The 228,018-nt window shown below is 60.4% G+C and carries 224 protein-coding genes and 1 tRNA gene (1 of these 225 only partly in view); 101 read left to right on the forward strand and 124 right to left on the reverse strand.

The features are described 5' to 3' along the window. Nucleotides 1-234 precede the first annotated feature (234 nt). The 3 genes from pyrC to ruvX form a co-directional block, all read right to left on the reverse strand. Complete coding sequence (gene pyrC / locus WH87_RS03010) at nt 235-1,527, reverse strand: dihydroorotase (protein ID WP_046138554.1); 1,293 nt, start codon at nt 1,525-1,527, stop codon at nt 235-237. Further along, on the reverse strand, nt 1,524-2,501 hold the full coding sequence (locus WH87_RS03015; protein WP_046138553.1) for an aspartate carbamoyltransferase catalytic subunit: 978 nt from the start codon (nt 2,499-2,501) through the stop codon (nt 1,524-1,526). Before WH87_RS03015 ends, pyrC begins: the two co-directional genes overlap by 4 nt. A gap of 131 nt (nt 2,502-2,632) precedes the next feature. Further along, nucleotides 2,633-3,091 carry a Holliday junction resolvase RuvX gene (gene ruvX, locus WH87_RS03020; RefSeq protein WP_046138552.1) on the reverse strand — a complete coding sequence of 153 codons (459 nt, stop codon included), beginning with the start codon at nt 3,089-3,091 and terminating at the stop codon, nt 2,633-2,635. A 72-nt stretch (nt 3,092-3,163) separates the two neighbouring features. Here ruvX and WH87_RS03025 point away from each other — a divergent pair, with 72 nt between their 5' ends. From WH87_RS03025 to WH87_RS03055, 7 genes are all read left to right on the forward strand, one after another. Continuing rightward, nucleotides 3,164-3,694, forward strand: a complete 531-nt coding sequence (locus WH87_RS03025; RefSeq protein ID WP_046138551.1) for a hypothetical protein — start codon at nt 3,164-3,166, stop codon at nt 3,692-3,694. Nucleotides 3,695-3,780: 86 nt separating this feature from the next. Continuing rightward, nucleotides 3,781-4,068 carry an Asp-tRNA(Asn)/Glu-tRNA(Gln) amidotransferase subunit GatC gene (gatC, locus tag WH87_RS03030; RefSeq protein ID WP_046138550.1) on the forward strand — a complete coding sequence of 96 codons (288 nt, stop codon included), beginning with the start codon at nt 3,781-3,783 and terminating at the stop codon, nt 4,066-4,068. Next, nucleotides 4,069-4,551 (forward strand): GNAT family N-acetyltransferase, encoded by a 483-nt coding sequence (locus WH87_RS03035; RefSeq protein ID WP_046138549.1) that lies wholly within the window; start codon nt 4,069-4,071, stop codon nt 4,549-4,551. It begins immediately after the preceding gene. Continuing rightward, nucleotides 4,548-5,009 carry a hypothetical protein gene (locus WH87_RS03040; RefSeq protein WP_046173219.1) on the forward strand — a complete coding sequence of 154 codons (462 nt, stop codon included), beginning with the start codon at nt 4,548-4,550 and terminating at the stop codon, nt 5,007-5,009. The genes WH87_RS03035 and WH87_RS03040 overlap by 4 nt, the downstream gene beginning before the upstream one ends. After that, nucleotides 5,002-6,486 carry an Asp-tRNA(Asn)/Glu-tRNA(Gln) amidotransferase subunit GatA gene (gene gatA, locus WH87_RS03045; protein ID WP_046138547.1) on the forward strand — a complete coding sequence of 495 codons (1,485 nt, stop codon included), beginning with the start codon at nt 5,002-5,004 and terminating at the stop codon, nt 6,484-6,486. The genes WH87_RS03040 and gatA overlap by 8 nt, the downstream gene beginning before the upstream one ends. Before the next feature lie 3 nt (nt 6,487-6,489). Continuing rightward, nucleotides 6,490-6,861, forward strand: coding sequence for a hypothetical protein (locus WH87_RS03050; protein ID WP_046138546.1), 372 nt, complete (start codon nt 6,490-6,492; stop codon nt 6,859-6,861). A 110-nt stretch (nt 6,862-6,971) separates the two neighbouring features. Then, nucleotides 6,972-7,289 (forward strand): hypothetical protein, encoded by a 318-nt coding sequence (locus tag WH87_RS03055; protein ID WP_046138545.1) that lies wholly within the window; start codon nt 6,972-6,974, stop codon nt 7,287-7,289. A gap of 38 nt (nt 7,290-7,327) precedes the next feature. Here WH87_RS03055 and WH87_RS03060 read toward each other — a convergent pair whose 3' ends face one another. From WH87_RS03060 to WH87_RS03070, 3 genes are all read right to left on the reverse strand, one after another. After that, on the reverse strand, nt 7,328-8,242 hold the full coding sequence (locus WH87_RS03060) for an ABC transporter substrate-binding protein (protein WP_046138544.1): 915 nt from the start codon (nt 8,240-8,242) through the stop codon (nt 7,328-7,330). Between the two features lie 93 nt (nt 8,243-8,335). Continuing rightward, a complete protein-coding gene (locus WH87_RS03065) occupies nt 8,336-8,974 on the reverse strand; it encodes a DUF998 domain-containing protein (protein WP_046138543.1) in 639 nt (212 codons plus the stop codon). A gap of 241 nt (nt 8,975-9,215) precedes the next feature. After that, nucleotides 9,216-9,473: a YjhX family toxin gene (locus WH87_RS03070; protein ID WP_046138542.1), complete on the reverse strand. Its 258-nt coding sequence runs from the start codon at nt 9,471-9,473 to the stop codon at nt 9,216-9,218. A 315-nt stretch (nt 9,474-9,788) separates the two neighbouring features. On the opposite strand from WH87_RS03070, the gene WH87_RS03075 reads away from it, so the two are divergent. The 3 genes from WH87_RS03075 to gatB all read left to right on the forward strand — a co-directional run bounded on the left by WH87_RS03075 (nt 9,789) and on the right by gatB (nt 12,339). After that, complete coding sequence (locus tag WH87_RS03075) at nt 9,789-10,103, forward strand: chorismate mutase (RefSeq protein ID WP_046138541.1); 315 nt, start codon at nt 9,789-9,791, stop codon at nt 10,101-10,103. A gap of 11 nt (nt 10,104-10,114) precedes the next feature. Next, nucleotides 10,115-10,624, forward strand: coding sequence for a GNAT family N-acetyltransferase (locus tag WH87_RS03080; RefSeq protein WP_046138540.1), 510 nt, complete (start codon nt 10,115-10,117; stop codon nt 10,622-10,624). 215 nt (nt 10,625-10,839) lie between these two features. After that, a complete protein-coding gene (gene gatB / locus WH87_RS03085) occupies nt 10,840-12,339 on the forward strand; it encodes an Asp-tRNA(Asn)/Glu-tRNA(Gln) amidotransferase subunit GatB (protein ID WP_046138539.1) in 1,500 nt (499 codons plus the stop codon). Between the two features lie 81 nt (nt 12,340-12,420). Here gatB and WH87_RS03090 read toward each other — a convergent pair whose 3' ends face one another. Continuing rightward, nucleotides 12,421-13,314 (reverse strand): DMT family transporter, encoded by an 894-nt coding sequence (locus WH87_RS03090; protein WP_046138538.1) that lies wholly within the window; start codon nt 13,312-13,314, stop codon nt 12,421-12,423. A gap of 185 nt (nt 13,315-13,499) precedes the next feature. Between WH87_RS03090 and WH87_RS03095 the strand changes: the two genes are divergently transcribed. Further along, a complete protein-coding gene (locus WH87_RS03095) occupies nt 13,500-14,105 on the forward strand; it encodes a PilZ domain-containing protein (protein WP_046138537.1) in 606 nt (201 codons plus the stop codon). A gap of 8 nt (nt 14,106-14,113) precedes the next feature. Here WH87_RS03095 and purN read toward each other — a convergent pair whose 3' ends face one another. Together purN and purM are read right to left on the reverse strand one after the other, a co-directional pair. Continuing rightward, a complete protein-coding gene (purN, locus tag WH87_RS03100) occupies nt 14,114-14,641 on the reverse strand; it encodes a phosphoribosylglycinamide formyltransferase (protein WP_046138688.1) in 528 nt (175 codons plus the stop codon). Nucleotides 14,642-14,685: 44 nt separating this feature from the next. Then, on the reverse strand, nt 14,686-15,762 hold the full coding sequence (purM, locus tag WH87_RS03105) for a phosphoribosylformylglycinamidine cyclo-ligase (RefSeq protein WP_046138536.1): 1,077 nt from the start codon (nt 15,760-15,762) through the stop codon (nt 14,686-14,688). Nucleotides 15,763-15,896: 134 nt separating this feature from the next. On the opposite strand from purM, the gene WH87_RS03110 reads away from it, so the two are divergent. From WH87_RS03110 to WH87_RS03125, 4 genes are read left to right on the forward strand one after another with little or no spacing between them, the layout of a single operon-like run. Further along, nucleotides 15,897-16,988, forward strand: a complete 1,092-nt coding sequence (locus WH87_RS03110; protein WP_046138535.1) for an AI-2E family transporter — start codon at nt 15,897-15,899, stop codon at nt 16,986-16,988. Then, a complete protein-coding gene (locus WH87_RS03115; RefSeq protein WP_052726343.1) occupies nt 16,966-17,709 on the forward strand; it encodes a P-loop NTPase family protein in 744 nt (247 codons plus the stop codon). Before WH87_RS03110 ends, WH87_RS03115 begins: the two co-directional genes overlap by 23 nt. Further along, nucleotides 17,702-19,867, forward strand: a complete 2,166-nt coding sequence (locus tag WH87_RS03120) for an RNA degradosome polyphosphate kinase (protein WP_046138534.1) — start codon at nt 17,702-17,704, stop codon at nt 19,865-19,867. The genes WH87_RS03115 and WH87_RS03120 overlap by 8 nt, the downstream gene beginning before the upstream one ends. Before the next feature lie 2 nt (nt 19,868-19,869). Continuing rightward, nucleotides 19,870-21,405, forward strand: coding sequence for a Ppx/GppA phosphatase family protein (locus WH87_RS03125; protein ID WP_082092469.1), 1,536 nt, complete (start codon nt 19,870-19,872; stop codon nt 21,403-21,405). Between the two features lie 62 nt (nt 21,406-21,467). Here the strand turns inward: WH87_RS03125 and rnd are convergent, their stop codons facing one another. Then, nucleotides 21,468-22,637 (reverse strand): ribonuclease D, encoded by a 1,170-nt coding sequence (gene rnd / locus WH87_RS03130; protein WP_046138533.1) that lies wholly within the window; start codon nt 22,635-22,637, stop codon nt 21,468-21,470. A gap of 189 nt (nt 22,638-22,826) precedes the next feature. On the opposite strand from rnd, the gene aspS reads away from it, so the two are divergent. The 4 genes from aspS to WH87_RS03150 all read left to right on the forward strand — a co-directional run bounded on the left by aspS (nt 22,827) and on the right by WH87_RS03150 (nt 29,094). Continuing rightward, nucleotides 22,827-24,620, forward strand: coding sequence for an aspartate--tRNA ligase (gene aspS / locus WH87_RS03135; RefSeq protein ID WP_046138532.1), 1,794 nt, complete (start codon nt 22,827-22,829; stop codon nt 24,618-24,620). A gap of 157 nt (nt 24,621-24,777) precedes the next feature. Next, nucleotides 24,778-26,379 (forward strand): EAL domain-containing protein, encoded by a 1,602-nt coding sequence (locus tag WH87_RS18760; RefSeq protein ID WP_052726342.1) that lies wholly within the window; start codon nt 24,778-24,780, stop codon nt 26,377-26,379. 142 nt (nt 26,380-26,521) lie between these two features. After that, nucleotides 26,522-28,807, forward strand: coding sequence for an NADP-dependent malic enzyme (locus WH87_RS03145; protein WP_046138684.1), 2,286 nt, complete (start codon nt 26,522-26,524; stop codon nt 28,805-28,807). After that, entirely contained in the window at nt 28,804-29,094 is a 291-nt protein-coding gene (locus tag WH87_RS03150; protein ID WP_046138531.1) for a Dabb family protein, read from the forward strand. The genes WH87_RS03145 and WH87_RS03150 overlap by 4 nt, the downstream gene beginning before the upstream one ends. Nucleotides 29,095-29,160: 66 nt before the next feature. On the opposite strand, the gene WH87_RS03155 is transcribed toward WH87_RS03150, so the two are convergent. From WH87_RS03155 to WH87_RS03185, 7 genes are all read right to left on the reverse strand, one after another. Next, a complete protein-coding gene (locus tag WH87_RS03155; RefSeq protein ID WP_046138530.1) occupies nt 29,161-30,363 on the reverse strand; it encodes a molybdopterin molybdotransferase MoeA in 1,203 nt (400 codons plus the stop codon). Then, a complete protein-coding gene (moaC, locus tag WH87_RS03160) occupies nt 30,360-30,851 on the reverse strand; it encodes a cyclic pyranopterin monophosphate synthase MoaC (RefSeq protein WP_046138529.1) in 492 nt (163 codons plus the stop codon). The genes WH87_RS03155 and moaC overlap by 4 nt, the downstream gene beginning before the upstream one ends. Beyond that, entirely contained in the window at nt 30,851-31,663 is an 813-nt protein-coding gene (gene trpC, locus WH87_RS03165) for an indole-3-glycerol phosphate synthase TrpC (RefSeq protein WP_046138528.1), read from the reverse strand. The genes moaC and trpC overlap by 1 nt, the downstream gene beginning before the upstream one ends. Further along, nucleotides 31,660-32,682, reverse strand: a complete 1,023-nt coding sequence (gene trpD / locus WH87_RS03170) for an anthranilate phosphoribosyltransferase (protein ID WP_046138527.1) — start codon at nt 32,680-32,682, stop codon at nt 31,660-31,662. Before trpD ends, trpC begins: the two co-directional genes overlap by 4 nt. Next, a complete protein-coding gene (locus WH87_RS03175; protein WP_046138526.1) occupies nt 32,679-33,278 on the reverse strand; it encodes an anthranilate synthase component II in 600 nt (199 codons plus the stop codon). The genes trpD and WH87_RS03175 overlap by 4 nt, the downstream gene beginning before the upstream one ends. A 200-nt stretch (nt 33,279-33,478) precedes the next feature. Beyond that, on the reverse strand, nt 33,479-34,987 hold the full coding sequence (trpE, locus tag WH87_RS03180; RefSeq protein ID WP_046138525.1) for an anthranilate synthase component I: 1,509 nt from the start codon (nt 34,985-34,987) through the stop codon (nt 33,479-33,481). A 37-nt stretch (nt 34,988-35,024) separates the two neighbouring features. Next, nucleotides 35,025-36,896: a peptidylprolyl isomerase gene (locus tag WH87_RS03185; RefSeq protein WP_046138524.1), complete on the reverse strand. Its 1,872-nt coding sequence runs from the start codon at nt 36,894-36,896 to the stop codon at nt 35,025-35,027. A 121-nt stretch (nt 36,897-37,017) separates the two neighbouring features. Here WH87_RS03185 and tpiA point away from each other — a divergent pair, with 121 nt between their 5' ends. The 5 genes from tpiA to WH87_RS03210 all read left to right on the forward strand — a co-directional run bounded on the left by tpiA (nt 37,018) and on the right by WH87_RS03210 (nt 41,802). Next, the gene (gene tpiA, locus WH87_RS03190; protein ID WP_082092529.1) at nt 37,018-37,773 is read left to right on the forward strand and encodes a triose-phosphate isomerase; all 756 of its coding nucleotides are present in this window, start codon (nt 37,018-37,020) and stop codon (nt 37,771-37,773) included. 110 nt (nt 37,774-37,883) lie between these two features. After that, complete coding sequence (gene secG / locus WH87_RS03195) at nt 37,884-38,345, forward strand: preprotein translocase subunit SecG (RefSeq protein WP_046138522.1); 462 nt, start codon at nt 37,884-37,886, stop codon at nt 38,343-38,345. Between the two features lie 110 nt (nt 38,346-38,455). Beyond that, complete coding sequence (locus WH87_RS03200) at nt 38,456-40,084, forward strand: CTP synthase (protein ID WP_046138521.1); 1,629 nt, start codon at nt 38,456-38,458, stop codon at nt 40,082-40,084. 112 nt (nt 40,085-40,196) lie between these two features. Continuing rightward, a complete protein-coding gene (locus tag WH87_RS03205) occupies nt 40,197-40,373 on the forward strand; it encodes a DUF4169 family protein (RefSeq protein WP_082092530.1) in 177 nt (58 codons plus the stop codon). A 139-nt stretch (nt 40,374-40,512) separates the two neighbouring features. Beyond that, nucleotides 40,513-41,802, forward strand: coding sequence for an MFS transporter (locus tag WH87_RS03210; RefSeq protein WP_046138519.1), 1,290 nt, complete (start codon nt 40,513-40,515; stop codon nt 41,800-41,802). Between the two features lie 111 nt (nt 41,803-41,913). Here the strand turns inward: WH87_RS03210 and WH87_RS03215 are convergent, their stop codons facing one another. Further along, complete coding sequence (locus WH87_RS03215) at nt 41,914-42,345, reverse strand: VOC family protein (RefSeq protein WP_046138518.1); 432 nt, start codon at nt 42,343-42,345, stop codon at nt 41,914-41,916. A gap of 174 nt (nt 42,346-42,519) precedes the next feature. On the opposite strand from WH87_RS03215, the gene eno reads away from it, so the two are divergent. Then, complete coding sequence (gene eno / locus WH87_RS03220; protein WP_046138517.1) at nt 42,520-43,797, forward strand: phosphopyruvate hydratase; 1,278 nt, start codon at nt 42,520-42,522, stop codon at nt 43,795-43,797. An 11-nt stretch (nt 43,798-43,808) separates the two neighbouring features. Next, nucleotides 43,809-44,777, forward strand: a complete 969-nt coding sequence (locus WH87_RS03225) for an NAD(P)-dependent alcohol dehydrogenase (RefSeq protein WP_046138683.1) — start codon at nt 43,809-43,811, stop codon at nt 44,775-44,777. Between the two features lie 111 nt (nt 44,778-44,888). On the opposite strand, the gene WH87_RS03230 is transcribed toward WH87_RS03225, so the two are convergent. Then, a complete protein-coding gene (locus tag WH87_RS03230; protein WP_046138516.1) occupies nt 44,889-46,364 on the reverse strand; it encodes an AMP nucleosidase in 1,476 nt (491 codons plus the stop codon). A gap of 330 nt (nt 46,365-46,694) precedes the next feature. After that, entirely contained in the window at nt 46,695-47,129 is a 435-nt protein-coding gene (locus tag WH87_RS03235; protein WP_046138515.1) for a DUF1801 domain-containing protein, read from the reverse strand. A gap of 103 nt (nt 47,130-47,232) precedes the next feature. On the opposite strand from WH87_RS03235, the gene folD reads away from it, so the two are divergent. Both folD and WH87_RS03245 read left to right on the forward strand, forming a co-directional pair. Then, on the forward strand, nt 47,233-48,135 hold the full coding sequence (gene folD, locus WH87_RS03240; protein WP_046138682.1) for a bifunctional methylenetetrahydrofolate dehydrogenase/methenyltetrahydrofolate cyclohydrolase FolD: 903 nt from the start codon (nt 47,233-47,235) through the stop codon (nt 48,133-48,135). Further along, nucleotides 48,132-48,677, forward strand: a complete 546-nt coding sequence (locus WH87_RS03245; RefSeq protein WP_046138514.1) for a DUF1643 domain-containing protein — start codon at nt 48,132-48,134, stop codon at nt 48,675-48,677. Before folD ends, WH87_RS03245 begins: the two co-directional genes overlap by 4 nt. Before the next feature lie 139 nt (nt 48,678-48,816). Here the strand turns inward: WH87_RS03245 and WH87_RS03250 are convergent, their stop codons facing one another. Further along, nucleotides 48,817-49,161 (reverse strand): hypothetical protein, encoded by a 345-nt coding sequence (locus WH87_RS03250; RefSeq protein ID WP_156458042.1) that lies wholly within the window; start codon nt 49,159-49,161, stop codon nt 48,817-48,819. Nucleotides 49,162-49,239: 78 nt separating this feature from the next. Next, nucleotides 49,240-53,010: a methionine synthase gene (metH, locus tag WH87_RS03255; RefSeq protein ID WP_046138512.1), complete on the reverse strand. Its 3,771-nt coding sequence runs from the start codon at nt 53,008-53,010 to the stop codon at nt 49,240-49,242. 250 nt (nt 53,011-53,260) lie between these two features. Between metH and WH87_RS18765 the strand changes: the two genes are divergently transcribed. From WH87_RS18765 to WH87_RS03290, 7 genes are all read left to right on the forward strand, one after another. Beyond that, the gene (locus WH87_RS18765) at nt 53,261-54,307 is read left to right on the forward strand and encodes a septal ring lytic transglycosylase RlpA family protein (protein WP_245622296.1); all 1,047 of its coding nucleotides are present in this window, start codon (nt 53,261-53,263) and stop codon (nt 54,305-54,307) included. Nucleotides 54,308-54,378: 71 nt separating this feature from the next. Then, nucleotides 54,379-55,524 carry a D-alanyl-D-alanine carboxypeptidase family protein gene (locus WH87_RS03265; RefSeq protein WP_245622297.1) on the forward strand — a complete coding sequence of 382 codons (1,146 nt, stop codon included), beginning with the start codon at nt 54,379-54,381 and terminating at the stop codon, nt 55,522-55,524. 21 nt (nt 55,525-55,545) lie between these two features. Then, nucleotides 55,546-56,232 carry a dTMP kinase gene (gene tmk / locus WH87_RS03270; protein WP_046138510.1) on the forward strand — a complete coding sequence of 229 codons (687 nt, stop codon included), beginning with the start codon at nt 55,546-55,548 and terminating at the stop codon, nt 56,230-56,232. Beyond that, nucleotides 56,229-57,257, forward strand: a complete 1,029-nt coding sequence (locus WH87_RS18770; protein ID WP_052726338.1) for an AAA family ATPase — start codon at nt 56,229-56,231, stop codon at nt 57,255-57,257. Before tmk ends, WH87_RS18770 begins: the two co-directional genes overlap by 4 nt. Beyond that, nucleotides 57,254-58,804 carry a methionine--tRNA ligase gene (gene metG / locus WH87_RS03280; protein WP_046138509.1) on the forward strand — a complete coding sequence of 517 codons (1,551 nt, stop codon included), beginning with the start codon at nt 57,254-57,256 and terminating at the stop codon, nt 58,802-58,804. Before WH87_RS18770 ends, metG begins: the two co-directional genes overlap by 4 nt. 2 nt (nt 58,805-58,806) lie before the next feature. Further along, complete coding sequence (locus WH87_RS03285; protein WP_046138508.1) at nt 58,807-59,586, forward strand: TatD family hydrolase; 780 nt, start codon at nt 58,807-58,809, stop codon at nt 59,584-59,586. A 3-nt stretch (nt 59,587-59,589) separates the two neighbouring features. Then, nucleotides 59,590-60,426 carry an MBL fold metallo-hydrolase gene (locus tag WH87_RS03290; RefSeq protein ID WP_046138507.1) on the forward strand — a complete coding sequence of 279 codons (837 nt, stop codon included), beginning with the start codon at nt 59,590-59,592 and terminating at the stop codon, nt 60,424-60,426. An 18-nt stretch (nt 60,427-60,444) separates the two neighbouring features. Here the strand turns inward: WH87_RS03290 and WH87_RS03295 are convergent, their stop codons facing one another. The 7 genes from WH87_RS03295 to fgd form a co-directional block, all read right to left on the reverse strand. After that, complete coding sequence (locus WH87_RS03295; RefSeq protein ID WP_082092472.1) at nt 60,445-61,395, reverse strand: nucleoside hydrolase; 951 nt, start codon at nt 61,393-61,395, stop codon at nt 60,445-60,447. Between the two features lie 47 nt (nt 61,396-61,442). Then, entirely contained in the window at nt 61,443-62,444 is a 1,002-nt protein-coding gene (locus WH87_RS03300; RefSeq protein WP_046138506.1) for a TIGR03842 family LLM class F420-dependent oxidoreductase, read from the reverse strand. 89 nt (nt 62,445-62,533) lie between these two features. After that, entirely contained in the window at nt 62,534-63,319 is a 786-nt protein-coding gene (locus tag WH87_RS03305) for an ABC transporter ATP-binding protein (protein WP_046138505.1), read from the reverse strand. Continuing rightward, nucleotides 63,316-64,347, reverse strand: coding sequence for a putative F420-0 ABC transporter permease subunit (locus WH87_RS03310; protein WP_046138504.1), 1,032 nt, complete (start codon nt 64,345-64,347; stop codon nt 63,316-63,318). The genes WH87_RS03305 and WH87_RS03310 overlap by 4 nt, the downstream gene beginning before the upstream one ends. Then, complete coding sequence (locus WH87_RS03315) at nt 64,344-65,297, reverse strand: putative F420-0 ABC transporter substrate-binding protein (protein ID WP_046138503.1); 954 nt, start codon at nt 65,295-65,297, stop codon at nt 64,344-64,346. Before WH87_RS03315 ends, WH87_RS03310 begins: the two co-directional genes overlap by 4 nt. 5 nt (nt 65,298-65,302) lie before the next feature. Further along, entirely contained in the window at nt 65,303-66,139 is an 837-nt protein-coding gene (cofE, locus tag WH87_RS03320; protein ID WP_046138502.1) for a coenzyme F420-0:L-glutamate ligase, read from the reverse strand. A gap of 26 nt (nt 66,140-66,165) precedes the next feature. Continuing rightward, complete coding sequence (gene fgd, locus WH87_RS03325; protein ID WP_197410713.1) at nt 66,166-67,170, reverse strand: glucose-6-phosphate dehydrogenase (coenzyme-F420); 1,005 nt, start codon at nt 67,168-67,170, stop codon at nt 66,166-66,168. A gap of 294 nt (nt 67,171-67,464) precedes the next feature. Here fgd and WH87_RS03330 point away from each other — a divergent pair, with 294 nt between their 5' ends. Beyond that, nucleotides 67,465-67,797, forward strand: coding sequence for a putative quinol monooxygenase (locus WH87_RS03330; RefSeq protein ID WP_046138500.1), 333 nt, complete (start codon nt 67,465-67,467; stop codon nt 67,795-67,797). Between the two features lie 265 nt (nt 67,798-68,062). Here WH87_RS03330 and WH87_RS03335 read toward each other — a convergent pair whose 3' ends face one another. Then, a complete protein-coding gene (locus WH87_RS03335; protein WP_156458044.1) occupies nt 68,063-68,719 on the reverse strand; it encodes a CatB-related O-acetyltransferase in 657 nt (218 codons plus the stop codon). 281 nt (nt 68,720-69,000) lie between these two features. Between WH87_RS03335 and WH87_RS03340 the strand changes: the two genes are divergently transcribed. Beyond that, a complete protein-coding gene (locus WH87_RS03340; protein WP_046138498.1) occupies nt 69,001-69,930 on the forward strand; it encodes an ArsR/SmtB family transcription factor in 930 nt (309 codons plus the stop codon). Between the two features lie 156 nt (nt 69,931-70,086). Next, nucleotides 70,087-71,598: an arabinosylfuranosidase ArfA gene (gene arfA / locus WH87_RS03345; RefSeq protein ID WP_046138497.1), complete on the forward strand. Its 1,512-nt coding sequence runs from the start codon at nt 70,087-70,089 to the stop codon at nt 71,596-71,598. Nucleotides 71,599-72,108: 510 nt separating this feature from the next. On the opposite strand, the gene WH87_RS03350 is transcribed toward arfA, so the two are convergent. Both WH87_RS03350 and WH87_RS03355 read right to left on the reverse strand, forming a co-directional pair. Further along, on the reverse strand, nt 72,109-75,573 hold the full coding sequence (locus WH87_RS03350) for a TonB-dependent receptor (protein ID WP_046138496.1): 3,465 nt from the start codon (nt 75,571-75,573) through the stop codon (nt 72,109-72,111). A gap of 4 nt (nt 75,574-75,577) precedes the next feature. Next, nucleotides 75,578-83,812 (reverse strand): DUF7507 domain-containing protein, encoded by an 8,235-nt coding sequence (locus WH87_RS03355; protein ID WP_046138495.1) that lies wholly within the window; start codon nt 83,810-83,812, stop codon nt 75,578-75,580. A 644-nt stretch (nt 83,813-84,456) separates the two neighbouring features. Between WH87_RS03355 and WH87_RS03360 the strand changes: the two genes are divergently transcribed. The 5 genes from WH87_RS03360 to WH87_RS03380 all read left to right on the forward strand — a co-directional run bounded on the left by WH87_RS03360 (nt 84,457) and on the right by WH87_RS03380 (nt 89,164). Then, nucleotides 84,457-85,386: an ABC transporter substrate-binding protein gene (locus WH87_RS03360; protein WP_156458046.1), complete on the forward strand. Its 930-nt coding sequence runs from the start codon at nt 84,457-84,459 to the stop codon at nt 85,384-85,386. Nucleotides 85,387-85,450: 64 nt separating this feature from the next. Next, a complete protein-coding gene (locus tag WH87_RS03365; protein ID WP_046138494.1) occupies nt 85,451-86,431 on the forward strand; it encodes a FecCD family ABC transporter permease in 981 nt (326 codons plus the stop codon). Nucleotides 86,432-86,454: 23 nt separating this feature from the next. Next, complete coding sequence (locus tag WH87_RS03370) at nt 86,455-87,444, forward strand: FecCD family ABC transporter permease (protein ID WP_156458047.1); 990 nt, start codon at nt 86,455-86,457, stop codon at nt 87,442-87,444. Next, a complete protein-coding gene (locus WH87_RS03375) occupies nt 87,437-88,237 on the forward strand; it encodes an ABC transporter ATP-binding protein (protein WP_046138492.1) in 801 nt (266 codons plus the stop codon). Before WH87_RS03370 ends, WH87_RS03375 begins: the two co-directional genes overlap by 8 nt. 36 nt (nt 88,238-88,273) lie before the next feature. Further along, nucleotides 88,274-89,164, forward strand: a complete 891-nt coding sequence (locus WH87_RS03380; protein WP_046138491.1) for a MurR/RpiR family transcriptional regulator — start codon at nt 88,274-88,276, stop codon at nt 89,162-89,164. Between the two features lie 29 nt (nt 89,165-89,193). Here the strand turns inward: WH87_RS03380 and WH87_RS03385 are convergent, their stop codons facing one another. Beyond that, complete coding sequence (locus tag WH87_RS03385) at nt 89,194-91,257, reverse strand: ATP-dependent helicase (protein WP_046138490.1); 2,064 nt, start codon at nt 91,255-91,257, stop codon at nt 89,194-89,196. A gap of 260 nt (nt 91,258-91,517) precedes the next feature. On the opposite strand from WH87_RS03385, the gene WH87_RS03390 reads away from it, so the two are divergent. The 14 genes from WH87_RS03390 to WH87_RS03455 all read left to right on the forward strand — a co-directional run bounded on the left by WH87_RS03390 (nt 91,518) and on the right by WH87_RS03455 (nt 103,844). Next, complete coding sequence (locus tag WH87_RS03390) at nt 91,518-92,201, forward strand: amino acid ABC transporter permease (RefSeq protein WP_046138489.1); 684 nt, start codon at nt 91,518-91,520, stop codon at nt 92,199-92,201. Between the two features lie 9 nt (nt 92,202-92,210). Then, nucleotides 92,211-92,864 carry an amino acid ABC transporter permease gene (locus WH87_RS03395; RefSeq protein WP_046138488.1) on the forward strand — a complete coding sequence of 218 codons (654 nt, stop codon included), beginning with the start codon at nt 92,211-92,213 and terminating at the stop codon, nt 92,862-92,864. A 16-nt stretch (nt 92,865-92,880) separates the two neighbouring features. Beyond that, a complete protein-coding gene (locus WH87_RS03400; RefSeq protein ID WP_046138487.1) occupies nt 92,881-93,576 on the forward strand; it encodes an amino acid ABC transporter ATP-binding protein in 696 nt (231 codons plus the stop codon). A 58-nt stretch (nt 93,577-93,634) separates the two neighbouring features. Beyond that, complete coding sequence (locus WH87_RS03405; RefSeq protein WP_046138486.1) at nt 93,635-94,462, forward strand: transporter substrate-binding domain-containing protein; 828 nt, start codon at nt 93,635-93,637, stop codon at nt 94,460-94,462. A 107-nt stretch (nt 94,463-94,569) separates the two neighbouring features. Continuing rightward, on the forward strand, nt 94,570-95,388 hold the full coding sequence (locus tag WH87_RS03410) for an SDR family oxidoreductase (RefSeq protein WP_046138485.1): 819 nt from the start codon (nt 94,570-94,572) through the stop codon (nt 95,386-95,388). Nucleotides 95,389-95,411: 23 nt separating this feature from the next. Continuing rightward, a complete protein-coding gene (locus WH87_RS03415; RefSeq protein ID WP_046138484.1) occupies nt 95,412-96,164 on the forward strand; it encodes a FadR/GntR family transcriptional regulator in 753 nt (250 codons plus the stop codon). Continuing rightward, nucleotides 96,161-96,841 (forward strand): RraA family protein, encoded by a 681-nt coding sequence (locus tag WH87_RS03420; protein WP_046138483.1) that lies wholly within the window; start codon nt 96,161-96,163, stop codon nt 96,839-96,841. Before WH87_RS03415 ends, WH87_RS03420 begins: the two co-directional genes overlap by 4 nt. Nucleotides 96,842-97,027: 186 nt before the next feature. Beyond that, on the forward strand, nt 97,028-97,990 hold the full coding sequence (locus WH87_RS03425) for an NAD-dependent epimerase/dehydratase family protein (protein ID WP_046138482.1): 963 nt from the start codon (nt 97,028-97,030) through the stop codon (nt 97,988-97,990). A gap of 57 nt (nt 97,991-98,047) precedes the next feature. Beyond that, the gene (locus tag WH87_RS03430) at nt 98,048-98,668 is read left to right on the forward strand and encodes a helix-turn-helix domain-containing protein (RefSeq protein ID WP_046138481.1); all 621 of its coding nucleotides are present in this window, start codon (nt 98,048-98,050) and stop codon (nt 98,666-98,668) included. 17 nt (nt 98,669-98,685) lie between these two features. Then, nucleotides 98,686-100,275 carry an ABC transporter substrate-binding protein gene (locus tag WH87_RS03435; RefSeq protein WP_082092474.1) on the forward strand — a complete coding sequence of 530 codons (1,590 nt, stop codon included), beginning with the start codon at nt 98,686-98,688 and terminating at the stop codon, nt 100,273-100,275. Nucleotides 100,276-100,334: 59 nt separating this feature from the next. Then, a complete protein-coding gene (locus WH87_RS03440; protein WP_245622298.1) occupies nt 100,335-101,381 on the forward strand; it encodes an ABC transporter permease in 1,047 nt (348 codons plus the stop codon). After that, nucleotides 101,378-102,265: an ABC transporter permease gene (locus WH87_RS03445; RefSeq protein ID WP_046138479.1), complete on the forward strand. Its 888-nt coding sequence runs from the start codon at nt 101,378-101,380 to the stop codon at nt 102,263-102,265. Before WH87_RS03440 ends, WH87_RS03445 begins: the two co-directional genes overlap by 4 nt. Beyond that, entirely contained in the window at nt 102,262-103,110 is an 849-nt protein-coding gene (locus tag WH87_RS03450) for an ABC transporter ATP-binding protein (protein WP_046138478.1), read from the forward strand. Before WH87_RS03445 ends, WH87_RS03450 begins: the two co-directional genes overlap by 4 nt. Continuing rightward, the gene (locus WH87_RS03455; RefSeq protein ID WP_046138477.1) at nt 103,107-103,844 is read left to right on the forward strand and encodes an ABC transporter ATP-binding protein; all 738 of its coding nucleotides are present in this window, start codon (nt 103,107-103,109) and stop codon (nt 103,842-103,844) included. Before WH87_RS03450 ends, WH87_RS03455 begins: the two co-directional genes overlap by 4 nt. 54 nt (nt 103,845-103,898) lie before the next feature. Here the strand turns inward: WH87_RS03455 and WH87_RS03460 are convergent, their stop codons facing one another. Beyond that, nucleotides 103,899-105,140: an MFS transporter gene (locus WH87_RS03460; protein ID WP_082092475.1), complete on the reverse strand. Its 1,242-nt coding sequence runs from the start codon at nt 105,138-105,140 to the stop codon at nt 103,899-103,901. An 81-nt stretch (nt 105,141-105,221) separates the two neighbouring features. On the opposite strand from WH87_RS03460, the gene WH87_RS03465 reads away from it, so the two are divergent. The 3 genes from WH87_RS03465 (at nt 105,222) to WH87_RS03475 (ending at nt 109,177) form a co-directional block, all read left to right on the forward strand. After that, entirely contained in the window at nt 105,222-105,671 is a 450-nt protein-coding gene (locus tag WH87_RS03465) for a winged helix-turn-helix transcriptional regulator (protein ID WP_046138476.1), read from the forward strand. 386 nt (nt 105,672-106,057) lie between these two features. Further along, nucleotides 106,058-107,098: an ABC transporter ATP-binding protein gene (locus tag WH87_RS03470; protein ID WP_046138475.1), complete on the forward strand. Its 1,041-nt coding sequence runs from the start codon at nt 106,058-106,060 to the stop codon at nt 107,096-107,098. Between the two features lie 99 nt (nt 107,099-107,197). After that, a complete protein-coding gene (locus WH87_RS03475; RefSeq protein ID WP_046138474.1) occupies nt 107,198-109,177 on the forward strand; it encodes a DUF5107 domain-containing protein in 1,980 nt (659 codons plus the stop codon). Here WH87_RS03475 and WH87_RS03480 read toward each other — a convergent pair. Next, nucleotides 109,174-110,268, reverse strand: coding sequence for an N-acetylglucosamine kinase (locus tag WH87_RS03480; protein WP_082092477.1), 1,095 nt, complete (start codon nt 110,266-110,268; stop codon nt 109,174-109,176). The two genes, WH87_RS03475 and WH87_RS03480, sit on opposite strands and share 4 nt — an antisense overlap. 19 nt (nt 110,269-110,287) lie before the next feature. Between WH87_RS03480 and WH87_RS03485 the strand changes: the two genes are divergently transcribed. From WH87_RS03485 to WH87_RS19735, 4 genes are all read left to right on the forward strand, one after another. Beyond that, a complete protein-coding gene (locus tag WH87_RS03485; protein ID WP_046138472.1) occupies nt 110,288-111,238 on the forward strand; it encodes a MurR/RpiR family transcriptional regulator in 951 nt (316 codons plus the stop codon). Nucleotides 111,239-111,240: 2 nt separating this feature from the next. Then, nucleotides 111,241-111,990 (forward strand): sugar isomerase domain-containing protein, encoded by a 750-nt coding sequence (locus WH87_RS03490; RefSeq protein ID WP_046138471.1) that lies wholly within the window; start codon nt 111,241-111,243, stop codon nt 111,988-111,990. Nucleotides 111,991-112,053: 63 nt separating this feature from the next. Beyond that, nucleotides 112,054-113,436 (forward strand): N-acetylglucosamine/diacetylchitobiose ABC transporter substrate-binding protein, encoded by a 1,383-nt coding sequence (gene ngcE, locus WH87_RS03495; protein ID WP_046138470.1) that lies wholly within the window; start codon nt 112,054-112,056, stop codon nt 113,434-113,436. A gap of 11 nt (nt 113,437-113,447) precedes the next feature. Then, nucleotides 113,448-115,337, forward strand: coding sequence for an ABC transporter permease (locus WH87_RS19735; protein ID WP_197410715.1), 1,890 nt, complete (start codon nt 113,448-113,450; stop codon nt 115,335-115,337). 64 nt (nt 115,338-115,401) lie between these two features. Here the strand turns inward: WH87_RS19735 and hyi are convergent, their stop codons facing one another. Continuing rightward, nucleotides 115,402-116,172: a hydroxypyruvate isomerase gene (hyi, locus tag WH87_RS03510; RefSeq protein ID WP_046138469.1), complete on the reverse strand. Its 771-nt coding sequence runs from the start codon at nt 116,170-116,172 to the stop codon at nt 115,402-115,404. A 143-nt stretch (nt 116,173-116,315) separates the two neighbouring features. On the opposite strand from hyi, the gene mazG reads away from it, so the two are divergent. Next, on the forward strand, nt 116,316-117,125 hold the full coding sequence (gene mazG, locus WH87_RS03515) for a nucleoside triphosphate pyrophosphohydrolase (RefSeq protein ID WP_046138468.1): 810 nt from the start codon (nt 116,316-116,318) through the stop codon (nt 117,123-117,125). On the opposite strand, the gene hflX is transcribed toward mazG, so the two are convergent. The 4 genes from hflX to WH87_RS03535 all read right to left on the reverse strand — a co-directional run bounded on the left by hflX (nt 117,122) and on the right by WH87_RS03535 (nt 122,668). Continuing rightward, nucleotides 117,122-118,498, reverse strand: coding sequence for a GTPase HflX (gene hflX / locus WH87_RS03520; RefSeq protein WP_046138467.1), 1,377 nt, complete (start codon nt 118,496-118,498; stop codon nt 117,122-117,124). The genes mazG and hflX overlap by 4 nt on opposite strands. Before the next feature lie 7 nt (nt 118,499-118,505). Beyond that, entirely contained in the window at nt 118,506-118,757 is a 252-nt protein-coding gene (gene hfq / locus WH87_RS03525) for an RNA chaperone Hfq (RefSeq protein ID WP_046138466.1), read from the reverse strand. A 189-nt stretch (nt 118,758-118,946) separates the two neighbouring features. Beyond that, complete coding sequence (ntrX, locus tag WH87_RS03530) at nt 118,947-120,329, reverse strand: nitrogen assimilation response regulator NtrX (protein ID WP_046138465.1); 1,383 nt, start codon at nt 120,327-120,329, stop codon at nt 118,947-118,949. Then, on the reverse strand, nt 120,329-122,668 hold the full coding sequence (locus WH87_RS03535; protein WP_046138464.1) for a sensor histidine kinase NtrY-like: 2,340 nt from the start codon (nt 122,666-122,668) through the stop codon (nt 120,329-120,331). The genes ntrX and WH87_RS03535 overlap by 1 nt, the downstream gene beginning before the upstream one ends. Nucleotides 122,669-122,909: 241 nt before the next feature. Here WH87_RS03535 and WH87_RS03540 point away from each other — a divergent pair, with 241 nt between their 5' ends. Then, the gene (locus WH87_RS03540; protein WP_197410716.1) at nt 122,910-123,812 is read left to right on the forward strand and encodes a DMT family transporter; all 903 of its coding nucleotides are present in this window, start codon (nt 122,910-122,912) and stop codon (nt 123,810-123,812) included. Here the strand turns inward: WH87_RS03540 and ntrC are convergent. Genes ntrC through dusB form a run of 3 tightly spaced genes read right to left on the reverse strand, consistent with a single transcriptional unit; the run spans nt 123,809 to nt 127,376 of the window. Further along, nucleotides 123,809-125,254 carry a nitrogen regulation protein NR(I) gene (ntrC, locus tag WH87_RS03545; RefSeq protein ID WP_046138462.1) on the reverse strand — a complete coding sequence of 482 codons (1,446 nt, stop codon included), beginning with the start codon at nt 125,252-125,254 and terminating at the stop codon, nt 123,809-123,811. The two genes, WH87_RS03540 and ntrC, sit on opposite strands and share 4 nt — an antisense overlap. Then, nucleotides 125,251-126,378 (reverse strand): two-component system sensor histidine kinase NtrB, encoded by a 1,128-nt coding sequence (locus WH87_RS03550; protein WP_046138673.1) that lies wholly within the window; start codon nt 126,376-126,378, stop codon nt 125,251-125,253. The genes ntrC and WH87_RS03550 overlap by 4 nt, the downstream gene beginning before the upstream one ends. After that, nucleotides 126,375-127,376 (reverse strand): tRNA dihydrouridine synthase DusB, encoded by a 1,002-nt coding sequence (gene dusB, locus WH87_RS03555; RefSeq protein ID WP_052726357.1) that lies wholly within the window; start codon nt 127,374-127,376, stop codon nt 126,375-126,377. The genes WH87_RS03550 and dusB overlap by 4 nt, the downstream gene beginning before the upstream one ends. Nucleotides 127,377-127,551: 175 nt before the next feature. On the opposite strand from dusB, the gene WH87_RS03560 reads away from it, so the two are divergent. Both WH87_RS03560 and WH87_RS03565 read left to right on the forward strand, forming a co-directional pair. Next, nucleotides 127,552-128,742, forward strand: a complete 1,191-nt coding sequence (locus WH87_RS03560; RefSeq protein WP_046138461.1) for a bifunctional 2-C-methyl-D-erythritol 4-phosphate cytidylyltransferase/2-C-methyl-D-erythritol 2,4-cyclodiphosphate synthase — start codon at nt 127,552-127,554, stop codon at nt 128,740-128,742. After that, complete coding sequence (locus tag WH87_RS03565; protein WP_046138460.1) at nt 128,742-129,251, forward strand: CinA family protein; 510 nt, start codon at nt 128,742-128,744, stop codon at nt 129,249-129,251. Before WH87_RS03560 ends, WH87_RS03565 begins: the two co-directional genes overlap by 1 nt. On the opposite strand, the gene WH87_RS03570 is transcribed toward WH87_RS03565, so the two are convergent. The 11 genes from WH87_RS03570 to WH87_RS18775 all read right to left on the reverse strand — a co-directional run bounded on the left by WH87_RS03570 (nt 129,248) and on the right by WH87_RS18775 (nt 138,832). After that, nucleotides 129,248-129,613, reverse strand: a complete 366-nt coding sequence (locus WH87_RS03570; protein WP_046138459.1) for a VOC family protein — start codon at nt 129,611-129,613, stop codon at nt 129,248-129,250. The genes WH87_RS03565 and WH87_RS03570 overlap by 4 nt on opposite strands. A gap of 34 nt (nt 129,614-129,647) precedes the next feature. Further along, entirely contained in the window at nt 129,648-130,094 is a 447-nt protein-coding gene (locus tag WH87_RS03575; RefSeq protein ID WP_052952302.1) for a type II toxin-antitoxin system RatA family toxin, read from the reverse strand. Further along, the gene (lipA, locus tag WH87_RS03580; RefSeq protein ID WP_046138458.1) at nt 130,094-131,047 is read right to left on the reverse strand and encodes a lipoyl synthase; all 954 of its coding nucleotides are present in this window, start codon (nt 131,045-131,047) and stop codon (nt 130,094-130,096) included. Before lipA ends, WH87_RS03575 begins: the two co-directional genes overlap by 1 nt. Nucleotides 131,048-131,119: 72 nt before the next feature. Continuing rightward, on the reverse strand, nt 131,120-131,377 hold the full coding sequence (locus tag WH87_RS03585; protein ID WP_046138457.1) for a GlsB/YeaQ/YmgE family stress response membrane protein: 258 nt from the start codon (nt 131,375-131,377) through the stop codon (nt 131,120-131,122). Then, nucleotides 131,374-132,414: a Gfo/Idh/MocA family protein gene (locus WH87_RS03590; protein WP_197410717.1), complete on the reverse strand. Its 1,041-nt coding sequence runs from the start codon at nt 132,412-132,414 to the stop codon at nt 131,374-131,376. Before WH87_RS03590 ends, WH87_RS03585 begins: the two co-directional genes overlap by 4 nt. Before the next feature lie 151 nt (nt 132,415-132,565). Then, the gene (gene lpdA, locus WH87_RS03595) at nt 132,566-134,005 is read right to left on the reverse strand and encodes a dihydrolipoyl dehydrogenase (protein ID WP_046138455.1); all 1,440 of its coding nucleotides are present in this window, start codon (nt 134,003-134,005) and stop codon (nt 132,566-132,568) included. A 141-nt stretch (nt 134,006-134,146) separates the two neighbouring features. Then, nucleotides 134,147-135,490 (reverse strand): pyruvate dehydrogenase complex dihydrolipoamide acetyltransferase, encoded by a 1,344-nt coding sequence (locus WH87_RS03600; protein WP_046138454.1) that lies wholly within the window; start codon nt 135,488-135,490, stop codon nt 134,147-134,149. 11 nt (nt 135,491-135,501) lie between these two features. Next, the gene (locus tag WH87_RS03605) at nt 135,502-136,890 is read right to left on the reverse strand and encodes a pyruvate dehydrogenase complex E1 component subunit beta (RefSeq protein ID WP_046138453.1); all 1,389 of its coding nucleotides are present in this window, start codon (nt 136,888-136,890) and stop codon (nt 135,502-135,504) included. Between the two features lies 1 nt (nt 136,891). Further along, a complete protein-coding gene (locus WH87_RS03610) occupies nt 136,892-137,290 on the reverse strand; it encodes a hypothetical protein (protein ID WP_046138452.1) in 399 nt (132 codons plus the stop codon). A gap of 8 nt (nt 137,291-137,298) precedes the next feature. Continuing rightward, nucleotides 137,299-138,318: a pyruvate dehydrogenase (acetyl-transferring) E1 component subunit alpha gene (gene pdhA / locus WH87_RS03615; protein ID WP_046138451.1), complete on the reverse strand. Its 1,020-nt coding sequence runs from the start codon at nt 138,316-138,318 to the stop codon at nt 137,299-137,301. 115 nt (nt 138,319-138,433) lie between these two features. After that, entirely contained in the window at nt 138,434-138,832 is a 399-nt protein-coding gene (locus WH87_RS18775) for an FtsB family cell division protein (protein WP_197410718.1), read from the reverse strand. A 249-nt stretch (nt 138,833-139,081) separates the two neighbouring features. Here WH87_RS18775 and lexA point away from each other — a divergent pair, with 249 nt between their 5' ends. Genes lexA through WH87_RS19950 form a run of 3 tightly spaced genes read left to right on the forward strand, consistent with a single transcriptional unit; the run spans nt 139,082 to nt 140,588 of the window. Continuing rightward, the gene (gene lexA, locus WH87_RS03625; protein ID WP_046138450.1) at nt 139,082-139,801 is read left to right on the forward strand and encodes a transcriptional repressor LexA; all 720 of its coding nucleotides are present in this window, start codon (nt 139,082-139,084) and stop codon (nt 139,799-139,801) included. After that, a complete protein-coding gene (locus WH87_RS19945) occupies nt 139,798-140,496 on the forward strand; it encodes an NUDIX domain-containing protein (RefSeq protein ID WP_245622299.1) in 699 nt (232 codons plus the stop codon). Before lexA ends, WH87_RS19945 begins: the two co-directional genes overlap by 4 nt. Further along, a complete protein-coding gene (locus tag WH87_RS19950; RefSeq protein ID WP_245622300.1) occupies nt 140,493-140,588 on the forward strand; it encodes a nuclear transport factor 2 family protein in 96 nt (31 codons plus the stop codon). Before WH87_RS19945 ends, WH87_RS19950 begins: the two co-directional genes overlap by 4 nt. A gap of 58 nt (nt 140,589-140,646) precedes the next feature. Here the strand turns inward: WH87_RS19950 and WH87_RS03635 are convergent, their stop codons facing one another. Further along, a complete protein-coding gene (locus tag WH87_RS03635; RefSeq protein WP_046138449.1) occupies nt 140,647-142,464 on the reverse strand; it encodes an IlvD/Edd family dehydratase in 1,818 nt (605 codons plus the stop codon). A gap of 290 nt (nt 142,465-142,754) precedes the next feature. Between WH87_RS03635 and WH87_RS03640 the strand changes: the two genes are divergently transcribed. From WH87_RS03640 to WH87_RS03655, 4 genes are read left to right on the forward strand one after another with little or no spacing between them, the layout of a single operon-like run. Continuing rightward, nucleotides 142,755-143,675, forward strand: a complete 921-nt coding sequence (locus tag WH87_RS03640; protein ID WP_197410719.1) for a 2-dehydro-3-deoxygalactonokinase — start codon at nt 142,755-142,757, stop codon at nt 143,673-143,675. Between the two features lie 17 nt (nt 143,676-143,692). Continuing rightward, complete coding sequence (locus tag WH87_RS03645; RefSeq protein ID WP_046138447.1) at nt 143,693-144,304, forward strand: 2-dehydro-3-deoxy-6-phosphogalactonate aldolase; 612 nt, start codon at nt 143,693-143,695, stop codon at nt 144,302-144,304. Then, nucleotides 144,301-145,179 (forward strand): SMP-30/gluconolactonase/LRE family protein, encoded by an 879-nt coding sequence (locus tag WH87_RS03650; protein WP_046138446.1) that lies wholly within the window; start codon nt 144,301-144,303, stop codon nt 145,177-145,179. The genes WH87_RS03645 and WH87_RS03650 overlap by 4 nt, the downstream gene beginning before the upstream one ends. Before the next feature lie 11 nt (nt 145,180-145,190). Continuing rightward, nucleotides 145,191-147,152: a beta-galactosidase gene (locus tag WH87_RS03655; protein ID WP_046138445.1), complete on the forward strand. Its 1,962-nt coding sequence runs from the start codon at nt 145,191-145,193 to the stop codon at nt 147,150-147,152. Here WH87_RS03655 and WH87_RS03660 read toward each other — a convergent pair. Next, a complete protein-coding gene (locus tag WH87_RS03660; RefSeq protein WP_046138444.1) occupies nt 147,121-149,190 on the reverse strand; it encodes a ComEC/Rec2 family competence protein in 2,070 nt (689 codons plus the stop codon). The genes WH87_RS03655 and WH87_RS03660 overlap by 32 nt on opposite strands. Before the next feature lie 155 nt (nt 149,191-149,345). Between WH87_RS03660 and gltX the strand changes: the two genes are divergently transcribed. Both gltX and gltA read left to right on the forward strand, forming a co-directional pair. After that, nucleotides 149,346-150,764, forward strand: coding sequence for a glutamate--tRNA ligase (gene gltX / locus WH87_RS03665; protein ID WP_046138443.1), 1,419 nt, complete (start codon nt 149,346-149,348; stop codon nt 150,762-150,764). 150 nt (nt 150,765-150,914) lie between these two features. Beyond that, nucleotides 150,915-152,204, forward strand: coding sequence for a citrate synthase (gltA, locus tag WH87_RS03670; protein WP_046138442.1), 1,290 nt, complete (start codon nt 150,915-150,917; stop codon nt 152,202-152,204). On the opposite strand, the gene WH87_RS03675 is transcribed toward gltA, so the two are convergent. From WH87_RS03675 to dnaE, 13 genes are all read right to left on the reverse strand, one after another. Next, nucleotides 152,180-153,355 carry a lipid-A-disaccharide synthase gene (locus WH87_RS03675; protein ID WP_052726332.1) on the reverse strand — a complete coding sequence of 392 codons (1,176 nt, stop codon included), beginning with the start codon at nt 153,353-153,355 and terminating at the stop codon, nt 152,180-152,182. The two genes, gltA and WH87_RS03675, sit on opposite strands and share 25 nt — an antisense overlap. After that, the gene (lpxA, locus tag WH87_RS03680) at nt 153,355-154,164 is read right to left on the reverse strand and encodes an acyl-ACP--UDP-N-acetylglucosamine O-acyltransferase (RefSeq protein ID WP_046138441.1); all 810 of its coding nucleotides are present in this window, start codon (nt 154,162-154,164) and stop codon (nt 153,355-153,357) included. Before lpxA ends, WH87_RS03675 begins: the two co-directional genes overlap by 1 nt. Further along, nucleotides 154,161-154,637, reverse strand: a complete 477-nt coding sequence (gene fabZ / locus WH87_RS03685) for a 3-hydroxyacyl-ACP dehydratase FabZ (protein WP_046138440.1) — start codon at nt 154,635-154,637, stop codon at nt 154,161-154,163. The genes lpxA and fabZ overlap by 4 nt, the downstream gene beginning before the upstream one ends. After that, nucleotides 154,634-155,662 carry a UDP-3-O-(3-hydroxymyristoyl)glucosamine N-acyltransferase gene (lpxD, locus tag WH87_RS03690; RefSeq protein ID WP_046138439.1) on the reverse strand — a complete coding sequence of 343 codons (1,029 nt, stop codon included), beginning with the start codon at nt 155,660-155,662 and terminating at the stop codon, nt 154,634-154,636. Before lpxD ends, fabZ begins: the two co-directional genes overlap by 4 nt. Before the next feature lie 72 nt (nt 155,663-155,734). Next, nucleotides 155,735-157,861, reverse strand: a complete 2,127-nt coding sequence (gene bamA, locus WH87_RS03695) for an outer membrane protein assembly factor BamA (RefSeq protein WP_197410720.1) — start codon at nt 157,859-157,861, stop codon at nt 155,735-155,737. 183 nt (nt 157,862-158,044) lie between these two features. Further along, on the reverse strand, nt 158,045-159,181 hold the full coding sequence (rseP, locus tag WH87_RS03700) for an RIP metalloprotease RseP (protein WP_046138438.1): 1,137 nt from the start codon (nt 159,179-159,181) through the stop codon (nt 158,045-158,047). A gap of 42 nt (nt 159,182-159,223) precedes the next feature. Beyond that, the gene (locus tag WH87_RS03705; RefSeq protein WP_052726330.1) at nt 159,224-160,084 is read right to left on the reverse strand and encodes a phosphatidate cytidylyltransferase; all 861 of its coding nucleotides are present in this window, start codon (nt 160,082-160,084) and stop codon (nt 159,224-159,226) included. Beyond that, nucleotides 160,081-160,839 carry an isoprenyl transferase gene (locus tag WH87_RS03710; RefSeq protein ID WP_046138437.1) on the reverse strand — a complete coding sequence of 253 codons (759 nt, stop codon included), beginning with the start codon at nt 160,837-160,839 and terminating at the stop codon, nt 160,081-160,083. The genes WH87_RS03705 and WH87_RS03710 overlap by 4 nt, the downstream gene beginning before the upstream one ends. Before the next feature lie 30 nt (nt 160,840-160,869). Then, nucleotides 160,870-161,430, reverse strand: coding sequence for a ribosome recycling factor (frr, locus tag WH87_RS03715; protein WP_046138436.1), 561 nt, complete (start codon nt 161,428-161,430; stop codon nt 160,870-160,872). Nucleotides 161,431-161,450: 20 nt separating this feature from the next. Beyond that, complete coding sequence (gene pyrH / locus WH87_RS03720; RefSeq protein ID WP_046138435.1) at nt 161,451-162,170, reverse strand: UMP kinase; 720 nt, start codon at nt 162,168-162,170, stop codon at nt 161,451-161,453. A 209-nt stretch (nt 162,171-162,379) separates the two neighbouring features. Continuing rightward, nucleotides 162,380-163,309, reverse strand: a complete 930-nt coding sequence (gene tsf, locus WH87_RS03725) for a translation elongation factor Ts (RefSeq protein ID WP_046138434.1) — start codon at nt 163,307-163,309, stop codon at nt 162,380-162,382. Between the two features lie 74 nt (nt 163,310-163,383). Beyond that, nucleotides 163,384-164,154, reverse strand: coding sequence for a 30S ribosomal protein S2 (gene rpsB, locus WH87_RS03730; protein ID WP_046138433.1), 771 nt, complete (start codon nt 164,152-164,154; stop codon nt 163,384-163,386). Between the two features lie 356 nt (nt 164,155-164,510). After that, nucleotides 164,511-167,969 carry a DNA polymerase III subunit alpha gene (gene dnaE / locus WH87_RS03735; RefSeq protein ID WP_046138432.1) on the reverse strand — a complete coding sequence of 1,153 codons (3,459 nt, stop codon included), beginning with the start codon at nt 167,967-167,969 and terminating at the stop codon, nt 164,511-164,513. A 438-nt stretch (nt 167,970-168,407) separates the two neighbouring features. Between dnaE and WH87_RS03740 the strand changes: the two genes are divergently transcribed. From WH87_RS03740 to WH87_RS03750, 3 genes are all read left to right on the forward strand, one after another. Further along, on the forward strand, nt 168,408-169,286 hold the full coding sequence (locus WH87_RS03740; protein ID WP_046138431.1) for an alpha/beta hydrolase family protein: 879 nt from the start codon (nt 168,408-168,410) through the stop codon (nt 169,284-169,286). A gap of 64 nt (nt 169,287-169,350) precedes the next feature. Then, the gene (locus WH87_RS03745) at nt 169,351-170,004 is read left to right on the forward strand and encodes a YoaK family protein (protein ID WP_046138430.1); all 654 of its coding nucleotides are present in this window, start codon (nt 169,351-169,353) and stop codon (nt 170,002-170,004) included. A 35-nt stretch (nt 170,005-170,039) separates the two neighbouring features. Beyond that, the gene (locus WH87_RS03750; protein ID WP_156458049.1) at nt 170,040-170,591 is read left to right on the forward strand and encodes a hypothetical protein; all 552 of its coding nucleotides are present in this window, start codon (nt 170,040-170,042) and stop codon (nt 170,589-170,591) included. A 48-nt stretch (nt 170,592-170,639) separates the two neighbouring features. On the opposite strand, the gene WH87_RS03755 is transcribed toward WH87_RS03750, so the two are convergent. Further along, nucleotides 170,640-171,512: a LysR substrate-binding domain-containing protein gene (locus tag WH87_RS03755; protein ID WP_046138428.1), complete on the reverse strand. Its 873-nt coding sequence runs from the start codon at nt 171,510-171,512 to the stop codon at nt 170,640-170,642. Between the two features lie 108 nt (nt 171,513-171,620). On the opposite strand from WH87_RS03755, the gene WH87_RS03760 reads away from it, so the two are divergent. Then, nucleotides 171,621-172,397, forward strand: coding sequence for a class I SAM-dependent methyltransferase (locus WH87_RS03760; RefSeq protein ID WP_046138427.1), 777 nt, complete (start codon nt 171,621-171,623; stop codon nt 172,395-172,397). Beyond that, a complete protein-coding gene (locus WH87_RS03765; RefSeq protein ID WP_046138426.1) occupies nt 172,394-173,038 on the forward strand; it encodes a pyridoxine/pyridoxamine 5'-phosphate oxidase in 645 nt (214 codons plus the stop codon). The genes WH87_RS03760 and WH87_RS03765 overlap by 4 nt, the downstream gene beginning before the upstream one ends. Nucleotides 173,039-173,157: 119 nt before the next feature. On the opposite strand, the gene clpA is transcribed toward WH87_RS03765, so the two are convergent. Both clpA and clpS read right to left on the reverse strand, forming a co-directional pair. Continuing rightward, on the reverse strand, nt 173,158-175,497 hold the full coding sequence (clpA, locus tag WH87_RS03770; RefSeq protein WP_046138425.1) for an ATP-dependent Clp protease ATP-binding subunit ClpA: 2,340 nt from the start codon (nt 175,495-175,497) through the stop codon (nt 173,158-173,160). Nucleotides 175,498-175,506: 9 nt separating this feature from the next. Then, nucleotides 175,507-175,881: an ATP-dependent Clp protease adapter ClpS gene (gene clpS / locus WH87_RS03775; protein WP_407060026.1), complete on the reverse strand. Its 375-nt coding sequence runs from the start codon at nt 175,879-175,881 to the stop codon at nt 175,507-175,509. Nucleotides 175,882-176,229: 348 nt separating this feature from the next. Between clpS and WH87_RS03780 the strand changes: the two genes are divergently transcribed. From WH87_RS03780 to WH87_RS03790, 3 genes are all read left to right on the forward strand, one after another. Further along, nucleotides 176,230-177,834: a serine hydrolase gene (locus WH87_RS03780; protein WP_052726329.1), complete on the forward strand. Its 1,605-nt coding sequence runs from the start codon at nt 176,230-176,232 to the stop codon at nt 177,832-177,834. 107 nt (nt 177,835-177,941) lie between these two features. Then, a complete protein-coding gene (locus WH87_RS03785) occupies nt 177,942-178,211 on the forward strand; it encodes a hypothetical protein (RefSeq protein ID WP_046138424.1) in 270 nt (89 codons plus the stop codon). A gap of 107 nt (nt 178,212-178,318) precedes the next feature. Further along, nucleotides 178,319-178,957 carry a hypothetical protein gene (locus WH87_RS03790; RefSeq protein ID WP_046138423.1) on the forward strand — a complete coding sequence of 213 codons (639 nt, stop codon included), beginning with the start codon at nt 178,319-178,321 and terminating at the stop codon, nt 178,955-178,957. Between the two features lie 27 nt (nt 178,958-178,984). Here the strand turns inward: WH87_RS03790 and WH87_RS03795 are convergent, their stop codons facing one another. The 5 genes from WH87_RS03795 to mgtE form a co-directional block, all read right to left on the reverse strand. Further along, entirely contained in the window at nt 178,985-179,827 is an 843-nt protein-coding gene (locus tag WH87_RS03795; protein WP_046138422.1) for a division plane positioning ATPase MipZ, read from the reverse strand. A gap of 234 nt (nt 179,828-180,061) precedes the next feature. Then, a complete protein-coding gene (locus WH87_RS03800) occupies nt 180,062-180,487 on the reverse strand; it encodes a DUF1489 family protein (protein ID WP_046138421.1) in 426 nt (141 codons plus the stop codon). Next, entirely contained in the window at nt 180,484-181,161 is a 678-nt protein-coding gene (locus WH87_RS03805; RefSeq protein WP_046138420.1) for a glutathione S-transferase family protein, read from the reverse strand. The genes WH87_RS03800 and WH87_RS03805 overlap by 4 nt, the downstream gene beginning before the upstream one ends. A gap of 360 nt (nt 181,162-181,521) precedes the next feature. Continuing rightward, nucleotides 181,522-182,085, reverse strand: a complete 564-nt coding sequence (locus WH87_RS03810; protein WP_046138419.1) for a chloramphenicol phosphotransferase CPT family protein — start codon at nt 182,083-182,085, stop codon at nt 181,522-181,524. Further along, entirely contained in the window at nt 182,085-183,500 is a 1,416-nt protein-coding gene (gene mgtE / locus WH87_RS03815; RefSeq protein ID WP_082092485.1) for a magnesium transporter, read from the reverse strand. Before mgtE ends, WH87_RS03810 begins: the two co-directional genes overlap by 1 nt. A gap of 131 nt (nt 183,501-183,631) precedes the next feature. Here mgtE and WH87_RS03820 point away from each other — a divergent pair, with 131 nt between their 5' ends. Further along, the gene (locus WH87_RS03820) at nt 183,632-183,979 is read left to right on the forward strand and encodes an MmcQ/YjbR family DNA-binding protein (RefSeq protein ID WP_046138418.1); all 348 of its coding nucleotides are present in this window, start codon (nt 183,632-183,634) and stop codon (nt 183,977-183,979) included. Nucleotides 183,980-184,100: 121 nt separating this feature from the next. Further along, nucleotides 184,101-184,376: a hypothetical protein gene (locus tag WH87_RS19500; protein ID WP_156458050.1), complete on the forward strand. Its 276-nt coding sequence runs from the start codon at nt 184,101-184,103 to the stop codon at nt 184,374-184,376. Between the two features lie 54 nt (nt 184,377-184,430). Here WH87_RS19500 and WH87_RS19740 read toward each other — a convergent pair whose 3' ends face one another. The 3 genes from WH87_RS19740 to WH87_RS03830 form a co-directional block, all read right to left on the reverse strand. Then, a complete protein-coding gene (locus WH87_RS19740) occupies nt 184,431-184,586 on the reverse strand; it encodes a hypothetical protein (protein WP_197410721.1) in 156 nt (51 codons plus the stop codon). 352 nt (nt 184,587-184,938) lie between these two features. Next, nucleotides 184,939-185,023 (reverse strand) — tRNA-Leu (locus WH87_RS03825). Between the two features lie 117 nt (nt 185,024-185,140). Continuing rightward, a complete protein-coding gene (locus tag WH87_RS03830) occupies nt 185,141-185,374 on the reverse strand; it encodes a FliM/FliN family flagellar motor switch protein (RefSeq protein WP_046138417.1) in 234 nt (77 codons plus the stop codon). A 78-nt stretch (nt 185,375-185,452) separates the two neighbouring features. On the opposite strand from WH87_RS03830, the gene lipB reads away from it, so the two are divergent. Next, nucleotides 185,453-186,211 carry a lipoyl(octanoyl) transferase LipB gene (lipB, locus tag WH87_RS03835; protein ID WP_046138416.1) on the forward strand — a complete coding sequence of 253 codons (759 nt, stop codon included), beginning with the start codon at nt 185,453-185,455 and terminating at the stop codon, nt 186,209-186,211. 33 nt (nt 186,212-186,244) lie between these two features. Continuing rightward, nucleotides 186,245-186,766, forward strand: coding sequence for a DUF4282 domain-containing protein (locus tag WH87_RS03840; RefSeq protein ID WP_046138415.1), 522 nt, complete (start codon nt 186,245-186,247; stop codon nt 186,764-186,766). A gap of 219 nt (nt 186,767-186,985) precedes the next feature. Here the strand turns inward: WH87_RS03840 and WH87_RS03845 are convergent, their stop codons facing one another. Beyond that, nucleotides 186,986-187,369: a DoxX family protein gene (locus tag WH87_RS03845; protein WP_046138662.1), complete on the reverse strand. Its 384-nt coding sequence runs from the start codon at nt 187,367-187,369 to the stop codon at nt 186,986-186,988. Nucleotides 187,370-187,662: 293 nt separating this feature from the next. Here WH87_RS03845 and rimO point away from each other — a divergent pair, with 293 nt between their 5' ends. The 5 genes from rimO to cysW all read left to right on the forward strand — a co-directional run bounded on the left by rimO (nt 187,663) and on the right by cysW (nt 192,333). Beyond that, the gene (rimO, locus tag WH87_RS03850) at nt 187,663-188,994 is read left to right on the forward strand and encodes a 30S ribosomal protein S12 methylthiotransferase RimO (protein ID WP_046138414.1); all 1,332 of its coding nucleotides are present in this window, start codon (nt 187,663-187,665) and stop codon (nt 188,992-188,994) included. 170 nt (nt 188,995-189,164) lie between these two features. Beyond that, nucleotides 189,165-189,416, forward strand: coding sequence for a GlsB/YeaQ/YmgE family stress response membrane protein (locus WH87_RS03855; protein ID WP_046138413.1), 252 nt, complete (start codon nt 189,165-189,167; stop codon nt 189,414-189,416). 203 nt (nt 189,417-189,619) lie between these two features. Next, a complete protein-coding gene (locus tag WH87_RS03860; RefSeq protein WP_046138412.1) occupies nt 189,620-190,618 on the forward strand; it encodes a sulfate ABC transporter substrate-binding protein in 999 nt (332 codons plus the stop codon). 66 nt (nt 190,619-190,684) lie between these two features. Then, a complete protein-coding gene (gene cysT, locus WH87_RS03865) occupies nt 190,685-191,521 on the forward strand; it encodes a sulfate ABC transporter permease subunit CysT (RefSeq protein WP_046138411.1) in 837 nt (278 codons plus the stop codon). After that, entirely contained in the window at nt 191,521-192,333 is an 813-nt protein-coding gene (gene cysW / locus WH87_RS03870) for a sulfate ABC transporter permease subunit CysW (protein WP_046138410.1), read from the forward strand. The genes cysT and cysW overlap by 1 nt, the downstream gene beginning before the upstream one ends. A 228-nt stretch (nt 192,334-192,561) precedes the next feature. Here the strand turns inward: cysW and WH87_RS03875 are convergent, their stop codons facing one another. After that, nucleotides 192,562-193,500: a phytanoyl-CoA dioxygenase family protein gene (locus WH87_RS03875; RefSeq protein ID WP_046138409.1), complete on the reverse strand. Its 939-nt coding sequence runs from the start codon at nt 193,498-193,500 to the stop codon at nt 192,562-192,564. Between the two features lie 131 nt (nt 193,501-193,631). On the opposite strand from WH87_RS03875, the gene WH87_RS03880 reads away from it, so the two are divergent. From WH87_RS03880 to folK, 4 genes are all read left to right on the forward strand, one after another. Beyond that, nucleotides 193,632-194,486, forward strand: coding sequence for a helix-turn-helix domain-containing protein (locus WH87_RS03880; protein ID WP_046138408.1), 855 nt, complete (start codon nt 193,632-193,634; stop codon nt 194,484-194,486). A 79-nt stretch (nt 194,487-194,565) separates the two neighbouring features. Next, nucleotides 194,566-195,417: a dihydropteroate synthase gene (folP, locus tag WH87_RS03885; protein WP_046138407.1), complete on the forward strand. Its 852-nt coding sequence runs from the start codon at nt 194,566-194,568 to the stop codon at nt 195,415-195,417. A 4-nt stretch (nt 195,418-195,421) separates the two neighbouring features. Next, nucleotides 195,422-195,808, forward strand: a complete 387-nt coding sequence (gene folB / locus WH87_RS03890) for a dihydroneopterin aldolase (RefSeq protein WP_046138406.1) — start codon at nt 195,422-195,424, stop codon at nt 195,806-195,808. Continuing rightward, nucleotides 195,805-196,245: a 2-amino-4-hydroxy-6-hydroxymethyldihydropteridine diphosphokinase gene (folK, locus tag WH87_RS03895; protein WP_046138405.1), complete on the forward strand. Its 441-nt coding sequence runs from the start codon at nt 195,805-195,807 to the stop codon at nt 196,243-196,245. Before folB ends, folK begins: the two co-directional genes overlap by 4 nt. 301 nt (nt 196,246-196,546) lie before the next feature. Here the strand turns inward: folK and WH87_RS03900 are convergent, their stop codons facing one another. The 4 genes from WH87_RS03900 to crcB are packed head-to-tail and all read right to left on the reverse strand — an operon-like array spanning nt 196,547 to nt 199,358. Then, a complete protein-coding gene (locus tag WH87_RS03900; RefSeq protein ID WP_046138404.1) occupies nt 196,547-197,326 on the reverse strand; it encodes an ATP12 family chaperone protein in 780 nt (259 codons plus the stop codon). A gap of 3 nt (nt 197,327-197,329) precedes the next feature. Next, nucleotides 197,330-197,992, reverse strand: coding sequence for an HAD-IA family hydrolase (locus WH87_RS03905; RefSeq protein ID WP_046138403.1), 663 nt, complete (start codon nt 197,990-197,992; stop codon nt 197,330-197,332). After that, the gene (locus WH87_RS03910) at nt 197,989-198,975 is read right to left on the reverse strand and encodes an RluA family pseudouridine synthase (RefSeq protein WP_046138402.1); all 987 of its coding nucleotides are present in this window, start codon (nt 198,973-198,975) and stop codon (nt 197,989-197,991) included. The genes WH87_RS03905 and WH87_RS03910 overlap by 4 nt, the downstream gene beginning before the upstream one ends. Beyond that, complete coding sequence (gene crcB / locus WH87_RS03915) at nt 198,972-199,358, reverse strand: fluoride efflux transporter CrcB (RefSeq protein WP_245622301.1); 387 nt, start codon at nt 199,356-199,358, stop codon at nt 198,972-198,974. Before crcB ends, WH87_RS03910 begins: the two co-directional genes overlap by 4 nt. Nucleotides 199,359-199,450: 92 nt before the next feature. Between crcB and WH87_RS03920 the strand changes: the two genes are divergently transcribed. Continuing rightward, entirely contained in the window at nt 199,451-200,575 is a 1,125-nt protein-coding gene (locus WH87_RS03920) for a patatin-like phospholipase family protein (protein ID WP_082092487.1), read from the forward strand. Between the two features lie 11 nt (nt 200,576-200,586). Here WH87_RS03920 and WH87_RS03925 read toward each other — a convergent pair whose 3' ends face one another. From WH87_RS03925 to WH87_RS03935, 3 genes are read right to left on the reverse strand one after another with little or no spacing between them, the layout of a single operon-like run. Then, nucleotides 200,587-201,900, reverse strand: a complete 1,314-nt coding sequence (locus WH87_RS03925) for a replication-associated recombination protein A (protein ID WP_046138399.1) — start codon at nt 201,898-201,900, stop codon at nt 200,587-200,589. Nucleotides 201,901-201,921: 21 nt separating this feature from the next. Continuing rightward, entirely contained in the window at nt 201,922-202,146 is a 225-nt protein-coding gene (locus tag WH87_RS03930) for a hypothetical protein (RefSeq protein ID WP_046138398.1), read from the reverse strand. A 56-nt stretch (nt 202,147-202,202) separates the two neighbouring features. Next, nucleotides 202,203-203,675: a Do family serine endopeptidase gene (locus WH87_RS03935; protein ID WP_082092534.1), complete on the reverse strand. Its 1,473-nt coding sequence runs from the start codon at nt 203,673-203,675 to the stop codon at nt 202,203-202,205. A gap of 201 nt (nt 203,676-203,876) precedes the next feature. On the opposite strand from WH87_RS03935, the gene WH87_RS03940 reads away from it, so the two are divergent. Continuing rightward, nucleotides 203,877-205,055 carry a type III PLP-dependent enzyme domain-containing protein gene (locus tag WH87_RS03940; RefSeq protein ID WP_046138397.1) on the forward strand — a complete coding sequence of 393 codons (1,179 nt, stop codon included), beginning with the start codon at nt 203,877-203,879 and terminating at the stop codon, nt 205,053-205,055. A gap of 52 nt (nt 205,056-205,107) precedes the next feature. Here the strand turns inward: WH87_RS03940 and WH87_RS19505 are convergent, their stop codons facing one another. From WH87_RS19505 to rpsL, 34 genes are all read right to left on the reverse strand, one after another. After that, nucleotides 205,108-205,503, reverse strand: coding sequence for a hypothetical protein (locus tag WH87_RS19505; protein ID WP_046138396.1), 396 nt, complete (start codon nt 205,501-205,503; stop codon nt 205,108-205,110). Between the two features lie 184 nt (nt 205,504-205,687). Continuing rightward, nucleotides 205,688-206,131, reverse strand: a complete 444-nt coding sequence (locus tag WH87_RS03950; protein WP_046138395.1) for a VOC family protein — start codon at nt 206,129-206,131, stop codon at nt 205,688-205,690. A gap of 89 nt (nt 206,132-206,220) precedes the next feature. Continuing rightward, a complete protein-coding gene (locus tag WH87_RS03955) occupies nt 206,221-206,733 on the reverse strand; it encodes a hypothetical protein (protein ID WP_046138394.1) in 513 nt (170 codons plus the stop codon). Nucleotides 206,734-206,881: 148 nt separating this feature from the next. Then, nucleotides 206,882-207,307: a 50S ribosomal protein L17 gene (gene rplQ, locus WH87_RS03960; protein WP_046138393.1), complete on the reverse strand. Its 426-nt coding sequence runs from the start codon at nt 207,305-207,307 to the stop codon at nt 206,882-206,884. Between the two features lie 32 nt (nt 207,308-207,339). Next, nucleotides 207,340-208,365, reverse strand: a complete 1,026-nt coding sequence (locus WH87_RS03965; RefSeq protein ID WP_245622313.1) for a DNA-directed RNA polymerase subunit alpha — start codon at nt 208,363-208,365, stop codon at nt 207,340-207,342. Nucleotides 208,366-208,465: 100 nt separating this feature from the next. After that, nucleotides 208,466-208,858 (reverse strand): 30S ribosomal protein S11, encoded by a 393-nt coding sequence (rpsK, locus tag WH87_RS03970; RefSeq protein WP_046138391.1) that lies wholly within the window; start codon nt 208,856-208,858, stop codon nt 208,466-208,468. A 79-nt stretch (nt 208,859-208,937) separates the two neighbouring features. Further along, on the reverse strand, nt 208,938-209,306 hold the full coding sequence (gene rpsM / locus WH87_RS03975; RefSeq protein ID WP_046138390.1) for a 30S ribosomal protein S13: 369 nt from the start codon (nt 209,304-209,306) through the stop codon (nt 208,938-208,940). A gap of 175 nt (nt 209,307-209,481) precedes the next feature. Beyond that, nucleotides 209,482-210,051: an adenylate kinase gene (locus WH87_RS03980; protein WP_046138389.1), complete on the reverse strand. Its 570-nt coding sequence runs from the start codon at nt 210,049-210,051 to the stop codon at nt 209,482-209,484. Beyond that, nucleotides 210,048-211,385, reverse strand: a complete 1,338-nt coding sequence (gene secY / locus WH87_RS03985) for a preprotein translocase subunit SecY (RefSeq protein ID WP_046138388.1) — start codon at nt 211,383-211,385, stop codon at nt 210,048-210,050. The genes WH87_RS03980 and secY overlap by 4 nt, the downstream gene beginning before the upstream one ends. Before the next feature lie 128 nt (nt 211,386-211,513). Next, a complete protein-coding gene (gene rplO, locus WH87_RS03990) occupies nt 211,514-212,014 on the reverse strand; it encodes a 50S ribosomal protein L15 (protein WP_046138387.1) in 501 nt (166 codons plus the stop codon). 14 nt (nt 212,015-212,028) lie between these two features. Then, nucleotides 212,029-212,217, reverse strand: a complete 189-nt coding sequence (rpmD, locus tag WH87_RS03995; RefSeq protein ID WP_046138386.1) for a 50S ribosomal protein L30 — start codon at nt 212,215-212,217, stop codon at nt 212,029-212,031. Nucleotides 212,218-212,241: 24 nt separating this feature from the next. After that, nucleotides 212,242-212,775 (reverse strand): 30S ribosomal protein S5, encoded by a 534-nt coding sequence (gene rpsE, locus WH87_RS04000; RefSeq protein WP_035102647.1) that lies wholly within the window; start codon nt 212,773-212,775, stop codon nt 212,242-212,244. Nucleotides 212,776-212,796: 21 nt separating this feature from the next. Further along, nucleotides 212,797-213,159, reverse strand: coding sequence for a 50S ribosomal protein L18 (gene rplR / locus WH87_RS04005; RefSeq protein WP_046138385.1), 363 nt, complete (start codon nt 213,157-213,159; stop codon nt 212,797-212,799). Between the two features lie 12 nt (nt 213,160-213,171). After that, nucleotides 213,172-213,705, reverse strand: a complete 534-nt coding sequence (gene rplF / locus WH87_RS04010) for a 50S ribosomal protein L6 (protein ID WP_046138384.1) — start codon at nt 213,703-213,705, stop codon at nt 213,172-213,174. 40 nt (nt 213,706-213,745) lie between these two features. Next, nucleotides 213,746-214,144, reverse strand: a complete 399-nt coding sequence (rpsH, locus tag WH87_RS04015) for a 30S ribosomal protein S8 (RefSeq protein WP_046138383.1) — start codon at nt 214,142-214,144, stop codon at nt 213,746-213,748. A gap of 12 nt (nt 214,145-214,156) precedes the next feature. After that, nucleotides 214,157-214,462 (reverse strand): 30S ribosomal protein S14, encoded by a 306-nt coding sequence (gene rpsN, locus WH87_RS04020; RefSeq protein WP_046138382.1) that lies wholly within the window; start codon nt 214,460-214,462, stop codon nt 214,157-214,159. Between the two features lie 30 nt (nt 214,463-214,492). After that, the gene (rplE, locus tag WH87_RS04025; RefSeq protein ID WP_046138381.1) at nt 214,493-215,050 is read right to left on the reverse strand and encodes a 50S ribosomal protein L5; all 558 of its coding nucleotides are present in this window, start codon (nt 215,048-215,050) and stop codon (nt 214,493-214,495) included. Further along, entirely contained in the window at nt 215,043-215,354 is a 312-nt protein-coding gene (rplX, locus tag WH87_RS04030) for a 50S ribosomal protein L24 (RefSeq protein WP_035102637.1), read from the reverse strand. Before rplX ends, rplE begins: the two co-directional genes overlap by 8 nt. Further along, nucleotides 215,354-215,722, reverse strand: coding sequence for a 50S ribosomal protein L14 (gene rplN / locus WH87_RS04035; RefSeq protein WP_046138380.1), 369 nt, complete (start codon nt 215,720-215,722; stop codon nt 215,354-215,356). Before rplN ends, rplX begins: the two co-directional genes overlap by 1 nt. Next, nucleotides 215,719-215,976 (reverse strand): 30S ribosomal protein S17, encoded by a 258-nt coding sequence (gene rpsQ / locus WH87_RS04040; RefSeq protein WP_046138379.1) that lies wholly within the window; start codon nt 215,974-215,976, stop codon nt 215,719-215,721. Before rpsQ ends, rplN begins: the two co-directional genes overlap by 4 nt. 12 nt (nt 215,977-215,988) lie before the next feature. Further along, on the reverse strand, nt 215,989-216,183 hold the full coding sequence (gene rpmC / locus WH87_RS04045; protein WP_046138378.1) for a 50S ribosomal protein L29: 195 nt from the start codon (nt 216,181-216,183) through the stop codon (nt 215,989-215,991). An 11-nt stretch (nt 216,184-216,194) separates the two neighbouring features. Next, complete coding sequence (rplP, locus tag WH87_RS04050) at nt 216,195-216,608, reverse strand: 50S ribosomal protein L16 (RefSeq protein ID WP_046138377.1); 414 nt, start codon at nt 216,606-216,608, stop codon at nt 216,195-216,197. 16 nt (nt 216,609-216,624) lie between these two features. Continuing rightward, nucleotides 216,625-217,365 (reverse strand): 30S ribosomal protein S3, encoded by a 741-nt coding sequence (gene rpsC, locus WH87_RS04055; RefSeq protein WP_046138376.1) that lies wholly within the window; start codon nt 217,363-217,365, stop codon nt 216,625-216,627. Further along, nucleotides 217,365-217,745 (reverse strand): 50S ribosomal protein L22, encoded by a 381-nt coding sequence (rplV, locus tag WH87_RS04060; protein WP_046138375.1) that lies wholly within the window; start codon nt 217,743-217,745, stop codon nt 217,365-217,367. Before rplV ends, rpsC begins: the two co-directional genes overlap by 1 nt. 1 nt (nt 217,746) lies before the next feature. Beyond that, on the reverse strand, nt 217,747-218,025 hold the full coding sequence (gene rpsS, locus WH87_RS04065; protein ID WP_035102625.1) for a 30S ribosomal protein S19: 279 nt from the start codon (nt 218,023-218,025) through the stop codon (nt 217,747-217,749). Nucleotides 218,026-218,028: 3 nt separating this feature from the next. Beyond that, on the reverse strand, nt 218,029-218,868 hold the full coding sequence (gene rplB / locus WH87_RS04070; protein WP_046138374.1) for a 50S ribosomal protein L2: 840 nt from the start codon (nt 218,866-218,868) through the stop codon (nt 218,029-218,031). Between the two features lie 16 nt (nt 218,869-218,884). Next, complete coding sequence (locus tag WH87_RS04075) at nt 218,885-219,178, reverse strand: 50S ribosomal protein L23 (RefSeq protein ID WP_046138373.1); 294 nt, start codon at nt 219,176-219,178, stop codon at nt 218,885-218,887. Then, nucleotides 219,175-219,795 carry a 50S ribosomal protein L4 gene (gene rplD, locus WH87_RS04080; RefSeq protein ID WP_046138372.1) on the reverse strand — a complete coding sequence of 207 codons (621 nt, stop codon included), beginning with the start codon at nt 219,793-219,795 and terminating at the stop codon, nt 219,175-219,177. The genes WH87_RS04075 and rplD overlap by 4 nt, the downstream gene beginning before the upstream one ends. Further along, the gene (gene rplC, locus WH87_RS04085) at nt 219,796-220,497 is read right to left on the reverse strand and encodes a 50S ribosomal protein L3 (RefSeq protein ID WP_046138371.1); all 702 of its coding nucleotides are present in this window, start codon (nt 220,495-220,497) and stop codon (nt 219,796-219,798) included. Nucleotides 220,498-220,578: 81 nt separating this feature from the next. Next, on the reverse strand, nt 220,579-220,887 hold the full coding sequence (rpsJ, locus tag WH87_RS04090) for a 30S ribosomal protein S10 (protein ID WP_035102617.1): 309 nt from the start codon (nt 220,885-220,887) through the stop codon (nt 220,579-220,581). 68 nt (nt 220,888-220,955) lie between these two features. After that, the gene (gene tuf / locus WH87_RS04095; protein ID WP_046138370.1) at nt 220,956-222,146 is read right to left on the reverse strand and encodes an elongation factor Tu; all 1,191 of its coding nucleotides are present in this window, start codon (nt 222,144-222,146) and stop codon (nt 220,956-220,958) included. A 54-nt stretch (nt 222,147-222,200) separates the two neighbouring features. Then, nucleotides 222,201-224,291 carry an elongation factor G gene (fusA, locus tag WH87_RS04100; RefSeq protein ID WP_046138369.1) on the reverse strand — a complete coding sequence of 697 codons (2,091 nt, stop codon included), beginning with the start codon at nt 224,289-224,291 and terminating at the stop codon, nt 222,201-222,203. A 12-nt stretch (nt 224,292-224,303) separates the two neighbouring features. Continuing rightward, nucleotides 224,304-224,774 (reverse strand): 30S ribosomal protein S7, encoded by a 471-nt coding sequence (rpsG, locus tag WH87_RS04105; protein WP_046138368.1) that lies wholly within the window; start codon nt 224,772-224,774, stop codon nt 224,304-224,306. A 12-nt stretch (nt 224,775-224,786) separates the two neighbouring features. Continuing rightward, on the reverse strand, nt 224,787-225,158 hold the full coding sequence (rpsL, locus tag WH87_RS04110) for a 30S ribosomal protein S12 (RefSeq protein WP_035080811.1): 372 nt from the start codon (nt 225,156-225,158) through the stop codon (nt 224,787-224,789). A 493-nt stretch (nt 225,159-225,651) separates the two neighbouring features. Between rpsL and WH87_RS04115 the strand changes: the two genes are divergently transcribed. Continuing rightward, the gene (locus WH87_RS04115) at nt 225,652-226,119 is read left to right on the forward strand and encodes a YbjN domain-containing protein (RefSeq protein ID WP_046138367.1); all 468 of its coding nucleotides are present in this window, start codon (nt 225,652-225,654) and stop codon (nt 226,117-226,119) included. Nucleotides 226,120-226,241: 122 nt separating this feature from the next. Here the strand turns inward: WH87_RS04115 and rpoC are convergent, their stop codons facing one another. After that, nucleotides 226,242-228,018 carry the final stretch of a DNA-directed RNA polymerase subunit beta' gene (rpoC, locus tag WH87_RS04120; RefSeq protein ID WP_046138366.1) on the reverse strand. Its footprint extends 2,411 nt past the window's final position, so the window shows 1,777 of its 4,188 coding nt (coding positions 2,412-4,188); the start codon falls outside the window, past its right edge; it ends in the stop codon at nt 226,242-226,244.

Raw genomic sequence — 228,018 nt, forward strand, 5'->3', positions numbered from 1 at the left:
GGGTGGGGCTTACCATCAGGGCTGATGGGCCTGTTCCAGTTTCACTGATGCCGGCGCTGTCCTGGGGCTTGACCCTGGGTCTCTGGCCGTACGGCGGGCGTGGAGAGGGGCCCTCGGATCAAGTCCGAGGGCAGCCTTGTGGATGGGATATGGGGTGTGTTGATCGACGGATCGGAGTACCCCCACCTGGCCTCCCCCTGTTAGGGGGAAGAACAGAGCGGAGCGTGAGGGGCGTTAGTCGACGTGCGTATGCACTGTGACGCCGCCGACGATGGTGCGCATGACCTTGCCGGCGAGGCGGGCGCCTTCGAAGCTGGTGTTGCGCGAACGGGAGCGGAAGTCGCGCTCGTTGACCTGCCAGGGGTAATCGAGATCGAACAGGATCAGGTCGGCGGGCGCGCCCTTGGCGATGCGGCCAGAGGGTAGGCCGAGGATTTCGGCGGGGCGGATGGTCATTGCGCGTAGGACCGTCAGCAGGTCGACATCGCCGGAGTGGACGAGGCGCAGGGCTGCCGCGAGCAAGGTTTCGAGGCCGATGGCACCGTCAGAGGCTTCAGCGAAGGGCTGGCGCTTGACCTCGGTGTCCTGCGGGTCGTGATCGGAATGGATAGTGTCGATGGTGCCATTGCGCAGGCCCTCGATCACCGCCTGGCGATCATCCTCGGCGCGGAGGGGCGTCGAGAGCTTGTAGAAGGTTCGGTAGCGACCAATGTCGTTCTCGTTGAGCGAGAGGTTGTTGATCGAGATACCGGCCGTAACGGAGGCGTTACGCTTTTTGGCTGCAGCGAGCAGCTCGACGGAACCGGCGCAGGAGATCTGGGCGGCGTGATATTTGGTCTTGGTCAGGGCGGCCAATTGCAGGTCGCGGGCCAGCGGAATGGTCTCGGCCTCGCGCGGAATGCCCTTGAGGCCGAGCACGGTGGCGAACAGGCCCTCGTTCATCACGCCCACGCCGGTGAGGCTTTTGTCGGACACGTGGTGGACGATCGTCATGCCATAATTGGCGGCATAGCTCATCACGGTGCGGAGCAGGGCGCTCGATTGAATGGAGTTGCGGCCATCGGTGAGGCAAACGGCGCCGGCTTCCTTGAGCAGGCCGAACTCGGTCATTTCCTGCCCGTCCAGGCCCTTGGTGATGGCGGCGGCAGGCAGAACATTGACCTTGGAGGTGGCCTTGGCGCGGCGGATGAGAAAATCCACCAATGCGCCATCGTCCACGACGGGTGCGGTGTCGGGCATCATCACAAAGCTGGTGACGCCACCGGCAGCGGCGGCATCGCCGGCCGATTGCAGGGTTTCGCGATATTCCTTGCCGGGCTCGCCGGTGAAGACGCGCATGTCGATGAGGCCGGGCGACAGGATGTGGCCGGCGGCGTTGACGACTTCGGCGCCTTCGGGAACGCCGACGGGGCCACCATGGGCGATATCAGCGATTACGCCATTTTCGATGAGCACGGCGCCGGTCTTGTCGGTGCCGGAGGCCGGATCGACGATGCGGGCGTTTTCAATGAGCAGGGGGCGGGTCATGCGCGGTCTCCTGCCGGCAGCAAGGCATCGAGGACGGCCATGCGCACGGCGACGCCCATTTCGACCTGGTCGATGATGACGGAGGCGGGGCCATCGGCAATTGCCGGATCGATCTCGACGCCGCGGTTCATCGGACCGGGATGCATGACAATGGCGTCGGGCTTGGCGTAGGCCAGTTTTTCGGCATCGAGGCCATAGAAGTGGTAATATTCGCGGACCGAGGGGATCATACGGCCATTGGCGCGCTCATGCTGAAGGCGCAGCATCATGACGACGTCAGCGCCCTTGAGGCCTTCGCGCATGTCGGTGAAAACTTCGGTGGCGAGGTGTTCGATACCGGCGGGCAGCAGGTTGCGCGGGGCAATGACGCGGGTGCGGACATTGAGTGCGCCGAGCAGCAGCAGATTGGACCGGACGACGCGCGAATTGGCGATATCGCCGCAGATGGCCACGGTCAGGCCGGAAATGCGGCCCTTGTGATTGCGGATGGTCAGGGCGTCGAGCAGGGCCTGGGTGGGGTGCTCATGGGCGCCGTCGCCGGCATTGATCACTGCGCAGCCAACCTTCTGGCTCAGCAGCTCCACCGCGCCAGCCGCCGAGTGGCGCACGACGATGACGTCGGGGCGCATGGCGTTGAGCGTGGCGGCCGTATCGACAAGGGTTTCGCCCTTGGACACCGAGCTGGTCTTGACCGACATGTTCATCACCTGCGCGCCGAGGCGCTTACCGGCGATTTCGAACGAGCCCTGCGTGCGGGTGGACGATTCGAAGAACAGGTTAATCTGGGTTTTCCCTGCCAGCGTGGGGAAGCTCTTGCGCTCCTGCCGACTGACCGGAACCATGCGCTCGGCGCGATCCAGCAGGTCGATGATCTCGTGCTGTTTGAGATCGGCAATGGAAAGCAGATGCTTCTGGCTGAAAGGGGGATAATCGCCGGACGTACCGGCGGGCGTGGTTGAGGCTTTGGGGGCCATGCGTTCCCATCCCTGATGTTTGATGCGGTCTAGGGGAGGCAAGCGGCGTGGGCAAGATCATTTATGCGGTTTTGAATATGTTCGAGCACTTTCGAGCCGAAAATATTCCAAAATATTCCACGCTCTTGGCCTCAGTTTCGTAGCCGATCCAGAGCGCCCTGGAGGATGTAGCTGGCGGCAAGTTTGTCGACGACTTCGGCCCGGCGGTCGCGGCGCATGTCGGCTTCGATCATCATGCGGGTGACGGCGCTGGTGGAGAGGCGTTCGTCCCAGAAGGCGATGGGCAGGGTGATGCGCTGGGCGAGGCTGCGGGCGAAGGCCCGGGTGGACTGGACGCGCGGGCCCTCGGAGCCATCCATATTGAGCGGCAGGCCGAGAATGATGGCGACAACGTTGTTCTGGGCGATCAGCTCATCGAGGCGAATGGCATCCGCGGTGAACTTGGTGCGCTTGATGGTTTCGAGTGGCGTGGCTGAATAACGCATGCCATCGGAGATGGCTACACCAATGGTCTTGGTGCCCAGATCAAGTCCGAGAATCTTGCCCGTGGCCGGAATGGCGGCGAGCGGATTGGCGAATTCTTCGGTCATTGCGGGCGGGTCCCTTGCCTGATGCGGCCCGTCCTATAGTTTGCGCGCCAATTTGGCGACAGGAAAGCATAGATGAAACTCACCTGGTTTGGCGGGACGACGGTTCGCATTCATGTTGGTGGGGCGATTCTGGTGGGGGATGCGAAGGGGGCGCCGGCTAGAATCGATCGGACGGAGCTGGTGTCAGGGGCCGATCGGGTGTTTGCGCTGGATGGTGCGGATCTGCCGGTGGCTGATGGCGCGAGCTGGAAGCCGCGGCGACAGGCGCGGTTGCTGGATGAGGGCGAGGTTCTGCCCGAGGTGTTGCTGTGGTCGGTCACTGGCGGTGTGCTGGTCGACGCGATTGGGGAAGCGCCGTTGCTGCTGGCGAGCGACGATCTTGGTGAGCTGGGGCGTTGGGCCGATGGCGCGGTTGTGGTGCTGTTTGGTGACGGAGCAGCGCTCAGCGCTCGTGGGCAGGCCGTGCTGGATGCCCGCACACCCAAGGTGATTGCGCTGGCGGCGGGCGAGGATGACGTCGACATTGCCATCGCCGCCCTGCGCGATAGATTGGACGGCACGGGGCTGTTTTCGCTGGAGCCGGGAATGGCGCTGGAAATCTGATCGGACGCATCAGCCAAATTCATTGTCTTTTCCGGCGGTCCGTTGCTAAGAACGGCCCAATTGAGCCGCTATTTTCTGGAGTTCCCATGTCGGTTGATGCCGCCACCGTGAAACGCATTGGTCGCCTTGCGCGCATCCGTATCGAGGACAGCGAAGTTGCTGCCTATCAGGATGAGCTCAATGCCATGTTGGGGTTTGTCGAGCAGCTGACGTCCATCAACGTGGATGGCGTGGAACCGATGACATCGGTGACGCCCATGACGTTGCGCCGCCGCGATGACGTGGTCACTGATGGTGGCTATCCCGAAAAGATCGTCGCCAATGCGCCTTTGTCGGAAGACAACTTCTTCATGGTGCCCAAGGTGATCGAATAAATGCCAGTTTCGATCGCTGTCGAAACACCACTTCAGGACGATGTGCGGGCGCTTGTGACCAAGTTGAACGCGCATCTTTTGCCGCTGTCACCACTCGAGTTCCAGTTCAAGATGACTGTGGAGCAGATGGCCGATAGCGACACGACGCTGTTTGTGGCGCGGGACGAAAGCGGCGCGGCTGTGGGCATGGGTGCGCTCAAGGTGCATTCGGCTGAGCTGGGCGAAGTCAAACGCATGTTCACCGACCCAGAAGTGCGCGGCAAGCGTATCGGTTCGGCACTGCTCGACGCTATCGTCGGACTGGCTCGTGAGCGTTCGCTGAAGGTGCTGATGCTGGAAACGGGGACTGGCGAGGGGATGGCGGAAGCGCATCGCCTTTACACGCGCAGCGGTTTTGCCGAACGCGGTCCGTTTCTGGATTATCCCGACAGTGAATGGTCGGCGTTCTTCGAACTGCCGCTGGATGCGGGGCCTCCCGCATGATGAAGCAAATTGCATTGCTGGCGCTGTGCGGGCTGGCGCTGACCGGCTCCGCCATGGCGCAGGACGAGCGTGTGATCGACCAATCCAAGCTCTACGTGAGCGAACTCGATGCGTGCGAAGCCATCGAGCGTCGGGGCGCAGAAGCCTGGATGGAGAGCGATTTTATTAGCCTCAGCTTTTCCGGCGGCCTGCAAGGCACGGAGTATCAGTGCCACTTCGTCGACGTGAAGGCCGTGTCCAAGCGCAGCTTAATCTTCGTCTCGGCAGTGTGCGAGTTGCCCGGCGAGATTTATCCTGACACGTTGGCTATCGCCGCTTACGACGATAAGACAATTCAAGTCGTTTCTTCCTACGAGACTGCAATGGCCGCCGCTGGCAAGGTCGATCCGAGCGCACACAGTGCCGACGGCATGCTATTTACCCGCTGCGACAATCTGAGCGAGACATACTTTGACTGACCTGACCAAACTCAGCCTGGCCGATGCCCGCAAGGGCCTCAACGACAAGAGCTTCACTTCGACCGAACTGACTGGGGCGTACCTGTCGGCGATCGAACAGGCCAATCCATCGCTCAACGCCTATGTGGCTGTGACCGGTGAGCAGGCGCTCGATATGGCCAAGGCCAGCGATGCCAAGCTCGCGGCCGGGCAGGGTGGCGCGCTGGAAGGCATTCCACTGGGCATCAAGGATCTGTTTGCGACCAAGGGCGTGCACACGCAGGCGGCCAGCCACATCCTCGACGGCTTCAAGCCCGAATATGAATCGACCGTGACCGCCAATCTGTGGCGTGATGGCGCCGTCATGCTGGGCAAGCTCAACATGGACGAGTTCGCCATGGGCTCGTCCAACGAGACCAGCTATTACGGCCCCGTCATCAGCCCGTTCCGCGCCGAGGGCAGTAATGCCAATCTGGTGCCAGGTGGTTCGTCGGGCGGTTCGGCGGCTGCTGTTTCGGCGTGGCTGTGCGCAGCAGCGACGGCAACAGACACCGGTGGCTCGATCCGCCAGCCAGCAGCCTTCACTGGCACGGTCGGCATCAAGCCAACCTATGGCCGTTGCTCGCGCTGGGGCACTGTGGCTTTCGCGTCCTCGCTCGATCAGGCTGGCCCAATCGCCCGCACAGTGGAAGACGCTGCGCTGATGATGACCTCGATGTCTGGGTTCGATCCCAAGGATTCGACCAGCGTTGATCTGGCGGTGCCAGATTTTGCCGCTGCTGTTGAACGCGGCGTGAAGGGCCTCACCATCGGCGTTCCGCGCGAATACCGCATGGACGGCATGCCCGCCGAGATCGAAAAGCTGTGGCAGCAGGGCCTCGACTGGCTGCGCGCCGAGGGTGCGACGGTCAAGGACATCTCACTGCCGCACACGAAGTACGCACTGCCAGCCTATTACATCGTGGCGCCCGCTGAGGCCTCGTCGAACCTTGCCCGCTATGATGGCGTGAAGTTCGGCCTGCGCGTTTCGGGCAAGGACATCACCGACATGTATGAGCTGACCCGCGCTGCCGGGTTTGGCCGGGAAGTGAAGCGTCGCATCATGATCGGCACCTATGTGCTGTCGGCCGGCTATTTCGATGCCTATTACGTCAAGGCGCAGAAGGTCCGCACGCTGATCAAGAAGGACTTCGAGGACGCGTTCCACGCGGGTGTCGACGCCATCCTGACGCCTGCAACGCCTTCGGCTGCGTTCGGTATCGGTGATGAGGATATGGCCAGCGATCCGGTCAAGATGTACCTCAATGACGTGTTCACAGTGACGGTGAACATGGCCGGTCTGCCGGGCATTGCGGTACCTGCGGGTAAGGACGGTCAGGGCCTGCCACTCGGCCTGCAGCTGATCGGCAAGCCATTTGACGAAGAGACGCTGTTTGCCGCGGCGCGCGTCATCGAAAAGAGCGCCAACCTCGACTTCTCGCCAAAGCGTTGGTGGTAAGACATGGCTGGCTGGTCGCCGACTGACGACAATGGCGGGTTCGGATCGGACCTGAGCGTCTATATGGCGCATCTGCGGTGCATCGCAGGGCTGGTCGTGGAACCCAAGACCAAGGGCGTCAATCTTCCAGCGGAATACCGCTGGGAGATTACCCAGAGCACCCAGCCGCTGATTGAGGCGTCTGAGGGCGATCTGTCCTATGAGGACGTTGCGGCGCTGAAGGCGTTTGCCGAAGAGGTCACGCGCGTGCCTGTCAATGCACCGCCGCTGTCGGACAAGTCCTGGGCGAAATCGCGCGCTATGGCGCACGATTTGCTGGCTCAGCTGGAACCGCTTTATGCGGAGCTGGAACCTGGGCTTCTCGGTGACGAATAGGGCTTGGGCTTGATTGCTATGCCGATCCGACCTATTTGGCGCGCATGCACAAATTGAAATTGGTTGTGACGTCGCCTCAAGGGGCGTCCGGGCCGACAAGGGTATCGCCGATGGCCGCTGACATTTTCACCACGCTCGACTGGTCCGAGCCACCCAAAGACATGAGCAAGCCTTTGCAGGCTCTGTGGTGGCTGAAGAAGGGCGAGCTGCGTGTGGGCCCCGAATGGGAGCAGGCGCACAATATCGTTCAGGCGATGGAGGGCGTGCAGGCTTTCGACTGGGTCCACGCACTGATGCACTGGATCGAAGCCGATATGGGCAATGCCGATTACTGGTATCGCCGCGCGGGCAAAAAGCGGGCTACGCCCAGCGTGGGCAGCGAGTGGGAACATATCGCGGCTGCCCTCAGCGAAGTGACTAAGCACTAAGAAAAAGGCCCCGGTGGATGATCCCCCGGGGCCTTCGTTTACTTCAGCAGGTAGGCGGCTTCGCGAAGCTTTTCAGCGAAGTTCAGGCCAGCGAGGCCATAGCCCTGGTTGTCGCGCTGATCGACTTCGTAGACATGGCCAGCGGCAACGGCAGGCAGACGATCCCACAGAGGGCCGCTTTCCACGCCGCTCTGGTTCTGGCGTATGATCAGGTCGAAGACAGCCAGTTCGCCGTAGTTTTCCTGAGCGAACTCAGTGCCGCTATCCTGCTCTGGGTCCCAAAAGGGCAGATCGAGGCCGAGATCGTGCGCAGTGACCATCTGCAGGTTGGAGTGCTGCACAAGGGCCGAATCTTCCGAGCTCACGAGAATGCCGACTTTCTTGCCGGCGACGAGCGGGCCGATCTCGGCTTTGATTTCGGCAATGCGGGCGTCGTATTTGGCAAGCAGACCATTGGCCTTATCGGCCAGGCCGAACTGGGCGAGCTGGGCGGAGAGATCCTTCTTCCAGCCATCATGGCCATCGCTGACCGGCAGAATCGGTGCGATCTGGCGTAGGCGGGCATTGTCGTACCAATCGGTCTGGTAGCCATAGCTGCCCATGATGATCAGATCAGGCTCAAAGGCGATCAGCTGCTCGAAATTGATCTTGGTGACGTCGACGGCAAGAAGGGGCAGGTCGGCTGGAACCAAATCTGGGAACTGTTCGCCCGGGCGCTCCTGACCAGCGACGAAGTTGCCGCTGGCGACAACGTTCCACCCGGCGATGATCGCGAATTCAAGATCGGTGCGGCCCTGAATGGTGACGACGCGCAGTGGTTCCTTGGGCACTTCAACGGTGTTGTCGGCGTAGGAGAAGTTGACGGTGTCGGCGGCAAAGGCGGGTGGCAGCGAAGCCGAGGCCGCAAGGACGAGCGCCAGGCTGACAGCGCGGATTGAATGGGAAACGGACATTAAAACCCTCAAGCGAAATTAAGCAGCACCGCCAGCCGATTGAGACGGCAGCAGTGTTCATCGCATCAAACAAACATGAATATGTTTGTCAAATTATTTGGCAGTGAGGTCGCCGGAGAGGATGAGGAAGCCGGTGACAATGTACCAGATGGTGTGTGGCCAGGCGGCGACGCGCTCGATGGTGCCGCGCCCGAAGGGGTAAATGCCGGCCACGTAGAGGAGGAAGGCCACGAGCGCAATGGCGCCGGTGGCGATCGTATAGAGCGCGAAGGGGCGGTGCGTGCGCCAGAGGACCGCGCCCAGCAGGAAGAAGCCGAAGCAGGCAATGCCGAGCGACAGCGTGGCGCCCAGCATGTGGAGCGGCAGGACGGCATTGAGCGGGAAAATGCCGACGAGCATGCTGCCGGCGCCGCCCAATGCCAGCAGCCAGAGGGCCGACACTGTGAGTTTGCCTTGTGGCCAGAGCGTGCGCGTAAACCAGATGCCGAGGACGACGAGCGCGCCGTTGAGCACAATGCCGGTGTTGAAGACGAGGCTGAGAGGCGAACAGACCAGTTCGGTGCCGCCGGGGGCAGGGTTGAAATAGCTGCCACAGGTGGTGACGCCGAGAAGGCTGATGTCATCGAGCGCCATGGAATAAGCGGGCCATGCCGCCTGGGCGATGAACTGGGCGAGGAAGAACTCGATGGTCAGCAGCCAGAAAATGGCGCCAAGACGAATCTGGCTGGTCATGGAGTTCCCCCGGAGATGGGGGATGTGAGCGTGGGGCGGAGGGAATTGTCAAATCACGGGGACCCCGAAGTGAGGCGCGGGGGCGGTGACGATGTCTATGATGATTCAACGCTCACCACGTTATTCCCGCTTTCTCGGGAATGACATGGTGGCGGCGTGTGGGGAGTGGCCCTCGGATCAAGTCCGAGGGCAGCCCGGTGGGCGGGACAGGATTGGTAGCCTTGGCATTACCGCTTCTGCGTTACCGGTTGTCCTGCTCGCTGCGAACCAGTTCTAGGCCGCGTTTGGTGATGCGGTAGGGTTGGCCGCCTTGGGATTTGATGGCTTTTTTCGACTTCAGCTTGCGGAAGAGCAGCAGGCTGCAGGTGTTGAGCTTCCGACCTTCGCGGTTGAAGAATTCAAGGTCAGTGACCTTGCCGTTGTCGTCGCGCACCAAAGCAATACGGCCGCCCTGAGCGAGTGCATGGAGCACGCGCTGTTCGTCTTTAGAAATATCCAATTTTGTCTAAGCCCGAAAAGCGGGCGGGGGTGCGCAACGCGCTACCGCCAGTCTACCCGCGAACAAACAGGATCAGCCGCAGGCATCGCGCGCGGCGGCAGATCGGTTTATTCAGCCCCGTTCCGACAGAACGGGGCTTTAGCGGGTCTCAGACTGGTTAGACATAAAACAAAACCTTGATTAGCGTGGTGAGCATAGTTGCGCCGCCTGCCAAGGCCAAGCTTGAATGGCGGCTACAGTTGATATCGTCGCCGTGTCGGTGCAAACCGGCAACACGGAAAACTGCACTGCGTAAAACCTGCACTGGATGGACTCGTGACCGCTACCAAGACGCCTGCCGAATGCGAAACCAAAGAAGATGTGCGCGCTGAAATCGACCGCGTCGATCAGGCGTTGCTGAGCCTTTTCGCAGAGCGGCACCGCTATGTGACGCGCATGGCGCAGATCAAGACGGACCCGCATGAGGCTCGTGATCCTGTGCGCATCGAGGCGGTCATTGCGCGGCTGCGCGAGCGTAGTTTGGCCCTTGATCTTGATGAGGATCAGGCGGAACTTGTGTGGCGGACCCTGATCGATTGGAACATCAATTACGAGAAGGGCATCATCGCGGCGCGGCGCCGCACGCAATGAGGGAGAAGGCCATGCCCGGGATCAGCATTCGTCAGGCTGTGAAGGCAGATGCCGCCAGGCTGGCGGATATCGCTTATCGCGCCTGGGAAACTGGTATTTTTCCATTGCTCACCGACCAGCCCGGGCTGAAAGAGACCGAGCGGCAGCGGCTGCATCAGGTAGTGGGCGAGACCATTGCCCGTATCATCGTCGCCGAAGTGGATGGCGTTGTGGTTGGCTGGTGCTCCCGTTCATCGCGGCGGGCCTATATCCCGTTTCTGTTCGTGATACCGGAATTGCAGGGCCATGGGCTGGGCTCGCTCCTGCTACGACGCATGGAGTCGATGCTCGAACTTGAGGGTGCCGACCATGTGCAGCTGGAAACGCCAGCGGACAATGTGCGGGCCGTGCGGTTTTACGAGCGGCAGGGCTATCGCATTCTGGCACTAAAGCCGGATGGCCGCGCGGCGCACGAGCCCTTCATGAGCGTTCATCTGGAAAAGACGCTCGATCCTTTTGAGGGCGATATCGAAGAGGACTGAGTTCTCAGGATACCCCCTCCTAGCCTCCCCCTGATAGGGGGAGGGACTTGTCTGGTGCCTGTTCTTACATCTTGCCTCATGTGCCCTCGGCTTGAGCCGGGAGATGAGCGGTGGGTTTGGCCAGTTCGCGCCAAATTGACAATCCGCGATTGCATCTGTCACCCCTTCCCACTATGCGTTTTGCATAGCTTTGCCTTGCCTTTCAGGACGTTCAATTGACCCTTATCGATACGCGCACGCCCAATCCCAAGAGCTTCATCGCTGGATCAACCGGTGACTGGGAAATTGTCATCGGCATGGAAGTGCATGCGCAAGTGACCAGCGAGAGCAAGCTGTTCTCCGGTTCGTCGACTGAATTCGGCAATCCGCCCAATGCCAACGTCTCGTTTATCGACGCGGCCATGCCCGGCATGTTGCCCGTGATCAACGAGGAGTGCGTGCGCCAGGCTGTGCGCACCGGGCTGGGTCTGAAGGCAAAGATCAACAAGCGCAGCGTGTTTGACCGGAAAAACTATTTTTATCCCGATCTGCCGCAGGGCTATCAGATCAGCCAGTTCAAGGACCCTATCGTGGGTGAAGGCCTGATCTATCTGGATATGCCGGAAGGGCAGATCGAGATTGGGATCGAGCGCCTGCATCTGGAGCAGGACGCGGGCAAGTCGATCCACGACCAGCATCCGAATATGAGCTTTGTGGACCTGAACCGCTCCGGCGTGGCGCTGATGGAAATCGTCAGCAAGCCAGATCTGCGTTCGTCCGAAGAAGCCAAGGAATACCTGTCCAAGCTGCGCACCATCCTGCGCTACCTCGGCACCTGCGACGGCAATATGGAGCAGGGCTCCATGCGTGCCGACGTCAACGTGTCGGTGCGCCGCCCCGGTGGCGAGTTCGGTACGCGCTGCGAGATCAAGAACGTCAATTCGATCCGCTTCGCGGGTCAGGCGATTGAATATGAAGCGCGCCGCCAGATCGACATTCTGGAAGATGGCGGGTCGATCGACCAGGAAACTCGCCTGTTCGACCCCAAGCTGGGCGAGACGCGTTCGATGCGCTCCAAGGAAGAAGCACACGACTATCGCTACTTCCCCGATCCCGATCTGCTGCCGTTGGAATTCGACGAGGCGTTCATCGCGGCGCTGGCCGAACACCTGCCAGAGCTGCCAGATGAAAAGCAGGCCCGCTTCATCGCTGACTATGGCGTGACGCCCTATGACGCGATGGTGCTGACGCTGGACCGTGAAGCTGCAGATTTCTTTGAGGCCGCAGCAACGCACGGCGCCCGCAAGCGCGACGGCAAGGCTGTATCGAACCTGATCCAGGGCGATCTGGCCGCTTACGCCAACACGCAGACGACCACGTTCGACAAGACCCACGTGACGGCCGAGCAGATCGCCGAGATCGTCGACCTGGTGGCTGATGGCGTGATTTCGAGCAAGGGCGCCAAGGATCTGCTAGCCCTGATCATCACCAAGGAAGACGAAGGCAAGCCTGCCGAGATCGTCGAGCGTCGCGGCATGAAGCAGGTCACCGACCTTGGCGCCATTGAAGCGATCATCGACGAGATCATTGCGGCCAACCCCGATCAGGTTGCCAAGGTGCTGGCGAAGCCGACGATGATCGGCTGGTTTGTTGGCCAGGCGATGAAGGCATCGGGTGGCAAAGCCAACCCACAGGCGCTGAACGATTTGATGAAGAAGAAGCTCGGTCTCGAATAGGACCTGAGTTCTCTGCAAAAATGAGAAGCCCCGGTTGATCTTAGATCAACCGGGGCTTCTTTTTGATGGGTTGTCTGACCGTTAGACTGCAGGTCGGGACCAGAGGCGCAGCACGCGACCATCGATGCAGAGCAGACCGACAAACACCAGCAACATGCCCGCGATGTGGACGGGCAGGATGGTTTCACCCAGCAGCGTCACGCCAAGGATGATGGCGACGACCGGCGAGATGAAGGTGTTGGACGCGAAGTTGGTCGCGCCAATGCGCGGCAACAGGCGATACATGATCTGGAAGGTGAGGGCGGTGGAGAACAGGCCCAGCGCCAGCCACGCGGCCCAGGTTTCGACGCGTGTGGCGTGCGGCACGCCTTCCATGAGGAAGGCGACGGGCACGGAGACAACGGCGGCGCCGGTGATGGCGATCGTCGCCAGGGTGGTCGGATCAACAGCGCGGAAGCTACGGGCGACGTTGAGAGTGACCGCGTAGCAGAGCGTGGCCAGTAGGCAGAAGCCGATACCAATCAACTGGTCTCCAGCGTGGCCGCCAGTGAGGGCGGGCGAGGCTAGGAGCGCTGCGCCGGCAAAACCGGCCACAACGCCGAGTGCCTTGTTCATCTTGGCCTTCTCGCCGCCGGGCCAGAAGTGAGCAACGACAACGGTCAGGATGGGTGTCAGCGCATTGATGATGGCGGTGAGGCCGCTGGCGATATGGGCCTGGCCGAGCGGAAACAGGGTGAAGGGCAGCGCGTAGCTGAAAATGCCGAGTATGCCGAGCTTGAGATAAAGCATCGGATCGCGCGGCACCGGCTTGCGCAGGGCGACGAAGATCACCCAACTGGCGACAGCAGCGATGGAGACGCGCCCCGCTGCAATCCAGATCGGTCCTAGTTCACGTAGCAGAACCGCGTTGAACAGGAAGGAGCAGCCCCAGATACTGCCAACAAATATGAGAAGCGCCCAGTCGCGTGCGGCCATTTGATTCTACCTCGGAAAGACCGGACGCTATGCCTCGGTGTAACAAAGGTCGAACCGATTTTGACGATGGTTGCCATCAATTCGCGTTATGACCGCGGCGGCTCCCATTCGATATTTTGGGTTAATGTGAACCAAATCGACAGTTGTGAATTGTAGGATTAGCGTAGTTCTATCGGGTCATCCAAGTGCCGCCTCCCACATACATCGTCGATTACCTCCAATTCATCGGCCAGGTGCGCGGCAATTACACCGTGCGCGATGAGCGGGGCGCTGGCGTCCAGCAGGTGTGCCACACGCGCGTGGTAACCGTAGACACTTTGACCATCGACTGTGCGGCGCCTGGCGCGATTGGTGCGAAGTGGGTCGCGTATTTCCCCGAGTTTGGCCTGTTGCGTGGCGTAGTCAGCCGTTTGGCTGGTCCGCGCACAGTGGAGCTTGAGCTGCAGTTGAGCGACGCCACGAGGCGGAGGCTGTCGGGAACGATCCGTTGGATGGTTCGACGCGGTCGCGGGCTGACCAAGGACATGCGGCGCTCGCCACGACTGACGCCACGTTATCCGCAGGTTGATCTGACGGTAGGCAACGAGCAGTGGGACCGGGCGCTTCTGATCGATATTTCCGCGACCGGCGCGAAGCTGACCGCGGATCGCGCGCCGAGCCTTGGCAGCGTGGTGATGGTGGGATCCATCCCGGCAACCGTGGTGCGCAGTGAGCGGCAGGCGTTTGGCGTTGAGTTCGCCGAGCCGCTGGTGCTGAAGAATTTCGAGCAGATGCGCTTCGGCAAGGAGTAGCCGAAGTCTTAGAGGCTGTTTGCGAGCAGTCGGAGCGCTTCCGGGTAGATCCGGTGTTCTTCGATCAGGATGCGGGCCGCGAGCGTCTCAGGCGTATCGCCATCGAGCACAGGGACTTCGGCCTGCAGGATTGGATCGCCTTCATCAAGACCCGGCGACACGAAATGGACCGTGCAGCCATGGACCTTGGCGCCGTCTGCGAGCGCGCGCTCGTGGGTGTGCAGGCCCTTGTAGAGCGGCAGCAGCGAGGGGTGAATGTTGATCATCCGTCCGGCCCAGCGCAGCGTGAAGTCTTCGCCCAGCACGCGCATGAAGCCAGCCAGGCAGACGATGTCGACGTCCCAGCTTTCGAGCGTCTGTGTCAGCACGTCCTCGAGCATGTCCCGTGTGGGAAACTTGCTCTGGGCGAGCGAGGCCGTGGCGATGCCTTCGGCAGCCGCGATGGCCAAACCGGGCGCTGCAGCGCGATTGGACAGCACGCCGACGATCTCTGCGGGATAATCAGGCGCCTTCGCCGCTTGGATAAGCGCCGACATGTTGGAGCCACGTCCCGAGATCAGGATGGCGACGCGCTTCTTGATCACAGCGCCAGCTTGCCGTCGAAAGTGACGGGTTCGCCGGTGCGGGCGGTGAGCTTGCCGACGATGGAGGCGATCTCGTCTGCAGCGTTGAGGTGTTCCACCAGCTTGTCCGCATCTTCGGGCGCGACCGCGACCAGCATCCCGACGCCGCAATTGAAGGTACGGAGCATCTCGTGCTGGCTCATGCCGCCGACATGGCTCAGCCAGCCGAAGACCTTGGGCACGTTCACCGCGTCGAGATCGACATGGGCTGCGAGGTGCTCGGGCAGCACGCGCGGAATGTTGTCGATGAAGCCGCCGCCGGTGATGTGGGCCAGCGCCTTGATGCCAATGCCGGCCTTGAGGGCGGCGAGCAGGGGCTTCACATAGATGCGGGTTGGCGTCAGCAGGGCTTCGGACAGCGACTGGCCGGGCGCGAAGGGCGCGTCCATGTACCAATCAATGCCGGATAGTTCGACGATCTTGCGGACCAGCGAATAGCCGTTGGAGTGAACACCCGAGGACGCGATGGCGACCAGGGTGTCGCCTTCGGCAATGTCGGGGCGTGGGAGGAGGGTGCCACGCTCGGCGGCGCCTACGGCAAAGCCAGCCAGATCGTAGTCATTGCCATGGTACATGCCAGGCATTTCAGCGGTCTCGCCGCCGATGAGCGCGCAACCGGCAATGCGGCAGCCTTCGGCGATGCCGTTGACGATGGCGGTGCCCTGCTCGACATCGAGCTTGCCGGTGGCAAAGTAGTCGAGGAAGAACAGCGGCTCAGCGCCCTGAACGATAATGTCGTTGACGCACATCGCCACCAGGTCCTGCCCGATGGTGGAATGATTGCCGGTATCGATGGCGATCTTGAGCTTGGTGCCGACGCCATCATTGGCCGCGACGAGCACGGGATCGCTAAAACCGGCCGCTTTCAAATCGAACAAACCGCCGAAGCCACCGATCTCACCATCGGCGCCGGGGCGACGGGTGGAACGAACTGCGGGTTTAATCGCTTCTACAAGGGCATTACCGGCGTCGATATCGACACCTGCCTGCTTGTATGAGAGACCGTTTGGTGTCAGGTTTTGCGGATCAGACATAGGCCTCGGAACCATGTGGAGAAAGCGTGCGCAAAGCCGTTACCGGAAAGCCAAGGCGGTTGCCAATTCCGGAGCCGGAAGCTAGACGGCCTGATAGCTTCTCCACCACATCGACGCAAGGGCCGCGCTCGCCTATGACCCTGAGAAATCAAGTGCTGATCTGGATCGCGTTCTTTGTGGTGCTGATCGGGCTGCTGTATCTATTCCGCGGTATATTGCTGCCATTCGTTGTGGGCGCAGCGCTGGCTTACCTGCTCAATCCCGTGGTCAACCAGTTGCAAAGGCTCAAGATTAACCGCGTCGGCGCCACCAGCATCGTGCTGTTGTTCGTTTTGGCATTGGTGCTTGGGCTGTTCTTCATGCTGGTGCCACTGATCGGCCAGCAGGTGGTTGGCCTTATACAGCGCGCACCAGGATACGTGACCGATTTGCAGGCCCTGTTCGCCCGCTGGTCGCCTGAAGTTAACGAATGGCTGGGGCCGGAGCGTGCAGCTCAGGTGCAAACGAGCATCAGTGACCTGGCGCGCCAAGCACTTGGTTTCATTGCGACATTGCCAGCCGAGCTGGTCAATATCGGCTACACTGGCGCGACCGTTATCGGCATCTCGCTGCTGACCCCCGTTGTGGCGTTCTATCTGCTGCTGGACTGGGAAGGCATGATCCGCGGACTGCAGGGACTGTTGCCGAAGGAACACAAGGCAGAGATCAACGGCATTCTGGGCGATATCGACAAGTCGATGGCCGGGGTTATTCGCGGTCAGGGTGGCGTTTTGCTGATCGATGCGGCGTTCTATGCGACGGCGTTGAGCCTTCTGGGGCTGAACTTCGGCCTCGCGGTTGGGCTGATTGCAGGCCTGTTGAGCTTTGTGCCGTTCATGGGCTTTGCCGTCGGCTTCTCGTTGTCGATCGGTATCGCGCTCGTTCAGTTCTGGCCGAATTGGTGGATGGTGGTTGCCGTCTGCGCGATTTTCATGGGCTGGCAGTTCATCGAAGGCAATATCCTGTATCCCAAGCTGGTTGGCTCGAGCATCAATATCAACCCGGTCGGGCTGATGTTCGCCTTGCTGGCCTTCGGCGCGCTGTTTGGCTTTGTCGGCCTGTTGCTGGCTGTGCCGCTGGCGGCGATCGTGGGTGTGTTGGTGCGTTATGGCGTCGCCAAGTATAAGGCGAGTGCGCTGTACAAGGGACCAAATGGTGATCTGGATGGCGACGTCAGCGCGGCCTGATTCAGTGTCCGAAACGCGCCAACTTACGTTTGAGCTGGGCCATACGCCTGCCCATGGTGAGGCTGACTTCCTGGTGGGGGAAGGCAATGAGCTGGCTTATGGCCGTATCATGGCGTTTCCGCATTGGGGCGATCCGCTAACACTGCTGGTGGGGCCGGCAAAATCGGGCAAGTCGCATCTGGCGCGCATATTTGCCGACCGGAGCGGTGCGGTGTTTGCCGGGATCAATGATCTTGAAGCGTTGGCGCGGGATGGCGGGCAGGGCGCGTTAGTCGTGGAAGACGTCGACCGGCTGGACTATGACGAGGCCGGACTATTCCACCTGCTTAACCAGTGCATGCGCGATCATCGTCCGCTGTTGCTGACGGCAAGCGAAGAGGTGGCCAACTGGCCACTGGCGACGGACGACGTTCGCTCCCGCGCACGCCGGGCAACGGCCTTTACGCTCGAGCTGACGGACGACATTCAATTGTCACATATGTTCGTGAAACTCTTCGGGGATCGACAAATCACCGTCGATCCGAAGATCATTGCCTATCTGGTGGCGCGCATGGAGCGCTCGACGGAGGAGGTGGTGCTTCTCGTCGATCTGATGGACAGGCTGGCGCTTGCCAAGGGGACGGCCATTACCCGCAGCATTGCCGCCGAAGCGCTGGACCAGCGGCAGACGGCGCATGGTGCGCAGCACGGACATGAATGGGAAAACCCGGACGATGAATGAGATGAGCGATTTCCCTGAAGCCGAAACCAGCGTTCCAGACGTAGAGGCATTGCGCAAAAGCCCTGCGCGCTTCGTCAATCGTGAAGTCAGCTGGCTGCAGTTCAACATGCGCGTGCTGGAAGAAGCCGGCAACGAACACCACCCGCTGCTGGAACGGCTGCGGTTTGTGTCGATCTCTGCCAACAATCTCGATGAATTTTACATGGTGCGCGTCGCTGGCCTTAAGGGGCAGGTGCGGGCGGGCCTTGCCAAGCAGAGCGCCGATGGCCTGACGCCAGCCGAGCAGCTCGAGGAAATCGCGACGCTGGCTCAGCACCTGCAGCTGGAGCAGCAGGACCACTGGCAGAACCTGCGCGAAGAGCTGTTTGAGCAGAACGTGGTGATCCACGAGTCCGACGACCTGACGGCGGATCAGGTGAGCTATCTGTCCAAACTGTTCCGGGAAGAGATTTTCCCCGTTCTGACGCCGATTGCGGTCGATCCGGCGCATCCGTTCCCATTCATTCCCAATCTGGGTCTGGCACTGGCATTCGAGCTGCGCCGTCCGGATAATGACATACCGTTGACCGCGCTGGTGCGTATTCCGGGTAATCTCGACCGCTTCATCAACCTGCCATCCGGACTGGTGTCCGAGGGGCGCAGCGAGGTTGTGACCATCGATACGCTGGTGAAGATCTTCTTCCACAAGATGTTCCCAGGCCACGAAGTGGTGGGCTCCGGTGCGTTCCGCGTGATCCGCGACAGCGAAATCGAAATTGACGACGAAGCCGCCGATCTCGTGGTGGAGTTTGAGTCCGCACTGCGCCAGCGCCGACGCGGGCAAGTGATCCGGCTTGAAATCGAAAGCTCGATGCCACGGGCGCTGAAGCGCCAGATCGGCGAACAGCTGGGCGTCAAGGAAGCCGACGTGTTCGAGGTGCCGGGGTTCCTGGGGCTGGCCGATGCGCGCAAGATTTGCGACGTCGAGCGCGCTGACCTCAAGTTCAAGCCCTATCACGCACGGTTCCCAGAGCGCATTCGCGACTACAATGGTGACAGCTTCGCGGCAATCCGCGCCAAGGACATTTTGGTCCACCACCCGTTCGAGAGCTTCGATGTGGTCGCGCAGTTCCTGATGCAGGCGGCGCGCGACCCTGACGTGGTGGCGATCAAGCAGACGCTCTATCGCACGTCGGCAGATAGCCCGATTATCAAGGCGCTGGTGATGGCGGCCGAGGCCGGCAAGTCGGTGACCTGCCTTGTCGAGCTCAAGGCGCGCTTTGACGAAGAGGCCAATATCCGCTGGGCGCGCGATCTGGAGCGTGCTGGGGCGCAGGTTGTGTTCGGGTTCATCGAACTCAAGACGCACGCGAAACTGAGCCAGGTGGTGCGGCGCGAAAAGGGCAAGCTGGTCAGCTATTGCCATATCGGCACCGGCAATTATCACCCGATCACAGCCAAGATTTACACCGATCTGAGCTACTTCACGATCGACCCCTCGATCACACGCGATGTGGCGCGGGTGTTTAACTTCATCACCGGCTATGCACGTCCGACGGAGCTTGAGACAATTGCGGTATCGCCAGTGAACCTGCGGGAAACGCTGATCCACAATATCGAGCGCGAAATCGAGTTCTCGCGCAACGGCCAGCCGGCCAGCATCCTGCTCAAGATGAACTCGCTGGTGGACCCAGCGATCATCGATGCGCTGTATGACGCCAGCCAGGCGGGCGTGAAGGTTGATCTGATCGTGCGCGGCATTTGCTGCCTGCGGCCCGGTATTCCGGGTTTCTCTGACAATATTCGCGTTAAATCGGTGGTCGGCCGGTTCCTCGAGCACAGCCGTATTTATTGCTTCGGCAATGGCGAAGTGATGCCAAGTCCACGGGCAAAGGTGTATATTTCCTCGGCAGATCTGATGGGGCGTAACCTTGATGGTCGCGTGGAAGTCATGGTGCCAATTCTCAACAAGACCGTGCACAAGCAGATTTTGGATGTGATTTTGGTTGCCTATCTGCGAGACAACCAGCAGAGCTGGGAAGTGCTGCCTGATGGTAGCTCGCATCGTGTGCGCACCAGCGAGGGCGAAGAGCCGTTCAATGCGCATGACTACTTCATGACCAATCCGTCACTGTCGGGCCGCGGCAGCGCCGGCACGGTCGAAGGTGACGAGGCCTAGGCTTGAACGAATTCTGGGGCGTGGACGCCGATCCGACCGCACAGGGACGCATCAAGGGCGCAAAGCCTGTCGCTGTGCTCGATATCGGCTCAAACTCGGTGCGACTGGTTGTCTACGAGCGTCACGCACGGGCACTAACGCCTCTCTATAACGAAAAGTCCGCCTGCGCCCTCGGGCGCGGGGTTGGGCAGACGGGACGTTTGGCAGACGCCAACGTTGCGCAGGCCCTTAATGCCATCAAGCGGTTTGCGTTGGTGGCGCGCATGATGCGGGTGGGCAAGGTCTACGTGCTGGCCACCTCTGCGGTGCGCGACGCAGCCAATCGCAATGAATTTGTCGACGCAGTCGAGGCAATCATGGGCCACAAGGTCCGGGTGCTATCCGGCGAAGAAGAAGCGCACTTTGCGGCGCTGGGCGTTGTTGCCGGTATTCCTGAATTCAATGGCATTGTGGGTGATCTGGGTGGCGGCAGCCTTGAGCTGTCGACGATCCTGGATGGGCACGACACCAATGGGCAGTCGTTCGAGCTGGGCGTGATCCGGCTGCAGGACGACAGCAATGGATCGGCCGTGCGGGCCGCAGCGATCGTGCGTGAGCGGCTGGACCAGACGTCGCTGGTCGAAGTGGCGCAGGGCGGCTCCTTCGCCGCCATCGGTGGCACCTGGCGCTCGCTTGCCAAGCTCCACCAGATGGAGCGCGGCTATCCCCTGCATATGGTGCAGAATTATGTGGTGTCCGCCGACGACATGATCGCGTTTTGCGCGGAGATCGTCGGTGCGAGCTCGCTCAAGAGCTACTCCGGCGCCAGCTCGGTCAGTTCATCGCGACGGGAGCTGGTGCCGTTTGGCGCGGCGGTTTTGAGCGAAGTGCTGAAATGCGGCAAGTTCGCCAATGTGGTGTTCTCGGCGCTCGGCGTGCGCGAAGGCTTTCTGTTTGGATTGCTGGATGATGACGAGAAGGCCATCGATCCGCTGATCCAGTGTGCGGAAGAGTTGTCGGTGTTGCGGTCGCGCTCGCCCGCCCATGCCAGCGATCTGATTGGTTTCACCGGGCAGTTTCTGGCCGCGGCAGGTGGCGTCGAGACGGTTGAGCAATCGCGGTTGCGGATCGTGTCCTGCCTGTTGGCCGATATCGGCTGGCGGGCTCACCCGGACTATCGTGGGCCACAGAGCGTTGATTCCGTGGCCTATGGCTCGATGAGTGGCGTGGACCATGCCGGGCGGGCGTTTCTGGCGCAGGTGATTGCCATTCGCTATGGCGGGCTCAAAAGCAAGGCGGCAGCGCCGGTGAGCAAGCTCAGTGGACCGGAAATGACTGCGCGGGCCCGGTTGATAGGGGCGCTGTTCCGGGTGGCCTATCCAATGACGGCCGCCATGCCGGGAATTCTGCCGCGCATTCGCTTTGAGGTGAATGGCAATCAGTTGGCCCTCGTTCTGCCGGGTGATCTGGCGTTTCTCAATGGCGAGCATTTGCAGGGGCGGCTGGATCAGTTCGCCAGCGTTGCAGGCTACAAAAATGCCAAGGTGCGGGTCGACTAAGGTCCCCGCGCAAAAAAAGCCCCCGGATGATGTCCGAGGGCGTCTTTTGCATTTCAGAAGACTTATTCGGCCGGGTGGTTTTCCGCGACCGCGAACTCGATGACGCCCTTGCGGGTCGCCACGAGGCCGATACGGCCGTGTTTGATGTCGAGGGCCTTTTCGCCAAACAACTTGCGACGCCAGCCTTTGAGGGCAGGGACATCGGCATCGTCATCGAGCACCAGGGCGTCGATCTCGTCCGAGGTGGCGATGATGCGGGCGGCGACGCCATGCTGCTCGGCAACAGACTTGAGCAGGACGCGCACGAGATCACCAACAGCACCCTTGGGCGACGGGCCCCGATAGCGCTCGGGCATGTCGGGCAGCTCGGCCTTGGTCAGGGCCTCGACGTCCTTGAGGATCGCGATGATTTCGGCGGCGGCGCTGCTGCGGCCAAATCCACGGGGCACGGCGCGGAGCTTCTCGAAGGCATCGGCTGTCAGCGGGCGCTGTTGGGCCAGCTCGAACAGAACATCGTCCTTAAGGACGCGGCTGCGCGGCTGATCGCCATCCTGCGCGCGACGCTCGCGCCACTCGGCCAGTTTCTTCATCGCCGCGAGATCACGCGGGCGATTGATCTTCAACTTGAGGCGTTCCCAGGCCTGCTCGGGCTGGACGACATAGGTATCGATGCTGCGCAGCACGCCCAGCTCATCCTCAACCCAGTCCCAACGTTTGGTGGCATCGACCTGCTTGCGGAGTTCGACATAGATGTCGCGCAGATGGGTCACGTCGGCCAAGGCGTAAAGGCGCTGCTTTTCGGTGAGCGGGCGGGCCGACCAATCTGTAAAGCGGCTGGACTTGTCGAGTTCGACATTGGTGATCGAGCGGACAAGATTGTCATAGGACACGCTGTCGCCGAAGCCGCAGACGCTGGCGGCAATCTGGGTGTCGAAGATATTGACCGGCACTTTGCCTGTCAGCTTGACGAAGATTTCGATGTCCTGCCGGGCGGCGTGGAACACCTTGGTGACATTGGGGTTGGCCAGAAGCACAAAGAATGGCGACAGATCAAGGCCAGGCGCCAGCGGATCGATCAGTACCGCCTCGTCATTGGTCGCCGCCTGAATAAGACACAGCTTGGGCCAGTACGTGGTTTCGCGAAGGAACTCGGTATCGACAGTAACGAAATCGAACTTTGCAGCGCGCTCGCAAAAAGCAGCGAGTACGTCTGTGGAAACTATGAGGTCCATACCGGAGTCCGTCTTATAAAAGTCAACATTGTTCCTAGCAGGTGGAACACGTTCACTCCAGAACGGATTTGTTGAGCGGCGCTGTGTGGTTAGCCTTCGTGGCACCGGATAGGGCGTTCAACTTGACAAGCGGGGGCTCACATGCGCTTTTCCCGCCCAAGATTCCGGCCTTTTTTCAGAGTTCCGACCATGACCACACATCGCTATCGCTCGCACACTTGCGGGGCGCTGACCGCCACGAACGCCGGTGAAACCGTCCGCCTCAGCGGCTGGGTGCATCGCATTCGTGACCATGGCGGCCTGTTGTTCATCGATCTGCGCGACCATTACGGCCTGACGCAGGCTGTTATCGACCCTGATTCTCCTGCATTCGCGGCAGCCGAAAAGGTGCGCTCTGAATGGGTTATCCGTATCGACGGCGAAGTGAAGCTGCGCGATGCAGCTGCCGTGAACACCAACCTGCCAACCGGCGCGGTTGAAGTGTTCATCCGCGAAATCGAAGTGCTGTCCGCAGCCAAGGAACTGCCGCTGCCTGTGTTTGGCGAGCAGGACTATCCTGAAGATGTGCGTCTGAAGTACCGCTTCATCGACCTGCGCCGCGAAAAGCTTCATGCCAACATCGTGAAGCGCACCAAGATCATCTCGGCGATGCGCAACAGCATGGCCGACGTGGGCTTCGCGGAATACTCGACGCCTATCCTGACGGCATCATCGCCAGAAGGCGCGCGCGACTTCCTCGTGCCAAGCCGCATCCACCCCGGCAAGTTCTTCGCGCTGCCGCAGGCGCCGCAGCAGTACAAGCAGCTGCTGATGGTGGCGGGCTTTGACCGCTACTTCCAGATCGCGCCTTGCTTCCGCGACGAAGATCCCCGCGCTGACCGTCTGCCGGGCGAATTCTACCAGCTCGACCTGGAGATGAGCTTCGTCACGCAGGAAGAAATCTGGGACACGATGACCCCAGTGATCTCCGATATTTTCGAGAAGTTTGCCGACGGCAAGCGCGTGAACAGGGAATGGCCGCGCATTCCTTATGATACCGCGATCCGCAAGTATGGTTCGGACAAGCCCGACCTGCGCAACCCGATCGAAATGGTCGCCGTGACCGAGCATTTCGCCGGTTCGGGCTTCAAGGTCTTCGCAAACCAGATCGAAGCAGACGCCAAGGTTGAAGTCTGGGCTATCCCAGCCAAGAACAAGGCCGGCGCCGAGCCAATCGGCCGCGCGTTCTGCGATCGCATGAATGCGTGGGCGCAGGGCGAAGGCCAGCCAGGCCTTGGCTACATCTTCTTCAAGGACGGGCAGGGCTCCGGCCCAATCGCCAAGAACATCGGCGAAGAGCGCACGGCTGCGCTCAAGGCTCAGCTGGGTCTTGATGACGGCGACGCCGTGTTCTTCGTCTGCGGCCACCCGAACAAGTTCTACAAGTTCGCTGGCGAAGCGCGCACCAAGGCTGGCACCGATCTCGACCTGGTCGATACCGAACAGTTTGCACTGTGCTGGATCGTCGACTTCCCATTCTACGAGTGGAGCGAAGAAGAGAAGCGGGTGGACTTTGCCCACAACCCGTTCTCCATGCCACAGGGCGGCATCGACGCGCTGAACAGCCAGGATCCACTGACGATCAAGGCCTACCAGTATGACGCCGTCTGCAACGGCTTCGAAATCGCCTCCGGCTCGATCCGTAACCAGCTGCCTGACACGATGGTCAAGGCGTTCGAGCTGACCGGCAAGACCCGCGACGAGGTCGAGGAGCAGTTCGGTGGCCTCTACCGTGCGTTCCAGTATGGCGCGCCTCCACACGGCGGCGCTGCATTCGGTGTGGACCGTATCGTGATGCTGCTCTGCGGCGTGCAGAACCTGCGCGAGATCACCGCGTTCCCAATGAATCAGCAGGCCGAAGACCTGCTGATGGGCGCGCCGGCTCCGGCTTCGGCCAAGCAGCTGCGTGAACTGAGCCTGCGCACGAGCGTTCAGGAGAAGTAATCGGCCTTGCCGATTTGAGTCTTAGGCCTCCGCTTCCGCGGGGGCCTTTTTGTTTGGCTGGGCCAATTATGGTTTCCACTCGTTAATCAGCATTAATAGTCCGTTAAAGGCTGATTGATACCCAAGGTGTGTTGAAGGGGCCTTTGGGATTCGATCATTGAAGTCGCGGTACTCCCATTTCTTTGTACTGCTGGGCGCCATTCTGGCGTTCATGCCTATTTTTGCGGTCGATTACGCCCTCAACGCTTACGTTCGCGTGCGCGAAAAAGTCGTTATTCAACAGTCTGTTGATGCAATTTCCTCACAGATTGAAATCGGTGTATCGGACGCAATTCTGACGCTGCGGCGCATCCTTGCGGACAGCCCTTCGCTTTGTACTTCGACCTTTGTCGCAAACGTCCAGCGCGAGATCGAATCCAGTATCAATGTGAGACAGGTGCTCGTCGAGAACGCGGATGGCGTTCAATATTGCGACGCATTCGGTCGGAACGTTGCCTATTCGCCGATGTCGCAGAACCTGCCGATTGTCGGGTTTACCGAGACGCTGACAGTGGTGAAGCTGGGCGAGATGGACATGCCGGCGCTGAAGATCACCCAGGCGTTTGGGGAAACTCGGCGGGTGTCGGTTTTCATGCCGCTGCTGGGACAATCTGAGCGCGCGCTTGCCGGCAGCCTGCCGAGTTCATCGATGGTCCGGGTGGTGCTGGCGAATGGCGCTTCGCTGCTGACCATTGGTGATAGCACCTCCTTCGACAACCGCGGATCGAGCACCGAATTTCTGGCTGCTGTGAGCTTTGCCGGGGAAATGCCGATCAAGGTCGAGTCGGCTGTGCCCTTTGCCATGGCGCGGGCCGGATATGGCGACCTCGACACCGCCTTCACCATTGTGGCGAGCCTGTTTGGTGGTGGCTTCCTGATTTTCCTGCTGAATTTCGTACGGCGTTCGCGGGTGCCGGCATTCGATCTGGAACGCGCGATTTCACGCGGCGAGATCAAGCCGTACTACCAACCGGTGATCAACCTGCGCACGGGCGAGTTGACGGGCTGCGAAGTGCTGTGCCGCTGGGAGAAACGAAACGGGCAGGTGGTTTCGCCTGGCGCCTTCATCGACTATGCGGAAGTGACGGGCCTGGCCATTCCGATGACGCTGTCGTTGATGCAGCAGGTCAAATACGATCTGGGCGATCTGTGCCAGATGATGCCGGACCTCAAAATCTCCATCAATCTGTTCGAAGGGCACTTCCGCGACGCCAGCATCATCGATGACGTGACGGCGATTTTTGGCGGCTCCAAGATCAATCTGCGCCAGCTGGTGTTTGAGATTACCGAACGTCACCCGCTGGGAAATTCGGCTGTGGCGACAAGCGTTATCGCGGGTCTGCACGCGCTGGGTTGCAGGTTGGCGCTCGACGATGCGGGCACTGGTCACTCAAACCTCGCCTATATCGGCACGCTCGGCGTCGACATCATCAAGATCGACCGCATCTTCATCGATATGGTCAAGCCGGGCACGACTCAGGTTCCTGTGCTTGATGGGCTGATCACCATGGCGCGTGAACTGGATTGCGAGATCGTGGCGGAAGGCGTGGAAACGGAGGAGCAGGCGCTGTATCTTCGTTCGCGCGGCGTCATTCAGGCTCAGGGGTTCATTTTTGCACCAGCGCTGAAAGTGGCGGCATTCCGCGAACTGGCGACGGCACTGCACGCAACGCAAACACCCCGTCGCCGCATCGAACAGGTCGTGACCGGTGCCGCATAAGGTGCCATGGTCTTTAGTTGCAGAGTTGCACTGACATAAGCCCTTTTAATCGCTGAAATTTGGTGGCACGAACGCAGGCTTGCTGCCCTTGTTTGACCACAAGTTCAGGGGATGTGCAGGCGGGCCGTAAGGAGGGTTGCAAGTGTCGACTGATGTGAACGAACAGCGCAAAGCGCTACGGGAAGCTGCGCTACATTTTCACGAGTTCCCCAAGCCCGGCAAACTCGAAATTCAGGCGACCAAGCCATTGGGCAACCAGCGTGATCTGGCACTTGCCTATTCGCCCGGCGTCGCTGCGCCCTGCGAAGAAATCGCGGCTAATCCCGACTCGGTTGCGAAGTACACCTCTCGCCAGAACCTGGTTGCGGTGATCTCGAACGGCACGGCCGTTCTGGGGTTGGGCAATATCGGTGCACTTGCGTCCAAGCCGGTGATGGAAGGCAAGGCGGTTCTGTTCAAGAAGTTCGCCGGGATCGACGTGTTCGACCTGGAAATCGACGAGTTGGACCCCAAGAAATTCGTCGATGCCGTGGCGCCCCTGTGGCCGACCTTTGGTGGCATCAACCTTGAAGATATCCGCGCGCCCGATTGCTTTGAGATCGAAGAGGCGCTGCGCGAGCGGATGCCGATTCCAGTGTTCCACGACGACCAGCACGGCACGGCAATCATCGTCGGTGCAGCGGTGCTCAATGGGCTGGAGCTCAAGGGCAAGAAGATCGAGGACGTGAAGATCTGCGCATCCGGTGCGGGTGCAGCGGCGATTGCGTGCCTCAACGTGCTGGTGGCGCTTGGCGCCAAGCATGAGAACATCTGGGTGGCCGACAAGGACGGTCTGGTTACCCACAAGCGCAACGACGTGAACGACAAGTGGCGCGGCCAGTTCCGCCGCACCAGCGACGCGACGACGCTGGCGGAAGTCATCGAGGGCGCGGACATTTTCCTGGGCCTGTCGGCTGCAGGGGCACTCAAGCCCGAAATGCTGGCCAAGATGGCACCCAAGCCGCTGATTCTGGCGCTGGCTAACCCCAACCCTGAAATCACGCCTGAATTGGCCAAGGAGACCCGTCCAGACGCCATGGTGTGTACCGGGCGCTCGGACTACCCGAACCAGGTCAACAACGTTCTGTGCTTCCCGTTCATCTTCCGTGGAGCGCTCGACGTGGCCGCGACTACGATCAACGAAGAGATGAAGCTGGCAGCGGTGCGCGCCATTGCACGCCTGGCGCATGAACCCGGCCTGGAAAGCTCGCCATCGGGCGCGCCGGCTGTTTTCGGGGCTGACCACATCATTCCCAATCCCTTCGATCAGCGGCTGATTTTGCGCATTGCGCCGGCAGTGGCGCGGGCAGCGATGGAATCTGGCGTGGCCAAGAAGCCGATCACCGATTGGCCGGCCTATATGGATAGCCTTAACCGCTTCGTGTTCCGCTCGGGCCTCGTGATGAAGCCAATCATCGATCGGGCGCAGGGCCAGAACAAGCGCATCGCCTTTGCGGACGGCGAAGATGAACGCGTGCTGCGCGCAACGCAGGTTCTGCTGGAAGAACGTATCGCCAAGGCGATCCTTATCGGGCGTCCATCGGTGATCGAATCGCGCATTGAGCGCTTTGGTCTGAGCCTGCGGCCGGGCATCGACTTCGAGGTGGTGAACCCCGAGGACGATCCACGCTACCGCGACTATGTGAGCCTGTTCCACTCGCTGGTGGGCCGCGATGGCGTGACGCCGGATACGGCGCGGCAGGTGGTGCGTACCAATACGACGGTGATTGGTGCGCTGGCTGTGAAGCGCGGTGAGGCGGACGCGCTGATCTGCGGGTTGCAGGGGCGCTTCATCAAGCACGTCCGAGACATCCGCTCGGTCATCGGGCTGCAGGAGGGCGTGACCGATGTGTCGGCGCTCTCGATGCTGATCATGCCGCGCGGTGCGTTTTTCCTGGCTGACACCTATGTCAATCCGGACCCGACTGCCGAAGAGATCGTGGAAATTGCGCTGCAGGCACGGAGCCACCTCAAGCGCTTCAATATTGAAGCCAAGGTGGCGCTGCTGAGCTATTCGAACTTCGGTTCGCGCGATGGCGAGAGCGCCTACAAAATGCGCGAGGCCTATAACAAGCTGAAGGTGATCGCGCCCGAGCTGATCGTTGAAGGTGAAATGCAGGGCGATCTGGCGCTGAACCAAGGCCTGCGCGAGCGCTATATCCCAGACAGCGTGCTGGGCGGCGAAGCCAACCTGCTGATCTTCCCAAATCTGGACGCGGCAAACCTGTCGATGACACTGCTCAAGGAAATGAACAACGCCCTGTCGGTTGGTCCAATCCTGATGGGGCCACGTTCGCCTGCGCATATTCTGGCGCCGTCGACGACCAGCCGCGGAATCGTCAACATGGCTGCGATTGCGGCCAATGAATCGATTGGTTCGGAAGCATGATCCGGCACAGTGTGATCTTCACTCTCAAGCACGCGGCTGGCTCCGACGAGGAGCTGGCTTTCCTGCGAGACGCCAAGATTTTGGCCGATATTCCGGGCGTGGAGAAGTTCGAGCAGCTGCGGCAGGTAAGCGCGAAGAACGACTACGCGTTCGGCTTCTCGATGGAGTTTGCCGATCAGGACGCTTACGCGGCCTACGACGCGCATCCCTATCACGTCTCGTTTGTGCGGGATCGCTGGGTGCCGGAAGTCGAGCGGTTTCTCGAGATCGATTATGTGCTGATTTAGGCGATCGTAATGGCGCTGAGATTTGCGGTCCCCGGAGTTGATCCGGGGACCGTTTTCGTTTGGTGCCTAGAACGCGTCGATGACGAGGGCTTCGACGATGGTTCCGGCGGGTTGGCCGGGGTCGTGTTCGGGCTGCACAATGAGCATGTCGGCGCGGGACATGGACGAGGTGTGGCCGCTGTCGGTCTGAGAGATCGGCAGCAGGGCGAGGCCCGTGGGCGTATGATGCAGGTGCGCGCGCATGAAGTGGCGGCGGGCGGTGTTTTCAGGCGTGGCGGCGGCCAGGGGCAGATGCCAGACGGCATGATCGGTGTACCCAACCCATTGGCGTAAGGCGGGCTTGATGAAGATGATGGCGGTGACCATCGCCGAAACCGGATTGCCGGGCAAGCCGAAGATCAGCGTCTTGCCGCGCGTGCCGAACATGAGCGGTTTGCCGGGGCGCATATTGATGCGCCAGAAATCGAGCGTCACGCCCAGCTCAAGAAGGATCTCCTGAACAATATCATGGTCACCGACACTGGCGCCGCCGGTGGTGATGACGATGTCTGGTTCGTCGGCGAAGATGGCCTCAAGCTTGGCGCGCAGTTCGGCGCGGTCGTCGCGGGCAATGCCGTGATCGGTGACTGTTTCGGCATAGGGCGCGAGGAGCGGCTTGAGGCCGAAGCTGTTGGAGGCGACGATCTGGTCGGGGCCAAGGGCGTCGCCGGGCAGAACGAGTTCATCGCCGGTGGCAAGCAGTGCGATCCGAGGGCGCTTCGCGACGTCGAGGGTGGAGGCGTTGGCAGCGGCGGCGACGGAGAGCTGCATGGGCGAGAGGCGCTGGCCCGCGTCGACAAGGCTTTGGCCCTTGGCGAAGTCATTGCCGAGCGGACGCACACTGTGGCCCTTGCGAGGATGGCTGGTGAAGGACACGGCGCCGTCATGCACCTTGGCTTCTTCCTGCATGATCACGGTGTCGGCGCCGGCCGGGACGGGCGCGCCGGTGAAGATGCGGACGGCTTCTCCAGCGGTCATGGTGCCGGTGAAGCCAGCACCGGCCTGCGAGACGCCGACGATGGTGAGGCTATGGCCGGGGATGATGTCCTCGGCGCGGACGGCGTAGCCATCCATGGCACTGGCGTCGAAGGGTGGCTGGTTGTGCGTCGCCACGATCGGATGCAGAAGTACGCGGCCGACGGCGTCGGTCAGCGGGACCGTTTCGGCTGTGGGGGCGGGAACGCGGCGGAGAATGGCGGCGATGGCGTCTTCGACCGGGAGCAGGCTCATTTTTCTGACAAACTTGGGCGGGTGAAATCGCCGGATTTGCCGCCGGACTTTTCGAGGACGCAGATATCGGTGATGGTCATGGCGCGGTCGATGGCCTTGGCCATGTCATAGAGCGTCAGCGCCGTGGCGGAAGCGGCGACAAGCGCTTCCATCTCGACGCCGGTCTGGCCGGTCGTTTGCGCTGTGGCGTGGATCAAGATGGTAGTCTCGCCGTCTGCCTCGATGTCGACGCTCACCTTAGTCAGCGGAATCGGGTGGCAGAGGGGGATGAGGTCGGAGGTCTTTTTGGCGGCCATGATGCCCGCTACGCGGGCGACGGCGAGCGCGTCACCTTTTTTGAGGGCGCCGCCCATGATGGCCGTCACCGTCGCGGGCAGCGCGTTGATGCGGGCCTGGGCGACGGCGCGGCGCTGGGTCACGGCTTTATCGCCGATATCAACGATGTGGGCCTCGCCCTTGGCATTGAGGTGGGTGAGGCCGCCTGTCATCACCGGGCCGCCTGAGGAGCACCCATCAGCAGGGCGCGGGTGGCCGCAGTGACGTCTTCCTGACGCATCAGGCTTTCACCGACGAGGAAGGTGCCAATGCCAGCGGCTGTGTCGAGGCGGAGCACATCTTCGTGGCTGTTGATGCCGCTTTCGCTGACCAGCAGCGTGCCTGCGGGCAGACCGACTGCCAAGTTGATCGAGGTGTCGAGCGTGGTCTCGAAGGTGCGCAGATTGCGGTTGTTGATGCCGATGAAGGAGGCATCGAGCGCCAGGGCGCGGTCGAGTTCGAGCTGGTCGTGCACTTCCACCAGTGCGTCCATGCCCCATTCGGCAGCAGCGTCGAGCAGATAGCGAGCGACTTCGTCGTCAACGGCGGCCAGGATCACGAGAATGCAGTCGGCGCCCCAGGAGCGGGCTTCGGCAACCTGATAGGTTTCGAACAGGAAATCCTTGCGGAGCACGGGCAGCTGGGTAGCGGCACGGGCCTCGATTAGATAGCTCGGCGAGCCCTGAAAGCTGGGGCGATCGGTGAGCACGGAGAGGCAGGCCGCGCCAGCTGCTTCGTAGGCGCGGGCGATTTCTGCCGGGTTGAAGTCAGCGCGGATCAGGCCCTTGGAGGGGCTGGCCTTTTTCACCTCGGCGATGAGGGCGTACTCGTCCTTGGCGCGCTTGGCCTTGATGGCGTTGATGAAGCCACGCGGCGCGGGCTGATCATGTGCCTCTGCCACCACTTCGGCCCAAGGGCGCGAGGTCTTGGCGGCGGCGATTTCTTCGCGCTTATAGGCTTCGATCTGCTTGAGAATGTCGGTCATGCGTCGCGTCCGTTCGATACCGCTACGAGGCGGGCGAGAGTGTCTTTGGCTTTGCCGCTATCAATAGCGTCGGCGGCCATGGCGATACCGTCTTCGATGGTGGCGACCTTGTCGGCCACGAGCAGCGCCGCGCCAGCATTGAGCAGCACAGTGTCGCGATAAGCGCCGGGGGCGCCATCGAAGAGAGCGTTGATTGCGGCCGCGTTTTCAGCGGGTTCGCCGCCCAGCAGATCCTTGGGATCGGTCAGCTTAAGACCGATCTTTTCAGGGTGAAGCTCAAAGCTGCGCAGATCGCCGCCAGCAATCTGGGCCACGAAATTGGGGCCCGAGGTGGAGAGCTCGTCGAGGCCCTCGCTGGAATGGACGACCCAAGCCTTGATGGCGCGGTTGGCGAGCAGCGCCGCTGCGACAGGCTCAACCCATTGCTCGGAATAAACGCCGAGCAGGTAGCGGCGAACGCCAGCCGGGTTTGACTGGGGACCGAGCAGGTTGAAGAGGGTGCGCACGCCCATTTCGGCGCGGGCAGGGCCCACATGGCGCATTGCAGGGTGGTGCGACGGCGCGAACATGAAGCCAATACCGGCCTCGGCAATGGTGTGGCCGATTTCGTCGGGTGTGAGGTCGAGCTTGACGCCGAGGGCTTCGAGGGCCTGTGACGAGCCGGAGCGCGAGGACAGGGCCTTGTTGCCATGCTTGGCGACGGGCACGCCTGCGGCAGCGACGACGAGCGCTGTGGCGGTCGAGATATTGAGGCTGCCGACGCCGTCTCCGCCGGTGCCGACGATGTCGATGGCGTTTTCCGGCGCGGTGACCGGCACCATCTGCTCGCGCAGGATGGAGACGGCGGCGGCGATCTCGCCAACGGTTTCGCCCTTGATGCGCATACCCATAAGGAACGCGCCAATCTGGGCCTGGGTGGCGTCGCCAGCCATGATGATGCGCATGACCGAGCGCATCTCTTCGCCGGTCAGATCCTTGCCATCAGCGATTTTGTTGAGTGCCTGCTTGAGATCCATCACGCGGCTCGCTTCTGGTTGAAGTCGCGGGCAATGGTGAGGAAGTTCTGCAGTAGGGCATGGCCGTTTTCCGAGGCAATGCTCTCGGGGTGGAACTGGACGCCATGGAGCGGCAGCGTCTTGTGCTGCATGCCCATGATGAGGCCATCTTCGGTGGTGGCGGTCACTTCCAGTGTGTCGGGCAGGGTCTCCTGCTTGACGATCAGGGAGTGATAGCGCGTCGCCTCGAAGTCGTTGTTGAGGCCGCGGAAAAGGCCCTTGCCCGTGTGATGGATCGCGCTGGTCTTGCCGTGGACCAGATGGGGTGCGCGGATGACATCGCCGCCCATGGCCTGGCCGATGGCCTGATGGCCCAGGCACACGCCCAGAATGGGCAGATCGGCCTTAAAGCGCTCGATCAGCGCGAGGCAGATGCCGGCTTCATTGGGGGTGCAGGGGCCGGGAGAGAGCACCACGGCTTCAGCGCCAAAGGCGGCCACTTCGTCGAGCGTGATCTTGTCGTTGCGTACGACGGTGATGTCGGCGCCGAGTTCGCCCAGAAAGTGGACGAGATTGTAAGTAAAGCTGTCGTAGTTATCGATGACGAGGGTACGTGTCATTTGACTGGTTCCGGCTCAGGAGTTGTTTGAAACTTCGGAGTCATTCCGCGGGAGCGGACTTGTCGTTCAGAACCAGCTCCGCCATCGATGGGCTTCAGTAGACCTCATCCTGAGCTTGTCGAAGGACGAGGTCGTGGCGAGATCTGCATACCCGACCTCGTGGTTCGACAGGCTCACCATGAGGTCTTCCAAAGTTTCGCTCATTGCCCGATCCTTGCTTCGCCAGCGTAGCGTAGCGCTTCCTCGGCGGCGCTGAAAAGGGCGCGGGCCTTGTTTTCACATTCGAGCTGTTCTAGCTCGGGCTGGCTGTCGGCCACGATGCCGGCGCCAGACTGCACGTAGAGCTTGCCGTCCTTGACGATGCCGGTGCGCAGCACGATGCAGGTGTCCATGGTGCCGTCAGCGCCAAAGTAACCCACGCAGCCGCCATAGATGCCGCGGCGCGAGCTTTCGAGCTCGTCGATGATCTCCATGGCGCGCACCTTGGGTGCGCCCGACACGGTGCCAGCCGGGAAGCCGGCAGAGAGCGCGTCAACGAAGTCATATTTCGGGTCCAGCACGCCCACCACGTTGGAAACGATGTGCATGACGTGGGAATAGTATTCGAGGAAGAACTTGTCGGTGACCTTGACCGTGCCAGTCTTGGCGACGCGACCGACGTCGTTGCGACCGAGATCGAGCAGCATCAGGTGTTCGGCCAGTTCCTTTGGGTCGGCCAGCAGTTCGGCGGCCAGTTCCTGATCGCGGGTCGGCGTGGCGCCGCGCTTGCGGGTGCCGGCGATGGGACGAATGGTGACTTCGCCATTCTGCACCTTGACCAGAATTTCCGGGCTCGATCCGGCGACGGAGAAGCCGGAGAAATCGAGGAAATACATATAGGGCGAGGGATTGGTGCGGCGCAGGGCGCGGTAGAGCGCTGTGGCGGGCAGATTGAAGTCCGCCTCGAAACGCTGGCTCAGCACGACCTGGAAGATATCCCCGGCAGTGATGTAGTCCTTGGCCTTGGCGACCATGGCGAAATAGTCGTCGCGGCTGGTGTTGCTGGTGACCTCGACGGATTCGAGATCGGCCTCAGCGGGCGTGGTCGGCAGGGCGCGGCCAAGGCGGGCAATGGCGTCGTCGATGCGGGATTCTGCAGCTTCATAGGCCTGACGGGCCGAGATGCCTTCGCGAACATAGACTGGCGCGGTGAGGTAAAGCTCGTCCTTGAGGGTGTCGAAGATGGCCAGTAGCGACGGCCGCATGAGCATGGCTTCGGGCGTCTGCAAATGGTCTGGATTGCTGTTTGGCAGCACTTCCATGTAGCGGACCATTTCATAGCCGAGATAGCCATAGACGCCAGCGGACTGCGGCGGCAGGCCGGGCGCAACCTCGATCTTGCTGTCGGCGACCAGCTTGCGCAGGGCGTCGAGCGGCAGATCGGGCAGGGGCTCGAAACTGGTCTCATCCAACTGTGCGCTGCGATTGATGGCAGCTGAACCGGCTTCGACCTTGAGGATCACATCAGGCTGGGTGCCGATGATGGAGTAGCGACCTCGCACAGACGCATCCTGCACGGATTCGAGCAGGAAGGTGTTTTTGCGGCCCTCGGCGAGCTTGAGATAGGTGCCGATAGGCGTTTCGAGGTCGGCCACGATGCGACGCCAGACAATCTGCGACTTCCCGGCATTGTATTGCTCCTGGAAGTGCTGAAAGAAGTCGTCGCCCATTGGTCTTGTGTCCAGTTTTAGGGGGGCCGGCCAGTGACTACTGGCCGGAGAGTGAAAGTGTCTGCTCGAGAGCCTGCTGGTTGACGCGCAAGCCAGCTTCGTTGCTGACAGCGGTGACAAAGTCACCATAGATGCCAACACGGGCTTCATTTTCAAGGCTGGTCCGGGCCTGGCCTTCGAGATCGCCTTCGGCAGGGATCACGTCGACAACCTTGAAGACGACATGCTCGCCATCCTGGCTGACGGCGGAACCGGCATGGCCTTCGCCGCCAGCAAAGACCGAGGAGGCCACTGTGCCGTCAATGCTGCCATCGGCTGCACCAAAGCGGGTGAAGGGCGTGCTGAGCTGCGGGAAGACGTTGTAGGAGGCAGCCACGTCGCCAACAGCCTCGCCCGCTTCGATCCGCTTGGCGGCGTCTGCCGCTGCAGCGAGAAGGGCGGTTTGGGTGCGCTCGTTGGTGAGGGCGCTGGCAACTTCGTCGCGGACTTCGTCCAGCGTTTCGTCGCGAGCAGCATCAACGGTCTTGAGGTCAAACCACACATTGCCGCTACCGGCGATCTGGGTCGCTGGCGTCAGGCCGCCGACCTCGGACTTGAAAATCGCCTGGCTGAGGCGCGAACGATCTTCTGGGGTAAGGTTTGGCAGAACGTTGAGTTCGGTGCCGCCAGCGGTGACGTTTGCGTCGTAGATATTGAGGCCAAAGCGCTCGGCGATCTCGCTGAGAGGGCGGAACGCTGCGCGGAGTTCTTCAACCTGGTCGAGAACATTGGCGATATCGTTGCGCGCTGCGGTCAGAGCCAGGCTCTGGGCAATGTCGGCCTTGGCTTCTTCGAGCGTTGGCGCGCCGCCAGCTTCGATTGCCGAGACGTGGACTGCACGCTTGCCGGTGGCGCCGTCGATGACGACGAAGCCGTCGTTTGCAACGCCGAAGGCGGCCGTCGCGAGGGCCGAGTCATTGATTTCGGCCTGGGACAGCGTGCCCAGTGGAGTCGGCGTCAGGCCAGCTTCGCTGACGAGCGTTGCAAAGGTCTTGCCATTGGTGAGGCCCATATCGAACCACTTCACCTGCTGCTCGGTGGCGAGAACGACCTGCTCGATGGTGCGGCGTTCTGGGCGAACCAGGCTATCCTTGGTGCGATCGTATTCTGCAGCAATCTCTGCGTCCGTCACCGTCTTGGTGGCGGCGAGAGCGGCCGGGGTCAGCTCGAGCATCTGAACGGTGCGGGTTTCGACGGTACGGAACTGCGACTGATGTTCGGTTAGATAGGCGGCCAGCTCATCTTCGGTTGGCTCGGCTGGGGTTTCGATATTGGTGTCGCCCAGCACGAAATAATCAACGGTGCGGGTGTCCGCGACATAACGGTTGATCAAGGTTGAGGCGGCATTGGGCAGCTGAACGTCGGCGAACAGCGACAGAACCAACTGCTGGCGGCGGGCAACATTGCCCTGCATTTCAAAATATTCGGCTTCGGTGAGGCCACTGCGCTGCAGGACCAGCTTGAAGCTGGATGGATCGAATGTGCCCAAGGTGCCCCAGAACGAGGAATCCTTACGCAGCATGTCGCTCAATTTCGCGTCGGACACGCCAAGGCCGAAATTGTTTGCCATCTGGGTGAGGCCCGCTTCCTGCGCAAGGTTCTGCAGAACCATGGAGGGAATGCCCAGGCTCATGGCCTGCTCGGCAGTTGGGATGCTGCCCAATTGTGGCGCCAACTGATTGAGCTGGTTCTGATAAGCGCGAATGAATTGCCGCGAGGTAATTTCCTGATCACCGACGCGAGCCACCGTGTTGGTGCCCAAATCAGCGATGACGTTGTTGATGCCGAAGCCAGCAACACCCACCAAAAGGAACGCACCCATGACCTTGCCGGGCCAGGATTTTGCAAAACCACGCAAACTATCGAGCATTTCAGACGTTCCGTTCAGCAAGCTAGGCTTTACCGCGCAGGCGGGCTGGCACTAGTAATCCATTTTGACAGCCGGGGTTAGGGCAAACCAACCCGCGGTGCAAGAGGCAGGAGAGCAAACAGTGACGACGACAATCACGCCGCTTATCGCAGGCAACTGGAAAATGAACGGCTTGCGGTCTTCGCTGGACGAGTTGCAATCGCTCGCAACACTGATGACAACTGGCGAGGCACCGCGTGCTCTCGTTGTTATTTGTCCGCCCGCAACACTCCTCGCAGCCGTTGCTCTACAAGGCGCCAGCGCCGGGATTCAGGCCGGTGGCCAGGACTGCCACGCCGAAGCGTCAGGCGCTTATACCGGGGATATTTCGGCCGGAATGCTGGCGGATGCCGGTGCGCAGTTCGTTATTGTCGGTCACTCCGAGCGCCGCGCGACCCACGCGGAAACTGACGCCGATGTGCGCGCAAAGGCTGAAGCGGCTATCGGGGCAGGGCTCAAGCCAATCATCTGCGTTGGGGAAACCGAGGCCGAGCGCGACGCCGGCAATGCGCAGTCAGTTGTGGAAAGCCAGCTGGCGGGATCGATTCCCGACGCGGCGGAACACCACGAAGTGATTATTGCCTATGAGCCGATCTGGGCGATTGGCACCGGTCGCACACCGACCAATGACGACATTGCGCAAATGCATGCCGCAATCCGCGCCAAGCTGGTTGAACGCTTTGGTGATGTCGGTCAGGGCATGCGGGTTCTTTATGGTGGGTCGCTGAAGCCACAGAATGCGCGCGAAATTCTGGCGATTGATAACGTCAATGGCGGCCTGGTGGGCGGCGCAAGCCTCTTGGCAAAGGACTTTGCGACTATTATCTCCGCTGTATAAGCGACATGAACGCTAGGGGACGGGCTTGAAATTGAGCCCGGCCTCTGGCCTTTACTGCGCGGGGCGTGTAAGACGCGCCATCTTTGAACACCACCTGAGACTGAGACACGATGGCGAACGTCCTGATTGTTGCCTATCTGCTGATCGTCCTGGCGCTGATTGCAGTTATCCTGCTGCAGCGCTCTGAGGGCGGCGCACTGGGCATTGGCGGCAGCGGTGGCGGCTTCATGACCGCACGCGGCTCGGCAAACCTGCTGACCCGTACGACTGCGATTCTGGCGACGCTGTTTTTCGCAACGGCTATTGGCCTGACGATTCTCAGCGAGTTTGATCGTGGCAGCTCGAGCATTCTTGAGCAGGCAGCTCAGACTCAGGACGGCGCGGCTCCGACCAGCGTGCTCGATGCGCTCAATTCGCTGCAGCCAGCAAATTCCGATCTTCCAGTTCCTGCGCCTGCGACCAACGCTGCACCAGCTGCTTCCACCGAAGCCGCCCCAGCAGCAACGCCAGACGCTACTCTGGCGGTGCCCGAGGCGCCTGCAGAAACACCGGTCGCTCCAGCGACCAACTAACCGCCGCAAGGCGAACGACAGAAGGGGATGGCAACATCCCCTTCTTCTTTTTGTGTAGAGCTTCGCGAGGGCTCTACGAATCGACGCTGATGTGATTAAGGTGAACGCCCATGGCTCGGTACGTATTCATCACCGGAGGCGTGGTCTCCTCATTGGGTAAAGGTCTTGCATCAGCAGCGCTCGGCGCTGTTCTGCAAGCACGCGGCTACAAAGTCCGCCTGAGGAAGCTCGACCCCTATCTCAACATTGATCCCGGCACGATGTCGCCGACGCAGCACGGCGAGGTCTTCGTGACCGACGACGGCGCGGAGACCGACCTTGATCTGGGTCACTATGAACGCTTCACTGGCCGTGCGGCCAATAAGCGCGACAACATCACATCGGGTCGGATATATTCGAACCTGCTGGCCAAGGAACGCCGTGGCGAATTTTTGGGCGCCACCGTGCAGGTCATTCCGCACGTGACGGATTCGATCAAAGACTTCGTGCTGGAAGGCAATGAAGACTTCGATTTCGTGCTGGTGGAAATCGGCGGCACTGTTGGCGACATCGAAGGTCTGCCGTTCTTCGAGGCGATCCGCCAGCTGGGCAATGATCTGCCCCGCGGCCATGCCTGCTATCTGCACCTGACGCTGATGCCCTATATTCCATCGGCCGGCGAGCTCAAGACCAAGCCGACGCAGCACTCCGTCAAGGAATTGCGCTCGATTGGTATTGCTCCAGATGTGCTGCTGGTGCGCTGCGATCGTCCGATCCCTGAAGGCGAAAAGAAGAAGCTCAGCCTGTTCTGTAACGTGCGTGAAAGCGCCGTTATTCAGGGCCTCGATGTTTCCTCGATCTATGACGTGCCGCTGGCCTACCACAAGGAAGGCCTCGACCGTGAGATTCTGGCTTCGTTCGGTATTACCGATGCGCCAGAGCCCGATCTGACGGCCTGGACAGACGTGTCCAAGCGTCTGCACAACCCTGAAGGTGAAGTGAATATTGCCATCGTCGGCAAGTACACCGGTCTCAAGGACGCCTATAAGTCGCTGAGCGAAGCGCTGGCCCATGGCGGCATTGCCAACAAGGTCAAGGTGAACCTGCAGTGGATCGACTCGGAAGTGTTCGAGCGCGACGACCCGGCACCGTATCTTGAGCATGTGCATGGCATTCTGGTGCCGGGCGGCTTTGGTGAGCGCGGTTCGGCTGGCAAGATTGAAGCAGCTCGATTTGCCCGCGTGAAGGACGTGCCGTATTTCGGCATTTGCTTTGGCATGCAGATGGCCTGCGTTGAAGCAGCGCGGAACACCGCCGGCATCAAGAACGCCTCGTCGACCGAATTCGGGCCGACCAAGGAGCCAGTGGTCGGCATGATGACCGAGTGGGTCAAGGGCAACGAAACCGAGACCCGCGCCAATGAAGGCGATCTTGGTGGCACGCTGCGCCTGGGCGCTTATCCAGCACAGCTGACCCGTGGCTCACGCGTTGCCGACATCTATGGCAGCACAAAGATTTCCGAGCGCCATCGTCACCGCTATGAGGTGAACATGGATTACCGCAAGGTGCTGGAAAAGAACGGCCTGCTGTTCTCCGGCGTGTCGCCAGATGGCAAGCTGCCCGAGATCGTCGAGCGCACGGACCACCCATGGTTCATCGGCGTGCAGTTCCATCCCGAGCTGAAATCCAAGCCGTTCGAACCGCATCCGCTGTTCACAAGCTTTATTTCGGCTGCGATCGATCAGAGCCGTCTGGTCTGATTTAGATCAGGACGCGAATTCAGGGGCCATTCCGAGAATGTCGGGATGGCCCTTCTGTTTTGGTGAGCAACATTTTCTGATAAATGTGACTGCGACGGATGAGAGAGTGACCATGGCCGAGATCATCAACCTCAAGAATGCTCGCAAGCAGAAGGCGCGTGCTGAGAAGGACGTTCAGGCGGCGCAGAACCGTGTGTTGTTTGGACGAACGAAGGCGGAGAAGCAGTTGCAGGCCGCCGAAAAGGCACGTGACGAAAAAGCCATAGACGGACACAAACGCGAAGATTGAAGTCAGATGTGAACGGTTGCAGGGTTGTCGCGAACCGTACTGTACGGTACGGCAGTCCAATCGTTGACCGACGACGCGGCATTCTAGGGGTGGAGGCGTGTCCCGGTGACACCCATTTGACCTTCATCCCGGATATTCAATGACCACCGCTACTGTCAGCCATCCGGTGCCCGCTTCAGGCAATTCGGCTCGCCGCATTCTTGCCGCGAGCATGATCGGCACCACCATCGAGTTTTTCGACTTTTACATTTACGCCACGGCCGCGGTTATCGTGTTCCCGCATCTATTTTTCCCGGCGGGTGACGAGACTTCGGCTCTGCTGCAGTCGCTGGCGACATTTGCCATCGCGTTCTTTGCCCGTCCGATCGGAGCTGCCTTTTTCGGCCATTTTGGTGACCGTATTGGCCGCAAGGCGACGCTGGTTGCCGCGCTGCTCACCATGGGCATTTCGACAGTCCTGATCGGCGTGTTGCCGACCTTTGAGCAGATCGGCGTCTTGGCGCCGTTGTTGCTGGCGCTGTGCCGTCTGGGGCAGGGGCTTGGTCTAGGCGGCGAGTGGGGCGGCGCCGTGTTGCTGGCCACTGAGAACGCGCCTGAGGGCAAGCGTGCCTGGTATGGCATGTTCCCGCAGCTGGGCGCGCCGGTGGGCTTCTTTTTCGCCACCACGATCTTCCTCGTACTGGCCCATTTCATGGGTGATGAAGCCTTCATGTCATGGGGCTGGCGCATTCCGTTCCTTGCCAGCGCGCTGTTGGTGATCTTCGGCCTCTTCATCCGCCTCAAGATCAGCGAAACGCCGGAATTCGCCAAGGCAGTCGAAAAGGCCGAACGCGTCGAGGTGCCGTTCGTCACCGTGTTCAAAGACCACAAGATCAGCCTGTTGCTCGGCACCATGGCCGCACTGGCGACCTTCGTGCTGTTCTACATCATGACTGTCTTCTCGTTGAGCTGGGGCACTGGCGCACTGAAATACTCGCGCGAGGAATTCCTCATCCTGCAGATGGTCGGCGTGTGCTTCTTCGGCCTGTTCATCCCGGTGTCGGCTGTGCTGGCAGACAAGTTCGGTATGCGTCGTGTGATGGTGGGTGTGTCCATCAGCATCGCCATTTTCGGCCTGCTGCTGGGACCGCTGTTCGACTCGGGCAATGTGGCGGGTGTGCTGGGCTTCCTGTGCATCGGCTTTGCGCTGATGGGGATGACCTACGGCCCGCTCGGAACCGCGCTCGCCGCGCCATTCCCAACAGCAGTGCGTTACACCGGCGCGTCGCTGACGTTCAACCTGGGCGGCATTTTCGGGGCATCGCTGGCGCCATACGTGGCAACCTGGCTGGCGACGACCTATGGCCTGCACACTGTGGGCTACTACATGATCCTGGCGGCAGTGATTACGCTGCTCGCGTTTGGCTTGATCCGGCAGACGTCGGAATAGGGGCGGCCTCACCCGCGATGTCATCCCGGCCTTGCACCGGGATCTCGAGATGGACCCCGGGTCGAGCCCGGGGTGACACGGTGGGTGCGGTACAGCTCTTCGACTAGGAAATTACCAGTCGACCTGGCAGACGGTGTCGGGGCTGCCGAATTGCATGCTTTCGGGCGTGTACTGGAAGATCTCGAGCTTTACGCCGTCGGGATCGGCAGTCCACGACTGCCAGGTGTTGTCAGCGCCGAGCTTTTTGTCGGTGGCGCTGATGCCCTGCGCGCGCAGGTGGGCGATCAGGCCATCGATGTCTTCGGTCTCAAAGCAGAAATGGTTGATCTGGTTGGTCTCGTCGTAGCGTGCGCTGTCCTTGCTGAAGACCTCAACGAAGGTGCGGCCACCCAGGCTGAGGTAGAAGCCGATCTTTTCCTCGCCGCGCTTGAAGATGAACGCAGTGTCGAAGCCGAAACCCTCGCGATAGAAGGCTTCCGACTTTTCGAGGTCACGCGAAAAAATGCAGACATGCGCGAGTTGCTTGATGAATGGCTTAGGCATGGTTCCTCCAGCGAATCTGTGTTCGTTGGGCTCAGTCTGAGGGCAAAAGGCCGTGTTTGGCGCTGAAAATCGGCGTTGATAGCGATTTTTTCGGCGCGCCCCTTTTCCTTGTCACAAGGCGCGTCTAGGAGTGGCGCTGAAACTGACGTAACCCATCTGGGAAGGGCACATTCTATGTCTTCTATCATCCACGTTTCCGGCCGGCAGATCTATGACAGCCGTGGCAATCCCACGGTGGAAGTCGACGTGGTGCTGGACGATGGCAGCTTCGGCCGCGCCGCCGTTCCCTCGGGTGCCTCGACTGGCGCGCATGAAGCTGTAGAGCTGCGCGACGGCGGGCCAAAGTATTCCGGCAAGGGCGTGCTGCAGGCTGTCGAGAACGTCAACACGGCGATCTTTGAAGAAATCCAGGGCATGGACGCGCTCGATCAGCTCGGCGTTGACCAGGCCATGATCGAACTCGATGGCACCCACAACAAGGGCCGTCTCGGCGCCAACGCTATTCTCGGCGTGTCGCTGGCCGTGGCCAAGGCCGCTGCTGAATCGAGCGAGCTGCCATTCTACCGCTATATCGGCGGTCCAAACGCCCACGTTCTGCCCGTGCCGATGATGAACATCATCAATGGCGGCGAGCATGCCGACAATCCAATCGACATGCAGGAATTCATGATCCTGCCCGTCGGCGCGGAAAACCTTGCTGATGCCGTGCGCATCGGTTCGGAGATCTTCCACACCCTGAAAAAGGGTCTGTCGGCTGAAGGCCACAACACCAATGTTGGCGACGAAGGCGGCTTTGCGCCAAACCTCGGTTCGGCAGACGAAGCCCTCGGCTTCATCATGCGCTCGATCGAGAAGGCCGGCTACCGCCCGGGCGAGGACGTGTTCCTCGGCCTCGATTGCGCATCGACCGAATACTACAAGAACGGCCGCTACGAGATGGTCGGCGAAGGCAAGTCGCTGTCGTCGGACGACAATGTGCGCTTCCTCGAAGACCTCGCAGCCCGCTTCCCGATCATCACCATCGAAGATGGTATGGCTGAAGACGACTGGGAAGGCTGGAAGGCCCTGACCGACGCCATCGGCAAGAAGGTGCAGCTGGTCGGTGACGATCTGTTCGTGACCAACACCGAGCGCCTCGTTTCCGGCATCAAGATGGGCGTCGCCAACTCGATCCTCGTCAAGGTGAACCAGATCGGTTCGCTCAGCGAAACACTGAACGCCGTCGATACCGCGCACCGCGCCGGTTACACTTCGGTGATGTCGCACCGCTCGGGCGAGACCGAAGACACCACGATTGCCGACCTCGCCGTGGCGCTCAACTGCGGCCAGATCAAAACCGGCTCGCTGTCGCGTTCGGACCGTATCGCGAAGTACAACCAGCTGATCCGCATCGAAGAGCAGCTGGGCTCGTCGGCCAAGTATGCCGGCTACTCGGTGGTCAAGGGCCGCTAAGGAATATGGAAATGCGGGCCCTCGTCACTGACAGATATGGCCCGCCCCACACAATGCGGTTGGAGCAATTGCCCCAGCCGCAACCCGGTCTCGGCGAAGTGCTGGTGCGTATCCATGCCACCTCCGTCAATTCCTGGGATTGGGACCGCCTCGTAGGCCGTCCCCTCGGTCGCATCAGCGATCCATTCCGTCCACCCCATCGCATTCTTGGCGGCGACATTGCCGGCATTGTTGCAGCGGTCGGAGATGGCGTGGCTCATCTCAAAGTCGGTGACGCCGTGTTCGGCGATCTTACCAGCGCCAACTGGGGCGGCTTTGCAGACTACGTTTGCGCGCCCGCCAGTGCTTTGGCGATCAAGCCCGAAGGTCTGAGTTTTCACGCTGCCGCCGCTCTGCCACAGGCAGGGCTCCTGGCCATGCAGGCTGTTCGTCTGCGCACGGGGCTTGCTTCGGGGGAACGTGTCCTGGTCTGTGGTGCTGGGGGTGGCGCAGGCATCATAGCGCTGCAACTGGCGCGCCATGCAGGAGCCCAAGTCACGGCGGTCGATCGCGGCCACAAGGGCGACAGACTACGCGAGCTTGGCGCATCCCATTTCATCGACTATCGCCAACAGAATTTCACCCGGACGGGCCAGCGATACGACCTGATCATCGACATGGTCGGCAGCCAGTCGGTCTTTGGATATCGTAGGGCGCTGGAAAAGGGCGGTAATCTTGTCCTGGTGGGCGGCAGCTTTGGCCGCATCGTTCAGGTCGTTGCCCTCGGCCACCGGCTGGGACGGGAACAGTCCCAGCGCATGGAACTGCTGATCTACAAGCCCAGCGTGGATGATCTCGACCAGCTTGCCGCCCTGACACTCTCGGGCGTCATTACGCCAGTCATCGACAGCGTCTTCACTCTGGAGCAGGGCCCAGACGCTATGCGGCGCATCGGTAGTGGTGACCACATCGGCAAGATCATCATTGATATGGGCGCATAGGTGGGTAAGCGCCACCTCTCCGGGCTTGGCCCGAGGCCTATCCTTACGGAGATGAGGTAAGGGAAGAGCCCTCGGGTCAAGCCCGAGGGTGACGCGTTGTGGCTGCGTAGCTTACTGGAATGCCGTTTCGGCGAAGCTGCGGAGTTTGCGGGAATGGAGGCGTTCGGCGGGCTGGTCGCGCAGGATCTCCATGGCGCGAAGGCCTATCTGAAGGTGTCGGTTGACCTGGGTGCGGTAGAAGTCCGAGGCCATGCCGGGGAGTTTGAGCTCACCGTGCAGGGGCTTGTCGGAGACGCAGAGCAGGGTGCCGTAGGCGACGCGGAAGCGGAAGCCGTTGGCGGCAATAGTGGCTGACTCCATGTCGAGAGCGACGGCACGCGACTGGCTAAGACGCTGGGTGATCTCGGCCTGATCGCGCAGTTCCCAGTTGCGGTTGTCGAAGGTGGCAACCGTGCCGGTACGCATGATCTTCTTGGTTTCAACGCCTTCGGTCTGGGTGATCTCTTCTACGGCTTGTTCGAGCGCGACCTGCACTTCGGCGAGCGCGGGGATTGGCACGGAGACAGGGAGATCGGCGTCGAGCACGTGATCTTCGCGGACATAGGCGTGGGCCAGCACGAAGTCGCCCAGTTCCTGAGAATTGCGTAGGCCTGCGCAGTGGCCGAGCATGATCCAGGCATGAGGACGCAGCACAGCGATATGGTCGGTGATGGTTTTGGCGTTGGATGGGCCGACGCCGATATTGACCATGGTGATGCCACGGCCGCGATCAGCCTTGAGGTGGTAGGCGGGCATCTGTGGTGCGCGAACCGGCGATGTTCCGGCTACTGTACCGCCGCGCAAGGCGTTGTCGGTAACGACGTTGCCGGGCTCGACAAAGCTCTCATAGTGGCCATGGCCGGAGCTCATATACTCCTTGGCGACGCGGCAGAACTCGTCGATGTAGAATGCGTAATTGGTGAAAATCACGAAATTCTGGAAGTGGCTGGCGTCGGTGCCGGTGTAGTGGCTGAGCCGGAACAGCGAATAGTCGACGCGCGGCGCGGTGAACGCCGAAAGCGGGTATGGCCCGCCCTTGGGTGGCACGAAGGTGCCATTGGCGATCTCGTCGTCGGTATTGGCGAGATCAGGCGCGTCGAACACATCGCGCAGCGGGATATTGAGAGCGTTCAGCGCTTCACCATCGATGCGCTCATTGGCCTGCACGGCGAAATGCAGCGGGATTGGCGTGTCGGACTCGCCGATATCGATGGTGCCGCCATGGTTTTTGAGGATGACGGCGAACTGCTCCTGAAAATAGGTGCGGAACAGATCGGGCGCGGTCACCGTGGTGCGGTAAAGGCCGGGGGTGTGCAGATAGCCATAGGGCAGGGTGCTCTCGCCTTTGCCGAAGCTGGTGGAGCGGACTTCAACCTGGGGATAGCAGGCGCGCACGCGCCCCTCTGGAACAATGCCCTTGGCCAGTTGGCTAAGGTGACCCCGAATGAAGCTGGTATTGCGGTGATAGATATCGGCCAGATGTGCCCAGGCCTTTTCCGGATCGGTGAAGGACTGCGTATCGAGGCGGGGTGGGCTGATCGTGGTCATATCTATCTTTCAAATCGTGTGCTCCGGATTGAGCGCACCAGCTTGCGGAATCGCGCCGCTCTTGCGGCAGAGTGTACCCGTTTCAAATGACAGCTTCTGGGCATCCCAGCAACTGCACGGGGTCACGGGCGGTTGGGGTCACATCGGTGTGATTGGGACTTTTCTCGCCGCAATTGCTCCCCATCTTGATAGTCAGTTCACTGGAATGGCAAGCGACCCATGCAGCCGGTGAGCGAGGAGTGACTGTTGGCCGCTTGTCCCCCAAGCCCTCAACAGTGCGGCAGGCAGGCATTCCCCAGGGCTGCGGTGACAGAAATGTCCCGCAGTCCTTTATGTTTCTGGGTAGGTGGCGCGCAGCGTGGCGACAGAGTTGCGCGCTAGCTGTTCCAGCACGGACATGTCGATGTCGCTGAGGCGCTTAACATAGAGGCAGCCCTTGCCCATGCGGTGTTTGCCGAGCTTTGCCAGCAGTGCGTCCCGCTGCTCTGTCTCCTCGGGAGAATAGGTGCCCATCAGATAGATGCTGAACTCGGTTTTGCGCTGCGCAAAGCCAACCAGAAACGCATCACCGTCATGACCAGACGCGTAACGATAATGGTACCGGTCAAAGCCGATCATGGTGCCCCACAGGACTGGCGGCGCGCCGGTTATGGTCTCCATCATGGTGATCAGCGCGAGGCTGTCGGCCCGTTTTGCCGCGTCCTCGATCTGGGCGATGAACTGGGCAACGTCACCCGTATTCGGCCTGGTTTTCTGTTCCGACATGGCTGCCCTCCGCGCGCGTTGCTGCCAAAAGCGTAGACGAATGGCCCATGGTTTTCTATTGCTGCGCGGCGCGCTGCGCCTGGTTCAACATTTGGAGGTTCCCATGACTGCAAAGATCATCGACGGCAAGAGTTTTGCCGAGGGTCTGCGGGGCCGGATTGCCGGCCATGTGGAGCGCCTCAAGACTGAACATGGCATCACTCCGGGCCTCGCCGTGGTGATTGTCGGGCATGATCCGGCCAGCCAGGTCTATGTGAGCAACAAGGCCAAGCAGACCGCAGAAGTGGGCATGGCTTCGTTCAAGTATGAATTGCCGGAGGATGTGAGCGAGGCCGAGCTGCTTGAGCTGGTGCGTCGCCTCAATGAAGACGATCAGGTGCATGGCATTCTGGTGCAGCTGCCAGTGCCCAAGCAGATCAATGCGGACAAGGTCATCGAGGCTATAGTGCCGTCCAAGGACGTCGACTGCTTTACGCCGGCCAATGTCGGCAAGCTGACGATTGGCCTGCCGGGGCCGGTGTCGTGTACGCCACTTGGCAGCCTGATGCTGCTGCGGGATCAGCTGGGCTCGCTTGAGGGGCTGAACGCGGTGATCGTTGGCCGCTCCAATCTGGTGGGGAAGCCGATGGCGCAGCTGCTGTTGCGCGATAATGCGACGGTGACGGTGGCGCATTCGCGGACCAAGAACCTCGCCGATGTGGTGCGTGGCGCTGATATCGTGATCGCGGCGGTTGGCCGTCCCGAGATGATTAGAGGTGACTGGATCAAGCCGGGTGCAACGGTGATCGACGTGGGTATCAATCGCGTGCCGGCGCCGGAAAAGGGCGAGGGTAAGACGCGGCTGGTGGGCGATGTGGCGTTTGCCGAGGCCGTTGAGGTTGCAGGGGCGATCACGCCGGTTCCGGGTGGTGTCGGCCCGATGACCATTGCGTGCCTGCTGGCCAACACCATCACCACGGCGTCGCTGATCAACGGCCTCGTGCCACCGAGCGATCTGACGGCATGAGTGTTGACGCCCATGATCCGGGCGGCAAGGTCCGCCTGGCGCTGATGCCAGGCGTCAAGGGTGACGCTCAGTTCAGCGCCGATGGCCGCTATCGCCAGTTGATGCGGCGCTGGACGGGAGACGTTTTCCCCGAGCGCTATGTGTTGTTCATTGGCATGAACCCGAGCACGGCCGATGCGAGGGTGAACGATCCGACTTGTGCCCGGGAATGGGCCTTTACGCAGCGTGAGGGCTATTCGGCCATGGTGAAGGGCAATGTCGGCGACTATCGCGCGACCAATCCCAAGGCATTGCTGGAACCTGGTGTGGTGGCGGTGTCGGACGAAAACCTGCCCGCGATGCGCGCGGCGGCGGCTGGGGCTGCGTTGGTGATCGTGTGCCATGGCAAGCTCAACAAGGCACTGGCGCCCGCTGGCAAAGCGCTGGTGGAGGTGTTGCGGGCCGATGGCGTCGAGATGTGGTGCTTTGGCACCAACGGGGATGGCTCACCCAAGCATCCGCTGTATCTGCGCGGGGATTCGCCGCTGGTGCAGTTCGGGTAAACATCTTTCATGCACTGCGCTGCCCTCGGACTTGATCCGAGGGCCATTGACCGCTTGTGCCGTGCTGAGAGTGGCCCTCGGATCAAGTCCGAGGGCAGCGACGGTAGGTGGGCGAGTTATGGGTGATTTAAGGGACGGGTTATCCCATCAGGTAGAACGTCCGCGCGACAGTGTGGTCGCGGAGGGCTTGGGCGGGGAGTTTTCCGGTCAGGGCAGCGATGACGATTGAGATGTCGGGGACGGCGCTGGCGTCGACGACGACGCTGGTGAAGCTGGGGCGCAGGCCCTGTTTGGCGCCCTCCAACAGGTCGGACAGCAGGGCGCGGACGTCGGTGCGCTGGGCGCAGGCCATGCAGTTTGAGCCGTCGGCGTGGCCATGGCCGGTATTGGCGGGCAAGCGGATGAGGGCTGTGTCCGGATCGAGCGCGGTGAGGTGGCGGGGTTCGGTGATCAGGGTCACGGGGATGGAGGCTGTGCGTGTCATGGCATAATCATCTTTCTTGCCGGATACCCCCACCCTTGATCCCTCCCCACAAGGGGGAGGGAGACGACTGCGGGTGTTTTACTCCGCCGCGACGATTGCCGGGCCGGGGATGTAGTTCAGGATCGGGCCGAGCCAGCGTTCGACGTCGGCGACGGGCATGTCCTTGCGCAGGGCGTAATCGATGACCTGATCGCGCTCTACTTTGGCGACACCGAAGTAATAGGCGTCGGGGTGCGAGAAGTAGATGCCCGAGACGGACGATCCGGGCCACATGGCGTAGCTTTCGGTCAGCGTCACGCCCGCGTTCTTCTCAGCGTCGAGCAGACGGAAAAGCGTGGTCTTTTCCGTGTGATCGGGCTGGGCGGGATAGCCGGGCGCAGGGCGGATGCCCTGATAGGTTTCCTGCAACAGCTCTTCATTGCTGAGCGTTTCGTCTGATGCATAGGCCCAGAACTCCTTGCGGACGCGCTGGTGCATCATTTCGGCCATGGCTTCAGCGAAGCGATCAGCGAGGGCTTTGACGAGGATCGAGGAATAATCGTCGTTCTGTGCTTCGAAGCGCTCGGCGATAGGCACTTCTTCAATGCCCGCAGTGACGACGAAACCACCCATGTAGTCGGGCTGGGTTCCGACGGGTGCGACGAAGTCGCTGAGGGCCATGTTTGGCTTGCCGTCGCGCTTGCTCAACTGCTGGCGCAGGGTGAACAGCGTTGCGAGATCCTCGGAGCGGGTCTCGTCGGTGTAGAGGCGGATATCGTCACCCACGGCGTTGGCGGGCCAGAAGCCGACCACGGCGCGGGGCTTGAACCACTTTTCGTCGATGATCTGCTTGAGCATGGTCTGCGCATCGGCAAACAGAGCCCGCGCAGCTTCGCCCTGACGCTCATCCTCCAGAATGGCCGGATAGCGCCCCTTGAGCTCCCAGGTCTGGAAGAACGGGGTCCAGTCGATGTAGCTGGCCAGTTCGCCCAGGTCGAAATCCTCGAACACCTTGTTGCCGAAGAAAGTCGGTTTGGGCGGTACATAACCCGACCAATCAGGCTTGAAGGCATTTTCACGCGCCTTGGCCAGCGGCACGCGCTGCTTCTCGCTCTCGGCGCGTTCATGCGCGGCGGCGGCCTTGGCGTATTCAGCGCGAACGTCGGCGATGAACGACACCTTGGTTTCGTTGGACAGAAGGTTGCCCACCACCCCCACGGCGCGGCTGGCGTCGTTGACGTAGACGGCCTGGCCACGCTCATAGCGTGGGTGAATTTTGACGGCGGTGTGGACGCGGCTGGTGGTGGCTCCACCGATCAACAGCGGAATGTCGAAGCCTTCGCGCTCCATTTCGGCGGCAACATGCACCATTTCGTCGAGCGACGGCGTGATGAGGCCGGAGAGGCCGATGATATCGACGTTCTCGTCCCGCGCGGTCTGCAGGATCTTGGCGGTCGGCACCATGACGCCGAGATCGATGATCTCGTAGTTGTTGCAGCTCAGCACGACGCCCACGATGTTCTTGCCGATATCGTGCACATCGCCCTTCACCGTTGCCATCAGCACCTTGCCGGCGCTCTTGCGGCCGGTGGCATTGCCGTCGGCGTTCTTCTCGGCTTCCATATAAGGCAGCAGCAGCGCCACGGCCTGTTTCATGACGCGCGCAGACTTCACCACCTGCGGCAGGAACATTTTGCCCGAACCGAACAGGTCACCAACGATGCCCATGCCAGCCATGAGCGGTCCCTCGATGACGTGGAGCGGGCGGGCTGCATTGAGGCGGGCTTCGTCGGTGTCGGCGTCGATGTATTCGGTGATGCCATTGACGAGGGCGTGGGCGATGCGGTCCTCGACGGACTTTTCGCGCCAGCTCAAATCCTTGGCAGCAACTTCCTTGCCCGCTGCACCGCGATAGCGCTCGGCGATGGCCAGCAGGCGATCGGTGGAGTCTTCACGGCGATTGAGGATCACGTCCTCGCAGGCGTCGCGGAGTTCGCGGTCGATCGTCTCGTAAACGGCAAGCTGACCGGCGTTGACGATGCCCATGTCCATGCCATTCTGGATGGCATAGTAGAGGAACACGGCGTGCATTGCCTCGCGTACGGGCTCATTGCCCCGGAACGAGAAGCTGAGGTTGGAGATACCGCCCGAGATGTGGACATGGGGCAGGGTCTCGGTGATGTCCTTTGTGGCCTCGATGAAGTCGTTGCCGTAATTGTTGTGCTCTTCGATGCCGGTGGCGACGGCGAAGACGTTCGGATCGAAGATGATGTCTTCGGGTGGGAAGCCCACTTCCTCGGTCAAAAGCTTATAGGCGCGCGTGCAGATTTCGACCTTGCGGGCGCGGGTATCGGCCTGTCCGGTTTCATCGAACGCCATGACGACAACGGCGGCACCATAGGCGCGTACAAGGCGCGCGTGATGAAGGAACGCCTCTTCGCCTTCCTTCATCGAGATCGAGTTGACCAGCGCCTTGCCCTGAACGCGCTTCAGACCCGCTTCGATGACTTCCCATTTAGAGGAGTCGATCATCAGCGGAACCTTGGCGATGTCAGGTTCGGCGGCAAGCAGGTTGAGGAACTCGATCATCACCTGCTGGGAGTCGATCAGGCCTTCGTCCATGTTGATGTCGATGATCTGGGCGCCGTTGGCGACCTGATCTCGGGCGACATCAAGGGCGGCGGTATAATCGCCAGCGGTGATCAGCTTGCGGAAGCGGGCGGAGCCGGTAACGTTTGTCCGCTCGCCGATGTTGACGAAGGGAATGTCCTTGGTCAGCGTGAAAGGCTCAAGGCCCGACAGGCGCAGGAGCTTTTCGACTTCGGGAACGACGCGTGGCTTGTGCTTGGAGACGGCTTGGGCGATGGCGCGAATATGGTCCGGCGTCGAGCCACAGCAGCCACCAACGATGTTGACGTAACCGGAGGCGGCGAACCCCTCGATCTGCTCGGCCATGAACTCTGGCGTTTCGTCATACTGGCCGAAGGCGTTGGGCAGGCCAGCGTTTGGATAGGCGCAGATGAAGGTATCGGCAGCGTCTGACAGTTCTGCCAGGTGGGCGCGCATGGCGTTGGCGCCGAGCGCACAGTTGAGGCCGATGGTGATCGGATTGGCGTGGCGGACCGAGTACCAGAAGGCAGATGGCGTCTGGCCAGACAGCGTACGGCCGGACAGATCGGTGATGGTGCCCGAAATCATGATCGGCACTTCAATGCCACGCTCGTCGAAGATCTGACGGGCAGCAAAAAGACCAGCCTTGGTGTTGAGCGTGTCGGTGATGGTTTCGAACAGCAGCAGGTCGGCGCCGGCATCGAGCAGGCCCCGAATGGCCTCGCTGTAAGCGTCGCGCAGTTGATCGAACGTGATCGAGCGGAAGCCTGGGCTGGCCACATCTGTCGACATGGAAGCGGTCTTGGTGGTGGGTCCAATGGCGCCCGCGACGAAGCGCCGACGACCATCTTCGGCCTCGGCACGCAGCGCGGCACGGCGCGCGACGACCACACCCTGATAGTTGATGTCGTAGACCGCGCTTTCACAGGCGTAGTCAGCCTGCGCCACGGAGGTGCCCGAGAAGGTGTTGGTTTCGACGATATCCGCACCGGCCATGAAGTACTGGTAGTGGATATCCTCGATCATCTGGGGCTCGGTGATGACGAGCAGATCGTTGTTGCCTTTGAGAGGCAGCGTCCAATCCTTGAACCGCTCACCGCGGAAGTTTTCTTCCTCGAGCTTGAGCCGCTGGATCATCGTGCCCATGGCGCCGTCCAGAATCAGGATGCGTTCGCGCGCGGCATTCGCCAAGGCAGTGCGAACCTCGTTCCAGTCGGGGAGGTGGGCAGGGGATGGGGCTGTGGTCTCGGAGGGGCTCATCGCCGTCCTATCTTGTAAGCATGGTCAAGGCACGACACGCATAACGATCGTGACATAAAGATATCTTTATATCCCTCGCGACGCAAGGGAGGCGTGTTGAAGCCTTGTCGCTCCAATTTGTGGAGAATGCGAGCCAATCGGGTAACAGATTGTTCCCTTTAACCTCCCCTAAACCAGAATGCCGTTCCATACGCGCGAGGTCTTTGCGCCTCAGCTATTATCTGCCGTCAGTTTTTGTAAGCGTATGAGTTTGAGTATTTTGACATTCCGTTGGCGCCATATCGTTCGTCTTCTGGCACTGACCGCGCTTCTCGCGCCGACTATTGCCGCGTGTAGCGGCGGCGGCCTGGGTGCAACTGTCAAACGCTCCGCTTTTAGCTCCAAGGAATTTGGTGTCAGCGTTTCGCCCCGCGTCACGATGAATCCGAATCCTCCGAAGGGCGGTGGCCGCTATCAGGTTGGCAAGCCTTATACCGTGCGGGGCAAGACCTACGTCCCGCAGGAAGATCCTACCTACTCCGCTATGGGCGAAGCATCCTGGTACGGCTCGGACTTCCATGGTCGCCGCACGGCGAATGGCGAAATCTTCTCGGCGAACGCTCTGACTGGCGCGCATCCAACGCTGCCGCTGCCATCTTATGTTCGCGTGACCAATCAGGCCAACGGCGCTTCCGTCGTGGTGCGGGTGAATGATCGCGGGCCGTATATGCCCGGCCGCATCATGGATCTGTCGCACCGCGCCGCAGAAATGCTGGGCTATGTGAATAATGGCTCGGCACAGATCAAGGCCGAGTATGTTGGTCCTGCGCCTCTGGAAGGCGATGATACCCGCATGCTCGTGGCGAGCTATTCGGGTCCGGCGTTCGCTGGCGCGACAACCACGCGCATGGCTTCGGCCGATCGCACCAATAGCCTCGCCGATATGGCAGGCAACTTCTTTGGCGGCCTATTCTCCTATGCTGATACGACGCCGCAGGAGCAGGATGCTGCCATTGGCACTGCTTTTGCCGCGGTCAACGCAATGGCAACACAGTCGCCCGAGTTGAAGGAATGGGTGCAAGCTGTGGATGCTGACTCACGCACTGTGAAGGTTGGCTTGGGCGTGTTCAGCGACCGGAAAAATGCAGTGGCCCTGGCTGAACGATTTGCCTTCCTCGGCGCAGTCGATGAAGATCAGGTATCGGTGAACGGCAAGGCTGCAACCCGCCTGACGCTGACACACCTCAAGGCTGGCGTATCACGCAATGATGTTCGCGACCTTGCTCGTGAACTTGGCCTGAATGACGTAAACCTCTAGTAGTCTATCGTCCGGCGCACATGAACGCGTGCCGGTCGGGCGGTAGCCCGAAACGGTTAGGTGGGGCGATCGTGACACGGATAGCAGCGTTACTGGTCATGGTGCTGGCTTTTGCCAGTCCAGCATTTGCACAGACCACTTTCGACACCAAAGCCAAGTTCGCCATTCTGATGGATGAGGAATCCGGAACGGTCATCTTCCAGAAAGATGCCGACTTGCCGATGGAGCCGGCCAGCATGGCCAAGCTCATGACTATCGCCGTCGTGTTCGATGAGCTGCGCGCAGGTCGCATCGCGATGAGCGACGAGTTTTTCGTGTCCGAGCACGCATGGCGAACAGGTGGCGCCAGGTCGGGCGGCTCGACCATGTTTGCCGAGCTCAATTCCAAGATTTCGGTCGAGAACCTTGTTCGTTCCGTGATCATCCAGTCGGGGAATGATGCAGCCATCGTGCTGGCTGAGGGCATTGCCGGTTCGGAAGGCAGCTTTGCTGCAATGATGAACGAGCTGGCTGCGGATATCGGGTTGACCGACTCCCACTTTACCAATCCGACTGGTCTGCCGGATCCGGACATGCATGTGACGGCGCGCGATCTCGCCGACCTGGCCCGCTACCTGATCAAGGATTATCCGCAGTACTATCACTACTTCTCGGAGCCCGAGATGGAGTGGAACAAGATCAAGCAGCCAAACCGCAATTCGCTGGTCGAGATGGGCATTGGCGTGGACGGCCTCAAGACCGGCCATACCGAGTCTGCCGGATACGGCTCGGTGATTTCAACCAAGGACGGCGGACGACGGCTGATTGCCGTTGTGCACGGGCTGACGTCGATGTCGCAGCGTACCGAAGAGGGTCGCAAGCTGATCACCTGGGGCGCACGGGCATTTGAACGCGTCGCGGCTTATGCCGACGGTGCCGTTGTGGCGCGTGCCAATGTCTATGGCGGCACCAGCGGCAGTGTTGGGCTGGTGGGCAAGGGCGAGGTGGCACTTTATCTGCCGCGCGGCTCGCGTAAGTGCCTTGGGGCCGAGGTGCATTACACCGGGCCGCTGATGCCGCCAGTTAAGGCTGGCGATCAGGTAGCGGAACTGCGCGTTTTCTGCGATGACCAGCTGGTACAGGTGGCGCCATTGTTCGCTGCCGAGACGGTCGAAGAGGGTGATATTGTGCGCAAGGCCACCGACGCGCTCAAGCAGCTTGCCCTTGGTTGGCTCTGAATATCGGAACAAGATACTGCCATGCTGGAAGAGCCTGAAGCCAAACGCGCCCGTTTCATCACCTTTGAAGGTGGGGAAGGCGTTGGCAAATCCACGCAGGTAAAGCGGCTGCTGCAGAACCTGCAGAATTATTCCATCGAGGCCGTGCGCACGCGTGAGCCCGGTGGCACCGCGAAGGCCGAGGCTATCCGCTCGTTCATTTTGCAGGGCCGGTCGGAGAGCTGGGGCGCGGGCGCCGAGGCAGTGCTGTTTGCGGCGGCACGGCTAGATCACGTCACTCAGCTGATCGCGCCGAACCTGCGCAATGGCACCTGGGTGATCTCGGACCGCTTCCACGATTCGACGCGTGCCTATCAGGGACTGACGGGCGGCGTTGACGACAAGTTGATCGCAGGTCTCGAAGTGTTGGCGCTGGATGGCAACACCCCCGATTTGACCATTGTGCTCGATATGGACCCCGAAATCGCCTTCAAGCGTGTAGCGCAGCGGGCGATTGAGGATGGCTTGGCGCTGACGGGCGATCGCTTCGAGAAAGAAGAGATCGAGTGGCACAAGCGGCTGCGCGAAGGGTTCCTGCAGATTGCGCGGGACAATCCCGAGCGTTGCGTCGTCATTTCGGCCGAGCAGGCTGAAGATGTGCTGGAAGCGACCATCTGGGAGGCCGTGAGTGAGCGCTTTCCGGAATTGCAGGGCAGGGCGGACGCGTGAGCGATCCTGATGCACTCGACGGCGTAACTGCGCCGGAACGACGCCAGCGCGCCTTTGGGCATGACGCGGCGCGGGCGGCAATTCTGAGCCAGGTTCACGAGCATCGTCTGCCGGGCGCGATTTTGCTGCATGGACCGCAGGGGATTGGCAAGGCGACGTTTGCGTTTGAGCAGGCTGCGGCAATCCTGACGGCGACGGGTGACGAAGAAGGTCACCGCGTCGAGGAGCAGGTGGCAGCACTGTCGCATCCCAATCTGTTCCTGCTGCGGCGTCGGCCTAAGGACGCCAAGGGCTATTATACCGTCATCCGCGTCGAAGACGTGCGGAGCCTGCGCGATAGCCTGCACCATACACGCGGACGGGCCGGGCATCGTGTGGCGATCATCGACAGCATCGATGACTGCAATCCATCTGCGGCCAATGCGCTGCTGAAAACGCTCGAGGAGCCCCCTGCGGATACGACATTCCTGCTGGTGTCGCACCGGCCGGGGCAGCTGTTGCCGACGATTAAGTCACGTTGCCACAATATCGCGCTGCGGCCTGTGGGCGAGGAAGCGGTGCGGGCGGTGTTGATCGATCATGATCCCAGCATCACGCCACAGTCCATCGAACGCGCCGTGGCGCTGGCGGGTGGGCGTCCACGCCGTGCGCTGGAAACACTGGCACTGGATGAAGAATCTGCGCTGGGCGTGCTGCAGAACTGGTTGGGGGATCCACTGCGGTTTCCCGCCGGAGTTGCGATGCAGCTGGCTGATGCCCTTGGCGCTGACGCGCAGGGCACGGAGCTGACCTTTGCGCGCGAAATGCTGGACGACTGGATGGCAGCCGAAGCCCGCAACGCCGCCATGCAGCCCGGCAATCGGATGCGCCTTGCCTCAGCGAACGAGCTATGGGACAAGGCACACGCCCTTTTCGCCGAGGCCGACAGCATCAATCTGGATATGAAACAGACGCTTGTCGCCATTTTTGACGCGATCAGAAAGCACGTTTCAATGACTGCACCCGTAGCTATCGAGTCACAATGACCTCTGAGCCGTTTTACGTCACCACAGCGATCTCCTATCCCAATGGCGCGCCGCATATCGGCCACGCCTATGAAATGATCGCCACCGATGCCATCGCCCGTTTCAAGCGGCTCGAGGGCCGTGAGGTCTATTTCCTCACCGGTACCGACGAGCACGGCATCAAGATGGTGCAGACCGCCGCAGCGCTGGGTGTCACCCCGCGTGAGCTGGCCGACAAGAATTCTGCCGAGTTCCGCAAGCTCGCTGAAGTCCTGAACATCTCCAATGATGACTTCATCCGCACGACGGAGAAGCGCCACTACGAGTCGAGCCAGGCGATCTGGAAGAAAATGGCCGAGGGCGGTAGCGGCGACATTTTCCAGTCGACCTATAAGGGCTGGTACTCGGTTCGCGACGAAGCCTATTTCGATGAGTCCGAGCTCACCGAAAAGGATGGCAAGAAGTTTGCCCCATCGGGCGCAGAAGTGAACTGGGTGGAAGAGCCCAGCTATTTCTTCCGTCTGTCGGCCTATCAGCAGAAGCTGCTGGACCTCTATGAGTCCAACCCCGACTTTATCGCGCCGAAAGAGCGCCGCAACGAGATCATCTCGTTTGTGAAGGGGGGCCTGCAGGACCTGTCCGTGTCGCGCACGACCTTTGATTGGGGCGTGCCGGTTCCGGATGCACCGGGCCATGTGATGTATGTGTGGGTCGACGCGCTCACCAATTACATTACCGGCGTTGGCTTCCCCGACGAGAACAGCGAGCTGTTCAAGAAGTTCTGGCCAGCCGATCTGCACGTGGTGGGTAAGGACATCATCCGCTTCCACACTGTGTACTGGCCTGCTTTCCTGATGAGCGCCGGTATCGAAGTGCAGCATCGCGTGTTTGCGCATGGCTTCCTGACCGTTGATGGCCAGAAGATGAGCAAATCGCTGGGCAATGTGATCGACCCGTTCGAGCTGGCCCAGGAATTTGGCGCAGACGCGTTCCGCTACTTCCTGCTGCGTGAAGTGTCGTTCGGGCAGGACGGCGACTATAGCCGCGAGAAGCTGACCAACCGCGTCAACGCGGACCTGGCCAACAATCTTGGCAATCTGGCGCAGCGTTCGCTGTCGATGATCAACAAGAACCTCGATGGCAAGGTGCCCCAGTTTGGCGCGGCGACCGATGAGGATGCAGCACTGGTTCGTGAAGTCGACGAGGCCATTGAAGCAGCCGTGAAGGCAATGGACGTGCAGCTGGTGCATGAAGCGGCCGGTGCGCTGGTGGCGGCGCTGAGCTCGGCCAACAACTACTTTGCTGCGCAGGCTCCCTGGGGTCTCAAGAAGACCGATCCAGAGCGCATGGCTTCGGTTCTGTACCTGACGGCCGATGTTGTGCGTCGCTTGACCATCCCGTTCCTGGCCTTTGTGCCGGCATCGGCGGCGGCGTTACTCGACCAACTCGGTGTGCCCGAGAGCGAGCGGACGATTGCGTTTGCACGCAAGGCAAACGGCCTGGTGCCGGGCACCGAATTGCCGGTGCCGCAGGGTGTGTTCGCGCGTATCGAGCGCAAGGCGGAATAGTCATGCTGATCGACAGCCACTGCCACCTCGATTTCGAGGCGCTGGCCAATGACATGGACGGCGTTTTGGCGCGCGCGGCAGCGGCCGGCGTGAGCGGCATGGTGACGATATCCACATATGTGGATAAGTTTTCCACATACGCTGCCATCGCGGAACGATATGAGAACGTCTGGTGCTCGGTGGGGACGCATCCCCACCATGCTGACCAGGAACTGCATATCCAGACCGAGGATTTGATCCGGCTTTCGGCCCACCCACGCTGCGTTGCGATCGGTGAAGCCGGGCTGGACTACTTCTACGACAATGCGCCGCGTGAGGCGCAGGCCATTGGTCTGCGTCGCCACATCGCGGCATCGCGTGCCACAGGTCTTCCACTGGTTATCCACAGCCGGGCGGCGGACGAAGACATGGCGGCAATCCTCGAAGAGGAGAGCGGGCAGGGGGCATTCCCCTTTGTGCTGCATTGCTTCACGGCGGGGCAGGAACTGGCGCGTCGGGCACTGGCTCTGGGTGGTTACATTTCGTTTTCGGGCATCATCACCTTCAAGAATGCCGAGGAAATCCGCGAGGTCGCCAAGTTCGTTCCTGCGGATCGCTATATCGTCGAGACGGACTCGCCTTATCTCGCGCCAATCCCGCATCGGGGTCAGTCGAACGAGCCGAGCTTCGTGCGACATACGGCCGAAAAGGTGGCCGAGGTCCGGGGCATCAGCCTTGAGCAGCTTGGCGCTGAAACGACCGCCAATTTCGCCCGTTTGTTTTCAAAGACTGGATTAGCCTGAGCCATGGCCGCTGCCCAAAGGATCGTCGCGACCATTCTGGGCTGCGGGTCTTCCGGTGGCGTGCCACGCATTGGCAACGATTGGGGCGACTGCGATCCAAATGAACCCCGCAATCGCCGCCGCCGCTGCTCGCTGCTGATCGAAGGCTGGAGCGAAGGCAGCGACCAGCCGACACGGATCGTGATCGACACAGGCTGCGATCTCCGCGAGCAGTTGCTGGATGCACGCGTCGATCGGGTTGAGGCTGTGCTCTACACCCATGAACATGCCGACCACACCCATGGGATTGATGATCTGCGCGTTCTGGCGCTGCACAATCGCAAGCGGGTGGATGTGTATTTCAGCGCCGAGACTGGTGCGCGGTTGCGCGAGGCGTTTGGCTATTGCTTTACCTCTCCGCCGGGAAGCGATTATCCGCCGATCCTCAATGCACATGAGATTGGCGCGGGGGCTGAGCTGAGCGTGGACGGGCCGGGAGGCACGATCTCGGTGACGGCGTTCGAGCAGGCGCATGGCAACATCACCTCGCTGGGCTTCCGCGTGGGCAACCTTGCCTATTGCTGCGATCTGTCGGGGTTTCCCGAGGCCTCGTTTGAGGCGATCTCGGGGCTTGATGTGTGGATCATCGATGCGCTGCGCCATACGCCGCATCCGAGCCATTTGAGCCTGCCTGAAACGCTAGACTGGATTGAGCGCTTTGCGCCGCGCCAGGCTGTGTTGACCAATATGCATATCGATCTCGACTATGCACAGACCGACGCAGAAACGCCGGAGGCAGTGACCCCGGCGTTTGATGGTATGCAGATTGATGTGGTGACCGGCCAGATCCTCAATCGCTGAGGCTGACCGGTCCTTATCTTACTGCGCGGTGAAACGAACCGACGCGTCGTAGATCTCGATCAGGCGATCGATCTTTGCTTCTTCAACGATGGTGACCATTGGCGTGCCGAGGCGGCCGGATGGATCAACCAGCGTCATGCCACGAGCAATGCCGGGTGCCAGAGCGACGTCCATGGATGCGCGCAGCGACTTGGTGACGACGCTCGGATCGATGACCACGGCAGCGGCCAGTGGATCGACGAAACGGAAGGTGTCGCCGCCGCCATAGCTTTCATTGGTGTGGCGGGCATGCTTGGCGAGTGCCAGCGAGAAAGCCTTTTCCGGACCTTCAGCGACGGTCTCGAACATGGCGTCGACAGCAGGGCCCTTCATGTCATGGGATACGCAAGGCTCCCATGGAATGACGACGGTTTCGATGTCGGCAGAGAACACCACGGATGCGGCTTCGGGGTCGGCATAGATGTTGAACTCGGCAGCTGGGGTGGTGTTGCCACGGCCATAAACGGTCGCGCCCATAATGGTGAGCTGACCGATGCCATTGAAGATGGACGGCTCGAGACGCAGTGCCAACGCCAGGTTGGTCAGAGGGCCGATCATCAGAATGTCGACCTTCTCGCCTTTGTTGCCCGCATCGCGGAACGTCTGGCGCAGGAAGCCGATGGCGTCGTCGCCAGCGATCTCAGCGGTGTGCAGGGGGCGGGGAGCGCCGCCGAGGCCATCTTCGCCGTGGATGTACTTGGCGTCGATGATGGCCTGGGTGAGTGGACGGCCAGCGCCGGTATGCACAGGTGTCTTGGCGCCCACAACTGCAAGCGTAGCCAGAATGTTACGCGTGGCAGCCTCGAGGCCAACATTGCCGAATACGGTGGTGATGGCATCTGGCGTGCGGCCAGCTGCGATGAGCATGAGCAGGGCCTGCGCGTCGTCGACGCCACCATCCGTGTCGAGGATCAGTTTGTTATGCGACAATTCTAGTTTCCTTTGCTTTGGCCGCCTGGCCCGCCACCCTTAGATAGTCAGCGGAACGCCGGTATGACGTGGCGGCCGTAGCCTGCGATGATTTCTTCTTCATCGCCGCTATCGAGATAAATATTGAACTGGGTTATGCCCGCTGCCTTGAGGGCATGCATTTTGGCGATGTGCTCATCTGGCTCACCCAGTACGCAGAAGTTTTCCACCACGTCGGGCGTGATGAAATCCAGGAACGGATTATCAGCCTGGCCGTGCTTGGAATAGTCGTATCCACGGCGTTTCTCGATGTAGCTGGTCAGGCTCGCTGGCACCTTGTCACTATCGGCGCCGTACTTTTCGACGATGTCGGCAACATGGTTGCCGACCATGGCGGGAAACCACTTAGTGGCCTCGATGGCGCGGGCCTTGTCGCCGAAATAGGCGGGAGCAGCAGCCATTGAGCGGTAGTTGGTCATGTCGCGGCCAGCGGCCTTGCCGGCGTCGATGCACTGGTCGGTAAACCACTTGCAGAGACCGGGATCGGCGAGCTGGAGGACGACGCCATCGGCGCGTTCGCCGGCAGTCTTGAGTGCCAGCGGGCCGTAAGCCGCAATCCAGCTTGGCATGTCATGACCGACGGCCCAGGGGAATTTCACGGGCTCGGGAATGTCGTCATAAGTGACGGCTTCGCCGCGCACCATGGCCTTCGTCTTGTCAATGAACTCGGCAACGCGGGCGAGTGTCGCCGGCTTCTTGCCCATGACTCGGCGTGAGCTGTCACCACGGCCCACGGCCAGATCGAAGCGGCCGCCGCTCTGCTTGGAGAGGGAACCGAAAAGCGAGGCCGCGACGGACCAGTCGCGCACATCTGGATTGGTGACCAACGGGCCGAAGCGCATGTCGGTAGTGTGTTCCATACACATGGCAATGGCGGCGTAGCAATCGCGCCAAAGAATGTGCGAGTCATAGAACCAGCAATAGCTGAACCCGGCGTACTCGGCGGCGCGCACCAGATAGCGTGCCCGCTCGGCCTCGATAAAACCTTTGAACGTGATGCCGAATTCCATTTTTTCCCTCGCTCCCTGTCGATCAAATTTTGACCGTCCGATCAAATTTTTCGTCGGAACCGGGGGAATGTCAATCGCAATTCGGCAGATTATGCGGGCAGGTTATAGGCGATCATGGGTCGGCCCGATGTGGGGTGGCTCACCAGCGTCGCGTCGACATTATAGACCGTGCGGAGCAAGGCCGGGGTGAGCACATCCTGCGGAGCGCCCTGAGCAACCACGCGGCCCTGATGGAGCACGACGAGCGCGTCGCAAAAGGCGGCGGCGAGATTGAGGTCATGCAGCGCGAGCAGCACCGTAGCGCCGGATTGGGCGCGCGTGCGGAGCAGGTTGAGCGCAGTGAGCTGGGCGTGGACGTCGAGGTGGTTGGTGGGTTCGTCAAGCAGCAGGAGGCGCGGTTGCTGGGCGAGGGCGCGGGCGATCTGCAGGCGCTGCTGTTCACCGCCGGACATGGTGTTGTACTGACGGTGCTCGAAACCAGACATATCGACGGCGGCGATGGCCTCGGTGACAATCTGCTCGTCTTCGGGCGAAGGCTCCGCCTGCCATACGGATTGAAAGGGGATGCGGCCGAGCATGACGACTTCGCGCGCGGTGAGCTGGGCTTCGTTGGCGCCGATCTGCTCGACGAAGGCAGCGACGCGGGCGCGATTGCGGCGCGGCATGGCCGGGAGGTCGTTGCCCACAAAGGTGATGGTGCCCGAGGTGGTGGGCACAAGGCCGAGAGTGGCGCGAAGCAGCGTGGACTTACCGGCACCGTTTGGGCCGATAAGACCGGTCAACGAACCGGGCAGGGCGCGCATGGTGACGCCATTGAGAATGCTCTCGCCACCGGCTGTGGCCGAGACGTCAGTGATGTCGAGACCAGCGCTCATGTCGCCCGCCGATAGCGCAGCAGGACGAGAAGGAAAATCGGTGCGCCGATCAGGGCGGTGATGATGCCGACAGGGAGTTCACGCGGGGCAAAAAGGCTGCGGGCGGCGGTGTCGGTCCAGATCATGAAGCTGGCGCCGACGAGCATGGAAATCGGCAGCAGCAGGCGATGGCGGGAGCCTGTCACCAGCCGCACGATATGGGGCACGATGAGGCCGACGAAGCCGATGGCGCCCCCGATGGAGACGAGCACTCCGGTGAGGAGCGCCGTTGCCGCCAACAGGAGCCAGCGCAGGCGCGCCACGTCGACACCTAGAGTGGCGGCTGCGGCGTCGCCGAAGACGAAGGCATCGAGGGAGCGGCCGGATAGCAGGACCGGGAGGCCAACAAACAGCGTGGCGACGATGACTATCCCTGCATCGGACCAGACAGATCCGCTCAGCGAGCCCATCAACCAGCTGAGGATCTCGCGGTAGGAGTCGCCCGTGGCCGACCAGAAGATCAGGAAGGAGGTTGCGGCCGCCGCGAGCGAAGAAATGGCGATACCGGCCAAAATGGCGCGAGACGGCGTTGCCCCGCCAAGCAAACGCGTGACCAGCAGTGTCAGCAGCATGGCACCGGCCGCGCCCAAGAATGCGCCAATGGGCATGTAGAGCGCGGCGCCAGCCAGAAGGAATGCAACGGCACCGAGCGATGCGCCGGAGGACAGGCCTAGAAGGTAGGGGTCGGCTAATGGATTGCGGGTGAGCGCCTGCATAACGGCGCCACAGAGGGCCAGGCCCGCGCCAACGCCTGCAGCGACCAGTACGCGGGGTAGGCGGAGTTCCCAAATGATGGCGTTGCGTAAGCGGCCAACGGGGGAGTCGGCGATCAGTCCAAGATGATGGGCGATGGTCTGCCAGACTTCGAGCGGCGCAATGTCAGCGGGACCGAACGTCACGGCGAAGATGATGCTGCCCGCCAGCAAAAGCCCAAGCGCCACCGAAAGTGTGATGAGCCTGGGACGTTTGCTGGCGGCCGCTGAAGTCATGGTGCGAGATTGAGAGCCTTGAGCTGGTTGGCCATATCAGCGGTCGCGCCGACATTGCGCACACCTGCTTCGGACGCAGGGAATGGCAGCACCAGATAGCGCCCATTGATGACAGCGTCGAGCTTGCTGGTGATTGGGTTTTCCGCCAGCAGTTTCTTTTTCTGGTCAGCGGAGTTCCAGGCGGCGTCGACCAGCACAATCACGTCTGGATTGGCGTCGACAATCGCTTCCCAGCTGGCAGAGACCCAACCGTCATCAACGCTGGCCATGATATTTGTGAGGCCGAGCTTTTCGAGCATCATTTCGGGCGCACCGCTGCCGGCGCCAACATAGGGGGTCTTGGTGCCCGAGGAATACCAAAGCGCTGTCAGGCCGCGCGTGTCGGCAGGGATGGCGGCAAGCTCGGTCTTCTGCTCGGCAACGAAAGCCGTGGCGGCAGGCTCGACATTGAAGATAGTGCCCATTTCCTCGATCTGCGCGAACAGGTCGTCGAATGACAGCTTGGCTGGCTTGTAGGGCTCGGTGCGGCAGGCAGCTGGCGAAACATAGGTCGCAACGCCAAGGTCGCCCAGCGTTGCACGCTCGCCCGCGCCATCAGCGGCGAAGTTGCTTTCCCAGCCTGCATAAACAAAGTCCGGATTGGCTTCGAGGACGACTTCCTGTGACGGCAGCTTTTCGGCGAGGACTGGCAGCGCGGCGGCCTTTTCGGCCCACTGCGCTGGCACTGGGCCATCCTGAAAGCCGACACCAACGATCTTGTCGGCAAGGCCAAGGGCCAGCAGCATTTCGGTGGCAGTTGACTTCAGTGTCACCGCGCGTTGTGGGGCGGCGGGGAAGGTGACCGAAAACCCGCAGTTTTCGATTGTGAGCGGGTAGTTGGTGTCAGCCAGCGATGGTGTCACCAACGCAGCGAACGCGGCGAAGCTTAAGGCATATGGCAAGGGACGCATTTGATTTAGTCCTGACGCTGTTTGAGGCGGGTTTCCGGCTGGCCTGATGCCTCGCGCAGTTCGGCCAGCGCGGCATCGTAGCCAAGCCGATAGGCTTCAGCAGAGCCGAAGCGGAACATGTCGTCGTCGACGGACCGCACCAAAGTGCGCGCGCCGGGGGCGTTCAAATCGGTAACGAGGCGACCAAGCCCGCGCACAATGGCAACGGGAATGCCGCTGGCCTTGCCTTTGACCAGGTCAGCGGCACCGGAGAGCTCATCGGCCAGCACCGTGATGGTGACTTGCAGCGGCCTGCCATTGGCATCAACACCACCGCGAAGATCATCGGTGACGACAATTCCGGCAGCGCCGATGGCCACATCGGTTTGGCCCACGCGCCACGGACGCCCCATGGTGTCGGTGATGACCAGACCAACATTGAATCCAAGCCGATCGCGGAGACCCGCGCAGAGGTCTCGGGCGGACTTGTCCGGATCGAGGGGCAGGCGAAGGGCTACGCCATCCGGCACATTGCTGGTGTCGATCCCGGCGGCAGCCATGATCAGGCCGTGTCTCGTTTCGACAATCTGCGTCACGCCACCCGGATGAACCCGTTCGGCAACCACGCGCACCGTGTCTTCGGCAATCGCCTTTTCGCGATCCGCCACGGGCACCTGCATGCCCTCGGCCTTGGACACGATCTTGCTGGTGACGATGAGAATGTCGCCGTCTTTGAGCGCACAGTCGGCATCTTCGGCGGCCTGAGCATCGATGGCCTCGACGATCATGGCGACGAGGTCATCGCCGGCGGCGATCTCCGGCAGGCCCGGAACACCCCAGACGCTATAGCGGGTAATAGGCATGTTTCACCTCGTTTTGGAGGAGAGCGTTACTGACCGCCAAGGGCACGCAGGCGGGGCAGAATGTCTTTGGCGTAAAGATCGAGGAAACGGCTCTGATCGTCACCCGGCGCATGGAACACAAGATGGTCAAAGCCATAGTCCATGTATGCCTTGATCGCCCTGACGTGTTCATCGGGATCGCTTGAGACAATCCAGCGCTTGGCGATGCGCTCGATGGGGAGCTTGGCTGCCAGCTTCTCCATTTCCTCTGGATCTTCAACCGAATGCTTTTCTTCAGCACTCAGCGATAAAGCCGCCCAGCCACGTGTGTTTTCCAGCGCAGCGACCGGGTCTGGATCAAAGGATACCTTGACCTCTATCATTCGCTCAAAGGGCTTGTCCTTCAGCTCGGACTCTGTCCGGCCGAGCGCCACATTGGGCAGCAAGGTATCGACGTAGAGCTCTTCGCCCTTGCCGGAGGTGCAGATGAAGCCATCGCCAGCGCGGCCGGCATATTTAGCGTTCAGCGGGCCAGCGCCCGCGATATAGATCGGCACCATCTCGTCGGGCTTGTCATAGATGGTGGCATTCTGGGTGTGGTAATACTCGCCATCGAAGGTGACGCGATCCTGGCTCCACAGTAGCCGGATCAGCTTGACCGCCTCGCGCAGGCGCGCGGACCGCTCCTTGAGCTCGGGCCAGACCATACCCGTGGACGGCACTTCATTGAGTGACTCGCCAGTGCCGACGCCCAAGATCAGTCGACCGGGGAACATGGCCCCGAGCGTGCCAAACGCGTGGGCGACAACGGAGGGATGAAGCCGAAAAGTCGGCGTGAGAACGGACGTGCCGAGAATGATACGGTCGGTGCGGGCCAGAACGGCAGCCATCCATGCTGGCGCGAAAGGGGCGTGGCCGTCAGTGTGTTTCCAAGGCTGGAAGTGGTCACTCACGAACACGGAATCAAAGCCGGCCTGTTCGGCCTCGACAGCGAAGTTCAGCAGTTTGGTGGGCGCGAATTGCTCCGCCGATGCCTTATAGCCAAAACGCACTTGGTCCTCCCGATCCTCGTACAAGCAGCGTCCATCCTCACTGCCAATACAGATACTTTGACCGGATGGTCAAAAATTGTCCATCGGATTCGTACGGGCCTATTGCAAATACAGCAGCCTATTCTTGGCGAGTGTTTGAGGCCAATGTTCGTCCGACAAGCATCCGGAGCAGGGGCTGCCTGACCCTGTGAAGCCCACCAGATTCGATGCTATCCCGGAACGGCGCGATCGGGTATTGCGACATGCTTAGCCGTCCGCGCTTGTACGGCGCACAGACATTGCCGGGACCATCCCATGGAACAATTTGACCATCTTCCTTACAACCAGCCGATCATCTTGATCGCCGAATTTACGGCGCTGCCGGGCAAAGCAGACGAAGTCGCGGGGCTGCTCGAAGGCTTGGCAAAGGATGTCCGGGTTGAACCGGGCAACATCACTTTTGACGGCTACCGCAAAGCAGAAGACGACGCAAAATTCGTCGTCTACGAGATCTACCGCGACCGCGACGCCTTCGAAGCCCACATCGCAGCCAACTACGGCGCCATCTTCAACGCCAAGCTGCAACAGCTCATCGTCGAACCCCAATCCGTTCTGACCTTCCTGAACCCATCAACGCCAGCCGAGTAGGGCTCAGGTGGGCGTTGAGGCGGCAGCTTCGAAGAAATTCCCATACCGAAGTCAGGGCGCCACGCGCCCATCCATTATTCGCATAATATATATTATGGAACTAATATGCGACGACCCAGACATTGCATGGCCGCAAAATGCCGCCTACATCCCAAATTCGAGAACAAATGAGATTGCGCTTCAAGGCGTGTCGGGACGCTCTTGGCAGTGGCCGGCCGTCGCTGAAAACAGTTTTCGGGCCAGCGACGGTTCGTGCGAGCTGGGGCTAGGCCCTGTCGTATGCTTCGGCGGCGGACACAAGCGCCGCGAGATCGTTGGCCGTAAGCAGATGCCGTAGCGCGTCGAACTTGGCGCTATCCCACTGATAGATACCAAGGGACAGGATTGCCTCCACGGTAGCACCCGGGAAACGCTGACGCACCGAAACCGCCGGGCTTCCAGCTACGATGGTGTATGGCGCTACATTCTTGGTGACGATCGAGCCGGAGGCAACCACAGCGCCTTCGCCGATAGTCACGCCGGGCATAATCATGGCGCGCATACCAATCCAGGCGCCATCAGAGATGACAGTATCGCCTTTACCCTGGTAGGCCTCGAGAACGGTTTCGGGGAATGGATAGAGGCTGAACCAATCCGTGCGATGCGTATGGTTTCCCCCCATCAAAATCACAGCTTCAGCACCGATACACACGTAATCACCGATGTGCAGCTGATCGATGGGCCACTGTGGCTCCCAGGCAGCTAGGCTGAAGGCATCACCATAGTGGTAACGCACCACGCTTTCCTCAAACGACCCGCTCCACGCATTGCTGTAATAGCTGTGTTGACCGCGAACGTGAATATTCGGGTTCGTCACGGTTTCATGCAGGTACTCAACAATCGACCAGTGCTTTGTCGGCGCACTCATAACAACATTGTCCATCAATAAGAGAGTCAGACGTGGTTAGCCACGGAGGCTTTTGGGCCAGAGCCCTAGCGGGTCGTCCAAACGCGATGATCCAGCGAAACCACAAGTCGATTTGGTCCATCTAGGCCAATCCAGGCCCTAGAGGCAACCACCCTGCCCTCGTACGTCTGGCCGCCGACGGCCTGGATCGTGACGGATTGGTTGGACGCACGTGGGCCACGTTGTTGGGAGGATTGATTATATCAGCTTTGGTGATAGAAATTGGGGTGAACCCATTTACAGCTGAAAGCCGCTTGATGAGCCGCAATTTTCTGGTCGTTGATCCTGAAGAGGATATGGAAGTCCTCAAGGGGTTGGCCTCACCCATCCGCATCAAGATTCTTAAACTGTTGCATGTGGAAGGCGCGCTGAATGGCAATGATATTGCCGACAAGCTGAGCCTGCCCCAGTCGACCGTATCGACCAATATCCAGATTTTGGAAAGCGCCGGTCTGATCCGCACCGAAACGCAGAAGGCGCGTAAGGGCAATCAGAAGATTTGCCACTCGATGTTTGACGAAGTGATGGTGATGTTCAAAGAAGACATCAAGCCGCTACGCTCGAACACGATCGAAGTGGCGATGCCGCTTGGGCTTTACACCAGCTGCGATGTGTCCGCGCCGTGTGGTCTCTGTTCGGTGGATGGGATTATCGGGCTGCTGGATGTGCCGGATACGTTTCTGGATCCGGAGCGCATGAAGGCCGGGCTGATCTGGTTCACGCGGGGATATCTGGAATACCAATTCCCCAACAACGCGAAGCTGAGCCAAAACACCATCGAGGCCATGGAATTTTCCATGGAGCTGAGCTCGGAAGTGCCCGGAACCTCGGCGGATTGGCCGAGCGACATCACGCTATCGGTCAATGGCACGGAAATCGGCACATGGACGAGCCCCGGTGACTTCGGCGACAAGCGCGGCGTCTATACGCCCGATTGGTGGAAGCTGAAGGGCAGCCAATATGGCAAGCTCAAGAGCTGGCGGGTGACGACGGATGGCACTTACGTGGACGGGGTCAAAATATCTCCCATCTCGCTGGTCGACCTGGACCTGGCCAATCACCACTCGATCCGCCTGCGCATTGCCGTGAAGGATGACGCCAAACACCCGGGCGGCATCAATATTTTCGGTCGCGGCTTTGGCAACTACGATCAGGAAATCATCATGCGCTTGCAGACGGAACTGTGACTTTTCCCTGTTTGATCGGCGCCTAATCACTGGCCTTGCCGACCCAGAACTAAAAGTCATATTTTTGCGCACACAACCCTTGCGCAATCCGCTTCAGCTCGTTTACAACGGGGTAACTGATATAAATCAGAAAAACGGATGCACAGGGAGGATAGCGTGAAGGCTTCGGTCGTCGCACATAAGGATTACACGATCTCCAAGATTGACGATCGTGTCTACGGGGCGTTCCTCGAGCATCTGGGTCGGGCGATCTATGAGGGCATCTATGAGCCCGATCACCCGACCGCTGATAAGGACGGCATGCGCGGGGACGTGGCCAAGCTGGTTAGGGATCTCAATGTACCGGTGGTTCGCTACCCCGGGGGCAACTTTGTTTCGGCCTATAACTGGGAAGATGGTGTCGGGCCGCGCGAAGACCGCCCTACCCGCCTAGACCTTGCCTGGCACACGTCGGACAGCAACGCCGTAGGCGTGCACGAGTTTGCCGAGTGGTGCACCACTGTTGGCACCGAAATGATGCTGGCGGTGAACCTTGGTTCACGCGGCGTCGATGATGCCCGCAATTTCCTTGAATATGTGAACCATCCCGGCGGCTCCTACTGGAGTGACCTGCGCATCAAGAACGGCCGCAAGGAGCCGTGGAATGTGAAGATGTGGTGCCTGGGCAACGAGATGGACGGCCCCTGGCAGGTTGGCCACAAGGATGCCGATGAGTACGGCAAGCTGGCCGCCAACACTGCCCGCGCCATGCGCATGTTCGACAGGTCACTCGAACTAATTGTGTGCGGCTCGTCCAACTCCGACATGCCGAGCTATCCCGATTGGGAGCGCATCGTGCTCGAGCACACTTATGATCACGTTGATCATATTTCGTTGCACATGTACTTCGCCAACCGCGACGATAACACCCCTAACTATTTGGGATTGGCCGAAAAACTCGACACGTATATCGAGACCGTCGCCGCCACCATCAAGCAGGTGAAGGCCAAGAAGAAGTCCAAGCGCGACGTCTTCATCTCCTTTGACGAGTGGAATGTCTGGTACCATTCCAACAAGAAGGATCGCGAGATCCTCGACGGCAACGGCGGTTGGCCGCATGCCCCTGGCCTCCTGGAAGACGTCTACAACTTCGAAGACGTGTTGATGGTTGGGTTGATCCTCAACACCTTTATCCGCCGCTCCGACGTTGTGAAGATTGCCTGTATCGCCCAGCTGGTGAACGTGATTGCGCCGATCATGACCGAAAAGGGCGGCCCCGCCTGGGCGCAGACCATCTACTACCCATACTTCTTCGCATCGATCTTTGGCCGGGGCACCGCACTGCAACTGCAGACCAACTCACCCGGCTATGAGACCAACCATGCCAAGGACACGCCGTTCGTTGACGTCTCGGGCGTCCACAATGAAGAAGACGGCACGCTGAACTTCTTCCTGGTCAATCGCCACACCAGCGAGAGCATCGAGACCGAGGTGAGCCTGCAGGGCTTTGGTAATGGCACCATCATCGACCATCAGGTGATGACCCATACCAATCTCAAGGCTGTAAACACCGCCAAGAACCAGCAGGAAGTGGCTCCACGCAAGGGAGAAGGCGCCGCCATCGCCAACGGCACCCTCAGCGTAAAGCTGCCGCCGTACTCGTACCAGATGGTGCGCGTGAAGCTGTAACGCGACTGACGAACGACTGCCAATACGTGCATACACTGTGCACATCGGGCGCAGCATTACGCGTCACACAGTGACTGATTGTGCGACTGAGACGGGGCGTATCGGAAACGGTGCGCCCCGTTGCATTTGGTATCATGATTTCCGATTTACATCATAAAGAACGTTGACAGGACCCCCTCCCTGACTAAGTATGACTTATGGCCACGCTGGAGGGCGCGGCCTTGCGAGATGCGGGAGGCATCTCGAAACCGGGAGGAGTGAGATATGGATAGACGCAGCTTTATGATGGGCACCGCGGCAGGCGCGCTCATGTTATCGGCAAAGGGGGCCCCACGAAATGAGCGGCGGCCATTTCTACCATGTGCCCGCGCTGCATGATAATCAGCCGGTTGGAGATGTAATAGGCGGTATGTGAGGGTCTACTAGAAGTAGATATTCGAGCGAGTGCGAGATCGCACTCTCCCCGATGAGGCGCAACGCCTCATCGGGGAGAGTGCCTCGCCTTCGTCGTTAGAAGCGGGCTGCAAAGTTGAGGAACAGGCCGTGGTCGTCATAGCGCACGCGGCGGAGGTCATCCGAGAATTGTCCGAAATTGTAGCCAAGTCCGAGGCGGACCGTGTCGCTAATGTCATAACTGATCATGGCCAATGCGCCGAGGTCGAGCACTTCGGTCTGGGCATGAAGCAGTCCGCGCCCTTCCAGCAGCAGGCGCCAATCCTCGAACACTTCGAGATCGGCGCGCAGAATACCCAGATGCACCGTCGAAGCCGCGAAATCGTCCACGGCACGGCTGTCTGAGACTTCGCCGACGCGAAGGCCGTACTTCACGCCAACGGTCAGTTGCGGGGTAAGATCATAGTTGGCGTCTACACTGAAGATGTGGCTGCGCTGCGCAGGGCCCAACGTTGTACCGCCTACAGACACCTGATCGGGTCCCGGCAAATCGTAGAGATAGTTGTAGCGGATCAGCGCATTGAAGCGGTCGTTGTCGACAGGGCGATAGGCCGCCCCGAGACTGACCTCGACATAGTCGCCATCCAGAATGGTGTTCTGGTTGGACTGACTAAGCAGCATGCTGGCACCGCCAAGCATGCGCCAATTGTCATCGACCTTGACCGAAAGACCCGACTGGCCGAGCAGCGTGGTGCGGTCGCGGGTATGGTCCGACGATTCCTCAAAACGCCCCTCGCCACGCCCCGACCACTCGATACCCTCATGGCTATAAGCAAGTCCGCCCGAAACGGCGTGACGGGAGAAATCGGAGGCGTTGGGGTCGGTTATGGAGCCTGTCTCATAGGTCGCCGTAACTGTCCAACGGCTATCGGGCGTTACGGTGATGCCGTAAAGGCCGGTCAGCGAGTGCTTGGCGCCGAACACGTCGTAGATGTTCTCGGCATTGACCTTGGCCACGTCACTGATGCGCCGCTCCGTGCCGGTTACCACACCATTGGCTGGCGTGCTGCGCAGCAAGAAGCTGTCGGCGATATCGGGCGACATGCGCAGCCCGAGGTAGGAGCGATTGCCAGCGCTGTCGGCGTGCGAAAGCATGGCGTTGGCCTGTGGCCCGGTGGTGCCCGCAGAGCCTTCTACCCCGATGCTCCAGCCATCGCCGATTGACCACTCCAGCCCCGCGCCGACGCGATCATTGCGTTGATAGCCAGCGCTATGGTTGATCGTCGCCTGGCCGAAGCCATAGAGGGTGACATCCTCGAGCGCCGAATAGGATACCCGAGCGCCGACATCTGTGCGGTTGCCGTTGTTCTCATCGGTCCCGCCGGGGCGGAACGTGTTTCGGTGCAATACACCGACACTGACGGTCCAGTCCTCGTCGAGGACATAGCCCAACTCAGCCGAGACCTCAGTGCGCAGTGCACCTGTGGCGTTCTCTGTGTGGTTTGCCTTGAGGTCAAACCGTCCGGCTTCGCCCAGGCCAAGCGAGGCATAAGCCGTGGCCGAAAGGGTGTCGGTCAGCACCTGCGATTCCAGCGTGGAGAATCCGGCCTGCCGCTGCTCCAGCGTCACGCCAGCGACAAGATCGAAGCTGGCATCGAGCAATGAGCCCAAATCTGCTTGCGCCGTAGCGCGGTAGGCATAGGCGCCGCCAGCGGCATTTACTCGAGGCTGCTGGACATAGGTGAAGCCACCATCGGTCGACAACCAACCGCCCTGCCCCTGTCCTTCGCTGCGCAGCACTTCACCTTCGATGAAGGTCTTCTCATCGGCCTGCAGGCGTGCGTTGACGCCCACCACCGTCACTTCGTCGGCTTTGGAATTGGTTTCCGACATACCGACGACGCCAACTCGCAAGTTCTCACCGATCCAGCTCGAGGCGCTGCCGCCATAGGCGTATTCGCGCGTATCGGTGCCAGCTGGCTGGAACTCATACTGCACGACCAGATCGACAATATCGGGCTCGCTTGAGCTGACTGCACCCGACGAGTGGATGGTTCCTGACAGTGGCTGAGCCAGGATGACCAGACCCTGCATGTAGTTGATGGTGTAGTCGACGCCTGCCCGCAGGCGGCGAGTGTCAGTTACAAGCCCGGTCACACCATTGCGGGTTTCGACGCTGATGATTTCCGAACCAGGCACTAGATCCTGCCGCCGCAGCACGTAAGCCGATCCGCCGGTGCCACGCAAAGTGTCCTGCGCTGGCAGCGTGCGGGGCTGAGCCGCATACAGCGTTGCTTCCGCTTGCGGCGCACCATTGGCAACGGCGCCGTCGGTCTCGACATGCAACGACGCGCCGTAGAGGGAGCGTTGGCTGCGCAGCATGGTGCCGTTACCGATTTCCGTGCGGAAATTGCCCCACAGGACGTGGTTGTTGCCGCGCTCGAGCCGGACATAAAGTTTGCCACTGGTAGGCGCGTCATCGACCATAACGGAGTCGTCGCCATACACCGGATAATACTGGCTGGGGTCGATACGGCGCAGCAGTGCCTGGGGATCCTTGGACAGGACACCGCTGAACATTTCGCTCAATGGGCCTTCCCCGGTATCGCCAGCGGCCGTCAGGAGCACATCACCACGGATTTTGCCGCGCAGGTAGAATGCCGCGCGACCCTTGCTGTAGATGGCATCGAACTCTTCGGGTTTGGCATCGACGACCTTGCCATCGCCCCAGCGCGTTCCCAGCGTCAGGTCGGCCATGCCGACATAGAACCACTCACTGTCGGGAATGTTGATGTCGCGGTTGAAGGCAACGCTCTTGCCGTCCGCACCTTCGACGGTGACATCAACCGCGTGATCGCCCGAGGGCAATATCCGTTGGATGACAAACGCCCCGTTGGCGTCGACTTCAACAGCCTCGCCGAGCACATAGGCAGTGCTGCCCGGGCGCATCGCTTTGCCGTGCACAGTTACCGAGCCGCCATGCACCGAAATGGCGCGGCTGGCAGTCTGGTCCTGTTCCCAGAGAGCCTGCAAACCGACGCTCTTGCCGGTTTCCGTTCCGGCATAGATTTCCTGCGGCACGGTCTCGTCGAAGCGTCCATTGCGGTCATAAACCCGCGCCACATAGTAATAGGTGGCGTTGTCCAAATTGGGCAAAGCCCAGCTGGCCCGATCTCCCTCCACCGGCACCACGGCCAGCACCTGGTTCATGGATTGGTCGAGAATGCGGATTTCTGCGCGCTCAATCCAGCGCCAGTAATTGGCCTCGATGCGGAACGGGATACTGGCGCCTAGTTCCACACGGCGGAGGCCATGGGTGGGGCCCACGGCAAGGCGTGGCGTGCTCACCAGACCATCATAGGTCACCTGGATTTCAGCACGGGCCAGATCAACATCGGTTCGCCGCACGGCATCGCCGGGCACCGGGTCACCGGCGACATGTTCACCGTCGACCAGGATCGAGAAGCCGACACCTGCCAGCGCTGGCTGCGCAACCGTGAGCGCAGTCAGCGAGGCAATGGCGGTGCCCAACAACAAGGTGAGTGTGCGGTGGCGCAGAGACTTGTGCGAGAGGGACATCATGGCCTCACCACTCCTCAATTTTGGTGTCGATGACGAGGGTGTAAGGCGCTCCGACAGCGCGCCAGCGCTCCCGGATGGTGTTGACAACAGTGCTGACGCGTGGGCCGGAAACCTGACGATCGCCAGCGGCCTCGTAGACGATCAGCAGGCGAGCCTGCTGCTCCACCAGGATGGAGATCAGCTGTTCGATGCCACTCTCAAGTTCAACGGACGGAGCCGTGGAGCCCGAGACGAATGCGCCATTGTCCAGCGACAGACGGATCTGGCGGCCAATCTGCGCACCGAAATTCATCTCCACCATCTTGCCGGCTGTGAGCCGGGCCATTGCCGGATTGTCCGTAGTCATCGCGAACCCGGTCGGCAGCGTGCCGGTATCAATCTTGAGCACGAAGTTGGAGCCGATATTGGAATCGGGCAGCGCCGCGCAGGGGATCGAATAACGCCCGAACGCATCGGTCGTGACCAGCAGACCGCGCGCGGTGCTGAGACGAACGCCCGGAATGCCCGGCTCATCCTGATCCTGATAGCCATTGCCGTTGAGGTCGTTGAACACGGTGCCAATCACATCACTGCAATCAAACACGGCATCTGGGACGATCTCGACCGTCGCCTCCCCCTGGGAACCTAGGTCAGCGCCGATTTCGTCGAAGCCGAACGCCACGTTGCGGTAGCGACCAGGCGGAGTGCCCGGCAACGCCTGCAACACCAATCCGATCTCTATGCGCTGCAAGGCATTGAGCGGCAGAGCGGCGAAGCTGATCTCATTGCCGGTAACGGTGGGCACGAAGGCGACACCATCAACCGTGGCCGAGCCTTCGACGAACACAAAGCCCGATGGGATGCGATCAACGATGGTGACCTTGCCGGCATTGCCAAGCGCATTATTGCGGACTTCGATAACGAAGGGCACGGTTTCGCCGCGATGGATGATCGGCCGCTTGGTGGTCTTGGTGATCACCACATCGCTGGGCTGCTGCGGACTGAGCGTCAGCACCGCCGTATCAGTTGGTGATGTTACTGGGATGGCACCTTGGGCCACGCCCACCGCCTGCGCGATGTTTTCCATGCCATCGGGCATTCCGGCGCCGGCATTGAGATCGCTCTGGGTCAGCACATAGCTGGCCGTGAACATCTGCGACTCGCCGAGGTCTAGCGTGACCGAGGCCGGCACGAAGTCAGTCAACGGCGTTGCGGCAGGGACTCCGCCGAACGTGAACGAGACTTCCTCTGGCCGAACATCGGCTACCGGCACGTTGCCCAGATTGGAGATTTCGAAGGTGAAATCGATCCGGTCCCCGACCAGGGCGTAGCTGGTATCGCCGACAAAGCTGGCCTGCTTGATGATTTCAAGCACGGGCCGGATCGGCAGCATTGGTACGACCAACTCCTCATCGGTGGTGATCGTCGGGCCTGACAGGTCGGTAATGGGTTCAGGGCCATTACCAATGTCGTAGGTACCCGTGGCCACTGCCTGATTGAGCACATAGCGGCGATCCAGATCGGACTGGACGATCGAGTAGGCAATCGGCCCAACAGTCAGCGTCTGGGCGGGCAGAAGAGTCCCAACCGGGAAGCTTGACTGCGGCAGACCCGGCAACGGATCGGTGACGGTGACGCCATCGAGGGTCAGATTGCCGGTGTTGGTGACGCGGAAGTAGTACTCGATCTGCTCGCCGACAGTGGTCGGGTCATTCAGCGCAGCTACGGCCTCCTTGACCACGGCAATACCGGGCACCTGCTCCAACGGGACGACAATCGTGTTGGACGGCGCCGACATGAGTTCATCGACCTGGGTGACCGGGTTTCTGTACTCCCCGGAAGCCGTTGCCGTATTGGTCACGTGGCCAGCCTGGATGTTGCCCTGCACGACCGAATAGCGCACTGGACCAAAGGTAACGGCATTGGCCTCACCCGGCTCCAACACCGCAATAAGGGTCAGTGACGTTGCCGAGAGCAATGGATCGTTGATCCTCACATTGCGCATCGTCAGGTTGCCAGTATTGGTGACCACGAACTGATAGTCGATGGTATCGCCCGGCATGGGCGGGGTGCTCAGCGACTTTTCGACAATGGATTTGACGATCTGGAGCTCCGGCTCAGCAGTGATTGGCAGCCGTGTGACGGTGTCATTACCGACCGCCGTTCCGGAGATGTCCTTGACCGTCGTGGGGGCTCCAGTCGGCCCCAAGCCGATGCCTTCGACCTCAGCAGAGTTCTCGACATAGCCACGGTCGATATCGGCCTGTGTCAGCACATAAGTTGCGGTAATGGCGTCATCATTGATGTCGCCCGGCAGCATTGGGCCGGTCCATCCAGTTGGATTGACGATAACCGAACCAACGAGCAGCTCCCTCAGCACGACACTGTTCAGCACCACGTTGCCGGTATTGTGGATGGCAAAGCCATAGGTCACGACATCGCCAGCCCGCGCGGCGCCCGCAGGTGCGTCCAGGATAGTTTTCACCAACCGGATTTGCGGCGCACGAACGAGCGGACTCGTCACCTGATCGGTGTCCGTCACCGGCACATTGGTCGGTCCGGCGGTTGGATAACCCTCTGCCGTCGCGGTGTTGTCGACCTTGCCGTCATCAATATGGGTCTGCGTCAGCACGAGGCTGCCTTCAACCACAATTTGCCTGTTGGCGGCCGGCACGGAATTGGCGGCGTTCTGCGGTTGCAGGACGGCTGTCGCCAAGGCTGCCGCTGAGGCGGCATCCATCACGAAGCCAGGCAAATCATCATCGAGCGTGATGTTGCTCAGCGCCAGATTGCCGGTGTTCTTGATGGTGAAGCGGTAGCGAAGCGTGTCGCCGGCAACCAGCGGTGCATCGACCGTCGAGATCATCAGCTTGGTCAGCTCGAGACGTGGCACCTGAGGCAGTGACGTTGTTTCGTCATCCTGCACAGGCGTTCCCGGCCCAGCCGGAGTTTCGAAGTTGAGCGTGGCTTGATTGTCTACCTCGCCGGTGTTGATCTGGGCCTGGGTAATCGGCGCCACCACTTTGAAGGTGACGGTTTGGCCCGGCGCCACACTCGCGTGCTGAGCCGGCGTAATCACCGCACCAGGCATGGGGTCGGTCAGCTTGAGCGTCTTCAGCGTGACGTTGCCGTCATTGAACGCTGTTACCGTCCAGGTGAGCTTGGCACCGTCACGGGGCTCAGACGGAACCGACGCCGGATCGATTGTCTTGGTCAGGACGACGGACGGATATTGAAAGACCGGCTTGGTCTCGCTGTCGGTCGCACTGTTCGTGGTCTTGGGCGAGCCCGTCGGACCGTAGACGCCAGTGGCATAGGCCGTGTTATCGACCCGACCTCGGTCCAGATCTGCCTGCTTGATGGTGTAGGTGGCAAACACAGTCGTGCTTGTTCCCCGTGGCAACGATCCGATGGTCAACGCCGAATTGCCCGGGAGCAGCGGATCAACCACTTTCACGTCGCGCAGATTGGTGTTGCCGGTGTTTGTCACCAGGAAGGCATAGGTGATCGTCTGGCCGAGCACGCTCGGATCGGTGATCGTGCTGCTGGAAATCGACTTGTCGATCGTCAGCCCGGGCTTGGCCAACGCCTCGACCTTGGCCTGACCGGTACGGACGACAGTTTGTGCTACTCCGCCGCCATTGACGCCCCACTGCCCCACAGCTGTCGCGGTGTTATTGAGCACGTCGTTGTCTAGATCGGCCTGCTTGAGCGCATAGGTCGCCGTGAAGGTCGCCTTGCCATTGGGCTCAAGCCGCAGAGGCTGGGGAATGGTTCCGCTCAGCGCCGACAAGCCGGGCAAAGGATCGGTGATCCTCACGTCGATCAGCGGCGTCTTGCCGGTATTTGTGACGACGAAGGTGTAAGTGACCTGGTCATTCACATCCGGCGACGCGCCGCTCGACGTCAGTTGCGCCGTCTTTTTGAGGTCTATGGCCGGGGCGAAGTTCGGCGTCACAACCGTCTCAACGTTGTCGCTCGGCTCGTTGGCGATACCATTGTTGTTGGGATCGACATTGGTGCCGTTGTTGGACGGATCTCTGAGCTGGGGGTTATCGGTCGAGGTTTGGCCGGAATACTCCCCCGCACCGCTGACCACAGCCTGATTGGTATGCGTCAGGCCCTGCAAACGGGGCACTGCAGCATTGATATGGAGGGTAAAGGTAGCCGTTGCGCTGGCGCCTGCGGCCAGTCTGCCGCCGCTCACCAGAATCTGGGAGCCGGGTTGGCCGGTGAAGGCTGGTTTGGCTGCATCGGTTAACGTCGTGCTCACCGTCGAGACACTGTAATGCCCTTCCGGCGGCGTGCCCGCTGCGGCGGAGTAATTGCCGAAATTGCGATTGGCGATTGTAAAATCATCGGTGATCTCGACCCCCACCAGAGGCTCGAGCGACAGGTTCTTGACCGTCAGCGTGTAGTCGATCTTGTAGCTGCCATCCGCCTGGAACACCGGCGCACTTGCCGATTTGGCCAAGCCGATACGGGCTGTTGGGATCATGGTGAAATTGTAGTTCGTCCCACCCGTGGCGGTGGTCGCGACAACTCCGCTGATTGTCCGCGGGTCAACGATCTGACCAGCGCCCGCCCCGGTGGAGTCGGAGCCCAGAACAGACTTCCCGAGAACCAGATGCGGCTCGGTGATTGAAGCTGCCGTATAGGTCACCGTGTAGGTGCCTGGAGGCAAATTGGGGACGGTGTAGCGCCCGGCCGCGTCGGTCAGAACTGCGGGCATGGTGATCGGTGCGTTGTCATGCGACGACGTTCCCGAGACGATGACAGAGACACCAGCGATCCCCGTGTCGCGCTCGGCGGTCAGCTTGTCGTCCTTATTGAAGTCCCGGAACACGGTGCCACTAATCGACGTCGCCTTGACCGTGGTGACGGTACCGGCAACGTCGGTATTGTTGCTCGGGTTCTTGTCAAAAGACTGGGTCGTTGCGGTGGCCGTGTTGACCACCCTGTCGCCCGGTGTAGCAATGGAAATGATCTTGACCCAGACACGCACCGTTACGGTTTCGCTGGGAGCGATCTCGTCGAGCTGGCAGGTTATGGCGCTATCGCCGATGCCTCCGACACAAACGCGGTTAGCGCTGGGCTGCAGGATTTGCGGAATCCGAGTCAGGACCATCCCGGCCGGGAAAGTATCCGTCAGCACCACACCTTCGGCAACATCCAGCCCGTCGCCTGACAGCGCGGTTACATCAAGGTCCCAGTAAAACTCCTGGCGTAGGTCGACCACGCCGGTCCCGTCTGGAGTCGTCGGTGTCTTGGTCACGGCGATATCGGCGCGAACGCGCACCGTGGTGTCTTCGTTGGATGTGTTGTTGGTCGTGTCTGTGTCGTATCCGGCACGGCTTTCAGCCGAACTCAGCTCCACCTGGTTGGTGTGGCGCTTGCGCTCCACTGCCTTCATCAACATCCTCAGCTCAACCGGTGCGCCTACGGCGACGCGATCGGCTCGACACGTAACGTTTCCGCCTGGCGTATCGGGAACTGCATTTACCGTGCAGCTCCACCCCGCTGGCAAGGGCAAAACCATGCGGGGATTGGCCAGCCCACTGGTCGGTAGCGTGTCCACCATGGTCACGTCCGTGGCCTCGGATGGGCCGGAATTGATCACGGTGATCACGTAGGTCGTGTCCGTACCGATCTCTACGGGATCAGGACCGTCCTTTTTCTGAATTTCCAGATCAAGCGCCGGCTTCGTGATGCGGACCTTAACCTTGGCCTCGTTGTTGTCGCTGTCTATCTCCGGCGTGGTCGTCGAGACGGTCGCCAGGTTCTCGATGTCCTGATCGATGACGCTCATCGTCGGCACCACCACCACCGTAATGGTCTGCTGGCTACCGTTCGCCAGCGTTCCCAGGGAACAGGTGATCGAGTTGTCGCCTGCCGCATTCGGCACGATTTCTCCGGACGCCAATCCCATGGTGCAGGCGCCAGCGCTAGGCGTCGCGCTGATGAACCGCACGCCATCGGGCAGGATGTCTTTGACAACGACGTTTTGTGCAGGGCTTAGCCCGTTATTGGGTACGAGGGCGGTGATGACATAGGTCAACTCCTGCCCAACAGCGGCACCAGTCGCTACGGCCGTCGACGCCTTGGTGACAGTCACGTCGGTACGCGGCGTAACCGTGTACTCCGCGTCGTCGATGTTGTTATCGGTTTCGGGATCTGGCGTTACGAGCGAATAGACATTGGCCTCGTTCTTTTTGACGCCAACACTGCCTACCCGCACGGTTACGTCGACATAGGGGCAGTCCTTGCCGCTCTCGCACTTCGCCAGCGTCGCAATCTCGCAGGACAGTATGCGCGAATAGGCGGACCCAACCTTCTCGCTACACTGCAGGCCGCCCGTTGGTGTGAAGCTGATCGGGCCAGGCGCTCCGCCATTCTCGGCAACGATGTCGCGCAGTTCGTCGAACAAGTGGACGTCTTTAGCTTCGGCCGGACCGACATTGACCACTTCAAGACGGAAGGTGATTTCTTCACCGGCCAACACGGTTGCTGCGCCAACCACGGACTTCTTGAGCTGCAGGTCGGCCCACTTGTCGTTATTCGCGCTGGTGAGACCGCCGCTATACGCCGTGTTGTCACCGGGGAACGGGTCGCGGGTCAAATAGCCGTCAAACGACACCAGCATGCCGTTGTTAAACGTCCCTTCCTTGGTCACCTTGGCGGTGACGACAATGGGCTCAATCGACTGACCAGGCCAAAGTGGATTGGCCACGTATTTGTCGGTGTAGCACGTCATGGCGAGCGGCCCGACGACCGGCATGGGCGAGCAGATCCAGCCCGGAGCATTCACGCTCTCGATCACCAGTCCGTCCGGCAACATGTCGGTTATCGTAAGACGTTCAGCCAGCGGAGCATTGCCATCATTACGGGCACCGAGGTTGAAGTCGTACGAGTTGCCAACGGTGACCAGCCCCCGGTCCGGGGTGCTCTTGCTGGCGACCATATCGATCTTGGGGAGGACAATGTCCGCCGCGCCATCATTGGCGCTGTTGTTGACATGCCCACCAGCATTCTCACCAACCGCGGTAATGTCGGCGGTATTGGTGACCTTAAGGCCGACATCGACCACTTCGGTCGTAATCGTGATTGGCTTGCGATAGTTGGAACCAGTTGCAGCGGTATACTCGCAGGAAACATCCTGCCCGGTGACCTCACACTCCCAGCCTGACCCGGCATCGACCGACAGAATGCGATAGTTTGCGGGCACGCTATCGGTGATAGTTGCCGATGTTGGAACACGACCCGCCACCAGAGGCTCTAGCGTGAACGTGGCCGTGTTCCCCAACAGCAACAAGCCCGCTGGTGAGCGCGACTTGCGCAGGCTGACGTCCATTCCCTCGAGAATTTCGATTTCGGCGACGGCGCTATCGTTCGCGTTATTTGGATCGCGCGGTGTTCCCGAAATGACCTGCGCGGAGGCAGTTGCAGTCGACGCTTCCGCGGCAATGACCTGCGTGCTGAACTCCAGGTTCCGCACTTGATCGGGAGCCATGTCGCCAAGGTCGCAACTGATGAGATTACCAGCGATCGAGCAATTGGGTGGCATCACAACGCCGGATCCGGATAGACCCGTCGGCAGCGTCAGCACGACCTTGCCGTTCTTGGATGCGTGCGGGCCCTGGTTCGTGACTACTGCGGTCAGAGTTACGATCTTGCCAGCTTGCAGTGGCGACGGCGCAGCAGTCAGCGCGACGCTCAGGTCCGCCCCTTCATGTACGGTGGTCTTGCGCGTGAAGCTCGCGACACCCGGCTCAGTGGGCACGCTTGCCTTCAGTTCAGTGGTGCCAGCCTGCATGTGGCGCATGCCGACGATGAAATCGGTCGATGTACCGGGCAGGATCGCCGGCAAATCGCACGTGACCGCAAATGGTGTCGCACTCGGCGCACCGCCCGCTGCTGGTGAACAATTGCTGAGTTTGGAAACGCCGGTGAAAACTGTGTTCGCCGGAATTGTGAACACCACCGTCGACGCGGGCGCCAGATAATTATCGCTATTAGCGATGCTGACTTTGTAGTCCGCCTGCCCACCGGCGGGCAGCGGAGAAAAGCCGCTATTGTCGATATTGACCACCCAGCCGGTCTGCGCGGTGGCTGCCGCAGTACCGGCGCCTAGCAGCAGGGCGGACAGTGCGAATGCCTTGAAAGCCCTCGCCGCCCACGCCCCCCTCACCCCTTTGCCAATGGCATCGCCAGCAGCGTTGTTGTCCCGCAGGAAGCGAGGCGACAGGGGGGTTGATTTCATATTTGCATTCCAACGCAGTCAGAGGTTTGCACCTCCAGAACTGGCGGGCATTGGAGTGCGCATACGCGAATGGAAACAGTTACTCAACTGTAAATGGCGCGACCCTAAGTATCGAATTTACAAGGAAAAAATGTTGACAAATGAGCCGGAAATCGCTCGCGCGCACCCCTTCATAGTCCGCCAATTTCAGCTGATATCAACGAGCAATTTCGTCCCCGAAAGCCCACAGATAGGGCGATAAGTGCCACGGTCAGAGCGTCGAGGAATCGACGAGTTGAGTCGGCTCATTTCAGCTCTGTTGCCGTTGTCGCTTTCTGTCGTTTTGGTTCCCTTGGTGCCGCATTCATTGATTTCTCAAGGTCTGGCAGACGGCCGTTTGTGAGCCTGAGAAGGGAATCATTGGGCCGTGCACGGCGGGATGTTAGCCCCCTACCCCTTCCGTTGGCTGAGCGACTCACTTTGGGGAGGTAGATCGTTTGAGCGCCGCCCTCTTCTTTCAAATCGGACGATATCAGAGCACGCGTATAAAACATGACTTTTAGATGCAGGATATATTGAAATGTGAGTTTCATATGTGTAGTGAGGGCAACGCGTGACCGCTGGGGTCATGCCCAGGACTGCGGCTCCGCCGCCGAGAGACACTCATGATTGGCCTTGTTTCCGCTCGCCTGATGCGAGCCTTGCGCCCCGCATTCGCGGTGGCTGTACTCACCATGTCAGCGCCGATTGCTGCCCAGGCGCAGGACACCCGTACGATCACCCATGAACTGGGCGAGACCACTATCACCGGCGAGCCTGTGCGCATCGTCGCCCTTGAGTTTTCCTTCGTGCAGGCGCTGGATTCTCTGGACATCGTTCCGGTCGGCATAGCCGACGACAACCAGCCCGAGCGGATCGAGCAGAACCTGGGTAAGACCATCGAATACAGCTCGGTCGGCACGCGGCTCGAACCCAATCTCGAACTGATCAGCGTGCTGCAGCCTGATCTCATCATTGCCGACGAGCGCCGCCACGGCGCCATCTACGAACAACTGAGCGCCATTGCTCCGACCATCGTCCTGAACAGTTGGGACGGTAGCTACGAGGACATCAAGCAGGCAGTGGTCACCATCGCCGATGCCATCGGCGACAAGGCCAAGGGCGAGCAGGTTGTGGCTGACCATAATGCGCGGATGGCAGAAATTGCGTCCAAGATCCCCGCCAATGACAAGCGCTTCATGCTCGCGGTTGCCACTGCCGACAATTGGTCGCTGCACACCTCTGCCTCGTTCAGCGGCTCCATTTTTGCCGCGATCGGCGTGAAGACCGCACTTGAAGCCAGTGAACCTGTCGAAAGCGGTGTAGGCCTTGAGCGCCTCGTCGCCATCAATCCTGACGTGCTGCTGGTCGCGACCGATCCGGGTGGCACCATCTTCAACCAGGTGCAGGACAATTCGGCCTGGCAGGCTATTTCAGCCGTACAGAACGGTCTCGTCTTCGAGGTCAACCGCAACCAGTATGCCCGCTTCCGCGACCTGCGCACCGCCGAACTCATCGCCAATGACGTTTTGAGCAAGGTCTTCAATGTCCAATAAGGACAAGGGGGCGGCGGCGTTTACTGCGGCCCCCTATCAACCAGACACGGGATGGAGCGCGCGTATGCACCTCCGTCCCACCTGGCTGTTTGCCCTTATACTGGCGCTGCTATTCGCGGCTGCAGTTGGTAATCTCATGGTTGGAGCCGCAGGCTTCAGTGTTGAGCAATCTCTGCGCGCGCTATTTCTGCCTGACACCTCGGTGGAAACTGCGCTGATCTGGGAAGTGCGCTTGCCGCGTGTGCTGCTAGCGGTGCTCGTGGGTGCAAACCTGGCGGTCGCGGGCGTGCTTATCCAGACGCTGACCCGCAATCCCCTCGCTTCTCCCCAGACCTTCGGCATCAATGGCGGCGCGGCGCTGGCTATTGTCGTCGCGGTCATCGCTGTCCCCGGCCTCTCCGGCGGCTCGACCGTTGTGCCGGCCTTTGTCGGCGCTGCCGTCATCGGCATGATCATGTGGATATTGTCTCTTTCCAACGCCATCACGCCACTCAAACTGGCTTTGGCCGGGATCGCGCTGCAACTGGTGCTGGCTGCGATGGTGCAAGCCGTGCTCATCGCCAATAATGCATCTGCCGATATTGTCTATTGGCTGGCTGGCTCGGTCACCACGGCGCAATGGAGCAAAGTCTGGACCATCCTGCCGTTCAGTCTGGTGGGCATAGTGGTCGCCATCGCTGGCGGACACCATTTCGGGCTTTTGGCGCTGGACACCAGTACTGGAATGTCGCTCGGCCAAAATGCCCGCCGCACAGGCGGACTGGCCTCGGCACTGATCGTTATTCTGGCGGGTTCATCTGTGGCGGTTGCCGGACCGATCGGCTTCGTTGGCCTGATGGTTCCCCACATCGTGCGCACCCTCGTGGGGGAGGAGCAGCGCACCGTCCTCATCCTTAGCGTCGCCGCTGGCCCTCTGCTGCTGGTTGCCGCTGATCTGGGTGGAAAGCTCGTCGCTTATCCGGCGGAGCTTCCGGTGGGGATCATTACCGCAATTCTAGGCGCCCCCGCCTTCCTGCCCATCACGTGGAGAAACCGCAACCAATGAGCATGGCACTGACACAGCCCCAAATGTCTCAACCCTGGCGCACCACCCTGGTCTGCATCGCTCTGGGCCTCCTGGTGGTGGTTCTCGCGCTGATCAGCATCGCGCTGGGCGCGGTTCCACTCTCCTTGGACCGCGTTGTCGCTGGCCTTTTTGGTGGGCCAGATGCCTTCATTATCAGCCAGTACCGCCTGCCCCGCGTGGTCATTGCCATTCTTTCCGGTGCGGCTTTGGCTCTCGCCGGCCTGTTCCTACAGGTCGCTCTCCGCAACCCCATCGCTTCGCCAGACGTGGTCGGGATCACCAAGGGCGCGGGACTCGGCGCCATGCTGGCCCTCATTTTCACGCCACCTGCCTGGATCGTCTGGAGCGTGCCTGCGGGCGTGATCCTGGGTGCAGCTCTGGTGGCGCTGCTGCTTCTTGCCATCGGGCGGGGATTGGGCGGCGGCATTACCACACTCGCGCTCGTCGGCGTTTCGCTGGGCGCCCTAGCGCAGGCGGTCATGCAGTTCCTCATGGTCCGCTATCCGCGTGGCATCGATCAGAGCATGGTCTGGCTTGCAGGCAGCACTTATGGCAGCACGGTCGCCGACATCATCTCCCTGTCTATCTGGCTTCTGGCGTGCCTGCCCGCAGTGGTCATTCTGGCGATGATGCTCGACGTTTCCACCTTTGGCGACGACACGCTCAAAAGCCTTGGCCTATCACCCAATGTCGTCCGCGCCGGACTGGTACTGACGGCTGTCGCCCTGACGGCTGGTGCCGTTGCCAGCGTCGGCAGCATCGGTTTTCTGGGCCTGCTGGCGCCGCATGTGGCACGCCTGATGGTTGGCCCGCGCGCACGCCATCTCGTGCCTGCCACTGCGCTGACCGGGGCGCTTGCGCTGCTATTGGCCGATCTGATTGGCAGGCTTGTCGCGCTGCCGAACGAAATTCCTGCCGGCATCGTCGCCTCGGTTATTGGCGGGCCCTACCTGTTCTTTCTTTTGCTTTGGGAGGCACGCCGTCGTGGCTGATATCCAACAGGACCGTCTAGAAGCGGCTGCGCTGAGCGTCGGCTATGGTGGCCGCGCTGTGCTCGATCAGGTTTCGCTGGGTATTCCCAACGGCAAGATCACGGCGCTGATTGGTGCCAATGGGTCGGGTAAATCCACCCTGCTGCGCACGCTTGGCCATGTGCTTGACCCTGTCATGGGGACTGTGCTGCTCGACGGGAAGGATATCATCCAGAGCCCGCGCAAGGCAGTGGCCCGTGTCATGGCGCTGCTGCCGCAAAGCCCCGTCGCGCCCGATGGTTTGACGGTTCGCCAGCTCTGCCGCTTTGGCCGCTACCCACACAAGCCACTCCTTGCGCGCACGAGCGACCACGACGAAACGGTTGTGGATGAAGCCCTTGCGGCGGCTGGCTTGACCGATCTGGCAGATCGCGCGCTACACCGTCTCTCGGGTGGGCAGCGCCAACGCGCCTGGATCGCCATGGCGTTGGCGCAGGAAACCCCGATCCTGCTGCTAGACGAGCCAACGACCTATCTCGACATCGCCCACCAGATGGAAGTGCTGCAACTGCTGCGGCAACTCAATCGGGAACAGGGACGCACCGTGGTGATGGTTGTGCATGACCTCAATCACGCCGCCCAGTTCGCCCACCACATCATCGCCGTGGCCAATGGGGGTATCCACGCCGCTGGCGCGCCGCAGGACCTGCTGACCCCAGAATTGATCCGGACCGTCTTTGGCGTCAGCGCTCTGGTCGTGCCGCACCCATCGGATGGAACGCCGCTCTGCCTGCCGCTTCCCGCGTCAGCATAGCGCGACGAACGCGTAGTCCCATGTTAGGCAAGGCTCATGATTGACCACACTGATGCGGATTCGGGCGTCGCGCAGGCGTCGGCTCTCCTCAAGCGACACTACGATGCGACGGCGGCCACCCTGTCCCGATCCGAGCGCCTGATCGCCGATTACCTGCTGACGCTTGCCCCTGCCGATCTCGCCTTCCGTAGCGCAGGCGAGATCGCACTCGCCACTGGCACAAGCGATGCGACGGTTATCCGCACCGCACGTCGGCTAGGCTTTTCAGGGCTCCCGGAGCTCAAGCGACTGGTCAACCGGCCAATTGCCACTCACACCGCGCCCAGTGCACGTCTCAATCACAAGATCAAATCCGTCGCGCCCGACGCGAAAGCCGCCCGGGATGCCGTGTTTGATGCTGCCCAGGAGATTTTGGAGTCGACGCGCGAAGCGCTTGATCCTGCTGCCATCGAGCAAGCGGTCGCGCTGTTCGAGACGTCCGGCGCCATTTGGTGCGTCGGCATTGGCGTCGCCGAGCAGCCGGCACGCCATCTCGCCACGGGATTGCTGCGCGCGGGTTTGGTCACACACGTCGTGTCGAGCAGTGGCTTTGACCTGGCCAACTCCATGATCGGCCTGCGGCCCGGCGACAGCATCGTGCTCTTTCACGCCGCCACCCGGCGCAAGGATGTCGCGGCGTTGATTGCGCATGCAGGGTCCATGGACGTGTCGGTTATTCTGGTTTCCGGTGCCCAACTGAATGAACTTTACCGCGACCACGTCGCAGTAGCGCTGCGTTCGGTTGCCGTCGCTTCAAAGCTCGCCAGCTGGCTTCTCGGGGCCATGGTCATTGGCGATCTCCTGACCTTCCGCTTCTCGGCCCGAAATCCTGAGCGCGCCGCGCAGACGCACGACCAGCTCAACCAGCTCCGCAGCAAATTCGAGTAGTGTGTCCTGCCTCTGTCGTCAGATCTAGCTCACCACATGCCGCGCATCTTGGAACCAAGATCCACGACAACGGGCTTTGATGGCGATGTCGCGCCGGCATAGGGCGTCACCGGGGGCCACAGAATGTCTTCAAACTGCCCGGTCATTGATCGCGGGATAAAGCGCGTGCGTTGCGCATAGAGGTGGCGGTCGCCGTTGCGCGACTGCTGGGTCACATAGAAGCGCTGCGGCACCATCAGGTGCAGCTCATCCTTGGCGCGAGTCATCGCCACATAGAGCAACCGCCGCTCCTCTTCCAGTTCGTGAGTGGAGCCCGTGCCCAGATCGGATGGGATGCAGCCGTCCACCACATTGAGAACGTGCACCGACTTCCACTCCTGCCCCTTGGCAGAGTGGATGGTTGAAAGGATGAGATAGTCCTCATCGCGCATGGGCACGCCAGCCTGATCGCTGGTGGCATCAGGCGGGTCGAGCGTGAGCTCGGTGAGAAACTTCTCCCGGCTTTGGTAACCTGCAGCGACCTGTTCGAGTTGGACGATGTCGGCAACGCGCGTTGTGGCGTCCTCATAGAGCCGCTCCATTAGAGGCTCATACCAGTGCCGCGCATAGGCCATTTCCAAAGGCCAGCCGGCTTGCCGTCCGGACAGCCGCTGAACCAGCGCCACAAGGTCCAGCCAGCTTTGCCCGGCCTTGATCGGCGGCGGCACTTCGCCCAGCGCCCAGACAGGGTGCGGGGTGGTGGCGATAGCATCCAGCACCTTGCCCGCCGTGCCCGGCCCAATGCCAGCCATCAGCTGCAAGACACGGAACCCCGCCACACGATCGCGCGGGTTCTCTGCCCACCGCAAAATCGCCAGCACATCCTTCACATGCGCGGCGTCGAGAAATTTCAGCCCGCCGAATTTGACGAAGGGAATGTTTCGCCGTGTCAGCTCTATTTCCAATGGCCCGGAATGGCTCGAGGTGCGGAACAACACTGCCTGCTGCTTGAGAGGCGTCCCGCTCTCCCGGGCCTCGAGGACGCATTTGGCCACATAGCGAACCTGGTCGGCTTCGTCTTTGACGGTGACCAGAAACGGTTTGGTTACAGCTTCACGGTCGGACCAAAGGTTCTTGGTGAACCGCTCGGTGGCCAGTTCGATCACCGCATTGGCTGCCGCCAGGATTGGTTGAGTGGAGCGGTAGTTACGGTCCAGGGTGATGATGTCAGCTGCGGGGGAGAAGGCCGCCGGGAAATCGAGGATGTTGCGCACGGTCGCCGCGCGAAACGAATAGATGGACTGGGCGTCATCACCGACGACCGTCAGGTTGCGGCCGTCCGGGCGCATGGCCATGAGAACGGACGCCTGAAGCTTGTTGGTGTCCTGATATTCATCGACCAAGACATGATCGAACATGCCGGACACCTGAGCCGCAATGGCGGGCTCGGCCATCATGCCGGCCCAATAGAGCAGCAGGTCGTCGTAATCGAGAACGTTCTGTTTCTGCTTGACTTCAACATAGGCGCCGAACAGCAGCCGAAGCTCCTTGCTCCACATGGCGCACCAGGGAAAAACCGACGTCAGCACCTCATCAAGGTCACCCTGCGCATTGACCACGCGTGAGTAGATGGCAATGCACGTCCCCTTGGTGGGAAAGCGGGTCTCGGTGTCACTGAACTTGAGCTCATGCCGCACGAGGTTCATGAGGTCCGCAGAGTCTTCCCGATCATGGATGGTGAAAGCGGGATCGAGGCCGATCTGGTGGGCATGCTCTCGCAGCAGCCGCGCCCCAATGCCGTGGAAGGTACCAGCCCATGCCAGCGCATCGGTGACGGCACCCGAACTCAGGCCCAGCACCTTCGATGCGATGCGCTCGACACGCCGGCTCATCTCTGAGGCAGCACGACGGGAAAACGTCATCAGCAGGATGCGGCGTGGATCGGCGCCATTGACGATCAGATGAGCGACGCGATGCGCGAGGGTGTTGGTTTTGCCTGACCCGGCGCCCGCAATGACTAGAAGCGCCTTGGCGTCAGCCTCCCCTACCCCATGCTCAACAGCGCGCCGTTGTTCGGGGTTGAGCGCATCAAGATAGGGGGCGATAGCCGGCACGAATCAATCCTTGTGGTCCCTGGCAAACTGCCGCTGTTCCCTTTTTGTTTGCAACATTATTCGACTGCGACTGCGCCCACGCATCGCAGTGACACGCCGATGTGATGTGTCTTCGTAATGGACAACGGCAAAGCTGAAACCCGACTGTTGACATATGACATATGTCAACAGTACAGGTATGCCAGCGTCCGAATGCAAACAAAGCGGTATGGGGCGCTGGAGGAAACCATCATGAAAACGGTACAGGCGGCAATTTGCCGATGAGCTATCAGTTCAGCTTCAGCTTCATTGAAAAGTACTGGCCGCTGCTGTTCGACGGCACGCTGGCGACCATTCGGATGTCGATCATCGTCACGGTGCTGGGTTTCATCCTGGGCACGTTGTGTGCGGTAGCGAGTTCCAGCCGGCATACGTCGCTCCGCATCCTCGTGGCGATCTATGTGGAGAGCATCCGCAACACCCCACTCCTGGTGCAGCTGTTTCTGGTCTATTTCGGCCTGGCTTCGCTGGGCCTCAAATACTCGGCGGAAACCTCCGCGCTGATCGGGCTGACCATCAATGTGGGCGCCTATTCCAGCGAAATCATTCGCGCCGGCTTGCAGGCCATTCATCCCGGCCAGCTTGAGGCGGCGGATACACTAGGGTTGTCGCGTCTGCAGGTGTTGGCCGGCGTCATGCTGCCGCCAGCTCTCGAAAAGGTCTATCCGGCGCTGGTCAGCCAGTATGTGCTGCTGATGCTGGCGACCAGTGTCGCCTCCCAGATTTCAGCGGAAGAACTGACGGGCGCAGCCTCGCGCATCCAGTCGATCACCTTCCGCTCGTTCGAGGTCTATATCGTCATTCTCGGCATTTACCTCGCGCTGTCATTCGCCATGAGAGGGCTGTTTCGCCTCCTCGGCCTCCTCATCTTTCCGCGCCAGCGTCGGCTCGGGACCAACCTGTAGGGGCGCGTGATGTTCACTAACTTCTCGCTCGTCCATATTCAGGTTCTGCTCAACGGCCTGCTCTGGACTGTCATCCTGTCCATGATCAGTTTCGTGTTCGGTGGCCTTGTCGGTTTTGCCCTGGCACTGGGCGGCATCTCGAAGAACCGCGCCGTTGCGGGCCTCGTTAATGCCTACATCTCGCTGGTACAGGGCACGCCGGTCCTGATCCTGATGTTCGTGATCTATTTCGGCCTGCCCATCGTGGGCATCGAGGTCAGTTCGCTGGTGGCAGCAAGCGTAGCGATGGTCATCTTCTCCAGCGCGTTTCTGGGAACGATCTGGCGGGCCAGCCTGCAATCGGTGGCGCGCACGCAGTGGGAGGCAGCCGATTGCTTGGCGCTGTCCGGCTGGCAACGCATGGGCCTTGTCGTGCTGCCGCAAGCGGTACGGATCGCGACGCCTCCAACCGTCGGCTTCATGGTGCAGATCGTCAAGAACACCTCGCTGGCCTCGGTCATCGGCATGGCAGAAGTGACCTACATCGCCAAGCAGGTGAACGCCTCCACCTTCCAGCCTTTCACCACCTACCTCGTGATTGCGCTCTTTTACTTCGCCATCTGCTTCCCGCTTTCGGTTCTAAGCCGGAGATTCGAGAGGATTTACAGTGTCAGCCGTCGTTAAATTCGAAAATGTCCATATGAGCTACGGCGCTGTGCAAGTGCTCAAAGGCATCAATCTCGAGATCGAAAAAGGCCAGGTCGTGGCGCTGATCGGACGCAGCGGTTCGGGTAAAAGCACGGCACTGCGGTGTGTGGATCGGCTCGAAAAGATCAATGACGGGGAGATCTGGGCCTGCGGACATCGGCTGACTAACCCCAATCTGGATCTGCGTGCATTGCGCCAGGACGTCGGCATCGTGTTCCAGAGCTACAATCTTTTCCCACACCTGACGGTCGAGCAGAACATCACGTTGGCTCCGCGCTGGGTCAAGAAGATGGAGCGCACTGCCGCTCGCAAGCTCGCGGAGGAAGTTCTCGAGCAGGTTGGGCTGGCTGAAAAGATCGATTCCTACCCCGAGCAACTGTCGGGCGGACAACAGCAGCGCGTAGCGATTGCCCGGTCCCTGGCGATGAAGCCCAAGATGATGCTGTTTGATGAAGTGACCTCGGCGCTCGACCCGGAACTGACCGGCGAAGTGCTCAAGGTGATGGAAGACTTGGCGGCAAACGGCATGACCATGCTGCTGGTGACGCACGAAATGGCCTTCGCCGAACGCGTCGCTGACCGAGTGGTGTTCATGCACCAGGGGCGGATCCGCGAAGAAGGCCCATCGAGCATTCTCACCAATCCGGCAACACCAGAACTCAAGAGTTTCGTCGGCTCGCATCACTGAGCAACGAAGGCGCGTCGAGGGGACAGCGCCGATCCGGAAATACTAGGAGGAGTAGACTATGACTAAGCATTGGACGAACAAGACATTGGCCGCACTGGGCCTTGGCCTTGGCCTGTTGGCGATGGCTTCGCAGGGTGCATTTGCCGATCAGCTCGCCGACATCAAGTCGCGTGGCAAACTGCAGGTGGCCGTCGATACCGGCAACCCACCATTCGCCATGATGGATGCCGAGTTCAAGCCAACCGGCTCTGAAATCGAGACGGCGCAATTGCTGGCCAAGGACCTCGGCGTTGAGGTGGAGTTTCTGACCGTGCCAACCTCGGGACGCATTCCGTTCCTGGTTTCGGGCAAGGCCGATATCGTCGTTTCAACACTGTCCATCACGCCGGAACGCCTCGAAGTCGTCGACTTCAGCATTCCCTATAGCGAGACGACGATCATCGTTGCTGGTCCAAAGGAAGCCAATATCGCTTCTTATGCCGACCTGGCCGGCATGTCGGTTGCCGTGACACGCGGCACGGTGAACGACACCAAGCTGACCGACAGCACCGTTGACGTGCCAAACGTCCAGATCGTGCGCTTTGAAGACGACCCGACCTCCAGCTCGGCGATCACCAGCGGACAGTTCTCGATCTATGCAACGTCGCGCCCGCTGTTGCAGCAGCTGATCCAGTCCAATCCCAACCTCGACATCGAAGAAAAGTTCGTCGCGCAGGCCTTCCCGCTCGGCATTGCCATCCGCAAGGGTGAGCCCGAACTGACGAACTGGATCAACGCCTGGATCAAGACCAACCTGGATAACGGCAAGCTGCTCGACATCTACGAGAAGTTCCACGGCGCTCGCATCGACGTGGACAAGCTGGCCGCCATGGATCTGCCGCGCTGATCTCCCCGGGAAGGCGCTTCCTCCCGAGCGCCTTCCCACCCCCACAGGCGCCCAATCCGTGCCGATCTACGCCCCAGTTTTAAGTTCAGTTTTCCAGGACCTCCTAAATGACGGATAAATTCAGCGTCAAAGACAAGATTGCCATCGTCACGGGCGGCCTCGGCCAGCTCGGCACCCAGTTCAGCGCATCCCTTGCCCAAGCCGGCGCCAAGGTCGCCATCTATAGCCGTCGCGCAATCTCGCCCGAGCAACTGGCAGAGAAGTTCCCCGGCCTCACCGACAATATCCGCGTCTATGTCGCCAGCGTCACCGACAAGGAGTCTCTGGAGAAGGCAACCGAGCAGTTGATAGCTGATTGGGGCGTGCCCCATATTCTCGTCAACAATGCCGGCATCGACTCCAAGCCTTCGGGCTCGGCCGACCAGAACAGCCCGTTTGAGGTTTATCCCAAGAAGTACTGGGACGAGATCATCGACACCAACCTGACCGGCGTCATGCTGTGCTGCCAGGTGATCGGCTCAAAAATGGCAGAAGCCGAACGCGGCTCCATCATCAATGTCGGCTCGATCTACGGCATCGTTTCGCCCAACCAGGCGCTGTATTCCTACCGCGAAGAGCGGGATGGCGTGCCATTCATCAAGGCAGTCTCCTATGCGGCCTCCAAATCCGGCCTGGTGAACCTGACCCGTTATCTCGGCACCTATTGGGGCCAGAAGAACGTACGGGTGAACCTCATTTCGTTCGGCGGCGTCAAGACAGCGAACTTCGACAAGGAGTTCATCGATGCGTTCCTGGCCCGCGTTCCCATGAACCGCCAGGCGGCGGTGGACGAATATAATGGGGTCATCCAGTTTCTCGCGTCCGACGCTTCGTCTTATATGACGGGATCGAATGTGGTGGTGGATGGGGGCTTTACCGCGTGGTGACAGGGGACCAGACAGAATCCGGATTGGCTGAGCGGCGTACAGCTGCCGACCGTGGCAAACTGCATGTGCCAGTGGTGGAAGCCTTCGAGAAGCAGATCCTTTCGGGTCAGCTCAAAGTTGGCGACCGCCTGCCCGCTGAAGCGGAGATGGCGCGGCTCTATAGCGTCAGCACCCGCTCGGTGCGCGAAGCCTTGCAGATCCTTGAGACCAAGGGGCTGGTGCGGCGGAAGCACGGCGAACGGGCACTGGTGGTGCGCGACGATGTCGGGGAATTCCTCGGCTCGCTGGCGACCACGGTAAAACAGCTGTTCGCCAACAATTCGGACTATCTGGTTCAGTTGATGGACGTGCGTCGGATCATTGAGACTGAGGTGGTGACCCGGCTCAGCTCTGAGGATCTGCCGATCGCCCCGGAGGTCGGGATTGCCCTGGCCGAAATGCGGGCAGCGGCCGATGCGGGCGATATCGCCCGCTTCACCGACAGCGATGCGGCTTTCCATCTGGGGCTTGTCCGCTCGGTGGGCAACGAGATCCTCAATGTCGTCTACGACAACCTGTTCTCCATCATCATTGACGTGATCCGCGTCACCAGCCGCGTGCCCAACAAATCGCTCGAGGACGGCTATGCGGAACACGAGGAAATTCACCGCCTGATTTTGACCAGGCAAGCAGAGGTGGCGCGCGCCGCCATCCGCAAACAGATCGATCACAGCGCGAGCTACCTCAAAGTGGCGCTCGACAACGCAGCTCTTAAGAACAAGGCCAACCCAAAATGACGAACTTCGACTACTCCGACACCGACTGGGATTCGATCAAGCGCCTCTCCAAGTGGTACTCGGGCGATGTGCATGACAGCCTGGAGCAGCTGGGTGGGTGGGGTTACCTCAGCGGCATCTCCCTGCAAGGCGCACTCAAGCCCGGCCAGGTGGTGTGCGGCCCCGCCGTGACCGTGCAGTTTGAACCCAGCCCGCGCAAGAACCAGCCGCAGGATGTCTATCACCACGCCATCGACAATACGCCTGAGGGCGGAATTCTGGTGGTGGACGCTTCGTGTGCCCAGGGCTCGTGCTCGGGCGAGCTGATGAGCTCGGGCGCCAAGACGCGCGGTGCTGCTGCAACTGTGGTGAGTGGCACTGTCCGTGATATCGCTCAGGTGCGCGGTCTGGGTTACCCACTGTTTGGCCGCTCGCTTTCGCCAGTTTCCGTATCGGGCAAGATGGAGCCAAAGCGCTCACAGGTTACGATCGATATCGGTGGCGTGAAGGTTTCTCCTGGCGACGTGATTTTTGGCGATATCGACGGCGTTGTCGTCATCCCTAAGGCTATGTTGGCGGCCGTTGCAGATCAGGCCGACAAGCTCGGCGCCAACGAAGCCTCCGCGCGGGACCGGATCCTCGGCGGCGAAAAGCTGCAATCGGTGTGGCCAGTCGAATCCACCTACGCCAAGGGCTAATCAGCCAAAAAAGGTCGAAGCGGGCCCCTACCCGCTTCGTTCCACCTCAGCTTGCCAGGACTGACAGCGCTTTGACCGTGTGAGTGCCTCATCAGTTGCATATGAAGGGATCGTGGCATGTTCTAGGAACGTGACTGGTCCAAGAGCGATTCCGGGAATACCGGCGCGGCAATGTGAGGAAGCTAAATGACTGTGGCAATTGTCGGCGGAAGTGGTTTTCTGGGGCGGCATGTGGCGCTACGGCTGCTAGCGCACGGCGAGAAGCCACTGGTTGTTCACCGAGGCAATGAGCCCGCAAACCTTCCCGACAGTGTGATCATCGCCCATGCCGACCGCGAAAACGAAGCGGATCTCGTTGCGCTTTTCAAGCAGCACGCTGTTACGACCGTCATCGATATCTTCGCGCTGTCGCTGGAGAATACAAGGGCCGTCATCTCTGCCGCACAGCGGGTGGGCGCTCGCTATCTTCTGACGAGCTCAGTCGATGTCTACTGCAACTATGAGGGACTGCTGCGCAAGAGCAGTCCCGAGATACAGTTGCTGCCTGCCACGGAGCGGTCGCCGCTGCGTACGATGCGCTATCCGTATCGCGGCAACTCTCGCCGTCCCCAGGGCGTGCGGGTGGATCTTTTCGAAAACTACGACAAGATCATTATCGAAGAGGATGTCCGCTCGCGTGACATGGACTTCGTTGTTCTCCGTCCGCCCATGATCTACGGGACTGCGGACAAGCAGCGCCGCTTTGGCTGGATTTACGACAATGCAAAGGGCGAAAACTTTGCTATCGATGAGCGGGCTTTCGGCTGGCTCAACTCGTATGCCTATGTCGAAGATATCGCTGAAGCTTTTGCTCTGGCTGCGAAACACCCCAAGGCGAGCGGCAAGACCTATAATGTCGGTCAGACCGTCGTACGCAGTACGGCAGAGTGGGCGCGGCTGGTTTTGCCAATGCTTGGTAGCTCGGCCGAGGTTGTCCCTGCTCCAGCGGGCACTGGCGTGTGGGCAGACAGGGCCGATGCGATGGATTTGCGCTACCCATTGACGCTTGACCCGCAGGCCATTCGCGATGATCTCGGATTCAAAGAAGTCATTGACGAAACAGCCGCGCTGGAGAGAACTCTTGCTTCCTACAGCCCAACAGCCAATTGACCCAAACTCTGCGATCTGTTTAGTCTGACTAAACAGATCGACCGCAGGGAGGGCGCGTTGAGCAAAGTCGTTGACGCCCCAACTTTGGGCGAGCGCCTACGCCAAAGGCGCAAAGAACTTGGCCTGACCACGCGTCAACTCGCCAAGGAAAGCGGGCTCACGGTCGGGTTCATATCCCAGATTGAGCGCGATATATCGCGCCCTTCCCTGACATCACTGTACTCGGTTGCGCGCGCTCTCAACACGAGCGTTGACCGCTTCCTGTCTGAAGCACCGCAGCGCCAGCACCAGATGGTCAGCCACTCTGCGAAAAGAGCCACGTTTTCGCTGGGGCAGACCGAACCTTTCTATGAGTTTTTGGAACCAGGGTTCGATGACGCGCAGCTGAATGCGGTCATCACCCATGTACCGCCCGGCTTTGCATCCGAGACGGTGCGCCATGAAGGCGAGGACTTCGTCTACCTGATCAGCGGACAGATGATCTACGTCGTCGACGGGGTCGAATACCCCCTCGATGCGGGTGGAACGCTGCATTTCTCATCACGGCTGCCGCACATGTCCCGTAATCCGGGAACAACGGTCGCCACAGAACTTTGGGTCGGCACCATGCGGCTGTTTGCCGAGGTGGCGGCACCCAAGAACCAATCGTCATCGCTGTCGGGAACACCAGCGATCTAATTGAGGGAGACTTGACGATGAAATTGACTAGGACGCTTACCGCAGCGCTGTTGAGCATGACCATGCTCACCGGCATCACATATGCCGCAACTCCGGCCAAGACGCTGGTCGTGGCTGATGCGCTCGACGACATCATCACACTCGACCCGGGTGAAGTGGGCGAAGTCGGCGGCATTATGGCTGCCAACCAGATCTATCAGACGCTGATTGCGCCAGACGTCACGGACCCCACCAAGATTTATGGTGTGCTGGCCGAAAGCTGGACGGTTTCGGAAGATGGCAAGACCTTCACCTTCAAGATGAACCCAGCGGCCAAGTTTGCTTCGGGCAATCCTGTCACCGCGCATGACGCTGAGTATTCGCTGCGCCGCGTTGTGAAGATGGCGTCGCGTTCGGCCTTTCTGCTGACCCAGTTGGGCCTCAGCGCCGAGAACGTTGAAGAGCGCATCAAGGCGACGGATGACGCTACGCTAGTGTTCGAAATAGGCGAGCCCTACGCCGAGTCCTTTGTTCTTTACGCTCTCTCCTCGCATAGCGGCGGCATCGTCGACAGTAAGCTCGTGCAGGAGAACGAAGTCGACGGCGACATGGGCAATGCCTGGCTCAAGCAAGCGAACTCCGCCGGTTCCGGCCCGTTCGTGCTGACCACCTGGACGCCAAAGCAGTCCATTCTGCTCACGCGTAACGAGAACTTCTGGCAGGACACTCCAGCAATGGAGCGCATTTTCTTCCAGCACGTTCCTGAAAGCGCTGCACAGCGCCTGCTGCTGGAAAAGGGTGACATCGACATCGCCAACAAGCTCGGCGCTGACGACCACGCGTCCATTGCCGGCAATGCCGAGGTCAAGACCCTCGATGGTAGCTCGGGCGTTATCTACTACTTCGGCCTGAACGTCCGTAACGAGGCGCTCTCAAAGCCAGATTTCGTCAAGGCGATGAAGTATCTCGTCGATTATGAAGGCATCGAACAGACCATCGGTCAGGGCACCATCAAAACCCACCAGACCTTCGTTCCAGAAGGCTTCCTGGGCGCTATCGACCACAACCCCTACTCGCTCGATATCGAGAAGGCGAAAGAGCTGATCGCTTCCAGCGGTGTCACTACCCCGGTCAAACTCGACGCTGTCGTGTGGAACACTCCTCCCTACACCGATTTTGCACAGGCCGCTCAGGCGACCATGGCGCAGGCTGGCATTGAGCTGAATCTGCTCGTTGTGGACGGTCAGCAGTGGCTGGAACGCTACCGTTCTGCCGACCTCGATGTTTGGGTTGGCCTGTGGGGTCCAGACTATCCAGATCCGCACTCCAACGCCAAGGCGTTTGCGGTCAACTCCGAAGACACTCCAGACGGTTCGTCGAGCCTGGCGGATCGCTTCGGCTGGGATGCTGGCGACATTTCCCCACGGACCATGGCCGCGCTGCGTGAAAACGACAACGACCTGCGTCGCCAGATGTACGAGGACATCCAGCTCGAACACACAGACATCTCGCCGTTCCTCTACATGTTCCAGGAAGTCCGTCGTGTCGCGATCCGTGACAACGTCAACAATCTCGAACTCGGCCTTACGCTCTCTGATGACCGCTATTGGAAGGTCACCAAGGACTAAAGCCAATCTCGGCGTGGCGGCAGCGGCCGCCACGCCAATCTCTCGATCGGAACCGCGCCGTGGCCGCTACTGCATCTCCCCATTTCCTGCGCGCAAGGCGCCTCACCAATGCGCTGGTGACGACGGCGATCACCCTGCTTGGGCTCGTGGCGCTGACCTTTTTTATTGGCCGCGTCATTCCGATTGACCCCGTCCTCTCCATCGTTGGCGAGAAGGCGACGCAAGAAGCCTATGACAAGGTTTATTACGCGCTCGGCCTCGACAAGCCGGTCTGGGAGCAGTTCACCTCCTACACGTTCAAGCTGTTGCAGGGCGATTTCGGCACATCGTTCACGACCACCCGGCCAGTGCTGACGGACCTGCTGAGCTTTTTCCCCGCGACGCTGGAACTGGCCACCCTGGGACTTTTGCTGGGCGTCGCCCTCGGCGTGCCCGCAGGCGTGGCGTCGGCCTACTGGCACGACAAATGGCCTGATCACCTCATCCGCATTATCGGCCTGATTGGCTATTCGGTGCCGATTTTCTGGCTGGGCCTCGTGGGCCTCTACGTCTTTTATTACAAGCTCGACTGGGTGGCCGGCCCGGGCCAGATTGACGTGTTTTTCGTCGGCATCGTCAAGCCGATCACCAACTCCATCCTGATCGACAGCCTGATTGGCGGGCATTGGGATGTATTCTGGAACGCCTTCAGCCACATCGTCTTGCCAGTCTGCCTCGTGGGCTACTTCTCTATGGCATACCTTTCACGCATGACCCGCTCGCTGATGCTCGATCAGCTGACGCAGGAATATGTGCTGACCGCACGTCTGAAGGGCGCGAATGAATTTGAGGTCGTCGTCGGCCACGCATTGCGCAATGCCGCCATCCCGTTGGTCACCATTATCGCCCTCTCCTATGGCGGGCTCCTGGAGGGATCCGTGCTGATCGAGACCGTGTTCGGCTGGCCCGGCATTGGCAACTACATTGCCTCGTCGCTGTTCCGTGGGGACATCAACGCGGTGCTCGGCGGGACCTTCCTCGTCGGCGCAATCTTTATCATTCTCAACCAGTTGTCGGACGTGCTTTACGCTACGCTCGACCCGCGCACGCGGGAGCTTCGTAAATGAGTGCGACACAGACAGTAGCCAGTGCAGGCAGCGCTCGCTGGAAGCAGATCGTCAGCTTTTGCCGCCGCTTTGCACGCAATCCGCTGGGCATGTTCGGTCTCTTCATTTTGGTGGCCCTGCTTTTCTGCGCGGCTTTTGCAGAGATCATCGCGCCATACGACCCATATCTGCCAAACCTGACCGCACGGCTCACGGCACCCGGCGCCGAGTTTCTGCTAGGATCAGATGAGTTGGGGCGAGATATCCTCAGCCGGGTGATCTACGGTTCCAGACTGACACTCCTGATTGTCGGCCTTGTCATTCTGACCTCTGCGCCCATCGGTCTGCTGATCGGCGTTGTGTCGGGCACCTATGGCGGCTGGCTCGACGCGTTCTTCATGCGGGTTACGGACGTGTTTCTGGCGGTGCCAAAGCTGCTGCTGGCCCTCGCGTTTGTGGCCGCGCTTGGCCCCGGAATCGTCAATGCGGCGATCGCCATTACGCTCACCGCCTGGCCACCCTACGCCCGCATGGCGCGCGCTGAGGCCTTGGCGGTTCGTAATAGTGACTACGTCAACGCGGTCCGCCTTGCGGGTGCTTCCGAGTTCCACATCATCCTCTACCACATCATCCCGATGTGCATGTCCTCGGTGATTGTCCGCATGACCCTCGACATGGCCGGCATCATTCTCACCGCTGCGGGCCTCGGCTTCATCGGCCTGGGCGCCCAGCCCCCAATGCCAGAATGGGGCGCGATGATCTCCACCGGCCGCAAGTTCATCTTCGATCAATGGTGGGTCGCCACGGTTCCCGGCTTTGCCATCTTCATCGTCTCTCTCGGCTTCAACCTGCTGGGCGACGCTGTTCGCGATCTCCTCGACCCACACCTAAAGGCGCGCTCATGACCGGCGCACTCGCAGAAATCCGCAACCTCCGCATTGCATTCCCCACGGAGAACGGCGGCTGGCATCAGGCCGTACGCGGCGTCAGCTTCAGCCTTGGCCGCGAAAAGCTCGGCATTGTGGGTGAGAGCGGATCGGGCAAAAGCCTGTCCGGCCGCGCCCTGCTCGGCGTGCTGCCGGACTATGCCAGGGTAGAGGCGGATGTCCTCAGTTTCGATGGCATCGACCTGCTCAGGGCAAGCCGAGGTGAAAGAAGAAAACTCCGTGGCAGCCGTCTTGGCATGGTGCTGCAAGACCCGAAATTCTCGCTCAATCCAGTGATGACCGCCGGTGCGCAGATCATGGAGGCGGTCCGCATCGGCAATCGTCGCATCTCGTCTGCAGAGGCGAAGAAAGCCACCCTGGCCATCCTCGAGAGCCTGCACATTCGCGACCCTGAACTTGTGTTCGATCGCTATCCGCACGAGCTCTCTGGCGGCATGGGCCAGCGCATCATGATTGCGATGATGGTGGTGCGTGAGCCGGATTTGCTCATCGCCGACGAACCAACCTCGGCGCTCGACGTCACCGTTCAGATGCAGGTTCTCTCCATCCTCGACGAGCTGGTTACCCGTCGCCAGATGGGGCTGATCTTCATCAGTCACGATTTGCAGCTCGTCAGTCGTTTCTGTGACCGCATCATCGTTATGTATGCCGGCCAGATCGTTGAAACGCTCAACGCCAAAGAGCTTGGCGCTGCTCAACACCCGTACACAAAGGGGCTGCTCGCCTGCCTGCCGACCATCGATGGGCCGCTTAGCCCCCTCCCCACTTTGCAGCGCGATGCCGCCTGGATGGACACTCTATGACCAACCCCATCCTTTCAGTGAAAGACTTGTCCGTACGCTTCGGCGCGGCGACGGTCGTCGATGATGTCAGCTTCGCCGTCGCCCCAGGGGAAAGCTTTGGGCTGGTCGGAGAAAGTGGCTCGGGAAAGTCGACCATTCTCAGAACGATCATGGGGCTCAACCAAGACTGGTCGGGAGAAATCCTGGTTGATGGGCAGCCCGCCGCCAGTGACTCCCGGCGCAAGTTTGCCCGGCGCGTGCAGATGGTGTTTCAGGACCCATACGCGTCGCTCCATCCGCGCCATCTCATCGGCAAGGCAATTGCCGAACCCATGCGGATCCATGGGATGGACAATGCTGATGCTCGCGCGCTGGATTTGCTCGACCTCATCGGCCTGGGCCGCAATTTCGCCTATCGCTATCCGCACGAACTGTCTGGAGGCCAACGTCAGCGCGTCGCGATTGCCCGTGCGCTGTCGCTCTCGCCAAAGCTTCTCCTGCTCGACGAACCAACGTCGGCGCTTGACGTATCCGTGCAAGCCGAAATCCTCAACCTGCTGAACACGCTGCGCAAAGAGTTGAACCTGACCTTCGTGATCGTCAGCCACAATCTCGCGGTGGTCTCCTACATGTGCGACCGCCTTATGGTGATGCAGAATGCCCGCATGGTTGAGAACGTCACCCGGGCCCAATTGCGCAACGGCGAACTCAAGGCAGACTACACACGAGATTTCGTGGCGGCGAGCAGGCTTTAGGTTGAGACACGGCCGGGAAGAATGCAGGTTAGAAGGCTAGTCTGGCGCCGGCACTCACTGTGCTTCCGCGGCTGACAGACGAAGCGTTGTTGCCCAGACAATTAGAGCCAAGGCACTGAAGCCTGCCCCGAGTATCGATACTCCGGTCCATCCCGCTTGTGCATAGGCCATTGTGGAGCTGATCGCTCCAATGGCGCTGCCGATCGAATAGAACACCATATACCCCCCGACGAGGCGGCTACTGGCGTTTGGATGGCGAGCCAAGATGATGCTCTGATTGGTGACATGGACAGCCTGGACTGCCAGATCGAGCAGGACGACGCCGACAAGCAGCAGGAACAGCAAAACCGGCAACATTGCGATCAGGCCCCAAGCTGCAAACAACAGCATCAGGGATAATCCCGTGGTCCATTGACCCAAGCCGCGATCGGCAAGCCGCCCTGCCCCTGCGGCGGCAATCGCGCCTGCCATACCAAAAAGACCGAACAATCCGATCTGGGTATGGGAATAGGAATATGGTGGCGTGCTCAGTGGCAGAACGAGCGCTGTCCAAAACGTGCTGAAGGTCGCAAAGACCAGCAGCGCCAGCAGACCGCGGACCAGCAAGACCGGATCGCGCAGGAACAGCACTGGAATAGAGCGAAGCGTCGCCCCGTAACTCTCGGTGCTGTTTGGAGAGAGCTGGCGCGGCAGGACACGGATCAGTATCCCAACCATAATCGCGGTAAGAACCGCCGAGGTCATATAGACCGCGCGCCAGCCGCCGAGATCTGCCAGCAAACCAGCGAAGAAGCGCGCGCCCAGGATGCCGACCACCACGCCGCTCGTCACCATGCCGACGGCTTTGCCACGCTCAGCCGGCGTCGCCAGGGTCGCAGCAAACGCGACCAGAGCCTGCACGACCACGGCGAGCACGCCCATTGCTGCCAGGCTAGCGAACAAGAACGCCTCCGTCCTCGCCGTTGCGACAGCAACCAGAGCAAGGACTGACAGAATGCCCTGTGCGAGTACCAGGCGGCGCCTATCCACGAGGTCTCCAAGGGGAACGATGAAAATGAGACCCAACGCGTAGCCGAGCTGGGTCAATGTAACGACCAGACCGATCGCAGACGGCGATATCCCGAAATCCTGCGCCATCGCATCAAGCAAGGGCTGGGCGTAGTAGACGTTTGCGACGCTGAGGCCAGCCGCAGCCGAAAAGATCAACGTGGTGACGGTCGATAGCCCTTTGCCGGCATTCTGGCTCGTGGGGCCTTCATCGGTGATCTGCACAGTGGTTCCTTTCACAGATTCCATTTCAGTCCTATCTTGAAACCACTTGTCCAGCGGACTTTCTAGTTCTATTTTAGAACCATATTGGCGGATGGAGATTGCCCTATGGTCAAGCGGGTCAACCTGCGGGATGACGAATGCCCGGTTGCGCGCGCGCTGGATGTTATCGGTGACTGGTGGTCGTTACTGATCATCCGCGACGCATTGGATGGCGTTCGGCGGTTCAACGAGTTTCAGACGGGCCTCGGCATCGCCAAAGGAATGCTGGCAACGCGGCTGCGAGACTTAACCGAACGCGGCATTCTGGAGTCGGCACCGGCCTCAGACGGCAGCGCCTACCGGGAATATGTCTTGACCGAGAAGGGCCGCGGCCTTTTCCTCGTCATCGTGGCATTGCGCCAATGGGGTGAAGATCATCTGTTTGGCCCCAACCAACCAATGTCGTCCTTGGTCGAGACAAAAACCGGCGCCCCTGTCGCTCGCCTCGGACTGCTTGCACAGAACGGGCAGCGTCTGGAGTGGACCGATACAAAAGTAACGAAGGCCGAAGACTAACATCGTCAAAGGTGCCGTTCATAGACGATGCGGCGGTGGCCTATCGAGTGCGTGGGCGGTTGCGCGACACCCCAAAGCTCTGTGCCGCTCCCGAAACAGCGCAGCTTCAAACATCGAATGAAACAGCTTTGAAATAATGCCTACCCATGTCGCTGTTCACCGACCATAGTGTGGGTAGGTATCGTCAGTGACACGCATAGTCATGGGATAGCAGGTGACAACAAATACTGGTGTCTTTCCCCGCGTTGACAATCTCCGAAAGAGGGATGTCTCTTGGGGGACATGCTGCGTGCGACGCATGTCGCAGCTTTCCAACAGGGGCCCGACCCGACGGAATCTGTATCGGCAGATATCTTATCGATAGAGCGTGGGTAGGAGGAAGATCCATGGCGAGCGTGAGTATTAACAAGGCGACAAAGCGGTACGGCAACCTGGTGGTGTTGAAGGGCGTATCGGTGGATATCGAGGACGGCGAGTTCGCGGTCCTGATTGGCCCCTCTGGCTGTGGCAAGTCGACACTGCTCCGCATGATCGCAGGCCTGGAAGATATCACCGGGGGCGAGATCGAGATTGGTGACCGCGTGGTCAACGATCTGCCGCCGAAGGATCGCGATATTGCCATGGTGTTTCAGAACTACGCCTTGTATCCGCACATGACAGTTGAGCAGAACATGGGCTTCTCGCTGAAACTGCAGGGCATTTCAAAAGCCGAGATCGCCAGCAAAGTGGACAGCGCCGCGCAAATTCTTGGACTAGAGGATTTGCTGGATCGGCAGCCTCGCCAGCTTTCCGGCGGGCAGCGCCAGCGTGTCGCGATGGGACGCGCCATCGTCCGCGACCCACAGCTGTTTCTGTTCGACGAGCCGCTCAGCAATCTCGACGCTAAACTGCGCGTGCAGATGCGCGCCGAGATCAAAGAGCTGCATCAGCGCCTCCAGACCACGACCATCTATGTGACCCACGATCAGGTGGAAGCCATGACCATGGCCGACAAGATCGTGGTGATGCGCGATGGCGTTATCGAGCAGATTGGTGCGCCGCTCGATCTCTATGACCGCCCGCTCAATACCTTCGTCGCCAGCTTCATCGGCTCGCCTTCGATGAACTTCATCGAGGGAGCGACCACCCCTGACGGCTTCAGGACCAATGACGGCATCCTGCTCGCGGTGAATGAAGGCGCACCGGCAGCGACGACCTATGGCATCCGCCCCGAGCATCTGCATCTGGCCGATGATGGCGTGGAAATCGAAGTCGTAGTGATCGAGCCCACCGGTTCGGAGACCCAGGTGGTTTGTCGCCTCGGGACGCAAACAATCACCGGGATCTTCCGCGAGCGGCTCAAGGTGACGCCAGGCGACAAGATCAGGGTGAAGCCTGACCTGTCGGAAGTGCACCTGTTCGATGCCAGCGGCATGCGGCTGAACTAGTCAGAATTGCTTTGAGACTGGGGGGCACCTGCCCCCTTTTCCATGAGTCCGACGTCGCAGGACGATCGGAGAACTGATCCTCAAAGGACGCATGATCCAATGACGACGTCTATTCGCGCCGAGACCTTGAGCCTGCCTACATCGCGCCTCGGCCAGCCGAGCAATGTTCCCCGCTTCCGCTGGCAGCAGCCTATCCCTGATACGGAGACACCACCAAACTTTGGTCTGTCCGCAGAGGAGAGCAACCATGGCTTCAACTGGGGCAAGGATTCGATATTGCCCTACCAGGTGTCCGACGATTACGACCGCGACCTGAGGCCCGGCTCACTCGATGTCATCGTGATCGAAAACGCGCGCCTTCGAGCCGTTATTGCGCCGACGCTTGGCGGACGCCTGCTCGAGCTCAAGGACCTGAGTACCGGGCGGGATCTGGTGTTTCGCAATCCGGTCTTGCAGCCTGCAAACCTCGCGGCGCTCAATGCCTGGTTCTCGGGCGGCATCGAATGGAATGGTCTCATTCCCGGGCATACCCCATTCACCTGCGCGCCCGTTTTTGCTGGTGTGCGCGAGACCCCGCGCGGCCCCATTCTGCGGCTTTACGAGTTCGACCGCATCGTTGAAGCCACCTGGCAGATCGACCTGTTCTTGCCTAACGACTCCGCTGTCCTGTTCTCCCATGGCCGCATCGTCAACCCGTCGGACACGGCCCGCCTCGCCTATTGGTGGACCAACATCGCTGTGCCGATGGCGCCGGGCACGCGGGTGCTGAGCCCGGCCGACTATTCGATCGAGCACATCTGGCCCGGCAACAATCTCGGTCGCTGCGCGTTCCCGCGCGACGATTGGGACGCGTCCTATCCGCAGAACTGGGAGAACGCGACGTCCGTGTTCTTCCGCGCACAATCTGCGCCGCGCCTGTTCATTGCCTCCGTCGACCATGATGGCTACGGGCTGGCGCAGTGCAGCACGAGCGAAATGCCAGGCCGGAAATTCTTCTATTTTGGTGACGGCGAAGGCGGCCAGAACTGGATGGATTATCTGTCGAGGCCAGGTGAAGGGGACTATCTCGAAATCCAAAGTGGCATGACGCCGACCCAGAACCAGCGCTTCGAACTCGCAGCGCATGAGGAACGCGACTGGACCGAGGCGTTCATGCCGCTGCAGCTTGACGCAAGGGCGCATGACCCCGCCTATCACACCGCAACGGATCATGCAGCGAACGCAATAGACGCAGCCGTCCCCGCAGATACCTTTGCGGACGTTGATGCGTTTTTGCGCGAGCAGGCCCGCCTCCCCCTCGGCGTCAGGCATTCCACCGGCGCTCACTGGGGCTGGCGGCAGGAGCGCCTGACTGGCGCGCCACTTGCCGCTGGCCTCGACTTCAGCGTGGAGACCGCAGGAGACTACTGGGACGACCTCGCCAATGGTACGCCCATCGCCCCATCGAACCTGATGGATATCCCGACCGGTATCGCCGTGTCGCCCTTGTGGATGAACCGGATCAAGGCTGGTGCGCCAACGTGGGTGGGCGAGCTGATGCTCGCGACGGCGGCGCTTGATCGCAACGAGCGAGAACTGGCTCACCAGCACCTGGCGCAATCCCTAGCGCTGAAGCCAAGCTGGGCGGGCTATCGCCTCGAAGCGCTATTGGCCGACAATCCCACCGACAAGGCGAGCAGCTATCTGCGGGCCTGGAACGCCAGCGGCGCGCCGCCGGAACTCGCAATCGAAATCGCGCAATTCTTTGGCGCTGCCTCGCTTTCGGCCGAACTGAAAGCCTTCGTCGACGCCCTGCCCGTAGAGATCCGGAGCAAGGAACGCATCATTCTCGCCCGTGCAGTGGTTGCTGCCAACGATGGCAACTACGACGAACTTGAACGCCTGTTGTTTGATCGGCCATTTGCAACCATTCGCGAGGGCGAGACGCTGCTGTCTGATCTGTGGATCCGCTTGCGGCGCGGGCGGGTCGAAGCGCAGATCAAGCGCGAGGCGAGCGCTGAAGAGCTAAAGGCCGATCTGAAGGCCAATCCCGTGCCTCGCGCGCTCAACCTGCGCATGCACGAGATCGAGGAGACCTAGTCTGACGGAGACGATTTAGCGACGCGGGCTTTCACCGAGGCGGTGATCGTGGCGAGCATCGCTTCATCGACGGTTACGCCTTGGTGGCGCAGTGCCAGCACTGCCGCGCCAACCGAACCGTCACCCGACAGGCGAATATCGGGTACGTGGCCGGCAGCGCGCATAACCTCGGAGATGGCCGAGGGCAGACCCGTAAGGTGCTCAATGATGCCGCCGCCTAAGACCACCGGCCCGGCAATGTCAGCAGCAAACACCTGCTGGAAATCGGCGAGCAGGTAGCGCTCAGACTGGGCAAGCAATTCTGCCGCAACCGCATCTTGGCCGTTCGCGATCACCAATGGGGCGAATTTGGCAAGTTCGATAGGCCGCATCGCATAGATGGCGTCGATCAGAAGGCGCAGCGGCATCGGTCGGCCGTCAACGACGGCAGTGCTAGTCGTGGGAATGCTCAACGCGTCGAGAACGGCCTCGGTCAATGCGGTTCGAGGGCCACGACCCTCAAGTGCGGCGGTGACGGCTATAGCCGCGTGATGCCCAAGCCAATAGCCTGAGCCAAGATCACCAAGCAGCCAACCGGCCGCGTCAGTAACGCCGTCAACTTCGCCATTGCGGATGCGCACCGCGCCCGCGCCAGTGCCGCACACGACGCAGTAGCCATCCGTTGCCGCAGCCACGGACGGCAGCAAAGCATTGAGATCGCCACTGAACACCAACGGGCCGCTCAGGCCGAGCGCCCTAAAGGCCGCTTCGATCTGTGGCTGCATTGCGTTCACCCGGGGGCCGGCCATCGCAAGCAGCGCAACCGCAATACTGAGGTCTACGCCGGCGTCGGAAACAGCGGCTTCGGCGGCGGAAATGATCGCCGCAGCGGCCAGATCGGGGGGATTGGAACCGGGGTTTCCCCCACGACTTCGGCCCTTGCCAAGACAGTTGCCCGCCAAATCTACGAGCGTTGCCCGGGAGTTAGAGCCGCCGACGTCGATGGCCAGCAGCGCTGTGATCATTCCGTAATAAACCCGCTTGCCAGCACCATACTTGCTAGATAACAATTGTTTTCGAACATCTTCAGTCTTCATGAGATTGATTTTCAATGTTGGCTCTTAGCATACTATGACTGAGACAGCAAAAACGTTCAGCGTATTGGATCGCATTGTGACTTGTCAGTCGCGAATGCCAACCAGCGTCGCAAAAATTGCGGCTGTTCTTATTGAAGATCCGAGGGCCCCACTGACCCTGTCGATCACGGCGCTGGCGAAACGCGCCGGCACCTCAGCAGCGACGGTCACGCGCTTCTCGAGGATGATTGGCTACGCCAGTTTCTCCGACCTGCGGGTGGGTGTTGCCGAGGACGTCGGACGGGGTCGCTCCAAGGCCGCCTGGATCGCCGATATCAGCCGGTCCTTCGGCCCGAATGATCCTCCTGAGGAGATATGTAACGCGCTGTTCAACACCCATATGCTGTCGCTCCAGACGACGGCCAGCCTGATCGACCTGCCCACGGCGCTTCGCGTCGCCAAGATGGTCGTTCAGTCGCGCCATCTGGATGTCTACGGCGTTGGCGGCAGTGCCCTTACCGCGCAGGAAGCCGAGGCCCGGCTGTACCGTATCGGCGTTGGCGTGCACGCCTGGTCGGAGATTCACGACGGGCTCACCAGCGCCGCTATTCTCGATCAGCAATGCGTCGCCATCGCCATCTCCAACACGGGCCACACCGAGGAAACCATCCAGATGCTGACGGTCGCCAAGGCGGCTGGCGCCCACACCGTGGCGATAACGGCCAATTCTGACTCGCCACTGGCCAAACTGGCCCACGATACTCTCATCGCCGCCTCGCCCAACGGCTATCTGCAGCCTGCCGACCTGTCTGCACGGCACAGCCAGCTGTTTGTCGTTGATCTGCTCTATGTGCTGATCGCCCAGCTTGCCTACGATCGCACGGCCCGTCTGCTGGCAGCCTCTGCGGCGGCGGTGGCTCCTCGGCGTCGGCCTATCCGCCGCGCGGCCTCTTCCATGTCTGCAGCCCATCGTGTGGCGGCCGAACGTCCCAAAGAAGCGAGTTAATCATGACCAGCCTGACAGCTCAGTTTTTGCATGAAGTCACAACCCGCCTCGAACGCCTTGCGGGTCCGAATGCCGACATCGACAAAGCCGTAGAGCTGACCACCGACGCGCTCGACGCTGGCGGTGTCATCCAGGCCTTCGGCACAGGGCACTCCGAGGCCTTTGCGATGGAAATTGCCGGTCGTGCGGGCGGGCTGATTGCCACCAATCGCATTGCCTTGCGCACCCTGGTGCTGCGCGGCGGGCGCGATATTTCGGCGCTGGGTGGTTCCGAATTCGAACGCGACCCCGATGTCGGCGAGAACCTGATTTCGCTGTTTGACGTCCAGCCGAATGACATTTTCATGATCGCCTCGAACTCCGGCGTGAATGGATCGATCCTGGGCGTAGCGCTCGCGGCCAAGGCGCGTGGCCACAAGGTGATTGCGCTGACAAGCCTCGACCACACCATGAAGGTGACGCCCAAGCACCCGAGCGGAAAGCGCCTCTACGAGGTCGCAGACGTAACAATCGACAACCTGGCGCCTTTTGGCGACAGCACCATGCAGCTTGAAGGTGGGGTCGGCGTTGGCGCCGTGTCCTCGCTCACTGCAGCCTTTATCGCCCAACGCATCACGATCGGCGTAGCCGAGGCGATGCGCCAACGCGGTAAAATCCCCCCGGTCTATATCTCCGCGAATATCCCGGGAGGCGACGAGCACAATACTGCTCTGGAGAATCTGTACGGCGCGCGAATTCGCAGGGAGGCATAGTCATGTGCGGATGCGTTCGGCGTGGAGTGAACTAGTCGGAAAAATCAATAAGGGAGAACTAGGATGAATAACACTTTCGACCGCCGCTCTTTCCTAAAGGGAACCACGGCACTGGCAGTAACGGCACCGTTCGCCGGCCTGCTGGGTTCTACGGCTTTCAGTACTCTCGCGTTCGCGCAAGATGCAGCCAATCCGTTCGGCGTTGCCGACGGCTCGACAGTTGACGCCGTGATCTTCAACGGCGGCTACGGCATCGACTATGTCGAATTCGCTGCCGCGCTGATGCAGAAGAACCACCCCAACGTCACCGTGAAGGTTTCTCCATCGACCCAGATTGCGCAGGAACTGCAGCCACGTTTCCTCGGCGGCAATCCACCTGACCTGATCGACAACTCTGGCGCCCAGGCCATCGGCTTCAGCGCCATCATCGACCAGCTCGAGGACATGAACAGTGTCCTTGATGCTCCAAGCCTTGAAGGCGTGAAGATCCGCGATACCCTGGTTGGTGGCGTCGAAAAGCCCGGCACCTTCGGTGACAAGTTCGTGGCGCTCAACTACGTCATGACCGTCTACGGGATCTGGTACTCAGCCGCACTGTTCGAAGCCAATGGCTGGACCCCACCAACGACCTGGGCCGAGGCCATCGAACTGGGCAAGAAGGCCAAAGAAAAGAACATCTACCTGTTCGGTTGGGGCAAGGAAGCCGCCACCTACTACCGCACCACTGCTGTCGCTTCGGCAATCAAGGCGGGCGGTGACGAAGTGCGTCTTGCCGTGGACAACTTCACCCCCGGCTTCTGGTCGCACCCAGCCTTCCAGGCCGTGTTCACTGCGCTGCATGAGATCATCCAGGGCGGCATGATGAAGCCAGGTGGCGCAGGCACGCAGTTCACTGCTGCCCAGGCACAATGGTCGAATGACGAAGCGTTCCTGCTCTACCCATCGGGCTCGTGGATCGAAAACGAAATGAAGCCAGCCACCAAGGAAGGCTTCAAGATGACCGGCATGGCCGAACTCTCGGTCGATGCGAACGACAAGCTGCCGAAGACGGCCCTTCACGCTACGGCGGGCGAGCCATTCATCATTCCGGCCGGCGCTCTCAACCTGCCGGGCGGCAAGGAACTGCTCCGCACCATGCTCTCGAAGGAAGCCGCGACGAACTTTGCCAAGGCCAAGCTCGCCCCGACCATCGTCAAGGACACGGTGCCAGCCGACGGTTTCGGCTCCACCGCTCTCGTTTCGCAGAGCAAGCTGCTAGCTGACGCCGGCAACGACGTTTTCACCTGGAACTCGTTCGATCTCTACGGCACGAACCAGGACGAACTCGTCGTGTGGAACAGCTTCCTTGATGGCAAGCTGGATGTGGCAGGCTTCACTGCTGCGCTGCAGGCCATCACTGATGCCGTCTACAACGATGCCTCGGTCACGAAAGTGATCGTGAAGTGATGGACAGCACAATGGCGGGAGAAACCGCCGTCAAGCGACGGTGGAAGCTGCCGAACCTGGAGAACACCAGCTTTATGCTGGTGTTCCTCGGGCTTCCGCTCGCGATCTTCATTATTTTCGTGATCTCGCCATTTGTGCAGGCCTTCTACTACTCAATGACCGATTGGTCAGGCTTTTCGAAGGATATGAACTTCGTTGGCCTGACCAATTACTTCGCGCTGCTGCAGGATCCCGTCTTCACCAAGGCCGTCTACAACAGCATTGTGCTGGTCCTGGTCTTGCCGCCGCTGGTGATTGTGCTGTCTTTGACGCTGGCCACGCTGGTGACGATCGGCGGGGGGACCCGCGGGCAAATTCAGGGCCTCAGGCATTCCAGCCTCTACCGCATCATCTCGTTTTTCCCCTACACGGTCCCAGCAATCGTCATCGGCATCCTCTGGGCGCAGATGTACGATCCGTCCAGCGGCCTGTTGAACGGCATTCTGACCGGGATGGGCTTCGAATTCTTCAAGTCCTTCGCCTGGCTCGGCGACGAGCGCACCGCCATGGGCGCCTCGATCTTCGTCATCGCCTGGTCGATGGTCGGCTTCTACATGGTGCTGTTCATCGCCGCCATCAAAGGCATCCCCTCGGAGGTGTATGAGGCGGCACGTGTCGACGGCGCTGGCCGGTTCCGCACGGCCATCAGCATCACCGTGCCGATGATCCGCGACACTATCCGCACGGCCTATATCTATCTGGGCATCCTCGCCCTCGACGCCTTCGTCTATATGCAGGCGCTCAATCCAAGCGGTGGTCCCGCCAATTCCACGGTGGTGATTTCCCAACACCTGCTGAACACCGCCTTCAAGAAAGGCAAGTTCGGCTATGCAACGTCGATGGGCGCGGCGCTGGCGATCCTGACGCTGACCTTTGCGGCGCTGGTGTTCTTCGTCTTCTGGTGGACTGGACGTCCGCCCAAATCGAGGCGGCGGGTCCGCAGTTCATCCGCGCCAGCGGTTCGGTCAGCTCCAATTGCGAAGCCCGTAAAGGCAACTGCCCCCCGGGAGGCCGTGGCACCGCGCAAGACCATCTGGACGGACAGCACCGTTGCCACCATTTCGCACATCGCCCTGATCGTCTGGGTTGTCATCATCTGCGCCCCCTTGCTGTGGGTGTTGATGAGCTCGTTCAAAACGACCGCGCAGATATTCCAGTCGCCTTTTACGCTCCCCACCACCTTCAACTTCGACAATTACGTCTCTGCATGGACGACCGCGAGCATCGGCAGCTACTTCGTCAACACAGTCATCGTGGTCGGCTGCGCGCTCGTCATCGTCATGCTCTTGGGCTCGATGTGTGCCTATTATCTAGCGCGTTACGAGTTCCGGGGTAGCAAGTTCATCTATTATCTGATGCTCGCTGGCCTGACGTTCCCTGTTTTTCTGGCCGTGGTCCCGCTGTTCCAGACACTCAGGGGCTTTGGTCTGCTGAACACCTTCCCCGGCCTGATCATCACCTATGTGGCGTTCGCGCTGCCGTTCACGGTGTTCTTCCTGTTCGCCTTCTTCAAAACGCTGCCGCAGGAAGTAGCGGAGGCGGCGATGATCGACGGCGCAGGCCCATGGCGCATATTCTTCACCATCATGCTGCCCATGGCCAAGCCAGGCATCGCATCGGTGGCGATCTTCAACTTTCTCGGCCTGTGGAACCAGTTCCTGTTACCGATCGCACTGAACACCAATTCCGCCAATTATGTGCTGTCGCAAGGCATGGCCTCATTCGCATCGCAGGCCGGCTACGCGGTTAACTTCGGCTCCCTGTTCGCGGCTGTCGTGATTACGGTTCTACCGGTGCTTGTCACCTACATCATCTTCCAGCGCCAGCTGCAGGGCTCAGTCTCGTCCGGCCTGCTGAAGTGATCGAACTCTGGGGTCGTCCGAAAGGTCGGCCCTAGCGCCAATTAGACGACAGTTGCCTATCGAATTATTCCGGCACCCACCCGAAGCTGCTGCTTGTGTCGCCTGAGGGACGATATTCGGCACCGATCCACCCGGCGTAGCCGAGACGGCTCAATGCCGTGAAAATGTTGGCGTAGTTGATTTCTCCGGTGCCGGGCTCGTGGCGGCCGGGATTGTCGGCAATCTGGACGTGGGCGATGCGAGGCTGCAAGCGTTCGAGGGTGCGGATGAGATCGCCCTGCATGATCTGCATGTGGTAGAAATCGTACTGCAGGTAAAGGTTATCGGAGCCGACGCGCGCGGCGATGGCTTCATAGTGATCAGTCGTGTTGATCAGGTAGCCCGGCATATCCTTGGTGTTGATCGGCTCAAGCAGGAGCTTGATCCCTGCATCGGCGAAGCGGGCCGCTGCGAATTGCAGGTTGCTGACAAGCGTCGTTTCCAGCTCATCGCGATCCGCACCCGACGGCGCGATACCAGCCAGACAGTTCACCTGCTTGCATCCGGTTTCGTAAGCGTATCCGATCGCCTGGTCGACACTTGAGCGGAATTCATCTCGGCGCTCAGGCAGACAGGCAATGCCGCGTTCGCCGGCGACCCAGTCGCCAACTGGCAAATTGAACAGGGCCTGGGTCAGGCCATTCTCGCGCAAAACGTCAGCAATTTGCGTCGCGGGGTAGTCATAAGCCCCAACATATTCAACACCCTTGAAGCCATCAGCGGCCGCAGCAGCAAATCGGTCGAGAAACGCGTGCTGAGGGTAGAGCATTGATAGATTGGCAGAAAACCGCAGCATCTGGACTGGCCTGTTTGGTGTGATCAATTCAACCGGTAGCACGCTACCCGCCGTTTCATCACCCCCACGCCGCATTTTAGGCAATGCTGCCAGCGTGAAGTTGATATCGTGCACGCACGAATCCCTGATCCTTAGAGACCGCCATGCAGCCCTCCCGCGACATTTCCCGACTGATCGAAATCATGGCCGCTCTCCGCAATCCGGATGGCGGGTGTCCATGGGATCTGGCGCAGGATTTCTCGTCCATTCGCCACTACACGATCGAAGAAGCCTATGAGGTTGCCGACGCCATCGAGCGGATGGATTTTGGCGATCTGCGCGAAGAACTCGGTGATCTGCTGCTGCAGCCGATTTATCACGCGCAGATGGCGAGTGAACTGGGTGAGTTCGATATCGGCGACGTGATCTACTCTATCACGGAGAAACTTATCCGCCGTCATCCGCATGTTTTTGGCGATCTCGACGCCAATGACGCCGGCGCCGCACAGGTGCAGTGGGAGGCCATCAAGGTTCAGGAGCGGGCCATCAAAGCGGCGCGAAAGGGCGAGACCAAGCCGTCGGTGCTGGACGATGTCCCGGGCACCCTGCCCGCTTTGGCGCGCGCAGAAAAACTGACAAAGCGTGCGGCCAAGGTGGGCTTCGACTGGCCTGATATCGCAGCGGTTGCCGCCAAGGTCCACGAGGAGTTGGGCGAGGTCGCAGAAGCGACGGCAGCCGGCGACAAGGCCGCATCACACGAAGAGATTGGCGACCTGCTTTTTGCCGTAGTCAACCTGGCGCGTCATGCTGGCGTGGACGCTGAGGCGGCGCTGCGCGACGCGAACTTCAAATTCACGCGGCGCTTTCACTATGTGGAAGAGCGGGCGCGGCAGGATTGTGTCGCCATCGAGAGCGCCGGTTTGGAGCGGCTCGATGGCTACTGGAACGAAATCCGCAAAGCCGACAAGACTTAAGCGTCGGAGCTTTCGATCCGCCCATTGAAGCGCTCAAGGAACGCCGTCTTGTGACGGGGTTCCACGCGCACCACAAAGCCTGAGCCATTCTCGTTGGGCTCATCGCGCGAAATGACTTCGGAATGCGAATGGAGCCAGCCAATATCGCTACCCGCGCTGTGGGGCACGTGCACGTGATAGGTGCGGCTTTTGTCCGCCAGAGCTGACTCGACAGCCAGTTTGAGCGTATCGAGCCCATGTCCGGTCTTGGCCGACACGGGTACGGATGCCGCGACGCGGCCCGCGGGTGACACACCTGCCAAGGGGTCCTGATCGGGATCGATGCCGAGCAGGTCAATCTTGTTCCAGACCTCGATGATCGGGATCGTCTCAGCCGAAACACCGAGATCGCCAAGAACTTTCAACACATCGAGCGCCTGAGCTGGATGGTCGGGGTTGGCTATATCGCGGACGTGCAGAATGACGTCGGCGTCGATCACCTCTTCAAGCGTCGCACGGAAGGCGGCCACCAGATCGGTGGGGAGATCGGCCACGAAACCCACGGTGTCGCTGAGCATGACTTCACGGCCGTGAGGCAATTCAAGCTTGCGCACGGTGGTATCAAGCGTGGCGAAGAGCAGGTCTTCTGCGAAAACCCCTGCCCCCGTCATTTTGTTGAAAATGCTCGACTTGCCGGCATTGGTGTAACCGACAATGGCGACCACCGGATAAGGCGTACCTTCGCGCTTCTGGCGCTGCTGAGCACGGGTCTTCTTGACCTTTTCCAGGCGGTTTTCGAGCAGCACGATGCGGTCAGCAATCTGCCGACGATCGCTTTCAATCTGCGTTTCGCCGGGGCCACCCATAAAACCGGAGCCGCCGCTGCCACGCTGGCGTTCAAGGTGGGTCCAGGAGCGGACGAGACGGCCCTTCTGGTAATTCAGATGCGCCAACTCGACCTGCAAGACACCTTCGCGGGTGGCTGCGCGTTCGCCAAAGATCTCCAGGATCAAGGCGGTGCGATCGAGCACTTTGGTGCCCGTCTCTTTTTCGAGATTGCGCTGCTGAATCGCGGTCAGGGAGGCATCGACCAAAAGCAGGTCGATGTCCTCAGCCTTGACGCGTTCGGCAAGCGTTGCCGCGTGACCGCCACCGATAAATGTCGATGGCTTGATCTCACGGACCTTGATGACTTCCGAGAAGATGACGTCCAGCCGGATTGCCTCAGCCAAGCCCTCGAACTCGGCCTTGCGAGCCTCGATGGTGTGCTGGGAAATCTGGCCACGCACATCCGGGCAAACCAGTCCTGCGCGCGTTGGAGCCTCGCGGCGATCAATAAACGCCTGTGGGCCGCCCTTGTGGCCGGCTTCATCTTCGTCGTCAAAGTCGTTCATATGGACGTCAGTCGCTGTCTTGGTTCTGTTCGGGATCGAACAACTGGATCGGCGCGCCCGGCATAATTGTCGAGATGGCGTGCTTGTAGACCAACTGCGACTGCGCATCGCGACGCAGCAGCAGGCAGAAATTATCAAACCAGGTGATCACACCCTGAAGCTTGACGCCGTTCACGAGAAAAATCGTGACAGGCACCTTCTGCTTGCGGACGTGATTGAGAAAGGAATCTTGCAGATTCTGTTGTTTTTCGCTGGGCATTTAGGCCTCTTGTTCGCGGCATTGAATGTCGCTGTTGTCATTGTGCATGCTTGCCAAGCCAATCTGTGGGCTGCCGCTAGCCTACAGCATCGGTGTGTTCACCACACATTAAGCAGTATGGCACGGTTCGGATTTCGTGCCTACCCGCGCCAAGTGCATGGCACATGGGAAAATCTGACAGGTGTGGGGTTAGAGCCCCAAGGACTTGATCTTCCTGTGCAATGCGCTGCGCTCCATGCCGACGAATTCGGCAGTCTTGGAGATGTTGCCACCGAAGCGTTCGATCTGGGCCAGCAGGTACTGGCGCTCGAAAACTTCGCGGGCATCTCGCAGTGGCAGGCTCATCAGATGCGCCGACGCGTCGGTATCACCCACAGTCGGCAGCACTTCGCCAATGTCAGATGGCAGCATGGCAGCGGTGATGACCCCATCTTCGGGCTGCTGATCCTTCATCAGGATCAACAGGCGTTCGATGGAGTTGCGGAGCTGACGCGCGTTTCCAGGCCATTCCTGCGCTTGCAGCACGGCAATGGCGTCGTCACCAACAGTCATGCGCTGCAGATTGTGCATGCGGCAGACCTGCTCGATGAACACCGAAACGAGAGGCGGTACGTCCTCGCGGCGCTCTTTGAGCGGGGTCAGCGGCAGCGGCACGATGGACAGGCGATGGAACAGGTCGGAGCGGAACTCACCCGCCTCAATCTGCGCTGCAACATTCTGCGAGCTTGCAGCAATGATGCGCACGTCGATGGGAACGGCCTGTGTACCGCCGACGCGGTTGAAGCGGTTTTCAACGAGAGTGCGCAGCAAAGCGGCCTGCGTATTGGCTGGAAGCGTTGTCACTTCCGATAGGTACAGCGTACCACCATGCGCCTTTTCCAGAGCGCCCACTTCGACTTTGAGAATGCCGTTCTTCTCGCGCGTTTCGCGACCGAACAGCACGACGGGCACTTCTTCCGGCGCATAGAGGGAGGCGTTGATCTCGACGAAGGGTGCATCGGCGCGTGGGCTGCGCTGGTGGATCATGCGGGCGACTAGGCCCTTGCCGGCACCAGATGGACCCGAAATGAAGATGCGCGAATTGGTGGGCGCGGACTTCTCGATGAGCGCTTTGACCTGCTGCAGCGCAGGCGACGTGCCGACCATGTCGATGCTCTTGGACGCAGAGCGCTCCTTGAGTTCCGCCACCTCATTGCGCAGGCGCGTCGCCTCCATCGCCCGCTGGGTGATATGCAGCAGCCGGTCAATCTTGAAGGGCTTCTCGATGTAGTCGTAGGCGCCGCGGCGAATAGCAGAGACGGCGGTTTCGACGTTGCCGTGCCCTGAAATCATCACCACCGGCATGTCCGGGTGCTGGCTCTGGAACACGTCGAGCAGTTGCAGCCCGTCAAGGCGCGAACCCTGCATCCAGATGTCGAGGAAGACCAGGCTTGGTCGACGGCGGGCGATTTCGTTCAGTCCGCTATCGGCGTCATGAGCCTGCCGCGCCTCAAAGCCCTCATCCTCAAGGATGCCGGCGATCAGCTCGCGGATATCGTCTTCATCGTCAATAATCAGGATATCTAGTGCCATTACTTATGAACCACCGCTGAAATGAGCGGTTCCTCCTGTTGGGAGTTTGTGACGCTCGTCTCAGCTTGTTCGGCTGCGGCGTTCGCCTTTGATGGGGATTGGAGGGGCAGTGTGAACGTCACACAAGCGCCTACGCGGCCTGCGGCGTCCGGCTCGGCGTCGACGAGTTCCACGATGCCTCCGTGTTGTTCGATGATCTTGGCAACAATCGCGAGGCCGAGGCCGGTGCCCTTTTCTCGCGTCGTCATATAGGGTTCGAGCAGGCGCTGGCGGTTATCTTTTGGCCAGCCCTTGCCGTTATCGGAAATGGAAATGCGCGCGTAGTTGCCCTCAAGGTGCGCATCGACCTTGATGGTTGGGTGGGTGTTGTCTGGTAGATCCAGCCCCTCGAAAGCCTCGACGGCATTCTTGATCAGGTTGGTCAGCGACTGGGAAATCAGGCGGCTGTCGAACCAAGCGTAGATGGCTTCTGCGGGTAGATCGGTGTCGATGGTCAGCTCTGGCAGGCGGACACTTTCGAGGAAGACAGCCTGGCGGATGGTATCTGACAGGTCAGCCATGTCCGGCGACGCCTCGGGCATACGCGCGAAGGCGGAGAACTCGTCGACCATGCGGCCGATGTCGCCGACCTGACGGACGATGGTGTTGATGCACTTGTCGAAGACTTCGCGATCGTCCTCGAGCTTGGAGCCATAGCGGCGGCGCAGACGCTCTGCCGAAAGCTGGATGGGCGTCAGCGGGTTCTTGATTTCGTGGGCGATGCGGCGCGCAACGTCGGCCCAGGCGCTGGTGCGCTGGGCGGATTCGAGATCTGTGATGTCGTCGAATGTCAGCACGTAACCCTTTGATTCCGTAATGGAACCCTCACGAGTGAGCTGGACTTGATAAGTACGTTTATCGGTCTCGTTGCCGAGCTGAACCTGATCACGCACCTGCCCGCGACGGGCCGAACGGGCACGTTCAAGGATAGGGCTGAGCTCGGGCATAACTTCTTCGATGCGGTCGCCCATGAGGTCGATTTCCGGCATTCCGAGCATTTCGCAGGCGCGGGCGTTGACCAGGGTTATAGCGCCAAAGGGGTCGAGGCCGATGATGCCCGCGGACACGCCTTCCACCACCGCCTCTGTGAACTGACGGCGCTTTTCGTTCATCTCACTGGCGGTGAGAAGTGCTTCACGCTGTGATTTAAGTTGCTGCGTCATCCGGTTGAAGCCGTTTGACAAGTCGCGCAGGTCGCCCCGTCCATCCTGCACCGGAACCTGCACTTCCAAGTCGCCGCCGCTGACGCGGTTTGAGGCGATCATGAGGTTACGGATGGGATCCACAAAGCGGTTGGCCAGCGCAATGCCAATCCACAATGCGGCCAACAAAAGCACCACCGCAAGCCCCACATACATGATGGTAAAGGTTATCTGGAAAACTAACCGGTTCGACGCATATTGGCGGTATTCGGTGATGTTTTCGTCGGTGAGGCGCATGTACTCCAGCACCTCGGCATCGACCGGGCGCGCGACGAACAGATAGATGTTGTCGTAGCCCCGCAGCTTGGAGACCGAGCCCACAAGATTGGTGGTGCCGGGAGAGAGGAAGGCCGGCGTGCCCTCAGCGACCAAGGGGATGACGCCGCTTGGCACTTTTGGGTATGCGCCCTGCACAGCGATCTGCGCGCGCATCAGCGTATTGCCGTCAACATCGACCAGCGTGGTGAACGGCAGTGAGCGCGTGACAGCCAAAGCGGTCAGGATGCGCTGGAAGCGGGTGCGGTCTTCTTCATAAGTCGCGTGAGCCTGCTCAAGCTCGGTCGTCACCCAGATGATGTCATCGCGTAAGACCTGGGCGTGCTCGAGCATGTAGGAGCGCGCGACGAGGCGCGAGCTTTCCACCATGGCGCGGGTACGCTCGGAGAACCACTGATCGAGACCCTGATTGAGGGCGATGGTGGCGACGACGGCAACGATGGCAGCCGGGATGGCGGCCACGAGCGCAAACATCGTTACCATGCGAATCTGCATGCCGGCGCCCGCTTGCCGCTGCATGCGGGCCTGAATCAGCAGCACCGCCTCGGTGACAACCAGCGCCAGAACCAGCAGCACGAGGACGCCGGTGACGATCCAGATGATAGTCCAGACGTTGGTAGATGGCTCGATATTGGTCGTTCCCGAAAGGATCAGGAACGAGATCAACGACATCAAAACCGATGCAGAAACAACGATGAAGCCGAGAACGCGTAGCGAGCGATTGCCCTGGGCAGCAAAAAACGGCGAGCGCGCAGCTTTGCGAGCCTCACTTGTACTTTTATGCTGAGGCTGGTCGCCTATTGTGGCTGTCGTCTCGTTCATCAATGGCCGAATGGCACTCCGTCTCCGCCAAGGTCAGGCAGAGTCTGACGCAATTTGGGCGACCCTTCAAGATAATTGTTGCTAAAATGTGACACCGATGTGTGAGCCCGTTCCTCACGGCATCTGCTTCACACCAGACACGTCGCATATCTGGCCTGCAGACCACGGAGACAGCAGCCACTGGACAAGAGATGTGGCGACGGGCACACCAGTATTTGCGGCCACATTTGCAGAGTCCTCCGTGTCATCCCCCACTTCCGTTCGCGTCGAGACCGCAAGCCTCACCGGCATGGCTCTCGGCATCGCTGCCTATTCCCTGTTTTCCGCCCACGACGCCATGATCAAGGGCGTGATCATGGCCCTGCCCGCCCCGCAGATTCTGTTCGTGCGTGGCGTCGTGGTGATGGCGCTGTGCCTAGCTATCGGCCGTACGCAGATCATCGTTGACCTCTGGCACTCCAAGAACCGCGCGTTGATCCTCGGCCGAGGCCTTATGACCCTGGCCGCCTGGGTGATGTATTATAGCTCCGGCCGCGAACTGCAGCTGGCAGAGATGACGACGCTCTATTACGTCGCGCCAGTGCTGACGACGGTTCTGGCCGTCATCTTCCTCAAGGAGCAGATTACCCTGGCGCGTGTCGGTGGCGCGGCAATCGGGTTCTTTGGCATCGTGGTTGCCGCCAATCCAACGGGCTTCACCATCGGCTGGCCGGTGATCATGGTGCTGGGAGCCGCGCTGTTCTGGGCGATCTCGATGATCCTGATGCGGACCATTTCCAAGAGCGACCGGACCATCGTGCAGGTGTTCGCGCAGAACCTGATCCACGTGGTGGTGATGGCGGGGTTCACGCTGCCGTTCTGGCAGGCGATGGGCGCGCGCGAGATCGCGCTGTGCGTTGCTGCGGGCCTGGTCGGCGGCCTTGCCCAATTCATGCTGGTTGAAGCGGCACGGTCCGTTCCGGCCAGTGTTCTGGGGACGGTGGAATACGGCGCGCTGATCTGGAGCTTCGTGTTCGGCTATCTGTTCTGGGGCGAGATGCCCGCGACGACGGTCTATATCGGAGCATTTCTTGTGGTCGCCGCGGGTTTGACGCTCGCCCTGAGCGAGCACCGGAACCGGCGGGAAATCATCGATGCGCCCTAGCTGCGGCGACTGTGCTTGACGATCTCGATGCTGTGCGTGCGGATCTTCTTGCGCAGCGTATTGCGGTTTAGACCCAGAAGGTCGGCAGCCTTGATCTGGTTGCCGCCACAGGCATTGAGCGCCATAGCGATCAGCGGCGCTTCCACCCGATCGATAACGCGCTGATAGAGCCCCGCTGGCGGCAGATTGGGCTCATACTCGCGCAACACCTGCCCCACATGCGTCTCGACCGCCATGGACACGTCTACCGGCCCGGCAGCGCCCGGCGTCGAGGGGCGCTCGGCGATGTTCAGCTCGTTCTGGACGATCTCTGGGGAAATGCTTTCGTCGGCATAAAGCGCTGATAGGCGACGAACGAGGTTTTCCAGTTCGCGCACGTTGCCAGGCCATGCGTAGTTCTGCATGAGCTTGATGGCTTCGGGCGAAATGGATTTGACCGGCTCACCTTCGCGCTGCGCGGCCTTGAGGAAGTGCAGCGCCAGATCGCCAATATCATCGCTGCGTTCGCGCAGGGGCGGCAAGCGGATCGGCACGACGTTAAGGCGATAGTAGAGATCCTCGCGGAACAGGCCCTGACGGATCATCTGGCTGAGATCGCGGTGCGTGGCGGCGACGATGCGGACATTGGTCTTGATGGCGCTGCGGCCGCCGACCATCGTGTATTCGCCCTCCTGCAGAACGCGCAACAGGCGGGTCTGAGCATCCATCGGCATGTCGCCGATTTCGTCGAGGAAGAGCGTACCGCCCTCGGCCTGTTCGAAGCGGCCCGATGAACGGGTATTCGCGCCGGTGAAAGCGCCCTTCTCGTGACCGAACAGTTCGGCTTCGATCAGGTCGCGCGGAATGGCGGCCATGTTGATGGCGACGAAGGGGCCGTTGCGGCGCTTGCCGAAGTCATGCAAGGCACGAGCCACCAGTTCTTTGCCGGTGCCGCTCTCGCCGGTGATCATCACCGTGAGATCGGTCTGCATCAGACGCGCAAGGGCGCGGTAGATGTCCTGCATAGCGGTCGAGCGACCCACCAGCGGCATGGTTTCGCCGGGCTCTTCGGCGTGGCGATCGGCGTTGGACGGCTTTTTAGCATCGGCCAAGGCGCGGGCGACGACCGAGAGAACCTCGGTGATGTCGAAGGGCTTGGGCAGGTACTCGTAGGCACCGACTTCTGACGCGCGAATGGCAGTCATGAAGGTGTTCTGCGCTGACATGACGATCATGGGCAGATCGGGACGCAGCTTCTTGATCTTGGGCATCACCTCAAAGGCGTTGCCATCGGGCATGGCCACGTCGGTGATGAGGATATCGCCCTCGCCGCGGCTGACCCAGTTCCACATGGTGGAGATGTTGCCGGTGGGGCGAACTTCGTAACCGGCGCGGGTCAGCGCCTGATTGAGCACCATACGGATGGCGGCATCATCGTCGGCAAGAAGAACTACGTGACTCATATTGCCGATTCCCTTTGAGTGGATGCGTCGAAGGCGCCGCTGGCGACGGGGAGCAGAATGCGAAACCGCGTTCTGCCGGGGCGGCTTTCACAATCGATGACGCCGCCATGGTCGCCAACAATCTTGGCGACGAGCGCCAGACCGAGGCCAGAGCCGTTTTGTTTGGTGGTGACGAATGGATCGAAGAGGAATGGCAAGATGTCTGGTGGAACACCCGGGCCGTTATCCTCGATGACGATCTCAAGCGGCAGTGAAATGCGCTCAGAGACCCCAGTGACGGCAATACGCACGCCCGGTCGAAACGCGGTGGTGAACCGGATCTCGGGTTTCTGAGTCCGTTCAACGGCCTCTGCCGCATTCTTCACCAGGTTCAGGAAGACCTGAATGAGCTGGTCGCGGTTACCCAAGACTGGCGGGAGCGACGGATCGTATTCTTCGGAGAAGGCAATGCCACGGGCAACGCCATTGCGCGCGAGCAGCTTCACCCGGTCCAGCACCACGTGAATGTTGATCGGCTCCCGCTCCAGCGGACGCTCGTCGCCAAACACCTCCACGCGATCGATAAGGCCAACGATGCGGTCGGTTTCCTCGCGGATCAGGCGGGTCAATGGAACTTCATCGCTGCTGACGGTCTGTTCGAGCAGCTGTGCAGCGCCGCGAATGCCGGAAAGCGGGTTCTTGATTTCATGAGCCAGCATGGATGCAAGGCCCGTTACCGAGCGGGCGGCGCCGCGCGATACCATTTGCCGGTCGATCTTGTCGGCCATGGTACGCTCCTGGATGAGAAGCGCGACGCGGCCATCGGTGTCGGAGATCGGGCTGGCGAAGACGTCAGCGATCCGCTCATCGCCGAAGCGGGAGGAACCGACACGAACGCGATATTCTGTCATCGGCGCACGACGAAGCGTGACGGTTTCCACAAGGCCAATAATGGGCGAGCCGAAGGCGATCAGGTCATCGAGGCGCTGACGCACCAGAACGCTGAGGGACGCACCGAAAAAGGCCTCGGCGGCGTAATTGACGAAAGTGATCTGGCGATCTTCGTCGCACACCAGAATGGGCTGCGGCAGTGCCTGCAGAACGGCCATGGAGGGGACGGCGGCGGTGTCTTGCGTAAGGGTCATGCCGCTGCGGTCCATTGGCCGGAGAAAATGTGGTCGATCATGCCGAGGACTTCAGCAGGCGTTTCGTTGTTGAGAAAGGCCGAGCGGGTTGGCTTGTCGAGCACGATGCCGGCCGCTTCAGTGTACCAATCGAGGTGCTTCCGCGAGGCACGGAGACCAACCGCGGTGCCATATTCGACCAGCATGTCTTCATAGTGCTCGGAGATGAGCGCGACGAGCTCGGCGCCTGCAGGAGCCTCCGGGCCGGCTTCGCCCTGAAGCCCTGCCCCGATCTGAGCGACGGCCCATGGCTGCCCCTGTGCGCCACGGCCGAGCATAACAGCGGCGGCGCCAGACTGGGCCAACGCCTCGCGGGCGGCTGCAAGATCGATGATGTCACCATTGACAACGACAGGCACGTCGACGGCTTCGACAACCTCACGGACCAACTCCCAACGCGCGGAGCCCTTGTAGAACTGCTGGCGAGTGCGGCCATGGACGGTGATCATCTTGACGCCGGCATCGACGGCCCGACGCGCCATTTCCGGGGCGTTGAGGCTTTCATCGTCCCAACCCAGGCGCATCTTGACGGTCACGGGCAGCGGCGTGGCCGACACAACCGCATCGATCAACGTCATGGCCAGGTCCGGCACGCGCATCAGCGCAGAACCTGCATAGCCGTTGGTCACGCGCTTGGCTGGACAGCCGAAGTTGATGTCGATGATATCGGCACCGGCGTCATGGGCAATCCGCGCGCCCTGAGCCATCCACTCGGCCTCGCAGCCGGCAAGCTGCACCATATGGGGCAAAGTGTTCGGCTTGCCGAGTTTACGCACCATTTCCTGATTGCCGACACCGAGTGCATTGCTGGCGATCATCTCGGACACGACCATGCCTGCGCCAAACCGCTCGGCTATCTTGCGGAAAGGACGATCGGTAATGCCAGCCATGGGAGCGAGGAAAGCATTGTTGCGCACCAAGTGATCGCCGATGCTTATCTTGGAGGCATGCTCAGTCACAAAATGCACCAGAAATGATCAAACCCAAAACTATGCCTGCACAATAATCAAAACCCATGTTGGCGCAACACTATAAGTGTGTGCAGGCATGGTGCGGCAGCCCTGCACTTGCCGCATGGCGGGGGGGCAGCTAGACCACGGGCGTGTGACAACTTCCTGTCTGAGACCGTTCGCCATGCGTGAAAAATCCATAGCCGTCATCGTGGTCGCCGCTGGTCGCGGCGAGCGGGCCTCTGCCAATGGGGAAAGCGAGCCCAAGCAGTACCGCCGGGTGGATGGCGTTGCGGTGCTAGAACGGACGATTGACGCTTTTTTGGCCTCGCCGCAGGTGAGCCAGATTTTGACGGTGATTCATGCCGATCATGGCGAGCGTTATGCGGCGCTCGGGCTGTCGGATGACCGTCTGCTGCCGCCAGTGATTGGCGGGGAAAGCCGACAATCGTCCGTGCTGGCCGGGTTGAAGGCGTTAGCACCGATGCGGCCGGACCTGGTGCTCATTCAGGACGCAGCGCGCCCGTTTGTCAGCACGGCGCTGATTGGCGACGTGGTGGCGGTGTTGGCGCAACTCGATGGCGCCCTGCCCGCGCTACCGGTAACCGACACCGTGAAGCGCTCGCTGGACGGCCAACTGGTCGCGACAACCGAAGATCGCAACCAGCTGTTTGCCGCGCAGACGCCGCAGGGCTTCCGGTTCAGCCAGATTTTTTCGGCGCATATGCGCGCCTCGACAGTTCGCCGACAATTCACCGATGACGCCGAGATCGCCGAATGGGCTGGTCTGCGTGTCGGCATGGTGATGGGTGACAGAAACAACATCAAGATCACGCATCCCGAGGACTTCGTCCGGGCCGAGCGGATCATTCATGGAGATAGCCTGATGGAAACCCGCGTTGGTACCGGTTTTGACGTTCACTCATTCGAGCCCGGCGATGTGGTGTGGCTGGGCGGCGTGCGCATCCCCTACAAGTTCAAGCTGAATGGCCATTCGGACTCAGACGTGGCGCTGCATGCGCTAACCGACGCAATTCTGGGCGCGATTGGCGAAGGCGATATCGGCGTGCACTTCCCGCCATCCGATATGCAGTGGAAGGGAGCGGCCTCGACCATTTTCCTTGAGCATGCCGGTAAACTTGTGACCGAACGCGGTGGTCGGATCGTCAATCTGGACGTGACAATCGTTTGCGAAGGCCCCAGGATCGCAGAACACGTGCCGGCGATGCAGGGGGTGATCGCCGCGACACTTGGGATCGCGACCTCGCGGATCGCGATCAAGGCGACAACCAGCGAGCGGCTCGGGTTTATCGGGCGGGAGGAAGGTATCGTGGCTATGGCAAGTGCAAGCGTAGAAGTGCCAAGGGTGGACTGATGGCGGCAAAGGCAGTAAGCGCGCCCGACAAGGGCAAACAGATTATCGACCTGCTCACCGCAGCCAACAAAACGATCGTTACTGCTGAAAGCTGTACCGCAGGCCTCGTGGCCGCGGCACTGACCGATGCGCCTGGGGCCTCCTCGGCGTTTTACGGTGGCTACATTACCTATGCCAATTCGGCCAAGTCGCGTCTGATCCATGTGCAGGCGCGGTTGATCCGCGATTACGGCGCAGTGTCCAACCAGGTGGCACGCGCCATGGCAGACGGCGCCCGCAACACAGCACGAGCGGATTTCGCCGTGGCGGTAACGGGCATTGCCGGGCCAGATGGCGGCAGCGACAAGAAGCCAGTTGGCTTGGTCTATGTGGCTGTGTCGTCAGAGCTGGCGACGCTGGTCATCGAACACAAGTTTGGCGATCTGGGTCGCGCCGAGATACGCCAGAAGAGCGTCGAGGCTGCGCTCGACGTTGTGCTGCAAGTGCTCAAGGGCACCACGGGCAACTAGGCGCCAACAAGAACGAACACGTTGCCGTCGGGAGCTTCCATGACGGCGACGTGGCCAGACTCTGTGGCGAATGGCTCGCGGATCCAGGTGATTTCCGCATTCGCCTTCAGTTCCGCAAATGTGGCACGCACATCGTCGACAGCGAGTTCGACCTCGGTGAAATTCACATCAGGATTGTCGCTGAGCACCAGTTCGGAGCTGGCCTGATCGGGAAACTTGAGCCCGACGAGTGTCCATAGCCGGCCGTCGTCACGCGGACGCTCAATTCTCCAAGCTTCCTTTAAACCCAGCGAAACATAAAACGACGTGGACTTCGCCACGTCGTTGGTTGGTACGCATACACATTCGATTTTCTTGATCATGGAGCCCCCTGCACCAGTTCAAATGAAATGCGGATTACCCGCCGTAGCGCCTATCGGCCTCGTCGATAAACGCCTGGATAATCTCTTCCTGCTTGGCAGCGAAAGCCGGCTCTGCGACCGCAGCGATCAGCGGATTCGCAATCTTGAAATCCACCTCGAACCGCACGCGGGCGCCCATACCCTCAGGCTCGAAGCTCCAGACACTATCGAGATAGGCGAATAGGCCATCGACAGCCTTGGCCCGAATGGTCAAGGCGTCGACGTCGTTGGTGACGCGGCTGGTATAGGCCTGGGTGACCGGGCCGAACGAGATCGTCATCTTGGCAAGGCGCACGTCTGCCCCTGCTGGCGCTGCAGGGTCGGTGCGCACTTCCATCGCCTTGCAGTTCGGGACGAACCGGGGATAGTCGTTGAGGTCGCTGACGATGTCGAACATACGCCTGGGCAGATGCGGCACGTGCCGTTCAAAGAAGCGCTTCATTAGTGACCGAGCTTCGCCATGCGGGCAGCCTTCAGAGCGGCGAAATCTTCGCCGGCGTGGTGCGACGAGCGCGTGAGTGGGCTCGATGAAACCAGCGAGAAACCCTTGGCCGTTGCGACAGTCGCGAAGGACTTGAACTCGTCCGGCGTCACGAAACGCTGCAATGGGTAGTGTTTCTTGGTGGGCTGGAGATACTGACCGATGGTCAGGAAATCCACGTCGGCAGAGCGCAGATCATCCATCAGCTGGAGGACTTCGTTCCGCTCTTCGCCCAGGCCGACCATGATGCCGGACTTGGTGAACATGGTCGGATCGAGTTCCTTGACCTTCTGCAGCAGACGGATCGAGTGGAAGTAGCGCGCGCCGGGACGCACCTTGAGATACTTGGACGGCACCGTTTCCAGATTGTGGTTGAACACGTCTGGCTTGGCGGCCACGACGATTTCCAGCGCGCCTTCCTTGCGGAGGAAGTCTGGCGTGAGAATTTCGATGGTGGTCTTCGGATTGCGCGCGCGGATCGCCAGGATCACATCGGCAAAGTGCTGCGCACCGCCATCAGCCAGATCATCGCGATCGACCGAGGTGATGACAACATGCTCGAGGCCGAGCTTCTGAACGGCCAGAGCGACTTTTTCAGGTTCGCTGGCGTCGAGTGGACCAGGCATGCCGGTGCGCACGTTGCAGAACGCGCAGGCGCGCGTGCAAATCTCGCCCATGATCATCATGGTGGCGTGCTTTTTGGACCAGCATTCCCCGATATTGGGGCAGCCAGCCTCTTCGCAGACCGTCACCAGACCATGCTCCCGCACGATCTGCTGGGTCTCCTTGTAGATCGGCGAGCCCGGCGCCTTGACGCGGATCCAGTCCGGCTTGCGCAGAACGACGCTGTCAGGCCGATTGGCCTTTTCCGGGTGGCGCGGCTTGAGCGCCGAATTATCGATGAGCGTAACCAATTTTGGTCCTGACTGGGCAGTGATGCCCGTTATATCGCTCCCAAACGCAGCCGGTTCAACCCGGCCTTATGACTATCGTGCGATGATGCGCGCGACGGCTATGACGACGATGGCACCGATGGTGGCCGTGATGACCTGACTGACCAGCACATTGCCAATGGGCAAAGAAACATTGAGCGCTGACAACAGCCAGCCGCCGACGAATGCGCCGATGACGCCCACGATGAGATTGCGCAGCAATCCACCGCCGCCAAGCACCAGCCCAGCGAGCCAGCCTGCAACAAGGCCAATTGCCAGAAAGATCAGAAGTTCTTGCGTGCCGATGCTCATGCCATGATCTCCGAGATGTCGACCCATTCACCATTACGGGACGCTGAGGTGATGGTCGCCTGCACGAGGGCAAGCGAATGCAGATTGTCCTCGCCCGAGCTGAAGCGCGCGGGCACAGTGCCTGTTTCGACGACTTTGGCGACAGCTGCCAGCGTGCCGACGCGGTCGGCATATTCAACGGGCTGCAGATCGAAAGGCGTTTCTTCGCCTTCAAGCGGACGCAGGCTTAAACGGTCTGGGCCTGACTTGCCCATGAAGTGATCCCGCGAGCTCCAGCGGATTTCGCCTTCCGAGCAATCCATCGACCAGTCGCCAGACCATGGCGTGGTGGGGCCGGTACTCATCCAGCTGCCGCTATAGGACACCATGGTGCCCTTTTCGAACTCGATAGTGGCCAGACCAACCGGATTGTGGCCGAATGGGCTGCCGGGTGGGTTCCAGGTGCGGCACGACACGCGCTTGGGCTCGTCGCCCAGCACCATGCGCATCAGGTCGAAGTGGTGGATCGACATATCGGCCAGCAACGGATCGGGCATGTCCCAATAGCGGTAGCCCTGGGTTGGACCGTGGCGGCGGAAATTGATGGTCACGAGGTTTACCGGGCCGAACTTCTGCGCGCCAATAAGCTCGGCAGCGGCAATCGGGCCGGGCTGGAAGCGGTAGTTCTGGCTGACCATCAGCACGCGACCGGCGGCCTTGGCGAGAGCGACCAGTTCCTTGGCCTGCGCGATGGTCGAGGCGAACGGCTTTTCGACGATGACGTTGAGGCCCAGCTCCAGGCAGCGCTTGACCACCGGATAGTGCGCTTCGGTCCGCAGTGTACAGATCGCCAGCTCGGCATCGGTGTTCTGGACGGCCGTTTCCAGATCAAGGAAGCACAGCTCGGGCGCTATCGTGAGTTCTGTCTGGACGCGCTGAACGGCATCTGGATTTGAATCCACATAGCCCACCATGTGAATGTTGGGAACATTGGGGATAACGTCCTTGGACCAGCTGAATCCCCAGTGTCCCAGGCCGATCTGCAATGCCTTGACCATGTGGATAACTCCTTCACGTTCGCCATTTGGTTCCACAGCGTCATTCCGGCGAAGGCCGGAATCCATGCTGTGTAGCCGCCGCGTGTTGAGAACCTTCAGAATGGACCCCGGCTTTCGCCGGGGTGACATCGCGTTTGCTGGCCCTTAGGCCTCAGATATTCAGTGCGCGGCCATAGGCGTCCAGCACACTCTCCTTCATCGACTCGGACAGGGTCGGATGTGGGAAGATCGTGTGGATCAGTTCTTCTTCGGTGGTCTCAAGGTTCATCGCGATAACGAAGCCCTGGATCAACTCGGTGACTTCAGCGCCAACCATGTGCGCGCCGAGCAGCTCGCCAGTCTTGGCGTCGAAGATGGTCTTGACCAGACCGTCTGGTTCGCCCAGCGCAATCGCCTTGCCGTTGCCGACGAAGGGGAAGCGACCAACCTTGATCTCGCGACCGGCTTCCTTGGCCTTAGCTTCGGTGAGGCCGACGCTCGCAACCTGTGGTTCGCAATAGGTGCAGCCGGGGACCTTGGTCTTGTCGAGGCCGTGGACCTTGAGGCCCGCAATCTTTTCGACGGTGATGACGGCTTCATGCTCAGCCTTGTGGGCCAGCATAGGCGGACCCGCGACGTCGCCAATGGCCCAAATGCCGTCGACATTGGTCTTGCCGTAGCCGTCGATGACGATGGCACCGCGCTCGGTTTTGACGCCAACGGTCTCAAGGCCGAGGCCTTCGATGTTGCACTGCACGCCAACCGCCGAGATCAGCTTGTCGCCGGAAATCTGCTGCTTGGAGCCGTCCTTGAGCTCGACATGAGCGGTAACGCCGGACGCGGTCTTTTCGACCTTGGCGACCTTTGCATCGGTCAGGATCTTGATGCCGCGCTTCTCGAGTCGCTTGCGGGCGAGGCCTGCGATTTCTGCGTCTTCGACCGGCATGATCTGCGGCAGCAGCTCGATAATGGTCACTTCCGCGCCCATCGAGCGGTAGAAGGAGGCGAACTCGACACCAATCGCGCCCGACCCCATCACCACCAGCGACTTTGGCATGGCAGCAGGCTTCATGGCCTCGAAGTAGGTCCAGATCTTGTCGCCATCGGGCTCGATGCCGGGCAGCACGCGCGGACGCGCGCCGGTGGCGATGATGATGTTCTTGGCCTTGTAGGTGCCCTCACCCAACGGGTTCTTTGGCACAGGACCCTGGGGCTGGACGATGGCCTTCTTGGTCGGCGCGACCTTGACTTCACCGGGCTTGGTGATGACGGCCTCGCCCCAGATGATGTCGACCTTGTTCTTCTTCATGAGGAACTGGACGCCATTGTTCATCTGCGCAGCGATGGCGCGCGAGCGCTTCACCACGCCATCAATGTCAACGCCGAACTTCTCGACCGTCAGGCCATAGTCCTTGGCGTGGCTCATGTGGCCGTAGATTTCTGCCGAACGCAGCAGAGCCTTGGTGGGAATGCAGCCCCAGTTGGAGCAGATGCCAGCCATATGCTCGCGCTCGATGATGCCCACCTTCATGCCGAGCTGTGCGCCACGGATGGCAGCAACATAACCGCCGGGACCGGCGCCGATAACGAGAAGGTCGTATTGGTCAGCCATTTGGGCCTCCAGTATTGTCTAAAACGGGCATCAGCAGCCCAGCATCGGTTTGACGAGCAGATCGGCGCCACCGGAAATCCGGTGGGCGCCGCAAGTCAGGCAATTGTGGCGGACGAGCATGAAGTTCATCCGCCCTGCCCCTTAGGCCAGCATCATCACCGGGTTTTCGATCAGGCCCTTGAAGACGCCGAGCAGTTCGGCACCGAGGGCACCGTCGACGGCGCGGTGATCGCAACTGAGGGTCACCGTCATGAAATTGGCGATCTTGACCTGGCCAGCTTCGGCATAGACGCGCTCTTCACCCGCGCCAACGGCGAGGATGGTGCCGTGTGGTGGGTTGATGACGGCCTGGAAATTCTTGATGCCGAACATGCCCAGATTGGACACCGAGGACGAACCGCCCTGGTATTCGTGGGGAGCCAGCTTCTTGGACTTGGCGCGACCAGCGAGATCCTTCACCTCGTCAGAGATCTGACGGAGGGTCTTGGTATCGCAGGACTTGACGACGGGCGTGAACAGACCACCGGGCACCGAGACGGCAACCGCGACGTCGCTACGCTTGTGGTAGAGGATCGAGTCCCCGGCCCAGGTTGCGTTGGCCATTGGCACGCGCTGCAGTGCAACGGCCCACGCCTTCATGACAAAGTCATTGACCGAGAGCTTGTAGGCCGGCTTTCCGTCCTTGCTCTTGGGCGCCTGTGCGTTGATCTGCTCGCGGGCGGCAAGCAGGCCGTCGATCTTGCAGTCGAGCGACAGGTAGAAGTGCGGAACGGTCTGCTTGGACTCGGTGAGGCGCGCGGCCACAACTTTGCGCATGCCATCGTTTGGCACGAGGTCGTAGGTGCCCTCTTCGTAGAGCGCGATCACCTGAGCCTTGGTCATGCCCGTTGGGGCAGCGCCGCCAGCAGCTGGTGCGCCTGCCGAAGCTGGAGCCGCCGCCTTGAGCGGTGCCTTGCCGGACTTGGCGGCTTCGACGTCGGACTTGACGACACGGCCCTTTGGACCAGAGCCCGAAATGGCAGCGACGTCGATGCCTGCTTCTTTAGCGAGGCGACGAGCGAGTGGCGAAGCGAAAGTCTTGCCACCTTCAGACTTTGCCGCAGGGGCCGGCGCAGCAACGGCCTTGGGCGCAGGCGCTGCGGCTGGCTCTGCCTTAGCTGCAGGCGCTGGCGCCTCGGCCTTTGGAGCCTCGGGCGCGGGGGCGGGAGCGGCCTTGGGGGCGACGACTGCATCGGCGCTTTCGCCATCCTGCAGCAGCACGGCGATGACGGCGTTGACCTTCACGCCCTCGGTGCCTTCGGCGACCATGATCTTGCCGATCTTGCCCTCGTCGACGGCCTCGACTTCCATGGTAGCCTTGTCAGTTTCAATCTCGGCAATGACGTCACCGGAGGAGACTGTGTCGCCCTCCTTGACGTGCCACTTGGCGAGCTTGCCCTCTTCCATCGTGGGAGAGAGCGCCGGCATGGTGATTTCGATTGGCATGGCGCGTCTCCTTACGAGCGGTAGGTCACGGCGTTGACGGCCGCGATCACTTCATCGACGTTTGGCAGCGCCAGCTTTTCAAGGTTGGCGGCATAAGGCATTGGCACGTCCTTGCCGGTGACACGGATCACTGGGGCGTCGAGGTAGTCGAACGCCTGCTCCATGACGCGCGCCGACAACTCGGAGCCGATGCCGCCCTGAGGCCAGCCTTCTTCGACGGTTACCAGACGGCCAGTCTTCTTGACGGATTCAATGACAGTGTCGCTATCGAGCGGACGCAGCGTACGCAGATCGATCAACTCGACGTCGATACCGGCAGCAACCAGCTTTTCAGTCGCCTGCGTGGCGTAGCGCATGCCCATGGAGAACGACACGATGGTCACATCTGCGCCCTTGCGGGCAATGCGCGCCTTGCCGATTGGCAGCACGAAGTCTTCGACCTGCGGCACCAGGCCGGTCGAACCATAGAGGATTTCGTTTTCGAGGAAGACGACCGGGTTTGGCGAGCGAATGGCAGCCTTGAGCAAGCCTTTGGCGTCGGCAGCGCTATAGGGCGCGATGACGGTGAGGCCGGGAACGTGGCTGTACCAAGCCGAGTAGTCCTGGCTGTGCTGTGCGCCAACGCGCGAGGCAACGCCGTTTGGACCGCGGAACACCATAGGTGCATGCACCTGGCCGCCCGACATATAGAGCTGCTTGGCTGCGGAGTTGATGATCTGGTCAATCGCCTGCATGGCGAAGTTCCAGGTCATGAACTCAACGATTGGCTTGAGGCCGGCGAAGGCCGCGCCGACCGCGAGACCAGCAAAGCCATGCTCGGTGATCGGGGTGTCGATGATGCGCTCTGGGCCAAATTCCTGCAGCAGGTTCTGGGTGACCTTGTAGGCACCCTGATACTCGGCAACCTCTTCGCCCATCACGAAGACGTCCTTGTCGCGACGCAATTCTTCGGCCATGGCCTCGTTCAGCGCCTGACGGACGGTCATTTCGACCATTTCGACGCCGGCTGGCAGATCGGGATCGCTCTGCGCTTCAAACTTGGGAGCAGCGGGAACCGACGCGGCGGCGGGGGCGGCTTCCGCGGCCCTCTCGGCAACCACGACGGGTGCTTCGGAAGGCTCAGGAGCAGTTTTGGCGGCAGGCGCCGCAGCGGCGGTTTCGCCTTCAGCCAGCACGAGCGCGATTGGGGTGTTGACCTTCACCGCTTCGGTGCCTTCGGCAATCAGCAACTCGGTGACGACGCCTTCATCAACCGACTCGACCTCCATTGTCGCCTTGTCGGTTTCGATTTCGGCCAGCACATCGCCGGACTTGACCTTGTCACCGACCTTAACCAGCCACCTGGAGAGCTTGCCCTCTTCCATGGTAGGCGACAGCGCGGGCATGAGAATTTGAGGCATATCAGCTCTCCAGAATAGCAGCGCCGGGCATGGTGGCCACACGGCGGAGTTCGAAATTAGCGGCAAATTGCGCAGGAATGATGCGCGCATCAGTGAGGCTTGGCGCCAACGAAGCGGTGGTCTGCGCCGGGGCCTGGCTGGTGGCAAAGCCGCTGAGGATCAACCCCAGGACGATGAACACCAGGAAGGCGACAACGGCGCGCTTGTAGATGGCGAGATGGGAGACCGCAGCAGGACCTGCCTTTTCTGCGATCCGATCAAATTTCCACCATCCAAGCGGCATGAACGAACCCAGTTGCGCGCCAGCGGGTGCAACGCGCACCATGGCAACCCCCTGCGCAACCGCCAGAGCGAGCGAGAGGACTGCAAAAAGGGCGATCACGCCGATCAGGATGGCCATCTAATGCCTCAGGCCTCGATGGTGATGTCGGTCCACAGCTCGGCTGCATCCGGCTCTGGATCATTGGTGGCAAAATCGGCCGCCTCGGTGACGATGGCGCGGATTTCGCTTTCCAGCGTCTTGAGGCTTTCCTCGGTTGCAAAACCCGTTTCGAGCAGACGCGCCTTGACCTGTTCGATCGGGTCACGCTCCTGACGGTACTTGGTCACTTCGTCCTTGGAACGATATTTCGCCGGATCGGACATGGAGTGGCCGCGATAGCGATAGGTCAGCATTTCGAGAATGTATGGACCATTGCCGGAGCGGGCATGTTCGATGGCGCGCTTGGCGGCATCATAAACCATGCGCACATCCATGCCATCGACCTGCTCGCCCGGAATGTCGAACGATGCGCCGCGCTGGGAGAAATCGGTGGTGGCCGACGAGCGCTCGATCGAGGTGCCCATGGCGTATTTGTTGTTTTCGATGATGAACACGACCGGCAGCTTCCAGAGCTTGGCCATGTTGAAGCTCTCATAGACCTGGCCCTGATTGGCAGCGCCGTCGCCGAAATAGGCAAGGCTCACCGAACCGTCACCCTTATACTTACTGGCAAAAGCCAGACCAGTACCGAGCGAAGCCTGCGCACCAACAATACCGTTACCGCCATAGAAGCGATGCTCGTTGGAGAACATGTGCATGGAGCCGCCCTTGCCGCGGCTGAGACCGCCGGAACGGCCGGTCAACTCAGCCATGACGCCCTTGGGATCGAGACCCATGACCAACATGTGGCCGTGATCGCGATAACCGGTGATCTGAGCGTCCTTGCCCTTTTCACTGGCCATGGTGATCCCGGTGACCACAGCTTCCTGGCCGATATAAAGATGGCAGAAACCGCCGATCAGGCCCATGCCATACATCTGGCCGGCCTTTTCTTCGAAACGCCGGATCAGGAGCATCTCGCGATAGGCTTCGAGCTCCTGCTCATTCGTCAATTCAGGAACATTGGGTTGCGTCTTGACCTTGGTGGCCACAGCCTTACGCGCCATAGAGAACGCTCCGCATAGAAATGGATTTGCCGCTGGCCGGAAGTTGGCCACATCGGCGCATCATAAAGCAAGGCAAGGGTAGAACACAATGCTTCACGACGCGTTCAAACGCAGTCTAAAGCGTTGGCGCAGAACCAATAATCGAGCTTAACTGATCTTCAGCTAATTCTTTGAATGAACCGGAAAGCGGTTTACCGGACACCGGATCAACCATGATCAGCACATCGTCTGCGTGGGCCATGTTCAGCAAAGCGCGGGCGCGCTCCGTGACAATATCGGGATCTAGACGGCGGCTATCCATCAAAGTCGCCCGATGGCTAAACGCATCGATCTCGGCCTGCAGCGCCGAAGACTGCGCCTTCAGCACGTCGATGTCAGCTAAAATCTGAACACGATTCTCAATGCCGAATTGCCCACCAATGGCTGAGAAGCCAAGGTAACCCTGAAAGCCCAACAGCGCTACAGTGAGAGCCAGCGGGCGCCAAAATGGGGGGCGTTTGAGACGAGTGGGCATGGGCGAACCGGATTTGATCGGCCCCAACATGCCTGATGAGGACTTAACACCGGGTTGCGAATCCCTGCCGAGACAGCGCATTTTGGTAGGCACCCTGCCCGGCCACACGCCAATCGCCTTCTGAGTATAGAGCGTAGCGGAGACTGACTCATGTCTTGCCCACAGACCGAAATAATTGGGGATGTTGCAGAACATAACTGGAACATGTATGGTCGTTCCGCCTATGTTCCGATTCCCCGAGAGGGCCCCATGCTGACGCGCAAACAACACGAGCTGCTGATGTTCATCCACGAACGGATGAAGGAAAGCGGGATCCCTCCTTCCTTTGACGAGATGAAGGATGCGCTCGATCTGGCATCCAAGTCGGGCATTCACCGGCTCATCACGGCACTCGAGGAACGCGGCTTTATTCGGCGCCTGCCGAACCGGGCCCGAGCGCTTGAAGTGGTGCGACTGCCCGATTCCATGAACCCCTCGCTTGGTGGCCGCAAGGCCCGCTTTGAGCCAGCGGTGATCGAGGGCAATCTGGGCAAGGTCGCGTCACCACCAGCGCGGGTTTCGTCCTCCGCTTTGGAAGACTATGCTCGCCCTATCTCCATTCCAGTTATGGGCCGTATTGCGGCTGGTACGCCAATTGAGGCCATCCAGACGCATTCTCACACGATCGCCGTGCCACCCGAAATGCTGGGCGCCGGTGAACACTACGCTCTCGAAGTGCGCGGCGACTCGATGATCGATGCTGGTATTTTCGATGGCGACACCGTCCTCATCAAAAAACAGGATCAGGCCAGCACAGGCGAAATCATCGTCGCTCTGGTGGATGATGAAGAAGCAACGCTCAAGCGCCTGCGCCGCAAGGGCAATACCATTGCCCTCGAAGCCGCCAACCCGGCTTACGAGACCCGCATCTTCCCGCCAGACCGCGTGAAGGTTCAGGGGCGCCTGGTCGGGCTACTGCGCAAGTATTGACGGCCGTCACACTTACCGAAAAGGTTTGCCCGGTCATCTTACGTGGCCCGCTGGATGACCGGGAAATTCTGGTGTTCAGACATCCTCTTGCAGGCATTCAGCTGGTAAAAGGGAAACTTGAGCGCCCTGAGGCCGTCGAAGCGGGCGCGCTACGCGAATTGGCGGAAGAGTCTGGCATCAAAGATGCGGTCGTGACTGCCTGTTTTGCCCCAAGCAGCTCCATTGTTCCCAATCAGCTTTGGCACTTCGTCGCGATAAGTGCATCGGACTTGCCAGACCGATGGGTACATGACGCCGCCGACGACGGCGGCCATCGCTTCGAGTTCTTTTGGTGGAAGCTCAGCGAGGCGGCCACTGAGCTCTGGCACCATAGTTTTGTACGGGCGCTGGGACACATCTCTGCCAATCTGAACCCGCAGCTTGATACTGCCGAAGGCGTCATGGCGCTCTATGGCGTCAGGATCAACGAGCACCGTTTTGACTCGTTGGTCGAGCTGATCGCAGACGACGCTGTGTTCTGGTTTAGCGACGGGTCGCATGTGGGCATCGCCGCTGTTCGGCGCGCGTTTGAGGCGACTTGGGATCGCCTGCGTGCGAAACCTACTGGCTCGAAGATGTGTGCTGGATTGCGTCCGGCGACCAGGCAGCCAGTTGCATCTACCGATTTCGCTGGCGCGCCACGGTCGATGGCGTGACAAGATCTGGCGAGGGGCGCGGCACGTCGGTTCTACGCGCGGGCCCGGACGCTTGGCGGATCGTGCATGAACACCTCAGCCCAGTGGCATGAAGCATAAAATGAGAAAGGCCCGCCAGATTGGCGGGCCTTTCTCTTGAGCGCGATGCTCTTAGTGGTTGTCGCGCGGAATGCCTTCAGATTGAGCAATGCGCTGGTACTTTTCAGCAGGCTTGAGAATTGCGCCGTCGCCGAGCTGACCAACGATACCGCGCTGGATTTCCTGCCAGGGCGTCTGGTGCTTTGGATACTTATAGCCCCCCGAAGCCTCGAGATCAGCGCGACGGGTCGCGATTTCCTCGTCGGAGATCAGGATGTTTGCGCTGCCCTTGTTGAGGTCGATGCGGACGCGATCACCTGTCTTGAGGATCGCGAGATTGCCGCCCGCTGCCGCTTCCGGAGATGCGTTGAGGATCGATGGGGAGCCCGATGTGCCGGACTGGCGACCATCACCAATGCAAGCGAGAGCTGTGATGCCCTTCTTGATGAGATAGGCCGGTGGGCGCATGTTGACGACTTCGGCAGCGCCCGGATAGCCGATGGGACCTGCGCCGCGCATGAACAGCAGCGTGTTTTCATCGATTTCAAGCGAGGGATCATCGATCCGGTGGTGGTAATCCTCAGGACCGTCGAACACGACGGCCTTACCCTCAAACGCGCCCGGGCTGGCCGGGTTATTGAGGTAGCGATCGCGGAATTCGGACGAGATCACGGATGTCTTCATGATGGCGTTGTCGAAGAGATTGCCACGCAGTACCAGGAAGCCCGCGTCAACCTTAAGCGGATTGTCGAAGTGGCGGATGACCTTGTCGTCCTGGATCGGCGTGTTCTTGCAGTTCTCGCCGATGGTCTTGCCGTTGGCGGTTGGTGCGTCTTCGCGGATCAGGCCCTGCTTCATCAGCTCGTTGACGACCGCCGGTACGCCGCCGGCGTGATAGAAGTCTTCACCGAGATATTCACCAGCGGGCTGCAGGTTCACCAGCAACGGCACTTTGTGGCCGTGCGTCTGGAAGTCCTGCAGATCGAGCTCGACACCAATGTGCTTGGCGATTGCCTGAATATGGATCGGCGCGTTCGTCGACCCACCAATGGCCGAATTGACCACGATGGTGTTGATGAAGTTGTCCTTGGTCATGATGTCGGAGGGCTTGAGGTCCTCACGCACCATGTCGACGATGCGCTTGCCGGTGCGGTAGGCCATTTCCTGACGGTCACGGTATGGCGCGGGGATCGAGGCAGAGCCGGGCAGCTGCATGCCGAGCGATTCCGCCAGCGAGTTCATGGTGCTTGCGGTGCCCATGGTGTTGCAGAAGCCGGTCGACGGCGCTGATGACGCAACCAGTTCAATGAACTGGGCATAGTCGATCTCGCCGGCCGCCATCATCTGACGGGCCTTCCAGACGATAGTGCCGGAGCCAGTACGCTCGCCCTTGTGCCAGCCATTGAGCATGGGGCCGACCGAGAGCGCGATGGCAGGAATATTGACGGTCGCTGCACCCATCAGCATCGCAGGCGTGGTCTTGTCGCAGCCGATGGTCAGCACGACGCCATCGAGTGGGTAGCCGTAGAGCACTTCGACGAGGCCGAGATAAGCTAGGTTACGGTCGAGGCCTGCGGTTGGGCGCTTGCCGGTTTCCTGAATGGGATGAACCGGGAATTCAATGGCGATGCCGCCCGCTTCACGGATGCCTTCGCGCACGCGCTCGGCCAGCACGATGTGGTGGCGATTGCAGGGGCTGAGATCGGAACCGGTCTGGGCGATACCGATGATCGGCTTATTGGACTGCAGTTCCTCACGCGACACGCCGAAGTTCATGTAGCGCTCGAGATAGAGCGCGGTCATGTCCGGATTGTCGGGATTGTCGAACCAGGCCCGCGAACGCAATTTCTTGGGAGCTGCGTCGTTACCGCTGCCATTTCCTGCAGTCATATCAGTTTTCCTCAGTGCTCAGCGCGACGTTTTTCCGTCCCACATTTGGAGTCGTTCTAACATGGCTGCGGCAAGAGGGAAGCAAAAATCATACAAATGACTGGTGTTTGAAATACATCGGTGAAATGTTGCGGATCGCGCAAACCGCCTTACCAAACGCCGCGAATCTGCTGCACATTTTTGGTTGGTGGACGTGCCAACCAGACGCAGAGAATCGGGCTGGCTGAAACGGGACATGGCCGCTAGGGTCGCGCTGCCGTTCCAGTATGCACCGGTGCAGAGAGGGTTTCGTGGCTATTATTGCAGAATGGGTCGCCGTCGATTGGGGCACCTCAAATCTACGGGCTTGGGGATTGGACAGCGGTGGGGCCGTGGTCTTTGAGAACACTTCCCCAAAGGGCATGGGCAAGTTGCAGCGCGAGGAATTCCCCACGGCGCTGGCTGAAGTGCTGGCCGGCGTATCGGCGGCGAATGACGGCGCGCTCGACGTGCTGATCTGCGGCATGGCTGGCGCGCGACAGGGTTGGCTCGAAGCCCCCTATCTCGAAGCACCAACCGACTTGAGCGGATTGATTGCCGGTGCGGTGCGCCCGGCAATGCCAGATGGTCGGTTTGTTCCGGCCATTTTGCCTGGCGTTTGCCAGAAGAATGGCAATGACAATGTGATGCGCGGTGAAGAAACCCAGTTGCTTGGGCTAGCATCGCTGCGCCCTGGTTTTTCCGGCGTCGTCTGCATGCCGGGCACTCATTCGAAATGGGCGCAGCTGTCGGGCACCAAGATCGATCACTTCTCCACCGCCATCACCGGAGAAATGTTTGAAGTGCTGCGCACCCATTCCGTGCTGCGGCACTCGCTGGCCGGTGATCTCGATGGCCCTGCCCGCGCCGATGGTTTTGCTGCTGGCGCGGCAGCGGGACTAGAGCGGCCGGAACAACTGCTGGGGCAGCTATTTCAGGTACGTGCCGGATCATTGTTGTCGGGCCGCACGCCGGATTGGTGTGCGGGCTTTCTTTCGGGGCTGCTGATCGGCACCGAAATCGGCAGCAACCGTCATTTGATTGGCGAGGCGCCAGTGCCATTGATTGGCTCGGCACCGCTTTGCGCGCTCTATGCTCAGGTTCTGGGCATGATCGGCGCCAAGGGCGAAACACAAGATGCGACGGAAGTCGTGCTGGCTGGCCTAAAGGCCGCGCGCGGCTTTGCCGCCTGATTACTGGAGATAGTCTGATGAACCACCGCCATATTATCGCAATCCTGCGGGGCATCACGCCGAACGAGAGCGTTGCCGTGTGCACGGCGCTAATCGAGGCCGGGATCACCATGATCGAGGTGCCGCTGAACTCGCCGGACGCGCTGACCAGCATTTCGCTGGTGTCGAAGGCGTTGAGCGATCGCGCCGCGATTGGCGCCGGTACCGTCTTGACGCCAGAGCAGGTTCGCGCCGTTGCCGACGCAGGCGGCACCTTCATCGTGTCGCCCGACACCAATGCCGCTGTGATCGAAGAGACGGTGCGTATCGGGCTGCTGTCTTATCCCGGCGTGTTTACGCCGAGCGATGCGTTCACCGCCGTTCGTGCTGGTGCAACGGGTCTGAAGTTCTTCCCGGCGGAAGTGTTGGGGCCGAAGGGCATCAAGGCGATGAAGGCTGTGCTGCCGCCAGCCTTGCCGCTCTATGCGGTTGGCGGAGCAAATCCGGACAACTTCAACGAGTACTTTGCTGCCGGTTGCGCTGGCTTTGGCCTTGGCACCTATCTCTATAAGCCTGGCACGAACGCAGCGCAGGTTGCTGAATATGCCGCCAAGGCCGTGGCCTCTTACGATGCGGGGAAGGCAGCATGAGCGAGACAGCGAAACTCCTCGTCGATTCACAGTGCCAGCTTGGCGAAGGCCCGATCTGGCATGAAGGCCGCCAGCAACTGTTCTTTTTCGACATCAACGAGCAGACGCTGTTCGCGGTGACCGAAGACGGCGAAATCGCCGACCAGTGGCTGTTCAACGAAATCGTCGCTGCGGCCGCCGTGCTGGATGACAACACGCTGGTGCTGGCAACCGAGACGGGCCTCAAGGGGTTTGACCTCGCCACTGGTGGGCTCGCCCGCATCAACGAGATTGAAGCCGACAACGCAGCGACACGGACCAATGACAGCCGCGTGCACCCATCCGGCGCGTTCTGGATCGGCACGATGACCAAGAGCGAGGAAGAAGCCGCAATTGGTTCTGTCTACCACTACCGCGCGGGCGAACTGAGCACGATCAAATCAGGCATCCGCATTCCAAACGCGACTTGCTTTTCGCCGGACGGCAAGATCGCCTATTGGACGGATACCCCGACCAGGAAGATCATGCAGTGTGCCACTGACCCGGCGACCGGCCTACCGATTGGCGAGTGGACCCTGTTTGCGGACGTGAGCGATCACCGTGGCTGGCCTGATGGTGCGGTCGTGGATAGCGAAGGCTACCTATGGAACGCGCGCTGGGGCGGCAATTGCGTGGTGCGCCATGCGCCGGACGGCTCGATTGATCGCGTGATCGAAGTGCCCGTGAGCCAGGTGAGCTGCCCGGCTTTTGGCGGCAAGGACCTCAAAACCCTGTTCATTACCACCGCAGCCAAGAACCTCACGCCCGAGCAAGTCGCGGAAGAGAAGGTTGCCGGCGGCCTGTTCGCCATCAAGGTCGACGTTGCCGGCCAAGCTGAACCCCGCATCACTCTCTGAGAGTTGACACCATGATCACCCCTGCCCTCGGCGTTTGTTACTATCCAGAACATTGGCCGGAGGCGTGGTGGGAAAGCGACGCGGCCCGCATGGCCGAGGTGGGCATCAAGTATGTCCGCATTGGCGAATTTGCGTGGTCCAAACTGGAGCCGACCCCGGGCGACTTGCAATTCGACTGGATTATCCGGTCGATGGACGTTCTGGGGCGGCACGGGCTCAAGGTGGTGTTTGGCACGCCCACCGCGACTCCACCGCGCTGGATGATCGACAAGCATCCAGACATGCTGGCGGTGGACGTCAACGGCAAGCGCCGCGGTTTTGGTTCGCGCCGCCACTATGATTTCTCCCATCTCGGTTACCGTGAGGAATGCGCGCGCATCACCCAACTGCTGGCGGACGCCGTGGGTGACCATCCGGCGCTGGGCGGATGGCAGACCGACAACGAATATGGCTGCCACGACACGACCTATTCCTATTCGCCTGCGGCGCAGGCGGGTTTCCAGCACTGGCTGTCCGAGAAGTACGGTACGATTGACGCGCTGAACCACGCTTGGGGCAATGTGTTCTGGTCGATGGAGTACAACCGCTTCGATCAGGTCGAGCTGCCGAACCTGTTGGTGACGGAAGCGGCGCCCGCTCAGGCACTCGACTTCAGGCGCTATTCGTCCGATCAGGTCGCGGCCTTCAACAAGATGCAGTACGACATTCTCAAAGCCAAGCGGCCCGACCTGCCGGTGATCCATAACTTCATGGGGCGCTATACCGACTTCGACCACTATGACGTGGCCGAAACGCTCGACGTGGCAAGTTGGGACTCCTATCCGATTGGGTTCCTGGCGATCAGCGATGAGCCGGACGAGGTCAAGCGACAGTATATGCGGCAGGGCGAACCCGATCTGCAGGCCTTCCACCACGATCTCTACCGCGCCGTCGGACATGGTCGCATTTGGATCATGGAGCAGCAGCCGGGCCCGGTGAATTGGGCGCAGTACAATCCCGACCCCCTGCCCGGCATGGCGCGGCTGTGGGCCTGGGAAGCCTTCGCGCATGGCGCCGAAGTCGTGTCCTACTTTCGGTGGCGGCAGGCCCCGTTTGCGCAGGAGCAGATGCATGCAGGCCTGCTTCGCCCCGATAGCGAGCCTGCGCCCGCCTATCATGAGGCCATGCAGGTCGCCGAGGAACTCAAGTCGACGGGCATTGCCGGTAATGCCAGCAAAGGCCGCGTTGCGCTGGTCTACGACTATGAGAGCGAGTGGGCCTGGCAGATCCAGCCACAGGCCAAGGGCTATACGCACGGCGCGCATGTTCGGGCGCTTTATGCCGCTTTCCGCAAGCATGGCGTCGACATCGACATCCTGCCGCCGAGCGCGAAGAGCTTTGTGGGCTACGACATTGTGGCCATCACCTCGTTGTTCACCTGGAATGACGATCTGCGCACTGCCATTACCGAGTTTGATGGTCACGTACTGATCGGGCCGCGCTCGGGCTCTAAGGATGAGAACTTCGCCATTCCGGCGGCGTTGGCACCCAGCTTGCCGAGCAATCTGCTCGATGTGAAGGTGATGCGTGTCGACAGCAGCGATCCGAACGTCGAAGTGGAAGTTCGTGGCGGCGGCGGCGCGGTCCGGCATTGGCGCGAGCGCATTGAGACCAAGGCTAAGGTCATCATAGAGGACGTCGAGGGGTGGCCTGTGCTGGTTTCGCAGGGCAAGCTCTACTACCAGGCGGCGAGCGGTAACAAAGCGCTTACGCAACGCGTGGCGGATTACCTCATCGCAGAGGTGGACCTGCCGACCGTCAATCTGCCCGCCGGCGTGCGGTGTCGGACGCGCGATGGTTTCCGTATCTATGTGAACTATGGCGCCGGGAACGCGACTTTGACGCCAGCAGCCGACGAGGTTGGCTATGCGCTGGGCGGCGTCGATATGCCCGCTGCGGGGGTCACCGTGGCGCGACTCGCCAAGGGCGCGTGATATTGGGAACGGCGGTGCGGATATCAAACCGCGCCGCCGTCTCGTTCCAGCGCAGCCACTGAACGCCACCAATTGCGAGATCTTCGGCTGAGATGATCTGGCCGCCGATACAAGCCTTGGGCACGCGCATGCGGGCTATCAGCAAGTCGTGGCGGCCGCAGTCTTCGGCGAACGCCGCGGCGTTGCGCACGACTTCGATTGAATAGGCCCCCAGGTCAGCGACACAGCCGAGGCTATCGCAGCGGGCATTGGGCAGCATGGCGCCGATGTCTTCCTGATAATGCTGGCTCCAGACTTCGACGGCAAAGCTGCCCGCCTTACCAGTGAGAAGCGCCATACCGTCGTCGCCACGCACGGCAATCGCCTGCGTGGTGTCGGCGATGAGGACGTCAGGTCGCTGATCGAGGCCGAGCAGCAGGACCAACGGGAGCGCCAGCACGGGCCCCGCCATGCGCCACCAGTTTTTGAGGAAAGCGAACCAGGCTAGGGCGAGCAACCCGATGACGAGGGCCCAGCCGTTGAGCAGTGGGTTGCCGGTCAATCCCTCGCTCCACCTGGCGACGAGTTCGGCACCGTCGACCAGACGATCAATGCCCCATCCCATGATCGCAACGAATGGGTACTCAACGCCGAACGGCATGGCCAACACGGACAGCACGGCGAACGGCATGATGACAAGGCTGACGACGGGCAGCACGAGCACGTTGCCGATGACGCCTAGCGGCGCGGTTTGCTGGAAGTGATAGGCCGAGAACAACAGCGTGGCGGTGCCAGCGATAAAGCTGGTCAGTGCGGTCGCCGAGACGGTGTGCCCCAGGCGCAGCAGACGTCCGCGCTCTCCGACCATCGGACGGCGCGGCATTTCGTAGATGCCGATCAGTGCGACCACGGCAGCGAAGGATAGCTGGAAGCTGGCGCGAAAGACGCTGGCTGGATCGATCAAGATGATAGCTATCGCCGAGATTGCGACATTGCGCATGGTGAGCGCGCGCCGTCCGGCCAGAACAGCGCCGAAGATCAGTGCGAGCACCAAGGTGGAGCGTACGGCGGGAACGTTGGCGAGCCCACCGGCGAGCAGGAGGTATCCGAAGGCAGTGAGGATACCGCCAAGTGCGGCGAGCTTTTTGATCGGCCAGCGCGTCGATGTGAATGGGAGCGCCGCCATCGCCAACCGAAGCAGCCAGAACACGCCGCCAGCGACGATCGACAGGTGAAGCCCCGAGATCGAGTAGATATGGGCAAGGCCAGACTCGGCCATAACGCGGCGCGTTTCGTCGGTGATGCCACTTTGATCGCCGACGACCATGGCGCGTCCAATCGCGGCGGACGCGCCGGTGAGCACCGCATCCAGGCGCGCGCCGATGGCCATGCGCAGCGTTTCGACGGCACGGGTCGCATCCAGCTCCTGTCCGTGGGAGACGAGGGAGAATTCGCTGGTGACATTGCCGTAGGCACCAATGCCCGCGAAATAGGCGTGGAACTGACCATCGAAGGCCCCCGGGAGGACAGGCCCCGGCACCGGCGCCAGACGGAACTTGCCAGTGATGATATCGCCGGGTGCCAGCGGCGGCGCAGGTGGCACGACGAGCCGGGCGCGCATAATGGTAACCGGCCGGCTACCACTTATGGGCATGATATTGGAGACGATAACGCGGCGATCCGCTGGCGTGGCGGAGAGAATTTCGTCGGCCCGCACTTCGTAGCTGCCATAGACGGTGGAGCTAAGCATTGGCGTTCCGAAGAACATGCCATGAATTGGCATCAGGCAGACACCGCCCCAGAAGGCCACGGCGAGCGCAACGACGGGCAGGTTTGGTGACCTCCATGCGAGTACGGTGACGATGACCAGAACAATGGCAAAGACCAGCAGTGCTGCGGCCTCTGGCTCGAACGGCAGTTGCACGTAAGCGATGAGCCCGAGGATCATCGCGAAGGGCAGTAGATTGAACAGTCGTCGCGTTGCCAGGGCGTCGGCTACGCTCGCGGCGAACCGACTCGGGATGGAGGTTTTGGCGATCTGCCGGCCGATTGGGCGCATAGAAACAGGCAAACGCGCGGGCCGGTCAATGACGCGACCCGGGCTCTCGGCCCGGTCAAGAGTCTGTGCCCCCCGCACCCGCCAGCCCCCCGCCCTTGCGCTCGTGCCCCTCTATGGTACACACGGCACCGAAACTGTCCAAGAATTCCGGTCTCATGTCCCAGGTTGTTACCCGCTTCGCCCCATCTCCCACCGGCTACCTGCACATTGGCGGTGCCCGCACCGCCCTGTTCAGCTGGGCCTATGCTCAAAGCAAAGGCGGCAAGATGCTGCTGCGCATCGAAGACACCGATCGGGAGCGTTCCACGGAAGCTGCCGTGGTGGCTCTGGTTGATGGCCTGAAATGGCTGGGTCTGGATTGGGACGGCGAGCCGATCAGCCAGTTTGGCCGCGCCGCGCGCCATGCTGAGGTCGCGCACGAGCTGGTGAAGCTTGGCCATGCGTACTATTGCTATTGCTCACCCGCCGAACTGGATCAGATGCGTGAAGAGGCTCGCGCTGCCGGTAAGCCGCCGCGTTACAATGGCTATTGGCGCGACCGCGACCCGAGCGAAGCGCCAGAAGGCATTGCGCCAGTGGTCCGTATCAAGGCGCCGCTGACTGGCGATATCGTGGTCGATGACCATGTGCAGGGCAAGGTTGTGTTTAAAACCGAGAACCTCGATGACTTCATCATCCTGCGTTCCGACGGCACGCCGACCTACATGCACGCCGTGGTGGTGGATGATCACGATATGGGCGTCACCCACATCATCCGTGGCGACGACCACCTGACCAATGCCGCGCGCCAGATCGTGATCTACAATGCGATGGGCTGGACTGTGCCAGAGATGGCGCACATTCCCCTGATTCACGGCCCAGATGGCGCCAAGCTCTCCAAGCGCCACGGCGCACTGGGCGTCGAAGCCTACCGCCAGATGGGCTATCTGCCGGAAGCGCTGCGCAACTATCTCGCGCGCCTTGGCTGGAGCCATGGCGATGACGAAATCTTCTCGACCGAGCAGATGGTCGAGTGGTTCTCGCTGGAAGGTCTGAACAAGGGCGCAGCGCGCTTCGACTTCGTCAAGCTCGAGAACATCAACGGCCACTACATCCGCGAATCCAAGCCTGAGTATCTCTATGAGATCATGCTGTCGACGGCAGCTGAAGTCGGCCGTATTGCTGATGTCGAAGGTCTCACCGCCAACAAGGCAACGGCGCTGTCCGCCCTGCCCGAGCTGCAGCCACGCGCCAAGACGATTCTGGAGCTCATTGACCTGGCGCAGTTCATCTACGCGTCACGTCCGATTGCTATCGATGCGGCCGCGTCCGCGCTGCTGACAACAGAGACTCGCGCTGTGCTCGGCGATATGGCCGAAGTGCTGCGTGGCCTGAATGAATGGTCGGTTCCGGCCATCGACGCTGCGATGCGCACCCTGGCAGAAGCCAAGGGACTCAAGCTCGGAAAACTGGCTCAGCCATTGCGCGCCGCACTGACTGGGCGCACGGTTTCACCGGGTATTTTCGAAGTGATGGTGCTGATTGGCCGGGACGAAAGCATGGCACGTCTGGAGGATCAAATCAGCGCTGTCTAGTGCTATTAGGAGGGTAAGCCTTGCTTACCCAATGATGGCTCGGGCAGGATCAAACTGATACCTGTCCGGGCAATCGAGACTATCAAGTTTGAGGCCTCACCCGACAGGACTTCCTTCCTTGTTGGGCACGGGGTTATCGAGGAGAGCTAAATGACCGACAAAGTCGCCAAACTCGTCATCGGGGACCAGACCCACGAATTTCCATTGCTGTCGGGCACTGTGGGCCCGGATGTCATCGACATCCGAACGCTCTACGCCAAGACGGGCATGTTCACCTACGACCCCGGCTTCACCTCTACGGCCGCTTGCGATAGCGCCATCACCTATATCGACGGCGACAAGGGCGAATTGCTCTATCGCGGTTACCCCATCGAACAACTATCCGAAAGCAGCAGCTACACCGAAGTCTGCTATCTGCTGCTCTACGGCGAACTGCCGACCAAGGCGCAGCTGGACGAATTCAACGAGCTGGTGACGCGTCACACCATGGTGCATGAGCAGATGCACTATTTCTATCGCGGCTTCCGTCGCGACGCGCACCCAATGGCCATCATGACCGGCGTTGTCGGCGCCATGGCTGCCTTCTACCACGACTCCACCGACATCACCGATCCGCAGCAGCGCGAAATCGCGTCGATCCGCATGATCGCCAAGATGCCGACGATTGCCGCGATGGCGTATAAGTACTCGGTCGGCCAGCCGTTCGTGTACCCACGCAACGATCTCGATTACGCGTCGAACTTCCTGCACATGTGCTTCTCGGTGCCTGCAGAGAACTACAAGGTGAACCCCACGATCGCTAAGGCGATGGACCTCATCTTCACCCTGCATGCCGACCACGAACAGAACGCATCGACCTCAACCGTTCGCCTCGCTGGCTCGTCCGACGCCAACCCATTTGCGTGTATCGCTGCCGGCGTTGCCTGCCTGTGGGGTCCTGCCCACGGCGGCGCAAACGAAGCCGCGCTCAACATGCTCAAGCAGATCGGCACCGTTGACCGTATCCCCGAGTTCATCGCCCGTGCGAAGGACAAGAGCGATCCGTTCAAGCTGATGGGCTTTGGTCACCGCGTTTACAAGAACTTCGACCCCCGCGCGACCGTGATGCAGAAGACTGCCAAGGAGGTCCTCGACCTTCTGGGCGTGCACAACAACCCAACGCTGCAGGTTGCTCAGGAGCTCGAGAAGATCGCGCTCGAAGATCCATACTTCATCGAGCGCAAGCTCTATCCAAACGTGGACTTCTATTCGGGCATCATCCTCGAGGCTATCGGCTTCCCGACATCGATGTTCACCGTTCTGTTCTCGGTCGCCCGTACCGTTGGCTGGATCAGCCAGTGGAAGGAAATGATCGCCGATCCACAGAAGAAGATCGGTCGCCCACGTCAGTTGTACGATGGATCGCCTGCGCGCGATTACGAGCCAGTCAGCGCCCGCTGATTGTGCCAATGGGCAAGGATCCGGTCCGCCGGGTCCTGCCGGGGGAAAGCGGCCTCGCCGTTTTCCATGAGTTCGGAAAGCTCGCCAAAGGACGCAATCTGCGTCTGGCGGGCTTTTTTGTTGTCCAACAGTTCGCGGACAGCAGCAACGAGGACAGCCACATCACCCTGAGCCTGGACGAATTCAGGCACTGCCGCGCGGCCCAGAATGATGTTGGGCAGGGAGACGGCAGGACGACCGATCTTGTCGTAGACGTCGGCCTGATGGCGATCCATGACATAGCTGACGACCATAGGAACTTGTGCCAGACCCAGCTCAAGCGTGACTGTGCCCGACACTGCCAGGGCAACTGCGGCCGTGTCATAGAGGCCTGCTCGCTCCGCGCGGTCGGCAACAACACTCACCGGCACACCCCAAGCCGCGACCTCGCCCTCGATCCGCGCCTTCAGCGCCGATAGTGTGGGAATGGCAATGCCGTCTAAGGCGGGATGGTCGGCCAGGGCTTCCGCGACCTGACGGAAGATGGGCATGTGGCGACGCAGCTCACCATCTCGACTGCCCGGCAACAGCACTAACGGGCCCCGCTCGACCGCGTCGCGCCTCTGTCGCTCCCCAAGCGCCGGGTGCCCAACATAAGTGGTCGGCGGCCCGGCAAGCTTTTCCATGAAGGCGGGCTCCAGCGGGAGCACCGCCAAAACTTCGTCGAACAGCGGGCGCAACTTGGCAGCGCGCTCGGGCGCACGTGCCCAGACCGACGGCGCAACATAGAGGATCATTTGTCCCTTGTAACGCAGCTGCTTCAACCGCCGCGCGAGCAGGCGCGAAAAATCCTGCGCATCGACCAAAACGACGATGTCGGGGTTGGCTTTGCGAATGGCGCGGGCGGTCTGTTCAATGCGCCAGAGCAGCAGCGGCAGACGTAGCAGAACGTCGGTGACACCCATCACCGCGAGATCGCTCATGGGAAACAGCGAACGCAGGCCTTGGCGGGCCAGCTCATCGCCACCGACGCCGATAAAAGCCAGCGGCACTCGCTGCTTCAGGCGGGCGACGAGATCGGCGGCGATACGGTCGCCTGATGGTTCACCAGCAAGGATGAAGAGCTTGAGGCGATCGGCCATGCCAATGGCAGCATCGTCGAGCTGAGACATTACTCGTTCGAATGACCGTTGCGCGGCAGCAAGATCGGACGATCAGACGCTGCGGCAATGAAGGCCACCACGTCCTGCACAAGGGCATCGCCCTTGAACATGACAGCGGCATCTTCAACACGCTCGCGCAACGTGCCTTCGCTGGCAAAAATCGAGCGATAGGCGGCACGCAGGCGGTGAATTTCTTCGCGATCAAACTTGCGGCGCTTGAGGCCGACAAGATTGAGGCCACTCAGCGAGGCGCGATTCCCCACGGCCATGCCGTAAGGAATAACGTCACCATCGACCATTGAGTGCGCGCCGATGAAGGCATGGGCGCCAATGCGCGTGAACTGGTGAACGACGCTGGTGCCGCCGAAAATGACGTTATCGCCAATCTGGCAGTGACCAGCGATGCCAACATAATTGGCCATGATCACATTGTTGCCGATGATCGCGTCGTGAGCGACATGCGCACTCGCCATGATCAGGCAGTCATTGCCGATCTTGGTCAGCATGCCGCCGTTCTCGGTGCCGGGATTAATGGTCACCGACTCGCGAATTGTGCAACGCTCACCGATTTCCAGGCGCGAGTTTTCGCCATGGAACTTCAGATCCTGAGGCTCATTGCCAACAGACGCAAATGGGAAGATGCGCGTCCCTGCCCCAACGACGGTATTGCCGTCGATGGAGACATGGGAAATCAGCTCGACATTATCACCGAGGACGACCTTGTCACCGACGATGCAAAAAGGGCCAATTTTGACGCCCTTGCCAAGCTGCGCATGGGCACTGACGATGGCAGTCGGGTGAACGACTGCATCACTCACTGTTCGGCCTCGACAATCATTGCGGTGATCTCGGCTTCAGCGATAACCGTGCCGTCCACAATAGCCTTCGCCTCGTAGCGGCCGACGTTGCGGCGGCGCTGGATCTTGGCAATGTGGAACTCGATAACGTCGCCTGGGCCAGCCGGCTTACGGAACTTGGCCTTGTCGACGCCGAGCATGAGAACGATGTTTTTCTTGCCGCCGCCGGAGTCATGCTTGATCACGATGGCGCCGGCCGTCTGGGCCATGCCTTCGATGATCAGAACGCCCGGGAAAATCGGGTTCTCAGGAAAATGGCCCTGAAAGATCGGCTCGTTGAACGTGACGTTCTTGATGCCAACCGCGGTTTCGTCGCCATTGATCTTGATGATCTTGTCGATCATCAGGAACGGATAGCGATGCGGTAGGCTGACGAGGATTTCGGCAATGTTCATCGCCGTGAGCTCGGTGCTCAGTGGTGCGGTGTCGTTCATCCCCTCTTGTCCCCTTTAGTAAGCTTACGCATTGCGGCGATTTCCCGCCAAAAATCTCTGATATCCTGCGCCGGAGCACCGGCGAGTTTTGAGCCCTCGGGCCAGTTCTTTGTCACCGCCGCGCGGCCATGGACCACTGACCCAGACCCGATGGTCAGGTGCCCAGAGGTCCCTACCCCGCCGCCCAGCAAAACGCCATCGCCGAGTATGGTTGATCCCGACAAACCGCTCATAGCGGCTATAAGGCAGTTGCGACCGATGCGGCAATTGTGACCGATCTGCACAAGGTTGTCGATCTTGGTGCCGTCGCCAATGACCGTATCGCCAAGGGCGCCGCGGTCGATCGTGCTATTGGCGCCAACCTCAACGCGGTCCTGGATCAGCACACGCCCAAGCTGGGGCACCTTGCGGTTGGAGGTGCCGAAATCGAGCCAGCCGAACCCCTCGGTGCCGATGCGGACGCCGGAGTGGATAACAACGTCGTTCCCGATATGGGTACAATGGATGGTGGTATTCGCCCCGATCACGGCATTACGGCCGATCGTGACCCCAGCCCCGATGACGGTATTGGGACCAATGATGGTGCCGCGGCCAATTTCGACGCCCGAGCCGATGACAACATTGGCGCCGAGCACCACATCCCGCTCGATCAATGGCTCGCCCAGATCCTCCCGGCTGTCAGCCAGAATGCTGCGCGTGCTGGACGGGTACAGGTAGTCGAGAATATCGGCAAAGAGCTGGTGAGGTTTGTCGCTGACGATGGCGAGGGTGCCAGCAGGCACCTCTTCACGAAGCGCCTGGGAAACAATGACGGCGCCCGCGACAGTGCCGCGGAGCTCTTCAGTGTAACTTGTGTGCGAAGCCAAGGCCAATTCGCTGGGATTTGCCAGATCGAGATCGGTCACCCCGGAGATGACCAAATCAGGATCAGAAAGCTGAGGCAGCAGATCGCCGCGTCCAAGCGCGCTGAGAATGGCACTGATGGCGGCGGGGCCGGCAAACCGATGAAAACGTGTGTCGACCATGATGTCACTTAAAAGCATTGAGCCGCGGCGCTACCGCCCCGCGGCTCAATGAACTGTTTCTCGCTTTGTCGACTAGAGCAGTGTCTGGATCGACAGCTGGAAGACCTGAGTACGGTCATCCGTTGACTTATTAAGCACGTGAGCGAAATCGCCACGCAGTGGACCAAACGGCGAGTCCCAGATCAGCGAAGCGCCGATCGACGTACGCCATGGCTGGTCGTTGCTGGTCGCTTCAGCAGCAACCGGACCAAGCGAGCCCACTGGCAGGTTGTCACCGCTAATCCAGCCAGCATCAGCCCAGATCGCGCCGCTCAAACCGTAGTTCTCGGGCAGAACTGGAATTGGGAACTGGATTTCAGCCGAGACACCCGCATAGAGCGTGCCGCCAAGCGACTCGCCGCTGCTCAGACGCGGACCGTAACCACGCCCCTGGAAGCCGCGCACGAGCTGCGAACCCGGATTGAAGGCTTCGATCGCATGCACGCCATTGTCATCAAGGCTATTGATGATGCCGGCCTGGCCGCGAACGCTTGCCACGATGCCCGTATCCGGGATCAGCGGCATGAAGTAACGGCCACGCGCTTCAGTCTTCAGCAGGTTGAAGTCCCAGCCGATATACTGCTGCGTAAAGGTTGCGTAGAGACCTTCGGTCGGCTTCTTGGCGTTGTCCAGGCTGTTCCAGGTGAGGCTGTAACCAACAAATGCCTTGTTGAACTCCTGACCGTTCGAAACCAAACCAGACTTCGGACCTTCTTCGTCCTTGATGACCTTGTGCTCGACGCCACCAAAAACGCTAGCCGTCAGATCGCTGGTCAGCGGGACGCCGAAGCGAAGCTGACCGCCGGTTGCCTGCGAACCATAGAAGCTCGTGTCGGTCTCATCGTTGATGCGGTGATACGCGTCGACGCCAGCCGAGACCTTGAGGCCCATGAAACGAGGCTCGGTCAGGGAGAAGTCGAAGGTACGACCCGACTGCGAGGCGCCGATAGCAGCACGCAGATACTGGCCACGACCGAGGAAGTTACGCTCAGTGAGCGAGACTTCGCCGAGGATGCCATCAGCGGTCGAATAACCGGCCGTTGCACCATATTCACCCGTCGACGTTTCCGTGACGTTGATGTTGATGACGATCTTGTCAGCCGACGAGCCTGGACCCGTGGTGATTTCGACAGCCGAGAAATAGCCCAGACCATCGATGTTCTTGCGACCACGGACGACGAGTGCACGGTTGAAGGGGTCGCCTTCAGCGAACTCCAGCTCACGACGGATCACGAAATCGCGGGTCTTGACGTTGCCGGTGATGTTCACGCGCTCGACGTAAACGCGAGCACCTTCGTCAACCAGATAGGTGACCTTGAACTTGCCGTTCGTAACGTCGCGATCGAGACGCGCACGGACTTCGGCGAAGGAGTAACCCTGCGTCGCCGCCTCGTACGACATGTTCTCGATGGTCGACTGCAGATCGCTCAGCGAGTAATTGCGGCCGTCGCCGGTCTTCACCGTACCCTTGAGCACATTGGTATTCAGACCAGGAATGCTGGTTTCAATGCCAACATCAGCAAACTGGTACTTCTGACCTTCATTGATCGTGAAGTTGATGAAGTACGCATTCTTGGTGGCATCGAACTCACTGACCGAAGTCACCTGCGCATCGGGATAGCCACGGTTTGCGTAGTAGAGGCGAATGCGCTCGCGATCGACGGCGAGCTTCTGTTCGTCGTAAGCGTCGTCCTTGAGCAGCCAGCTCAGGATACCGGATTCCTTGGTCAACAGGGTACCCTTGAGGTTACCCGAGTTAATTGCGTTGTTACCGGTGAAATTGATTGCAGCGATGCCGACGCGGTTGCCTTCGTTGACGACGAAGATCACGCGGACACGACCATCGGTCGTCGCCTCGGTGCGGGTCGTTACCGTAACGGCGCGGAAGCCATCACGATCATACGCCTGACGGATGCTCTCAACGTCAGCAGCGAGACGCTGCGACGTGACGACACCGGACGCCGAAACGTCAACCATGGCGAGAAGCTGGGAATCCGAGAAGCGACGATTGCCTTCGAACAGGACGGAGCCAACGAGCTGCTCCTGAGCCTGAACGGTGGCAACACCAACAAGCGGAAGGCCGGGGGCTGCGATTGTCGCCGCGCCCATGATTGCCAGCGCCAGTGCAGACCCGCGCTTCAGCTTAGTGGGGTGGTTCATATTGTCATTGCCTTCTACGACCATGCCCGAGAATCGCCATGCATAGCGCTACCCCAAGCTAACTCCATTGCACCGTTTTACCGTCTTTTTAACCAACGGCAAGGCGGAAGCCCCGACGCAGTTAGCAAATGATTGGTGCACTTGCATTCCTGCAACACCTTGCAAACCAAGGTTAACCAAAGCTTACCGAAGTATGCCGAAGTGTTGAAAGATAGTGTCATTGAAGAGCGTGAACACCATCAAGGACAGGACGAGGGCGAATCCGACACGGAAACCCATTTCCTGAACCTTCATGCTGAGCGGACGCCCCCTGACAGCTTCAATGAGATAGTACAACAGATGGCCGCCGTCGAGCATCGGAACCGGCAAAAGGTTGAATATCCCGATATTTAAGGACAGCAACGCTGTCAGATTTATCAGGGCGATAATGCCCAGTGTGGCCACCTGCCCCGAAACCTTGGCAACCTTGACCGGCCCACCCAGCTGCTCCACATCGCCCTTGCCGACAAAAAAGTCGCCGAGAAACGCGACAGTGCGCTGAACGATGAAGCGGATTTCATCAAACGTCATGCCGATCGCTTCGACCGGACCAGGACGATAGACCGACAGATCGTCGATGCTGACGTCACGGCTCACACCAATGCGGCCAATGCGCTGCTTGTTGCCAAACCGGTCTTCAAATTCAGTGACCTCAGGGGTCAAATCCAAAGACTTCTCGATACCAGAGCGATCGAGAACAATGGTGACCTGGCGGTCAGGACTCGTTGAGACGTAGCGCTGAAAATCCTCAAACCCGCGAACGGGATAGCCATCGACCGACACAATGACGTCGCCCGACTCAAGACCGGCGGCTTCAGCCACCGACCCGACGATCACGTCTCCAATCACGGGAGGGATCGTCTCACGGCCGTAGCCCAGCAACAGGGCATAGAGGATCACAAACGTCAGGATCACGTTCGCCAAAGGGCCCGCGATTACGACCGCGATGCGCTGCCAGACGTTTTTGTTCACGAACAGGCGCGGCGCCAATTCCGGATCGGCATTCGCGATCACCTCATCGTCGGCACCACCGGCAGGGTTCATGTCACCGACAAAGCGCACATAACCGCCTAGTGGAATCGCCGAAAGGCGCCAGCGCGTGCCGTGCTTGTCATTCCAGCCAACGAGCTCCCGGCCAAAACCGATTGAAAAGGTCTGGATGGCAATGCCATTCCAGCGGGCCACCAGATAGTGCCCCATCTCGTGCACGAACACGATGACGGTCAAAACCGCCAGAAACGGCACGACGTAAGACAGCAGCCAATAGACGAAATCGAACATGGTTTTCCTTCTATGGCGCCCGGCGAGCCGTCGCCCTAGGCGTTACCAGTAAAGCAGACCGGCGGCCACAGAACCAAAGCCGGCGTGCAGAGCGCCGACCAGCAGCACCAGCAACACGCCAAATGTGAGGCTATCGAGGCGATCCATCAGGCCGCCATGGCCGGGGATGATATCGCCGCTATCCTTGATGCGGAAATGGCGCTTGATCGCGCTCTCTCCAAGGTCACCCAGCTGCCCAAGCACGCTGATCGACGCGGAGAGCACAAGGCCAATCCACCATGGCGAGTCGGTGGCGATGATCCAGACGACGAGCCCTGCCCCCGTGCCAAGCGCCAGTCCGCCGAGCGCGCCAGACCAGGTCTTGGATGGGGAAATATCGGGCGCAAGCTTCTCACCGCCGATCTGCCGACCAGTGAAGAAGGCCGCCGAGTCGGTCATCCACACAACTGTGCCCAGATAGATCCCGGCCCAGACGCCAATGATGGTGTCGCCGCGCATGGCGAGAGCCGCCACAATGATGGCGCCATAAATGACGAGGCCCATCACCCGCCACCACCTGCCCTCGCCGCCCAAGCCGACAGCTATGGCACAGGCAACAGCGATGACGCTGACCGTACCACCGGGCCCAACCAGTGGATAAACCAAGCCGGAAAGACCAACCAGGCCAATCAGGACCATGCCTGCGGGTGTGAGCGGCGCGCGAGAGACCATCGTCTCCCACTCGCGATAGGCGCCGGCGAAGACCGCCCCAACGACGAGCGCGAAGAAGTAGCCGCCGATGTAGAGCGCGGACGCCGTCAATGCGATCAGCACGAATGCCGAGATGAGACGCGGCCCCAAATCGGACCACAGGCGGCGAGGATTGCGGGCAGACTCTGGTGCGGATTCGCCCGGATCGCTCAAGATGATGCCTCTATCCCGCCAAATCGGCGATCTCGAAGCGCGAAGGCTTCCAGGACACGTACAAAACTGTTCTCATCGAAGTCGGGCCAGTTCTCGTCGACAAACACGAACTCGGAGTAAGCCGCCTGCCACAGCAGGAAATTGGAAATGCGCTGCTCACCGCTGGTGCGGATGATGAGATCGGGATCTGGCAGTCCAGCGGTGTAAAGCGCGGCCTCGATGGTGTCTTCGGTGATGGCGTCTGGCGACAAACGGCCGGCGGCCACTTCGCGTGCTATCTTGCGGGTGGCTTCAGCGATTTCGGCCTTGCCGCCATAGTTGAACGCGACGACCAGAACGAGCCCGGTGTTCGCCGCCGTTTTAGCCTCAACATCGTCGATCAGGCGAACCAATGAAGGCTCCAGCCCGTCGCGCGTGCCGATGATGCGCACCTGCACGTTGTTGCTAATCAGACGTTGAAGGTCTGAAATAACAAACCGGCGCAGCAGATTAAAGATGAAGGCAATCTCGTCGCGCGGGCGGGTCCAGTTCTCGGAGGAGAAGCTGAACACCGTCAGGTGCCCTACGCCATAATTGATGCAGAGCTCAACAAGATTGCGGAGAGCTTTGACACCCTCGATATGGCCTTCGGTGCGACGCTTGTTGCGCGCCTTCGCCCAACGACCATTGCCGTCCATGATAACGCCAAGGTGCGCCGGAATACGCAAACGCGGGCGCTGCGCAAGATCGGCTGTGATGACGCTATCGATGGACATCTACGCCCTCCTGGCGCAGTTGGCGGCAGGTTAAACCTGCATGATTTCCGCTTCTTTAGCGACCAGGACCTGATCGATCTCAGCGACAGCAGCATCGGTTGCCTTCTGCACGAGGTCCGACTGCACGCGCGCATCGTCCTGTGACAAATCACTATCCTTCTCAGCCTTCTTGAGCGCGTCCATGCCGTCGCGACGGATATGACGCACAGCAACACGGGCTGCCTCGGCATAGTTGTGGGCAACCTTGGCCAGTTCCTTGCGGCGCTGCTCGTTCAGCTCGGGCAGCGGAACGCGGATGATCTGACCTTCGCCCATCGGGTTGAGGCCGAGACCGCTGTCACGGATCGCCTTTTCGACGGCGTTAGACATGCCACGATCCCAAACCTGCACGCTGAGCATGCGTGGCTCCGGAACAGTCACCGTTGCAACTTGGTTGAGCGGCATACGGCTGCCATAGGCTTCCACGGTCACCGGCTCAAGCAGGCTGGCGCTGGCACGGCCCGTGCGCAAACCGCTCAGTTCGTCCTTGAGAGACGCGATGGTCTTCTGCATACGGGTTTTGAGATCAGCGAGATCGTAGCCTGAGGCCATGGGTGAAATATCCTTCTAGTCTAGACTGGCTTGCCGACACGGGTTGAACGTGACGTGCCGGACAATACGCCAGCAAGTCCTGCTTCGTCGTTAAGCGCATATACGATAATGGGCATGGAATTGTCACGGGCAAGAGCAAATGCCGCTGTATCCATAACGCGGAGGTTCTTTCCAATGACTTCGTCATAACTGACGGTGTCATATCGGATTGCATTCGGATTGGTCATCGGATCGTCCGAATAAACGCCATCCACCTTGGTACCCTTGAGGACAACGTCACACTCAAGCTCGATCGCGCGAAGCGTGGACGCAGTATCGGTGGTGAAGAACGGATTGCCGATGCCACCGCCCAGCACAACCACATAACCGTCTTCAAGCGCAGCCTTCGCAGCGCGAGCGGTAAATGTGTCAGCCACGGATGGCATGGTGACGGCGCTGAACGCCATGGACTTGGCGCCCTGGCGGTTGATGGCGTTGCTCAGCGCAAGCGCGTTGATCATGGTGCCGAGCATACCCATAAGATCAGCAGTGACGCGGTCGGTGCCATCTGCAGCGCCGGCCATGCCGCGGAAAATGTTGCCACCACCAACGACGATCGCAACCTGCACCCCAGCTTTGGCTGCATCGGCAATCTGCTTGGCGATACCATGCAAAAATGGGGGTTCGATACCGAAGGAATTGTCACCTGCGAGCGCTTCGCCCGATACTTTGAGGAGAATGCGTTTATAGGCAGGCGCCATGGGCGATCCCCTCAATCTAAAAAATATGGTGGGGTACCGAATCCGGCAGTACCCGCGCGACACTAAGCAATAGCGCCCCCTAGGGGAAGCGCCTGCCTCAGGTCAATGAAACAGTAAGGCTGGGTTTTGCGCTCAATCCCCGGCCAAAAAATGGCCGCTGGGAGAACGGCGAATGGGCCCATGGGCCCACCCGCAATTGGCAGGGTGAATTACTTCACGCCAGCAGTGGCAGCAACTTCGGCTGCGAAGTCGGTCTCGACCTTCTCAATACCTTCGCCCAGTGCATAACGCACGAACTTGGTCAGCTTGATCGGGGCGCCAACATCCTTCTCGGCATTCTTGAGAACGTCGGCCACGCGCGTTTCGCCATCGACAACGAACACCTGCGACAGCAGCGTGACGTCTTCGAAGTACTTGCGCATACGGCCTTCGACCATCTTTTCAGCGATCTCGGCGGATTTGCCCGATTCCTTGACCTGCTCAAGAATGATGGCGCGCTCGCGAGCCACCACTTCCTGGTCCAGTTCGTCAGGAGCAATTGCCTGCGGCTGAGCTGCAGCAATGTGCATGGCCAGCTGCTTGCCGAGAGCGGACAGAGCAGCCTTGTCACCGGTCGACTCGAGAGCGACCAGGATGCCGATCTTGCCAAGACCTGGCTTGACGGCGTTGTGCACGTAGCTTTCGACCACGCCATCGCTGACCGAAACGGTCTGCGCGCGGCGCAGGTTCATGTTCTCGCCGATCTTGGAGATCGCTTCAGTCAGTTCAGCCGAAACCGAGTGACCAGCGCCTGGGAACGGCATTTCGCCGAGCTTGGCAACATCGCCGTCAGCATCAAGACCGAGCTTGGCAACAGCCGAGACAATGCCCTGGAACTGCTCGTTGCGCGCAACGAAGTCGGTTTCCGAGTTCACTTCAACGACAGCAGCCTTGGTGCCGGCAGTGGCAACGCCAACCAGACCTTCAGCAGCGACGCGGTCAGCCTTCTTGGCAGCCTTGGCGAGACCGCGAGTACGCAGCCAATCGATCGCCGATTCAATGTCGCCATTGGTTTCAGCAAGAGCCTTCTTGCAGTCCATCATGCCAACGCCGGTGGAGTCGCGCAGCTGCTTGACCAGGCTTGCAGTAATTTCAACCATGATAATACCTTTCGGCGGCCCCTGTTGTCGGGGCCGCATGGTTCAGATCAGAACAAAATTCGGACAAGCCGAACTTAGTTGGCGGCTGCTTCGTCAGCAGGCAGATCTTCAGCCGGCGCACGATCGGAAGCACCGAGGTCAGCACCGAGAGCCGACGACGAACGACCGATGCCGTCGATGGCAGCCTTCGAGATCAGCGAGACATAGAGCTCGAGAGCGCGCGAAGCGTCGTCGTTGCCGGGGATTGGGTAATCAACGGTGTCAGGATCACAGTTGGTGTCGACGATCGCCACAACTGGGATACCCAGGCGACGAGCTTCCTTGATCGCATTGGCTTCTTTGTTCGTGTCGATCACGAACAGGAGCGATGGCAGGTTGCCCATGTCCTTGATACCGCCGAGGTCGCGCTCCAGACGCTCCTGCTCACGGGACATCATCAGGCGTTCCTTCTTCGTGCGCAGAGCGAGATCGTCTTCGCTCATGGCTTCGAGTTCGCGCAGGCGCGAGATCGAGTTCGAAATGGTCTGCCAGTTGGTCAGCGTACCGCCGAGCCAGCGGGAGTTCACATAATACTGAGCGGACTGCTTGGCTGCATCAGCAACCAGAGGAGCAGCCTGGCGCTTGGTGCCAACGAACAGAACGCGGCCGCCGTCAGCAACGGTGTCGGACACGAGCTGCAGAGCGCGGCTCAGAGCTGGAACGGTCTGGCTCAGGTCGAGGATGTGAATGTCGTTGCGAACGCCGAAAATGTAGCGCTCCATCTTTGGGTTCCAGCGGTGCTTCTGGTGACCAAAGTGAACGCCTGCTTCGAGCAGTTGACGCATAGAGAAATCGGGCAGTGCCATGATGGCTGCTCCTTGTTTACCGGTTGATGCCTCCACGAAACACTGCGACGGTTGCCCGCCACCGGATGGTTTTCCGAAGACCGGAAAGCCTGCTTCGTGTGTGAAATCGCGCTGACTCGCAGTCAAACGCAGGGGCGATATAGGTGAAGACGCAGGGGAAGGCAAGGCAAACCGACCGACTTTGCCGGGATTCATCGCCAGCCCGTTGGTGAGCCCCTATTGGCCCTCTGCCTCCAGTGTTGGTGGCCCAGACCACCCCTAACGCAACGTCTAGGAACGCTCCAAGGAGTCACCGTAACCCGGCAGCCCATATTGTCGCTGCGCAAACGCCGCGAACTCCTCGACATGACCTAGGACTAGTTGAACCGCACGTCCGTGACACCCTCCAGGGCCTTGATGCCCCCTGCAACTTCGGCGGTGAGGCGGTAACTGCCCGGCAGCGCGATCTCGTACTCTCTCGCCCCTTCATCCCGGATGACCACGAAGCTGACCTTACCCTCCCCGCCCCGCTTGAGTTGAGCATTGATGGGGCCGAGCGCCTTGACGTCCCCTGCAAACACCGTGAGGCGGCGCTCGATGGTGTCTTCGATGCCCTCCATAGCCTTCGCGCCACCAAGGCGAAGACTGACACCTTCAGCACGTTCTTCGGCCGCCACTTCCAGAATGACGGACTTCCCCGGCAACAGGAACGCCCCATAAAGAGCGATCTGTTCAGAGAATGCGACGACCTCGAAACTGCCCGTCTGATCGGACAACGTCAGGATCATCATCGGCGTGCCTTTTTTGGTGCGCCTGTCCTGGCGACCGCTGATGGTGCCGGCCAGTCGTCCGGCGCCCGCACCATCCTTCACAGCACGTTCAAAGTCCGCCCAACGCTGCACGCGCAGCTTCTCGAACATATCCGCGTAGGCATCGAGCGGATGCGCAGACAGATGAAAGCCGATGGCCGACAGTTCACGGTCGGCGCGTTCGGTGGTTGTCCATGCAGGAACACCAGCTGGCAGGCGCAGCGCCTCGGGCTCGCCCGAGTCGAACATGTTCCACTGGCCTTCATTGCGCTCGGCCGTCAGCGACTGGGCCATGCCCATGACGGTTTCGATGGCAGCAAAAGCCACCTCGCGGCGCGGCACGAGCGAGTCGAACGCACCGGCATTGACAAGCGTCTCCAACGTGCGCTTGGAGGCAACACGTGGGTCGACGCGACGCGCAAAGTCACCCAGATCCTTGAATGGCGTATTGCCGCGCACTTCAACGATGTGCTCCGCAACCTGGCGCCCGACGCCCTTGACGGCGCAAAGGCCATACAGAATGCGCTTGTCCTTGACCGAGAACACCACCTGCGAACTGTTCACACAAGGCGGCACGAGTTCGATCTTGTGGCGCTTGGCCTCGCTGCGGAACTCGGACAGCTTGTCGGTATTGCCCATATCCAGCGTCATCGACGCAGCGAGGAACTCGTGCGGGTGGTGAGCCTTCAGGTAACCAGTTTGATACGAGACCAGAGCGTAGGTCGCGGCGTGGCTCTTGTTGAAGCCGTAGTTCGCGAACTTGGCGAGCAGGTCGAAAATCGTGTCGGCGAGGCTTTGCTTCAGACCGTATTTCACAGCGCCTTCGCGGAAACGCTCGCGCTGCGCATCCATCTCGGCCTTGATCTTCTTACCCATGGCGCGGCGAAGCATATCAGCTTCGCCAAGGGAGTAGCCGGACAGCAGCTGGGCGATCTGCATCACCTGCTCCTGGTAGACGATAATGCCGTAGGTTTCGTCGAGCACCTTGGACAGGTCGGGGTGTGGATACTCCACCTCCTCGCGCCCGTGCTTACGGTCGTTGAACAGCGGGATATTGTCCATCGGACCCGGCCGATACAACGCCACGAGAGCGATAATGTCCTCGAAACGGTCGGGCTTCATATCCACAAGAGCACGACGCATGCCGGCGCCTTCTACCTGGAACACGCCGAAGGTGTCACCGCGGGCATAAAGCTCGTAAGTCGCTTTATCGTCGATCCTGATGTCTTCGATGCGGAACGAACCGCCATCGAGGTTCACCATGTTGACGGCATACTGAATGGTCGTGAGCGTCTTGAGGCCGAGGAAGTCGAACTTCACCAGGCCAGCCGCCTCGCTCCACTTCATATTGTATTGGCACACCGGCATATCCGAGCGCGGATCGCGGTAGAGCGGCGCCAGATCCTGCAACGGACGGTCGCCGATGATGATACCGGCGGCATGGGTCGAGGCGTGGCGGAACAAGCCTTCAAGGTTCTTTGCAATCGCCACCAGATCGGCAACGGTCTCGTCCTCGTCGACCATCTGTTTGAATTGCGGAATCTCGTTCATGGTCCGCTCGACCGACCAAGGGTCAGCCGGGTTTGCGGGTACCAGTTTGCAGAGACGATCCACCTGGCCATAAGGCATTTGCAGCACGCGGCCAACGTCACGCAGCACGGCGCGGGCCTGCAGCGTTCCGAAGGTGATGATCTGCGACACCTGCTCGAAGCCGTACTTCTGCTGCACGTAGCGGATCACCTCTTCGCGGCGATCCTGGCAGAAGTCGATATCAAAGTCGGGCATCGACACGCGTTCCGGATTGAGGAAGCGTTCGAACAGCAGATTGTAGGCAAGCGGATCGAGATCGGTAATCGTGGTCGCAAAGGCCACGAGCGAGCCGGCACCCGAACCACGACCGGGCCCCACTGGAATGCCCTGTGACTTGGACCAGCGGATAAAGTCAGCCACGATGAGGAAGTAGCCGGGGAACTTCATCGATTGGATGATGTTCAGCTCAAACTCAAGGCGATCCCAATAATCCTGCTCGGTCTTGCCCGGAGATGGTCCGGTGGCGGCAAGGCGCTCGCGGAGTCCAGACTCAGCCATGGCGCGCAGCGCGTCGGCTTCCGCAGCAACGGCTGCGTCTTCGCTCAGATCTGGCGCAGCGGCGAACTTTGGCAGAATGGGCTTGCGGGTGCGTGGGCGGTACGCAATGCGCTGGGCGATTTCGATGGTAGAGTCGAGCGCTTCAGGCAGGTCCGAAAAGAGCGCAGCCATTTCGGCGCGCGTCTTGAAATAATACTGGTCGTTGAGCTTGCGGCGTTCGGTCTGCGCCAACACGGTGCCGCCAGCAATGGCAAGCAGCGCGTCATGCGCTTCGAACTCCTTGGAGGACTTGAAGAATGGCTCGTTGGTCGCGACCAGCGGAATGCCTTTGCGGTAGGCATAATCGATGAGGCGCGGTTCGACGGCAGCTTCCTGAATACGACCATGGCGCTGCAGCTCGATATAGAGCCGGTCGCCAAACAGATCGGCCAGCCGATCGAGACGGCGGACGGCATTGGCGTCCTGCCCCTGGGCATATGCCATGTCGATGGCGCCTTCGGGTCCGCCGGTGAGGCAGATGATGCCCTCCAGCCCTTCCCGGCTGAGCCAGTCGAGCTGAGCGCGAGCAAGCCCGCCATCGCCTTCAAGATAGGCCCGCGACACCAGCCGCGAGAGATTACCAAAACCGGCTTCAGACTGCGCCATCAGCACGACGCTGGACTTCCCCGCCCAGGCGATCTGACCGCGTTCACTTACCCGTTCTTCGGTGGCCGCAAAGTCGATGGACAGCTCGACACCCGCCAGCGGCTGGATGCCTTTTTTGGAGGCTTTCTCGGAGAATTCGAGAGCACCGAACAGGTTGCCCGTGTCGGCAATGCCGAGGGCTGGTTGCTGGTCTCCACCGGCGAGCTTGAGAATCGTCTCAAGCTGCAATGCCCCCTCCAGCAAAGAATAAGCCGAATGGACGTGGAGATGGATAAAACCTGGACCGCTGCTCATGGGGGAACCTCTACCATCGACGCGGGGCAATCCTCAAATCACCGCTGCGCCAATCCACAGAAGGTCACACGAGTCGGGCCAGTACATCCATCCAGGTTAGCGACCCGATGGTGAAGGCGCCGAGGGTGACGAAGGCAGCGAAGTCCTTGACGAAAGTGAGCATCTGCATCTCCTGTGTTTCCGTAATGTTCTTATATGTTCCAGCTTTGTTCCTGTCCAGTGGGAGTAACGGGAACAGTGGGGATTGGGTTCAATTGGTTAGCAGACTGTTAGCAAATCATTTGACCGACCCCGACCCTTTGGGACCCACGCGAGCGCAAAATGCGGACGCATCGAGGAAGCGGTGCAAACTGGGCTTTGGTCAGATTGTGCTCGGCAAAACGGAACGCCATTGTCAGGCGGTTCAGGCACTCGCCTCAACGCATCAGGGACTAGGTTATGATCAAACACTTCTCGCTTGCACTGGCATCGGCCGTGCTGCTGACCAGCGCTGCCTTTGCAGACGCTACGGAAACAACGGTGACCTACACGGTCGATGGCGCCAAGGTCGTTGGCACGCTGTCAGTTCCAGAGGGCGCCCCTGCCCCTGTGGTTCTGCTGTTGCATGGTTTTGGCGGCTCGCGCGATGAGCTGGAAATCCCATCGGTCGGCAAAGGCATTTTCGCCTACACCGCCGAGAAGCTTGCCGACGCCGGCTATGCGAGCCTGCGCATCGACTTCCGTGGCGGCGGCGATAGCGACGGCAAGTTCGAGGACACCACCTATTCCGCCCAGATCGCGGATGGTCTCGGCGCGATTGATTTCCTCAAGGCTGACGCCAACGTCGATGGCAGCAAGATTGCCGTGATCGGCTGGAGTCAGGGCGGCCTGGTTGCTTCTGCTGTGTCGGGTCGTTCGGGCGTTCCGGTTGCGACGGCGCTGTGGGCTGCGGTCGGCGAGCCTGAAGTGACGTTCTCCAATCTGCTCGGCGCGGACAAGATCGCCGCTGGCCGCACCACGGGCGACACCCCGCTTGAGCTGCCGCTGCCATGGGGCTTCTCGCTCTATCTCAAGCAGGCCTATTTCGATGAGATCGCGACCACCAAGCCGCTGGAAGAAATCGCTGCCTTCAAGGGGCCACTGTTTGTGGCCGAAGGCACCAATGACGAAGTGATCGCGCTCGGCACCGGCGAGAAGTTCATCGCGGCCCATGAGGGTCCCGAAGAGCTGTTCATTCGCCCAATGGATCACAGCTTCAATGTGTTCACCGATACCGCAACGCTGGACGAGCTGGTTGCGTCGACGATTGCCTTCTTCAAGCCTTACCTCGCAGAGTAATCCCCGCTCCGTCTCCCCGGACTGCTCCGGGGAGACTTTCCTCTGCCGAGCCTGAGATTTGCACATGAAGACCACACCGCAACTGAGCCATGGCCTGCTGTTGACGGCAGCAGCTGGCTTTACCGACGTGATCGGCTTCATCGAGCTGAGTGGTCACTACATTTCATTCATGAGCGGAAACACCACGCAGCTGGGCGATGCTATTGGCACCGGCGACTGGTCGGGCATTCTGCTGCCCGCGCTATTGCTACTGCTGTTTTTTGTCGGCAGCGCGATCGGCGCCTATGTCGCGATTTTCACCGGACCAAGTTGGGCGGCCTGCGCGACGACTGGAGTGGTGCTGGTTTCGCTGATTGCCACACTGATCCTCGCCTATCTTGGCGCGGCGCCCGATCAATTCATGCTGGTGCTGGCGGCGGGTGCTGGCGCGCAGAACGCTATTCTGCCGGCGGCTGGGTCGGTTCGGCTTGGCATCACCTTCGTCACTGGAACGCTATTTGCGGCGGGGCAGGATTTCGCGCGGGCAACCCTTGGTCAGGCGCCGCGCTGGCGCTGGGCGCAGCATTTGCTGGTCTGGGCATCGCTGCTGTTTGGCGCCCTGCTGGGCACGTTGGCCTATGGCGCGCTCGGGATCGGTTCGCTCTTGGTTACGGCTGCACTCTATGCGGTGTTCGTCGTGGCGTTTCTGCGCGGCAAACCGGAAGATGTGATCAACTGAGCCCCGAATGGAGCCATGGGCGGAAGTAGAGCCTGATGCTAAGCATTTCGGGTCGAACAGAACCCACGGATGATTCCATGACTGATCAAAACCCGACACCCCAAGTATCTGCACAGCAATTACTCAACATTGCCATTGGCACTCATTTCGGACGCGCCGTCAGCGGCGCAGTTGTTGGCTTCATTGGGCTGCTCCTCCCATTTGTGAGCATTTCCACCAATCTTGGCGTCGGCCTCAACCAGTCTGGAAGCCTGAATGGTTTTGAAGCTGCCGGATGGGCCGCGTGGCTCGCGCTTTTGGCGTTCATCGCGGCCGCCGCATCGTGGAAAGTTGCGCAGCTCGCGCCCTATCGCCTGATCCTCTCGGGTGTCGCGGGCGGCCTCGCTTTGCTCTCAATCATCGTAGGGCTGTTCTTCAATCCCGCATCCAAGCAGCTGAACGAATTGAACTCGGCCTTGGCGCAGCTTGGAACGCAGGGCAATCTGGTCAATATCGGACCGCATATCGGTATGTTGCTGGTGTTGATCGGCGGCGGCGTGATCGCCTGGGTTGGCTGGCAAGCGCGTAACCTGTTCGTTACGGAATAAGATCAAGGCCGGGAGCGATCCCGGCCTTGATCTTGGGGGCTCTGTGCCTCAGGGCGCGACGAAAGCCTCGGATTCCCTGGCGAGCCATTCGCAGAACAGCGTCGCCCGGCGTTGGCGGCGGGTGCGTTGCAGCGCAACATAGCCCTGCCCGCTATCGACGAAGCCAAATGGCGCAACGAGGCGACCGGTGCGCACGTCATCAGCCACCAGGGGCCATGGCGCGATGCACACGCCGAGACCCGATGAGGCGGCTTCGAGCATGAAATAGAAATGCTCGTATTCGTTGCCGGGACTATCCTGCAACGCGACGCCTGCCCGCTCACCCCACTGCCGCCACGCATGGCGGCGACTGCGCGAATGCAAACGCGTCATGCCGACAAAGCCCTCGGTCAGGTTTGCCGCCAGATCGGGTGACAGGACCGGGCCGATCTGTTCGGCAAACAGAGGCGTCAACAGCGCATCCTCGGGCCATGGCGCGGCACCGGCACGGATCGCCACGTCGAACCCGTCGCGCGAAAAATCCACTGGCTTGCTGGACGCTGACAGGCGCACGTCGATTTCGGGATGTGCGGCGTGGAAGCGATAGAGTCTGGGAATGAGCCAGCGCATGGTGAAGGTGCCGGGACAGGACACGTCCAATACCCCCTCCCCGGTATCGGCAACCGCACGGACGGCGAGGTCGATCTGATCAAATGCCGCGCCCAAGCCGCCCAACAGACGCACGCCGGCCTCGGTTAGCTGCAGACGGTTGCGGGGGCCCTCGAACAGCGCAACACCCAGCAGGTTTTCAAGGTTCTGCACCTGTCGGCTGATGGCGCTGTGGGTGACGTTGAGTTCATCGGCCGCCAGCGTCATGCGGCCATGCCGCCCCGCCGCCTCGAAGGCCCGCAAAGCGTTGAGTGATGGGAGCTGGCGCGCCATGTGCGTTTTCCGAACAAAGTCTGTTCGATCATATCGTTTTTCAGGCTGAAAAATATAGCGCTTTCTGTTGTCAGAAATTCTCAACTGTAGCGCAGAGGAACATAGGCTATGTCAAACCGGCATCAGGACGGCAGCGCGGGCGACGCCAATTATGGGGTTATCGGTAACAATTACCGGACCTATCGACAGCCAGATCCGCACATTGCCCGGTTCATTCTGGATGCGCTAGGCGACGCCCAGACCGTGCTCAATGTCGGCGCGGGCGCAGGATCGTATGAGCCGACGGATCGGCAAGTGACGGCGGTTGAGCCATCGGCATCGATGCGGGCGCAGCGTCCAGCACACCTTCCGGTCGCGATTGACGCGACTTCGGAAAGCCTGCCGTTCGCCGATGACAGCTTTGACGCGTCCATGGGCACATTCACCGTGCATCAATGGAGCGATCTGGCACGCGGACTGGCCGAGATGCGCCGGGTGACGCGGGGCCCAGTGCTGGTACTGACCTGCGACCCTGCGGCGCTCGACCGGTTCTGGCTCAACGATTATGCGCCCGAGGCGATTGCCACCGAGGCGCGGCGGTATCCGAGCATGACGGCGATTGCCGATGGGCTGGGTGGCAATGTGAAGATCATTCCAGTCCCCATCCCGCTCGACTGCAAGGATGGCTTTAGCGAAGCCTATTACGGGCGGCCAGAACGATTGCTGGAGCCCGGCGCGCGGCTGGCCAATTCCGCTTGGAGTTTCATTGATCCGTCAATCGGTGATCGTTTTGTTACGCATTTGCAACGCGATCTTGAGAGCGGCGAGTGGGATCGGCTCCACGGGCGCCTGCGGCACCAGGCGTTCTTTGCAGGCTCACTGCGGCTGATTGTGGGGCGGCCATGACGGACCTGAACTCAACGCGCGACTTGCTGCGGAATCTGCCGAGCCTTGCTGGCCCCCTTTGGCCGTTTGTCACGGAGGATGCACCCGATGCGCCGCAGACGTTGTTTTCGACGTGGCTCCGCGATGCGATCGACGCTGGTATCGCGGAGCCGCACGCGATGACGCTCTCCAGCGTCGACGCAGCGGGACACCCGGATGCGCGCGTCCTCATCCTCAAGGACGTTGATCAGAGCGGCTGGCACTTCGCCAGCGTATCGGACGGGCCAAAGGGCCGGCAGATTGCCGCCAATCCAAATGTCGCGCTGACGTTTTATTGGCAGCGGTTTGGTCGGCAGGTGCGCATTCGGGGCGAGGCGATTGCTTTGTCCGCAGAGGCCAGCGCGCGGGATTTTGCGGCCCGCTCACCGGTCGCCCGAGCCATGGCGATGGTTGGGCGGCAAAGCGATACGCTTGGTGAGCGATCCGACATCGAACGTGCGCTGCGCAGCGGGATAAACGAGGACGTTACACTCAGCTGGACGGTCTATGCCGTCGCGCCCCGCTCCGTGGAATTCTGGCAAGGCGACGCTGACCGCCGACACGTCCGCTTGCGATACGAAAGGCAGACGGATGGATGGAGCAAGGCGTTGCTCTGGCCTTAGCTCAGGAAACCGGTGCGAGCGGATTGCGACGTTGGCCGGTTGGCCGCAAGCGTCCTGCGTGTCGTGAGAAAAAGAAAAGGCCGGGATCGCTCCCGGCCTCTATTGATGGGCGTTGTCGCCTAGTTTTTGTCGGCAGTTGCCTTGGGCTTCTTTGGCTTGGGCAAGGACTTTGGCTTGGCCGGGCGCGGTGGAACCGCGATCAGTTCGAGCTTGGCTTCCTGGCCCTCACCAACCACGGCTACGGTGACCGTGCCGCCATTGACGAGCTCGCCGAACAACACCTGATCAGCCAGTGGCTTCTTGATGTGCTCCTGGATCACACGACCCAGTGGGCGGGCGCCCATGCGTTCGTCATAGCCACGTTCAGCCAGCCAATCGGCAGCTTCTGGCTGCAGAATGATGGTGACGCCGCGTTCGGCCAACTGGCCTTCAAGCTGCAGCACGAACTTCTCGACGACGCGGCGCACGACTTCGCGTGGCAGCGGCGCAAACGAGATGATCGCGTCGAGGCGGTTGCGGAATTCCGGCGTGAAGATGCGATTGATCGCTTCTTCGTCGTCACCCACTTCGCGCTTGCGGCCGAACCCGATCGGGCTCTTCTGCAAGTCCATGGCCCCGGCATTGGAGGTCATGATGAGGATGACGTTGCGGAAGTCCACGGACTTGCCGTTGTGGTCGGTCAGCTTGCCGTGATCCATCACCTGCAACAGGATGTTGTAGAGATCTGGATGGGCCTTCTCGATTTCGTCGAGCAGAACCACGCAGTGCGGGTGCTGATCGACGCCATCGGTGAGCAGACCGCCCTGATCGAAGCCGACATAGCCTGGAGGCGCACCGATCAGACGGCTGACGGTGTGGCGCTCCATATATTCGGACATGTCGAAGCGCAGCAGTTCCACGCCAAGGGTATCGGCGAGCTGCTTAGCGACTTCGGTCTTGCCGACGCCGGTTGGGCCGGTGAACAGGTAGGAGCCGATTGGCTTTTCGGGTTCACGCAGGCCCGCACGGGCCAGCTTGATGGCGGACGACAGCGCGGTAATCGCATTGTCCTGACCAAAGACCACCGTCTTGAGGCTCGTTTCGAGGCTCGAGAGCAGTTCGGCATCGGATTTGGAGACTGATTTTGGCGGAATGCGCGCGATGGTCGCGATGGTGGCTTCGATGTCCTCGACGTCGATCACGGCCTTGCGCTTGTCAGCGGTCAGCAGCATCTGGCTCGCACCAGTCTCATCGAGAATGTCGATGGCCTTGTCGGGCAGCTTGCGGTCGTTGATGTAGCGCGCACTCAGCTCCACGGCGGCCTTGAGGGCCTCGTCGGTGTACTTCACCTTGTGGAACTCTTCGAAGTAAGGCCGCAGGCCCTTCACGATCTCGATGGCGTCGGGCACGGTTGGCTCGTTGACATCGATCTTCTGGAAGCGACGGACCAGGGCCCGATCCTTCTCGAAGAACTGGCGGTATTCCTTATAGGTGGTCGAACCGATGCAACGGATCGCGCCTGAAGCCAGAGCTGGCTTGAGCAGGTTCGAAGCATCGAGCGCGCCGCCCGAAGTGGCGCCAGCACCGATCATGGTGTGAATTTCGTCGATGAACAGCACGGAATTGGGGAGCTTTTCCAGCTCCTTCATCACGGCCTTGAGACGCTCTTCGAAGTCACCGCGATAGCGGGTGCCGGCCAGCAGCGAGCCCATGTCGAGCGAATAGATGATCGCTTCCTTGAGCACTTCAGGCACATCGCCTTCAACTATCTTGCGGGCAAGACCTTCGGCAATGGCTGTTTTACCGACACCAGCGTCGCCCACATAGAGCGGGTTGTTCTTGGAGCGGCGGCACAGGATCTGGATGGTGCGGCGCAACTCGGCATCACGCCCGATCAGTGGGTCGATCTTGCCGGCACGGGCTTTCTCGTTGAGGTTGACGCAGAAATCGGCCAGAGCCGAGCTCTTCTTGGCCTCGGCGCCGCCTTCAGCATTGCCGTCACCGTCTTCGGCACCACGCACTTTGCGTTCCTCGCTGGGACCGGACTTGGTAATCCCGTGGCTGATGAAGTTGACCGCGTCCAGCCGGCTCATGTCCTGCTGTTCGAGGAAGTATGCGGCGTGGCTTTCGCGCTCGGCAAAGATGGCGACGAGCACATTGGCGCCCGTTACCTCTTCGCGGCCCGAGGACTGAACATGGATCACGGCGCGCTGAATGACGCGCTGGAAGGCCGAAGTCGGCCGCGCATCCTGGCCATTGGCCACGATCAGGCTGTCCAGTTCTTCATTGATGAAATCTTCAAGATCGCTCTTGAGCGCGTCGATATCGACGTCGCAGCCGGTCAGAACGGCGATCGTTTCCCGGTCGTCGGTCAGGGCCAGCAAAAGGTGCTCGAGAGTAGCGAACTCATGGTTGCGCTCACGCGCCAGGTTCATCGCCTGATGCAGAGCCTTTTCAAGTCCGCGTGAAAATGAGGGCATATGATGTTCCTATTGCTTTTCCATAACGCATTGCAGCGGATGCTGATTTTTGCGTGCCGTATCCATGACGCGGGTCACCTTGGTTTCGGCGACCTCGTAAGGATATACGCCGCACTCACCCACCCCCTTTTGGTGAACGTGCAGCATGATCTGCATGGCCTCCTCGCGCGATTTCGCGAAGACGTCCTGCAAAACCAGAACGACGAACTCCATCGGCGTGTAGTCGTCGTTGAGCAGGAGCACCCGATATAGGCTCGGACGCTTGGTTTTGGGCCGGGTCTTGGTGATGGTCCCGGTTTCGGCGCCACCCTTTCCGCCATCGTTTTTGCCCGGATCCTCCTCTTTCGGCCCAGCATGAGCAGGCACTGGCGTCAGCGCGGGAATGGCTGACGTCCCATCGGTCAAAACGAGGAATTCATTGGCAAACATGGCGGAACATCTGTCGAGAGACGAAGCAGTATGGTGGACCCATTATGTAGGCAAAAACCACCCCATGTTAAGGGCCAATGCTTCCCGAATTTGTGACCACCTAAAACGACTCAGCAAACAATGCGTGGCCGCGTCTCCACACCCTCGACAAATTCGTTCGCATTTTACGGAATGGTAACGGGGCGACGGTAATGTCTCACCAAGAGCATGGATTGTCCGGGGGCGTGGGGCTCGCCTGAACATCCAACCAGTGTTGTTGCGTACGGTCACAGAAGTGACCGAGAGTAAAGTTTGGAGTACCGGGTGGCTTCTCAGGCGAAAACCCCATGGCGCAACGTGTTCGTTCGCGCCTTTGCCGCTGTCCTCGTCGTCCTGGCCATCGGCGCACATGCTGTTGTGCCTGCGCAGGCGCAATCCATAGAAAACCTTCGAAAGTATGCCGGCATCGTGGTTGACGCGAAGTCGGGCAAGGTTCTTTACGAAGAAGCTGCCGATGCTCGCCGCTACCCGGCTTCGGTCGCCAAGGTGATGACGCTCTATATCCTGTTCCAGGAATTGAGCGCCGGTAACCTCAAACTCTCCACCCAGATGACCGTTTCCAAGCACGCTGCTGCTGCGGTGCCGACCAAACTCGGCCTGCGCGCTGGTGCGACGATCTCTGTCGAAGACGCGATCAAGTCGCTGGTGACCCTGTCGGCAAACGACATGGCCCGCGTTATCGCAGAGCACATCTCTGGCTCGGAAGAACGCTTTGCCGAACGCATGACGGCCACCGCCCGTGCGCTTGGCATGCGCAACACCACCTATCGCAACGCCTCGGGCCTGCCCGATGGCCGTCAGCTGACCACGGTGCGTGATCAGGCGATCCTGGGCATCGCGATCTACCAGCACTTCCCGAGCTATTACGAGTTCTTCCAGACCCGCAGCTTCAGCTACGGCAAGTCGACCTATGGCAACCACAACCGCGTGCTTGGCTATATGGGCGCTGTGGACGGCATCAAGACCGGCTACATCAACGCTGCCGGCTCCAACCTTCTGACCGCGGCCCGCAAGGACAACCGCCACATCGTTATCGTTGCCTTCGGCTTCAACACGGCCGGCGCGCGCGACGAAAAGGTTCGTCAGCTGGTCGCCAGCTATCTGCCGAAGTCGCGTCAGGGCAATTATCTGCAGACCGCCATGATCCCGCAGCCGGGTCGTCAGGGCAGCGCCAATGTACAGGTTGCTGTTGCCGTCGCCGAGCCAACCCAGAGCCGCCCGACTTTCGTGACGCCAATGCCCCTGCCCGGCTTCCGCCTGGCGCAGCTGGTTGCCGCCAATGGCGCGCAGGCACAACCGCAGGCGGCACAGGCTGTTGCCGTGGCCGCAGCACCAACTCCGGCTCCAATGCCTGCCGATCTGGCCCTGCAGCCCGCTGTTCAGGCCGCAAACGTCCTCGCGGCGCCAAGCCAGGCGCCCCAGCCCGCCCTTCCGTCGCAGGACGTGATCGGAGCATGGCTGAGCGACTCCTATAATCTGGGTGCGCCTCCGGCCGCTCTTGGCCAGACCATGCCATCCGCTCCCCTCGGCTATCAGCCGTCCGCACCGATGGATCCAAGTGTTGGTCAGCCAATTGACCTGATGACCAGTGGCTCGGTGAAGGTTGCTGAAGGATCTGCCACACCCGGTGGTTGGGTTGTGCAGATCGGCGCAGGTCCATCCGAGTCCAGCGCCCGTAGCATGCTGAGCGATGCCGCTGGCAAAGTCGGCAACCTTGGTGACTTCCGCTCCTATGTGGAGCGTTTCGAGAAGAACGGCCAAGTCTTCTATCGTGCCCGCTTCATTGGCTTTGGTGGTCGGGACGATGCGACCGCCATGTGCAACCAGCTCAAGCAGCAGAACCTGAGCTGCCTGGCGATGCAGAGCTAAAGCAGTCGCCCCTGTCGGGCGACTGGACGACCCAAGAACGAGCCGGAGCCAATGAGCAACCGGCCATCTCGTAAGTGCAAATTGGCGCCTGTGTTTGGAGTAGCCCAATGAGCGAACGTACTGCCCTCACCGAGCTTGCCAATTTTGTTGGCCGCTCCGAGCTGTCGTCCGAAGATATGTCCGTGCGCAACCGCGCGTTGCGGGGGATCACCCAGCGTATGCTGCCGCGCAAGCGCTCCGTAGGTGATCTGCTGGGCGTGGTGCTGACCCTGTCGGCCCGCACCCGCCGCATGGTGCAGGAGCCAGTGGCCATCGACCTCGACGTGTTTGCCCCAGGTGGCGCACGCGCCATTCGGTTGAGCATTGGGCAGCGCTAACAGCGCTGCCACCTGCCCGGTCACTTCGCGGGCATTCTAAGGCACCCAAGGCCCCTTGCCATGTTTCCGCCCGGAATATGGCCAGTGTGCGGTTCTGGAGGTGTCTTATGACCAAGCTCATCGCTTCAGTCCTTTCAGCGTGCCTTGTGCTCGCGGCCACGCCCACTTTCGCTGCGGACTGCGATTCCTGGCAAGACATTCGCGCGGACAAGTTCGCGCCACAGGCGGCGCAGATCGCGTCGGTAACCCCTCCCGTTGTGCTGCAGGATCTGGCGCTGGCAGAGGGCGATCAGGTGGTGCTGACATCCCGCCAGGGTGACGCCGATGCCTGCATTGCCTTTGTGACCAAGGAAGGCGGGACGGTGACCGGCACCGTGCCATTCGCGGCTCTGACCCTGATCAAGCAGCCGTCACTGGACTGGATTGGCTATTGGGAAGCTGACGGCGAGAAATATCTCAACATCAGCGACACCGATGATGGCCTCAGCATCGTGGGCGACGCCACCCTGGACACCGATGGCGGGACAAATGCCGCCAGCTTCGAAGTGACAGCACGACCGAGGAACGGCGTCGTCGAGTTCACTCAGGACAAGAATGGCCAGGCCATGCCCTATAGCCAGGATGCCGATGGATGCTCGGTGCGCATCAGCATTGTCGGCGATTATCTGGTGGCCAATGATAACAGCAAATGCGGTGGCGCGAACGTCACCTTCTCAGGCTTTTACCACAAGGTGGCCGCGCCGTGATGCTGTTACGGCCGCATACTATTCGCATCAGGCTGACAGCAGCATTTCAGGACGATCGCCAATTGGCAGATTCAGGGCCGCGACGAGGTTGCGGTATTCCTGACGCGCGCTGACATGGGATACCGAGGCGGATTCGCCGCCAGTGCCGTCATCCAATGGATCAAACACTGTCATGCCGCTTGGGAAGAGCGAGCGGAAAATGACGCGCTCGGCGATGCCATCCGACAGGCGGCAGCCAAAGCGCATGGCGATGTTCTCAAGCGTGGTGTGAACCTGCCGGGCATTGCGCGACCCCAGCATCGAAATGCGGTTGCGCACCAGGATCCAGTCGATGCTCTCGCCATCCATGGCCAGGCGCTCGGACCGGGCACGCTGCACCAGACGGGCATAGTGGCTGGTCTCCACCGGCATGCCGGTGTCGGGATTGATACGGGCAAGCACGTTGATGTCGATCAGGCTGTCATTGACCGGCGTCACCAGCGTATCGGCCAGCGAATGCGCCAGACGGGTCAGATTGGTATCAAAGCCGGGTGTGTCGATAATCAGGAAATCAACGCTGTCCTCAACCTCGCCGACGGCGCGGCGGAAGACGTCGAATTCGGCCTTCTGGTTTTCCTTGAGGGAGTCGCCCCAGGCGGACGGCAGATGGAAGTGCCGTGGATTGGGCAGGCTCAGGCCGCGCTCCAGCACCGTGGCACGCCGATTGCGGACATAATGGGTGAAGGTCTGCTGGCGGCTATCCACATCGATGGTGGCCACACGGTGCCCTGCGTAGAGCAGAAAGATCGCCAGATGAAACGCTGTGGTCGACTTGCCCGACCCGCCCTTTTCATTGCCAACCACAATGACATGCGCCCCGCCACGCGCCATCGCGTCCCCCAAATCACTGACCTAACTTTATATTGGAGAGAACGGCCCCCATGGTTAATGAAGGCTTAATTCATCGATCCAGCAGGTTAAAAGGCAGTAACTTTTGCGGGTGGTGTGATTAGTGCCACAGGACGCTGGCGTGCCATTTCCTGCAGCGAAAGCAGGCCTCTCGCCTGGCGGCATAAGGGGATTCCCGCTTGCGCGGGAACAGTGGGGATCGGGGCGCTCGGCCGGCTAGATCAGGCCCAGTTTTGCGAGGTCGGCGGCCAGTTCGAGAGAATCGGCGTTTTCGTTGGCGCTGATATCGGGCGGCGCATCCTCGGGCCGAAGATAACGCCAGCCCTGGAAGGGGCGCTTGGGGTATGGGACCGTGCGGATCATGTCCCTGGACATGATGATGTCGCAGTAATCCTTGCCTTCCGCGTCGGTGTATTTCGCAAGACGCAGGATCGGCTGGCGACAAACGATGGCGCCGGCGATGACCCAGTAGACGGAGGCAATGCCCTCCATCTCCGCGCCACGCTTGGGCATCATGCGGGTGCGGTGGACGTGAACGTCCTCGCCATAATCTGCACCCCACCAGTGAGCGCGCTCATCGCGATAACTTTCCAACTCTTCGAGGCTCGATACGCCCACGCAGAGTTTGACCATATGGATCATGCCAAAGTCCCCGGCGCCACGCGCCCTTGAATCACGTCAATTTCGTCGTCGTCTACCACCCAAGGCTCCTTGCGCGCCATGGCCAGCCACTCCTGAAACGCGGGAAGGCTGTAGATCGCCTCGACATAGGCCGCCGCTAGATCGGACACGGGAAGGGCATAAGTGCGAATGCGCGAGGCAACCGGCGCAAACATGGCGTCAGCGGCAGTGAACTCGCCGAACAGGAATGGGCCACCGGACTGGGTCAGCAAGCCGCCCCAGAGCGTTTCGATCCGGTGCAGGTCTTTGGCGATAGTATCGACATTGACCCTGCCCGGGTGGGAGCCGCGGAGGTTCATTGGGGCGTGGCTGCGGATGGACTGGAAGGCAGAGTGCATCTCGGCAGCAGCAGCCCGCGCCTGTGCGCGTTGGGAGATGTCCTCGGGCCATATCCGCAGTTCCGGATGCAGGTCCGCCAGATATTCGATGATGGCGATGGTTTCCGGAACCACCAGATCGCCGTCGATCAGAACCGGCACCTTGCCAGTGGGCGAGCGCCTGGCGAGGACATCGCGCCAGCCATCACCCGACAGTTGCAAAACCTCGTCCTCAAAGGGAATGCCGAAATGGGCTAGCACCAACCATGGCCGCATAGACCAGCTGGAGTAATTGCGGTTGCCTATCAGGAGTTTCATGTTGGCCTCACTGCCAAAAAGAAGGGCGCCCTCTTGCCCGGGCGCCCTTCAAAATCTCGAAATGTGAAGAACTTCAGCGCCTAGACGCCAGCAATAATGGAGAAAACCAATCCCATCGAGAGCAGGCAAACCAAAGTCCAGGTCGCTGCTCGCCACATAGTGGCCTTCGGTTGACTACGCATCAATCGCTCCTTGTCAGCCGTTCACTCCGGGCTCCGGCATGACGCCAGTCCGCCCAGTAGGAAATCGTTAACTAGCTGGTAAATGGTTGGCAAGCGACCAAGTTGCAACACTCCACCGCCAACAATTCTGCTGACTTTCGCCCAAAAGGCAGGAAAGGCGGGCGTTTGAGTGTCATTTTCATGACGGGGCGCGATTGGCCTTTTCCGCAAAAATCGACGGCGTCTTGCGATTGCTCCAGCCGGTGATGATCTGCCCTATCGCAAGATCGGCGTCTCCATCGGAGCGAACCTCGAGGTCGTAGACCACGCCCTTGTGGATGGTGTGAAAGTCCTGCGCGGCGCTGCCAATTGGACGATCACCACGCGCCGCTTCGCGCTGCTCCAGCACTTCTAAGGAACAATGGACCCCGACGAAATAGACGTCAAAGGGGACAAAAAGGTCGGCCAGTTCCTGTAACCAACTGTCCGCCTCCAGGATATGCTCAAGGATCAGGTTGTTGCCGGCCGCGGCGTAGGCGACCAGCGAATTATGAAAGCCGTCGAAGAACGCCTGCCGGTCCGCCTTCCAGTCAAAATCCCCACGCTTGTACCGTTCGCGAGGCAAGACGCCCGCGTCACGCAGATGGTCAATCGAGATGTGCCAGAATGGCTGGCCGATCTCCGCCTGCACACCCCGCGCCAGAGTGGACTTGCCACTGCTGGAGGCCCCGTGCAGGAAGATGATGCAACCCGGCCGGGGCATCAGAACAGTCCGAACCAGAGCCCGGCAATGCCGAGGAAGGCGAAGAAGCCAACCACGTCGGTGATGGTCGTCACGAACACAGCTGAGGCAATGGCGGGGTCGGCCTTGGCCTTGTCGAGCCCCAGTGGGATCAGAATGCCAGCGGTGCCGGCCACGATCAGGTTGATGACCATGGCGAGGCCGATAACGACGCCGAGGCCGATATCACCAAAGCGCGCGGCAGTGACGAGGCCGATCAGGATGGCGAAGATAACGCCGTTGACCATGCCAACGACCATTTCGCGGGTGATGAGACGGCGCAGGCGACGACCATCCAGTTCGCGCATCGCCAAAGCGCGCACGGTGACCGTCATGGTCTGCGTACCGGCATTGCCCCCCATCGAGGCCACGATCGGCATCAGCACGGCCAGCGCCACCATCTGCTCGATGGTCGCGTTGAAGAGACCGATGACGAGCGAGACCAGCACGGCGGTAATCAGGTTGACCACCAGCCACGGCACGCGACTACGGACGGTGCTGACGGTGGTGTCGGAAATGTCTTCGTCACCCACACCGGCGAGCAGCTTGATGTCCTCGTCCGCTTCCTCGTGAATAACGTCCACGATGTCGTCAATGGTCAGCACGCCGACGAGGCGGCGGCTTTCGTCGACAACACCGACTTCGACAAGGTCATAGCGTTCAAAGTCGCGCGCGGCCTCTTCCTGGTCTTCATTGGCGTCGACCAATACCAGATTGGTGTTCATCAGCGCTTCAATGGAAGTCTCGCGGCCAGAGCGCAGGAACTTGTCGAGCGGGATGGTGCCCAGCACCTGATAGGACGCGTCGACGACGTAGATCTGGTAGAATTCGTCCGGCAATTCCGGTTCGGTGCGCAGGTAGTCGATGGTCTGCCCGACCGTCCAGAAGGGCGGGATGGCAATGAAATCGGTCTGCATCCGCCGACCGGCGGATTCCTCGGGAAAGTCGAGGCTTCGCTTGAGGCTGAGGCGCTCGAATGTTGGAAGCTTGGAGAGAACCTCATCGCGGTCCTCCTGCTCCAGATCTTCGAGCAGCGCCACGGCGTCGTCGTTGTCGAGGCCCGACACACCGCGCGCAATATCGGCATTGGACAGCGCGTCCAGGATGTCGACGCGAACGCTCTCGTCCACCTCGGTCAGCGCAGAATAGTCGAAATTGTCACCCAGCATCCGCACTAGGGCGGGTCGTTCGTCCGGATCGAGCGACTCCAGCACGTCGCCGACGTCAGCCGCGTGCAGCGGCTCCATGACGGTGGTGACGTCTTCGCGGCGCCCAGCAGCCAGATAGGCGCGCAAGCGTTCGAGCCAGAGCGGACTTATGCGGTCTTCCGTATCGCGGAACGCATTGGGATCGATCCCGGTCTCTTCGCCGGGGGCAATTTCGGTGTCTGAACTCAATGGGGGCCCTTTGTGTCCGAGGTTTCGGGGCGGCTCAAGCTGTAGCCAATCGAGCGGCGATGCGCCAGACTGTGCGGAACCGATTTGACGCTAGAAACTTCAATCTTCAGTTCATTTCGTGGAGCACTGCCATGAGCTCACAATCCGTTCTCGAAGTCGCTTTCGGCCGTATCGTGAAACTCGCGGAGGCCCGTGGCCTGCCGGAAGTGGTCGTCTCGACCAGCTATCGCACCCCATCGCTCAAGGTGCGCAGCAAACACTTTGTGCGCCTCAAGGATCCGGAGACGCTGGTCTTGCATTGCCCATCCGAGCAGAAGGCCCTGCTGATGGAAATTTCGCCCGAAATCTACTTCGAAACGCCGCACTATGTCGGTCAGCCCGCTGTGTTGATCCGGCTCGATGCGATCGAGGACGAAGAATTGGCGCTGCGGCTTGAGGATGCCTGGCGATTCAAGGCACCGGGAACCTTGGCGCGCTAAGGCTCGTTTAGGTGCCGTGTCCAAGAGCTGGCGCGGCAAGCCCAACCTTTGCCTGATTATGGCCGTTAGCTCACAATTGTTTGAAGACCAAGATCAACAGTCAACTCTGAACGGAGATCCCATGTCACGCCTCCTCCTCGCGCCGTTTGCCCTTGTTGTCGGCCTGTCGCTTGCCGCTTGCGGCGGTGATACCCCCGCCCCAGCCGATAGTTCGACCACGACGACAACGACGACACCTGCACCGGCCACCCCCGCCCCTGCAACGCCTGAGCCGTCCACACCAGCGCCCACGGTTACGCCTCCGGCAAGTGACACCATGGCACCGGCTGCTCCAGCCGAAACGCCACCAGCAACTGACACGATGGCGCCAGCCGCTCCGGCAACACCATCGACCTAAGCCGATCGAAAGGGCCGCCCCAATGGGACGGCCCTATTGCCTTGTCTGGCATCGCTAACCGGCGGGCTGCATCCACGCGTATGCGCCGTAGAGAATGGCGAACAGCACAATGATGCCGACCATGGAGAAGATGAGCACCCGCAGATTCATCTTTCGGGGGCTGGCTTGTCGAACGTCGGTGGCGGTTTTGTGGGCGTCGTAGGTTTTCACAATCGTCTCCCGTTCTGAGCTTGTTGGTATGGACTATAGGTAACCAACGCCCCTTCCCGCTCATGGTTGCGGAAAACGATCAGATGCCTCCGTTAGCAAAGGTGAGCACCAGCGCCGAATTGCCCGAGTCGGTGGCGTTACCGAGGACGGCACAGCCATTTTCGGCGCGGATCGGCGCGGCGCCCTAGGTCTCGCGAAAGGCACAGGCCATTCCGCTCGTGTGATTCCAGATTCGAGTGCTCCCCGACGCCATCACCGCCGTCAGGTCATGGATGCTTAGGGAAGAGAGTCGAAAGCCCAAAAAGCAAAAAACCGCGCAATCATTGAGATTGCACGGTTTTTGAGTAGTTTTTGGTGCGGTCGAGAAGACTCGAACTTCCACGTCTTGCGACACAGCGACCTCAACGCTGCGCGTCTACCAATTCCGCCACGACCGCACGCTTGGTAGAGCTGAACTCTTGTCGAACTCAGCGAGTGGGGATGTAGCAAAGGTCTTGGCCAACCTCAAGCAGATAAATCAAAATTTCCGCTAGCCTGTGGACAGAGCCTCGCGATCAGCCTCGGCGCATGGCCTTATGGGAGATAACCACCCGCAAATGGCCATCTTCTACCGTCACTTCGCCATGCGCGATCAACGTGTTATTGGCGTAGATGTTGAGCGGGTCGTCTTCCAGCGCGTCCAGCTCGATCACTGCACCGCGGCCCATGCGCAGCAAATGGTGGATCGGCATGGTCGTCGCGCCGAGCTCGACGGTGATGTCCACTTCAATATTGTCTAATGTGCTCATAGATAAGACTGGAACCCCGGCCGGCGCGCCAAGCGTGCGCGCGGAATCTCTGGGCTTAATCCTCTGGCAGGCATGGTTATGGAAGCGTTAACGAACGACCTCGCAAGCTGCGAAACCAGTAACAAATTGGCACGGATCGATGGGCGCCCGGTCGAGTGGATCATTTCCGCATCGCCTGTGCCCTACCCTGTGGCACTTGCCGCCATGCAGGCGCGGGCTGCCGCAATCGCCGCCGGAGCAGCTGGTGAAGCCGTTTGGCTGCTCGAGCACCCCCCGCTTTATACAGCGGGCACCTCAGCGGTGCCGACCGATCTGCTGTCGGATCGATTCCCGGTCTTCGATGCGGGACGCGGCGGGCAATATACCTATCACGGGCCTGGGCAGCGCGTGGCCTATGTGATGCTGGACCTGCGCGAGCGGGCACGGGACATCCGATGCCTGGTGCAGGGGCTCGAGGGCTGGGTGATCGATACGCTGGCGGCACACAATGTGACCGGTGAGCGGCGCGACGGGCGCATTGGTGTCTGGGTCAAGCGGCCAGACAAGGGCGTGCTGGCCGAGGACAAGATCGCGGCCATTGGCGTGCGGGTGTCCAAATGGGTCACCTTCCATGGCATTTCGCTGAACGTTTCCCCCGATCTCAGCCACTATGATGGCATCGTGCCCTGCGGGATTACCGATCAGGGCGTCACGAGCTTTGAGGATTTGGGGCAAATAGTGTCGCTGCCTGAGGTCGATTCGGTGCTGCGGACGGCGTTTGAGCGCCGGTTCGGCCCCACAATTGCCGGCGATGAGGAAAGTCTTGTCAGCGTTGTTCAGCATGGCCAAGTTGCGTAACAATCGAATCGAGCCTTATCCAAGGAGCCCGAGATGACGCTGGACGATCTGAAACGCCTGTTTACCCGCCAGACGCTGTTCCGGCTCGATGCAATCCTCTCGCCCAAGCTGGTTCCGATTCTCTATGCGCTCGGACTCGCAGGCATTTTGCTCTGGGCAGTCAGCCATCTGTTCTGGAGCTTCGGCTTTGGTTTTGGCAACGGTCTTTGGGGTCTGCTTGAAATCGCGGTGTTCGGCCTGTTGCTGCTGGTGGTGCTGCGCATCTCCTGCGAGGCGCTGCTGGTGTGGTTCAAAGCTCACGAATCGAGCGGCGAGACGGTGAACCGTTCGCGCTTTTCGGCCTCGCTGCTGGATGAAGTGCGCGACGCCATTCGCGATCTCGCCGAAGAAGGTGACGCCGTCGATTACGCGGAGGCTGACGAATATCTGACGCCGGGTACCGAGCCCGCTCCGTACGTGCCGCCGGAGACCACGACGCGCGCTCCGGCGACGACATCGGGCGAAGTGTTCAAGCCACGCCGCACCGCCAAACGGACGCCGCCGCCGAAGGCTTGAGGCCTGGCGCCCGCTCAGGGACTAGCGGGCACAGCTACCCCATCCACGACGTCATTGCCCGGCTTGTCCGGGCAATCCATTTTCTGGGGCTGTGACGGAAGGTGGATCACCCGGACGAGCCGGGTGATGACGATCGGGGAGAATGCTGGTCACTTCCGACCAAACAAAAAGGCCGCCGTGACATTAGTCTCGGCGGCCTTAGTCATTTCAACAGAAGCGTTACTTCTTGTTGATGCTCCAGGCGCCGGGGCCGGCGAATACCAGGTAGAGGAATACGAAGCAGAACAGCACTGCTGCGTCGCCGCCATTGCCCACTGGCCAGAAGCCGCCCATGCCGACATGGACCATCCAGAAAGCCACCGCCATCGTGCCAGAGGCGATGAATGCGGCGTAGCGGGTGAAGAACCCGATGGTGATCAGGATACCCGCGACGATTTCGATGATGGCGGCCAGCAGCATCAGGCCTTCGGCGGGGCCCTGTGCGGGAACCGGGAAACCGAACAGTTTCTGCGTGCCGTGGGCAAGGAACAGGAGTGCAGCAACGATGCGCAGCACGGCGAGGGCCTGCGGCGCGTAAGCGGAGAGACGATCGAACATATTCAGTCCTTTTGGGCGTGTTGAGTGCTGCGCCACAGTCAATTGACGCAATCCAAGGGTGCCACTAGGCGAAATAGTTGCAAGCGAGAACTAGCGTATTGCCGGACGCACTGTTCACTTGACGGTGTCAAAGCCGCCGTAATTGTCCAGTAACTGCGTGCTTCGGGTGATTTTCAAGTCTCGGTGATCGCCACTGGCTGCAGGGCTGTCCGGCGCGGTACGGGAGACAGTCACATTGCGTAACCGTCCAATTTTCTATATGACGCGCCCAACAATCTCCCCATGGAACTCACGCCCCTATGACCCAAGCGCCAAAAATTGGCCTGGTCAGCCTTGGCTGCCCCAAAGCCCTTGTTGATAGCGAACGCATTATGTCCACGCTGCGCTCGCAGGGCTACTCGTTCAGCCGCGACTATGCCGGCGCCGATATCGTGCTCGTCAACACCTGCGGCTTCCTCGACTCCGCCAAGCAGGAATCGCTCGAAGCCATCGGCGAGGCCCTTAACGAAAACGGTCGCGTTATCGTTACGGGTTGCCTCGGTGTCGAAGAAGAGCTGATCCGCGCAACGCATCCGTCGGTGCTCGCCATTTCCGGTCCGCACCAATACGAGAACGTCGTCAGCGCCGTGCACGAGCATCTGCCGCCCGTGCCCAACAAGTTCGTTGATCTGGTGCCCGAGCAGGGCCTCAAGCTGACGCCGCGCCACTACGCGTATCTGAAGATTTCCGAAGGCTGCAACAACCGCTGCTCCTTCTGCATCATCCCGCAGATTCGTGGCGATCTGGCTTCGCGCCCTGCCGCTGGCATTCTGGGTGAGGCCGAGGGCCTGATCCGTTCGGGCGTCAAGGAACTGCTGGTGATCTCACAGGATACCAGCGCCTACGGCGTTGATATCAAGTATGCCGAGAGCAATTACCGTGGCCGTCCGGTCAAGGCGAAGTTCTACGATCTCGCCAAGGAACTGGGCCAGCTCGGCGCGTGGGTGCGCCTGCACTATGTGTACCCCTACCCCCATGTCGATCAGGTCATGGAGCTGATGGCCGAAGGCCTCGTCCTGCCCTATCTCGACATTCCCTTCCAGCACGCCTCTCCCAAGGTGCTGAAGGCCATGCGTCGTCCTGCCCATCAGGACAAGACGCTCAATCGCATCCTAAAGTGGCGCGAGCAGGTTCCAGACCTGACCGTGCGCTCCAACTTCATCGTCGGCTTCCCCGGCGAGACCGAAGAGGACTTCGAGATGATGCTCGACTTCATCGAAGAAGCCGAGATCGATCGCGCAGGCTGCTTCAAGTATGAGCCCGTCACCGGCGCACCAGCCAATGAACTCGAAGGCATCGTGCCTGATGAAGTCATGCAGGATCGCTTCGAGCGCCTGATGGAAGTCGCCCAGAACGTGTCGACCGGCCAGCTGGCCAAGAAGGTCGGCCGCACCATCGACGTGCTAGTGGACGATGTTGACCCGGACAATAACCGCGTGATCGCGCGCTCCAAGTGGGATGCGCCAGAGATCGACGGCCAGGTCATCGTCTCCAATGCCGATGGCATCAAGGTTGGCGACATGGTGTCCGTACTGGTCACCGCCAGCGACGAATACGATTTGTTCGCCGAGCCAGTCAAAGCGCTGAACTGAGCGCGGCGGAAACTGCACTGCAAAAGGCGTCACCTCGGTGGCGCCTTTTGTGTTTTGGGGCCGAACCAATAAGTCCATTCCGCGTTTAAGTCTCTGAGACGGCGCAGACTTGTATTCCTTCACGCCTGTGGCACGCTCGACTTGTTGTGAGTCCATTAGGAGGCAAGGGAATGGGTTTCGACGGCGTAGGTTGGTTGGCAGCAATTATCATCGGCGGTCTCGCCGGGTGGTTGGCCAAGCAGTTCATGCAGACAAATACGGGTCTGCTGATGAACATTCTTCTCGGCATCGTTGGCGCCATTATCGCCAGCTTGATCTTGGGTGTCCTTGGCATCTCCTTTGCGGGATGGCTGGGCTACCTCATCGCGGGCTTTATCGGCGCCTGCATCATCATTGCGATCGGACGCGCGGTATCGCGCTGAACATCAGGTCGGTCGCCCCAGGCGGCCGGCCTTTCCTGCCGAAACGAATTCGCGCGGTGACGCCGCTTCGCGCAACAGGTTTGCCCCCTCGCCTCGCCTTGTAAATTACTGATCCGGGCCAAGCGTTTACCGCTAGACGCATGCGCGGAGGGCAATGCATCAAACACCCAACGGTTTCTCATTGGTTGGGTTTTGGCGCAGACATGAACAAGCTTTTCACCACCGCATTCACAGTTCTGGCACTGGGCAGCACACCCGCCTTCGCTCAGCCGACTGACATTCTCAATGTGTCCTATGACATTGCGCGCGAGCTGTTCGAGGCCGTCAACACGGCCTTCGTTCCAGCCTATGCTGCAGCATCGGGCACCACAGTCACCGTCAACCAGTCCCACGCCGGTTCGTCCGCACAGGCTCGCGCTGTGATCGAAGGTCTGCCGGGCGATGTCGTGACCTTCAATCAGGTCGTCGATATCGAAAAGCTGGCGGATGCCGGTTTCGTGTCGGCCGATTGGGCGACCGAGTTCCCCAACAATGCCTCGCCCTTCTATTCGCTGCCAGCGTTCCTCGTGCGCGCCGGCAACCCAAAGGGCATCAAGGACTGGGGCGATCTGGCCGCTGACGGCGTTCAGGTGATTTTCCCGAACCCAAAGACCTCAGGCAATGGCCGCTACACCTACCTCGCCGCTCGCGCCTGGGCCAATGAGGAATATGCTGGTGACGAGGCCAAAGTCGAAGAGTTCCTGACCAAGCTGTTCAACAACGTTCCAGTGTTCGAGACCGGCGGCCGCGCAGCGACGACTGCGTTCACCGAGCGCGCGCTAGGCGACGTGCTGGTGACCTTCGAAGCTGAAGTACTTGGCGTGCGCCAGCAGCTCGGCGCTGACAAGTATGACGCCGTGATCCCAAGCGTCAGCCTGCTTTCCGAGTTTCCGGTCGCCATTGTCGACAAGGTTGTCGATGCCCGTGGCAGCCGTGATATTGCCAAAGCCTATCTCGATTTCCTCTACACCCCAGAAGGCCAGGAAATCGCAGCCTCGCACTTCAACCGCGTCAATGACGAGACGGTTGCCGCTGCTCACGCCGCTGACTTCCCAGAAGTTCGCCTCGTGACCGTGGAAGATGCATTCGGCGGCTGGAAAGCCGTTTCCGCAGAGCACTTCGCCGATGGCGGCCTGCTGGATAAGGTTTTCCTGAACCAGTAATCGCCGACTGACATTTCTTTGCGGCGTGGCTCAAACGAGCCGCGCCGTTTGCGCTTGAGGGGTTCAATGGCACAGCGACGCAGCAAACACCTGCTGCCCGGGTTCGGGCTGACGCTGGGCGTGTCCATGCTCTACCTGACCATCATCATTGCCCTGCCGATCATGGCCATGTTGCTCAAGGTCGCCGGGATGGGTTGGGATGATTTCTGGCGCATTGTCGCCTCCAACCGCTCGTTGGCTGCCTATCGCATCACCTTCACCTCAGCGTTGGTCGCCACTGTGTTCAACGGCATTTTCGGGTTGCTGCTCGCCTGGGTGCTGACGCGATACACTTTCCCGGGCAAGCGCGTTCTCGATGCGCTGGTGGACCTGCCTTTCGCGCTGCCGACGGCGGTTGCCGGTCTGGTTCTGGTGACGCTGTTTGCCGACACGGGCTGGTATGGGCAGATTCTTGAGCCCAACGGCATCAAGGTCAACTACACTCAGCTTGGCATTATTGCGGCGATGACCTTCACCTCGATCCCCTTCGTGGTTCGCACGGTTCAGCCTGTGCTCGAAGAGGTGGAAAGCGACCTTGAGGAGGCAGCGCAGACGCTGGGCGCGACACGCTGGCAGGTGTTCGCCCGGGTGATCTGGCCAACCATACTGCCCGCCTTCATGGCCGGGTGCGTGCTGTCTTTCGCCCGAAGCCTTGGTGAGTTTGGCGCGGTGGTGTTCATCGCCGGTAACCTGCCGGGCTTCACCGAGATTGTGTCCCTGCTGATCTATATCCGGCTCGATGAGTTCAACTATCCCGGCGCGGCGGCGCTGGCATTCATCCTGCTGCTGACGGCCTTCCTTACTCTTGCCGCCACCAACGCCCTGCAGGCGTGGCAGGTGCGCTATGCGGACAGGAGCCGGTGATGACAGCCAAGATCGTTCGTTCGCCGGCCGAAATCACCCTGATCGGACTGGCCTTTGTGTTTTCGGCGCTGATCCTATTGGTGCCGCTGGCACTGATCTTTGCCTTTGCATTGCGCGAAGGCGTCGGCGCCTATTTCGCCAATATCCTCGAGCGCAATACGTTGCACGCCATTGGCGTGACTGTGCTGACGGCCGTTATCGTGGTGCCGATCAACATCGTCATCGGTATTTGCGTTGCGTGGCTGGTGACGCGGTTCAAGTTTCCGGGCCGCCAGCTGGTCATCACCTTTGTCGAGCTGCCGGCGTCGGTCAGCCCGATCGTGGCGGGCGTGGTCTATCTGTTCCTCTACGGCAATCAGGGCCTGCTTGGCCCGCTCCTTCAGTTCGCCAATATCCAGCTGATGTTCACCGTTACGGCGATCATTCTGGTGAGCCTGTTCGTCACTGCACCCTTCGTCGCGCGCGAGCTGATACCGCTGATGCAACAACAGGGCACCGAGGACGAGGAAGCCGCACTATCGCTTGGCGCGAATGGCTGGCAGATGTTCTGGCATGTGACCCTGCCCAATATCCGCTGGGCGCTGCTCTATGGCGCGGTGCTGACCAATGCGCGCGTGATGGGCGAATATGGCGCGGTGTCGGTGGTGTCGGGGTCCATTCGTGGCCAGACCAATACGCTGCCGCTGCAGATTTCGCAGCTGTTCAACGATTTCAACATCGCCGGAGCGTTTGCGGCAGCGTCGACATTGGCGCTGATCGCGGTGGTGACGCTGGTGTTGAAGGCCGGGCTTGAGGGGCGCGGCTGGCGATAAGCCTGCGCTGTGTGGGGAGAGGCCCTCGGATCAAGTCCGAGGGCGCGCCGGTGGGTGGGATGGATGGTTGGATGGCGTACAAATGACGTCATCATCCACAGCGTCTGCGAAAGCGGGAATCTCACTTGGGATGAAGGGGGATTCCCGCTTTCGCGGGAATGACGTGGTGGTTGGCGGCGGGCACGGAAACGCGGGAGCGTGAACCTCACCGCGCTTCCACTCCGTCCATCACTTCCAGCTTTTTAGACCCAGCAGTCTCTCGCCTAGCTCCGTCAATTTCGCGGTTTTTGCGTTCTTCTTTTCCCACTCGCGCGGATCGCCCGGAAAGGCGTCGCGCTGGGGGTGGTCGAGTTCGCGCCAGAGGCGGATGCGCTCGGTGCGTTCGGCCACATTGGCCTCGTCGGCGGGGTACATCGAGATGTATTGCGCCATGCGCACGCGGTCCTTGGAGTGGTTGGGGCGGACGCCATGGGCGAGCAGCGTGTTGAAGATCATAAGATCGCCCGGCTCCATTTCGATATTAGTGATCTTTAGGCCAGTGGTGTCCGGATGCATCGGGTCGCGGTCGGCGGGCTGGGTCTTCACCCAATTGTCGAAGTCGTAGAATAGCTCGGGAATGCACTGGAAGCCGCCGACGTCGCCATCCTGTTTCACCAGGCTCAACACGCCCTGCACGCCAATCGGCAGCGGATCGAGCGAGGTGTCGCTATCCCAGTGGATGAAGCCGTTCGGGTTGCCGTGTACCTTTTTGGGCACATTGAGATTGGCGCGGTCGATGCTGGTCCAAAGTTCCTCGATGTCCCAGATGTCGACAAAGGCGTCATAGACGCGCGGCTCCATACGGTTATCCCAGAGTAGCTGGTGGTTGTAGATCTCGACCATGCCGGTGCCATTGAGCTCCTTCATGATGTGATCGCGGCGCTGCGGTGCGTACCAGCTGGTCTGGTCGCCCGGATCCTTTTCATCAAATTCCCAAAGCAAAGCCTTGAGCCGCTCGACATTTTCCTGCGGCACCGCACCGCGCACAATCACATAGCCCTTGGTCACCCAATGCTCCCAATCCTCTGGGCTCAGCACCCGGAGCGGCAGCTTCTTGACGATATCCTTGAGCTGGGTGGTAACGACCTGCGTCGTCGGATGGCTGTCGCGTTTGGTGGCGGTCTGCATGTTCGGCTCCCATTTCCGTCCCCCTCGGGGCTTGCTGATGGGATGAGGCTAGCCCCACTTCGGGCGCCATACTTGCCGTGGGCTGGCAAATATCGATACTATTCTGGCGCAATCACTCACGAGTCCGCCACATGAAGGCTTATCTTGAACGTCTGACCACGGAAGACGATGCCTCCTGGGCCATGCTCAATCGGCGGCTAGACGATGGCATTCCGTTTTTGTGGCATCATCATCCCGAGTTTGAATTGACGCTGACGCTGAACTCGCGCGGGCAGCGGTTCATTGGCGACCATATCGGACGCTATGAGGATGGCGATCTGGTGTTGATCGGCCCCTATCTGCCGCACACCTGGCACTCGCTGGAGCGCGACGACAAGGAACAGCCGCATACCGCGCTGGTGATGTGGTTCCTACCCGAATGGGCGGAGCGACTGACCGCGAATGCCGAGCTGCGCGCAGTAGCGGATATGCTCGCCCGCGCGGCGACTGGGCTGCATTTCTCCGCCGCAGCCGCAGCCGCGGTACGCCCGCAGATCGAGACGCTGTTCACGCTCCCCACTGTCGAGCGGTTTCTGGCGCTGGTGGGCATTCTTACCCAGTTGGCGCGAGACAAGGACGCGGTGCCACTCTCGACCACAGCGCCGGAGGCGACTGCCGCTGCCGAGCGCGGTCGGATAGATCGGGTGCTCAACCACATTCACAGCAATTTCGCAGAGCCCATCACCATTGCGCAGCTGGCCGATGTCGCGGCACTGAGCCCCTCGGGGCTGCATCGGACATTTTTGCGCCATACGCGGCAGACGGTCAGCCAATACCTGATCCGACTTCGGATCGGGCGGGCCTGCGCCCTGCTCTCTTCGGGCAGCATGCCGATCGGGCAGATCGCGGGCGAAGTGGGCTATGACTCGCTGGCCAACTTCAACCGTCAGTTCAAGGCGCTCAAGGGCACTACGCCGCGCGCTTACCGGGCGGTGTTTCAGGCCTGAGCCCGCCGTCAAATCCCTTGCGGTCACGGCCCCAAGGGATAGACAGGATTGACCGTTTGCCGAACTGCGAGGTTGTGCCATGCACACCACCCACACCATTGCGCTGCCGAACCGCCCCCCGCTGATCCTTGGTCAACGGGCGCTTGTCATGGGCATTCTCAATGTCACACCAGACAGCTTTTCGGATGGCGGGCAGCACAACCTCATCGAGAATGCCGTGGCACATGCGCAGGCGATGATCGCCGATGGCGCCGATATCATCGACATTGGTGGCGAGAGCACACGCCCGGGCGCGGCACTGGTGTCGGTGCAGGAGGAACTGGACCGAGTGATGCCGGTCATCGATGCGCTGGTGGCGGCCGGGATCACCACGCCGATCTCCATCGACAGCTACAAGCCGCTAGTGGCGGATCAGGCCATTCAGGCGGGGGCGAGCATCATCAATGACGTGCACGGACTGCAAGGCGCGCCGGAGATGGCTGAGATTGCGGCGCTGCATAGCGTGCCCGTGATTGCGATGCACTGGGACAAGGTACGCGACGAGGCCAAGCCGATCATAGCCGAAATGGCGCGGTATTTCGAGACGACTCTGGCGCTGGCCAAGGCGGTTGGCGTTGGGCGGGAGCGGATCATCCTTGATCCCGGCTTTGGCTTCGGTAAGTCGCTGGCGGAGAACTATGAAGTGTTACGCGAACTCACAGAAGTGCAGCCGCGCGGAATGCCCATTCTGGTTGGCACGTCGCGCAAGTCCATGATCGGGCGGCTGCTCGACATCCCGGCAGATGAGCGGCTAGCGGGGACCATTGCGACGACTGTGGCGGGCTATCTCAAGGGCGGGCATATCTTTCGTGTGCACGACGTACGTGCCAATCGCGATGCCCTTCGCGTGGCGCAGGCAACGCTGTATGGTCCGCCAACCGAACTGGGGTAAGACCATGACCGATGCTTACACGGGCGACCGTATCATCCTGAAAGACCTAGGCTTTTACGGCTACCACGGCCTCTTCGCCGAGGAGAAAAAGCTCGGTCAGCGATTCTTCATTGACCTCGAGCTGGGTGTGGATCTGACCGAGGCGGCCGAGACCGACAAGCTCAGCGCCGGGATTTCCTATGCCGATATCTATGACACCGTGAAGGCTAGCTTTGAGAGCCAGCCAATGCGGTTGCTGGAAGCTGTTGCGCAGAATGTCAGCGTGGCGCTGTTCGACGGCTTCGAGAAGATCAACTGGATCATCATCCGCATTCGCAAGCCTGAGGCACCAATCGCCATGGTGCGCGGCGAAGTGGCGATCGAGCTGCAGCGGGTTCGTAAGGCCAAATGAGCGGAAAAGCCTGGCTCAGCCTCGGCGCCAATATCGGCGACCCCAAAGCGCAGCTTGCCGATGCCGTGCGCCGCATCGATGCGCATGCTGACATTCAGGTCGTGGCGCAGTCTTCGGTGCTATCAACCAAGGCCTGGGGCAAGACGGACCAGCCGGACTTCGCCAATATGGCGATGGGGGTAGAGACGACGCTATCACCCCTGGACCTGCTGGATGCCGTGTTGGGCATCGAGCTGGAAATGGGGCGCGTGCGCAAAGAAGTCTGGGGCCCGCGTGTCATCGACATCGATGTGATTGCCTATGACAACGTGCAGATGCAAAGCGAGCGCCTGACCCTGCCCCACCCCTATGCGCATGAGCGGGATTTTGTGCTCGATCCACTGGGCGAGATATCGCCGGAGACCGTGGCTTGGGTGAAGCAGGTGGCGCAGGGCTGATTGGCCTACTTGGCTTGCCTCAATCCATCCTCCCCACCGGCGCTTCCCTCGGACTTGATCCGAGGGTCACTGTCGGCTCACCCTGCGTTGCGGCAGGCCCTCGGATCAAGTCCGAGGGCAGCAGTTGTGGGTGGGGGATGTTTGGGCGGTTAAGCCGAGGCAGGAAGGATACCCCCTCCCGGCCTCCCCCTGAAAAGGGGGAGGAGTTGATCGCGTTTGGGGCGATATTCTGCAATGCGCAACGGCCAGTTCCTCCCCCTATCAGGGGGAGGTTAGGAGGGGGTACTCCGAAGTTTGCAACTTACGGCCGCAGCGCGTCCAGCACAGCGACCGCCGTATCGAATTCCACGCGGCGGAGGGCGCGGCGGGTTTCGGCTTCTTCGTCCTGGCCCCAGAGGCCAATCTGGAAATCCTCGTCGACATGCGCCGCAGCCCAGACTTCGTCGGGGGTGAGCAACTGGTTCCAGAGGGCGATGGCGAGAAGGCCCGAGCCCGTGAGACCGGTAATCGACACCAGTGTGGTCAGCACGAGAAGACCTTCGTCCTGCAGGCGTTCGGCCAGCTTGGCGATGGTGGCTTCTGGTTGCGGCTGGTGGATGATGCCGACGGTGGGCTGGAACTTGACCTCGAAGTGGCGCGCCAGCCTCACCAGTGCCTGATCCCAAAGCGCGTCCTGTGCATCGACCAGCGCCTTGGGCGAGTCGGCGCGATAGAGCAGCAGATCGCCGGCAGCGAACTTGATCACCTCGTCGCGGAACGCCGGGATCATGTCTTCGCCGCTTTCGACGGCGGAGTTGACCAGACGGACGGTCGGCATGGTGCCGGGATCGATGTGAGTGCCCTGTGCCGCCCATTCCTCGGCCATGGTGGTGGCAATGGACGCTGCAGGTACGATGACCGGAATCTTGTGGCCGGGCGTACGCACCTGGCGGCCATCAAGGGTCACGACAAAGCCGCGATCGACTGGCGCAACGCCAACATCCTTGTAGAACCGCTTGGGCAGCTCGACCTTGTCGAGCGCCTGCGCGCGGCCATAGCCGTCATCGATGTGCTTCTGGGCGTCTTCGAGCTGATCGCGCATGGCTTACTCCAGTACAGTCCGGATCGCGCTGTCGAGCTGGTCGTAGCGGTCGATCATGGCATTGGCGCCAGCAGCGATCAATTCGCGCGGCTCGTGATAGCCCCAGGTAACGCCGATGGTGCGGCAACCGGCAGCCACACCCATTTCGATATCGAACGTGGTGTCGCCGATCATCACGGTCTGCTCAGGGGTCGCGCCGGTTTCGCGCATCGCCGTTTCGAGCATGCCCGGATGGGGCTTGGATGGATTGTGGTCGGGCGTCTGCAGGGTCACGAAGTAATCGGCGATGCCATGCAGGCCGAGAATGCGATGCACGCCGTTGAGGCCCTTGCCGGTGGCAATGCCCAGCAGCACATCGTCCTGCGCCTTGAGGCGATTGAGCGCATCGAGCGTGCCGGGGAACAGGGATTCGCGATTGCCGGAGTTGATCAGCGAGTCCTTGTAGTGCGTACGGTAGCTCTCGACGAGCTTGGCCACCAGTACGTCATCATCGGTATGAGCCAGCCGAGCCAGCGCCAGCGGCAACGACAGGCCAATGACGCGACGCGATTCAGCAGGTGTCGGCGGCGTAAGGCCCGCACCGAGGAACGTTGTCGCCATGTGCTCGGAGATGAGCTCCTGGGTGTCGATCAGCGTTCCGTCCATATCGAAGACGACGAGTTTCATTCGCCGTCCTCCGGATCCCCGCTGACGTCGTAACGGTCGGGGTCGAAGCCGAGGGCTTCAAAGGTCTGGCGCATATGGGGCGGCAGTGGCGCCGAAATGTCGAGGCGCTTGCCATTGCGCAGCGGCAGCGCAATGCGACGCGCATGCAGTTGCAGGCCTTCGCCTAGGCCAGGCGCGCCCTGATAGTTCTCGATGTTGAAATAGCGCGGGTCGCCGATGATGGGCGTGCCGAGCTGAGCCATGTGTACGCGCAGCTGATGGGTGCGCCCCGTGACGGGCTTGAGCGTGACCCAGGCGAAGCGGCGGCTGGCCGTATCAGTGGTCGAATAATAGCTCAGCGAGTGCTGCGAGCCCGGCGTGCCGTTTCGTACCACAACCATCTGCTCGCCATCGTCAGTGCTCTGGCGGGCGAGGAAGCAGGAGATTTCGCCCTGCTGGGGATGAGGATTGCCGGCGACCACAGCCCAATAGATCTTGCGCGCCGAACGCGAGCGGAACACGGTGCCGAAATGACTGGCGGCAACCTTGGTCTTGGCGACGACGAGGCAGCCCGAAGTGTCGCGGTCGAGGCGATGAACCAGACGTGGAGGCTCGCCCTTTTTGTTGGGGAGGCTCTTCAGCATGCCGTCGATATGGCGCTTGGTGCCGCTACCGCCCTGCACTGCCAGACCATGAGGCTTGTTGAAGACATAGATGTCCTCGTCCTCATAAAGGATCAGGCCGCGCAGGAATTCGGCGTCGGCGTCGCTGACCTTCACCGGCTTGACGACGTCGGCGTCATCAATCGGGGGAATGCGCACGGTCTGGCCGGGAGACAAGCGCGTGCTCGTCGTCACCTTGGCCTTGTCGACCTTGACCTCGCCATTGCGGATCAGCTTTTGCAGTCGGCCAAAGCCAAGCTGGGGGAAATGATTGGCAAACCAGCGGTCGAGACGCATGCCGTCTTCGTCATCACTTACTTGCCGCTGTTGTACGCCACTCATGCCACGCCTCGGGTCACCAAAAGTCCGAGATAAAGCCCAATGAGACAAACCACAACCGACAACAGCACATAGAGGCCAGCCGAAAGCCATTCTCCCCGCTCAATCAGCTCGATTGTGTCCAATGAGAACGCGGAAAATGTGGTGAAGCCCCCCAAAACGCCCACGGCGACGAACAATCGCAGGTCTGGCGCCCAGTTTGCGTTGATGCGACCGAGCATCCCGATGAACAGACCCATAGCGGTGGAGCCAAGAATATTGATCAGCAAGGTCGAGAGCGGGAAGGACATTGGCAACGCTCGATTGATCCAGCTGCCGAAGCCGTAGCGCGCCATTGCGCCCATGGCGCCACCCAGCCCGACTAGAAAAAACGTACGTATTTGCAAGAGATCAACCAATTGGCTAACTCGTCACTTTAGAGGGCAGCATTCCCGCAGAGCATGCCATAGATTAGCGCCGATTCTGGGGGGATAAACTGATGCGGGCCTGTTTCCTGATGCGCGCGGGCGCAATTGTTGCGGCAACGCTGCTGTTGTCGGCCTGTGGCGTGGGGATGCTTGGCCGCAATGCCCTGCCTGTCGAATTGACCGCAGATGCTGTTGTCGCGGGCAACCAGACGCTCCGCTATTGGGGCGACGATCCGGAATTCGTGGCCACCCATTCCAGCGTGAAAGCCGGCAGCGACGGGATCGTCGACTATCTCACATTGTCAGGTGGCGGTATTAACGGTGCGTATGGCGCAGGGTATCTGGTCGGCTGGACAGCCAAAGGCACCCGTCCGGACTTCGAAGTCGTCACCGGCATCAGCGTCGGCGCCATGATGGCTCCCCTAGCCTTTCTTGGTCCGCAATATGACGGGCGGTTGCAGGCGGCGTTCTCGACGCTCACCGAACAGACCACCATGCGGATCGATTTCATCTCGGCGTTGTTTGGCGCCTCCTCGGTCATGGACAACAAGGTTATTCTGTCTGCCATCCGGCAGCTGGTCGATGAACAAGTGATCCGCGAAGTTGCCATTGCCCATCGTCAGGGGCGCCGGCTTTACATCGGCACCACGAACCTTGATGCGCAGCGCCCGGTGATCTGGGACATTGGCGCCATCGCCGTCAGCAACATTCCCAACAAGCTCGAGCTGGTGCACCGTATCATTCTGGCGTCGACTGCCGTGCCGGGCGTCTTCCCGCCAGTGCTGGTCGACGTTTCGGCCAAGGAAAACGCATTCGACGAGTTGCATGTCGATGGCGGTGTCACCCAGCAGGTTCTGCTGATGCCCGGCGGCTACAAGAACGGGCGCGGCAACCAGAAGCTCTATGTGATCTTCAATGGTGTGGTTGATCCCACCCCGAGCAATGTCACCAAGCTGGCCAGTATCGACCTGCTGGGACGCGCGGTTCCGACAATGCTGAAATATCTCGGCCGTGCCAATCTGGAGCAGCTGGCCAATACCGCCTCGCGCAACAACATAGCCTTCCGCCTGTCGGCTATTCCCGCAGACTTCCCCGAGAGCAAGGGTATCCTTGGCGATCGCGCGTGGCTGGGCCAGCTATTTGACTTCGGCTTTGCCAATGGCAAGGCGGGCGCCTGGCAGAACACCCCAAGGTAGGCGGAAGAAACTCAGTCTTCCGCCCGCTTGGACGCTCTCAGCCGCTCAAAATACTCAACCCGCTTACGCAGGTCGCGCTCGAACCCACGCTCGACGGGCTCGTAGAATTTCTGGCGACCGATTTTTTCGGGGAAGTATTCCTGCCCGGAAAAGGCCTCGGGCGTGTCGTGGTCGTAGATATAGCCGTCCCCATAACCAGAGCCCTTCATGAGCTTGGTGGGCGCGTTGAGGATGACCATGGGCGGCATCGGCGAGCCGGTGGCCTTGGCGACGCTCATGGCGCCCTTATAGGCGGTGTAGACGGCGTTCGATTTGGGCGCGAGCGCCAGATAAACCACAACTTGCGCCAGAGCCAGTTCGCCCTCGGGAGAACCAAGCATCTGGAACGCATCGCGGGCCGCCACGGCTTGCGGCAGGGCTTGGGGATCGGCAAGGCCGACATCCTCGACGGCCATGCGGATCAGGCGGCGCGCCAAAAACAGCGGATCCTCACCGGCATCGAGCATGCGGGCGAAATAATAGAGCGCCGCGTCGGGGTCTGAACCACGGATGGTTTTGTGCAAGGCGGAGATGAGGTTGTAGTGCCCATCCTGCGCCTTATCGTAGATCGGCGCACGGCGCTGGATCACGGTGAGCATGGTGGCGGCATCAAGTGTTTCGCCCGGCTTTACGGAAGATAGAACCTCCTCCACAAGCCCCAGCAGGGCGCGCCCGTCGCCGTCGGCCAGCGTCAGCAGCGTCTGGCGCGCCTCCGGCTCCAGCGGCAGCGCAGCACCTGTCAGCGCCTCGGCACGCGTCACCAGCTTTTCGAGATCATCCAGCCCAAGCGATTCAAAGCGCAGCACCTGACTACGCGAGAGCAGAGCGGCATTGAGTTCAAACGACGGGTTTTCCGTCGTCGCGCCGACCAGCACGACCGTGCCGTCTTCCATGACGGGCAGGAAACCATCCTGTTGCGCGCGGTTGAAGCGGTGAATTTCATCGACGAACAGCAGCGTCTTGTGGCCGGAGAGGCGCTCGAAGCGCGCCTTCTCGAAGACCTTCTTGAGGTCAGCCACGCCAGAGAACACGGCGGAAATCTGCTCAAAGCGATAACCGATCTGATCGGCCAGAAGCCGCGCAACGGTGGTCTTGCCGGTGCCCGGCGGGCCCCAGAGGATGAGGGACCCCAGACGGCCAGAGGCGATCATGCGGCGCAGCGTGCCGTCCGGGCCGAGCAAATGGGTTTGCCCGATCACGTCATCAAGCGTCTGTGGGCGCAGCTGATCGGCCAGCGGTCGCGCGCGGTCGGTTTCGGAGGGGGCGGCAGCGAAAAGATCGGACATGGAGCGAGTTCTAGCCGATTGCTATCGCCGTCTCCAGCGGCGAACGACACGAAAACCCAGCAGCGTGACTTTGGCAGTCAGCCAGAAGGACAGCAACACGCCGAGCACGCCTGCAAACATCAGCATGGCCGGATAGATGGCCCCCGACAGTTCCCATGCCGAAAGCGGCCCGGGCGTCGGCAGGACGTAAATGGCCCAAGCCGCCGCCATCAGCACAAAAACGGCGCAAAAAATGTAGATGACCATCCCCATAGCCGGACCTTACCCCATTCACGCCGGCCTTCCAGCTCTGCCCCGCGCCGCTAGCCGCCGACAATGCTGCGAATGACCTGCCCGCCGCGCTGCAGGATGATCTGCCAGGTGCGCGTCCGTGTTGAGGCCGTGTCGGAAAACACCTTAGCAGTGTCCATGGCGGTGTTATTGAGCGAGACGATAATGTCGTCCACGCGTAGGCCCATCTGCTCGGCAGGCGAGCCCTGCGCCACAGCGGTCACGATGACACCCTTGGAATCGTAGGGCAAACCCTTGGACTCGGCGAGCGCGGGATCGATTTGTCGCACACTCGTGCCTGCAAATGCCGAGTTGCCGGAAATGGTGGCGACTGCATCGTCGGCAGGAATTGGTGCGGCCTCGACGGTGAAGTTCACCGTTTCCGACACACCGCCGCGCAGACGAACAAGCTGGGTAGCCTGTCCCACTGGCTTGGTGGCGAGGCGGAAGTTGAACGAGCTGGGATCATCGACCGTAATGCCATCGACCGACAGGATCACATCCCCCGCAGCAAAACCTGCGCGGGCCGCTGGGCCGTTTGGAGCGGTTTCGGTGATCAGTGCGCCGTGCGGCGCGTCCATGCCCAGGCTGGCAGCGATATCGGACGTAACGGCCTGCATCTTGGCGCCGAACCATGGGCGGACGATGGCTTTACCGGTGACGCCAGCATCGGCAACGAAGCGCGCCATATTGGCCGGAATGGCAAAGCCAATGCCAACCGAGCCGCCAGACTGGGAGTAAATCGCGGTGTTGATGCCGACGAGGTGGCCGTCTAGATCGACCAATGCGCCGCCCGAATTGCCGGGATTGATGGCCGCGTCGGTCTGGATAAAGAATTCATAGTCCGAGCGCTCAACCCCGGTTCGCGCCAGCGCCGAGACAATGCCGCTGGTCACGGTCTGGCCGACGCCAAAGGGATTGCCGATGGCCAAGACGAGATCGCCGACTTCGAGGGCGTCGGAATCAGCAAAGGTGATGGCCGGGAACGTCACCTTGCCGGGATCGCGCACGCGCAGCACGGCAAGATCGGTCTGCTCATCCTCGAGCACGATATCGACGGGGAATTCGCGGCCATCAGAGAGCGCGATGCGAACGTCGGTCGCCCCCTCGATGACGTGGCGATTGGTGAGGATAACGCCACTGGCCTCGGTGATGACCCCCGAGCCAAGTGACCGGGATTCGCGTGGCCGCGTCTGGAACTGGCCCTGCCCGAAGAAGCGGGAGAAGAACGGATCGTTTGCAAAGGGCGAGGTGGACTGCTGCTCGATGCGCGTAGCGTAAACATTGACCACCGACGGCGCGACGGCCTTCACCACAGGCGCAAAACTCAATTTGGTCTGCTGGGCGCTTGTCGGAACCACGCGCGTCGTGTCGGAGGCGGCGGCCGGAGGCGGCGGCGCGACCTGGGCGATACTGGGTGCATTGAACGGGGCAAAAGCAAGCGTACCGCCAATGGCTAGAACCGCAACAGCGGCTGCTGCAAGGATCAGCGTGCGTATCGACATCGAACCAACCTCCGGCGTGTGCGTTAGACCTCCCATGAGGCCCACGACCAACCCCAGCAAAACGCCCGGATTCTGTCACGAAAATGGCGTCACGCCAGCGTCTTAATCCCAGTCCAAATAATCGTTTGCGTAGGGGGGCACAGCGCCCTATATGCAGCGCTCAATTTACCGCTTCCCTCAAGCCCGAAAGGCAAGTCGTCAATGACCACTGAGCCGAAACACGTTTACTCGAACACCTCTGCCCTGATCGCGGCGGAATCGCCAGATTTCCCGGCCTTTCTGTTCTCTGAGCGTGAGCTGCACCGGGCCACAAAGGTGTTTCGCAAGGGCTTCGATGGCCTTTTGACCTATGCGGTCAAGTGCAACCCATCGCCCCACATCATTGCGCAACTGCATAACGAGGGTTTGAAGGCATTCGACGTCGCCTCGAACACCGAGATGGAACTCGTGCGCGACTACGCGCCCGGCGCCGTTATGCACTACAACAACCCGATCAAGAACAAGCGCGAGATTGCCCGCGCTTATGAAGAGTTCGGCGTCCGCTCCTTCACCATCGACCACCCCCAGCAGCTCGACCAGCTCGCAGCCGTGGTGTCGCCATCGCGCGATGTGGAAGTGACCACCCGTTTCAAGGCCGGCAAGGCGCTCAAGTCCTATGACTTCGGCATCAAGTTTGGCGTGATGGAACAGGGCGCGGCCGAAATCGTCACCATGGTCGACCAGATGGGCTACACGCCCAGCCTGTGCTTCCACGTCGGCAGCCAGTGCGAAGACGCTTATGCCTATGAGCGCCACATCGCAGCAGCAGCCCGTATTGCTACCGAGAGCGGCATCGAGCTCAAGCGCCTCAATATCGGCGGCGGCTACCCAGCCCCCTACCCGACCAGCGAAGCGCCGCCGATGGACTATTACTTCGAGACCATCTCGACCGCGGTGAAGGACAACTTCGGCAAGAGCCAGCCCGAGCTCATCATCGAGCCCGGCCGCGCCCTCGTCACCTCGTCCACCTCGCTTCTGCTGCGCGTCAAGCACCAGCGCGGCGGCCAGGCCGTCTATGTCAACGACGGCGCCTATGGCAGCCTGATGGAAGTGAAGTTCATGCACTTCACCCCACCAGTGCGCGTCTGGCGCGGCGCTCGCGTGCATGACAACGATGCGAACTTCTCCGAGTTCACCATCTGGGGCCCAACCTGCGACAGCTATGACGTACTGCCACAGGTCTTCACCCTGCCCGCAGACATCGACGAAGACGACTGGATCGAGTTCGGCCTGATGGGTGCCTACACCCAGGCGTCGCTGACCCCGTTCAACGGTTTTGATCGCCGCGATCAGTTCTGGGTCGACGAGGTCTACACTGGCAAAGACCAGCAGCCCGAGTAGTCTGCTACGATCTGAAAACTGAGAACTCCCGCTTCGGCGGGAGTTTTTGTCTCTAGCCTTTTCCACCCCGATTCCATTCGACATATCGGAACTGAAAATGCATCACATCCCGCCTCTGGCCGATTTCGGCCGCCGCATCATGATCAATGGCCCCAGCAATGCCGGCAAATCCACTCTGGGCGACGCCATAGCGCGCAAACTGGGCATACCAGTCGTGCATCTGGACCGCCTGAGCCACGAAGAACAAGGCACCTGGGTTCCCCGCGACAAGACCGAATTCCACTCCCTGCATGATGCTGCGATAACCGCAGACACCTGGGTCATGGATGGCAACTACACGGAAATCATGCCGCAGCGCTTTGCGCGCGCAACAGGCGTCGTGGTCATCGACGATCACTTCCTGCTTCGCTACCTGCGGTACTTCAACCGTACGCTTCTGCAGCGCCAACGCGTTGGCGGCCTCGAAAGCGACCGCGACGCCCTGAGCTGGGCGATGATCGCCTGGATATGGAAAACGCGGAACGCCGAAAAGTACCGTGTCGCAGCCCGCGATAGCGGCCTTCCCGTTGTGATTTGCCGCAACCGGCAGAATTGCAGGCGCTTTATGATGCGTGGGGCTTGGAACGGCGCGGCTAGGAGCCGCCCAACTCCTCCGCCAACCCGATCAGCAGCCCTTCAGGGCCACGGATGTAGCAGAGACTATAAGCGTCCTGATACCGCACGACTTCGCCGACCAGATGCGCGCCACGCGCCGTCAGCCTTTTGAGCGTATCCTCAAGATCAGTGACCGTGAACATAACGCGGAGATAGCCGAGCGCATTGACGGGGGCATTGCTGTGATCGGCCACCACTTCGGGCTCGATGAAACGGGACAGCTCCAGACGGCTATGCCCATCGGGCGTGCGCATCATGGCGATCTCGACATGCTGCTCTCCCAGCCCAGTCACGCGACCGGCCCAATCGCCTTCGATGACCGCGCGCCCCTCGAGCTCCAGGCCAAGTTCTGCGAAAAACTCGATCGCCGGACCAAGTTCACGTACAACGATGCCCATATTGTCCATGCGTTTGAGCGTCATGTTCCGGCTCCGCCAGTTGCTCTCAGTTCAAAGGACATTAGGCCTGCCTGACACACAAGGCAAAAAGCCAGCGCCCGCTCCGGAGCGTGCTAAGTCCAGAAGAAGACTATCGCCAACACAAATATGCCGAACCCCGCCAGACCGCCTCCCGCGTAGGTCTCAGCCATCGCCTGATCCATTCGCGTGACCTGCGTCAAGTTTTCGGGGTTCTGGATGACCTCAAAGTCGGCACCCACGCGCTGATTACTGGCACCACCGAGGTTCATGAAGACCCCGACTGTCCGGCCATCCCGCGTCACTTCTACATTGCCGGAGTAAATCCGGTTCAGGTTCCAGGAGCGGGATGGATTATCCGCCGCGAACCGCTCAACCTGGTCGCAGGGAATGACGAAAGGATCACTCCGTCGACGCGACAGGAGAGGCAGTGAATGCAACTGAATCTGGCACTCGACTTCCACTGACATGACACGGGCCTGCGCCACGGGCCAACCGTACTTCGCTGTGCCGAAATGCCAGACGAGCGCCCCAGCGATGAGCGCAACAATACCGATTGCAAACAGAAGGTAATGTCCGCCCTGCCCGTCGCTACTTCGCGCCCACATTACCGATGTCCCCGTCCCCCGACAGGCATCTCTAGCAAGCACACTTCAACGACAGGTGAATTTGGCATCCAATATTGCGGAGGCCACAATAACAAAGAGGCGGCCGCGTGGAACGCGACCGCCTCAATTGATCGACGATTAAAGACGCTTACGCGGCTTCGTATTCGTCGTCCTCGCGAGCCTGCACAGGACCGCTATCGAGGCCCTTTGCATTGACGTCGCGATCAACAAACTCGATCACTGCCATTGGCGCGTTGTCGCCATAGCGGAAACCAGCCTTCATGATGCGGATGTAGCCGCCCTGGCGTTCCTTGTAGCGTGGGCCAAGCACTGCGAAGAGCTTGGCAACCTGGCCTTCGTCACGGATCTGAGCGATCGCCTGACGACGAGCGTGCAGATCGCCGCGCTTGCCGAGGGTGATCAGCTTCTCAACGATCGGACGCAGGTCCTTCGCCTTTGGAAGCGTGGTAACGATCTGCTCGTGCTTGATCAGCGCGGCAGACATATTTGCGAACATCGCCTTGCGGTGGCTGGCGGTCCGATTGAGCTTGCGGCCGGAATTACCGTGGCGCATGGTGTTCTCCTAAAGTACTTGGCAGCGCGGGATCAGTAGTGATCTTCGTAGCGCTTAGCGAGGTCATCGATATTCTCGGGTGGCCAGTTGGCAACGTCCATTCCGAGATGAAGCCCCATCTGTGCCAGGACTTCCTTGATTTCATTGAGCGACTTGCGGCCGAAATTCGGAGTCCGCAGCATCTCGGCTTCTGTCTTCTGGATCAGATCGCCGATGTAAACGATGTTGTCGTTCTTGAGGCAGTTTGCCGAACGCACCGAAAGCTCGAGCTCGTCGACCTTCTTGAGGAGCGCTGGGTTGAAGGCCAATTCTGGAACGGCATCCTGTGCCTTTTCCTTGCTGGGCTCTTCGAAATTCACGAAGACCGACAGCTGATCCTGCAGAATGCGTGCAGCGTAAGCCACAGCGTCTTCTGGCGAGATCGCGCCATTGGTTTCCACCTGAAGGGTCAGCTTGTCCTTGTCCAGGCTCTCGCCGGCACGGGTTGCATCAACCTTGTAGGACACGCGACGAACTGGCGAGAACAGCGAGTCAACCGGGATATAGCCGATTGGTGCGTCTTCTGGACGGTTCTTGTCAGCGGCAACGTAACCCTTGCCGGTGTCGACGGTGAATTCGATGTTGATCTCGGCGCCATCATCGAGGTGACAGATCACGAGTTCTGGGTTCAGCACTTCGATATCGCCGGTGACTTTGATGTCGCCAGCGGTCACGGCACCTGGACCCTGCTTGGTCAGACCAAGACGCTTTGGGCCTTCGCCGCCCATCTTCAACGCGATTTCCTTCACGTTGAGGACGAGATCGGTAATGTCTTCGCGAACGCCCGGAAGCGACGAGAATTCATGCAGGATGCCGTCAATCTGGATTGCGGTAACTGCCGCGCCCTGAAGCGACGACAGCAGCACGCGACGCAGAGCATTACCAAGGGTAAGCCCGTAACCGCGCTCAAGCGGCTCGGCAACTACCGAAGCCACGCGCGCGTTGTCGCTGCCCGAAACAATCTCCAGCTTGGTCGGCTTGATCAGTTCTTGCCAGTTCCTCTGGATCGTCACGGTTATGTCCTTTCAAAATCGCGGCCCCAGCCCGAGCCGCTCCGCCGCAAACGCAATAAGACTCCCGGCCCATTCAATCGGCCGGGAGCTCTTCAATCGGTCTAGATTAGACGCGGCGCCGCTTGCGTGGGCGGCAGCCATTGTGCGGGATCGAGGTCACGTCGCGGATCGAAGTCACGTTGAAGCCAGCGGCCTGCAGAGCGCGCAGAGCCGATTCACGGCCCGAGCCTGGACCACGAACTTCGACCTCAAGGGTCTTCATGCCGTGCTCTTGTGCCTTCTTGGCAGCATCTTCAGCAGCAACCTGAGCTGCGTAAGGGGTCGACTTGCGCGAACCCTTGAAGCCCATAACGCCCGACGAGGACCACGAAATCGTGTTGCCCTGCATGTCGGCGATCGTCACCATGGTGTTGTTGAACGAAGCGTTCACGTGGGCAACGCCCGAAGTGATGTTCTTGCGCTCTTTGCGCTTAACGCGCGTGGTCTCAGTCTTAGCCATCTAATTCCTCGATACGATATCAGCGCTGCCGTTAGCGAAATGCCCCGGCAGCTACATCGAAGAACCCGATTACGGGTTCTTACTTCTTCTTGCCAGCGATTGCCTTTGCAGGACCCTTGCGAGTGCGAGCATTGGTGTGCGTGCGCTGACCGCGAACGGGCAGACCACGACGGTGACGCAGGCCACGGTAGTTGCCCAGGTCCATCAGGCGCTTGATGTTCATCGCTACGGAGCGACGAAGATCGCCTTCCACGAGGTAATCGCGGTCGATAGTTTCACGGATCTGGATCACTTCGGCATCGGTGAGTTCATTCACGCGACGCTCGGCAGGGATGCCAACCTTAGTGATGATATCCTCAGCGAACTTGTCGCCGATCCCGTGGATATACTGAAGCGCGATAACAACGCGCTTATTGGTCGGGATATTGACGCCAGCAATACGAGCCACGTCTGCTCTCCTTCATTCAGCGCGAACCATCACGGCTGGCGCCCTAAAACAACAAGGGACCGGAATTCGACCCCACCTTTTGTGGAAAACCGAATCCAGCCCAATAATCCATGAGACTGACGCGGTTCTTTAAGGATTCGGCTTCGCAGAGTCAACTGCGAAACCCAATCCGTATTCAGTGTGCGATAGCGGCCTTGATAGCCGCCGTCACCTGCTCGACCGGCTCCATGCCGTCGACAGCCTTCAACAGGCCCTCTTCGGAATAGTACGCCACGAGCGGAGCAGTCTGGTCCTGGTAAACACCGAGGCGCTTACGCAGCACGTCTTCGTTGTCGTCGGCGCGAGCGCCACCCGATTCCTTGGCGCGATTGATAACACGACGAACGAGCTCATCGGCATCAGCCTTGATCTCAATCACCGCGTTCAGCGAAACGCCCTTGTCGACCAGCATCTGGTCGAGCGCCTCAGCCTGCGCAATGGTGCGCGGGAAGCCGTCGAGAATGAAACCCGGCTTGCAGTCTTCAGCATCGAGACGTTCAGAGACGATGCCGTTGACGATATCGTCGGAGACCAGGTCGCCCCGGTCAACGATGGCCTTGGCCTCAAGCCCAAGCGGGGTCTTGGCGGCGATTGCCGAGCGCAGGATGTCGCCCGTCGATAGCTGAGGGATACCAAAGGACTCTACCAAAATCTTGGCCTGGGTCCCCTTCCCCGCTCCCGGCGGTCCGAGCAGAATCAATCTCATCGACGCTTGCCTCCTCCAAGACGGGACTTCTTGACGAGTCCCTCATACTGCTGAGCAATCAGATGGCTCTGGATCTGGCTAACCGTATCCAGCGTCACCGTCACCATAATCAGCAGAGAAGTACCGCCGATGAACTGGCTGACAGCCAGCTGGTTGTGAACAATTTCCGGGATCAACGCGACAACCGTCAGGTAGAGCGCGCCAACCACAGTAATACGCGTCAGCACGTAGTCGATGTGCTGGGCCGTCCGCTCACCCGGGCGAATACCCGGAATGAAGCCGCCGGAGCGCTTGAGGTTGTCCGCGGTTTCCTGCGGGTTGAAGACGATCGCGGTGTAGAAAAACGCGAAGAAGATGATGAAGAAGGCGAACAGAGCCAGATAAAGCGGCTGACCGCGACCCAGCAGAGCCGTCACCACCTGCAGCCACTGCGGTGCATTCCCCTGCGCCGCAAAGGACGCAATGGTAGCCGGCAGAAGCAGAAGCGACGAACCAAAGATCACCGGGATAACGCCCGAGGTGTTCAGCTTCAGTGGCAGGTGCGAGGTATCGCCCTGGAACATCTTGTTGCCGACCTGGCGCTTTGGATACTGGATCAGCAGACGACGCTGAGCGCGTTCAAAGAACACGATACCCGCAATCACCACCAGAGCGAGCACGAGGACACCAAAGCCAGCCAGAGCAGGCAGCGCCCCAGTACGGCTGAGTTCCAGCGTCTGGACGATTGTCGTTGGCAGGTTTGCCACGATACCAGCAAAAATGATCAACGAAATGCCGTTGCCCACGCCACGTGCCGTGATCTGCTCACCGAGCCACATCAGGAACATGGTGCCGCCGACCAGTGTAATCACGGTCGAGATGCGGAAGAACCAGCCTGGGTTCAGAACGACGCCCTGGCTTGCTTCCAGGCCAACGGCAATGCCGTATGCCTGAACGGCGCAGAACACGACCGCCAGATAGCGGGTGTACTGGTTCATCTTGCGGCGGCCGGACTCACCCTCCTTCTTGAGGGCTTCGAGGCGTGGCGATGCCGTAGCTACCACCTGCACCACGATCGACGCGGTAATGTATGGGATCAGGTTCAGCGCAAAGATCGCCATACGCTCAACGGCGCCACCGGCGAACATGTTGAACATACCAATGATGCCCTGCTGCGACTGTTCAAAAGTCGCGCGGAAGGCATCTGGATCAATACCCGGAACCGGAATGAAGGTACCCAGCCGATAAACAAGCAGCGCGCCCAGTGTGAACCAGATGCGCTGCTGCAGGGCCTTCGCCTTCGAAAAGGTCGAGAAATTTAAATTACGTGCCAGCTGTTCGGCTGCGGACGCCATGTATCGCTCCCTATGGCTTCAAGGCCAGGTGCGCTCGGAGCGGGTCGGACGCAGACCCGTCTGCAGTCCTAGCGCAACAAACCAAAAAAAGGCGCACCCAACCAATGGCCGGGTGCGCCAAGCCGAAATTAACCGGCGTATGGAGTCTTCTTCCACGGCGCCTTAGCCGGGATGAGATCGATCTTGCCACCAGCAGCTTCGATAGCCGCAGTTGCACCAGCCGTAGCGTAGTTGACGTTAAACGTCACCTTCTTGGAGGTGAAACCGGCCGAACCGATCAGGCGGACGCCGTCCTTTGGACGACGGATAACGCGAGCAGCGATCAGCGCAGCAGCGTCGATCACAGCAGTCGCATCGAGCTTGCCGGCATCGATGTATGCCTGGAGACGGTCAATGCGGACCTCGTTCCAGTCACCTGGATTGAGTGCATTGAAGCCGCGCTTTGGCATACGCATGTGAAGGGGCATCTGGCCGCCTTCAAAGCCGTTGATTGCAACGCCCGAGCGTGCAGTCTGGCCCTTGCCGCCACGACCACCGGTCTTGCCCTTACCCGAACCGATACCGCGGCCTACGCGGATACGGACCTTGTTGGCACCGGGATTGTCACGAAGTTCGTTCAAACGAGTCATTGATCGCTCTCCCCTTACTCGCCGACGACGCGGACGAGGTGCGGAAGCTTGTTGATCATGCCACGAACTTCTGGCGTATCGATCAGCTCGCGCTGCTTGTTCATCTTATTCAGCCCGAGACCGATCAGGGTCGCGCGCTGCACTTTGTCGCGGCGGATGGGCGAACCATACTGCTCAACGATAAGGGTTTTCTTCTCAGCCATTTTGTTTCTCCGTCCTCAGCCGGATCAAGCTTCGACTGCAGTCTCGCCGCGGCGAGCCTGGAGTTCCGAAACCTTGAGACCGCGGCGGGCCGCAACCGAGCGTGGGCTGTCAACGCGCTTGAGCGCATCGAAAGTTGCCCGCACCATGTTGTATGGGTTTGCAGTGCCCTGCGACTTGGCAACGATGTCGTTGATGCCAAGCGTTTCGAACACAGCGCGCATCGGACCACCGGCGATGATACCGGTACCTGGCACTGCTGCACGCAGGATGACCTTGCCGGCGCCGTGGCGGCCGTGCACGTCGTGGTGCAACGTACGCGCATCGCGCAGCGGAACGCGGATCATCTGGCGCTTGGCCTGCTCGGTAGCCTTGCGGATTGCTTCTGGCACTTCACGTGCCTTGCCATGACCAAAGCCAACGCGGCCCTTCTGGTCACCAACAACGACGAGTGCTGCGAAGCCGAAGCGACGACCACCCTTAACAACCTTGGCCACGCGGTTGATGTGGACAAGGCGATCGACGAATTCGCTTTCGCGTTCTTGAACGTCTCTGCTCATAATATTTTCCTCAGCCGCGCGTTAGAACTGCAGGCCGCCCTCACGGGCAGCGTCTGCGAGGGCCTTAACACGGCCATGATAGATATACGACCCACGGTCGAAGATGACTTCGGCAACACCGGCCTTGGTGGCGCGCTCAGCGATCAGCTTGCCAATGGCAGCTGCTGCTTCTGCGGTTGCGCCATTCTTGACGGTTGCCTTGACATCGCTGTCGAGCGTCGAAGCAGCGGCCAGCGTACGGCCGTTTGCGTCGTCGATAACCTGGGCGTAGATATTTTTGTCCGAACGGAAAACCGACAGACGCGGACGACCGAAGGCACGAGCCTTGAGCGCCTTGCGAACACGAGCCTTGCGGCGTTCCGCACCTTTTGCACTGATAGCCATTGCAGGCGCTCCTTACTTCTTCTTGCCTTCTTTGCGGAAGACGAACTCGCCCGCATAACGTACACCCTTGCCCTTATAGGGCTCGGGCTTGCGCCATGCGCGAATATCCGCCGCAACTTGGCCAACCTGCTGCTTGTCGATACCAGTAACGACGATCTCCGTCGGCACTGGGACAGCGAGCGTGATTCCCTTAGGGGCTTCGTAGATCACTTCGTGGCTGAACCCAAGCGAAAGCTTGACGTCTTTGCCCTGCAAGGCAGCGCGATAGCCCACGCCCTGGATTGCCAGCTTCTTTTCGAAGCCAGCCGAAACACCGGTGACCATGTTCTGGATCAGTGCACGGGTTGTACCCCAGGCAGCACGAGCCTGACGCGAGTCGTTAGCTGGCGAGACGATGAGGCCTTCAGCCGCATTCTCGACATTGACCACATCCATGAGCTCGATGCTCAGTTCGCCCTTAGGGCCCTTGGCGGTGACGGTACGACCATTGATCGTAACCGTAACGCCGCTCACCGGTGCAACCGGTTGTTTGCCAGTACGTGACATTCTAACTTCTATCCTTGAGTAATCGTCTTACCGCGTCTTCTTAGAAGACGCGGCAGAGTACCTCGCCACCAACATTGGCAGCCTTGGCTTCGTGGTCGGCCATCACACCCTTAGGCGTAGACAGAATCGACACACCGAGACCGTTGGCAACCTGCGGTATATTCTTCACGGAAGCGTAAACGCGACGGCCGGGACGCGAAACGCGTTCGATCGTGCGGATAACACCGACTTCATCCGAGTACTTCAATTCGATTTCGTACTCGGAAGCACCGTTCTCGAACTTCGTCTCCGAATAGCCGCGGATGAAACCCTCGGACTGGAGAACGTCCAGCACGCGACCGCGAAGGGTCGAAGCTGGGGTCGAAACGGAATTCTTGCGACGCATCTGGGCGTTGCGGATGCGGGTCAGCATATCGCCGATTGGATCGGAAAAGCTCATCTTACGTTCTCCTTACCAGCTCGACTTCACGAGACCCGGGATCTGGCCCAGGTTGCCAAGCTGGCGCAGAGCGATACGGCTCAGCTTAAGCTTGCGATAAAAGCCGCGTGGGCGACCGGAAACTTCACAACGGTTGCGGATACGCACCTTTGCGGAGTTACGTGGAAGCTCAGCAAGCTTGAGCTGAGCTGCGAAACGCTGGTCAGCCGCGATCGACTGGTCCTTGGTCGCTGCCTTGAGGGCAGCACGCTTTGCGGCGTACTGCTTGACAAGCGCGCGACGCTTTTCGTTTTTAACTGTGGAGCTGGTCTTTGCCATGTCCTGGTCCTTTTTCCCTTCCCTATCCGCTTATGCGCGGAATGGGAAGTTGAATGCCTTAAGCAGCGCGCGCGCCTCATCATCGGTCTTGGCCGTCGTGGTGATCACGATGTCCATGCCCCAAACCTGATCGATCTGATCGTAGTTGATTTCGGGGAAAATGATGTGTTCCTTGATGCCCATGGCGTAGTTGCCACGACCGTCAAAGGAATTTGGGTTGAGGCCGCGGAAGTCGCGGACGCGAGGCAGTGCGATGTTCACGAGACGGTCAAGAAACTCGTACATACGAGTCTTGCGCAGCGTCACCTTCACACCCAGAGGCATGTCTTCACGAACCTTGAAGCCGGCGATCGACTTGCGAGCATAGGTGATCACTGGCTTCTGGCCGGCGATGCGTTCCATCTCGGCAGCAGCCGTCTTCACCTTCTTGGTGTCGTTTACCGCTTCACCAACGCCCATGTTCAGCACGATCTTGTCGAGCTTTGGGAGTTCCATGGTGTTCTTGTAGGAAAACTGCTCCTGCAAGATCTTGCGGATGTTGTCTTCGTACTCCGTACGAAGACGTGGAACGTAAGCTGTATCAGCCATCGATCGAATCTCCGGTCGACTTGGCGACGCGCGTCTTCACGCCGTCCTTGATCTGGAAACCGACGCGCGATGGCTTGCCATCCTTGTCGGCGATCGCGAGATTGGACAGATGGATCGGCGCTTCCTTGGTGAAGATGCCAGCATCGGTCGACGCGGTCTGCTTGGTGTGGCGACGAACAAGGTTGATACCCTGCACGAGAGCCTTGGTTTCGGTCGGAATGACTGACAAGACCTGACCGGTCTTGCCCTTGTCCTTGCCTGCCAGGACGACGACTTTGTCGCCCTTCTTAATCTTGGCGGCCATTACAGCACCTCTGGAGCGAGCGAGATGATCTTCATGTGGTTCTTGGCACGAAGCTCGCGCGGAACTGGTCCGAAGATACGGGTGCCGATCGGCTCTTTCTGATTGTTGATCAGAACCGCGGCGTTCTTGTCGAAGCGGATGACGGTGCCATCTGGACGACGGATGTCGAACGCGGTGCGAACGACCACGGCCTTCATGACCTGGCCCTTCTTGACACGACCGCGCGGAATTGCATCCTTTACGGAGACGACGATGATGTCGCCAACCGAAGCGTACTTGCGGTGAGAGCCGCCGAGTACCTTAATGCACATGACTCGCTTGGCGCCGGAGTTGTCGGCGACATCGAGATTGGACTGCATCTGGATCATGGCTTAGCGCCTTCCTGCTGAGCCGCACCCTGAACAAGCGTCCAGCGCTTGTTCTTAGAGATTGGTGCACATTCTTCGATCCAGACGATCTGGCCAACCTTGGCCACGTTGGTTTCGTCGTGTGCGTGGTACTTCTTGGAGCGGCGAACCGTCTTCTTCATCACCGGATGCGTGAAACGGCGCTCAACGCGCACCACGACCGTCTTTTCATTGGCGTCGGAGACTACAGTCCCCTGCAATACGCGCTTTGGCATGGTCGCGGCTCCTTACTTCGCTGCGTTCTTTTCGGCCAGGATAGTCTTGACCCGCGCGATATCGCGGCGGACCTTCTTCACCTGGGCCGGCTTTTCCAGCTGCTGGGTAGCACGCTGGAAACGCAGATTGAACTGTTCTTTTTTCAGGTCGACGAGCTGATCCTTCAGTTCGTCTGCGGTCTTGCTCCGCACATCACTGGCTTTCATGCTCAACGTCCTTAGTCGGCAATGCGGGTAACAACCCGCGTCATGATCGGGAGCTTCATTGCGCCGAGACGCAGGGCTTCCTTGGCAACGTCTTCTGGGACGCCGTCGATCTCGAAAACGATACGACCTGGCTTCACACGAGCGGCCCAGAATTCAACAGAACCCTTGCCCTTACCCATACGAACTTCAGTCGGCTTCTTGGACACTGGCAGATCCGGGAAAATACGGATCCAAACACGGCCCTGACGCTTCATTTCGCGAGTGATCGCGCGGCGAGCCGCTTCGATCTGGCGAGCAGTGACGCGCTCTGGTTCGGTTGCCTTCAAGGCGTACTGGCCAAAAGCCAGATCGGTGCCGCCCTTGGCTACGCCATGGATGCGGCCCTTGTGAGCCTTGCGGAACTTGGTCTTCTTAGGTTGCAGCATAATGAACTAAACCTTCTTATGCGCGTTCGCGGTCGCGGTCGCCACGCTCACGGCGAGGCTCGCGTTCGGCGCGGACGCCACCCTGGTCAGCACCCTCGGTGGCACGACGCTCATGCGCAGTGGGATCATGCTCAAGGACTTCGCCCTTGAAGACCCAAACCTTGATACCAATGATGCCGTACGTGGTAGCGGCTTCGGCTGTGCCGTAGTCGATATCAGCACGCAGCGTGTGCAGTGGAACGCGACCTTCGCGGTACCATTCGGTACGAGCGATGTCGGCGCCACCGAGACGGCCACCAACGTTCACGCGGATGCCACCAGCGCCCATACGGATCGCGGTCTGCACAGCACGCTTCATGGCGCGACGGAATGCCACACGGCGTTCCAGCTGCTGGGCGATGCCCTGGGCAACGAGAGTCGCATCGGTTTCCGGCTTGCGCACTTCAACGATGTTGATGTGCACTTCGCTGTCGGTGAACTTCTTCACCTTGGCGCGGATCTTGTCGATGTCTGCGCCCTTCTTGCCGATCACGATGCCCGGACGAGCAGTGTGGATCGACACGCGGCACTTGCGGTGCGGACGCTCGATGACGATCTTGGACACTGCTGCTGCCTTGAGGTCTTCAAGCAGCATGGTGCGGATCTTCAGGTCTTCCTGAAGCAGCGTGCCGTATTCGCCCTTGTTGGCGTACCAGCGGCTGTCCCACGTACGGTTGATGCCGAGACGGAAGCCGATTGGATTGATCTTCTGGCCCATTATGCGGCCTCCTCAACTTGCCGGACGACGATCGTCAGGTGCGCGAATGGCTTCTCGATACGCGAGGAGCGACCACGACCACGAGCGGTAAACCGCTTCATGACGAGCGAATTGCCCACAAAGGCTTCGGCAACGACGAGCGCGTCGGTATCGAGACCATGATTGTTTTCGGCGTTGGCGATGGCGCTCTCGAGCACCTTCTTTACCTGGCCGGAGATGCGCTTGTGGCTGAACTCGAGATCGGCCAGAGCCTTCTCTACCTTCTTGCCACGGATCAGCTGAGCCAGAAGGTTGAGCTTCTGTGGGCTGATGCGCAGCATGCGCAGCACAGCCTTGGCTTCGTTGTCCTTGAGCGCGCGCTGGGTTTTTGGCTTGCCCATCTTACTTCCTCTTGGCCTTCTTGTCGGCCGCATGACCGTAATACGTACGGGTCGGTGCGAATTCGCCGAACTTGTGGCCGATCATGTCTTCGGTGACGCTAACCGGTACGTGCTTGTGGCCGTTGTGTACACCAAAGGTGATACCCACGAACTGTGGCAGAATGGTCGAGCGGCGGCTCCAGATCTTGACCACATCGTTGCGGCCAGACGCGAGGGCCTTCTCGGCCTTCTTGAGCATGTAGCCGTCGACGAACGGCCCCTTCCAGATTGAACGGGTCATCGCTTACCTGCCCTTCTTCACGTGACGGCTGCGAACGATGAACTTGTCCGTTGCCTTATTGCTGCGGGTCTTCTTACCCTTAGTCGGCTTGCCCCAAGGCGTAACCGGATGACGGCCACCAGAGGTACGGCCTTCACCACCACCATGTGGGTGATCGATCGGGTTCATGGTCACGCCGCGGTTAACGGGCTTGCGACCCAACCAACGGCTACGACCGGCCTTGCCGAGCGAGGTGTTGGAGTGATCCTGGTTCGATACGGCACCAACGGTAGCAAGGCAAGTGCCGTGCACGCGACGCTGTTCACCCGAGTTCAGGCGAAGGATCGCCCAACCCTGATCGCGACCGACGTACTGGGCGTAAGCACCAGCCGAGCGAGCGACCTGGCCACCCTTGCGGGGCTTCAGCTCGATGTTGTGAACGATCGTGCCAACTGGCATGCGCTCAAGCGGCATCGAGTTGCCTGGCTTCACGTCGACAGTGTTCATCGAGGAGATGACCTTGTCGCCGGCAGTAAGACGCTGTGGCGCAATGATGTAAGCCTGTTCACCATCTTCGTAGGTGATCAGAGCGATCCAAGCCGTACGGTTGGGATCATACTCAAGACGCTCTACGGTACCGACGACGTCAAACTTAACGCGCTTGAAGTCGATGATACGGTAGGTGCGCTTGTGACCACCACCGCGGTGGAACGCAGTGATGCGACCACGGTTGTTACGGCCACCGGACTTGGACAGACCTTCGGTCAGGACCTTGAGCGGCTTGCCCTTCCAGAGTTCCGAACGGTCGGTCGTCACGAGGTGACGACGGCCTTCGGAAGTGGGATTGTAAGTTTTTAGAGCCATTTTTGTCTCTTATCCCTTAGAGGCCGGTCGAAATATCGATCGACTGGCCGTCGACGAGGGTAACAACAGCCTTCTTGACGTCGTTGCGGACACCAATCTTGCCACGGAAGCGCTTCACCTTGCCCTTGCGGACCAGGGTGTTCACTGCCTTGACCTTGACCGAGAAAAGCTGCTCAACGGCGGCCTTGATATCGGTCTTGTTGGCATCAATCGCCACGTCGAAAACGACCTGGTTATTTTCCGAAGCCATCGTCGACTTTTCAGTCACGACTGGATTGCGGATGATGTCGTAAGCGCTGAGCTTGTTCATGCGAACCTCGCTTCCAGCGCTTCCAGCGCTGCCTTGGTCAGGACGAGCTTTTCACGCTTCAGGATCGAAACTACGTTGATCCCCTGCACTGGCAGCACGTCGATATGCGGGATGTTGCGGGCAGCCAGAGCAAAGTTCTGGTCAACAGCAGCACCGTCGATGATCAGCGCGTTCTTCCATTCCAGCTTGCCGAAAGTGGTCCGCAGCGCGGCCGTCTTTGGAGCGGAGGTGTTGACGCTGTCCAGCACGATCAGCTCGCCAGCAGCGGCCTTAGCCGACAGGGCATGCTTGAGTGCCAGGGCGCGGACCTTCTTTGGAAGATCGATAGCATGGCTACGCGGAGTCGGACCGAATGCACGGCCACCACCACGGAACTGTGGAGCCTTGCGATCGCCATGACGTGCGCCGCCCGAGCCCTTCTGCTTCACGAACTTCTTGCCCGTGCGAACGCCTTCCGAACGATGCTTCACATCGTGCGTACCGGCCATTGCCTTGAGCTGCTGGTAACGAACCATGCGGTGCAGGATGTCCTGACGGACTTCCAGACCGAACACGTCATCAGCAAGTTCAATCTTGCCGGCAGACTTGCCGTCGAGAGTTGTAACCTGGAGTTCCATTTATTTAGCCTCTCCCGCGACGTCTGCAGCGGCCTTGAACGAACCCGGAAAGGCGGCGTTCTTCGGAGCAGGCTTCTTCACCGCGTCCTTGATCATGATCCACGCGCCCTTGGCGCCTGGAACCGAACCCTGGATCATGATCAGACCACGTTCGATGTCGGTCTTGACGACCTTCACGTTCTGCGTGGTGATGCGACGATCGCCCATATGGCCCGGCATCTTCTTATTCTTGAAGGTCTTACCTGGGTCCTGACGACCACCGGTAGAACCGATCGAACGGTGCGACACGGACACGCCGTGCGATGCACGCAGGCCGCCGAAGTTCCAGCGCTTCATACCGCCGGCAAAACCCTTACCGATCGAAGTGCCGGTGACATCCACCAGCTGGCCTTCGACGAAATGGTCAGCCTGCAGCTGAGCGCCGACCTCGATGAGGTTGGCTTCGTCAACGCGGAATTCCGCGACATGACGCTTAGGCTCGACCTTGGCAACGGCGAACTGGCCGCGCTCTGCCTTAGTCGTGTTCTTGGCCTTAGCCTGGCCTGCGCCAAGCTGCAGCGCTACGTAGCCATCCTTATCAGCCGTCCGCTGGCCTACCACTTGGCAGTTCTGCAGCCCGAGCACCGTGACAGGCACGTGTGCGCCGTCTTCGGTGAAAATGCGGGTCATGCCCAGCTTCTGTGCGATCAATCCAGAACGCATCGGTTAGTACCTTCTCTTTTAGCGCTCAACCGGGTCATGGTTTCAGAGGACCCTTGTGTTCGGTTAGCGCGGAACTCTTAATTAGAGCTTGATTTCGACGTCGACGCCGGCGGCGAGATCGAGCTTCATCAGCGCGTCCACCGTCTGCGGTGTTGGGTCCACAATGTCAAGCAAACGCTTGTGGGTCCGAATCTCGAACTGCTCACGCGCCTTCTTATCGATATGTGGCGAGCGGTTCACGGTAAATTTGTCGATTCGCGTCGGCAGCGGGATCGGACCACGAACCTGCGCGCCGGTGCGCTTGGCCGTCGACACGATCTCGCGCGTCGAGGCGTCGAGAACGCGGTGGTCAAACGCCTTAAGGCGAATGCGAATATTCTGACCGTTCATCTTTGTAAATCCTGACGAAAATGGATCGCGGCGCGCTTATTCGCGCGCCGCGAATGTCTCAATAAGGCTTACTTCAGGATCTTCGCAACGACGCCGGCGCCGACGGTGCGGCCACCTTCACGGATAGCGAAGCGAAGCTTCTCTTCCATTGCGATCGGAACGATGAGCTGAACGTTCATGTTGATGTTGTCACCAGGCATGACCATTTCCGTGCCTTCTGGCAGGGTCACGATGCCGGTCACGTCCGTGGTACGGAAGTAGAACTGCGGACGGTAGTTGCCGAAGAATGGAGTGTGACGACCGCCTTCTTCCTTGGTGAGGATATAAGCCTCAGCAACGAAGTCGGTGTGTGGGGTCACGGAGCCTGGCTTGCAGAGAACCTGACCGCGCTCAACCTGAGTACGATCGATACCGCGGATCAGTGCACCAACGTTGTCGCCAGCCTGGCCCGAGTCGAGCAGCTTGCGGAACATTTCGACACCGGTAACAGTGGTCTTCTGGGTTGCCTTGATGCCGACGATTTCGACTTCTTCACCAACCTTGATGATACCACGCTCAACGCGGCCGGTGACCACAGTACCGCGGCCGGAGATCGAGAACACGTCTTCGATTGGCAGCAGGAATGGCAGGTCAACTGGACGCTCTGGCTGTGGGATGTACGCATCAACAGCGGCCATCAGCTCGAGAACGGCGTCGTGGCCGAGCTTCTTGTCCGAATCTTCGAGAGCAGCGAGAGCCGAGCCCTTGATGATTGGAATGTCGTCGCCTGGGAATTCGTACGAGGACAGAAGTTCACGAACTTCCAGCTCAACGAGTTCCAGCAGCTCTGGATCGTCGACCATGTCGCACTTGTTCAGGAACACGACCAGTGCTGGCACGCCAACCTGGCGAGCGAGCAGGATGTGCTCACGAGTCTGTGGCATTGGGCCGTCAGCAGCGGACACAACCAGGATCGCGCCGTCCATCTGGGCAGCACCGGTGATCATGTTCTTCACATAGTCGGCGTGGCCTGGGCAGTCGACGTGTGCGTAGTGACGGTTAGCCGTCTCGTACTCAACGTGCGACGTGTTGATGGTGATGCCGCGTGCCTTTTCTTCTGGCGCGCTGTCGATCGATGCGTAGTCCTTGAACTGCGCACCGCCGGCTTCTGCCAACACCTTGGTGATCGCTGCGGTCAGCGAGGTCTTGCCGTGGTCAACGTGACCAATGGTACCGATGTTGCAGTGTGGCTTATTGCGGGAAAACTTTTCCTTGCCCATTGCTTCTCTCCGTATTCGTCAGCCTAAGGCCAACCTTGAGTTTCAGTTTATTGTTTAGGCGTACTTGGCCTGGACTTCGTCAGCAACCGCCTGCGGCACCTGCTCGTAGTGATCGAACGTCATCGAGTACTGTGCACGACCCTGGCTCATCGAGCGGAGGGAGTTCACGTAACCGAACATGTTCGCGAGCGGAACGTAGGCATTCACGACCTGGAGAACACCACGGCCTTCAGTGCCGTGGATCTGACCGCGCCGGGAATTCAGGTCGCCAATTACGTCACCCATGTAGTCTTCGGGCGTCACAACTTCAACCTTCATGATCGGCTCGAGGATCTTCGGGGACGCCTTGCGGAGCGCCTCGTTGAAACCGGCACGACCGGCGATTTCGAATGCGAGAACCGACGAGTCAACATCGTGGTACGCGCCTTCGGTCAACGTCACCTTCACGTCCACGATCGGGAACCCGATCAGAGGACCAGCGGACATAACCGACTTCACGCCCTTTTCGACGCCTGGGATGTATTCCTTTGGCACCGAACCGCCGACGACGGCATTCACGAACTCGAGACCCTTGCCGACTTCGCCTGGCTCAACCGAGAGCTTGACGCGAGCAAACTGGCCCGAACCACCCGACTGCTTCTTGTGGGTATAATCCACATTGGCCGACTTGGTGATGGTTTCGCGATAAGCCACCTGTGGCTGACCGATATTGGCTTCAACCTTGAACTCGCGACGCATACGGTCGACGAGAATGTCGAGGTGAAGTTCGCCCATACCCGAGATGATGGTCTGGCCGGATTCTTCGTCAGTCTTGACGCGGAAGGACGGATCTTCAGCTGCCAGGCGGTTCAGGGCGAGGCCCATCTTTTCCTGGTCGGCCTTGGACTTTGGTTCCACCGAGATGTCGATAACTGGCTCTGGGAAGATCATACGCTCAAGGATAACCTGGGCGTTGTTTGGAGCCAGAGTGTCACCGGTGGTGGTGTCCTTCAGACCAACGATAGCCACGATGTCGCCAGCGAAGGCTTCCGTGATCTGCTCGCGGCTGTTGGCGTGCATCTGGAACATGCGGCCAACGCGTTCGCGCTTGCCCTTCACGGTGTTTTCCAGCATGGCGCCCTGCTCGAGGTGACCCGAGTAGATGCGGCAGAACGTCAGCGAGCCCATGTGCGGGTCGTTAGCGATCTTGAACGCAAGCATCGAGAGCGGCTCGTTGTCGTCAGCGTGACGCTCGATTGGCTCTTCGGTGCGCGCATCGATGCCCTGGATAGCAGGAACGTCGAGCGGCGATGGCAGGAAGTCGATCACACCGTCCAGGAGGGGCTGCACGCCCTTGTTCTTGAACGCCGAGCCCGCATAGACCAGGAAGATCTTCGCATCGATCACACCGCGGCGCAGAAGGCGACGGATGGTATCGTTGTTTGGAACTTCACCACCGAGGTAGGCTTCCATGGCATCGTCGTCGAGTTCGACGGCGGCTTCGATCATGGCTTCGCGGTACTTGGCGGCCTTTTCCTTGAGGTCATCAGGGATCTCAACGACGTCCCAGGCAGCGCCCAGTTCTTCGTTGTGCCAGACAAGTGCATTCATCTCGATCAGATCGACAACGCCCTTGAATTCCGTCTCAGCGCCGATTGGCAGCTGAACAGGAACGCCCTTGGCGCCAAGACGCGAGCCGATCATCTCGACGCAGCGGTAGAAGTCCGCGCCAACCTTGTCCATCTTGTTCACGAAGATCAGACGAGGAACGTGGTACTTGTCAGCCTGGCGCCATACGGTTTCAGTCTGAGGCTCTACGCCAGCATTGGCGTCGAGAAGAGCGACGGCACCGTCGAGCACGCGAAGCGAACGTTCAACTTCAATCGTGAAGTCCACGTGTCCGGGCGTGTCAATGATGTTGAAGCGGTGCTGCACGCCATCACGGGACTTCCACGACGTCGTCGTAGCAGCCGAAGTGATGGTGATGCCGCGTTCCTGCTCCTGCTCCATCCAGTCCATGGTGGAAGCACCATCATGGGTCTCGCCCATCTTATGGTTCTTGCCGGTATAGTACAGGATGCGCTCGGTCGTGGTCGTCTTGCCAGCATCGATGTGAGCCATGATGCCGAAGTTACGATAGAGATTAATGGCTGTTTCGCGTGCCATGAGGTGCTCCTACTACCAGCGGTAGTGCGAGAAGGCACGGTTGGCGTCAGCCATACGGTGCGTATCTTCGCGCTTCTTGACTGCCTGGCCACGGCCGTTGAGCGCATCCATCAGCTCGCCGGAAAGGCGTTCACGCATGGTGTTCTCGCCGCGCTTGCGGGCAGACTCGATGAGCCAGCGGATAGCCAGAGCCTGCTGACGGTCAGCACGAACTTCGACTGGAACCTGGTACGTAGCACCGCCAACGCGGCGCGAACGCACTTCAACCGCTGGGCGGATGTTGTCGAGAGCAGTGTGGAACACCGTGATCGGGTCCTGCTTGCTCTTGGCCTCGACGATGTCGAAAGCGCCGTAAACGATGCTTTCAGCGGCAGACTTCTTGCCGTCCTTCATCAAGGAATTCATGAACTTGGTAAGGACGAGATCGCCGAACTTTGCGTCCGGAATAACGTCACGCTTCTCTGCGCGGTGGCGACGGGACATGTCTCTATCTCCTTACTTCGGACGCTTCGCGCCGTACTTGGACCGGCGCTGCTTGCGGTCCTTCACGCTCTGCGTGTCGAGGACACCGCGGAGCACGTGGTAACGAACGCCGGGAAGGTCGCGAACGCGGCCGCCACGGATCAGGACCACAGAGTGCTCCTGCAGGTTATGGCCTTCACCAGGAATGTACGAAATCACTTCGCGCTGGTTGGTCAGGCGAACCTTGGCAACCTTACGGAGAGCCGAGTTCGGCTTCTTTGGAGTGGTCGTATAAACACGCGAGCATACGCCGCGCTTCTGGGGGTTGGCTTCCATTGCCGGAACTTTGTTCCGCTTTGGCTTGCTGGCGCGTGGTTTGCGGATCAGCTGATTAATGGTGGGCATTTCGCTCTTTCCATCGTCCAAAATTCATTGCGGTCTAGTCGAGCAAACCAAAACGGCGCCCACCCGACCCCTTTTTAGGAGGAACGGCAGCGCCTTAGTTGCAGCGGATCACCCACGTAAATGGGCAATCATGCGCACAAGGATTTGCTTCGTCTAGTTACCCGACAGTGTGTTTGAGTGTCCTGGATGCCCGCACAAGATGGCAGGTACCCGGTGTGACATTCACGACCGACCGCTTAGGTAGGCGCTGTTTAGAACCGACTCGCCCAGAGGTCAAGGATTCTTTCGTGAAAAAGCCGCGAGGGAGCTATGCGCGGGCTTGCAATGCTTTTCCGAAGATGAATGGAGCCAAGTTAAACTGTTCCCCACCCTGCCCTCGTCGCGCAAGGAACTAACAGCTGCGCCGGGTGGTTGAAAAGTGTAGGACGCTCATTACTCCCTCTGACGTCTCAGAAATCGTCGGCAACTGTATGTGTATCAATAGGAGACAACAATGAAGCTGAGTTCCATCCTGGCCGGCAGCGCCCTCGCGGTCGTCCTCGCGACCACCGCGCAGGCACAGACGCTGCTGAAGGGCTCAGACACTGCGGAAATCCTTAATATTGCGCGCGGCTATGGCGCTGCAACTCTCACCACCAATAGTGCCGGTGACCCCGAGATCAGCGGCAAGATCAACGGCATCTCCTATTACGTGTACTTCATGAACTGCACGGACAACGAAACCTGCGCTGATCTGAACTTCTATCTGGGCTTTCTCGATCTCAAGCCATCACTGGAGAAGATCAATAGCTGGAACTACGACAAACGCTTCAGCCGCGCCTATATCGACCAGGACGGCGATGCCGGCGTGGAGATGGATGTAGATCTCGAACACGGCGTCAGTCCGGAATTCCTCGATGATCAATTCTCCATCTGGAACCAGGTGGTGAAGCAGTTCTCCGAACACGTTGGCTACAAGTAGGCCGTCGTTACTCGAGTCTAAGTTGAGGGGCCCATCGGGCCCCTTTTCATTTGCACAATTGCTCAGAACAAAAAGAAAGGGAGCCTTTCGGCCCCCTTCCCTCAGTTCAGTTCTGCTGTGGCTTACTCAGCGGGCGTTGGCGCCGCGAGAGCTGCAGTGTTGGCCTGGCGGCGGCGCTCATCAAGGATGAGGTCGTCGCGCTTGGTCGCGATCAGCTTGGCCGAGGAGATGCCTGCACCGGTACCGGCTGGGATCAGACGGCCGACGATGACGTTCTCCTTGAGACCTTCGAGCAGATCGGCCTTGCCGGAAATTGCCGCTTCCGTGAGGACGCGGGTGGTTTCCTGGAACGAAGCCGCCGAGATGAACGAACGGGTCTGCAGCGAAGCCTTGGTGATGCCGAGCAGAACGGGGTTAGCCGTTGCTGGCTTCTTGCCTTCAGCAATCAGAGCATCGTTGAGCTCGTCGAAGTCCAGCTTGTCGAGCTGCTCATCCTTGAGCAGGCCGGTTTCACCTGGATCCACGATCTCGACCTTCTGCAGCATCTGGCGAACGATCACTTCGATGTGCTTGTCGTTAATCAACACGCCCTGCAGACGATAGACTTCCTGGATTTCGTTGACGAGGTAACGAGCAAGCTCCTCCACGCCCTTGATGGCCAGAATGTCGTGCGGCGCAGGATTGCCGTCGAGGATGTATTCGCCCTTCTCGATGGTGTCGCCTTCCTGGAGATGGAATGGCTTGCCCTTCGGGATCAGGTACTCGACGGGTTCGCCGCCTTCCTCGTGTGGCTCGATGATCACGCGACGCTTGTTCTTATAGTCGCGACCGAAGCGGATGATGCCATCGATCTCGGCGATGATAGCGTGATCCTTCGGACGACGGGCTTCGAACAGTTCCGCCACGCGCGGCAGACCCCCCGTGATGTCCTTGGTCTTGGCGGATTCCAGAGGAATACGCGCCAGCACGTCACCGGGCGATACCTTCTCGCCGGGCTCGACAGCGATAACCGCGTCGACCGAGAGCAGGTAGCGGGCTTCGCCACCACGATCCACCTTCTGGACGACACCACCACGCGAGATAGCGATTGCGGGCTTGAGGCCCTCGCCGCGCTGGTTGGTGCGCCAGTCGATGACAACGCGCTTGGTGAAGCCAGTGGCTTCGTCGGTGTTTTCAGCAACCGATGCGCCGTCGACCAGATCTTCGAATACGACCTCACCCTCAACTTCAGCAAGCACTGGACGGGTGTAGGGGTCCCATTCAGCCAGACGCTGACCACGACGAACCGCTTCGCCTTCTTTGACCAGGAGCTTGGAGCCGTATGCCACCTTGTGAGTAGCGCGTTCCTTGCCTTCAGCATCCAGGATTGCAAGCGAGACGTTACGAGCCATGACGACGAGCTTGCCGCCCTCGACCTTGACCACGTTCGGGTTGCGGATGGCGATCGTGCCTTCTGCGCCGGACTCGAGGAACGAGCTGTCGACCACCTGTGCCGTACCACCAATGTGGAACGTACGCATGGTGAGCTGCGTGCCGGGTTCACCGATCGACTGCGCGGCGATAACGCCCACAGCTTCACCCATGTTCACGGGAGTACCGCGAGCAAGGTCACGACCATAGCAGGCCGCGCAGGTGCCCTGGCGCATGTCGCAAGTCAGCGGGGAACGGATACGGATCGACTGGATCCGGGCTTCCTCGATGATGTCGACGTGCTTCTCTTCGAGCAACGTACCCTTTGGAGCGATCAGATCGCCGGTCAGGGGGTGGAAGATGTCGTCAGCAGCCGTACGGCCCAGAACACGCTGGCCGAGGGAAGCCACGATCTGGCCCGCATCGACGATTGGTTCCATGGTCAGGCCACGCTCGGTGCCGCAATCGGTGGACACGATGATCGCGTCC

This window comes from Devosia epidermidihirudinis (assembly GCF_000971295.1).
Taxonomy (GTDB): domain Bacteria; phylum Pseudomonadota; class Alphaproteobacteria; order Rhizobiales; family Devosiaceae; genus Devosia; species Devosia epidermidihirudinis.

What these genes read in the sequence shown, in the direction of transcription:
- pyrC (WP_046138554.1), bottom strand. Translation starts at nt 1,527, where the DNA reads ATGACCCGCCCCCTGCTCATTGAAAACGCCCGCATCGTCGATCCGGCC.
- WH87_RS03015 (WP_046138553.1), bottom strand. Translation starts at nt 2,501, where the DNA reads ATGGCCCCCAAAGCCTCAACCACGCCCGCCGGTACGTCCGGCGATTAT.
- ruvX (WP_046138552.1), bottom strand. Translation starts at nt 3,091, where the DNA reads ATGACCGAAGAATTCGCCAATCCGCTCGCCGCCATTCCGGCCACGGGC.
- WH87_RS03025 (WP_046138551.1), top strand. Translation starts at nt 3,164, where the DNA reads ATGAAACTCACCTGGTTTGGCGGGACGACGGTTCGCATTCATGTTGGT.
- gatC (WP_046138550.1), top strand. Translation starts at nt 3,781, where the DNA reads ATGTCGGTTGATGCCGCCACCGTGAAACGCATTGGTCGCCTTGCGCGC.
- WH87_RS03035 (WP_046138549.1), top strand. Translation starts at nt 4,069, where the DNA reads ATGCCAGTTTCGATCGCTGTCGAAACACCACTTCAGGACGATGTGCGG.
- WH87_RS03040 (WP_046173219.1), top strand. Translation starts at nt 4,548, where the DNA reads ATGATGAAGCAAATTGCATTGCTGGCGCTGTGCGGGCTGGCGCTGACC.
- WH87_RS03050 (WP_046138546.1), top strand. Translation starts at nt 6,490, where the DNA reads ATGGCTGGCTGGTCGCCGACTGACGACAATGGCGGGTTCGGATCGGAC.
- WH87_RS03055 (WP_046138545.1), top strand. Translation starts at nt 6,972, where the DNA reads ATGGCCGCTGACATTTTCACCACGCTCGACTGGTCCGAGCCACCCAAA.
- WH87_RS03060 (WP_046138544.1), bottom strand. Translation starts at nt 8,242, where the DNA reads ATGTCCGTTTCCCATTCAATCCGCGCTGTCAGCCTGGCGCTCGTCCTT.
- WH87_RS03065 (WP_046138543.1), bottom strand. Translation starts at nt 8,974, where the DNA reads ATGACCAGCCAGATTCGTCTTGGCGCCATTTTCTGGCTGCTGACCATC.
- WH87_RS03080 (WP_046138540.1), top strand. Translation starts at nt 10,115, where the DNA reads ATGCCCGGGATCAGCATTCGTCAGGCTGTGAAGGCAGATGCCGCCAGG.
- WH87_RS03090 (WP_046138538.1), bottom strand. Translation starts at nt 13,314, where the DNA reads ATGGCCGCACGCGACTGGGCGCTTCTCATATTTGTTGGCAGTATCTGG.
- purN (WP_046138688.1), bottom strand. Translation starts at nt 14,641, where the DNA reads ATGTCGGCGCTTATCCAAGCGGCGAAGGCGCCTGATTATCCCGCAGAG.
- purM (WP_046138536.1), bottom strand. Translation starts at nt 15,762, where the DNA reads ATGTCTGATCCGCAAAACCTGACACCAAACGGTCTCTCATACAAGCAG.
- WH87_RS03110 (WP_046138535.1), top strand. Translation starts at nt 15,897, where the DNA reads ATGACCCTGAGAAATCAAGTGCTGATCTGGATCGCGTTCTTTGTGGTG.
- WH87_RS03115 (WP_052726343.1), top strand. Translation starts at nt 16,966, where the DNA reads ATGGCGACGTCAGCGCGGCCTGATTCAGTGTCCGAAACGCGCCAACTT.
- WH87_RS03120 (WP_046138534.1), top strand. Translation starts at nt 17,702, where the DNA reads ATGAATGAGATGAGCGATTTCCCTGAAGCCGAAACCAGCGTTCCAGAC.
- rnd (WP_046138533.1), bottom strand. Translation starts at nt 22,637, where the DNA reads ATGGACCTCATAGTTTCCACAGACGTACTCGCTGCTTTTTGCGAGCGC.
- aspS (WP_046138532.1), top strand. Translation starts at nt 22,827, where the DNA reads ATGACCACACATCGCTATCGCTCGCACACTTGCGGGGCGCTGACCGCC.
- WH87_RS03150 (WP_046138531.1), top strand. Translation starts at nt 28,804, where the DNA reads ATGATCCGGCACAGTGTGATCTTCACTCTCAAGCACGCGGCTGGCTCC.
- WH87_RS03155 (WP_046138530.1), bottom strand. Translation starts at nt 30,363, where the DNA reads ATGAGCCTGCTCCCGGTCGAAGACGCCATCGCCGCCATTCTCCGCCGC.
- moaC (WP_046138529.1), bottom strand. Translation starts at nt 30,851, where the DNA reads ATGACAGGCGGCCTCACCCACCTCAATGCCAAGGGCGAGGCCCACATC.
- trpC (WP_046138528.1), bottom strand. Translation starts at nt 31,663, where the DNA reads ATGACCGACATTCTCAAGCAGATCGAAGCCTATAAGCGCGAAGAAATC.
- WH87_RS03175 (WP_046138526.1), bottom strand. Translation starts at nt 33,278, where the DNA reads ATGACACGTACCCTCGTCATCGATAACTACGACAGCTTTACTTACAAT.
- trpE (WP_046138525.1), bottom strand. Translation starts at nt 34,987, where the DNA reads ATGGGCGACGACTTCTTTCAGCACTTCCAGGAGCAATACAATGCCGGG.
- WH87_RS03185 (WP_046138524.1), bottom strand. Translation starts at nt 36,896, where the DNA reads ATGCTCGATAGTTTGCGTGGTTTTGCAAAATCCTGGCCCGGCAAGGTC.
- secG (WP_046138522.1), top strand. Translation starts at nt 37,884, where the DNA reads ATGGCGAACGTCCTGATTGTTGCCTATCTGCTGATCGTCCTGGCGCTG.
- WH87_RS03200 (WP_046138521.1), top strand. Translation starts at nt 38,456, where the DNA reads ATGGCTCGGTACGTATTCATCACCGGAGGCGTGGTCTCCTCATTGGGT.
- WH87_RS03205 (WP_082092530.1), top strand. Translation starts at nt 40,197, where the DNA reads ATGGCCGAGATCATCAACCTCAAGAATGCTCGCAAGCAGAAGGCGCGT.
- WH87_RS03210 (WP_046138519.1), top strand. Translation starts at nt 40,513, where the DNA reads ATGACCACCGCTACTGTCAGCCATCCGGTGCCCGCTTCAGGCAATTCG.
- WH87_RS03215 (WP_046138518.1), bottom strand. Translation starts at nt 42,345, where the DNA reads ATGCCTAAGCCATTCATCAAGCAACTCGCGCATGTCTGCATTTTTTCG.
- eno (WP_046138517.1), top strand. Translation starts at nt 42,520, where the DNA reads ATGTCTTCTATCATCCACGTTTCCGGCCGGCAGATCTATGACAGCCGT.
- WH87_RS03225 (WP_046138683.1), top strand. Translation starts at nt 43,809, where the DNA reads ATGCGGGCCCTCGTCACTGACAGATATGGCCCGCCCCACACAATGCGG.
- WH87_RS03230 (WP_046138516.1), bottom strand. Translation starts at nt 46,364, where the DNA reads ATGACCACGATCAGCCCACCCCGCCTCGATACGCAGTCCTTCACCGAT.
- WH87_RS03235 (WP_046138515.1), bottom strand. Translation starts at nt 47,129, where the DNA reads ATGTCGGAACAGAAAACCAGGCCGAATACGGGTGACGTTGCCCAGTTC.
- folD (WP_046138682.1), top strand. Translation starts at nt 47,233, where the DNA reads ATGACTGCAAAGATCATCGACGGCAAGAGTTTTGCCGAGGGTCTGCGG.
- WH87_RS03245 (WP_046138514.1), top strand. Translation starts at nt 48,132, where the DNA reads ATGAGTGTTGACGCCCATGATCCGGGCGGCAAGGTCCGCCTGGCGCTG.
- WH87_RS03250 (WP_156458042.1), bottom strand. Translation starts at nt 49,161, where the DNA reads ATGACACGCACAGCCTCCATCCCCGTGACCCTGATCACCGAACCCCGC.
- metH (WP_046138512.1), bottom strand. Translation starts at nt 53,010, where the DNA reads ATGAGCCCCTCCGAGACCACAGCCCCATCCCCTGCCCACCTCCCCGAC.
- tmk (WP_046138510.1), top strand. Translation starts at nt 55,546, where the DNA reads ATGCTGGAAGAGCCTGAAGCCAAACGCGCCCGTTTCATCACCTTTGAA.
- metG (WP_046138509.1), top strand. Translation starts at nt 57,254, where the DNA reads ATGACCTCTGAGCCGTTTTACGTCACCACAGCGATCTCCTATCCCAAT.
- WH87_RS03285 (WP_046138508.1), top strand. Translation starts at nt 58,807, where the DNA reads ATGCTGATCGACAGCCACTGCCACCTCGATTTCGAGGCGCTGGCCAAT.
- WH87_RS03290 (WP_046138507.1), top strand. Translation starts at nt 59,590, where the DNA reads ATGGCCGCTGCCCAAAGGATCGTCGCGACCATTCTGGGCTGCGGGTCT.
- WH87_RS03300 (WP_046138506.1), bottom strand. Translation starts at nt 62,444, where the DNA reads ATGGAATTCGGCATCACGTTCAAAGGTTTTATCGAGGCCGAGCGGGCA.
- WH87_RS03305 (WP_046138505.1), bottom strand. Translation starts at nt 63,319, where the DNA reads ATGAGCGCTGGTCTCGACATCACTGACGTCTCGGCCACAGCCGGTGGC.
- WH87_RS03310 (WP_046138504.1), bottom strand. Translation starts at nt 64,347, where the DNA reads ATGACTTCAGCGGCCGCCAGCAAACGTCCCAGGCTCATCACACTTTCG.
- WH87_RS03315 (WP_046138503.1), bottom strand. Translation starts at nt 65,297, where the DNA reads ATGCGTCCCTTGCCATATGCCTTAAGCTTCGCCGCGTTCGCTGCGTTG.
- cofE (WP_046138502.1), bottom strand. Translation starts at nt 66,139, where the DNA reads ATGCCTATTACCCGCTATAGCGTCTGGGGTGTTCCGGGCCTGCCGGAG.
- WH87_RS03330 (WP_046138500.1), top strand. Translation starts at nt 67,465, where the DNA reads ATGGAACAATTTGACCATCTTCCTTACAACCAGCCGATCATCTTGATC.
- WH87_RS03335 (WP_156458044.1), bottom strand. Translation starts at nt 68,719, where the DNA reads ATGGACAATGTTGTTATGAGTGCGCCGACAAAGCACTGGTCGATTGTT.
- WH87_RS03340 (WP_046138498.1), top strand. Translation starts at nt 69,001, where the DNA reads ATGAGCCGCAATTTTCTGGTCGTTGATCCTGAAGAGGATATGGAAGTC.
- WH87_RS03350 (WP_046138496.1), bottom strand. Translation starts at nt 75,573, where the DNA reads ATGATGTCCCTCTCGCACAAGTCTCTGCGCCACCGCACACTCACCTTG.
- WH87_RS03355 (WP_046138495.1), bottom strand. Translation starts at nt 83,812, where the DNA reads ATGAAATCAACCCCCCTGTCGCCTCGCTTCCTGCGGGACAACAACGCT.
- WH87_RS03360 (WP_156458046.1), top strand. Translation starts at nt 84,457, where the DNA reads ATGATTGGCCTTGTTTCCGCTCGCCTGATGCGAGCCTTGCGCCCCGCA.
- WH87_RS03365 (WP_046138494.1), top strand. Translation starts at nt 85,451, where the DNA reads ATGCACCTCCGTCCCACCTGGCTGTTTGCCCTTATACTGGCGCTGCTA.
- WH87_RS03370 (WP_156458047.1), top strand. Translation starts at nt 86,455, where the DNA reads ATGTCTCAACCCTGGCGCACCACCCTGGTCTGCATCGCTCTGGGCCTC.
- WH87_RS03380 (WP_046138491.1), top strand. Translation starts at nt 88,274, where the DNA reads ATGATTGACCACACTGATGCGGATTCGGGCGTCGCGCAGGCGTCGGCT.
- WH87_RS03390 (WP_046138489.1), top strand. Translation starts at nt 91,518, where the DNA reads ATGAGCTATCAGTTCAGCTTCAGCTTCATTGAAAAGTACTGGCCGCTG.
- WH87_RS03395 (WP_046138488.1), top strand. Translation starts at nt 92,211, where the DNA reads ATGTTCACTAACTTCTCGCTCGTCCATATTCAGGTTCTGCTCAACGGC.
- WH87_RS03400 (WP_046138487.1), top strand. Translation starts at nt 92,881, where the DNA reads ATGAGCTACGGCGCTGTGCAAGTGCTCAAAGGCATCAATCTCGAGATC.
- WH87_RS03405 (WP_046138486.1), top strand. Translation starts at nt 93,635, where the DNA reads ATGACTAAGCATTGGACGAACAAGACATTGGCCGCACTGGGCCTTGGC.
- WH87_RS03410 (WP_046138485.1), top strand. Translation starts at nt 94,570, where the DNA reads ATGACGGATAAATTCAGCGTCAAAGACAAGATTGCCATCGTCACGGGC.
- WH87_RS03420 (WP_046138483.1), top strand. Translation starts at nt 96,161, where the DNA reads ATGACGAACTTCGACTACTCCGACACCGACTGGGATTCGATCAAGCGC.
- WH87_RS03425 (WP_046138482.1), top strand. Translation starts at nt 97,028, where the DNA reads ATGACTGTGGCAATTGTCGGCGGAAGTGGTTTTCTGGGGCGGCATGTG.
- WH87_RS03435 (WP_082092474.1), top strand. Translation starts at nt 98,686, where the DNA reads ATGAAATTGACTAGGACGCTTACCGCAGCGCTGTTGAGCATGACCATG.
- WH87_RS03445 (WP_046138479.1), top strand. Translation starts at nt 101,378, where the DNA reads ATGAGTGCGACACAGACAGTAGCCAGTGCAGGCAGCGCTCGCTGGAAG.
- WH87_RS03450 (WP_046138478.1), top strand. Translation starts at nt 102,262, where the DNA reads ATGACCGGCGCACTCGCAGAAATCCGCAACCTCCGCATTGCATTCCCC.
- WH87_RS03455 (WP_046138477.1), top strand. Translation starts at nt 103,107, where the DNA reads ATGACCAACCCCATCCTTTCAGTGAAAGACTTGTCCGTACGCTTCGGC.
- WH87_RS03460 (WP_082092475.1), bottom strand. Translation starts at nt 105,140, where the DNA reads ATGGAATCTGTGAAAGGAACCACTGTGCAGATCACCGATGAAGGCCCC.
- WH87_RS03465 (WP_046138476.1), top strand. Translation starts at nt 105,222, where the DNA reads ATGGTCAAGCGGGTCAACCTGCGGGATGACGAATGCCCGGTTGCGCGC.
- WH87_RS03470 (WP_046138475.1), top strand. Translation starts at nt 106,058, where the DNA reads ATGGCGAGCGTGAGTATTAACAAGGCGACAAAGCGGTACGGCAACCTG.
- WH87_RS03475 (WP_046138474.1), top strand. Translation starts at nt 107,198, where the DNA reads ATGACGACGTCTATTCGCGCCGAGACCTTGAGCCTGCCTACATCGCGC.
- WH87_RS03485 (WP_046138472.1), top strand. Translation starts at nt 110,288, where the DNA reads ATGACTGAGACAGCAAAAACGTTCAGCGTATTGGATCGCATTGTGACT.
- WH87_RS03490 (WP_046138471.1), top strand. Translation starts at nt 111,241, where the DNA reads ATGACCAGCCTGACAGCTCAGTTTTTGCATGAAGTCACAACCCGCCTC.
- ngcE (WP_046138470.1), top strand. Translation starts at nt 112,054, where the DNA reads ATGAATAACACTTTCGACCGCCGCTCTTTCCTAAAGGGAACCACGGCA.
- WH87_RS19735 (WP_197410715.1), top strand. Translation starts at nt 113,448, where the DNA reads ATGGCGGGAGAAACCGCCGTCAAGCGACGGTGGAAGCTGCCGAACCTG.
- hyi (WP_046138469.1), bottom strand. Translation starts at nt 116,172, where the DNA reads ATGCTGCGGTTTTCTGCCAATCTATCAATGCTCTACCCTCAGCACGCG.
- mazG (WP_046138468.1), top strand. Translation starts at nt 116,316, where the DNA reads ATGCAGCCCTCCCGCGACATTTCCCGACTGATCGAAATCATGGCCGCT.
- hflX (WP_046138467.1), bottom strand. Translation starts at nt 118,498, where the DNA reads ATGAACGACTTTGACGACGAAGATGAAGCCGGCCACAAGGGCGGCCCA.
- hfq (WP_046138466.1), bottom strand. Translation starts at nt 118,757, where the DNA reads ATGCCCAGCGAAAAACAACAGAATCTGCAAGATTCCTTTCTCAATCAC.
- ntrX (WP_046138465.1), bottom strand. Translation starts at nt 120,329, where the DNA reads ATGGCACTAGATATCCTGATTATTGACGATGAAGACGATATCCGCGAG.
- WH87_RS03535 (WP_046138464.1), bottom strand. Translation starts at nt 122,668, where the DNA reads ATGAACGAGACGACAGCCACAATAGGCGACCAGCCTCAGCATAAAAGT.
- ntrC (WP_046138462.1), bottom strand. Translation starts at nt 125,254, where the DNA reads ATGAGTCACGTAGTTCTTCTTGCCGACGATGATGCCGCCATCCGTATG.
- WH87_RS03550 (WP_046138673.1), bottom strand. Translation starts at nt 126,378, where the DNA reads ATGACCCTTACGCAAGACACCGCCGCCGTCCCCTCCATGGCCGTTCTG.
- WH87_RS03560 (WP_046138461.1), top strand. Translation starts at nt 127,552, where the DNA reads ATGCGTGAAAAATCCATAGCCGTCATCGTGGTCGCCGCTGGTCGCGGC.
- WH87_RS03565 (WP_046138460.1), top strand. Translation starts at nt 128,742, where the DNA reads ATGGCGGCAAAGGCAGTAAGCGCGCCCGACAAGGGCAAACAGATTATC.
- WH87_RS03570 (WP_046138459.1), bottom strand. Translation starts at nt 129,613, where the DNA reads ATGATCAAGAAAATCGAATGTGTATGCGTACCAACCAACGACGTGGCG.
- WH87_RS03575 (WP_052952302.1), bottom strand. Translation starts at nt 130,094, where the DNA reads ATGAAGCGCTTCTTTGAACGGCACGTGCCGCATCTGCCCAGGCGTATG.
- WH87_RS03585 (WP_046138457.1), bottom strand. Translation starts at nt 131,377, where the DNA reads ATGAGCATCGGCACGCAAGAACTTCTGATCTTTCTGGCAATTGGCCTT.
- WH87_RS03590 (WP_197410717.1), bottom strand. Translation starts at nt 132,414, where the DNA reads ATGGTCAAGGCATTGCAGATCGGCCTGGGACACTGGGGATTCAGCTGG.
- lpdA (WP_046138455.1), bottom strand. Translation starts at nt 134,005, where the DNA reads ATGGCTGACCAATACGACCTTCTCGTTATCGGCGCCGGTCCCGGCGGT.
- WH87_RS03600 (WP_046138454.1), bottom strand. Translation starts at nt 135,490, where the DNA reads ATGCCAATCGAAATCACCATGCCGGCGCTCTCTCCCACGATGGAAGAG.
- WH87_RS03605 (WP_046138453.1), bottom strand. Translation starts at nt 136,890, where the DNA reads ATGCCTCAAATTCTCATGCCCGCGCTGTCGCCTACCATGGAAGAGGGC.
- WH87_RS03610 (WP_046138452.1), bottom strand. Translation starts at nt 137,290, where the DNA reads ATGGCCATCCTGATCGGCGTGATCGCCCTTTTTGCAGTCCTCTCGCTC.
- pdhA (WP_046138451.1), bottom strand. Translation starts at nt 138,318, where the DNA reads ATGGCGCGTAAGGCTGTGGCCACCAAGGTCAAGACGCAACCCAATGTT.
- WH87_RS18775 (WP_197410718.1), bottom strand. Translation starts at nt 138,832, where the DNA reads ATGCCCACTCGTCTCAAACGCCCCCCATTTTGGCGCCCGCTGGCTCTC.
- lexA (WP_046138450.1), top strand. Translation starts at nt 139,082, where the DNA reads ATGCTGACGCGCAAACAACACGAGCTGCTGATGTTCATCCACGAACGG.
- WH87_RS03635 (WP_046138449.1), bottom strand. Translation starts at nt 142,464, where the DNA reads ATGACTGCAGGAAATGGCAGCGGTAACGACGCAGCTCCCAAGAAATTG.
- WH87_RS03645 (WP_046138447.1), top strand. Translation starts at nt 143,693, where the DNA reads ATGAACCACCGCCATATTATCGCAATCCTGCGGGGCATCACGCCGAAC.
- WH87_RS03650 (WP_046138446.1), top strand. Translation starts at nt 144,301, where the DNA reads ATGAGCGAGACAGCGAAACTCCTCGTCGATTCACAGTGCCAGCTTGGC.
- WH87_RS03655 (WP_046138445.1), top strand. Translation starts at nt 145,191, where the DNA reads ATGATCACCCCTGCCCTCGGCGTTTGTTACTATCCAGAACATTGGCCG.
- WH87_RS03660 (WP_046138444.1), bottom strand. Translation starts at nt 149,190, where the DNA reads ATGCGCCCAATCGGCCGGCAGATCGCCAAAACCTCCATCCCGAGTCGG.
- gltX (WP_046138443.1), top strand. Translation starts at nt 149,346, where the DNA reads ATGTCCCAGGTTGTTACCCGCTTCGCCCCATCTCCCACCGGCTACCTG.
- gltA (WP_046138442.1), top strand. Translation starts at nt 150,915, where the DNA reads ATGACCGACAAAGTCGCCAAACTCGTCATCGGGGACCAGACCCACGAA.
- WH87_RS03675 (WP_052726332.1), bottom strand. Translation starts at nt 153,355, where the DNA reads ATGTCTCAGCTCGACGATGCTGCCATTGGCATGGCCGATCGCCTCAAG.
- fabZ (WP_046138440.1), bottom strand. Translation starts at nt 154,637, where the DNA reads ATGAACGACACCGCACCACTGAGCACCGAGCTCACGGCGATGAACATT.
- lpxD (WP_046138439.1), bottom strand. Translation starts at nt 155,662, where the DNA reads ATGGTCGACACACGTTTTCATCGGTTTGCCGGCCCCGCCGCCATCAGT.
- bamA (WP_197410720.1), bottom strand. Translation starts at nt 157,861, where the DNA reads ATGAACCACCCCACTAAGCTGAAGCGCGGGTCTGCACTGGCGCTGGCA.
- rseP (WP_046138438.1), bottom strand. Translation starts at nt 159,181, where the DNA reads ATGTTCGATTTCGTCTATTGGCTGCTGTCTTACGTCGTGCCGTTTCTG.
- WH87_RS03710 (WP_046138437.1), bottom strand. Translation starts at nt 160,839, where the DNA reads ATGTCCATCGATAGCGTCATCACAGCCGATCTTGCGCAGCGCCCGCGT.
- frr (WP_046138436.1), bottom strand. Translation starts at nt 161,430, where the DNA reads ATGGCCTCAGGCTACGATCTCGCTGATCTCAAAACCCGTATGCAGAAG.
- pyrH (WP_046138435.1), bottom strand. Translation starts at nt 162,170, where the DNA reads ATGGCGCCTGCCTATAAACGCATTCTCCTCAAAGTATCGGGCGAAGCG.
- tsf (WP_046138434.1), bottom strand. Translation starts at nt 163,309, where the DNA reads ATGGTTGAAATTACTGCAAGCCTGGTCAAGCAGCTGCGCGACTCCACC.
- rpsB (WP_046138433.1), bottom strand. Translation starts at nt 164,154, where the DNA reads ATGGCACTGCCCGATTTCTCTATGCGTCAACTGCTCGAAGCAGGCGTT.
- dnaE (WP_046138432.1), bottom strand. Translation starts at nt 167,969, where the DNA reads ATGAGCAGCGGTCCAGGTTTTATCCATCTCCACGTCCATTCGGCTTAT.
- WH87_RS03740 (WP_046138431.1), top strand. Translation starts at nt 168,408, where the DNA reads ATGATCAAACACTTCTCGCTTGCACTGGCATCGGCCGTGCTGCTGACC.
- WH87_RS03745 (WP_046138430.1), top strand. Translation starts at nt 169,351, where the DNA reads ATGAAGACCACACCGCAACTGAGCCATGGCCTGCTGTTGACGGCAGCA.
- WH87_RS03750 (WP_156458049.1), top strand. Translation starts at nt 170,040, where the DNA reads ATGCTAAGCATTTCGGGTCGAACAGAACCCACGGATGATTCCATGACT.
- WH87_RS03755 (WP_046138428.1), bottom strand. Translation starts at nt 171,512, where the DNA reads ATGGCGCGCCAGCTCCCATCACTCAACGCTTTGCGGGCCTTCGAGGCG.
- WH87_RS03760 (WP_046138427.1), top strand. Translation starts at nt 171,621, where the DNA reads ATGTCAAACCGGCATCAGGACGGCAGCGCGGGCGACGCCAATTATGGG.
- WH87_RS03765 (WP_046138426.1), top strand. Translation starts at nt 172,394, where the DNA reads ATGACGGACCTGAACTCAACGCGCGACTTGCTGCGGAATCTGCCGAGC.
- clpA (WP_046138425.1), bottom strand. Translation starts at nt 175,497, where the DNA reads ATGCCCTCATTTTCACGCGGACTTGAAAAGGCTCTGCATCAGGCGATG.
- WH87_RS03785 (WP_046138424.1), top strand. Translation starts at nt 177,942, where the DNA reads ATGAGCGAACGTACTGCCCTCACCGAGCTTGCCAATTTTGTTGGCCGC.
- WH87_RS03790 (WP_046138423.1), top strand. Translation starts at nt 178,319, where the DNA reads ATGACCAAGCTCATCGCTTCAGTCCTTTCAGCGTGCCTTGTGCTCGCG.
- WH87_RS03795 (WP_046138422.1), bottom strand. Translation starts at nt 179,827, where the DNA reads ATGGCGCGTGGCGGGGCGCATGTCATTGTGGTTGGCAATGAAAAGGGC.
- WH87_RS03800 (WP_046138421.1), bottom strand. Translation starts at nt 180,487, where the DNA reads ATGATCCATATGGTCAAACTCTGCGTGGGCGTATCGAGCCTCGAAGAG.
- WH87_RS03805 (WP_046138420.1), bottom strand. Translation starts at nt 181,161, where the DNA reads ATGAAACTCCTGATAGGCAACCGCAATTACTCCAGCTGGTCTATGCGG.
- WH87_RS03810 (WP_046138419.1), bottom strand. Translation starts at nt 182,085, where the DNA reads ATGCCCCGGCCGGGTTGCATCATCTTCCTGCACGGGGCCTCCAGCAGT.
- WH87_RS03820 (WP_046138418.1), top strand. Translation starts at nt 183,632, where the DNA reads ATGAGCTCACAATCCGTTCTCGAAGTCGCTTTCGGCCGTATCGTGAAA.
- WH87_RS19500 (WP_156458050.1), top strand. Translation starts at nt 184,101, where the DNA reads ATGTCACGCCTCCTCCTCGCGCCGTTTGCCCTTGTTGTCGGCCTGTCG.
- WH87_RS03830 (WP_046138417.1), bottom strand. Translation starts at nt 185,374, where the DNA reads ATGAGCACATTAGACAATATTGAAGTGGACATCACCGTCGAGCTCGGC.
- lipB (WP_046138416.1), top strand. Translation starts at nt 185,453, where the DNA reads ATGGAAGCGTTAACGAACGACCTCGCAAGCTGCGAAACCAGTAACAAA.
- WH87_RS03840 (WP_046138415.1), top strand. Translation starts at nt 186,245, where the DNA reads ATGACGCTGGACGATCTGAAACGCCTGTTTACCCGCCAGACGCTGTTC.
- rimO (WP_046138414.1), top strand. Translation starts at nt 187,663, where the DNA reads ATGACCCAAGCGCCAAAAATTGGCCTGGTCAGCCTTGGCTGCCCCAAA.
- WH87_RS03855 (WP_046138413.1), top strand. Translation starts at nt 189,165, where the DNA reads ATGGGTTTCGACGGCGTAGGTTGGTTGGCAGCAATTATCATCGGCGGT.
- WH87_RS03860 (WP_046138412.1), top strand. Translation starts at nt 189,620, where the DNA reads ATGAACAAGCTTTTCACCACCGCATTCACAGTTCTGGCACTGGGCAGC.
- cysT (WP_046138411.1), top strand. Translation starts at nt 190,685, where the DNA reads ATGGCACAGCGACGCAGCAAACACCTGCTGCCCGGGTTCGGGCTGACG.
- cysW (WP_046138410.1), top strand. Translation starts at nt 191,521, where the DNA reads ATGACAGCCAAGATCGTTCGTTCGCCGGCCGAAATCACCCTGATCGGA.
- WH87_RS03875 (WP_046138409.1), bottom strand. Translation starts at nt 193,500, where the DNA reads ATGCAGACCGCCACCAAACGCGACAGCCATCCGACGACGCAGGTCGTT.
- WH87_RS03880 (WP_046138408.1), top strand. Translation starts at nt 193,632, where the DNA reads ATGAAGGCTTATCTTGAACGTCTGACCACGGAAGACGATGCCTCCTGG.
- folP (WP_046138407.1), top strand. Translation starts at nt 194,566, where the DNA reads ATGCACACCACCCACACCATTGCGCTGCCGAACCGCCCCCCGCTGATC.
- folB (WP_046138406.1), top strand. Translation starts at nt 195,422, where the DNA reads ATGACCGATGCTTACACGGGCGACCGTATCATCCTGAAAGACCTAGGC.
- folK (WP_046138405.1), top strand. Translation starts at nt 195,805, where the DNA reads ATGAGCGGAAAAGCCTGGCTCAGCCTCGGCGCCAATATCGGCGACCCC.
- WH87_RS03900 (WP_046138404.1), bottom strand. Translation starts at nt 197,326, where the DNA reads ATGCGCGATCAGCTCGAAGACGCCCAGAAGCACATCGATGACGGCTAT.
- WH87_RS03905 (WP_046138403.1), bottom strand. Translation starts at nt 197,992, where the DNA reads ATGAAACTCGTCGTCTTCGATATGGACGGAACGCTGATCGACACCCAG.
- WH87_RS03910 (WP_046138402.1), bottom strand. Translation starts at nt 198,975, where the DNA reads ATGAGTGGCGTACAACAGCGGCAAGTAAGTGATGACGAAGACGGCATG.
- WH87_RS03920 (WP_082092487.1), top strand. Translation starts at nt 199,451, where the DNA reads ATGCGGGCCTGTTTCCTGATGCGCGCGGGCGCAATTGTTGCGGCAACG.
- WH87_RS03925 (WP_046138399.1), bottom strand. Translation starts at nt 201,900, where the DNA reads ATGTCCGATCTTTTCGCTGCCGCCCCCTCCGAAACCGACCGCGCGCGA.
- WH87_RS03930 (WP_046138398.1), bottom strand. Translation starts at nt 202,146, where the DNA reads ATGGTCATCTACATTTTTTGCGCCGTTTTTGTGCTGATGGCGGCGGCT.
- WH87_RS03935 (WP_082092534.1), bottom strand. Translation starts at nt 203,675, where the DNA reads ATGTCGATACGCACGCTGATCCTTGCAGCAGCCGCTGTTGCGGTTCTA.
- WH87_RS03940 (WP_046138397.1), top strand. Translation starts at nt 203,877, where the DNA reads ATGACCACTGAGCCGAAACACGTTTACTCGAACACCTCTGCCCTGATC.
- WH87_RS03950 (WP_046138395.1), bottom strand. Translation starts at nt 206,131, where the DNA reads ATGACGCTCAAACGCATGGACAATATGGGCATCGTTGTACGTGAACTT.
- WH87_RS03955 (WP_046138394.1), bottom strand. Translation starts at nt 206,733, where the DNA reads ATGTGGGCGCGAAGTAGCGACGGGCAGGGCGGACATTACCTTCTGTTT.
- rplQ (WP_046138393.1), bottom strand. Translation starts at nt 207,307, where the DNA reads ATGCGCCACGGTAATTCCGGCCGCAAGCTCAATCGGACCGCCAGCCAC.
- rpsK (WP_046138391.1), bottom strand. Translation starts at nt 208,858, where the DNA reads ATGGCTAAGACTGAGACCACGCGCGTTAAGCGCAAAGAGCGCAAGAAC.
- WH87_RS03980 (WP_046138389.1), bottom strand. Translation starts at nt 210,051, where the DNA reads ATGAGATTGATTCTGCTCGGACCGCCGGGAGCGGGGAAGGGGACCCAG.
- secY (WP_046138388.1), bottom strand. Translation starts at nt 211,385, where the DNA reads ATGGCGTCCGCAGCCGAACAGCTGGCACGTAATTTAAATTTCTCGACC.
- rplO (WP_046138387.1), bottom strand. Translation starts at nt 212,014, where the DNA reads ATGACTCGTTTGAACGAACTTCGTGACAATCCCGGTGCCAACAAGGTC.
- rpmD (WP_046138386.1), bottom strand. Translation starts at nt 212,217, where the DNA reads ATGGCTGAGAAGAAAACCCTTATCGTTGAGCAGTATGGTTCGCCCATC.
- rpsE (WP_035102647.1), bottom strand. Translation starts at nt 212,775, where the DNA reads ATGAGCAGAGACGTTCAAGAACGCGAAAGCGAATTCGTCGATCGCCTT.
- rplR (WP_046138385.1), bottom strand. Translation starts at nt 213,159, where the DNA reads ATGGCTATCAGTGCAAAAGGTGCGGAACGCCGCAAGGCTCGTGTTCGC.
- rplF (WP_046138384.1), bottom strand. Translation starts at nt 213,705, where the DNA reads ATGTCACGTACTGGCAAACAACCGGTTGCACCGGTGAGCGGCGTTACG.
- rpsH (WP_046138383.1), bottom strand. Translation starts at nt 214,144, where the DNA reads ATGAGCTTTTCCGATCCAATCGGCGATATGCTGACCCGCATCCGCAAC.
- rpsN (WP_046138382.1), bottom strand. Translation starts at nt 214,462, where the DNA reads ATGGCAAAGACCAGCTCCACAGTTAAAAACGAAAAGCGTCGCGCGCTT.
- rplE (WP_046138381.1), bottom strand. Translation starts at nt 215,050, where the DNA reads ATGGCTGATACAGCTTACGTTCCACGTCTTCGTACGGAGTACGAAGAC.
- rplX (WP_035102637.1), bottom strand. Translation starts at nt 215,354, where the DNA reads ATGGCCGCCAAGATTAAGAAGGGCGACAAAGTCGTCGTCCTGGCAGGC.
- rplN (WP_046138380.1), bottom strand. Translation starts at nt 215,722, where the DNA reads ATGATCCAGATGCAGTCCAATCTCGATGTCGCCGACAACTCCGGCGCC.
- rpsQ (WP_046138379.1), bottom strand. Translation starts at nt 215,976, where the DNA reads ATGCCAAAGCGCGTATTGCAGGGGACTGTAGTCTCCGACGCCAATGAA.
- rpmC (WP_046138378.1), bottom strand. Translation starts at nt 216,183, where the DNA reads ATGAAAGCCAGTGATGTGCGGAGCAAGACCGCAGACGAACTGAAGGAT.
- rplP (WP_046138377.1), bottom strand. Translation starts at nt 216,608, where the DNA reads ATGCTGCAACCTAAGAAGACCAAGTTCCGCAAGGCTCACAAGGGCCGC.
- rpsC (WP_046138376.1), bottom strand. Translation starts at nt 217,365, where the DNA reads ATGGGCCAGAAGATCAATCCAATCGGCTTCCGTCTCGGCATCAACCGT.
- rplV (WP_046138375.1), bottom strand. Translation starts at nt 217,745, where the DNA reads ATGGGCAAGCCAAAAACCCAGCGCGCGCTCAAGGACAACGAAGCCAAG.
- rpsS (WP_035102625.1), bottom strand. Translation starts at nt 218,025, where the DNA reads ATGACCCGTTCAATCTGGAAGGGGCCGTTCGTCGACGGCTACATGCTC.
- rplB (WP_046138374.1), bottom strand. Translation starts at nt 218,868, where the DNA reads ATGGCTCTAAAAACTTACAATCCCACTTCCGAAGGCCGTCGTCACCTC.
- WH87_RS04075 (WP_046138373.1), bottom strand. Translation starts at nt 219,178, where the DNA reads ATGAACAAGCTCAGCGCTTACGACATCATCCGCAATCCAGTCGTGACT.
- rplD (WP_046138372.1), bottom strand. Translation starts at nt 219,795, where the DNA reads ATGGAACTCCAGGTTACAACTCTCGACGGCAAGTCTGCCGGCAAGATT.
- rplC (WP_046138371.1), bottom strand. Translation starts at nt 220,497, where the DNA reads ATGCGTTCTGGATTGATCGCACAGAAGCTGGGCATGACCCGCATTTTC.
- rpsJ (WP_035102617.1), bottom strand. Translation starts at nt 220,887, where the DNA reads ATGAACGGTCAGAATATTCGCATTCGCCTTAAGGCGTTTGACCACCGC.
- tuf (WP_046138370.1), bottom strand. Translation starts at nt 222,146, where the DNA reads ATGGGCAAGGAAAAGTTTTCCCGCAATAAGCCACACTGCAACATCGGT.
- fusA (WP_046138369.1), bottom strand. Translation starts at nt 224,291, where the DNA reads ATGGCACGCGAAACAGCCATTAATCTCTATCGTAACTTCGGCATCATG.
- rpsG (WP_046138368.1), bottom strand. Translation starts at nt 224,774, where the DNA reads ATGTCCCGTCGCCACCGCGCAGAGAAGCGTGACGTTATTCCGGACGCA.
- rpsL (WP_035080811.1), bottom strand. Translation starts at nt 225,158, where the DNA reads ATGCCCACCATTAATCAGCTGATCCGCAAACCACGCGCCAGCAAGCCA.
- WH87_RS04115 (WP_046138367.1), top strand. Translation starts at nt 225,652, where the DNA reads ATGAAGCTGAGTTCCATCCTGGCCGGCAGCGCCCTCGCGGTCGTCCTC.